At 71.1% G+C, this 230,686-nt stretch carries 144 protein-coding genes and 1 tRNA gene (2 of these 145 running past the window's edge); 95 read left to right on the forward strand and 50 right to left on the reverse strand.

All coding sequences use genetic code 11. The features are described 5' to 3' along the window. On the reverse strand, positions 1-1,173 hold the 5' portion of the coding sequence (locus POL72_RS26120; RefSeq protein ID WP_272098286.1) for a hypothetical protein. 258 nt of this gene lie to the left of the window's left edge; the window shows 1,173 of its 1,431 coding nt (coding positions 1-1,173); the start codon lies at positions 1,171-1,173; the stop codon falls past the left edge of the window. Positions 1,174-1,750: 577 nt separating this feature from the next. Between POL72_RS26120 and POL72_RS26125 the strand changes: the two genes are divergently transcribed. Together POL72_RS26125 and POL72_RS26130 are read left to right on the forward strand one after the other, a co-directional pair. Beyond that, positions 1,751-1,915 carry a hypothetical protein gene (locus POL72_RS26125; RefSeq protein ID WP_272098287.1) on the forward strand — a complete coding sequence of 55 codons (165 nt, stop codon included), beginning with the start codon at positions 1,751-1,753 and terminating at the stop codon, positions 1,913-1,915. A gap of 25 nt (positions 1,916-1,940) precedes the next feature. Continuing rightward, positions 1,941-2,201 carry a hypothetical protein gene (locus POL72_RS26130; protein WP_272098288.1) on the forward strand — a complete coding sequence of 87 codons (261 nt, stop codon included), beginning with the start codon at positions 1,941-1,943 and terminating at the stop codon, positions 2,199-2,201. Between the two features lie 197 nt (positions 2,202-2,398). On the opposite strand, the gene POL72_RS26135 is transcribed toward POL72_RS26130, so the two are convergent. Together POL72_RS26135 and POL72_RS26140 are read right to left on the reverse strand one after the other, a co-directional pair. Then, complete coding sequence (locus POL72_RS26135; RefSeq protein ID WP_272098289.1) at positions 2,399-3,562, reverse strand: hypothetical protein; 1,164 nt, start codon at positions 3,560-3,562, stop codon at positions 2,399-2,401. 294 nt (positions 3,563-3,856) lie between these two features. Beyond that, a complete protein-coding gene (locus POL72_RS26140; RefSeq protein WP_272098290.1) occupies positions 3,857-4,933 on the reverse strand; it encodes an aldo/keto reductase in 1,077 nt (358 codons plus the stop codon). A 179-nt stretch (positions 4,934-5,112) separates the two neighbouring features. Between POL72_RS26140 and POL72_RS26145 the strand changes: the two genes are divergently transcribed. The 5 genes from POL72_RS26145 (at position 5,113) to POL72_RS26165 (ending at position 11,947) form a co-directional block, all read left to right on the forward strand. Next, positions 5,113-5,640: a MerR family transcriptional regulator gene (locus POL72_RS26145; protein WP_272098291.1), complete on the forward strand. Its 528-nt coding sequence runs from the start codon at positions 5,113-5,115 to the stop codon at positions 5,638-5,640. Positions 5,641-5,755: 115 nt separating this feature from the next. Continuing rightward, complete coding sequence (locus tag POL72_RS26150) at positions 5,756-7,465, forward strand: hypothetical protein (protein WP_272098292.1); 1,710 nt, start codon at positions 5,756-5,758, stop codon at positions 7,463-7,465. A 21-nt stretch (positions 7,466-7,486) separates the two neighbouring features. Then, a complete protein-coding gene (locus POL72_RS26155; RefSeq protein WP_272098293.1) occupies positions 7,487-9,529 on the forward strand; it encodes a G8 domain-containing protein in 2,043 nt (680 codons plus the stop codon). Positions 9,530-9,740: 211 nt separating this feature from the next. Next, a complete protein-coding gene (locus POL72_RS26160; RefSeq protein WP_272098294.1) occupies positions 9,741-11,447 on the forward strand; it encodes a DUF2330 domain-containing protein in 1,707 nt (568 codons plus the stop codon). Positions 11,448-11,458: 11 nt separating this feature from the next. Continuing rightward, positions 11,459-11,947: a hypothetical protein gene (locus POL72_RS26165; protein ID WP_272098295.1), complete on the forward strand. Its 489-nt coding sequence runs from the start codon at positions 11,459-11,461 to the stop codon at positions 11,945-11,947. Positions 11,948-11,989: 42 nt separating this feature from the next. Here POL72_RS26165 and POL72_RS26170 read toward each other — a convergent pair whose 3' ends face one another. The 4 genes from POL72_RS26170 to POL72_RS26185 form a co-directional block, all read right to left on the reverse strand. After that, positions 11,990-12,769 carry a hypothetical protein gene (locus POL72_RS26170; RefSeq protein WP_272098296.1) on the reverse strand — a complete coding sequence of 260 codons (780 nt, stop codon included), beginning with the start codon at positions 12,767-12,769 and terminating at the stop codon, positions 11,990-11,992. Between the two features lie 372 nt (positions 12,770-13,141). Continuing rightward, on the reverse strand, positions 13,142-14,683 hold the full coding sequence (locus POL72_RS26175; protein WP_272098297.1) for a spermine/spermidine synthase domain-containing protein: 1,542 nt from the start codon (positions 14,681-14,683) through the stop codon (positions 13,142-13,144). Further along, positions 14,680-15,342 carry a spermidine synthase family protein gene (locus POL72_RS26180; protein ID WP_272098298.1) on the reverse strand — a complete coding sequence of 221 codons (663 nt, stop codon included), beginning with the start codon at positions 15,340-15,342 and terminating at the stop codon, positions 14,680-14,682. The genes POL72_RS26175 and POL72_RS26180 overlap by 4 nt, the downstream gene beginning before the upstream one ends. 20 nt (positions 15,343-15,362) lie before the next feature. Beyond that, positions 15,363-16,382 carry an AraC family transcriptional regulator gene (locus POL72_RS26185; protein WP_272098299.1) on the reverse strand — a complete coding sequence of 340 codons (1,020 nt, stop codon included), beginning with the start codon at positions 16,380-16,382 and terminating at the stop codon, positions 15,363-15,365. A 341-nt stretch (positions 16,383-16,723) separates the two neighbouring features. Here POL72_RS26185 and POL72_RS26190 point away from each other — a divergent pair, with 341 nt between their 5' ends. After that, complete coding sequence (locus tag POL72_RS26190) at positions 16,724-17,260, forward strand: VOC family protein (RefSeq protein ID WP_272098300.1); 537 nt, start codon at positions 16,724-16,726, stop codon at positions 17,258-17,260. A 91-nt stretch (positions 17,261-17,351) separates the two neighbouring features. On the opposite strand, the gene POL72_RS26195 is transcribed toward POL72_RS26190, so the two are convergent. Together POL72_RS26195 and POL72_RS26200 are read right to left on the reverse strand one after the other, a co-directional pair. Continuing rightward, complete coding sequence (locus tag POL72_RS26195; protein ID WP_272098301.1) at positions 17,352-18,533, reverse strand: hypothetical protein; 1,182 nt, start codon at positions 18,531-18,533, stop codon at positions 17,352-17,354. 180 nt (positions 18,534-18,713) lie between these two features. Further along, positions 18,714-19,319: a polysaccharide biosynthesis/export family protein gene (locus POL72_RS26200; RefSeq protein WP_272098302.1), complete on the reverse strand. Its 606-nt coding sequence runs from the start codon at positions 19,317-19,319 to the stop codon at positions 18,714-18,716. 260 nt (positions 19,320-19,579) lie between these two features. Here POL72_RS26200 and POL72_RS26205 point away from each other — a divergent pair, with 260 nt between their 5' ends. From POL72_RS26205 to POL72_RS26220, 4 genes are all read left to right on the forward strand, one after another. Next, positions 19,580-21,079, forward strand: coding sequence for an O-antigen ligase family protein (locus tag POL72_RS26205; RefSeq protein WP_272098303.1), 1,500 nt, complete (start codon positions 19,580-19,582; stop codon positions 21,077-21,079). 97 nt (positions 21,080-21,176) lie between these two features. Then, positions 21,177-21,749: a hypothetical protein gene (locus POL72_RS26210; RefSeq protein ID WP_272098304.1), complete on the forward strand. Its 573-nt coding sequence runs from the start codon at positions 21,177-21,179 to the stop codon at positions 21,747-21,749. 264 nt (positions 21,750-22,013) lie between these two features. After that, entirely contained in the window at positions 22,014-23,147 is a 1,134-nt protein-coding gene (locus POL72_RS26215) for a UTP--glucose-1-phosphate uridylyltransferase (RefSeq protein ID WP_272098305.1), read from the forward strand. A gap of 116 nt (positions 23,148-23,263) precedes the next feature. Further along, the gene (locus POL72_RS26220) at positions 23,264-23,794 is read left to right on the forward strand and encodes a GNAT family N-acetyltransferase (protein WP_272098306.1); all 531 of its coding nucleotides are present in this window, start codon (positions 23,264-23,266) and stop codon (positions 23,792-23,794) included. Positions 23,795-23,812: 18 nt separating this feature from the next. Here POL72_RS26220 and POL72_RS26225 read toward each other — a convergent pair whose 3' ends face one another. Continuing rightward, a complete protein-coding gene (locus tag POL72_RS26225; protein WP_272098307.1) occupies positions 23,813-24,355 on the reverse strand; it encodes a PadR family transcriptional regulator in 543 nt (180 codons plus the stop codon). A gap of 526 nt (positions 24,356-24,881) precedes the next feature. Here POL72_RS26225 and POL72_RS26230 point away from each other — a divergent pair. The 3 genes from POL72_RS26230 (at position 24,882) to POL72_RS26240 (ending at position 29,493) form a co-directional block, all read left to right on the forward strand. Continuing rightward, complete coding sequence (locus POL72_RS26230; RefSeq protein WP_272098308.1) at positions 24,882-25,664, forward strand: class I SAM-dependent methyltransferase; 783 nt, start codon at positions 24,882-24,884, stop codon at positions 25,662-25,664. A gap of 167 nt (positions 25,665-25,831) precedes the next feature. After that, positions 25,832-26,443, forward strand: a complete 612-nt coding sequence (rpsD, locus tag POL72_RS26235; RefSeq protein ID WP_272098309.1) for a 30S ribosomal protein S4 — start codon at positions 25,832-25,834, stop codon at positions 26,441-26,443. A 305-nt stretch (positions 26,444-26,748) separates the two neighbouring features. Continuing rightward, a complete protein-coding gene (locus POL72_RS26240) occupies positions 26,749-29,493 on the forward strand; it encodes an AAA family ATPase (protein ID WP_272098310.1) in 2,745 nt (914 codons plus the stop codon). 132 nt (positions 29,494-29,625) lie between these two features. On the opposite strand, the gene POL72_RS26245 is transcribed toward POL72_RS26240, so the two are convergent. Together POL72_RS26245 and POL72_RS26250 are read right to left on the reverse strand one after the other, a co-directional pair. Then, positions 29,626-30,012 (reverse strand): VOC family protein, encoded by a 387-nt coding sequence (locus POL72_RS26245; protein ID WP_276597216.1) that lies wholly within the window; start codon positions 30,010-30,012, stop codon positions 29,626-29,628. A gap of 152 nt (positions 30,013-30,164) precedes the next feature. Beyond that, entirely contained in the window at positions 30,165-31,550 is a 1,386-nt protein-coding gene (locus POL72_RS26250; RefSeq protein ID WP_272098311.1) for an aldehyde dehydrogenase family protein, read from the reverse strand. Between the two features lie 58 nt (positions 31,551-31,608). Between POL72_RS26250 and POL72_RS26255 the strand changes: the two genes are divergently transcribed. Together POL72_RS26255 and POL72_RS26260 are read left to right on the forward strand one after the other, a co-directional pair. Then, a complete protein-coding gene (locus POL72_RS26255; RefSeq protein ID WP_272098312.1) occupies positions 31,609-32,400 on the forward strand; it encodes a Stp1/IreP family PP2C-type Ser/Thr phosphatase in 792 nt (263 codons plus the stop codon). A gap of 107 nt (positions 32,401-32,507) precedes the next feature. Continuing rightward, complete coding sequence (locus POL72_RS26260) at positions 32,508-32,768, forward strand: hypothetical protein (RefSeq protein WP_272098313.1); 261 nt, start codon at positions 32,508-32,510, stop codon at positions 32,766-32,768. 49 nt (positions 32,769-32,817) lie between these two features. On the opposite strand, the gene POL72_RS26265 is transcribed toward POL72_RS26260, so the two are convergent. Further along, a complete protein-coding gene (locus tag POL72_RS26265; protein ID WP_272098314.1) occupies positions 32,818-33,894 on the reverse strand; it encodes a glycosyltransferase family protein in 1,077 nt (358 codons plus the stop codon). A gap of 114 nt (positions 33,895-34,008) precedes the next feature. On the opposite strand from POL72_RS26265, the gene POL72_RS26270 reads away from it, so the two are divergent. Beyond that, a complete protein-coding gene (locus POL72_RS26270; RefSeq protein ID WP_272098315.1) occupies positions 34,009-35,010 on the forward strand; it encodes a hypothetical protein in 1,002 nt (333 codons plus the stop codon). Between the two features lie 288 nt (positions 35,011-35,298). Here POL72_RS26270 and POL72_RS26275 read toward each other — a convergent pair whose 3' ends face one another. Genes POL72_RS26275 through POL72_RS26285 form a run of 3 tightly spaced genes read right to left on the reverse strand, consistent with a single transcriptional unit; the run spans position 35,299 to position 38,965 of the window. Then, a complete protein-coding gene (locus tag POL72_RS26275) occupies positions 35,299-36,414 on the reverse strand; it encodes an ABC transporter permease (RefSeq protein ID WP_272098316.1) in 1,116 nt (371 codons plus the stop codon). Next, on the reverse strand, positions 36,411-37,943 hold the full coding sequence (locus tag POL72_RS26280; RefSeq protein WP_272098317.1) for a sugar ABC transporter ATP-binding protein: 1,533 nt from the start codon (positions 37,941-37,943) through the stop codon (positions 36,411-36,413). Before POL72_RS26280 ends, POL72_RS26275 begins: the two co-directional genes overlap by 4 nt. Positions 37,944-37,945: 2 nt before the next feature. After that, positions 37,946-38,965 carry a sugar-binding protein gene (locus POL72_RS26285; protein ID WP_272098318.1) on the reverse strand — a complete coding sequence of 340 codons (1,020 nt, stop codon included), beginning with the start codon at positions 38,963-38,965 and terminating at the stop codon, positions 37,946-37,948. 560 nt (positions 38,966-39,525) lie between these two features. Here POL72_RS26285 and POL72_RS26290 point away from each other — a divergent pair. The 4 genes from POL72_RS26290 (at position 39,526) to POL72_RS26305 (ending at position 44,558) form a co-directional block, all read left to right on the forward strand. After that, positions 39,526-40,830 (forward strand): Lcl C-terminal domain-containing protein, encoded by a 1,305-nt coding sequence (locus POL72_RS26290; protein ID WP_272098319.1) that lies wholly within the window; start codon positions 39,526-39,528, stop codon positions 40,828-40,830. Positions 40,831-40,932: 102 nt separating this feature from the next. After that, positions 40,933-42,405, forward strand: a complete 1,473-nt coding sequence (locus tag POL72_RS26295; RefSeq protein ID WP_272098320.1) for a YkgJ family cysteine cluster protein — start codon at positions 40,933-40,935, stop codon at positions 42,403-42,405. A gap of 63 nt (positions 42,406-42,468) precedes the next feature. Next, positions 42,469-43,500 (forward strand): DUF2169 family type VI secretion system accessory protein, encoded by a 1,032-nt coding sequence (locus POL72_RS26300; protein ID WP_272098321.1) that lies wholly within the window; start codon positions 42,469-42,471, stop codon positions 43,498-43,500. After that, positions 43,497-44,558 (forward strand): beta-ketoacyl synthase N-terminal-like domain-containing protein, encoded by a 1,062-nt coding sequence (locus tag POL72_RS26305; RefSeq protein ID WP_272098322.1) that lies wholly within the window; start codon positions 43,497-43,499, stop codon positions 44,556-44,558. Before POL72_RS26300 ends, POL72_RS26305 begins: the two co-directional genes overlap by 4 nt. 527 nt (positions 44,559-45,085) lie before the next feature. Here POL72_RS26305 and POL72_RS26310 read toward each other — a convergent pair. Beyond that, entirely contained in the window at positions 45,086-45,544 is a 459-nt protein-coding gene (locus POL72_RS26310) for a DUF6968 family protein (protein ID WP_272098323.1), read from the reverse strand. A gap of 566 nt (positions 45,545-46,110) precedes the next feature. Here POL72_RS26310 and POL72_RS26315 point away from each other — a divergent pair. The 9 genes from POL72_RS26315 (at position 46,111) to POL72_RS26355 (ending at position 64,269) form a co-directional block, all read left to right on the forward strand. Then, a complete protein-coding gene (locus tag POL72_RS26315; RefSeq protein ID WP_272098324.1) occupies positions 46,111-48,342 on the forward strand; it encodes a hypothetical protein in 2,232 nt (743 codons plus the stop codon). Positions 48,343-48,830: 488 nt separating this feature from the next. Continuing rightward, positions 48,831-50,927 (forward strand): alpha-2-macroglobulin family protein, encoded by a 2,097-nt coding sequence (locus POL72_RS26320; RefSeq protein ID WP_272100009.1) that lies wholly within the window; start codon positions 48,831-48,833, stop codon positions 50,925-50,927. A gap of 245 nt (positions 50,928-51,172) precedes the next feature. Continuing rightward, complete coding sequence (locus POL72_RS26325; RefSeq protein ID WP_272098325.1) at positions 51,173-52,033, forward strand: hypothetical protein; 861 nt, start codon at positions 51,173-51,175, stop codon at positions 52,031-52,033. Between the two features lie 175 nt (positions 52,034-52,208). Continuing rightward, on the forward strand, positions 52,209-54,434 hold the full coding sequence (locus tag POL72_RS26330; protein WP_272098326.1) for a type VI secretion system Vgr family protein: 2,226 nt from the start codon (positions 52,209-52,211) through the stop codon (positions 54,432-54,434). 40 nt (positions 54,435-54,474) lie between these two features. After that, complete coding sequence (locus POL72_RS26335) at positions 54,475-56,748, forward strand: type VI secretion system Vgr family protein (protein ID WP_272098327.1); 2,274 nt, start codon at positions 54,475-54,477, stop codon at positions 56,746-56,748. A gap of 13 nt (positions 56,749-56,761) precedes the next feature. Then, positions 56,762-59,533, forward strand: a complete 2,772-nt coding sequence (locus POL72_RS26340; RefSeq protein ID WP_272098328.1) for a type VI secretion system Vgr family protein — start codon at positions 56,762-56,764, stop codon at positions 59,531-59,533. Beyond that, a complete protein-coding gene (locus POL72_RS26345) occupies positions 59,533-60,105 on the forward strand; it encodes a hypothetical protein (RefSeq protein ID WP_272098329.1) in 573 nt (190 codons plus the stop codon). Before POL72_RS26340 ends, POL72_RS26345 begins: the two co-directional genes overlap by 1 nt. Positions 60,106-60,175: 70 nt before the next feature. Beyond that, the gene (locus POL72_RS26350) at positions 60,176-62,314 is read left to right on the forward strand and encodes a DUF6531 domain-containing protein (RefSeq protein ID WP_272098330.1); all 2,139 of its coding nucleotides are present in this window, start codon (positions 60,176-60,178) and stop codon (positions 62,312-62,314) included. A 38-nt stretch (positions 62,315-62,352) separates the two neighbouring features. After that, on the forward strand, positions 62,353-64,269 hold the full coding sequence (locus tag POL72_RS26355) for an RHS repeat-associated core domain-containing protein (protein ID WP_272098331.1): 1,917 nt from the start codon (positions 62,353-62,355) through the stop codon (positions 64,267-64,269). A gap of 542 nt (positions 64,270-64,811) precedes the next feature. Here POL72_RS26355 and POL72_RS26360 read toward each other — a convergent pair. Further along, positions 64,812-66,026 carry a hypothetical protein gene (locus POL72_RS26360; RefSeq protein WP_272098332.1) on the reverse strand — a complete coding sequence of 405 codons (1,215 nt, stop codon included), beginning with the start codon at positions 66,024-66,026 and terminating at the stop codon, positions 64,812-64,814. A gap of 297 nt (positions 66,027-66,323) precedes the next feature. On the opposite strand from POL72_RS26360, the gene POL72_RS26365 reads away from it, so the two are divergent. Next, positions 66,324-67,238: a hypothetical protein gene (locus POL72_RS26365; RefSeq protein ID WP_272098333.1), complete on the forward strand. Its 915-nt coding sequence runs from the start codon at positions 66,324-66,326 to the stop codon at positions 67,236-67,238. A gap of 47 nt (positions 67,239-67,285) precedes the next feature. Here the strand turns inward: POL72_RS26365 and POL72_RS26370 are convergent, their stop codons facing one another. The 3 genes from POL72_RS26370 to POL72_RS26380 all read right to left on the reverse strand — a co-directional run bounded on the left by POL72_RS26370 (position 67,286) and on the right by POL72_RS26380 (position 71,336). Continuing rightward, a complete protein-coding gene (locus POL72_RS26370; protein ID WP_272098334.1) occupies positions 67,286-69,004 on the reverse strand; it encodes a glycoside hydrolase family 43 protein in 1,719 nt (572 codons plus the stop codon). Positions 69,005-69,268: 264 nt separating this feature from the next. After that, complete coding sequence (locus POL72_RS26375; RefSeq protein WP_272098335.1) at positions 69,269-70,816, reverse strand: hypothetical protein; 1,548 nt, start codon at positions 70,814-70,816, stop codon at positions 69,269-69,271. 67 nt (positions 70,817-70,883) lie between these two features. Beyond that, the gene (locus POL72_RS26380) at positions 70,884-71,336 is read right to left on the reverse strand and encodes a hypothetical protein (RefSeq protein WP_272098336.1); all 453 of its coding nucleotides are present in this window, start codon (positions 71,334-71,336) and stop codon (positions 70,884-70,886) included. A 64-nt stretch (positions 71,337-71,400) separates the two neighbouring features. On the opposite strand from POL72_RS26380, the gene POL72_RS26385 reads away from it, so the two are divergent. Together POL72_RS26385 and POL72_RS26390 are read left to right on the forward strand one after the other, a co-directional pair. Further along, positions 71,401-73,503: a hypothetical protein gene (locus POL72_RS26385; RefSeq protein WP_272098337.1), complete on the forward strand. Its 2,103-nt coding sequence runs from the start codon at positions 71,401-71,403 to the stop codon at positions 73,501-73,503. 71 nt (positions 73,504-73,574) lie between these two features. After that, complete coding sequence (locus tag POL72_RS26390) at positions 73,575-74,663, forward strand: hypothetical protein (protein WP_272098338.1); 1,089 nt, start codon at positions 73,575-73,577, stop codon at positions 74,661-74,663. 30 nt (positions 74,664-74,693) lie between these two features. Here the strand turns inward: POL72_RS26390 and POL72_RS26395 are convergent, their stop codons facing one another. From POL72_RS26395 to POL72_RS26415, 5 genes are all read right to left on the reverse strand, one after another. Beyond that, positions 74,694-75,869, reverse strand: coding sequence for a hypothetical protein (locus POL72_RS26395; RefSeq protein ID WP_272098339.1), 1,176 nt, complete (start codon positions 75,867-75,869; stop codon positions 74,694-74,696). Between the two features lie 120 nt (positions 75,870-75,989). Further along, the gene (locus tag POL72_RS26400; RefSeq protein ID WP_272098340.1) at positions 75,990-76,745 is read right to left on the reverse strand and encodes an OmpH/Skp family outer membrane protein; all 756 of its coding nucleotides are present in this window, start codon (positions 76,743-76,745) and stop codon (positions 75,990-75,992) included. 33 nt (positions 76,746-76,778) lie between these two features. Beyond that, a complete protein-coding gene (locus POL72_RS26405) occupies positions 76,779-80,837 on the reverse strand; it encodes a serine/threonine-protein kinase (RefSeq protein WP_272098341.1) in 4,059 nt (1,352 codons plus the stop codon). Positions 80,838-81,137: 300 nt separating this feature from the next. Then, positions 81,138-82,145, reverse strand: a complete 1,008-nt coding sequence (locus POL72_RS26410; RefSeq protein WP_272098342.1) for a hypothetical protein — start codon at positions 82,143-82,145, stop codon at positions 81,138-81,140. A gap of 409 nt (positions 82,146-82,554) precedes the next feature. Beyond that, positions 82,555-83,892, reverse strand: coding sequence for a PP2C family protein-serine/threonine phosphatase (locus POL72_RS26415; RefSeq protein WP_272098343.1), 1,338 nt, complete (start codon positions 83,890-83,892; stop codon positions 82,555-82,557). Between the two features lie 414 nt (positions 83,893-84,306). Between POL72_RS26415 and POL72_RS26420 the strand changes: the two genes are divergently transcribed. The 3 genes from POL72_RS26420 (at position 84,307) to mutS (ending at position 91,922) form a co-directional block, all read left to right on the forward strand. Then, positions 84,307-86,160, forward strand: coding sequence for a hypothetical protein (locus POL72_RS26420; RefSeq protein WP_272098344.1), 1,854 nt, complete (start codon positions 84,307-84,309; stop codon positions 86,158-86,160). Next, positions 86,157-89,030, forward strand: coding sequence for a hypothetical protein (locus POL72_RS26425; RefSeq protein ID WP_272098345.1), 2,874 nt, complete (start codon positions 86,157-86,159; stop codon positions 89,028-89,030). The genes POL72_RS26420 and POL72_RS26425 overlap by 4 nt, the downstream gene beginning before the upstream one ends. 117 nt (positions 89,031-89,147) lie before the next feature. Beyond that, positions 89,148-91,922: a DNA mismatch repair protein MutS gene (gene mutS, locus POL72_RS26430; RefSeq protein ID WP_272098346.1), complete on the forward strand. Its 2,775-nt coding sequence runs from the start codon at positions 89,148-89,150 to the stop codon at positions 91,920-91,922. A gap of 10 nt (positions 91,923-91,932) precedes the next feature. Here the strand turns inward: mutS and POL72_RS26435 are convergent, their stop codons facing one another. Both POL72_RS26435 and POL72_RS26440 read right to left on the reverse strand, forming a co-directional pair. Then, positions 91,933-93,984, reverse strand: a complete 2,052-nt coding sequence (locus tag POL72_RS26435) for an IgGFc-binding protein (RefSeq protein WP_272098347.1) — start codon at positions 93,982-93,984, stop codon at positions 91,933-91,935. After that, a complete protein-coding gene (locus POL72_RS26440) occupies positions 93,984-96,086 on the reverse strand; it encodes an IPT/TIG domain-containing protein (protein ID WP_272098348.1) in 2,103 nt (700 codons plus the stop codon). The genes POL72_RS26435 and POL72_RS26440 overlap by 1 nt, the downstream gene beginning before the upstream one ends. Before the next feature lie 488 nt (positions 96,087-96,574). On the opposite strand from POL72_RS26440, the gene rpsB reads away from it, so the two are divergent. The 6 genes from rpsB (at position 96,575) to POL72_RS26470 (ending at position 104,709) form a co-directional block, all read left to right on the forward strand. Further along, on the forward strand, positions 96,575-97,462 hold the full coding sequence (rpsB, locus tag POL72_RS26445; RefSeq protein ID WP_308738133.1) for a 30S ribosomal protein S2: 888 nt from the start codon (positions 96,575-96,577) through the stop codon (positions 97,460-97,462). Positions 97,463-97,733: 271 nt separating this feature from the next. Beyond that, positions 97,734-98,684, forward strand: coding sequence for a translation elongation factor Ts (tsf, locus tag POL72_RS26450; protein ID WP_272098349.1), 951 nt, complete (start codon positions 97,734-97,736; stop codon positions 98,682-98,684). 9 nt (positions 98,685-98,693) lie between these two features. Continuing rightward, the gene (locus POL72_RS26455) at positions 98,694-99,638 is read left to right on the forward strand and encodes a polysaccharide deacetylase family protein (RefSeq protein WP_272098350.1); all 945 of its coding nucleotides are present in this window, start codon (positions 98,694-98,696) and stop codon (positions 99,636-99,638) included. Positions 99,639-99,677: 39 nt separating this feature from the next. After that, positions 99,678-101,042: a hypothetical protein gene (locus POL72_RS26460; protein WP_272098351.1), complete on the forward strand. Its 1,365-nt coding sequence runs from the start codon at positions 99,678-99,680 to the stop codon at positions 101,040-101,042. Continuing rightward, a complete protein-coding gene (locus POL72_RS26465) occupies positions 101,039-103,072 on the forward strand; it encodes an amino acid adenylation domain-containing protein (protein WP_272098352.1) in 2,034 nt (677 codons plus the stop codon). The genes POL72_RS26460 and POL72_RS26465 overlap by 4 nt, the downstream gene beginning before the upstream one ends. A 611-nt stretch (positions 103,073-103,683) precedes the next feature. Further along, the gene (locus POL72_RS26470; RefSeq protein ID WP_272098353.1) at positions 103,684-104,709 is read left to right on the forward strand and encodes a hypothetical protein; all 1,026 of its coding nucleotides are present in this window, start codon (positions 103,684-103,686) and stop codon (positions 104,707-104,709) included. A gap of 69 nt (positions 104,710-104,778) precedes the next feature. Here the strand turns inward: POL72_RS26470 and crcB are convergent, their stop codons facing one another. Further along, a complete protein-coding gene (gene crcB, locus POL72_RS26475; protein ID WP_272098354.1) occupies positions 104,779-105,162 on the reverse strand; it encodes a fluoride efflux transporter CrcB in 384 nt (127 codons plus the stop codon). Between the two features lie 89 nt (positions 105,163-105,251). On the opposite strand from crcB, the gene POL72_RS26480 reads away from it, so the two are divergent. Continuing rightward, positions 105,252-106,826: an ATP-binding protein gene (locus POL72_RS26480; protein ID WP_272098355.1), complete on the forward strand. Its 1,575-nt coding sequence runs from the start codon at positions 105,252-105,254 to the stop codon at positions 106,824-106,826. Positions 106,827-107,053: 227 nt separating this feature from the next. On the opposite strand, the gene POL72_RS26485 is transcribed toward POL72_RS26480, so the two are convergent. Beyond that, entirely contained in the window at positions 107,054-107,974 is a 921-nt protein-coding gene (locus tag POL72_RS26485) for an ABC transporter ATP-binding protein (protein ID WP_272098356.1), read from the reverse strand. Positions 107,975-108,085: 111 nt separating this feature from the next. On the opposite strand from POL72_RS26485, the gene POL72_RS26490 reads away from it, so the two are divergent. From POL72_RS26490 to POL72_RS26505, 4 genes are read left to right on the forward strand one after another with little or no spacing between them, the layout of a single operon-like run. After that, positions 108,086-108,373, forward strand: a complete 288-nt coding sequence (locus tag POL72_RS26490) for a hypothetical protein (RefSeq protein ID WP_272098357.1) — start codon at positions 108,086-108,088, stop codon at positions 108,371-108,373. 15 nt (positions 108,374-108,388) lie between these two features. After that, positions 108,389-109,222 carry a CheR family methyltransferase gene (locus tag POL72_RS26495; protein WP_272098358.1) on the forward strand — a complete coding sequence of 278 codons (834 nt, stop codon included), beginning with the start codon at positions 108,389-108,391 and terminating at the stop codon, positions 109,220-109,222. Between the two features lie 19 nt (positions 109,223-109,241). Further along, positions 109,242-112,103 carry a [protein-PII] uridylyltransferase gene (gene glnD, locus POL72_RS26500; RefSeq protein WP_272098359.1) on the forward strand — a complete coding sequence of 954 codons (2,862 nt, stop codon included), beginning with the start codon at positions 109,242-109,244 and terminating at the stop codon, positions 112,101-112,103. Then, positions 112,100-113,176: a tetratricopeptide repeat protein gene (locus POL72_RS26505; protein WP_272098360.1), complete on the forward strand. Its 1,077-nt coding sequence runs from the start codon at positions 112,100-112,102 to the stop codon at positions 113,174-113,176. The genes glnD and POL72_RS26505 overlap by 4 nt, the downstream gene beginning before the upstream one ends. 182 nt (positions 113,177-113,358) lie before the next feature. Here the strand turns inward: POL72_RS26505 and POL72_RS26510 are convergent, their stop codons facing one another. After that, positions 113,359-114,270 (reverse strand): ParB/RepB/Spo0J family partition protein, encoded by a 912-nt coding sequence (locus POL72_RS26510; protein ID WP_272098361.1) that lies wholly within the window; start codon positions 114,268-114,270, stop codon positions 113,359-113,361. Next, a complete protein-coding gene (locus POL72_RS26515; protein WP_272098362.1) occupies positions 114,267-115,202 on the reverse strand; it encodes a ParA family protein in 936 nt (311 codons plus the stop codon). The genes POL72_RS26510 and POL72_RS26515 overlap by 4 nt, the downstream gene beginning before the upstream one ends. Before the next feature lie 696 nt (positions 115,203-115,898). Between POL72_RS26515 and POL72_RS26520 the strand changes: the two genes are divergently transcribed. The 9 genes from POL72_RS26520 (at position 115,899) to POL72_RS26560 (ending at position 127,778) form a co-directional block, all read left to right on the forward strand. Further along, a complete protein-coding gene (locus POL72_RS26520) occupies positions 115,899-116,060 on the forward strand; it encodes a transcriptional regulator (protein ID WP_272098363.1) in 162 nt (53 codons plus the stop codon). 266 nt (positions 116,061-116,326) lie between these two features. Then, positions 116,327-117,595, forward strand: coding sequence for a trigger factor (gene tig, locus POL72_RS26525; protein ID WP_272098364.1), 1,269 nt, complete (start codon positions 116,327-116,329; stop codon positions 117,593-117,595). Between the two features lie 297 nt (positions 117,596-117,892). Further along, on the forward strand, positions 117,893-118,537 hold the full coding sequence (locus tag POL72_RS26530; protein ID WP_012235778.1) for an ATP-dependent Clp protease proteolytic subunit: 645 nt from the start codon (positions 117,893-117,895) through the stop codon (positions 118,535-118,537). A 482-nt stretch (positions 118,538-119,019) separates the two neighbouring features. Continuing rightward, positions 119,020-120,276, forward strand: coding sequence for an ATP-dependent Clp protease ATP-binding subunit ClpX (gene clpX, locus POL72_RS26535; RefSeq protein ID WP_012235779.1), 1,257 nt, complete (start codon positions 119,020-119,022; stop codon positions 120,274-120,276). Between the two features lie 206 nt (positions 120,277-120,482). After that, positions 120,483-122,975 carry an endopeptidase La gene (lon, locus tag POL72_RS26540; protein WP_272098365.1) on the forward strand — a complete coding sequence of 831 codons (2,493 nt, stop codon included), beginning with the start codon at positions 120,483-120,485 and terminating at the stop codon, positions 122,973-122,975. Between the two features lie 63 nt (positions 122,976-123,038). Then, positions 123,039-124,607 (forward strand): bifunctional phosphoribosylaminoimidazolecarboxamide formyltransferase/IMP cyclohydrolase, encoded by a 1,569-nt coding sequence (purH, locus tag POL72_RS26545; RefSeq protein WP_272098366.1) that lies wholly within the window; start codon positions 123,039-123,041, stop codon positions 124,605-124,607. A 191-nt stretch (positions 124,608-124,798) separates the two neighbouring features. After that, positions 124,799-126,244, forward strand: a complete 1,446-nt coding sequence (locus tag POL72_RS26550) for a ParA family protein (protein ID WP_272098367.1) — start codon at positions 124,799-124,801, stop codon at positions 126,242-126,244. 213 nt (positions 126,245-126,457) lie between these two features. Next, complete coding sequence (locus tag POL72_RS26555; RefSeq protein ID WP_272098368.1) at positions 126,458-126,802, forward strand: hypothetical protein; 345 nt, start codon at positions 126,458-126,460, stop codon at positions 126,800-126,802. A gap of 271 nt (positions 126,803-127,073) precedes the next feature. Next, positions 127,074-127,778: a Bax inhibitor-1/YccA family protein gene (locus POL72_RS26560; RefSeq protein ID WP_272098369.1), complete on the forward strand. Its 705-nt coding sequence runs from the start codon at positions 127,074-127,076 to the stop codon at positions 127,776-127,778. 158 nt (positions 127,779-127,936) lie between these two features. Here the strand turns inward: POL72_RS26560 and POL72_RS26565 are convergent, their stop codons facing one another. Further along, positions 127,937-128,443, reverse strand: a complete 507-nt coding sequence (locus POL72_RS26565; RefSeq protein ID WP_272098370.1) for a DUF4112 domain-containing protein — start codon at positions 128,441-128,443, stop codon at positions 127,937-127,939. Positions 128,444-128,629: 186 nt separating this feature from the next. Between POL72_RS26565 and POL72_RS26570 the strand changes: the two genes are divergently transcribed. Continuing rightward, complete coding sequence (locus POL72_RS26570) at positions 128,630-130,213, forward strand: hypothetical protein (protein ID WP_272098371.1); 1,584 nt, start codon at positions 128,630-128,632, stop codon at positions 130,211-130,213. Between the two features lie 105 nt (positions 130,214-130,318). On the opposite strand, the gene POL72_RS26575 is transcribed toward POL72_RS26570, so the two are convergent. From POL72_RS26575 to POL72_RS26590, 4 genes are all read right to left on the reverse strand, one after another. Continuing rightward, complete coding sequence (locus POL72_RS26575; RefSeq protein ID WP_272098372.1) at positions 130,319-132,235, reverse strand: hypothetical protein; 1,917 nt, start codon at positions 132,233-132,235, stop codon at positions 130,319-130,321. A 129-nt stretch (positions 132,236-132,364) separates the two neighbouring features. Then, complete coding sequence (locus POL72_RS26580; RefSeq protein ID WP_272098373.1) at positions 132,365-134,314, reverse strand: molybdopterin-dependent oxidoreductase; 1,950 nt, start codon at positions 134,312-134,314, stop codon at positions 132,365-132,367. Positions 134,315-134,425: 111 nt separating this feature from the next. Further along, positions 134,426-135,367 carry a hypothetical protein gene (locus POL72_RS26585; RefSeq protein ID WP_272098374.1) on the reverse strand — a complete coding sequence of 314 codons (942 nt, stop codon included), beginning with the start codon at positions 135,365-135,367 and terminating at the stop codon, positions 134,426-134,428. 253 nt (positions 135,368-135,620) lie between these two features. Next, the gene (locus tag POL72_RS26590; RefSeq protein ID WP_272098375.1) at positions 135,621-136,673 is read right to left on the reverse strand and encodes an RluA family pseudouridine synthase; all 1,053 of its coding nucleotides are present in this window, start codon (positions 136,671-136,673) and stop codon (positions 135,621-135,623) included. Positions 136,674-137,003: 330 nt separating this feature from the next. On the opposite strand from POL72_RS26590, the gene glgA reads away from it, so the two are divergent. The 6 genes from glgA (at position 137,004) to hflX (ending at position 145,426) form a co-directional block, all read left to right on the forward strand. Then, positions 137,004-138,458, forward strand: coding sequence for a glycogen synthase GlgA (gene glgA / locus POL72_RS26595; RefSeq protein ID WP_272098376.1), 1,455 nt, complete (start codon positions 137,004-137,006; stop codon positions 138,456-138,458). 166 nt (positions 138,459-138,624) lie between these two features. Then, entirely contained in the window at positions 138,625-139,620 is a 996-nt protein-coding gene (locus POL72_RS26600; protein ID WP_272098377.1) for a hypothetical protein, read from the forward strand. Next, positions 139,613-140,074 carry a FixH family protein gene (locus POL72_RS26605; RefSeq protein WP_272098378.1) on the forward strand — a complete coding sequence of 154 codons (462 nt, stop codon included), beginning with the start codon at positions 139,613-139,615 and terminating at the stop codon, positions 140,072-140,074. The genes POL72_RS26600 and POL72_RS26605 overlap by 8 nt, the downstream gene beginning before the upstream one ends. Positions 140,075-140,133: 59 nt before the next feature. Continuing rightward, entirely contained in the window at positions 140,134-141,546 is a 1,413-nt protein-coding gene (locus POL72_RS26610) for a WD40/YVTN/BNR-like repeat-containing protein (RefSeq protein WP_272098379.1), read from the forward strand. Between the two features lie 307 nt (positions 141,547-141,853). Further along, entirely contained in the window at positions 141,854-143,776 is a 1,923-nt protein-coding gene (locus tag POL72_RS26615; protein WP_272098380.1) for a GAF domain-containing protein, read from the forward strand. A gap of 219 nt (positions 143,777-143,995) precedes the next feature. Continuing rightward, positions 143,996-145,426 carry a GTPase HflX gene (hflX, locus tag POL72_RS26620; protein WP_272098381.1) on the forward strand — a complete coding sequence of 477 codons (1,431 nt, stop codon included), beginning with the start codon at positions 143,996-143,998 and terminating at the stop codon, positions 145,424-145,426. A 62-nt stretch (positions 145,427-145,488) separates the two neighbouring features. Here hflX and POL72_RS26625 read toward each other — a convergent pair whose 3' ends face one another. Next, a complete protein-coding gene (locus POL72_RS26625) occupies positions 145,489-145,659 on the reverse strand; it encodes a hypothetical protein (RefSeq protein ID WP_272098382.1) in 171 nt (56 codons plus the stop codon). Positions 145,660-145,741: 82 nt separating this feature from the next. Here POL72_RS26625 and POL72_RS26630 point away from each other — a divergent pair, with 82 nt between their 5' ends. Both POL72_RS26630 and POL72_RS26635 read left to right on the forward strand, forming a co-directional pair. After that, positions 145,742-146,176, forward strand: coding sequence for a DUF309 domain-containing protein (locus POL72_RS26630; RefSeq protein WP_272098383.1), 435 nt, complete (start codon positions 145,742-145,744; stop codon positions 146,174-146,176). Between the two features lie 208 nt (positions 146,177-146,384). After that, on the forward strand, positions 146,385-146,777 hold the full coding sequence (locus POL72_RS26635; protein WP_272098384.1) for a response regulator: 393 nt from the start codon (positions 146,385-146,387) through the stop codon (positions 146,775-146,777). A gap of 206 nt (positions 146,778-146,983) precedes the next feature. Here POL72_RS26635 and POL72_RS26640 read toward each other — a convergent pair whose 3' ends face one another. Beyond that, positions 146,984-147,736 carry a hypothetical protein gene (locus POL72_RS26640; protein ID WP_272098385.1) on the reverse strand — a complete coding sequence of 251 codons (753 nt, stop codon included), beginning with the start codon at positions 147,734-147,736 and terminating at the stop codon, positions 146,984-146,986. A gap of 175 nt (positions 147,737-147,911) precedes the next feature. Here POL72_RS26640 and POL72_RS26645 point away from each other — a divergent pair, with 175 nt between their 5' ends. Both POL72_RS26645 and POL72_RS26650 read left to right on the forward strand, forming a co-directional pair. Then, positions 147,912-148,214 (forward strand): hypothetical protein, encoded by a 303-nt coding sequence (locus tag POL72_RS26645; RefSeq protein ID WP_272098386.1) that lies wholly within the window; start codon positions 147,912-147,914, stop codon positions 148,212-148,214. A 6-nt stretch (positions 148,215-148,220) separates the two neighbouring features. Beyond that, on the forward strand, positions 148,221-148,670 hold the full coding sequence (locus POL72_RS26650) for an acyltransferase (RefSeq protein WP_272098387.1): 450 nt from the start codon (positions 148,221-148,223) through the stop codon (positions 148,668-148,670). 160 nt (positions 148,671-148,830) lie between these two features. On the opposite strand, the gene POL72_RS26655 is transcribed toward POL72_RS26650, so the two are convergent. Beyond that, on the reverse strand, positions 148,831-150,333 hold the full coding sequence (locus POL72_RS26655) for a L,D-transpeptidase (RefSeq protein ID WP_272098388.1): 1,503 nt from the start codon (positions 150,331-150,333) through the stop codon (positions 148,831-148,833). Positions 150,334-150,337: 4 nt separating this feature from the next. Between POL72_RS26655 and POL72_RS26660 the strand changes: the two genes are divergently transcribed. After that, positions 150,338-150,532 (forward strand): hypothetical protein, encoded by a 195-nt coding sequence (locus POL72_RS26660; RefSeq protein WP_272098389.1) that lies wholly within the window; start codon positions 150,338-150,340, stop codon positions 150,530-150,532. 473 nt (positions 150,533-151,005) lie between these two features. Here the strand turns inward: POL72_RS26660 and POL72_RS26665 are convergent, their stop codons facing one another. Continuing rightward, positions 151,006-151,761 (reverse strand): S1 RNA-binding domain-containing protein, encoded by a 756-nt coding sequence (locus tag POL72_RS26665; RefSeq protein WP_272098390.1) that lies wholly within the window; start codon positions 151,759-151,761, stop codon positions 151,006-151,008. Between the two features lie 223 nt (positions 151,762-151,984). On the opposite strand from POL72_RS26665, the gene POL72_RS26670 reads away from it, so the two are divergent. Beyond that, a tRNA-Lys gene (locus POL72_RS26670) sits at positions 151,985-152,060 on the forward strand. Between the two features lie 5 nt (positions 152,061-152,065). On the opposite strand, the gene POL72_RS26675 is transcribed toward POL72_RS26670, so the two are convergent. Continuing rightward, positions 152,066-152,980, reverse strand: a complete 915-nt coding sequence (locus POL72_RS26675; RefSeq protein ID WP_272098391.1) for an AAA family ATPase — start codon at positions 152,978-152,980, stop codon at positions 152,066-152,068. Positions 152,981-153,719: 739 nt separating this feature from the next. Here POL72_RS26675 and POL72_RS26680 point away from each other — a divergent pair. Then, positions 153,720-155,456, forward strand: a complete 1,737-nt coding sequence (locus POL72_RS26680) for a DUF6178 family protein (RefSeq protein WP_272098393.1) — start codon at positions 153,720-153,722, stop codon at positions 155,454-155,456. Positions 155,457-155,564: 108 nt separating this feature from the next. On the opposite strand, the gene POL72_RS26685 is transcribed toward POL72_RS26680, so the two are convergent. Beyond that, positions 155,565-155,750 carry a hypothetical protein gene (locus tag POL72_RS26685; RefSeq protein ID WP_272098395.1) on the reverse strand — a complete coding sequence of 62 codons (186 nt, stop codon included), beginning with the start codon at positions 155,748-155,750 and terminating at the stop codon, positions 155,565-155,567. An 826-nt stretch (positions 155,751-156,576) separates the two neighbouring features. Here POL72_RS26685 and POL72_RS26690 point away from each other — a divergent pair. From POL72_RS26690 to POL72_RS26785, 20 genes are all read left to right on the forward strand, one after another. After that, the gene (locus POL72_RS26690) at positions 156,577-157,812 is read left to right on the forward strand and encodes a hydroxymethylglutaryl-CoA synthase family protein (protein WP_272098397.1); all 1,236 of its coding nucleotides are present in this window, start codon (positions 156,577-156,579) and stop codon (positions 157,810-157,812) included. A 148-nt stretch (positions 157,813-157,960) separates the two neighbouring features. Next, a complete protein-coding gene (locus POL72_RS26695) occupies positions 157,961-160,810 on the forward strand; it encodes an SDR family NAD(P)-dependent oxidoreductase (RefSeq protein WP_373372244.1) in 2,850 nt (949 codons plus the stop codon). A gap of 3 nt (positions 160,811-160,813) precedes the next feature. Next, on the forward strand, positions 160,814-170,674 hold the full coding sequence (locus tag POL72_RS26700) for an SDR family NAD(P)-dependent oxidoreductase (RefSeq protein ID WP_272098400.1): 9,861 nt from the start codon (positions 160,814-160,816) through the stop codon (positions 170,672-170,674). Between the two features lie 25 nt (positions 170,675-170,699). Further along, positions 170,700-177,797, forward strand: a complete 7,098-nt coding sequence (locus POL72_RS26705) for an SDR family NAD(P)-dependent oxidoreductase (RefSeq protein WP_373372245.1) — start codon at positions 170,700-170,702, stop codon at positions 177,795-177,797. 83 nt (positions 177,798-177,880) lie between these two features. Next, entirely contained in the window at positions 177,881-182,476 is a 4,596-nt protein-coding gene (locus tag POL72_RS26710) for a beta-ketoacyl synthase N-terminal-like domain-containing protein (RefSeq protein ID WP_272098402.1), read from the forward strand. Beyond that, positions 182,473-183,564, forward strand: a complete 1,092-nt coding sequence (locus POL72_RS26715) for a thiamine pyrophosphate-dependent enzyme (RefSeq protein ID WP_272098404.1) — start codon at positions 182,473-182,475, stop codon at positions 183,562-183,564. Before POL72_RS26710 ends, POL72_RS26715 begins: the two co-directional genes overlap by 4 nt. A gap of 10 nt (positions 183,565-183,574) precedes the next feature. Beyond that, on the forward strand, positions 183,575-184,552 hold the full coding sequence (locus POL72_RS26720) for an alpha-ketoacid dehydrogenase subunit beta (protein WP_272098406.1): 978 nt from the start codon (positions 183,575-183,577) through the stop codon (positions 184,550-184,552). A 14-nt stretch (positions 184,553-184,566) separates the two neighbouring features. Next, the gene (locus POL72_RS26725) at positions 184,567-186,279 is read left to right on the forward strand and encodes a 2-oxo acid dehydrogenase subunit E2 (protein ID WP_272098407.1); all 1,713 of its coding nucleotides are present in this window, start codon (positions 184,567-184,569) and stop codon (positions 186,277-186,279) included. A 3-nt stretch (positions 186,280-186,282) separates the two neighbouring features. Then, a complete protein-coding gene (locus tag POL72_RS26730) occupies positions 186,283-191,802 on the forward strand; it encodes a type I polyketide synthase (RefSeq protein WP_272098408.1) in 5,520 nt (1,839 codons plus the stop codon). Beyond that, positions 191,799-199,214: a type I polyketide synthase gene (locus tag POL72_RS26735; RefSeq protein ID WP_272098409.1), complete on the forward strand. Its 7,416-nt coding sequence runs from the start codon at positions 191,799-191,801 to the stop codon at positions 199,212-199,214. Before POL72_RS26730 ends, POL72_RS26735 begins: the two co-directional genes overlap by 4 nt. Positions 199,215-199,234: 20 nt before the next feature. Continuing rightward, the gene (locus POL72_RS26740) at positions 199,235-199,981 is read left to right on the forward strand and encodes a polyketide synthase (protein ID WP_272098411.1); all 747 of its coding nucleotides are present in this window, start codon (positions 199,235-199,237) and stop codon (positions 199,979-199,981) included. A 12-nt stretch (positions 199,982-199,993) separates the two neighbouring features. Beyond that, positions 199,994-200,782, forward strand: a complete 789-nt coding sequence (locus POL72_RS26745) for an enoyl-CoA hydratase-related protein (protein WP_272098413.1) — start codon at positions 199,994-199,996, stop codon at positions 200,780-200,782. Positions 200,783-200,807: 25 nt separating this feature from the next. Continuing rightward, positions 200,808-201,647, forward strand: coding sequence for an ACP S-malonyltransferase (gene fabD, locus POL72_RS26750; protein ID WP_272098415.1), 840 nt, complete (start codon positions 200,808-200,810; stop codon positions 201,645-201,647). A 114-nt stretch (positions 201,648-201,761) separates the two neighbouring features. Beyond that, the gene (locus POL72_RS26755) at positions 201,762-202,781 is read left to right on the forward strand and encodes an acyltransferase domain-containing protein (RefSeq protein WP_272098418.1); all 1,020 of its coding nucleotides are present in this window, start codon (positions 201,762-201,764) and stop codon (positions 202,779-202,781) included. Continuing rightward, on the forward strand, positions 202,781-204,130 hold the full coding sequence (locus POL72_RS26760; RefSeq protein ID WP_272098420.1) for a PfaD family polyunsaturated fatty acid/polyketide biosynthesis protein: 1,350 nt from the start codon (positions 202,781-202,783) through the stop codon (positions 204,128-204,130). The genes POL72_RS26755 and POL72_RS26760 overlap by 1 nt, the downstream gene beginning before the upstream one ends. Positions 204,131-204,184: 54 nt before the next feature. Beyond that, on the forward strand, positions 204,185-205,657 hold the full coding sequence (locus POL72_RS26765) for a DHA2 family efflux MFS transporter permease subunit (protein ID WP_272098422.1): 1,473 nt from the start codon (positions 204,185-204,187) through the stop codon (positions 205,655-205,657). 70 nt (positions 205,658-205,727) lie between these two features. Then, positions 205,728-205,973, forward strand: a complete 246-nt coding sequence (locus POL72_RS26770; protein ID WP_272098424.1) for an acyl carrier protein — start codon at positions 205,728-205,730, stop codon at positions 205,971-205,973. Positions 205,974-206,004: 31 nt separating this feature from the next. After that, positions 206,005-207,270: a beta-ketoacyl synthase N-terminal-like domain-containing protein gene (locus POL72_RS26775; protein ID WP_272098425.1), complete on the forward strand. Its 1,266-nt coding sequence runs from the start codon at positions 206,005-206,007 to the stop codon at positions 207,268-207,270. A gap of 182 nt (positions 207,271-207,452) precedes the next feature. Continuing rightward, on the forward strand, positions 207,453-211,415 hold the full coding sequence (locus tag POL72_RS26780) for an RHS repeat-associated core domain-containing protein (RefSeq protein ID WP_272098426.1): 3,963 nt from the start codon (positions 207,453-207,455) through the stop codon (positions 211,413-211,415). A gap of 32 nt (positions 211,416-211,447) precedes the next feature. Next, positions 211,448-214,183, forward strand: a complete 2,736-nt coding sequence (locus POL72_RS26785; RefSeq protein ID WP_272098428.1) for a hypothetical protein — start codon at positions 211,448-211,450, stop codon at positions 214,181-214,183. A gap of 89 nt (positions 214,184-214,272) precedes the next feature. Here the strand turns inward: POL72_RS26785 and POL72_RS26790 are convergent, their stop codons facing one another. The 6 genes from POL72_RS26790 to POL72_RS26815 form a co-directional block, all read right to left on the reverse strand. Continuing rightward, positions 214,273-215,319, reverse strand: coding sequence for a cytochrome-c peroxidase (locus POL72_RS26790; protein WP_272098430.1), 1,047 nt, complete (start codon positions 215,317-215,319; stop codon positions 214,273-214,275). Continuing rightward, on the reverse strand, positions 215,316-216,305 hold the full coding sequence (locus POL72_RS26795; RefSeq protein ID WP_272098432.1) for an MbnP family protein: 990 nt from the start codon (positions 216,303-216,305) through the stop codon (positions 215,316-215,318). Before POL72_RS26795 ends, POL72_RS26790 begins: the two co-directional genes overlap by 4 nt. Before the next feature lie 307 nt (positions 216,306-216,612). After that, the gene (locus POL72_RS26800; protein WP_272098434.1) at positions 216,613-217,086 is read right to left on the reverse strand and encodes a ferritin-like domain-containing protein; all 474 of its coding nucleotides are present in this window, start codon (positions 217,084-217,086) and stop codon (positions 216,613-216,615) included. 12 nt (positions 217,087-217,098) lie between these two features. Next, positions 217,099-217,554 carry a hypothetical protein gene (locus POL72_RS26805; protein ID WP_272098436.1) on the reverse strand — a complete coding sequence of 152 codons (456 nt, stop codon included), beginning with the start codon at positions 217,552-217,554 and terminating at the stop codon, positions 217,099-217,101. Positions 217,555-217,562: 8 nt separating this feature from the next. After that, on the reverse strand, positions 217,563-218,168 hold the full coding sequence (locus POL72_RS26810) for a hypothetical protein (protein ID WP_272098438.1): 606 nt from the start codon (positions 218,166-218,168) through the stop codon (positions 217,563-217,565). Positions 218,169-218,393: 225 nt separating this feature from the next. Further along, the gene (locus POL72_RS26815; protein WP_272098440.1) at positions 218,394-219,128 is read right to left on the reverse strand and encodes a type 1 glutamine amidotransferase domain-containing protein; all 735 of its coding nucleotides are present in this window, start codon (positions 219,126-219,128) and stop codon (positions 218,394-218,396) included. A 326-nt stretch (positions 219,129-219,454) separates the two neighbouring features. On the opposite strand from POL72_RS26815, the gene POL72_RS26820 reads away from it, so the two are divergent. The 3 genes from POL72_RS26820 to POL72_RS26830 all read left to right on the forward strand — a co-directional run bounded on the left by POL72_RS26820 (position 219,455) and on the right by POL72_RS26830 (position 226,929). Further along, positions 219,455-220,906: a hypothetical protein gene (locus POL72_RS26820; RefSeq protein ID WP_272098442.1), complete on the forward strand. Its 1,452-nt coding sequence runs from the start codon at positions 219,455-219,457 to the stop codon at positions 220,904-220,906. A gap of 37 nt (positions 220,907-220,943) precedes the next feature. After that, on the forward strand, positions 220,944-225,587 hold the full coding sequence (locus POL72_RS26825; protein ID WP_272098443.1) for a sigma 54-interacting transcriptional regulator: 4,644 nt from the start codon (positions 220,944-220,946) through the stop codon (positions 225,585-225,587). A 139-nt stretch (positions 225,588-225,726) separates the two neighbouring features. After that, the gene (locus tag POL72_RS26830; protein WP_272098445.1) at positions 225,727-226,929 is read left to right on the forward strand and encodes a hypothetical protein; all 1,203 of its coding nucleotides are present in this window, start codon (positions 225,727-225,729) and stop codon (positions 226,927-226,929) included. A 142-nt stretch (positions 226,930-227,071) separates the two neighbouring features. Here POL72_RS26830 and POL72_RS26835 read toward each other — a convergent pair whose 3' ends face one another. Further along, positions 227,072-228,613, reverse strand: coding sequence for a family 8 glycosyl hydrolase (locus POL72_RS26835; RefSeq protein ID WP_272098447.1), 1,542 nt, complete (start codon positions 228,611-228,613; stop codon positions 227,072-227,074). Between the two features lie 916 nt (positions 228,614-229,529). On the opposite strand from POL72_RS26835, the gene POL72_RS26840 reads away from it, so the two are divergent. Beyond that, positions 229,530-230,686 carry the beginning of a TOMM system kinase/cyclase fusion protein gene (locus POL72_RS26840; protein WP_272098449.1) on the forward strand. The gene runs 2,977 nt beyond the window's last position, so 1,157 of the gene's 4,134 nt are visible here — the first part of the coding sequence; it begins with the start codon at positions 229,530-229,532; its stop codon lies off the right edge, out of view.

Here is a 230,686-nt window from a genome sequence, read left to right on the forward strand (position 1 = left end):
GTCGAGCCAGCCGTTTTCCTCGAGCACCGCGACCCTCGCCCCCGCGATCCGCGCGAGGGCGCGGCGGGCGCGCCAGCGATGGCGGAGCAGCGCCGCGGAGAGCAGTACTCCGCAGGCCGCGACGGCGATCGCGCGCCGGTGGGCGCCGAGCACGTCCGCGACGAGGCGCATGGACGCGGGCATCGGGAAGAACCGCGGCGCCGTGAGGACGACCGGACCTGCTTCGCCGCCGCGATGGGCATCGTAGATCACTCCGTCGAGCACGAGCAGCTCGCCCAGCTGGCGGTCTTTGGCGAACAGAGACGCCTTGCGAACGAGCGGCGACGCCTGGCGGATGATGAAAGAATCGCGGGGATCGATCCAGCCCGGCTGCTGCCGGCACGCCTCGGGGTCGACCATCGCGTACGTGCCGCGCTGAGACAGCCACGTCACGAGCTGAGCGTCGAAAGGCCTCCCGGCCTCCTCCACGTCGATAAAACACCTCTCGGACAGGCTCGGGCACAACCGGCGCACGCCCAGCCGGCCGATGGTCACGTCGTGGATGCGCGTCACGAGGGGCGGTCCGGACGGGTCCGACGGGCCCTCGGCGATCATCGAGGGCTCCCCCACGACGGGCGGGACGACTCCGATGCTCGGAAGGGACGTGATGTGATGCTCCGGATCGGGCTCTCGTATGGCGCGAGCGAGCGATACGGCAATGAGGCCCGTGGCCAGCACGAGGACGGCGACGCTCGCCGCGTGGAGAGCGCGCGGCGGCACGCGAACCATGGTGGTCGTCATGGCAGCGAAGAACACGGCCCCGAGGGCGCCGACGAGGGCGGACAGGAGCCCGAACACGCGCCCGATCATCGGCAACCACTCTCGCCATGCGTACCAGGAAGGGGGGATGTCGGGGCACGTCATCCCATCCCGGGTCATGCGGAAGAAAAGGTACGCGAGCGGAAAAACGAAGAGGGGAAGAGAGACGCGCAGCGCAGGGCTGCGGGCCGCGGCGGCGATGCAGAGGAGCGCGACGACCAAGCACACCTCCATCACGAACCAGGGGACGGCCACTTCCTTGCCCGCGAAGACGGCGAGCACGACGCAGGGGCCAGCCAGGACACCGACGCACGCGGCGTGAATCCTCGGAGGGTCCGAGGAGAAAGAGGGGGGATGATCGCCCGGTGCCAGCATCAACGCTCCTTGAGCTTCACCAAGGCGCCCCGCCCACGGCAGGACCACCTGGGCGCCGAGGAGCGCGCTGCACGCTGCGCGCCTCGGAAAACCGCGCCTCGGCCTGCATGTCCGACGATCCCATGGGGCGCCGATCGCCGTCAAGGAGGCCGCCGGATCGCGACGGAGGGGCGCCGAGCGTTCGAACGCGGGGTTTCAAGGGGAGCACCGGCCGCCGCGGCGGAGCTGGCGATCGAGCCTGAGCGTGCCGCGGCCTCCCGGACCAGAGAGCACCAGGGAAGACATCTGGTGGAGGCTCGCGCCGTCGGCGTGGGGGCTCTGACCTCCACCGCGCCGCGCGGGCGCCCTCCAGCGCCGCGCGGCGGAGCCCGAAAACCCCGAGAAAGAACGTCTTCTCCACGGCTCCTGGGCGCACCGGCGGCGGCCCGAAGCGCCCCGACAACCTGGCCTGCCGGTTGCTCTATCGGGATGCGACGCCGCGAGACAGCGACGAAGGCCTCGCAGGCGACTCGGTATCGCCAGAGGCCGCCGAGACGCGATCTCGTGAGCGTGAACCCCGACCCAAGGATACACCACCATGAAGCTCAAGAACCTGCTCCTCTGCTCGCTCATCTCGTCCTTCTCGCTCGTCGGCTGCGTCGCCGAGCCGCTCGACGGCGACAGCGCCGATGAGGGCGCGAGCGACGCTACCGAGGTCGTGGGGGAGGGCGCCGAGGCGATCATCGGCCCCGGGGGGGGATGACGGCGGCGGCCCGGTCACGAAGACGGTGAACCTCTCGTGCTCGATCACCTTTCCGAGCATCTTCAACCCGAACGCCGCGATCAAGAACACCTCGCTCTTCGCCGTTCCGGACTCGGCGAAGATCACCTTCACGGCCACGCACTACTACGGCGATCCTGGGCCCTACACCCGCTCGGTCACCGGGCCGCTCGCCAAGGGGCAGACCAAGCTCGTCCCGCTCTCGCACCCCGGCGCGCTCGATGCCTACGGCTGCACCGCCAAGGCCACCTGGACCATCCTCGACTGAACCGACCCTGCTGGTTCCTCTTCGGGGTAATTCACAGGGAGCCGGGGAGACGGGGAGTGAAATCCCACCAATCTCCCTGCCTCCCCGACTCCCTGTTTGATTTTTTTCTGCTCAAAATGTCAACAAAATGAGGGGAATTGTCAGGTTCGGAGCGAGGTATGGACGACCGGGCACGGCGCACCGCGCGATGTCGTCTCTCATTCTCCTGCTTCGGTACTGCATGTAATGTTGATCCACCCTCGACGGCCTTCGATCGCGCCGCCAATGAACCGGAGCGGCCATGGGTGATCCGAACGCTCGCAGCTCCACTGCGATACGAGCTCCGGCACCTCGGTCGCGCAGAAGCCGCTCGGGCATCCCGGACAATCGAGCGAATGCCGGCAGCTCTCCAGGTCGGCGCCGGCGAGCTGCACGACCTCGCAGCGGCGCAGCTCCGCGCCGCCGCGCTCGACGAACGTGGGCTGCCCGCCTGGATCGCGCTGGCCTCGCGCGGCATCGCAGCGCTCGAGATCGGCCTGATCGATCATGACGTTGCAAGCGACCACACCTCCGGCGTCCACGGCGAGCGGGTGGGCCTGGCAGATGAAGCCGCAATCGGCCCACCCCGGGTGAAGGAGCATGTCCCACGTGTCCTGATCGTCGCAGCGCGAGGTGATCGGCTCCGCGCGCACGAGCTCGCTCCACGCCTCCAGTCGCGTGCTGCCTCGGTCGACGGTGCGACAGGTCCAATCGGGCGTGGTGAAAGGCCCGACCACCTCCGTGTCCAGGGTCATCGACAGCGCCGTCTGGCTGGGTACCTCGTCGGCGATGAGCCCGGGCCCCTCGTCGTCCCGCGTGCTCGCGACGAGCAGCCTCGCGAGCCTGTCCTGGGGCAGTGACCTGACGAGGGCCACCTCCGCCTCGCCCACGGGTGCGAGCGCGCCCGTGACGAGCTCCAGCGCGCGCCTGGCCGTCCGTAGCGGGCGGTACTCCTCCCCGGGCTCGGCCAGGCGTTGCCCCAGCGCCTCTGTCACGCCTGCCATCACCGCCTCGACCTCCTCCTCGTGCGAGGTCTGCGTGATCCACGCGAGCGCGGGGATTTCCCGCGAGGTGAGGAGCGCTGCAGCGTCGGGCGCGCTCGGCCGCGCGACGACCACCCGGATATCGCCGGGGTGCCACTGGGCCGGATCCGCGCTGCCACATGTTCCCCACCGCGATTCGATCACGGCAAGGAGGCTCGCGCGCATGCTCTGGGCGACGCGCTCGCGGAGCTGCGCGGCTTCGGCCGTGTCAGCGTCATCGACGACCAGGACGATGACCTGCGGGCGCTCCTCAGTGAGCTTTCCGCCCTCGACCAGCTGCGAGGTTGTCCGGGGGAGCACCGCCACGGGATCCGTGCCGCACGCCACGGCGGCGAGCGTCAACCATGGGAGATGGAGAGACCTCAATTGCCACATCACGGGCGGTGCTGGCAACACGCATACCAGTGAGCGTGCTGCTCTCCAGGCCGAGAAGAGCGCTATTCCTGCGGTGTCCGAAGTGGGCTGAGCGCGCTCCATGCCAACACGGCGGCGCGCGGCGCCAACCCAGTTGCTCAGCCCGAGCGAACCGCTCTCTCCCGGAATGGTGACGCCGGATCCGCGACTGACCCGCGGAGCCCTCGGGGATGAGGCCCGCTACTTGTTCGTCTGGTGCTGGCGGGCGCGATCCGCGACCGTTTGCCCGCCGGGGACGCCGCGCACGTCGCGGTTCTGCCACTGCAGCATCCAGCCGGGGTATTCGGGCGGCAGCGCGCTCGCCTCGTCGAGCTGCTTGACATGCTCGGGAGAGAGCGTGACCTCCGCGGCGGCGAGGTTGTCGGCGAGCTGCTCCCGCGTCTTTGCGCCGATGATGACGCTGGTGACGAAGGGGCGAGTCAACTGCCACGCGAGCGCGACGCGCGCGACCGACAGGCCCGTGGCGCCCGCGACCTCGCGCAGCGCGCCGAGCACGCGCGGCAGGCGGGCGCGGTCGACGGGCGGGAAGTCGAAGCTCGTGCGCCGCGCGCCGTCAGGGCCGCCCGGCTTCTCCGGATCGAACTTGCCCGACAGCATGCCGCCCGCGAGCGGGCTCCAGGGGAGGATCGCGATGCCCTCCGACTGCGCCAGGGGCACGATCTCGCGCTCGATGTCGCGCCCCGCGAGCGAGTAGTAGACCTGGGCGCTCTCGAACCGCGCGAGGCCGTTCGCCTGCGCGAAGCCGATCGCCTTCATGGCCAGCCACGCGGGCAGGTTGCTGAAGCCGACGTAACGGGCCTTGCCCGAGCGCACCACGTCGTCGAGGGCGCGCACCGTCTCCTCGATGGGCGTCACGGGATCGACGCCGTGGATCTGGTAGAGGTCGACGTGATCGAGCCCGAGCCTCTGGAGGCTCGCGTCGATGCTCGCGAGGATGTGCGCCCGCGATAGGCCGATCTGGTTCACGCCCGGGCCCACGCGTCCGCGCACCTTGGTGGCCACGACGACCTGCTCGCGCGGGCGTCCCAGCGCCTTGAGCGCCCCGCCGACGAGCCGCTCCGACTCGCCTTCGGCGTAGACGTCCGCCGTGTCGATGAAGTTGACGCCGCTGTCGAGCGACGTGCCCACGACCGCCTCGACCTCGCTGGTGCCGAGCGCGCCGATCACCTGCCAGAAGCCCTTCCCGCCGAACGTCATGGTGCCGAGGCAGAGCTCGGACACGTAGAGGCCTGTCTTCCCAAGGAGCTTGTATCGCATCGTGCCTTCTCCCTTGTGTGTCCCGGAGGGGTAAGTCTTCGAGCGCGCTCGAAGTCAAGGAGCGGACGGCGAAACAAAACGGGGCCGGGTGCGCCCTTGACTTCGAGCGCGCTCGAGCTTTTACCGTGACGGGTGCCGAAACGCCGCCGGCCCTCCCCCGCGCGGCAAGGAGAGGTCCAGTGCAGCCCCGCCGAGCAGCTGATCGCCCTCCGCTCTCCGCCATCGACGTCCGCCCCCCTCCCGCGGAGCGCGCCGAGGCGCCCTCGGGAGCGGCTGACAGGCTGACCATCGCCGAGGTCGCTGCCGCCACGAGCACGAGCACGCACACGCTGCGCTACTACGAGCGGATCGGCCTCATCCAGCCGATCGCGCGGGCGCGCAGCGGCCACCGCCGCTACGGTCCCGACGACGTGCGCTGGGTCGTCTTCCTCCGCCGGCTGCACGAGACGGGCATGCCCATCCAGCGGATGCTCGCCTACGCGACGCTCGCGCGCCGGGGCGACGCGACCATCTCGGAGCGTCGCGCCCTGCTCGAAGCGCACCGCGACGAGGTGGCCAGGAAGCTCGCCGAGCAGCAGGCCCACCTCGCCGGCATCGAGAAGAAGGTGCGAATGTACGAGGAGCTGGAGCGTCAGCTCGCCGAGAAGAGCGGCCGTGACGCGCCCGCGCCCGGCCGTCAGCCGGCGGCCTTCGTGCCGAGCGCCTGATCGCCGATCGTGCCAGTCCTTGTGCGCGCGTGCGATCCCCGGGGAGGGTGTGGGTGTATTGTTCCTCGGCGTTGAGGCTGACCAAACCCTCGACGGCCACTGATATGCTGCGGCCGTGCGACGGCTCGCCCAGCTTGCGCTCGCCGTGGTCTTGACGGGGTGCGCGTCGCATGGAGACGAGGATGCGATCGCGACCGCGACCTCGCTCCCGATCGAGGTCCTCGGCGCGCCGGGTGCCGCCGTCGCGGTCACGATCGACGTCCCCGGCGACGTCGCCTCCGCGCCGGGCGCCGGGCTCGCGCTCACGGTGCACAACGTCGTCGAGGCCGACGCGGCCTACGTGGTGGTGAACGACGCGGCGCCGATCGACCTCGCCGCGCCGGGGCTGCGCAGGCCGTCGGGCGGCCACGCGACCGCCACGCTCCCGCTCCCCGACGGCACGCTGCGCGCGGGCGCCAACCGCGTGGTGTTCCGCTACGACCGCCAGGTCCGCGACGTATCCGGGTTCCGCGTGATCGACGTGGCCGTGGTGGCCGGGGGGCTGCGGGGGACGGCCGACCTCCTCGCCGACGACCCCGCCGCCTGGACCGCGCCGTCGGCCGACGCCGGCGCCATCGAGCGCGGGCGGCGCTTCTTCGCCGAGGAGAGCCGTGACGGCGGGCCTGTGTGCGCGCGCTGCCACGCCGACGATGGCGCCGACCTGGCCTACTTCGCGTTCTCCAACCACAGCGTGATCGCGCGCGCCCAGCACCACCTGTTCACCCCCGCCGAGGCCGCCGACGTGGCGAGCTACGTGCGCTCCCTGGCCGTCCCCCCCGTCGGACGCGTGATCGACGCACCGTTCCAGCCCGGCCCGCAGCACGCGGGCGCGGCCGGCGCCGGGCACCAGGCCGTGCTCGACTCCGACGAGGCGCTCGGCGCCGCGCTGTTCCCCGGCGGCTTCCCCGAGGACCCGGCCTGGGACCTGGCCGCGTCGCTCGACACCTCGGCCATCGCGCTCCCGGTCGAGACGCCGTCGTGGATGCGCTGGCTGCCGCGCAGGATCGACGAGACCTGGTTCACGCGCGACGACGGCCGGCTCGCCGAGGCGCAGGCCGCGCTCGAGCGCGACGGCACGCTCGAGGCGGCGCGCGCCTTCGAGACCGCCGCGGTGCAGATCGGCAAGGAGATCCTCATCACGACGGGCGATCACGCCGGGCGCGTGGAGCTCCTGCGTTACGCCGCGATCAAGCTGTGGGACTGGCAGCGGCGCCACGGCGGCTTCGACGGCGCGGACCGCGGCTTCCCCGACGGCGGGCCCGCCTTCCCCTACGAGGTCGGCTTCGCGTTCTTCGAGGCGGCGTTCGCCGACGCCGTGCCGGACGCGATGGCGCAGACCTTTTCCTGGTGGGTGGCCCAGGCCGCGGTCAACCCCGGCCGGGGCCACACGTCGGGCGATCGACCGCTGAACTGGAAGGACGTCCTCACCGCCGCCGACGGCGCCGGCGCCGGCCCGTGGACGATCATCTACCTCCACCTCGTCGGCAGCCTGGAGGAGTCGCAGGGCGCGCTCGCCGACGACTTCGGCACCGATCGCGGGCCGGTGCGCCTGCTCGCCGTGCCGCTGCGGCGCGTCCCCGGCCCGATCCGCGCCGCGCTGCTGCGCCGCTTCTTCGCGCGCGAGGCAGCGTTCCTGGCCGGCGGCGGGACGCTCACGTCCGATCATCACGTGGTCCTTGGCAACGCCTGGCGGGATGGGTGTGAGGGGCTCGCCCTCGACCAGCGCGCGGAGCTGCGCGCGCTCGCGCCGCCCGAGGTCGCCGCCGACCTGGCGGCGTGTCCCTAGGCGGCGATTGCTGGAGGAACAATGGTTCGAACACGTCTCGCGCTCTCACTCGTGGCCGCCGCCGTACTCGCGGCCTGCGGCAGCTCGGGGAACGGCCTCGACAGCGCCGGCGGCCCCGGCGGTCCGACCGCCGACTGCCCCGACGGCGAGTCCTGCTCCTTCTGCGACGCCACGACCTGGGGCGGCGCGCTCCCCGGCGCGGACACCGACGTGGTGATCCCGTCAGGGAAGGTCGTCGTCGTCGACTGCCCCGCCGAGGCGCACACGGTCCTGGTCGAGGCCGGCGGCACGCTGCACGCGTCGCGCGAGGCGTCGGCCACGCTGACCCTGCACGGCAACCTGGTCGTGGAGGGGACCGTCGATTACGGCACGCCCGACGACCGCGTTCCCGACGGCGTGACCGCCGAGATCGTCTTCACCGGCATGCACGACGAGGACTACGCCGGCACGCCCAGCGCGGTGGAGGGAGGGGACGGCCCGCGGTCGGTCGACACGCCCATCTCCGTCGTCGGCGGCGACGTCGGGGTGTGGGTCATGGGCGCCGGGCGCCTTCTCGCGGCCGGCGCGCCCAAGCGCGCGTGGGGGAAGCTCGTCGAGGGCGCGGGGGACGGCGACGCGGTGTTCACCGTCGACGACGCGTCGGGGTGGAAGGCCGGCGATCGCGTCGTCCTCACCCCGTCGGCCCCGCTCGCCGGCGGCGACGTGGCGGTCGACCAGTTCGATGAGGGGACCATCGCCGCTGTCGACGGCAAGGAGGTGACGCTGGCCAAGGCGCCGGCGTTCACCCACGACGGCTGCGCGGACTGCCTGCGCCGCGCCGAGGCCGCGAACCTGTCGCGCAACGTGGTCATCCGCTCGGCCGACGACACCGCACACGCGCACATCCTGGTCGCCGAGCAGGGGCACGCGCAGCTCGACAGCGTGGAGCTCCGCTGGCTCGGCCCGCTGATCCCGTGCAGCGGCGGCGCCGAGGGGACCGCGCTCCCCGCCCGCCGCGCGCCGCTCTGGTTCCACCAGCAGAAGGACGCCTCGGCGGGCTCGTTCGTGCGTCACGCGGCGATCTGGGGCGGCGAGCTGCACTTCATCATGGTCGAGCAGTCGAACGACATCGAGATCAGCGACGTCGCCGGCTACGACACCCAGGGGGTGGGCTTCGGCCTGTTCTACGACAACGGCGCGTGCGGCACGTTCTGTGACGATCGCGAGAAGGCGCCGGCCGGCGTGCTCCTCGACCACGTGCTGGCCGCGCGCGTCGGCATCCCCGAGCGCGTCGACGGCTGCATCCGCGTGGACCACCGCATGACCGGCATCGCCGTGTCGGGCGGCGAGGGCTCGGGCGCGCGCGACTCGGTCGCCGTCGGCGTGGGCTACGACGGCACAGGCGAGGACGTCTCCGGCTTCGGCTGGCAGGAGGGGGGCTCGGGGCGGCCGGCGGACTTCGTCTTCGACGGCAACGTCGCCCATCACGTCCGCGGGCACGGCGCGATGATCTGGCACAACATCGAGGTCGCGCAGCCGGCGTACCGCGACAACGCGTTCTGGTCGAACGGCCACTACGGCGTCCTCTGGGGTGCCTACGTGAATCCGCTGCTGTTCTCCGACGTCGTGGCGGTGGACAACGGGCTGGCGTCAATCGGCGTCAAGGCCATCCCGCTCGACGACACGGCCCGCTTGCAGGGGGGCACCGTCGACGACATCAAGATCCTGGCTTACGTGTTCATCCAGGAGAAGCCGGCGATCTTCGACCACGTGACGTTCACGGGCGATCGTCCGGTCGCGGTGACGCAGCTCCACGAGGCGTGCGACGGCGGCGACGAGGAGGACCCCGCCGATCCCGACTGCCTGCGCGTGTGGCTGCGCTTCGTCGATCCGGTATTCCCGCCGGGCGTGCTGCCGTTCGATTTCGGGCAGACGTTCAACCGCTACTCGACCTGGGAGGTGCGCGGCTTCTCCAGCCCCGACTTCCCGGACCTGCCGGCCGACTTCGATCTCTACCGCGCCGACAACGAGGTCGAGGGGGGCGCCTACTTCGCGCCGTTCGACGCGTGGCTCGTTCCACGTTGATGCGGCGAGAAGCGCCGACAGCCGCGTGTGGGTCGAGCACCGGATGATGTTTGACCTCTGACCATAGGAGAAGGAGCGCCGCGTCGACGACGGTCGTCCCCCTGGATCGGTCGCTCCCGGCGTCGTACCCAGGAATCGCCTTTGCTTGTGCATGGTACCATGTTTGCCTGGGGGCGTTCGCCCGAGCGGTCGGGTGAGGAGGAGGTAGACCATGCGCAAGCTAGGGGTGGCTATGGGGATGGCGGCGGCGGCGCTGATGACCGCGCCACGACCCGCTGAGGCGTGCGGCGGATTCTTTTGCGGACGACAGCCGGTGGACCAGACCGCGGAGCGGATCTTGTTCGCGACGAATCAGGATGGCTCGGTCACGATGGTGACGCAGATCCAGTATGCGGGCGCGGCGCCGGACTTCGCCTGGGTGGTCCCGCTGGCCGAGGTGCCGGCGGTGGACAGCCTCGCTGTGTTCCCGCAGCTTGCGCTCACCGCCCTTGATACAGCGACAGGTCCGCAGTTCCAGTGGCCCAACGACCCGAACTGCTACCCTGCCTTCCCCGAGGCAACCGCAGGGGGCGGGTCCACTTCAGGCGGCACCGACGACGGCGACGTCGCGGTGCACATCCGGGAAGAGGTCGGGCCGTACGACGTGGCCGTGGTCGAGTCGACCGATCCCACGGCGCTCATCGACTGGCTTCGCGACAACAACTTCCGCGTCAACGACGCGATGGCGCCGTACATCGGCATCTATACGAGCGAGGGGATGAAGTTCCTCGCGCTGCGGCTCAAGCCGGACGCCGAGGTCACCGACATCCAGCCGTTCCGCTTCACGCTTCCGTCGGGGTCGCCGTCGATCCCGATCCGGTTGACGGCGATCGCGGCCGAGCCGGAGATGGGGATCACCGTGATGATCCTCGGCGACCGGCGCTATGGGCCGGCCAACTGGACGGACGTCGAGATCGACGACGACCAGATCGTCTGGAGCGCGAACCAGTGGCCGGTGCAGACGAACTGGACGGCGCTCGTCGCGCGCAGCGTCGATGAGGCCGGCGGTCGCGGCTTCGTCACGGAGATGAGCGGACCGACGATCGGCATCGCCGACCAGGTCCGCAACACGATGAGCTCGGACGAGCAGCAGGTGGCCGCCCGCGACGCGCTGCTGCCGCTCCTGGAGGGCAACACGACCATCACCCGGCTCTATACCCGCCTGTCGCCCGAGGAGATGACCGTCGATCCGATCTTTCGGCGCACCGACGGTCCCGTGGTGTCGAACACCCACCTGCTCCCGCGCTACGTCGATGACCGCGACCTGTGCGTGGGCGCTCCCGGCGCCGAGGCTGCCGGCGCCGCGTCGCCGTGCGACTTCGCGGCGTGCGGCGCAGGCGGCCTGTGCCGCGTCGTCGAGGGCGCAGACGGCGCCCAGCCCGTCGCAGCCTGCGCGTGCGTGCCCGGGACGACCGCGCGCACGACGTTCGATCCGTCGGGCCGGCCGACGGTGACCTGCCAGGACCTCCGCATGTCGTTCCTCAACCCCGGTGACCGGGCGCTACCTGACGCGCCGCCGCTCGCGGATCCTTGTGCGACGTTCGATTGCGGCGCGAACGGCGAGTGCGTGCCCATGAACATGACGCCGACCTGCCGCTGTTCGACCGGCTATGTGGCGGTAGGCGCGATCGCCGCCGACGGCAGCCGCGCGACGACCTGCGTGCTTCCCGACGAGCCCGTCCCGGCGTCCTTCTACGACCGGCGCGTCCCGCAGCTGCCCGATTCGCTGCCGGGTGGTCGACCCGTCGATGTGCCGCCCCCCGCCGTCGTGGCCGCCTCTGGAGGCTGCAACGCCGGCGGTCATGCTGGCAGCGCCGTCGGCCTCAGCGGCGCGCTGCTCGGCCTGCTGGTGGCCGTGCGCCGCCGCCGGCGCTCGTAGGAGTCCGCGCCGTGGCCTGCTCGACCTTCGCCGCCGGCCTCGCCGTGCTCCTCGCGCTCGCTCCTGGCTGCGCCGGCGGGGACGAGCCGCCGGCGCAGGGAGTCGCCGAGCTCGGCACCGGCGAGTGGCAGTTCGAGCCGCTGGCCGACGGCCAGGAAGTCGAGCTCGCCCACGGCGCGCAGGGCGGCTGGCACGTGTGGACCAGCCTTCGTACGCTCGGCGTCGAGCCCGAGGGCGTCCAGCTCGAGGTCACGACGACCGTGATCGACGATCCGTCCTCGGCGACGACCAGCCGGGGGAGGATCGTGCTCACGGAGCTCGAGGACGGCCGGTGCGAGTTCATCGGATGGCCGGCCGTGCTTCGCGAGCCAGCTTGTGCCATCGGTCTACCGCTCCGGATCAGGGGGGTGGTGACCGACGCGCGAGGCGCGGTTGCGACCGCCGAGCGGCTGGTGCGCCCTCGATGGGACAGCGACGAGGCCTGTGCTGGGCGGCCGTAGCACCCGAAATCCACATCGCCAGCCTGGTCCAGCAGATCCATGTCAGAGCGAGTGAACGACCCAGATGGCTGGCTCCTCATAACGCCCGCGCCGACCCTGGACGTACACGGGGGCAAGGCCGCCGGGGATCTCGAACGAGCGCTCGGAAGGCAAGATAGGCCTGCCGAGCCAGACCTCCCAGAAATCGAGCTCCAGGTCGACCACGAGGGCGCAACGAGGAGTCCCGGCGATCCGGCCCCCAACGCGGAGATGCGTTCGGACCCACGGGTCGGTGGGCAAGCCGTCCTCGCGGGCGCGATCGAGGAACTCCTCGATGTCGATGCCTGGGCAGGATGCCTTGGACGGGGGGCGCACCGGGGCGAGCACGCCGGCGAGGCCCGATCGCCTCGCCAGGGCCTTGAAGCCGGCGAGCACGAGCGCGCTCACGCCCTGGCCGCGGAACAGCGGCGACACCGAGGCGGTGAAGGCGCCCAAGTGGGTTGGCGGCTCGCCGTCGCGGACCGCCTTCGCACGGAGGACCTGCCACTTCCAGCCGCTGTCGGGCAGCGCCGCCAGATCGTCGCTCCGCACGGCGATCGGCGCCGCGTTGCCGACCGCGGCCAGGCGCCCCGTCGCTCTCTCGACGAGGCCGAACGTGAACGCGGGGGTTTCCCGGATGATCTCCAGATAGGCGTCCTCGACGTCGTTGGAGTAGATGAACGGCGTCGCGGCCCACGCCTGCGCGACGAGGACATCCATCAGGGCGCCGAGGTCCGCGCGCTCTGCGCGCGTGAACATGTCGAAGCGGTCGCTCACCGCTCCAGGCGGAGCATCGTGGGTCATGCGAAGTCGTTCAGCTCGGCGAACGCCGTAGTCACGTCCAAGGAGGGGCGCAACGCCCACGACGAGCGGAGCAAATCCGCCATGGATTGTCAAGCGAGCGCCATGGTTCCAACGTCAAGCCGCGACGCAGAATCGTTCGTTCGCGCCGACGTGCTCCAACGCGTGATGGTTACCCTCGCCGAGGTATCTTTGACGCGGAGAGCCCGTCTCGAGCGAGTCGCTCGAGGCGAAGCGGCGGAGACCGCTCACGGTGGAGCTCGACGGCTTCAATGTGCAAGCTGCGGTACGGATCGAGGGATGGGCCGATGAGGGGCGGGAGCGGCTCGTGAGGTACTGTGCCCGCCTCGGGGGGTGCGTCCTGCGAAAGTCGGGCTAGGGGTACGTGCCGAACGCCCACCATTCGGTCGCCATGTTGTCGTCGGTGATGATCGGGTCATCCTGCGTCCGCAGCAGGATTGACTCCCGGCCTTCCCAGGTGGGCCCGCCGCGCCAGTCCTGTTCTTTCAGCAGATCGAGCTGCGCGGCGCTGCTGCCGGCGGGCAGCACGGGACGACCGTCGATACGCCACGCGTCGAGCTTCCTCTCGAAGCGCGCGTGGTCGATGGTAATCGGACCGTCGCTCGCGATCAGCATGTTCTGGTAGCGGAGGGCGTTGGGGAATACGGTCGCCCCGGTCTTCTGAGCCGCGGTGGACATGGTGGTGTTGTAGTAGAGCGCGCCGCCCAGCTTCAGGTGCCGGCGGGACAGATCCATCATCTCTCGGGAGAGCAACATCGAGGCATACGAGCGCCAGTACACGATTGTGTTCTCGACGATGACGTCGAAGCGCCGCGAGGTCCGCCCCAGGTAGCGCCGGCCATCATCGATGAGGAGCTCCACCTTCGGGTTGTCCAGCGCGCTCGCGACGACGGGCGCGCGCCGCGCCGCCTCGACGAACCCGGGGTTGATCTCGACCACGGTGAGGCGCTCGACGTCGGGGTCGTTCGCCAGCACCTGAAGCCAGGAGCCGGACCCGAGGCCGATCATGAGGATGTCGCGCGGCTGGGGATGGAACGCGGACACCAGATAGGCCCGCAGCACCCGGTTCTCGTCCTTTTCCGGCAGCGGGCTGACGTTGGTGATGCCCTCGTAAGATCCGCCGCCGTACACCGTGCCCGACCGGGAGACCGTGACGACGCCTTCGCGACGCTCGATGACGTGGGCGAAGCGACCGTGTTCGCGGTGTTCCTCCCCGTAAAGGAGCTTCTCGTAGAGGTCGCCGTAGAGCGTCGGCGCCGACCCCACGAAGGACGCGATGGCGGCGACCAAGATGGCGCCGCTGAACACGCGCGAGCGCGCCGTCGTCGACGCTGAGAGCATGAGCATCGCGCCGATCGCGGCGCCCGCGATCGCGAGGGCCACGTTGAGCTCGCGCAGAGGCAAGACATCCAGCAGCACGAGGCCGGTGACCAGGCTGCCCAGCGTCGAGCCCACGATGTTGCCGACGTAGACGTAGGACAGCCGCGCGCCGGCCAGCTCGTCCGCGCGGATCCCGAAGTGGCACAGGAGCGGGAACCCCGCGCCGAGGCAGGTGCTGGCGAGCGCGAAGACAGGCAGCGTCGAGGCCGGCTCCACACCGCGGCCGACCAGGTGCGCGACGACGGGGGCCACGAGGAAGGCCGCGAGCGCCCCGGCGAAGATCACCCCGCCCACCCGGTAAAGCTGTCCGGAGCGCTCCACCGCCGTGCTCCGGCAGTAGCGACCGGCGAGGAGCGATCCGCCGGCCAGACCGGCGAGGTAGGCCGCGAGCAGAAAGCCGAAGGCGTCCGGAGCGCCTTCGACCGTAAAGCCGTAGATCCGGACCCAGAGGACCTCGTGCGAGAGCGCGAGATAGCCGCCGAGCGTGGCGCCGAGGACGGCAACGAGGAGCCTCATGGCTCGCCGCGACGCCCACGGCGCAGAACCATCACGAGCACACCGAGAAATACGTTGAGCGCCGCGGCAACCTCCGCCGTGGCCCGGAGGCCCAGCCCGCCCAGCAGGTAGCGCGCCGCCAGAATGGCACCGAACGCCGCGCCCAGCGTGTTGGTGAAGTACAGGTTACCTAGCGAGCGACCGACGTTACGCGATCGCGACGCGGCGTGCGCGACCAGGAGGGGGAGTGTGGCTCCCATCAGCATGGCCGGGAGCGCCACGAGCAGGAAGGCCACCCCACCCGTGGCGACATGGCCAATGCCGTGCGTGACCTCTGCAATGAGGGCGAAGAGGCGAAGGCTGAAGGCGCCGTAGAGGCCTATCCCGAGCTCGGAGAGCGCAAACAGCGTCACCGCAGCTTGCGGGTACCGGCGCGAAAGCGCCCCACCCGCGAGGCTCCCGAGGCCGAGACCGAGCATGAACGCGGTGACGACGATCGTGACCGACAGGATGTCGACGCCGTAGATCGCGTAGAGCGCGCGCTGCCAGACGACCTGATACACCAGCGCTGCCGAGCCCGAGAGGAAGAACACCGGGAAGAGCCAGGGCTCCATGGCTTGCGCCTTCAGCTGCTCAGCGGCTGGCGGGGCGAGCTTGGTCGAGAGGGTCTGCGAAGGCATGCTTGCTCTCCCACACGGAGCTAGCGGACGCGGGCGCGCCGGTACTCTCCCGGTGTCGTTCCCGTCCAGCGACGGAAGCTGCGGTAGAAATGGCGCGGCTCGCCATAGCCGAGCAGGAACGCGATCTCCTGGAGCGCGAGGTCAGGCCGGCGAACGAGATCGAGCGCCTTCCCCCGCCGCGCCTCGTCGAGCTGCGCCGTGAACGAGGTGCCGATGTCCTTGAGCGCGCGCTGGAGCGAGCGCGTGCTCATGCCCAGCGAGCGCGCGACCCCCTCCTGGTCCACGTCGCCGCGATCGAGCCGCTCGTCGATGCGGGCGCGCACGCGCGCGTCGAGCGTCGCGGCGCTGGCGGGCGCCGCGCGCGCGGCGAGGAGCTGCTCGGCGTGGCGAACGAGGTAATCGCGGACCGACGGGTCCGCGCCGACCACGGGCGCGTCGAGCACGCGCGCATCGTAGACGAGGCCCGTCGCGCCCGCCTCGAAGCGGGCGGGGGCCCCGATCGCCTCCTCGTAGAGCGACGGCGGGTGCCGGCGAGGATGGCGGAACAGCGCCTCGATCGGCCTCGCCGAGCCGCCGAGGTAGAGCGCGATGAAGCGCGCGAGCGTCGCGACCATCATCTCGATCGGCTCGGCCATGGCGACGACGCGCGGCTCGTGCTCGAGCGCGAGCCGCGCGACCCCGCCGTGCTCCTCGAGGAGGATGCGGAGGTACGGGTCCATCAGCCGGCAGAAGCGGCCATAGACGGCGACGCCCTGCCGCACGGTCTCGCTGTGGCGAAGGACGTGCCCCACGATGCCGACGACCGAAACCGGGATGCAGCGCGCATAAAGCAGCCCGAGAGGCTCGCCGGGGAGGCGCTGGAGAAGGAGCTCCCAGAGCGAGAAGAGCGATGCATACGGCACGAGCTCGTCGGGCGCGGTAAGGATCTCGGGCGCGACGCCGGCCGCCTGAAGGAGATCCTCCTGCGGGACTCCGCACGACGAGGCGAAGGCGATGAGCCCGGCAGGCATGGATGCGAACACGAGATCGCCGTCGGACATGGCCTGCGCCGAGGATAGCGCAGCCGCCCGGGGGCTCAGCGCCGATCCCGCCGAGCCCCCGGGCGGCTGCGGGTCCCCGAGGCACCCGCCGCCTCGCTGTCCAGGGCTGGTCGAGCGTCCGGGGCACGGCGCGCCGGGCCGTCGTCCTGGGCAAAGGACTCCCTGTCGCCGGAATCCTTCATGCTCGATGGGGTGGGGACACCGGGAGACCCGACGTAACCGATCTAACCGAGGTCACCGCCCGCGCCTCGGTTCGCGATCGCTCGACCGATTGCATGGAATCCAGCTTGAACGAGCGCTCCGGCTCGTGGCATCCTTGCCATGCACGCAAAGGGGGGACGATGGCGGTGCATCACATCGCGCTGGCGACCAGCGATCTGGTCGCCACACACCGGTTTTATACCCGGGCCATGGGGTTCCGTCTCGTGAAGGTCATCGCGGTGCCTTACGAGGGCAGCCGCGATGGGGGCTGGGCGAGGCACGCCCTGTATCGGACCAGCGAGCCCGATGGTCCGCTGCTCGCATTCTGGGATGTGCACGAAGAGACGGTGCGGGGGCGCTTCAGGACGGATCTCTCGACAGGGCTCGGGCTGCCGGTGTGGATGAACCACCTGGCTTTCAGCGCCCCGACGGGTGAGCTCTACGGTCGGATGCTCGCGCGATGGCTCTCGCACGGCCTCGAGGTGACCGAGAGAGATCACGAGTTCTGCCGCTCGATCTGCACGATCGATCCCAACGGCATCATGGTCGAGTTCTGCCAGACCCTCCGGGCCTTCTCGGCCGAGGAGGTCGCCGACGCGGAGCGCTCGCTCTTCGATCCCATGCCGCCGCTCGAGCTGCCGCGACCCTCGGTCGTCCACCGGTCGCAGGTGGGGTGATGCGCCTGCGCGCGACCAGGCCGGTGATTGCGCCCCATCGTCACGGCATGTGCGGCGCGTGGGACGGCGAGATCGCGTGCTGCGATGTGGCTCAGGGCGCTGCCGGCGCCCCTTCCCGGCAGGGCGCCACCCGATCTGCGCCGCCGAAGAACTCTCCCGAGAGCAGCGACCACGCCCGCGCGTTCTCCGGCGGGCCGCACTTGAACGGCGCCTTCGAGAGCCGCTTGCCGCGGAGCGCCGCGCGCTGCTCGCGGTAGTAGCGGATCGCCAGCTCGGCGGCGTACTCCACGACGCCGTTTCCTGGCTGGAACGAGTAATACGTGCCGCCCTTCACGATGGTCTCGTTCGGCGAGTACGGCGTGAGGCAGGAGATCCTCGTCCCGCAGCGCGCGACGATGCCGTCGTAGATCGGCGAGAGCGCCGCCTGGGACCACCCGCCGTGCGCGACGTCGTTCAGGTGGAAGAGCTCGTGGAAGAGCGTCTCCCGCACGTCGTCCGCGGAGCGGTGGAGCGAGCCGGAGAGGTTGTATGCGACCGTCCAGCCCGAGGCATAGGCGGAAGGCGTCCGCGCCCGCACGGACCGGAAGTACCGGAGCGCGAGGGCGCGATGTCGGTAGCGCACGGGTGAGCTGGCCGCGCCCGCGAGATCCGCGACGAAGGCGTCGAAGTCGGCGATCGCCGACACCGTCCACTCGAGGTGGCGGCGCTCGGCGCGCACCGGCAGCTCCGGGACGAGGTGGAGCATGCCGCGGTAACCGCCGTCCATCATGTGCTCCCGCTCCAGCCCGGCGACGCTGCCGTTCTGGTCGAAGAGCGCGGTTGCGCTCGCCGAGGCCTGCGGGTCGCCTTGGTAGCGGAGCGCGAGCAGGCAGCGGATGCGCTCGTGCCCGGGGCCGGGCGCGGCCACGGTCCCGGCGTTCCGGTGCCGGCAGGCGTCGATGGCGTCTCGGTGGGCGGCGGCGTCGTCCGGGAACAGGATGGCCTCGGCTTCGTCCGCCGAGATGGCAGGGGCCGGCTCGGTTCGGGCGGGGGAGGGCGCGGCGCCCTGCGCGCCATCGGCCTGCGCTCCCCCCGCGGACGCCGCGCCGGCAGGCTCAGGGCCTCCCGGGCCTGAAGGCGCGCTGGCTGTCGCGAGGACCGGAGAGCTCGGCGGCGCCGCGGCCTTGCCGGCGGCGCCCGGGGGGCCGGGGCTCGCGGGGGCACACGCCGCGACGAGCAGCGGCAACGCGAGGGTCAATACGGCGGCGAGCGGCGGTGTTGCCCCGGGGCGCATCCTGCCAGGATGCCAGAACTTGGTGCGGCGATCATCCAACGATGTCCGTCGGGGCAGGGGAGGACCCCAGCGATGCGCAACGGGTCCTCTGCGACGCGAGCGCTACCCTACCCACGCGCGTGCCGCAGCCGCATGCGGATAAGCCTGCTCCCGGAGCGACGTGGCCCCGATGCGGGCCTTCTACGGCACCACCACGGTATCGTTCGTCTGCAGCGGCAGATCCCCGCGGAGATCGCCTTTCCCGACGACCTCATCGAACACGAACGGAATCCTGCGCTCGCCGATCGCGTCGCGCCGGACGATCACCACCTCGTCGGGGTCGGCGAAGCGCGTGAATCCGCCCGCGAGGGCGAGCGCCTGGAGCACGGTGATCTGCCCCCTCGGCGTGAACTCGCCAGGACGCGACACCTCGCCCATCACGTAGACCCGGTAGCTGTGGAGCTCCGCCACCTCGACGCTGACGACCGGCTTCTCATGATAGAATTTGGCGGCCTGCGTCGCGATGTCCTCGGCGATGCCCATGACGGTGCGCCCCGACGCCAGGACGTCGCCGATGAGCGGGATCGTGATGAACCCGTCGGGTCGCACCGTGACGCGCTGGCTCAGCGCCTCGTTCTTCCAGGCGCGCACCTCCAGCACGTCGCCGGGGCCGACGGCATAGGCGCTCGTCGCGCGGCGCTCCGCATCGAAGTCGACCCGCGGGGCGCGCGCGCCGCAGCCCGGGAGCGCCATGAGGACCGTGAGCGCAGAGCAGAGCAGGGCAATCCGGACACAGCGGGAGCACATGCGGTTTCCAGCCTCCTTGATGCGATGGCGCTCCAGCAAGCGCCGATCCCGCGGCCGCGCTCCACGCCTGCTCCTCGCGCGCGCACTGGCGCTCTTCCCGCGTGCCGCTCGGACCCGCGGTGCTAGATCCGTCGCGCGGAAGGGGGGAATGCGCGCCGCGCCTCATCGCGCCCGCGCAGGGCGCCTCCGCGCGGCCGCCACGACGGCGCGGCGCGGGCCGCCTGTGCGCGGCGCGCGCCACGCGGACGGCGCGCCACACCATGGCAGCGTGGGTCGTGTGCGCGCTGTGCGCGCTCGTCATCATCAAGCCGCAGGAGTTCATCCCCGCGCTCGCGGGGATTCCGCTCGTGCACGCGGCGTTCGGGATCACCCTTCTCTGCGTCGCCCTCGACGTCGTGTGGCGGCGGCTCAAGCCGACGCTCGCGCCTCAGGTCGTCTATGCGCTCGCGTTCCTCGCCTGGGCGGCGCTGACCACCGCGCTGAAGCGCCCGGCCGCGCTCGAGGAGCGCGGCATGCAGCTCGCGACCGTCGCGGGCATCTTCGTCGCCGTCGCCGTCGCCGCGGCCTCGCCGCGAGGGCTGCGCGCGCTCGCGATCACGCTCGTCGGCTGCGCCGTCCTCACGACCGTGGTCGCGATCGTGCAAGCGTTCCAGCCGCACGGCTGCATGATCGCCGCGCCCGATGACTGGGAAGGCAAGGGCGAGCTCGAGCCGGATGGACGCCCCTGCGAGACCAACCTCGACTGCCGCATCGAGGCGCCCGTGCCCGACGGGAACTACCGATGCGAGCGTCCGGGGCCGCTCGGCACGTCGACCATCGACGGCCGCGTCCGCTACCGCGGCTCGCTCGCCGATCCCAACGAGCTCTCGCTGATGGCCGGCATGTCGATCCCGCTTGCGATCGCGCTCGCGGAGCGGCGCGCCCGCCCGCGCCGGCCGCGCAGGCCCGTCCGTGGGGGCCCGCCCCCGTCGGCCGGCGCGCCGCCCTGCGCGCCGCGCCGCGCGCTGACGCTGCCCGTCCTGCTCACGGATCGGCTGATCTCGCGCGTGGCCGCGGCGCTCCGCGCGCTTCCCGTGACGGCGATCATCGCGGCGATCGGCGCGATGGTCGTCCTGTCGCGCTCGCGCTCGGGCGTCATCGTGTACCTGGTGGTCCTCGGCCTCAGCTTCATCCGGCGGAGCGGGACGCTCGGCGTCATCGCCGCCTGCTTCATCGGGCCGCCCATGCTCCTGCTCGGCGGCCGGAGCGGCGATGAGGCGAGCGAGAGCTCGGACGAGCGCGTCGAGCTGCTCCGGGAAGCGTTCGAGCTGATCCGCCGGACCAAGGGGATCGGCGTCGGCGCAGGGCAGTTCGGCGACGAGTCGTCGCTCGGCTTGACCGCCCACAACTCCTATCTCCTCGCCGCGGCCGAGACGGGCCTGCTCGGGATGTGCCTGTTCGCGCTCGTCCTGTACGCGTCGCTCAAGGTACCGCTGTCGATCTGGCTGGGCGACGTCGAGGTCGGCCCCACGGCGAGGCGGTTCGCGCCGGCGATCTTCGTGAGCCTGTGCGGCGCGCTGATCGGGATCTTCTTCCTCTCGTGGGCCTACAAGGACATCCTCTACATGGTGCTCGGCGCCTCCGCCGCGCTCTACGGCGCCGCGCGGGCCGAGGACAGCCGCGTCGTGGTGCGCGTGTCCGGGAGGGAGGTCGCGCTCGTGTGCGGCGGGATGGTCGTGGTGCTCGTGCTGCTCAACGTCCTGCTCCGGTTCCTCGGGTGAGGGCGCGCGCGAGCGCGGGGCGCCCCTGGGCCGTCCGCGGCGCGGCCTCGCAGGTCGTCTGACGGGAGCGCCCTGGAATGGTGGTACGCTGGGCGGGATGTCGGCTTCCATCCGCAAGCCCGTCGACCCCGCCGCGGTGCAGTACGCCGGCAACTGGCGCAAGGACTTCGTGGACAACGTCGTGCGCTATGCGACCCTCGGGATCCGTGAGTACTTCATCTACGACATCCCGCGCGGCCACCTCAAAGGTCACCGGTTGCCGCTCATGGGCGAGCGGCGCTACGAGAGCATCCCCTCGCGCGCCGGGCGGTACCGATCGGAGGTCCTCGATCTGGATCTCGCGGTGGAGGCAGGGCGTCTCCGTTTTTACGCGGATACCGCCGAGCTGGTCACCGCCAGCGAGCTGGTGGGCAAGCTCGAAGGGATGATCGAGGCCGCCGAGGCCCGCATCGAGCAGGAGCAGGCGAGGGCGGAGCAGGAGCAGGCGCGCGCGGAGCAGGCAGTGGGGCGGCTGTCGGCGGCGATCCTGATGCTGCTGGACGTGCGCCGCATCCCGGCGAGCGAGGAGGCGAGGGGCCGGATCCTCGGCGAGACGGACGTGGACGTTTTGGGACGCTGGCTCCAGCGCGCGGCGACCGCGGCGGCGGTGGAGGAGCTGTTCTTGAGTTGACCGGCCGCTGACGGAAGCCGGACCGGCGCTCCGGTCAGCGTGATTTCCTGGAGATGGTCCATTCTCGGAATGGAACTGGCGACCTTCAGGCGAGCGACGCGGCATCAGGGAGCCACGTACGACGCATTCAGCGCCATCCGGATCTCGGGTGTGTGCGCAGGCGCGAGATGCCTCTCCAGCAGGAGGCGCGCCCATTCTGAATGGCGTGACCGGTTGCACGACGCCGTTGCCACGCGCATCGCCTCGTGGTCTTTTGAGGATACCGTGTCTTCCCTCGCCCAGCAGATCGCCGCGCTCCCTGGCCCTCTCCTCGCTCGCCTCCGGGCTCGCGGGTTCGACCCCGATCGCGTCGCCCGGTGGGCCGCGTCCATCGGCAAGGACCGGGACGCCCGCAACCGCCTCCAGGGCACGGTCGAGCCGCCCGTGCCCGGCGATATCGCCGACCTGCCCGCCGAGGGCACGCCCGAGCACGCCCGCTGCCGCGAGGCGGGCCTGGCCGCGCTGCGCCGGGGCGAGGTCGCCCTCTGCGTCCTCGCCGGCGGGATGGCCACCCGGATGGGCGGCGTGGTCAAGGCGCTCGTCGAGGTGCTGCCTGGTCGGACCTTCCTCGATCTGCGCCTCGCCGAGAGCGATCACCTCCGGCGCACGACGGGGGTCCCGGTCCCGCTGTGGCTGATGACCAGCGAGGCGACGAACGGACCGATCCGCGAGGCGCTCGGCGCGCGCCTCGACGAGCCGGGCGATCTCTGCGCCACGTTCGAGCAGCACGTCTCGCTGCGCCTGACCCCGGAAGGCGGGCTGTTCCTGGACGAGGCGGGCGAGCCGAGCGTCTACGCCACCGGCCACGGCGACCTCCCGGACGCCCTCCGCGAGAGCGGCCTCCTCGGCCGTTTCATCGCCCGCGGCGGGAAGATCGTCTGGATCGCCAACCTCGACAACCTCGGCGCGACCGTCGATCCGGTCCTCCTGGGCTGGCACCTCGGCCACGGCGGGCCCCTCTCCGTCGAGGTGGTCGACAAGGGCGGCGACAAGGGCGGCGGGCCGCTGCGGTGGAACGGACGACCGGTGATGGCGGAGGACTTCCGGCTGCCGGTCGATTTCGATCCGAAGGTCGTGCCCGTCTTCAACACCAACACCTTCCTGGCGAGCGCCGAGGCGCTCGACGCCCTCGCGCTGGACTGGATCTACGTGGAGGTCGAGAAGAAGGTGGACGACCGCAAGGCGATCCAGTTCGAGCGCATCCTGAACGAGGTCACCTTCGGCCTGCCGGCCCGGTTCGTTCGCGTGCCGCGCGAGGGCCTCGCGGCGCGGTTCCTCCCCGTCAAGGACGTCGAGGAGCTGGAGCGGCGGCGGCCGGCGATCGAGGCGATCGCCCGCGCGCGCGGCTTCCTCGGCTGAGCCGAGGGGCACAGGCCGCGGCGCGCGGTCGACGACCGAGGGGGCCAGTCATCGTGATAACGACGCGCGCAGCGGAGAAGCGCCCGAGTGCGCGCCGGCGGACGGGAGGATTGGATATGGCAGATGCGCAGACTGTCTCTCTGGACGCGGCGACGCCAGCGGACGCCGTGATCCTGTCCAATCTTCTCGAGCTGTACATCCACGATCTCAGCGATGTGTTCCCCGGTATCGAGCTGGGGCAGGACGGGCGCTTCGGCTATCCCAAGCTCCCTCTCTACTGGTCGGAGCGGGAGCGGCGGTTCGCGTTCCTCATTCGATGCGGCGGGCGCGTCGCCGGGTTCGTCCTGGCGACGCGCGGTTCGCCGGCGGTGGAGGACCCGGACACCCTCGATGTGGCGGAGTTCTTCGTCCTTCGCCGCTATCGCCGCTCCGGCGTGGGCCGCCAGGCGGCGTGCCTCCTGTGGAACGATCTTCCCGGGAAGTGGACCGTGCGCGTCGCCGAGGGGAACCGGGGCGCTCTGGCGTTCTGGCGCGGCGTCGTCGCGGAGTTCACGAGCGGCGCCGTGACGGAGCTCGTGCGTCCCGGCCAGCCGAACGCCTGGCGGGTGTTCTGCTTCGAGAGCGTGCCTGAGCGCGTCGGGCCCTGATTCCACGGGCGGCGCGGATCACGGGCGCCGGCCGGCGCGCCCCTCCGGATCTTCGCCGAGCAGCTCCTCGATCTCGGCCGCCGCCTTGTCGAGCACCTTCACGGTGCGCGCGAGCACGGACGGCGTGATGCGCCCCCGGCGCATCGCGTGGCGCAGCATCTTCATGAGCGAGCCGATGCGCTTCATGACGTCGCCGAAATCCTCGGCGAATCGCTCCCACGAGGTCTCGACGAAGCGCTCGTAGAACTCGTCGACGTACTCGCGGTTCGCCTTGAGGTCCTCGCGGCCCGCGTCGGTGATCTCGTAGATCTTGCGCCCCTCGGCCTCGATGACGCGCGCGTGGCCGAGCTCCTCGAGCATCTGCAGCGTCGGATAGATGACGCCGGGGCTCGGACGGTAGGTGTCGCCGCTGCGCTGCTCGATCGCCTGGATGACCTCGTAGCCATGGCGAGCTCGCTCGGCGAGCACGTCGAGGACGAGGTAGCGCACGCCGCCGCGATCGGCGCGGAGCGGCGGCCCTCCAAACCAGTCGCCCCACCAGCCCGGCGGGCCGCCGCCCATGCCGTGCCGACCCCTCCCGAACGGACCCCCCCTCGGCCCTCGCGGGCCTGCGCAGTGATGGTGTTCGTATCCCCAGAACATAGACAAAATCCCTCTCTGGCTCGGCGGCGGACCGCCACGGCGGCGAGCACTCAGCTGCCGCGCGCTCGTGCGCAGACCACCCCGGCTCCGCGGCCCGGCCGCCATGCGGCTGCCGGGTCGATATTCTAAAAGATATATCTAAAAGATAGCTCTCGACCGATGCCCGTCAAGGGGCGGGGCGGACGACCGCAGGCTCCGCGGCCGGGCAGGGCAGGGCCGCAGGACACAACGATGGGGAGACGCGCCGCGGGCAACCTGGGTGGGGTCGGCGCCGCAGCTCAACCTGGGTGGGGCCGCCGCAGCTCAACCTGGGTGGGGTCGCCGCAGCTCAACCTGGGTGGGGTCGCCGCAGCTCAACCTGGGTGGGGTCGCCAGCTCAACCTGGGTGAGATCGCGGCCGTTCGCTGCTTGACACAGGACGCACGGCCCTGTAACGAAAGTGAAAATGATTTTCAGTATCGACGCTGCCCCTTCGTTTGCTCGACGCGAGCTCGCGGGTGTCGCCGCGTGCGCGTACGCCTCCGACGCGTTTCCCGACCTCGGGCTCCACGACGAGGAAGCGCGCCAGCTCGCCCGCTTGCTCGAGGTCGAGCGCGCTGGCTTCACGGAACAGGAGCTCCGCCCCCTCGCGACCCGCACGCGGCTGGTCGACGACGTCGTGGACGACTTCTTCCGCCGTCACCCGGACGGGTTGGCCATCGGGCTCTTCTCCGGGCCGTGCACCCGATTCTCGCGCGTCGACAACGGGCAGCTCCACTGGATCGACATCGACGTTCCCCGCGTCGTCGCGTGGAAGTCCCGGCGCGCCCCGCGGACGCCGCGGTATGCGCTGGCCACCGCGTCCCCAGGCTGCGATCACTGGATCGATCAGCTCGCCGACGCGCAGGACTGGCCCACGTTGATCCTCGGCCTCGGCCTCTTCTCCCACCTCGGCCCCGAGCGGATCGGCGCCTTCTTGACCCAGGTCTCCCTGCGCCTCGCCAAGGACGTGGAGCTCCTGCTCGACGCGAGCCCGAGCCTCCAGCTCCGTCCCACCGCGGCGAGGGGCGCGCGTCACGTCGAGCTCCACCGAGAGGGAGGGGTCGTCGAGACGTTTCCATGGCTGCGCGTCCTGGGCGACAGCGACTATCCCGCGCCGCTAGGCGCCCGCGTCCGGACCACGAATGGACTCGCGCGCTTCTTCCGTAAAGCGCAGTTCCCGATCCTCCGCCACCTCCGGCGCGTGTGAGCCCTCGATAGCACCCTCGGGTACACCGCCATCACAAGCAACAGCAAGACCCATGCACAAGGACAGAGAAGCTCGATGAACATCCAGGACTACGTTGACGCACCGGCGCCCTGCGGCGCCGCGCTCCACCATCGCGACGCCCGCGCGTCCCTGGGGAGGGCCCGGACATGAGCCGTTACACCGGACCTCGCGTCAAGGTCATGCGCGCGCTCGGGGTCGAGCTCCCCGGGCTGTCGGCCAGGAAGACGGAGCGGAGGCCTTACCCCCCCGGGCAGCACGGACAGGCCCGCAAGAAGCTCAGCGAGTACGCCCTGCGGCTCCGCGAGAAGCAGAAGGTCAGGCTCAACTACGGCCTCACCAACACGCAGCTGAAGACGCTCATGCTCGAGGCGCGCAGGAGCGACCTCGCCGCCGGGACGAAGCTCATCGAGCTGCTCGAGCGGCGGCTCGACAACGTCATCTTCCGCGCGGGCTTCGCGCGCACCATCCCGGCCGCGCGACAGCTGGTGGCGCACGGGCACGTGCTCGTCGACGGAAAGCGCGTCGATATCCCGTCCTACCGCGTCAGCGCCGGAGAGACGGTGAGCGTGAGCGAGAAGCGCCGTGACCACCGGACCGTCGTGGAGGGCCTCGCGAAGACGGACATGGAAGCCCCCACGTGGCTCGCGGTCGACAAGGACGCCCGGCAGGCGCGCGTGGCCGCGCTGCCGGACGAGACGAGCATCCCGTTCCCCATCGCCGTTCAGCTCATCATCGAGTACTACTCGCAGCGGCTGTGACGAGGAGCAGGGCTCGCCACGCTGGCGAGCCGGCCTCCCCCGAAGCGGGGCCGCGGCGACGAGCGCCCGCCTTTCCGGGAGCGTCCACGCAGCGAGCCGCGCTCGCCGGACGCGGAATGTCCATGGCGTTCGTCGGCGTCGGCCCTCTCTCACGCGGTCAGCGCGCGTGGTGGCGCCGAGCGGTGTGCGTCCCGGGGTGACGCGCCCGCGAGCACGCGCCTTGCCGTGCGGGTGCGGAGCGCCCCCGCGCGCGCCCTCCGCGCCGCACGGCGCCGGACGCGCTGCCCACACGGGCGAGGAACACCATGGCCAGCCTGAGCACGGAGAGCACACCCCGGGAGCGCCTGGATCGCGCGATAAGCGTCCTCGGCCGGGTCCGGATGTACTGGCGCGGAGCGGCCGCGATGATGGCCGTCGGACTCGCGATCTCCCTGGCCCTGGCGCTCGCCACGAAGCGGGTGTGGCGGAGCGAGGCCACGATCCTCTACCGCGACACCATCCAGACCGGCCGCGATCCCCAGAGCGGCACCGCGCGCGCGGCGCGCCTCGGGTCGAAGCTGAAGGACGCGCTCACGGCGCGCGGGACGCTCGCCGGCGTCGTCGAGGCGTTCGGGCTCTACCCGGAGAAGTCCGCCCGCTCGATGGTCGAGGCCGTCGAGGAGATGAAGACCCACGTCGGCTTCCGCGCGCAGAGCAGCGATACGTACGTCGTCTCGTTCACCCACGACGATCCGCACGTGGCGCAGCAGGTCGCCGCCCGCCTCACGCAGATCCTGCTCGACGACTACCGCCGCGACAGCCTCGGCACGGCGACGATGACCCGCGACTTCCTGCGGAAGGAGCTCGCCGAGGCCAGCTCCAAGGTCGACGCGGCGAGCCGCGCGCTGGCGACGTTCCTCGCCAGGAATCCGCAGTTCCAGTGGGGGCTCAACGACTCTCCGTACGCGCCGACGCCCCAGCCGCTCGGCTCGCCCGGCGCCCCGGCGACCGCCGCCGCCCGCGCCCTGCCAGCGCAGCCAGCCCGCCCGGCCGATCCGCAGCTCGCGGCGCTCGAGCGCCAGCTCGCCCGCGTCGAGGCGCTGCTCGGGGCCGCGCGGTCGCCAGCGGTGGCGCCAGGGCAGCCGCTGCCCCAGAGCGTCGTCGAGGCGCAGCGGGCCCGCACCGCCGCTGTCGCCGCGGTCGCGTCGGCCGAGGCGGCGCTCGCCGAGAAGCTCACGACCGTGACCCCGATCCACCCGGACGCCGTCGCCGCGAAGCGCCGCGTCGAGGCGGCGAAGAGCCAGCTCGCCGCGGCCGAGAGCGCGCTCGGGCTCGTGCGCGCGGGCGTCACCGAGGCGCCGGCCGGCGAGGAGCGCGCGCTCACGCCGGCGCGGCGCGCGGCGCTCGCGGCGGAGCGGACCGCGCTCCTCCGGCAGATCGCGGGCCTGCGCGTGCGCGCCGCAGGCGGCAGGGCGTCGTCAGGGGGCGAGGCGCCGCGCGCGCCGGCGGAGAGCGCGGCCAGGGGCGAGGCGCCGCGCGCCCCGCCGTGGGCAGCCGACGGAGCCGCCGAGGAGCGCGTGATCGAGCTCGAGACCGAGTGGCACCGCCTCCGCCTCGATCTCGAGCGGGCGCGCGAGTACCTGAAGACCGTTCAGGCCAACGAGCGGGCCGCGGACCTGTCCGCGGACGCCGCCGAGAACAAGAGCGAGACCGAGCTCGACGTCCTCGATCAGGCCTACCTGCCGAGCCGCCCCGACCGTGGGCGAGGCCGCGTCTTCTTCGCGGGCGCCGCTGTGACGTTCTTCTTCGCGCTGGGCGTCGCCGGGGCCCGGGTGCTGCTCAACGACACGCTCTATGACGGCGGCGACATCCACGCGCTCGGCGGCCCGGCCCTGCTGGCCGCGATGCCGGAGCTCCCGGCGCGCCCGCCGCTCCGCGAGCGCACGATCGTGCCGGCGTACTGCGCAGAGCCGCTCGGCGGGCCCGGGTACGGCGCGGAACCGTCCGGCGGGCCCGGGCACGGCGCAGAGCCGCCCGGCGCGGCTGGGCCCGGCGCGGAGCCGCCGGGGGAGGCCAGGCACGGCGCCGAGCCGTCCAGCGCGGCTGGGCCCGGCGCAGAGCCGCTCGGCGGGTATGGGCACGGCGCGGAGCCGCCCGGCGCGCCGGAAGAGGCCGCTCCGGCCGGCGCCGTCCCGGACCCGGAGGACACGCTCCGGGATGGCCTCGATCTCGGCGACTGCGAGGTGGTCGACCGGTCGTCCTGGAGCGCGCCCGAGGCGCCGCTCGCCTGCGTGGGCGTGCGTTCGTTCGCGCGCGTCGGCAGCCCCGCGCTCGACGGGCCCGAGGTGGTGATGATCGGCGCGGACCTCGATCCCGAGGGGCACGGGGTGTTCGAGCTGCTCCGGGGAGCGCCCGCGCCCGCGCTCGCGGCGCTCCGGGTCCTCCGGCACCGGCTCGATCAGCGGCGGGCGGGCGAGCCGCTGGCGGTCGCGGTGGTGAGCCCCGGCCGGGCCGAGGGCAAGACCGCGCTCGCGGTCCGCCTCGCGATGACGCTCGCCGAGGCCGAGCGCGCGCGGGTGCTGCTCGTCGACGGCCACCTGGCGTGCCCCCGCGTCGCCGCGACGCTCGGCCTGCGGCTGCCCGCGCACGCGAGCTTCTCGGAGCAGCTCCGGCGGCGGATGGCGGGCGAGATCCGCCCGCTCGGCGTCATCGCCGTCAGCCAGTCGCTCTCGGTGCTCGCGGAGCCATCGCTCGAGGCGAGCTACCCCGCGGCGCTCCACTCGGTCCACTTCGAGGCCGCGATGCGCACGCTGCGGCGCTATCACGACTACGTCGTCATCGACGGCCCTCCGGTCCTCGGCTCGGGCGACGCCAACGTCATCGAAGACGCCGCTGACGGCATCGTCCTCGTCGCGCGCGCCTCGCTGACCCGGGCGTCGTCGCTGACGAGGGCCGCCGAGCAGCTCGGCGATCGCCGCATCCTCGGGGTGGTCCTCAACGACGTCGCGCCGAGGCCCGTCGTCAGGAAGCGGATCTGCATCGACGGCGAGCCAGCGGAGCAGTCGGCCTGAGGAGAGGCGAGGAGGCGCCGAGAGGGCAGCAGCGAAAGGAGCGCCGGAGGAGCCGCGGCGGTGCGCCGGCGCCCGTATCGAGTTCAATCGATTCTGTGTCGGCCCTTCAACGATCTCGCGGCATCTTCGCGATCAGAACGTGATCTTTATCGCGTCGGCCGACTTGTTCGCCTGGCCGTGGTGGACGACCTCGATGTTGTTGCCATCCGGGTCGAGCACGAACGCCGCGTAGTAGCCAGGATGGTACGGGCGCTTGCCCGGAGCGCCGTTGTCCTTGCCGCCCGCGGCGACCGCGGCGGCGTGGAACCGATCGACCGTCGCGCGGTCGCTCGCCTGGAAGGCTAGGTGCGCTCGGCCCGTGGGCACACCGGCCGCGGACGGCGAGCCCACGCTGGAGATGAAGAGCTCGTCGGCCCAGAAGTAATCGTCGGCCTCGCCTGCGATCGGGATCCCGATCGTCTCAGACGGCCCGATAGAACTTCTTGCTCGCCGCGAGGTCGGCCACGACGAGCTGAACATGATCGATGAGGCGCCCGCGATAAATCTCTCGTATTTCCATCACTCCGGGATACCGCACATCGCCCCCGGCGCAAGCGGACTCATTCGAGCTCATCGGCTCGCGGGCCACGCGCGGCACGGTTGTTTACGCCGCTCGCCGCGCGCCCGGTCCTTCAGCCGATCTTGAAGTTGATCGATTTCGGCCGCGTCAGGTGCAGGAACCCGAGCGTCGAGAGCGTCGCGCCCTTGCCGCTGTTCTTCGCGCCCGTCCACGGGAGCGCCGGATCCAGGGTGTCACACTGGTTCATGTAGACCGTGCCGACGTCGAGCTCGCGCGCGAGCCGCGCGGCGCGCTCGCGGTCGCGCGTCCAGACCGACGCGGTGAGCCCGAGATCGCTGTCGTTCATCAGCGCGAGCGCCTCCTCGTCGGATGAGACCGGCACGATGGGCAGCACCGGCCCGAACGACTCGATGCGCATCACGTCGAGATCGGGCGCCGTGTCCACGAGGAGCGTCGGCTCGAAGAAGCGCCCGCGGCCCTCGACCTGGGTCGCCCGACCGCCGCAGAGCGCCTTCGCCCCCCGGGAGAGCGCCTGCTTCACCTGCGCCTCCAGGAACGCCGGCGCATGGGGCTGCGCCATCGGACCCAGGTTCGTCCGCTCGTCGGTCGGATCGCCGAGGACATAGCGCTTCATCAGCTCCAGCGCGGCCTCCACGAACTTCGGATACAGGTCGCGGTGAACATACGCGCGCTCGACAGCGCAGCAGCTCTGTCCCGCGTTGTAGCAGGCGCCGTCGACGATCCCGTCCACCGCCTTCTCGAGATCCGCGTCGGCCGCGACGTAGGCGCCGTCCTTCCCGCCGAGCTCCAGGCCGGCGTCGACGGCCACCTTCTTCGATGTGGCCGCATAGATCCTGCGTCCGCCTTCGACGGAACCGGTGAAACCGACGAAGTTGACCCGCGGGTCCGATGCGATGCGCTCGGACGTGGGGTGGTCGCAGTGGAAGGCCTGGACGAGGCCGGGCGGCGCGCCGGCCTCCGCGAACGCCGTCGCGAAGTGCTCTCCGCAGAGCGGAGAGCGCGGCGAGTGCTTGAGCAGCACCACATTGCCCGAGAGCACCGCGGGGATGACCACGTTCACGGCGGTGAGGAGCGGATAATTCCAGGCGGGCAGATTGAAGACCACACCGAGCGGAGCGCGCACGATCCGCCGCTCGAGCCCGGGGAGCTCCGGCAGGATCACATCGGCGAGCGCGCCCTCGGCGATCGAGATCATATGCCGGGCTCGCTTGGCCATCCCCGCGACTTCATTGCGGGATTGGCGCAGCGGCTTGCCCGTCATGCGGGTGATGTCGGCGGCGATCGACGGGGCGCTGGCCTCGATGTGCTCGACCGCGCGCTGGCACAGGGCGGCGCGCTCGGCGATGGATGTGTGCGAGAAGCGCCGCGCGGCGGCGGTCGCCGTGTCGAGGAGCCGGTCGACGGCGGCCTCGTCTGCAAGAGGCCGGCGGACGGCTTCCTCGAGGGTATACGGGTTGTCGATCACAAGGTCGGACATGGCGGGGAAGATTAACCCAGTTCCCTGCGGGGCCAAGCGTCGTCTAGACTCGGGGCGAATGCGCGCCACCGCGGCAGGTCTATCCGACGTCGGCAGGGAGCGGGTCCACAACGAGGACCGATACATCCTCCTCCCCGAGTTCAACGTCTACGTCGTCGCGGATGGCATGGGCGGGCACGAGGCCGGCGAGGTCGCGAGCCGGATCGCCGCGAGCGCCATCGCCGGCTACTTCCGCGACGCGAACGGCAAGCGGCGCAAGGCGTCGACCGGCGACAGGCTGCGCGCCGCCGTGACGTACGCGAACGCGCGCATCTACGCGCACGCCGACGACTCGCGGTTCTACCGCGGGATGGGGACCACGGTCGTCGCCGCGGCGTTCTCGCCGCGGGAGCGCAAGTTCTACGTCGCCCACGCCGGCGACAGCCGCTGCTACCTCCTCCGCAACGGCGATATCTCGCAGCTGACCCGCGACCACTCGCTCATCGCGGACGCGCTCCTCGAGCGGCCCGACCTCACGGAGCGCGACCTCGCCTACCTGCCCCGCAACGTGATCACGCGCGCGCTCGGCATCGCCCCCAGCGTCGACATCGACCTGCGCGCGGAGCGCGTCGAGGCCGGCGACGTGTTCCTCCTCTGCTCCGACGGCCTCCACGGGCTCGTGGACGATCGCGAGATCGCGCGCATCGTCGAGGACAACGCCGTGCTCGCCGACGCGTGCGGCAAGCTCATCGACTGTGCCAACGAGAACGGTGGCCGCGACAACATCACTGCCGTGCTCATCCGGATCGAGGAGACGGCATCGGCGTCCTGGAGCCAGCGCCAGGGCGTCAAGAGCCGCAGCGCGCGGTAGCATCCAGAGGCGTGCGGAGGGGGTCGGGAGCGCGCCGCGTCCTCGCGTGAGCGGCGCCGCCGCGCCCCCGCCGCGTGCACGTGGGCTGACGACAAGGGAGGTCATGCATGCGAACCAGGTGGATCGGGATCGGGCTCTTCGTCGGCGCGCTGCTCGCGTGGGGCTGCGGCGGCGAGGCCGCGCTCGGCGAGGCGTGCGAGGAAGAGGGCGCGGACGGCGAGTGTGAGGGCGGGGCGGTCTGCGGCAAGCCCGACGACAGCGCGGCGCTCGAGTGCCTGAAGACGTGCGTCGAGCAGTCGGACTGCCCCGCGGAGCAGGAGTGCAACGGCATCTCCGGCTCGGACCTCAAGGGCTGCAGGCCGAAGTAGGGGAGGGCGCGGTGTCCACGCCGCGAGCGCGGCGCGCCGGCCGCCGCGCTCAGAGCACGCCGGCGTGTGCGCGATCGAGCAGGCCGTCCATCACCTCGAACAGCTGCCGGTTGCCGTCCTGGGAGTAGCCCGCGAGCTTCTCTTCACAGGCCGGGATGGCCTTCACGAAATCCGCGATGACGGCCGGGTCGTCCAGCGAATCGGCGCCGCGGCCGAACCCCTCGCGCTCGAGGTAGCGGGCGTTGAGCACCTGCTCGAACTGGCGGCCGAGGGGGACGGCGAGCATCGGCTTGCGCAGGTAGACCGCCTCCCCCATCAACGTGAACCCGCCGCCGGCGATGACGGCGCGGCACGACGCGAGGTCGTCGATGAAGCCCTCCTCGCTGAAGGGGCGGTAGCGCAGGTTGCCCTCGACCTGCTCTTCCGTGATGTTCCGGCGCATCCCGTAGATGCGGCACTCGAGCCCGGTCTTCGCGAGCGTCGCCGAGAGCGCGTCGTTCCCCTCGGCGGTCTGGTAGACGAGCAGGTGCTCCCCGGGGCGGCGGTTCGCGGCGATGATCTCGGGGCGGAGGATCGGCGGGACCAGCGTCGTCTCCTGCTTGCGGACCGGCGGGCGGAAGAACGTGGCGATGACGTAATGGTTGCAGAACGGCAGCTTGCTCTTCACGAACGCGCGCGTGAGCTGGAAACCCGCCTCGTGGCCGGCGAGGATCTCCGCGTCGTGGGTGCACCGGTTGATGATCTGCATGTTGTCGACCGAGAGGATCGGCAGCCGGTGGAGCTTGGCGTAGAGGTACGTCCACGACTCGAAGTCGCTGACCGTGAGCTCGGGGCGAAAGTCCTTGATGAGCTCGAAGTACGCGGCGATGTTCTTCGGCGTGCCCGTCGCGCCGGAGAGCACGTTGGACCAGAGCGTCTTGCCGCGACGCACCCGGTTCTCCTCGTAGATCATGTGGAGCCCGTGGATGCGGTTCACCCCCGCGAAGCGCTTGGACAGGAAGTCGGTCGCCCTGCCCGACGCCATGATCTCGAGCTCGTGTCCCTGCGCGAGCAGGTGTTCGATCACGACGCGCGAGCGCATGGCGTGCCCCATCCCTTCGCCGACGACGCCATAGAGGATCTTCATGACGCGCGAGTGTAGCGGGGGCTTTGGGGCGTTCGGAAGGAAACGGCGCCGCCGCGGCGCGGGCGGCGCGGACGGCGACCGAGCGCAGGCGGCGCCGCGGCGCGGGCGGCGGGCGTGACGCCCCGCCGCCGGATCTGGAGCGAGCTGCTGCCGCTCGAGGTGGTGCGGGCGCCCGGGACGCTCGCGCTGCTGCGCCGGTATGCGCTGGAGCTGTCGATCGCGGTGCGGCCGGACACCGCGGCGGGGCTGCCGGATCTCGTCGCGGCGTGCGCGGATGCGGGGGTGGCGGTCGCTGTGTGGCCGATGATCGCGGACGAGGACGGGCGCTGGGCGAGCGCCTGCAACGCGGCGGCGTTCGGCGCGTTCGTGGCCCGGCTGATGGACGCGCTCGACGCGCGGCGCCTGGCCGCGGCGGAGATCGTGTTCGACCTGGAGCCGCCGATCGATGCGGTGCGGCGGGCGCTCGCGGGGGGGCGCGGCGCGCTCGATCTGCTCGGCGGTGGGCCGCGGGGAGCGCGGGGGAGCCCGCGGTGGAGCGATGCGCAGCGCGCGTACGCGGAGCTGGCGGGCGCGGTGCACGCGCGCGGGGTGGCGACCTCGGCCGCGATCGTGCCGCTCGTCCTGACCGACGGGCCGGCGCGCGGCTGGGAGCGGCTGCTCGGGACGCCCGTGTCCGCGCCGCCGTGGGGGCGCGTCGGCGCGATGCTGTATACGTCGTTGATCGCGGGGTATTCGCGCGGCGCGCTCGGCCGGGAGGACGCGGTGGCGCTGCTCGCCTGGGGGTGCCGCGCCGCGGCCCGGCGGTTCGGTCCGAGGGCGGGCGCCTCGCTGGGCGCCGTGGGCAAAGGCGCGCTTGGCGACGAGCCGGTCTACAGCTCGGTCGCCGAGCTCCGCGAGGACGTGGCCGTCGCGGAGGCGGCCGGCGTCTCGGATCTCTCGCTGTTCGACCTCGGCGGGGTGCTGGCGCGGCCGCCGGCCGAGGCCTGGCTCGAGGCGTTCGTTGCGCCGCCGGAGGCGCATTCGCCCCGGGAGACGCTGCGGGCGCGCGGCGTGGTCGCGGCCGCAGCGCTCGTGGGTCGGGCGGCGGGCTATGCTCGCCGGCTCACCTCGCCGTGACGGCGATCTCACCCGTGGTGTGACTTGCCCTGGCCGCGGTAGCGCTTCCAGTGATGTCGCTTGTTCTTGTTCTTCGGCCTGCTGTTGTTGGACAGGCCGATAGACGTCTTCTTCGTGTGCACGGACATGGCCCCGTCATGGCGCCGCGACGGGGCGGGCGACAGGGGTCACGAGCTCCGGCGCTGCTCAGGCCGGACCGCCGGGCTGAGGAGGCGATAACCCTCCCTGATGGTCAAGGGCGGGGCGCTTCTGGCGACTTGCCGGTTCGTCCCCCGATCGCCGAAGAGCTCAGACGCTCTCGCGATCGGGCGCTCGCGCGGCGGGCGACTCCGCTGCGCCGACCGCCGCGGCCGCCTGCAGGCTCGGCGCCGCCTCGGCGGCGCCCGCGGAGGCATGCCGGATGCGCCGCTTCGTCTGCACCATGTGCACGATCTGGTCGAGGATCACGGCGACGAGGATCACGGCGCCGATGATGATGAAGGTCCAGTTCGGGTCCAGGCGCCAGATGCGTTGAATGCGGTCAGCGTCCTGGTACGGCAGCTGGAACATATTGATGCCGTTGTCGATGACGCGCATCACCGCGGAGCCGATGATGATGCCGAGCACCGTGCCTTCACCCCCGCGAAGCGAGCAGCCGCCGAGCACGGCCGCGGCGATCGCATACATCTCGTACGCGATGCCGACCTGCTGCGACATCTGCCCGATGTACGAGGCGTAACAGACGCCGGCCACGCCGCCGAGGCCCGCCGAGATCACATAGGTAGACGTCTCCACCCGCCTCACGTTGATGCCGGAGTACTCGGCCGCGTCGCGGTTGCCGCCGATCGCATAAACGTAACGGCCGAACACCGTGAAGTGCAGCGCATAGGTCGCCACGGCGCTCACGGCGAGGAACATCAGGAGCGGGTACGGGACGAGCGCGTCGCTCCCGCTCTTGAGCAGCCCGCCGTTCGCGAGGGCGAGCAGCGGCGAGCCACCGAGGCTCAGGGTGCCCCCCTGGGCGATGGTCTGCGAGACGCCGCGCAAGAACAACATGCCGCCGAGCGTGACGATGAACGGCTGCAGCTTGAGCCGCGTGATCAACAAGCCCTGGCCGAGGCCGATCAGCAGCGCCACGCCGAGCGCCACCGGAATGCCGATCCACAGCGGGTAGCCCAGGCCGCCGATCTGGGTCGACGAGAGCTTGGCGATGAGGACGCCCGTCAGGCCGATCACGGACCCGATCGACAGATCGATGCCGCCGGCGATGATGACGAACCCGATGCCCATCGCGAAGATCCCGAGCATCGAGATCTGCCGCAGGGTGTTGATCGAGTTCGACTGCCCGAGGAAATCCGGGTTCGAGATGTAGAGGCCCAGACACATCACGACGAGCGCGATGGTCATCCCGAGCTCACGCCTCACGACAGAGCCTCCTTTTCCGCGTGGCCCGTCATCAAGGTCGCGATCCGCTCCTGGCTGAGCCGTTCCCGCGGCAGCACGCCCTTGATGCGTCGCTCGTGCATGACGGCGACGCGATCGCTCATTCCGATGATCTCTTCCATGTCCGAGCTGACCATCAAGATCGTGATGCCTTCATCCGCGAGGGCGGCCATGTGGCGGTAGATCTCGGCTTTGGCGCCGACGTCGATGCCCCGCGTCGGCTCGTCCAGGATGAGCACGCGCGGGTTCATGGCCAGCCATTTCCCGAGCACCACCTTCTGCTGGTTTCCGCCGGAGAGGTTCACGACGGGCTGACGAATGCCGGGCGTCTTCGTCCTCAAGCGCTCCACCTCCGATTCGGCGATCCGGCGCTCCGTCTCCCTGTTCAAGAAGCCCCAGCGGCCGTAGCTGCCGATGTTGGGCAGGGAGGTGTTCTCTGCGACGCTGAGCGGCAGCACGAGGCCGTGGCGCTTGCGATCCTCCGGCGCCAGGTAGACGCCGCGGTCGATGGCATCCCTCGGTCTTCGAGGAGCGAACCCCTTGCCTTCGAGCGTCATGCGTCCCCCGAGCGCCTTCGTCACCCCGAAGATCGTCTGCATGAGCTCCGTGCGGCCCGAGCCGACCAGGCCGGCGAAGCCGAGGATCTCCCCGCGTCCGGCCGAAAAAGAGACCTGCGCGGGCGCGCCGGGCACGACGAGCCCTTCGACCACCAGCACGGGCTCGGTCGATCGACGGGGCCGCCTCTCCGGGAAGTAGTGCGCGCTGAGCTCGCGGCCCACCATCATGGCGACGATCCGTTCGCGCGTCGCCTCCGCGCGCGTGAGGTCACCGACGTAGCGGCCGTCGCGCAGGACCGTCACCCGGTCCGCCAGCGTCATGACCTCTTCCATCCGGTGCGAGATGTAGACGATGCCGATGCCGTCCGCCCGGAGCTTGCGGATGATCCCGAAGAGGTGCTCGGACTCACCGCTCGTGAGCGACGAAGTCGGCTCGTCCATGATGAGGATGCGCGCGCTCAGGGCGAGCGCCTTGGCGATCTCGACCATCTGCATCTGGCCGGCGGTCAACGCGGACACCGGGGTCGAGGGCGGGAGCGGCAAGCCCACGCGCAGGAGCAGCTCCCTGGCGCGGGCGTGCATGTCGCCCTTCGGCAGCGGACGGAGGAGCAGCCCTGTCGCGCCGCCTTCGTTGCCGAGGAAGATGTTGGCCGCGATGTCCAGGTTTGGCGCCAGCATCAACTCCTGATGGATGAGCGCGATGCCGAGGCGCTTGGCGGCGCGCACGCTCTCGATGGCGACGCTCCTTCCATCGATGCGGATCTCGCCCTCATCGGGCTGCAGGGCGCCCCCCAGGATCTTCATGAGCGTGCTCTTGCCGGCGCCGTTCTCGCCCATGAGGGCGAGCACCTCGCCCGGCTTCAGCGAGAGAGAGACGCCCTGGAGCGCGATCACGCCGGGAAACCGCTTGGTGATCGCGCGCATCGCGAGCAGATCCGGGGCGGACGCTGTCACGCTCACTTCTTCATTTCAGCGAGCTGCTGTTTGAAGGCCGCCACGTTGGTCTTTTCGATCACGTCGATGCCGGTGTCGATGCTCTTGTTGGCCGGGATCTGCGCCTTCGCCGTGTCGGGCTTGACCGAGAGCTCATGCGCCCACTTGCTCGCCAGGTAACCGAACTGAAACGGCTTCTGGACGACCGTGGCCGAGATCGTGCCGTTCTCGATGGCCGTGAGCGTCTCCTGTTCCTCGTCGAACACCGCTGCGAGGACCTTCCCCTTCTTCCCGAGCGCCTCGATGGCCGCCGCGATGGCGGGGCCGTTGTAGGACCACAGGCCTGCGACGAGCTTCAGGTCCGGGTGCGCGTTGATGATGTCCTCCACGTTGGAGCGCGCCTTCGCGCGGTCGGTGTTGTCCTCCCGCTTGTCGACGATCTCGATGTTCTTGCCGGCGATCGCGTCCTGGATGCCTTGCAGGCGCTGCTTCGCGTTGTCCGCGGAGAGCGTGCCGACGAACACGGCCATCTTACCGCCTTCCGGGAGGAGCTTCACGATATAGGCGCCGAGCGCCTTGCCGGCCTCGTGGTTGTTGGTGCCGATGTAGAGCAGTCGGCTCGACGCCGGGGCGTCCGAGTCGAACGTGATGAGCTTGCTCTTCTCGGCCACCTTGTTGAGCACCGGGACCTGATCGGCCGGCGCGATGGCGCTCACGGCGATGGCGTCGTAGCCCTGACTCGAGAGGTTTTCGAGGATCTGGTTCTGCTCCTCCGTGGTGCCGTTCGACGGCATCTTCACGTCGACCTGAACCTTGCTTTCTTGCTCGTATTTCCGGACGCCCGCCTGAGCGATCTTCCAGAACTCGGACGCGTTGTTGGTGACGAAGGCGAGCTTGACGACCTTCGGCTTCGAGCCGCCGCCCTCGGCTGGCGCGGCGCCCGTCCCCTCGCTCTTCTCGTTGCACCCCGTCATCGCGAGCAGCCCCAACAGGAAGGGCGCTACGACCGCCCAACCCTTGCCCCAGGACTTCGTCTCTTTCACGGCTGGTCTCCTTGCTGATTCACTTCAAGAACGTGTTGACATCACGCGTGGCGTCGCCCTTACCCGGCCGTTGTCCCCGTGATCTGCCGCAAATCTGGCGGCGCGTCTTTCCACAGTGCGCCCCGTTGGCTGGGGTCTACCCTCCGCGTGCCTGGAGGCCGAACCACTCCTTGGTCTTTACCATCGGAGTGGATCTGGAGGACAAAGGATGCCCGCTGGAATGCATTGTGAACGTTCACATTTTCGGTGTCAACTCCGATCGGAGGGCGCTGAGCGCGCGGGACGTCACGGGTTAAGGCTGATCGAAGAATTGTCAGGGCACGGGAACGCGGTCGCCCTGTGCGATCAGGGGCGTTGCGCCTGCCGAAGGCGCGCAGGGTCTGCGACTCAGCACATCGAGCATGGGCTGAGATGACGGCGCCGGGGGATTTCTGTAGATTAGCAGGAAATATGCCTGTCTTCCGGTACGTGCGTTGGCGACCTTTGCGCAGCGTGTGATAGGTTGGTGCGATTCGAACATATTTGTCTTGCGACATTGGCTTGAGCGCGCGGAGGTGCCTGTGAATCGAAGCAAGCGGTGGGTCGTTGACGCGACCTGGGTGATGTCCATCCCCGCGGCGCGTGCCCGGACGGGGGTCGCGCTCGGCGTGGTGCTCGCGGCCGCGGCGTGCGGCGAGGAGGGCGGCGACCGCGGTGCGATCGCGGGGAGCGGCGGGTGGGGGGCGGGCGGCGCGCTCGCGACAGGCGGAGCCTCGGAGACGGGTGCCGGGGTCGGCGGCGCGGAGAGCACCGCGAGCGGCGACGCGCCGGGGGACGGGGGAGCGGAGAGCACCGCGAGCGGCGGCGCGGGGAGCGCCGCGAGCGGGGGCGCGCCGGGGGACGGCGGAGCGGCCGGGGAGGGCGGTGGGCCGGGCAGCGGGGGCGCGGGCGGAGCGAGCGACACCTGCAGCAGGGCCGCTGCCTGCGGGACGCACAAGTGGGCGTGCTGGCCCATGCCCAACCCGGCGGGCAGCGGCCTGCCCAACCCCGCGAGCTACACCGATGTGGGGGGCGGCGTGGTGCGCGACAACGTCACATGCCTCGAATGGCAAGAAGCCCCTCCTTCCGAGGCATACACGTGGGAGCAGGCGATCGGCTATTGCGACGGCCTGACGCTCGGCGGGTTCTCCGACTGGCGCCTTCCCACGCGCATCGAGATGACGTCGATCGTCGACTTCACCCGGAGCCCGGCCATCGACAGGGGCGCTTTCCCGGGGGCGCGCGGGGGCTTCCACAAGACATCGTCCGACTGGATCCTCACCATCCGGCAGGCCGGCGCCGGCGCGGGGCGCGACTATGCCTGGGCCTTCAACCTCAGCGACGGGATCGTCAGCAACGCCTACTCCAAGGCGACAGCGGCGAGCCTGCGCTGCGTGCGAGGCAACGGCGATGGGGAGGCGCCGAGCAGCCCGGCCGTGGCCCCGCCCGACCAGTACACCGTCGTGTCGCCCGGCGAGGTGATGGACAGGTACACGGGCCTCGTCTGGCAACAGGGGTATTCGCCGGCCACGATGGCCTGGGCGGAGGCGGAGGGCTACTGCGCGACGCTCGATCTCAACGGCCACGCGTGGCGCCTGCCCAGCATCCGGGAGCTCGCGACCCTCGTCGACGAGGCGCAGGTGGCGCCGTCGATCAACCGCACGATGTTCCCCGACACGCAATACGGCTCCCGCAGCAACGACTGGTACTGGAGCTCCCACGCGGCCGTGGGGAACGCCGCGGCGGCCTGGGCGCTCAATTTCGACGACGGCTTCACCGGGTTCAACGCGGGAGAGAGCGGCAAGTGGAACTATTTCACGGCCGCGTGGGTGAAGTGCGTGCGCTGAGGGCGCAGGCGCGGCTGGGTCGGTCCGTCCCGGGAGATGGCCGGCGCCGCCGCGCCTCGTTTCGGTGGCGCGCTGCCTCCAGCGTCGGATAGCGTGGCTCGGGTGAGCCCGAGCACACCGCCGGCGCGCCCTCGCCTCGCCGCCCACGTGCTCGCGCGGCGCCACCTGGTCGGCGAGGAGGAGCGCGTCATCCTCCACGATGCCCGCACGGGGCAGCTGCTCCAGCTCGGCCCGCGGGAGTGGGTCCTGCTCTCCGCGGCCGACGGGACGCGCGACGTCGAGGGCATCGTCATCGCGGCGGCCCGCGAGGGCGCGCACGCGCGTGTGCCCGCGGCGCAGGCGTTCTTCGCGGAGCTCCACGCCGCGGGGCTGCTCGGAGCGGACGACGCCGGCGAGGACGCGGCGCGCTCCGGGTCCACGGCGGCCGCGGCCGCCGCGGCGCCCGCGCTCGACCCGGGGGAGCGCGATCCCCGCGAGCGCCGGCTGGAGGTGCTGCCCGACTTCAGCCTGCACTGCGACGGCCGCGGGAGCTGCTGCCGGATCTACGCCTCGATCCTCTTCGATCCCGAGGAGGCGGCGCGGGCGCGGGCATTGCGGCCCGATGTGCTGAGCGGGGGCGCGCGCCACGAGCGGGCCTTCACGCCGGAGCGCGGGACGTGGCCGTGCGCAGCCTCCGTCGTGGCGATGCGGGACGGGCGGTGCGCCTACCTCGAGGGCGAGGGGCGCTGCTCGCTCCACGCGAGGGGCGGGCCCGAGGCCAAGCCGCTCGGGTGCCGCACCTTCCCGACCAGCTTCGTCGACGACGGCGAGTCGGTGCGCGTCTCGGTCGCCGTGGAGTGCGCCTGCGTGCTGGCCAGCGTGGGCCGCCCCGGCGGCGCGCCGCTGCTCGATCCGCGGCTCGTCACGCGGGGGGATCTGGACGAGCGCATCGATGTCGCCCGGCTGCCGGGCCGCGCGCAGGTGGCGCCCGGCGCGACCGCCTCCCGCGCGGAGGTCGTCGCCTGGTCGCGGCGCCTCGCCGCGGCAGCGCCCCCGCCCGACGTCGCCGCGGGCCTCTTCTCGCTCGCCGCCGCGCTCGAGGCCGAGGGCCTCGCCGAGGGGGCGATCGCGCGCTTCGAGCGGCCCGATCCGCTGGATCCGGCGGCGCTCGCGCCCTGGCTCGCCGCGCTCCACGGCCGCGCGGCGCGGCGGGCGCGCGAGGACGCCGCCTGGCGGAGCGAGCGGGACCTCGCGCGGTGGGCCACGCGGTGGATCGCGGACGCGACGCTGGCGCTGGCCGAGCCTGACCTGCTCGGCGCGCTGCTCCTCGCGCCCGTGCCCGCGCGCGTGGGCGACCGCGAGCGCTTCACCCTCCGCGCGGCCTTGCACGGCCACCGCCTGCTCGGCGCGCTGCCGCTCTCGCTCGCGCTCCGCGATCGCGCCGTGCGGCTCGTCGTGGCCCGGGCGCTGCCGGCGGTCGTCGACGGGGAGGGCGCGGACGACCCGGCCTGCGCCGAGCCGATCGCGCTCGTGGAGGCGACGCTGCGAGGCCACGGCCTCGACGCGTACGCCGCCGAGGCGGCCACGGCCGGGTGATCGCGTGCGCCTCCTCGAACTCGGAGAGACATCGGCTCCGATCCTGTCGATAATGCGCCCGCGATGAGCCAGCCCCCGCTCGACAACAAGACGGACTTCGCCGCGCACCCACAGCTGCTCGTCGATCGGGACGGCGAGCAGCTGGTCACGATCGTCAAGGCGAGCTTCGAGCTCCAGGGCGACGGCAGCCTCGAGCTCGCGCCCCCCGAGCGCACGCGCGGGGTCCGCCTCGCCGACCTGCCCTGGGAGGAGAAGAAGCCCGAGAGCGTCGCGTACCCCGCCGACGTCTGCCTGTTCAAGCCGGCGACCGACGTGATCTTCGTGGCCACGGCGTACGCGCCGAACGGCAAGGCGGTGCCGTCCTTCGACGTGCGCGTCGAGGTGGGCCCGCTCAAGAAATCGCTCGTCGTGTTCGGCAAGCGGCTCTGGGTGGACAAGGGCGCCGCCCTCACCGCGCCTTCGCCCATCGAGCAGATCGACATGCGCTACGACCACGCCTGGGGCGGGCGGGACGACGACGATCCCGCGGCGCCGCTCGAGGAGCCGCGCAACCCGATCGGCACGGGCGTCACGCGCGCGCCGGCCTCGCTCACCCACCAGCCGGCGCCGGCCATCGAGGATCCCTCGTACCCGATCCGGACCGCGAAGACCGGGCCGCCGCCCGCCGGGATCGGGGTCGTCGGCCGGCACTGGGAGCCGCGCCGCGCGTACGCCGGGACGTACGACGCCGCGTGGCGGGAGAACCGCGCGCCGCTCCTGCCCGAGGACTTCGACCACCGCTTCAACCTCTGCGCCTCGCCGGGCCTCATCGCGGATCCGCCGCTCGCGGGCGGCGAGCCGGTGCGGGCGCTCAACCTCACGCCCGAGGGGGCGCTCAGCTTCGAGCTCCCGAAGGTGCAGATCGAGATCGAGTTCCACGTGAAGGACCGCGCGCCGGTCGCCTTCGCGCCCCACCTCGACACAGTGCTCGTCGACCTCTACGCCACCGGCCCGCAGAAGCCGGTGGCCGTCGAGATGGTCTGGCGCGCGCACGTCAAGGCGCCCCGGCGGATGAAGGACGCGCGCGTGATCGTGCGCGAGCGGGGGCGAGCGTGAGGCCCCTCGCCGCCATGGTGGCCGCGGGCGCGGTCACGCCCGTCGGGCTGCGCTCGATCGACACCGCGTTCTCGCACCGCGCCGCGGCCGCGGCGATGCGCGAGTCGCCGCTCGTGGACGCGCAGGGCGAGCCCGTCACGATGTGCTTCCTGCCCACGCTCGATCCGCGGGTCACGGGCGCGGCGCGCGCCGTCCTGCTCGCGGAGCGCGCGCTCGGCGAGGCGCTCGAGAAGCTCGGCCCCGCGGCGCGGGGGCTGCGCATGCAGATGGGCCTGTGCCTCGACGAGCACCTCGGGCAGCGGCCGCCGGGCGGCGAGGCCCCGGCGCAGCGGGTCGCCGCCGAGCTCGTCGCGCGGGCGCAAGCGTACGGGTGCGCGCCGGAGATCGCGGTGAAGGTCTCGACGCGAGGGCCCGCCGCGCCGGGGTACTTGCTGCCCGAGCTGTGCGACGCGCTCGCGCGAGGCGCGATCGACGCGGCGCTGCTCGGTGGTGTGCATACAGACTACGACCCAGCGCGCATCGCCGCGCTCGACGCCGCGGGCCGGCTCTTCCGGCCGGAGAACCTGGACGCCCTCGTCCCCGGCGAGTGCGCAGCCTTCGTGGTCCTCATGCGCCCCGACGTCGCGCGGCGCGCGCTCCTCCGTGAGCTGGGGCAGATCGTGGGCGTCTCCACCGCCCACGAGCGGGCCCGCCCGGACAACGACGAGTCCGCGTTCCAGGCCACGGGCCTCACCGCCGCGCTCCGCGCTGCGCTGGCGCCGCTGGCCGAGCGCGGGTTGCGGGCCGGCTGGATGCTCACCGATATCACCTTCGAGACCTTCCGCCATTTCGAGCTCCAGGCCGCGTCGGTGCGCACGCAGCAGCTCTTCTGCGATCCGCAGCAGCTGGAGTGCCCTGCCCAGCGGATCGGCGCGCTCGGCGCCGCGGCGATGCCGCTGCACCTCGCGATCGCGTCGGAGGCGTTCGCGCGGGGCTTCGCGCCGCACCCGTGCGCCGTCTCCCTCGCCGGGAGCGACGGCGGGGAGCGCGCGGCGATGGTGGTCGTGGCGCCGGGGTGACGGCGCGAGAGGGCGAACCAGGGCCAGGTGCAGCCGCCGAACGGGACGACCGCCGAACTGGCTCCCGCGGAACATGCGTGCTTCGGCCGAAGGTGGGGGCTTTGGAACGGCCAAGCGCGCCACGGACGCCAAGAAAACCATAAAAATTGGCATCTTACTGCGGCTTGGCGGATTCATCATTCCGGGAGGGCCGGGGAATTCCCTCTCCACCTGTCGACGGCTTCCCCGGAGAGATGAAATTCAGCCCGGAGGATGTCGACAGGTGGTGTCCGGGATAGGGCCTCTCCCCGATGACCCGACGTGGAACGAGATCGCCAGCTTTGCCACGGACGGGCGCTTTCGTTAAGGCCCTTGGTCTACCACTGGAGAGATTGCCCGCTCGGCCTCAGTGGGGATGCTGGGACAGCCGATGTCCTGGTCATCGTGCGCGATTACAGCCTATTTAACGGGCCTTTCGCGCGGTCGGTTCGCGAGCGCCAACGGACGGCGTGAGCCCGTTGTAGGGGCGCCGGGTGCGCGCATGGCGCTCATTCGCGTCGTGCGCGCGCTCGCTTCACCTGCTCGCGGACCTTCGGATGCTGCTGGCTGACCTCCACGATGACGCGGCCAACGACCTCGACCGCGAGGTCGAAAGCCCGCTCCGCCAGGCGCTGGAACCAGAGCCCGAACGGCGAGTCGATAGGCCGGTACAGCCCCAGGTCACCGGGCTCCCCGCCGGCGGCCCAGGTGATGGGCAGCCCGGACGCCTCCAACGTCTGCCTGGCGAAGCCCTGCGCGAGTTGGAGGGCTTGCAGGGCGTCGACGCCCTCCTGCCACTTGAACACCTCAGCACCGAGCCCGGAGATGAGCACCGGGCAGCACCAGTCGCCGTCCTGCGCACCGGGCGCAATCGGCTTGCCGATGACGAGTACGATCTGCCGGTCAGGCTGGCCATCCACTCCGTAGCGACGGACGGCGATGGGCTCACCGATGCGCTTCTTGGGCATAGGGTTAGGTTAGTCCGGAAACGATGTGACCAGGCAGTAGACCTCCCATCTGGCCGGTGACCCGCTGTTCGCCACTTCCCAGCAAGTTCCCAGCAAGCCCTCCTTCTCACCGGATCCAGTTTCCACTGCGATCGGCAGAATGCCTCCTTTGCCCGCTGACTCGCGTGGGTCAGCAGCAGGCAGATCCCCCTGGCATCAGCCCGCAGTTCTCCCGTCGCAGCCACGAACGCAGCGGTGTCCGGGTCCGCCTCTTCGACCGCCTTCTCCTCGGTCGTGCTCACAACACAGCCCGCGAACATGACGACAACGGCGACCCCGATGAGCTTCGCGCCACGCATAGAGTCCCCCTGCTCGACCGCCCGCTACACGTAGAGCCCAGGGCGCTCAGCGGTAGCCGCAGGTCACGCGGGGGCGCGGTGTGCCGACGTGGGCGGAATCATCCATCGAAGTACGCGATCCGCGTCACACCGCACGGCGCGCCGGCCCGATCGCGTGCGGCGCCGGCCACTCCGCGCGGCGCAGTGCAGCGCAGGAACCTGCTCCCCTCTGCCGTGTCGAAAGGCACCATGCCCAGGCCTTCCCTTCCGCTCGCCGGCCTCTTCCTCGTCGCCGTCCTCGGCGCCGCCGCGACCTCCGACGCGGCCACGGACGGCCGCGACGCGGTTGCCCGCGGCCTCGACCTCTTCGTTCACGCGCCCGACCGCGGGGCGCCCGGCGCCACCCTGCCGGTGCAGGTCCTCGCGCTCGGCTTCCCCACCGCGGTCACGCTCCGGCCGCTCGAGGCGGTCACCGTGGAGGCGACCTGGGATCCCGAGCACCTCGGCAAGGTCAGCGCCGTCCCGCCGCCCGTGCGGGTCACCACCGACGCGAAGGGGCGCGCTCACCTCGACGTCCCGATCCCCGAGGGGCCCGAGCGCGAGCTCCGGCTGCTGCTCGGCGTGCGCGCCGGCGACCGGCAGCGGACCCGGACGCTCACCGTGCAGCGACTGGCGCCGCTCCAGGTCGACCTGCACGTTCCTGACACGCGCGTGGTGCCGGGCAGCGCGATGTCGGCGTGGATCACCGTGCAGAGCCAGGCCTCGGGGCAGCCGGCCCCGCGGGTCCCCGTGGAGGTCAGCCTGCTCGAGGGCGGCGTCGCGCGGCACACGGCCGTGGTCACGACCGACGCGGCCGGCGTTGCGATGACACGCGTGCCCGTCCCGTGGATCGACGAGCCCGGCTGGCGCTGGATCCTCCGCGCCCGCGCGCGGGGCGCGGCGGGGGCCTCGTCGAACGCCGCGGAGATCTCCCTCTCGCCGCGCGAAGAGACGCCCGGCGCCCCGCAGATGCTGGCCGAGTGGTCCGAGCAGGATCTGCGCGCCGGCGATCGCGCAAGCTACGTGATCCGGATCCGCGATGGCGCCGGCCAGCCCGTGGCCGGGCTGCCGGTGCGGATCTGGACCGGGCCGAAGGGCACGAGCCCGCCCGAGGACAGCGCCGCGTGGGAGAAGCTCACGACGCCCGCGCGCACCGACGCGGCCGGCGAGGTCCGCGGCGCGGCCACGGCGCCCACCACCGTGGTGCAGGGCGCAGGGACCACGCTGCGCGTCGTCGCGCGCGCGACGTTCGAGGGGCACGAGCTCGAGCGCGAGGCCACCGTCTCCGTGGAGAGCCCCACCTCGGAGGCGACGCTGCTCCCGGAGGCGGGCGCGATCGTTCCGGGCGTCGCTCAGCGCATGCTCCTGCGCGTCCGCGATGCGCGGCGGAAGCCGGTGCAGGGCACCTTCACCGTCGAGGGCGACGGGCTCCAGGCCGCCGTGACCACCGACGCGTACGGCGAGGCCGAGGTGACCTGGGAGGCGCCCGTCGAGCTCGGGGCCTTCCGCAACGTCGGGCCGTGCGCCGGCGGCGTCGCGGCGGCGGTGCGCGTGCGGCCAGCTGGCGAGCTCCCGGCGCTCGCGTCGCGGCGCGAGCCGTTCGCGCTGTGCGTCTCCGTCGATCGCGACGCCTCGGCGCTGCTCCGGCCCGAGCGGCTCCTCGCCCGCGCCGGCGACGCGCTCCCGCTCCGCGTGATCGACGCCAGCGGCGCGGACGCCCGCGCCGACCGGCGGCCGGCGGGTGGCAGGGCAGGGGACGGCGGCAGGGCAGCGGACGGCGCCGGCTGGAGCGTGATCGTCCAGGCGGACAACGCGGCCCGCGCGGCGAGCGCCTGGATCGCCGGAGGCCCGGAGGGCGGCGCGCTCGGCCTGCCCGAGGGCGCGGCCGGCGTCTGGACGCTCAGCGCCGCCGCTCCTCGGCCGGGCGCCGCCGCGCGGCAGGCGGGCGGCGCGGTGCTCGTCACGCCGCGCGTCCTCCCTCGGCTCGAGGCCCGCATGACCGGCGGCCGCGCGGCCCCGCGCGCGGCGCCGTCGACGTGGACCTCGCGCTCACCGACGGGGGCAGCCGCGGCCTGCCCGGGACCGTCGCGGCCGTCGTCGTGGATCTGCACGGTGGGGGCAGCGTCGGCGGCCTCGCGGCGCTCGACACGCGCGCGCGGCTCTGCCAGGGCATGGTCGAGCCCGAGCGCTGCGGCGCTTTCCTGGAGGGCGATCCCGCGCTCGATCCGCTCCGGCGCGCGGAGCTCGGCGCGCGGGCGCGCGAGGCGATCGCACCGGCGAACGATCCGGCCGGCTCCGCGCGGGCGGCGCTCGACGAGGCGTTCGGCCAGGTCCTTCGCTCGCTCGAGGGGGCGGTCTTCGAAGCCACCAGCGACCCGGAGCGGCTGCGCGACGTGCGCCGCCGCGGGCCGGGCGGCGCCTATGCATGGAACCCCGAGCTGATGACCCTGGTCACGGCCGCCATGGATGCGCCCCCCGAGACGCCCGGCGGCGAGCCGCTCTCGCTCGCGGACCTCCTGGCGGTGGACCCGCAGGTCACGTTCGATCACGTCGCTCGCCGCGTCACCCGCCTCAAGCTCTTCCGCATCCTCGCGGCGGCGCGCGCGTTCCGGCGCGAGCGGCTGCTCGACCCGGACGAGCCGGCGCTCCGCGATCCGAACGCGCTGCTCCGCCGCCTGGTGCGCGACGCGCAGCTCGAGGAGTCGCTCCTGCTCGATCCCTGGGGCGGCACGATCCAGTTCACCCCGACGACGGCGCCGCCCGCGCCGTTCCTCACGGTGCGGCGCGGCTTCGCCCTGCAGGCGCCCGGGCCCGACGGCCGGATCGGCACGGGCGACGACGTGCGCGATCCGTTCGAGCGCGTGCTGCGCTCGGGCACGCCGTACGCCAGGGCGGTCGGCGAGGATCGCCTCGTCGACGCGAAGTTCGACATGGAGGTCGGCGACGCCACGGTGTCGGCGTGGGAGAGCCTCCTGGAGGAGCTCACGGGCACGTCGCTGGGCGAGGGGCTCGGCCTGAGCGGCATCGGCACCGGCGGCGGGGGTACGGGCTCCGGCGTCGGGTTCGGTTCAGGCCACGGCCGGCTGGGCGGCGCCCACCGCACGTCGAGCGGCGCGCCGCGGGGCGTGTTCTTCTGGTCGCCGCCCCAGCGCACCGACAAGGATGGCCGGCTGCGGATGCGCGTCCCGCTCGGCGACGTCGAGACGACCTTCCGGCTCGTCTTCGTGGGCGTGCCGGACGGCGCTACGCCGGCCACGGCCACGCTCGACGTGCCCACGGCGCAGCCGCTCTCGGCGCGCGTGGAGGCGGGTGCCGCGTGGGTCGAGGGCGACGAGGTCGACGTGGAGATCTCGGTCCGGAACCGCTCGCCGAAGCCGCTCCGCGCGAGCATCGAGCTCACGGCGCGCGGCGTGGCCGCGCTCGCGGACCCACGCCGCCGGGCGGTGGCGGTCGATGTGCCCGCGGGGGGCGCGGCCCCGGTGCGCGCGCGGGTCCGGGCGCTGCGCGCCGGGCGGGCGGAGCTCGCGGTCGCCCTGAAGGCGCAGGGGACCCCGGGCGACACGCTCGTGCACGCGTGGGAGGTGCGCCCCGCGGGCGAGCCCACCGATCTGAACATCGCCCAGGTCGTCGAGGGCGGCGCCAGGGCCACGCTGAGCGTCGCGGCGGACGCGCAGCGCTACCAGCCCACCGGCCGCCCGCGGCTCGTCGTCGAGCGCGGCCTCGCGGGCGCGCTCACCGCGGCGCTCGAGGCGATGGATCCCGACCGGCTCTCGTCTGCCGGGGCGATGGTGGACGCGGTGGAGGTCGCGGCGCTCGTGCGCCGCTGGGCCGCGGCGCGCGGGGGTGAGGGCGCGCCGATCGCCGCGCGCGCGGAGGACATCGGCCGCCGCGCCGTGGGCCGGCTGCTCGCGTACAAGGAGAGCAAGAAGGATCGCGGCTTCTGGCCTCCGGCGCTCCGGGCGCGCACCTTCGCGCCCGCGTCCGCGGCGGAGGAGCTGCCGAAGATCGACGCGCGCTGCCCGCCAGAGCCGCTGCACCCCGCGGCAGCGCTCGACGCGCTCGAGGTCGAGCCCTCGCCGGCGGGGGGCGCGGTGAACGCGTGCTGGGACGCGCTCGTCACGAGGACGCTGGACGACGTGATTCAGAGCGGCGATCGCGTGGCGCTCGCCCGGGTCCTGCTCGCGCTCGCGGAGCGGCCGCACCGGGCAGCGCTGGCCGCGAACGTGGCGGACCGGCTGCGCGCCTGGGTGGCGCTGCTCCCGACCGGCGGCATCACCTTGCCGCCGGGTCAGGCCGAGGATCGGAGCGCGCGCGCGGTGGTCTACGCGGCGCTCCTCCGCGCTGCCGGGCTCGGCCGGAGCGCGGCGCCGCCCGCGAAGCTCCTCGGCTGGGTGGGCGTGCAGCGCGACGTGCGCGGCGGCTACGGCGCGCCGGCCAGCACGCGCGCGGTGGTGCGCGCGCTCCTGGCCCACGGGGGCGAGGGCCGCGGGGTGGCGCGCGTCACGGTGACGTCGGGCGGCGCGCGCCGTGACGTGGAGGTCGGGCCGTCGGGGCGGCTCGTGGTGCCGCTCGACGCGGGCGCGACGGAGGTGACGGTCGAGGCAGCGGGGCCCGCGGTCGTTGCGCGCCTGGAGCGCCCGGCTCTTCGGCGCTGGAGCCGGCCGCCGGCCGCCGCGGCGAGCCCCGTACAGGTGGAGATCTCCTGGCCGAAGCGCCCGCGGGCGGGAACGACGGGCAAGCTCGGGATCTCGCTGCGCCACACGCTGGGCCGCCCGGTCGAGATCGACGTGCGCATCCCGCTTCCGCCAGGGGTGTCGCTGGCCGAGCCGCTCGGGGGCGTGCGGCAGGTGAACGGCGTCCTCGCGCTGCGGGCTTCTGTCGAGGCGAGTCGGCTCGCGACGCTCGTGGAGATGCCGGTGCGCTTCGCCCTCGCCGGGAAGGTGACGGCGCCCGAGGCGCAGGCCCGGGTGGCGCAGGAGGAGCTGCCGCGCGCGGTGGTCCCGGCGCGGCCGATCATCATCGAGTGATCGGCGCTCCTGGATACCGGTTCACTCTCCGCCCGCGCCGGCGCAGGAGCACACGGCTGAAGTCGTGTTCGATGCCCGGCCACAGGGGTTCATATAGACGCATCGATCGAGGGCACGGCTTCGGCGCGCCCGCAGGCTGTGGAGTGTAGGCGGCCCCTTCGATGCATGACCGGTTGTTGATAGTAGCGTCGCTTTTCCAGTGAGACGGCGCCATTGAAGGCGAAGCGTTCGACGAAGAGAGCACCTTGATACAAACTCGGATCGCCGCGCGCGCGGCCCCCTTCCGTGCCACGATCCCGGCCGTGCGCCGGCAATGTACGCTCTTGCAGCTGCTCCTCCTCGCCGCCTGCGGAGGAGCCCAGCTGCCCTCGCCCGCCGCCGTCGCGGGCACCGCCGAGGCACCGCCCCCGAGGTGCGTGCTGCCGGGCGCGCCGACGGTGGTGCATCGCGAGGGCAACGCGGTGTTGCAGGTATGGGAGGTGCCGGCCGCGCCGGTGCTGTTCGAGGAGGTGCTGCCGAGCGCGCCCGGGTACCTGGCGTATCGTGAGGCGATCGCGGCGGCCGGCGGTGACCTCGAGCGTCCGGTCGCCGATCCACTCCAGCCGCGCGACGACGCCGAGCGCGAGCTATGGCGCCGCGAGGACGAGAACGCCGCGCTGATGTACGGCGACGCAGGTCGCGTCCGGCCTATCCGCTGCCTCGAGGCAGCCCTGTTCGCGGCCCAGGACGCGCGCTATTCGGAGCTCACTCAGCCCACCGAGTTCATTGCGTCGATCCTGCGCCGCGAGGTCGGCGGCCGGCCCCAGCTCAAGATTTACCTCGGTGCGAGCGACTCGATGTTTCCGCCCAAGGCGTTCTATGGCTTCGACGAGGTCCGCCGCGACGTGGCCGCCGGCTGGGAGTATTGGGTCGTCCTCCACAACCACACCGTGCGTACTCTCAACGGCAAGCCCGCCCTCGGCGTGCCCGCGCCGAGCACCAGCGACGTGCCGCTCTTCCGCGGGCTCGTCAAGGAGTCGGGGCTGCGCGCGGTGTGGGTCACGAACGGCTTCTACACCGGCGAGGCCACGGCCGAAGATCTCGCCCGCTACCGCACCCGCGATTGACGGTCAGCGCATAGCTTGCGCAAGCGTGAAGGTCGCTTCGGAAGGAGCGGCCCGTGCGCGCGCCGCCCCGAGGTCCGCACGATCCGGCCCCCACGCCGCCCCCACCGCGTCGGCCCCGCGTCGGGTTCCGGCGCCGGGGCTTGGCGCCGTCCGCCGATCGCCTACCATGCCCCCAATGGCCGCTACCTTCGCCACCTTCTCCCTGGAGGGCGACAAGCTCCCCGCGGACGTCGCCGTGACCCGCTTCGAGGCCGTCGAGGCGATCTCCACCCCCTACACGGTCGAGGTGCGCTTCGCGACGCTGGACGCCTCGTTCCGGGTCGAGGACTGCCTGCGCAGCCGCCTCTGCCTGCGCGTCGTCGACACGTCGGGCCAGGAGCGCCTGTACGACGGCATCGTCGACCGCGCCGGCTTCGCGCACATCGCGGGCGAGAGCCGCCAGTTCGACGTCCGCCTGCGGCCCGCGCTGGCCGCGCTCGCGCACCGCGAGGGGTGCCGCATCTTCCAGGAGAAGACCATCGTCCAGGTCGCGCAGTCGGTCTTCGAGGACGCCGGCTTCGGCGACAAGGTCGAGTGGCGGATCGCGAAGGAGTACGAGCCGCGCGAGTTCATCGTCCAGTACCGCGAGTCGCACCTCAACTTCGTCTCGCGGCTCCTCGAGGACAACGGCCTCTTCTACTACTTCCGGCACGAGGCCGCCGGGCACACGATGATCATCACCGACGACCCCGCCGCCTTCGAGGTGGAGGAGGGGCTGCCGGTGAGCTTCCGCATGGCGCAGGGCGGCCTGCCCGGGAGCCTGCCGCTCTCGAAGTTCACGAGGACGCGCGCGCTGCGCACGAGCCTCGTCCACCTCCGGGACCACGATTTCGAGAAGCCCGACGTGAAGCCGGAGTCCGCGCTGCCCCGCAAGGAGGCCATCGCGCTGCCCTACTTCGAGTACCCCGCCGGCTTCACGAAGGGGAGCGTGGGGGCCCGCCGCGCCGAGGCCCGCGTGCGCGAGCTCTCCGCCGACGCCGACGTGTGCGAGGGCGAGAGCCGCGCGGCCGGGCTCAAGGTGGGCGAGCCGTTCGCCGTCGAGGGCGCCGCGGAGCCGTGCCTGAACGGCGAGTTCGTGGTCACCCACCTCGTCTCGCGCGGCAACCAGACGCTCACCGGCGGCGCGACGAACTACGACGTCGAGAACCACTTCCGCGGCGTCCCCAAGGGCGCGCCCTTCGCGGCCGAGCGCCGCGCGCGGCGGCCGCGCATCCGCGGCATCCAGACGGCGGTCGTCACCGGGTCGAGCACCCAGGAGCAGGCGATCCACGTCGACAAGTACGGCCGCATCAAGGTCCGCTTCTTCTGGGACCGGCAGGGCCAGCAGGACCACACCTCGAGCTGCTGGCTGCGCGTCTCGCAGATCGCGATGGGCGGCTCGATGATCCTCCCCCGCGTCGGCTGGGAGGTCTCGGTCGCGTTCCTCGACGGCGACCCGGACCGGCCGCTCGTGCTCGGGCGCACGTACAACGCGGAGAAGACGCCGCCCGACGCGCTCCCCGCCGCCAAGGCGTCCGGCACGCTGAAGAGCATGTCGTCGCCCGGCGCGGGCGGCCACAACCAGATCGGCATGTCCGACACCGCGGGGAGCCAGGGGTTCGGCATGCACGCCCAGAAGGACCTCAACGTCACCATCAAGAACGACAAGGTCGAGGAGGTGACGGTCAACGAGGAGCAGCACATCAGCGTGAACGGCTCCCGCTCGGTCAAGGTCGACGACTCGACCTCCATCGCTGGCAATCAATCGCTCGACGTCGGCGCGGTGCTCTCGCACAAGATCACCGGCAACCAGAGCATCTCGATCGGCGGCAACGACACGACCAACGCGATCAGCAACCACGTCGAGAAGGTCACCGGCAACCGCTCCTACACGGTGAGCGGGAACCAGATCACGATCTCGAACGGCGTCAGGCACTCCATCACCGGGGACATGAGCCGCAAGGTCGGCGCGCTGCAGCTCTCCGGCAGCCTCGGCTCGATCAACGACAACGTCCTCGGCGGGATGACGGAGACGGTGGGCGCCGTGAAGGCGCAGATCATCAACGGCAGCCACGGCGAGCAGATCACGGCCAACAAGGACCAGACCTCGCTGGCGGCGGAGCTCCACCTCACGAAGGGCTCGCTCTCCCACGTGGCGCTCGGCGTCACCAACATGGTCGGCGGCCTCCATTACCAGAAGCTGGACGGTGATCTCGTGGTGCAGGCGCCGCTCATCACCCTCCTCGGCGCCGTCGGCGTCTTCAAGGGCGGCGGCAGCGAGCTCAAGCTCGGCGGCGGACCCGTCGTGATCAAGGGGTCGAAGATCGCGGTCAAGGGCGCGCTGGTGGTCAAGATGGGCGCGTCGATGAAGCTCGGATCGTGAGGGCCCATGGGCGCCAGTGACGTGAAGAGAGAGGTGAAGAGTGGCTGATCATCATGTCCTCGCGATCCCCTCCCTCAGCGTGGAGGGCAAGATCTACCGGGTGCTGCGCTTCGAGCTCACGGAGCAGCTCTCGGAGCTCACCCGCCTCGAGTGCGAGCTGCTCGACGACGAGGCGGCGCTGCCGAGGCCGAAGGAGGTCCTCGGCAAGCGCGCGGTGTTCACGCTGTCGCGCAGCGACGACACGCAGACGCGCTCTTTCGCCGGGACGATCGTCCTCGCCGAGCTCGTGCCCGATCCCGACGACGTGCCCACGCTGCGGATCGAGGTCGCGCCGGCGCTCTGGAACCTCGGGCAGCGCTCCGACTGCCGGATCTTCCAGGACAAGAGCGCGGTCGACATCGTGAAGGAGGTCCTCGAGGGCGCGGGCGTGCCCGCGAGCCAGCAGGACTGGCGCGTGACCGAGCCCCACCCGACGCGGGTCTACACGGTCCAGTACCGGGAGCGGGACCTCGATTTCGTGCACCGCCTCCTCGCCGAGGAGGGGATCTACTTCGCGATCCACATGAGGGATGAAGAGGACGTCATCGTCTTCGGCGACTCGCCGACCGGCCTCGAGGACATCGAGGGCGCGACGTCGCTGCCGTTCTTCCAGGACTTCGGCGCCGAGGGCTTCGCGGATCGCGTCGTCCGCCTCTCGCGGGAGGTCTCCGTGCGGAGCGACAAGGTGTTCGTCCGCGACTACGACCCGGAGAAGCCCTCGACGAAGCCGGAGGCGTCGGCCGAGGGGAGCGATCCCGGGGAGCACGTGCTCGAGATCTACGAGCACCCGGCGCGCACCGCCGATGCGGGCGTGGCGGAGCGGCTCGCCAAGGTGCTGCTCGACTCGGTGCAGGCGGAGCGCGACGTCGTGCGCGGCGAGAGCGGCTCGCTCGCGCTGCTCCCGGGCCGGCGCTTCTCGGTCGACGGCCACCCGTACGACCCGCTCAACCAGGAGTACCTCGTGATCCGCGCGCGCATCGCCGGCAGCCGGCCGCGGAACTTCGAGCTCTCCGGCCGCGCGGGCGCGGAGGACGGCGCGCGCGACCTCCAGTCGATCTGCGAGTTCTGGGGCGTGCCGACCGGGACCACGCGCTACCGGCCCCCGCGGCGCGCCCGCGAGCAGGTGATCCCGGGCGCGCAGACCGCGATGACCACCGGGCCCTCGGGGCAGGAGATCCACACCGACGCGGGCGGGCACGTGAAGGTCGCCTTCCACTGGGATCGCTCCGGAAAGAAGGACGACACATCGAGCCGCTGGATCCGCACGAGCCAGGTGCCGACGGGCGGATCCATGCTGCTGCCGCGCGTCGGGTGGGAGGTCACCGTGCGCCATGTCGAGGGCGACGCGGACCGGCCGTTCGTGATGGGCCGCATGTACAACGCGCTCACGCCGCCGCCCTACGCGCTCCCGAAGGAGGCAGGGAAGAGCTCCCTCCAGACCGTGACGACGCCGGGCGGGGGCAGCACCAACGAGCTCCGGATGTCGGACGCGAAGGGCGGCGAGGAGATGTTCATCAACGCCTCGAAGGACATGTCCACCGAGGTGAAGAACAACGCGACCGAGTCGATCGGCAACAACCACAAGAAGAAGATCGGCGCCGACCAGACGACGAACGTGACGAACAGCATGACGACCAGCGTCGGGTCGAACCAGACGCTCTCGGTCTCCGGCAACCAGTCGATGAAGATCGAGACCTTCCACGTGGACGACATGGGCGGCGATCACTCGCTCTCGATCGGCGGGAACCGCGACATGAAGATCGGCGGGGATCACAAGCGCGACGTCACCGGCAACAGCTCGCTCACGGTGTCCGGCAACCAGATCGATCTCGTGGTCGGCTCGGTCACGGATCAGACCCTGGCCGGCTTCAACCACGAGGTCGGCGCGGCGCTCGTCGAGCTCGCGCTGGGGCACCGCTCCGTGACGGTCCAGGGCGACCGGAGCGAGACGGCCACCGGCGCGAAGGTGATCGCGGTCAAGTCGGGCCGCGGCGTCCAGGTCGGCGGATCGATGAACGTGAAGGTCGGCGGCGCGATCGTCAACGTGGCGAACGGGAACCGCGTGGAGAGCTCGCTCGGCACGTACACCGAGCTCGCGGGGGGCGCGCAGCTCGTCAAGGCGAACAACGCCGTCTTCGAGGCGACCGGCGCGCTCACGCTGGTCATGGGCGCGTCGATCCTCTCGCTGACGCCCGCGAGCGTCGCGATCATCGGCGTGTCCGCGAAGCTCGACGGCGACGTCTCCGACACCGCCGCGCTGGTGCTCGACAACTGAGGAGGAGGGGAACGTGGCACGCGAGACGATTGCGCACTTCACGATCGACGAGGTCCCCGCGGCGCGGGTGCTCCGCTTCGAGGCGATCCACGAGGCCGGCAGGCCGCTCGTCCTCGACGTCGAGGTGTACCTCCACTCGTACCAGGAGCTCGATGCGATGATCGGCAAGCCCGCGGCGCTCTCCTTCGGCGCGCCCGGGGAGGCGCCGCGCGTCATCGCGGGCACGGTGGAGGCCGCGACGTCGATCGGCTCCACAGAGCTCGGCATCGAGGGGCTGCTGGGCGTCCGCTACGCCGTCCGCGTCGTCTCCTCGCTCGCGCTCCTCGCGCGCAGCGTCGACTCGCGGATCTTCCAGGACATGAGCGCCAAGGAGATCGTGGCGAAGGTCCTCGAGGATCACGGGATCACCCGCGTCGCGTGGCGGCTGAGCGGCGACTGTCCGAAGCGCGAGTACTGCGTGCAGTACCAGGAGAGCGCGCTCGCGTTCATCTCGCGGCTCATGGAGCACGAGGGCGTCTACAGCTTCGTCGAGGTGGACGCCGACGGCGAGCTCCTCGTCTTCGACGACGACAGCACCGTCGCCGGGCCGATCGCGGGCGACCCCGCGCTGCCGTTCCGCCGGCGCACCGGGCTCAGCGCGGCCGACGAGCGCGACGCCATCTACTCGATCCGCGAGCTCGAGCGTGTGCGCTCTGGCAAGTTCGTCCTCCGCGATTTCGACTTCAAGCGGCCGAAGCTCGACCTCACGGCGACCGCGGCTTCGGGCGAGAACGACGCGCTGGAGCGCTACGACTACCCGGGCGGCTACTTCGAGCCGAGCGAGGGGCAGCGCCTCGCGCAGATCCGGCTGGAGGAGGAGCAGGTCGAGCGGCACACCATCGAGATCGACACCGTGTGCTCGCGCCTCGCGGTCGGCCAGAAGCTCACGATCACGGACGCCGGCGAGCTCGACGGCGAGTACTTCCTCTTCGCGGTGAAGCACACCTACATCCACGAGGAGGGCGACGCGCACGGCGGCGAGCGCGCGACGCCGCGCTCCAGGGCGCGGGCGCGCCTCGTGCCGGCCTCCGTGAAGTACAGGCCGCGGCGCATCACGCCGATCCCGCTCATCGAGGGGCCGCAGACCGCGACGGTTGTGGCGCCCGCAGGCTCGCAGACCGAGGCGATCCACACCGACGAGTTCGGCCGCTGCAAGGTGAAATTCCACTGGGATCGCAGCGACGTGATCGACGACAAGGCCTCGTGCTGGATGCGGGTCGCGCAGCTCCAGACCTCCGGCTCGATGATGCTCCCGCGCATCGGCTGGGAGGTGATCGTCGAGTTCCTCGAGGGCAACCCCGATCGGCCGATCGTGACAGGGCGCCTCTACAACGGCGTCTATATGCCGCCGTACGCGCTGCCGGAGGGCAAGACCCGCACGGCGATCCAGACGTCGAGCACGCCGGGCGGCGGCGGAGCCAACGAGATCCGCTTCGAGGACAAGGCGGGCTCCGAGGAGATCATGGTGCACGCCCAGCGCGACATGAAGACGGTCGCGGCGAACAACGCGAAGAGGAACATCGGCAACAACGAGACGTCGGTCGTCGGGAACAACGCGTCGCTCGAGGTCGGCGGCAACCAGACGACGAAGATCACGAAGGGCTCGCAGAACACGGTGGGCGCGAACCAGACGATCAGCGTCGGAGGCAACCGCAACGTCGAGGTGAACGCGGTGTCGGCGCTTACGGCGAAGGGCAACGCGACGACCACGGTGGGCGGGAACCAGTTCGAGATGGACGGCAACCCTCTCGAGGCGATGCTCGCGCTCGCGGCGCAGGCGGCGGTGCAGTTCGCGAGCGTGATGGCCAACAACGCGATCGCGGCGGTCCAGGGGCAGGTCGACGGCGCCATCAACCAGGTGATGGCGCCGATCAACGGCCTGACCCAGAAGGCGGCGGGGGTCGCGGGCGCGATGCAGGCCGTCGCCGGCGGGGACATGAGCCGCATGCCCGGGATGATCGCGGGCGCGTCGGGCATCCCCGGCGCGAGCCAGCTCGCGGCTTCGATGGGCGGGGGCGGCGGCGGGGGCGGGGGCGGCGCCGCCGGCGGCGCGCCGGGCGCCGCGGCGCCCAACATGCTCGCCTCGATCGCGTCGAACGTGGCGCAGAGCAGCCTCGCCGGGAAGGTCTTCGTGAAGCCGGAGGCGCTCGCCTCGGCCCTCGGCATGGACGGGGGCGGCGGCGGCGGCGGGTCGACGGCCAACGTGGGCGGGCCGGACGGCGCCGTCGATGGCGTCGACGCGACCGACCGCGAGAAGGGGCCCGGGCACACGACCGCCAAGGTCACGGGCACCCACAAGGAGGACGTGGGCTCGATGAAGGTCCTGGGCGCGATCCAGGACATCGACAACAACGTGACGGGCAAGAAGACGATCGACGTCGGCGCCGCGACCGTGCAGGTGGCGTTCGGCAGCTACGCCGAGAGCGTCACGGGCTCGAAGAGCGAGAAGGCGACGGGCCTGGTCGTCCTCAGCAACGGCGGCGAGAGCGAGACGGTCACCGGCTCGCGCACCGCGATGGTGGGCGGCGCGGTCGTCGACAAGCTCAAGGGGTCACACGTGGTGCAGGCCGTCGGGCCCGCGACGTTCATCGGGGCCTTCCACAAGGTGGAGGCGAAGGGCGCCATCGTCTTCAAGTGCGGCGCCAGCGAGGTGGTGATCGACGGCGCCGGCGTCACCATCACGTCCCCGCTCGTGACCATCCTCGCGCCGAAGATCCAGCTGCCGAAGAAGGTCTCGGAGGTCTGATGGCGACTCGGTTCGACGGTGGATCGCGGGCGGCTTCTGCGTCGCTCTCGCTGGAGGAGCCGGACGCCGGGGCCACGCCGGAGGAGGCGTCCGAGTCGCCGCGCGTGACCCTGGACGACGTGCTCGCCGAGCCGGCCGCGGCGCCGCTCCCCGCGCGGACGGCGCAGCCGCTCGGCGCCGCCATGCGGACAGCGCGCGTCGCCTCGATCGCGGGGCGGAAGGCGTCGATCCACGTCCGTGGCGCGGAGGGGCCCGTCGACGCCCAGATCGCGCCCGACGTCGATCCCGAGGTGATCGCCGACGCCCGCGCCCGCGGCGACGCCGTGCTCGTCGAGCTCTGCGAGGGCGAGCCCCCGCTGATCGTCGCGGCCCTGACGACGCAGCGGCCGCATACGCTCCACCTCAAGGCGACAACCGTCGCCATCGAGGCGGAGCAGGAGCTGCTGCTCCGCTCCGGCCGAGGCGCGGTCCGCATTCGACAGGACGGCGACATCGAGGTCGTGGGCAGCCGCATCAGCGCCGCGTCGCGGGGGCTGTTCCGGATCGTCGGGAGGCTCTTGCGGCTGAATTGACGGCACGCGCGGCGCGTCCGCTGGAAGGCTCGGCTGTCATAGCTTTCACTCAGGGAGCGTTGAAACAGCGATGCGAACGGCACCTGTCCCCAACATCCCGGCCATCCCGGGGATGAACCCCGGAGTCTTCGTTCTCGGCGGCGGCGGTGACGGCGGCGGGGCCGGCGGCCGCGGAGGCGGCGCGGGCAAGGACAAGCAAGGCGCGAACGGCAAGAACGGGGGCGACGACGCGTCGGGGGGCGGCAGGGGCGCCTGCGGCTCCGGCCAGAACGGCGGGGCGTGCCCCAACCATCATGGCAAGAAGGGGAGCGGCAAAGGCTCCAAGGGAGACCCTGTCGACATCGTGACAGGGCGTGTCTTCACGGTCCCCGTCACCGACGTGCACTTGCCGGGCCCGCTGCCGCTGACGCTGACCCGCAGCTACACGAGCGCCGCGCGCGACCGCGACGTCGGGCTCGGGCGCGGCTGGCACCACTCGTACGCGTGGGAGGTGGAGGTGCACCGCGGCCGGACGAGGCTCTGGACCGGGAACGGCATGTACGTCGACTTCACGCCCATGCGCGTCGGCGAGTCGGCGGTGGGCCCTTCCGGGTGGCTGCTCGTCCGCGGCAAGACGGGCTTCGTGCTCGATCGGGGCGACGGCCGGTGGCTCGTCTTCGAGCACGCCTGGCAAGACCGGTTCCTCCTGTCGGCGGAGACCGACTCTCACGACAACCGGATCTCGTTCTTCTACAAGGAAGGTGTCCTGGCGCAGATCGTCGACTCGGTCGGTCGCAGGGTCGAGGTCCGCTCCACGAGGGAAGGGCGCATCGCCTCGTTCGAGGTGAAGAACGCGGCGCACCGGGGCCAGCTCGTCCCGTTCGCGAGGTATCGCTACGACGACGCGGGGGACCTGGTGCTCGCCGAGGACGCGATGGGCGCGGCGACCCGGTACACGTACACGGATCATCTCCTGACGTGCCAGGAGCACCCGACGGGCCTTTGCTTCTACTTCGTCTATGACGGGGAAGGGCGGTGCGTCGAGACCTGGGGCGCGTACCCGGGGCGCGAGGACGAGAGCCTCGCCGCCGACGTCCCGGCGGTGCTCGCCGACGGGATCACGGCCGCCAAGGGCATCTTTCACACGAAGCTCGAGTACGGGCCTCACAACTATGTGGAGGCGGCCGACTCGATCTCGGTCGAGCGCTTCTTCGGAAACGACTTCGGGAGCGTCGACAAGGCGGTCACGGCCGCCGGCGTCTTCTGCCGCACGTACGACGCGTGGGGAAACCTGCTGTCGTTCACCGACGCGACGGGGGCGACGACCCGCTGGGAGCGGGACGCCCGCGGGCGGGAGCTCCGGATCACCGATGCTCTCGGCCGGGTGACCACGTTCGAGCGGGACGCCGACGGGCACATCCGGAGGGCTGTCGATCCTGCCGGGGGCGTCATCGAGACCGGGCGCCTCACGGGCGGGCTCGTGTGGCGCGACGCCATCGGCGCCACCTTCGAGGTGCACTTCGATCGCCGCGGGCTCACCACGCGGACCGTCGCGCCGAACGGCGGGCAGACGCTGTACAGGTACGACGATCACGGAAACCTCATCGAGCGGACCGATCCCACGGGCGCGGTGACGCAGTACACGTACGACTACTGGGGCCGGCGCCAGAGCATGCTCGACGCGTCGGGGGCGATGGTCACGTACGCCCACGACGACGCCGGCCGCCTCCGATCGGAGCGAACGCCGGACGGCGGCGTGACGCGCTACGAGTACGACGCGTCCGGAAACTGCACGTCGATCTGGCACCCGAACGGCCACACCACCACGCACCGCCATGCGGGGTACAACCGCATCGTCGAGACGCGAGAGCCCGACGGGCGGATCAGCAAATATCGATACAACCGCGAGGGGCGCCTCGTCGAGGTGCACAACAGCCACGGAGAGGTGCACCGCATCCGCCTGAACGCCGCCAGGCTCGTCTCGGAGGAGGTCACCTTCGACGGCCGCACCCTTCGTTATCGTTACGACGCCATGGGGCGTGTGGTGCAGTTCGAGAACGGCCTCGGCGAGAAGACCGGGTATGTGTACGATCTCGTCGGTCGCGTCGTGGAGCACCAGTACCCCGACGGCGGCGTCGAGACGTTCGAGTACGACGAGCTGGATTACATCATCGCCGCACACGGCCCCTCGGCGACATCTTCTTCGAGCGCAATCTCCTGGGCTAGGTGACGTGCGAGCGGCAGGTGAGCGGCGGCGAGACGTTCTCGGTGGAGACGAAACATGACTTGATGGGCAATGTCATCGAGCGAAAGACCTCCCGCGGACACCACCAGACCTGGGTGCGCGACGTCGCTGGCCGCGCGCTGCGGGTGACGCTCGACGGCAACGAGCAGCTCGGCGTCGTCCGCGACGCGCTCGGGCGAGAGACCGCTCGCTATTTGCCCGGCGGCGGGCGTGTTCCGCGCGGGCAGGTGCTGGCGCGCACCGACGTCCACGGGCAGGGCGAGCACTTCCGGTACGACGCGGAGGGCAACGTGCGAGAGCTCGGCCCCGGCGCGCCGGAGCGCGAGTACGGGCGTGGCAACGTGCTGCTCCGGCGCGGCCCCGTGTCCTATGTGTGGGACGGCGACGGGAGGCTGATCAAGCGCCGCGTGGTCATGCCGAGCGGTCAGGAAGCCACGACGAGCTACGAGTGGAACGGCGCGGGTCTCCTGAGCGCGGTGGTGCGCCCCGACGGCGTCCGGATCGAGCATGTCTACGATCCCTTTGCCCGACGCCTCGAGAAGCGCGTGGTCAGGCGAGACGAAGGCGGGCGGATGGATACGCTGTCCACGACGCGCTTCGTCTGGGATGGGGACACGCTCGTTCATGAGATCAAGCGCGAGTGGGGCCCGGAGGGCGATCGGGTCACCCAGGAGAGAACGTACTGCACCGACGAGGAGACGTCGGCGCCGTGGGCGCAGAAGGACGCCAGGAGCGGCGAAGGCGACGCCGTGTCGACCGAGTGGTACTATTACCTGAACGACCCTGTCGGCAGACCAGAACGCCTGCTCGACGCCGCCGGGAATGTCGCCTGCGAGCTCGACCGCACGGTGTGGGGCGCCGCGCGCCCGCGGGAAGGCGCGCGCACGGAGACGCCGCTGCGGTTCCTCGGGCAGTACTACGACGACGAGACGGGGCTCGCGTACAACCGCTATCGCTACTACGACCCCGCGGTAGGACGGTACATCAGCGTCGACCCGGTCGGGCTGCTCGGCGGGCAGAACGGGTTCTCCTATGCGGGGAATCGGCCCACGAAGATGGTGGACCCGACGGGGTTGATGTTCTCGACCACCACGGGACGGCAGGACGCGAACGGCAATCCGCGGCCTGACATCCAGGGGAAGAGCTCGACCGTCCAGAGCGACGACGACCTCGACCCGGCGCTGAAGGACGCGGTATCGAACGCCCGCGAGAAATTCAGGGACCCTGACAAGCCGGAAAGCGATCCTCGAAACCTGGACGCCGGCGGCAAGGTCAAGCCGAACCCGTCCAGCAAGGCGGTCAGGTGCGCCGAGATCGACGGGTTGAACCAGCAGGCAAAGGACATCCGGCAGCGCCTTGGCAAAGATGCGAACGGCAGGGATTGCGAGAAGTGGGCGAAGATGTCCGAGGCCGAGCGAAATGCCCGGATCCGGAACGAGCTGCGTGAGGAATACCGCCGCGGCGCGAAGATTGAGGCACATTCGAACAAACAGAAACCCAAGGCATCGTCGGAGAAGCCTTGCCCGTTCTGCGCGCAGGTCTTCCGTGAGCTGGGCATCCACCCGGAGAATATCAATGCTGACCCGAATAAGGATGTGTCCGACGAGGCCAAGAAGAGAGCTGGGCTCACTGCGGATGATGCCAAGGGCGGTGTCATATACAATGGGAAAACGTGGGATCACAAGAAAGATGGCGTCTACGAGCCGGACAGGAACGATCCGGGGAAGAACGTGGCGCGGGAGAATCCATCCGCGACCAATGTCGTCCCCAAGCTGAACCCGGACGGCTCGCAGCAGAAGAACTCGCGCGATCCGAACGCATTCCTGGACGAGCACGGCAATTACAGGCGACCGGACAAGCCGCCGCCGCCGCCGGATCCGAAGTTCGCACCGCCTGAGGACGTCAGCACCGATCCGACCCGAAACCGGAAGAAAAAATGACAGGCATCGGCGAAGAGGCTGCGTTTTCAGGTTTGCTCACCGGGCTAGAGCGCGCGCCGGACGCGGTCTGGCACGTCACGCGGGCCCTTCTCGCCTCTCCGGCGGTCGCGGCCTGGCTCCACGGCGAGCCGCGTCCTCACGCCTCGCCCGAACAGGGCCCGTGGTCAGCGCTGGAAGAGCTCTGGGTGAGCTCCCGCCCAGGCGAGCGGGCCTTGCTCAGGGCTTCTGCGTGCTCAGGCACGAGCGCTCTGCTCGGCGCGTTCTGTCTTCATCTCACGCGGAGAGGGCTGGCCCGCGTGGCGTTCATCCCGATCTCGGTCCACAGCGGCATGGCGGATCCCTCGATATGGGTCGCCGCGCTGCATGCGCGGCTCCGAGCATTGACCTCCAGAAAGGCATCCGAGCGCGCGCTCACTCCTCGCGTGGCAGATGACATCCGACCGATCCTCGACGGTGACGAGAACCCCGAGGTGCCGCTGCTGATCGTCCTCGACGGTGCCCACGAGAACGACGACCCGGCGGTATGGTCGCGCATCGGATGGTCAGCCGGGCTGCCCGGGAACGTCCGCGTGTGGGTGTCTGCGGACAACGACCCCGGTGTCACGGCCGCCCGATGGGGTGAGGCCCTTCATTGGTTGAACGATTGGTCTGATGTCGTCCTGGAGATGCCGTCGGAGCGCTCCGTCGCGGCGTTGCCCGGTGACGTCGACGCGGATACCGTGTGCGTCTTGAGCGCTGCCAGCGGGCCGATAGCGGAGGCAGAGCTGGTCCAGATCGTGGGCGGCGATCAGGCCGAGACCCGAGTGTCTGCCACGTTGCGGAAGCTCGAGCCATGGCTCTGTCACACAACCCATGGCGCCGCGTTCCTGCATCGACGTCTCGGGAAAGATCTCGCTCTGCGCTTGAGCCATCTGGGCGATGCCCGTGGTCAGGCGCTCTTGACCGCACATGTCCGGGCGACTCTCGATAGCTACTCCGAAGGGAGCATCGCCCCTGTCGCTCGATCGGAATACGTCATTCGATACGGGGCGATGCACTTCCTGCGACACGATGCCACGGCGGAAGAGCTCGATCGCGTGATCGCCGAGCCGATGCGCGCCGCCTGGGAACCCCTGGATGGCGGTGCGTTCGGCTTTCGTGCGCTCGTCGTCGCCGCGTGGCGGCGAAGCCACGCAGCGTTCGGCGAAGCGACGTCGGAAGCCTCGCGCGGCCGTTGCATGGTGCAGGCGCTGCGGTTGCGAACTATCTTCGAGCAGCTCATCACTTCGTTCGTGCACGCTCTCCCGGACGTGGTTGGCGGTGCCATCCACGAGGGGATCTTTCGACCGGGCGCAGGCATCGAACTCGCCAGGCCGCTGAGCGAGAAAGACAGGCTGCGGCTGTGGAGGGCGGTCCGGCCCGCCGTGTCCGAGGCGGATGTGGTATGGCCAACACCATTTCTGCACGAAGCAGAACGCGCCGTCGCAGGGATCGAGGCCGCCGGCGCGACCGAGACCCCCTCGGCATACGCGCGAGACCGCAGAGGCTTCGTATTGCGCGAGTTGAAATGGCGTCGTGTCGTGAAAGCGCTCGTGATCGGCGCGCTCCGGCGTATCGCCGAGCGGTTGCGCTTCCCCGCGCGGGAGGAGGTTCTGCTGCTGGCGGCCAGGCGCCTCGCCGGGATCCATCCAGAGCGCCGTGCGTTCTGGGCTGCCCTGCTGGCGCCGCTCTACCCCGAGGAGCGCCGCGCTGAGCGACTCGAAGACGTGGACGCGCAAATCTCCGTCTTACCGGAGCTCGGAGATCGCCTTGAAGTGTTGACGGAGCGGCTCCTGGGGACCTCGGCGGGAGCGAGCGCGATCGTTCAACGAGCCATGGGATGGCTGCTGTCCTCCGAACGGTTTCCGCTCACGGCGCAGCGCTTTCTCTTTCATATTCCCGAGAGTGAATGGAACCGATGTGTTCCCGACGAGGCCCGAGCGCTCGTCCGTCGCTGGCAAGGCGAATCGCGAGGATCCGCGGATTCGCTCGGGCCGCTCCGCTGCGGGCAGCTGCCTCCGTGGCTCGCGGCCGAGGTGCAGGATGCTCCCCTCGCGGAGGTGAAAGAGCGGACGGACGTCTCCGACCGCAACTACGTCGCCTCCGAGCTCGTCTCCTTCGTCACGGCGGACGTCCGCGCGGAGCTGGCACGCATGTTCTTCTCGGAGCCGCCAGAGGCCTTTCGCGGCGAGGGCCGCGCCATCGAGAACTGGGCGGAATCGGCGACGCTGGAGGAGCTCCGTTACATTCACCAGAAGGTGTTGCCGTGCATGGGCTCTCAGATTGACGACGCGCTCGCGGCGCTCTCTCTCCGTGCAGTGGAGCTCGGCGACAGAGACCTTGCGACCAGCTTTTGTGCCGCGATGGAACGGGACGACGACCGGCATCAGGCCGAGCTGGAGATCGCGCTCGCTCTGGGCTCGTTTTCCGACGTGGAGCGCCTCGTGCGTCCGGACCTGGAGGACGAGGAAGCGTCTGGAATGCTCGAGATGGTAGGGAAGGCGCTGAAGAGCGAGGAGCACGCGGCTCGCTTCGCGGAGCTCGTGCGCGGCGCTGCTCGAGCATCGAACAGGCTGTCTGCGTGGGCGACCGTGTTCCCGTCGCTCTCCCCGGAAGCGAGGGAGAGCTTGTCCGCCGTCGTCGCCGACACGGTGAAAGAGGCGCTCCGCGAGCCCCCCGAGGAGTCCGACGGCTCGCTCTGCCGCATGTTCCCGTGGATGTCAGAAGAGAGCCTGTGCGACGTATGGCGAGAGCGCGCCTCACCCGACGCGTGGCGCCCCACGATCGCCGAGATCACGCCTCTCTTCACGTACGATCGACGTTATGACAACGGCTCGTGCCTGGACACGCTCCTCCTGCGTCTGGGAGGTGAAGCCGCCCTCGTGGCCTGGGCCAGGACGCTCGCCGAGGTCGACGACTGGTTCTCGGAGATCGGGCCCGGGTCGGAGTGATCGCGCGGGCCCGCGGCGATGTGGCCATCGCCGCCTGGGTTACCGATTCAGCTCGTCACTCCCGGACGACGCCCCCTCCGGCCGCGCTGCCGGAGCCCCAGGGACGCCGCGAGCAGCGCCGTCAGCGCGAGGGCACCCCCGGACGGCGCGCGGCTCGCCGAGCGGCAGCTACAACCAGCCGGCTCGCCCGACTCCTCGCCGGAGGTGCCCCCCGACGACGCCTGGGCGGCTGACGTTGAGCTGGGGGACCCTCCACCCGTGGCCGTGCCCGTCGAGGGCGCTCCTCCGGAGCCGGAGCCGGAGCCGGCGCCACCGCCGCTGCTGGCGCTGACGCTGCTGACGCTGCCGTCGCCGCCGCCGCTCGTGCTTCCCCCCGTGCCACCCCCGCCGGCGCCCTCGCCCCCGACGGGCGAGAACTGCCAGAAGTTCATGTTGAAGAGGTTCGACCCGCCGCCGGTGAAGACGAGATAGAGATCGTGCACGCCTGCGGCGCCGTCGACCGCACACGACACGTCGCTCCACTTCTGCCAGCCCCCCGTCGCCCCGACCGCGCAGGTGCCCACGAGCTTGCCGTCGCGCGCATCCAGGCGGAGCTCGATGCTGCCCCCCTCCGCGCCGCTCGCGACGCGCGCGCGGAAGCTCTCCGCCCCTTCGCCGAAGTCGACCCCGCGGAGGCGCACCCAGTCTCCGTTGTTGATGAGCGAGAGGTCCATCCCGCCCTCCTCGCAGCGCTCGGTCTCGATACCGCTCTGCGCGTTGAAGGTCTCGGCCTCGACGCGCGCGTAGGGGTCGAGGTTCGCGAGCTGCTTGAGCCCGTCCGTCGTGTAGGTCACCGGCACGATCGAGCCGTCTTCCTTGTAGGTGAACGACTCGATCCCGAGGTTCCGGCGATAGCCCGGGGGCTCGCCGGCGTCGTTGGCGACGGAGCGATTGTGGTAGGCGTGGTACCAGGAGCCGCCGAACTCGAAGATTGCCGCGTGGTTGTTGTTGTTGTTGTTCTTCGGCGGCTGGGGCCCCACCGTGCCGCGGTGGGTGAAGCCGGAGGTGGGGCTCGAGCTCGTGAGGTAGTCGATCCGCATGCCGTTCGCAGGGTTCGTCGAGTACGACAGATAGTAAACGCCGTTCCGCTTGTGCATCCACGAGGCCTCGAAGAAGTACGGGACCGTGATCGTGGAGGCCGAGCCCGAGACGCTCACCATGTCGTTGTTCAGCTTGATGACGCGCGCGTTCTGCTCGCCGTTGCCGCCGAAGTAGAGGTACGCCTGGCCGTCGTCATCGATGAAGACCCCCGGATCGAAGAGCCAGATGTTCTGGCCCGAGGCGCCGGGGGTGCTCGAGGTGATCAGGGCGCTGCCCTTCGCGTCTCTGAACGGTCCGGTCGGGCTGTCGCTCTTGGCGACGCCGATACCTGATCCGTTGTTGGCGAAGTACATGTAGATGTTGCCGTTGCGCTCCACGAGCGAGGGGGCCCACGTGTTGGCCGCCCAGGAGGCGTCGCGGGGCACGCGGATCACTTCCCCGTGGTCGGTCCAGTTCTTCAGGTCGCTGCTCGAGATGGCCACGAACGAGGCCATCTTGTAGCCGTCGTCCGAGCCGTCCTGTTTGACGTTGTCGTCGTCGTTCGAGGCGTAGAGGTAGACCCGCCCGTCGTGCACCAGCGAGGCCGGATCGGCGAGGTAGCGGTGCGAGGCGATGGGGTAATCGGCCAGCGCGGAGGGGCTCGCGACGAGCCCGACCGAGGTGAGCGCGAACCCGCAACAAGCCATTCTCGCCAATGTACGTGAGCGACGCATGTTCACCTTACCTGTTGGTCCAGAGCCCTTGATCACGGCCGCTCGGGCGGCGCTTCGCCCCCGAACTGGTACAGGCGAGGTCCCGAGCGCAGGCTTCCAGGGCGAAGCGAAAGGATATCCCTGGGGGCAAAATGTGAACGTTCACATGGCCGATGTCAATCAAAATCCGGCGCGCGGTGAGCCTCGGCACCTCTCGACGCCGGCGCTGAGCGGCGCCCGACTCGAGCGCGGGTGTCCTCAGCTCGTCGCGCTCTGGTCGATGAGCGCCTGCCACTGCGCCTTGAGCGCCGGATCGGCCTCGAGGCGCTCATGCCAGATCCTGTGCAGCGCGACCCAGCTCTGCGGGGTCAACCCATAGTGGCTCTGGATCTGCGGGATGTGATTCGGATGGTCGCGCAGGTCGGCGCACAGGCGCGCGTACCGCGCGAGGGAGATGCGCGCCACGCGGCGCATCGTCTCGTCGTCCTCCATGCCGGCGTGCGCTTGTGCGGTGGGCTCCGCGGGCGTGGGGCTCGCGGACGGCTCGGCGGCGCTTGGCTGAAGGAAGGGCAGGGCCCAGCTCCCCGTCGGGATCTGGGGCGGTTGCGGAGCGATATCCCCCCTGGCGGGCCGCGATGGCGCGGGGGATTGGCCCGGACGAGCGAACGGCAGGGCGTTGTCGGCGGCCGGCGAGGGGGTCGGTCGCGAGAACGGCAGGGGATTGGCGGCCGGCGGCGGGGAGGCCGGGCGAGAGAAGGGCAGGGGATTGGCGGCCGGCGGCGAGGAGGCCGGGCGCGAGAAGGGCAAGGCGTTGTCGGCCGGAGGCACAGGGGCCGTTTGCGAGAAGGGCAGGGGATTGGCGGCGGGCGGCGAGGAGGCCGGGCGCGAGAAGGGCAAGGCGTTGTCGGCCGGAGGCACAGGGGCCTGTCGCGAGAAGGGCAAGGCGTTGTCAGCTGCAGGCACAGGGGCCGGTCGCGAGAAGGGCAGAGCGGCATCGAGCGGAGGCAACGGGGCCGTGCCTGAAAAGGGCAAGGCTCTGTCGGCCCCCAGCGCGCCGACCGTGCCGATGGCCGTCCTCTCCATCTCCGGGCTCTCTGCCGGTGATGCAGTCGTGCCCTCGACCGCGGGCGCGCTCGACACGTCTTGACGGAACGGCAGCGCATCCCGGCCCGGGAGAGGCGTCGTGCCGAGGAGCGTCATGCGGGCTCGCGGCGCCGTCGATGGCCGCTCCAGCCTTGGCATGGGCAGCGGCGACGGCACCGCCGGCAGCAGCGACGGCGAAGGCATGACCGGCGGCAACGGCGAAGGCACGGCCGGCGGCAACGGCGAAGGCATTGCCGGCGGCAACGGGGAAGGCTGCACGACCGCGGGCAGCGGCGCGGCGGCATTCAGCCTGGCCCAGGGAGATCGCGCAGCCCCCTCGTCGCTCACGCCCGCGGCGGGCGGCGGCGTCGCCCCATCCAGAGGCGCCCCCTGCAGCGGGGCGATGCGCGCAGCAGGGGCCACCGGCATCGGCCCTTCCAGCTTCCTGGGCGCGCCACGCGCCTTCTCCTCGGCGCGGCGCTTCTGCGCGGCGACGAGCTCCAGGTACCGGCGGCTCGATCGCAGCTGCCCGCGCGCGGCCTGCGCGGCGAGCCTGGACATCCACCGCTCCCGCGCCGCCTCCCACGCGGCGGCCGAGAGCCCCGCTTCGGCGAGCACCTCGTCGCGCGGCAGGCCCGCCTCGAGGGCCCCGGCCACGGCGGCGAGCTCCTCGAGCCGGATCGATCGGACCTCCTCGTCGCGCTCCACCATGTCCACGAACATACCCCCTCATCACCGCCGGCCGGCGCGCCGCGGCGGCCCGGCCGACGTCGCCTCGCGGCCGTCCCGGTTACCTCATCGCCCGCTGAAACCGCGCCAAGAGCGCGTCGTCCTCGAGCATCGCCGCTGTCCATCGCTGCTGCGCGCTCAGGTAATCCTCGAGCGTCAGATCCAGGCGGCTCAGCACCGTCGCCATGTCGGTGCCGCGCTTCATCGCGCGAGCCGCTTCGAGGAAACGCTCGAACGACAGATCGCCCTTCGATCGGGCGCGCTGGACCCTGGCGAACGTCTCGGCGAAAGCGACGACGAGCGGCGGCACGCCCGCCTCCTCGCCGTCGTCGTCGTCCGCCTCGGAGAGCCGCGCCTGCCAGGCGTCGTCCAGTGCCTCCCAGCCGGCCTCGTCGAGCCCGTGCGCCGCGAGGAGCGCCGCGCGGTCGGCGCTCGGGTCCGCGAGCCGGGCGGCCAGCGTCGCGTACGCCTCGACGTCGTCGACGCCCTGCGCGCTCTGCGGAGGTTCCTTCATCGTCCGGCCAGGCTACCTCAGCGCGCGTCTTGGGGCCTCCTTCGCGCAGGTGTATTCATGGCGCGTGTCCTTCTCATACCTGCCCTTCGTCGCGCCCGGCGGTCAGGAGGGGCAGCCCTCCGCGCCCGCCGGCACGGACGTGCTCGCCCACGACAAGCTCGAGAACGCGCACGCCGCGCTCCGCTGCGCGGCGCTGTCGCTCGAGCACGACGTCGAACCCGTGACCGACCTGACCGGGCCCGCGCGCGCCCTGGAGCGTGCCCTCGGCGCGATCTACGACGCCTTCGACGGCCGCGCCGAACCCCTCGGCGCCGTGCGTGCCGCCCTGGCGGAGACCGACGACATCGCCGCGCAGATCGGGCAGGCGATCGGGCTCGATGCCGGCTTCGCCGCGGTGGACGAGCTGCTCCGGAGCGCGCGCGGCTGGCTCGAGCAAGCGGCGGCGCGGCTCGCCCTCGTGCCGCCGGCGCCGCCGCTCGACCTGCCGCCGATCCTGGCGAGCCGCGACCGGCCGCGGTTGCACGCGGTCCAGCGGGCGTCGCTCGCGCCGCTCATCAAGGTCCCGGAGCCGCCCCCGGCCGAGCTCGTCGCGAAGCCGCCGCCGCCGATCCCGCCGCCGCGCACGTTCGAGGAGCTCAAGGCCGCCGTCGAGGCGCTGAAGCAGCAGGCGCCCGCGCCCGGCGCGCTGCCCGCGGCGGCGGAGGCGCGGCCGCCCGCGGCGGGCCCGGAGGAGAGAGCTCCGCGCCCCGCGCCGCCGGGCTTCGCGCCGGAGATCGGCGACGCGATCAACGATCTCGCCTTCCTCCGCGCCCGCGCCCGCGAGTGCTTCGAGGAGGTCGCGATGGTCGGCATGCAGCGGGCGCCGCTGCTCGGCGACCCCTTCCGCGGGGCGCTGGTCCTCGAGCGGCGCATGCTCGCGGCCATCGACGTGATCGCGGCGATCGGGGCGCCGGCGCTCGAGCACGTGCCGCGGCTCGTGGCCGACGCGCCCGTGAAGGACGCGAGCGTCGCGTTCGCGAGCGCGATGGTGCTCGGCTGCTTCGCCGGCCGCGACGCGCTCGCCGCGGCCGAGCTCGCGCTGCTCCGGAGCGGCAAGGACAGGGCGTTCATCGACGCGCTGGGCGCTGCCTTGAAGCTCGTCCCGCACGAGCTCCTGCCGCTCGCGCTCCGCAGCCTGCTCCGCGAGCCCGAGCCGCTGGTCCGCGCGATGGCGATCGACGTCCTGGCCTACCGCGGCTTCGCGACAGAGGACGAGCTCGTCGCGGCGGCGTCGGACGACGCGGCCCCCGTGGCGGCGTGCGCGCTCCACCACCTCGGCTGCACGCCGGGCGCCCGCTTGCCCGAGCTGATCCAGCGGGCCCTCGCGGCGCCGGACCCGGCGCTCCGCGAGGCCGCCTGGACGGCCATGGCGCTCTCGGATCACCCGCACGCCCCGCTCGCGCTGCGCGGGGCGCTGGACGAGGCCGACGGCGCGGACGCCGCGGCGCTCCTGCTCGCGCTCGCGGGCGACGAGGCCGACGCGCGGCTCCTCGCCTCGCGCGCCGCCGAGGCGCCGCGCCGCGGGCTGATCTTCGCGGTGGGCTGGGCCGGCGCGGCCGCCGCGGTGCCGCTGCTCATCGACCTGCTCGAGCGCGACGTCGACGGGGACGTGAAGCTCGCCGCGGCCTACGCGCTGGAGCGGATCACCGGCGCGGGGATGTGGGACGAGGTCGCGGTGGCGGACGAGGAGATCTTCGTCGCCGATCCGCCCGAGCCCGACGTGGGCGAGCCTCGCGAGCTCAAGCTCGCGCAGCTGGTCAGCGATCCCAACGACCTGCCCGAGGCGCCGGCGCCGGAGATGGAGGAGCAGCCCACGGTGGACGCCGCGCGCTGGCGGGCCTTCTGGCGCGAGCGCTGCCAGGGCTGGGACATGAGCGCGCGCTACCGCCGCGGGCGCCCCTACACACCCGACGTCGTGCTCGACGAGCTGGACACGGGGCGGGTCACCCCGGGCGAGCGCCGGCTGCTCCAGCGCGAGCTGATCATCCGCACCGGGCACCTCGTGCGCTTCGATCCGCACGACTTCGTGGTGGCGCAGGAGGAGGCGATCCAGGCCTGGCGGCCGATCGCGGCGCGCGCTTCCGGCGCCCCGGGCCGCTGGACGCGGCCCCGCCGGCGCGTAGGGTAAACGGCGCGTCGGCGCGCGGACGCACGCGAGCCGAGCGCGAAGAGGGGCGCGGTGCCCGCCAGGGGGGATGCATGGAGCGACGCGGACTTCGGAGGAGCAGCTGGCGGCTGGTCATCTCGGCCTCGGCGCTCGGCGCCGCGCTGAGCGCGGCGTCCCCGGCGAGGGCCCAGTCCAAGGAGGAGCTCGCGGAAGCACGGGCGCTCTTCCAGGAGGGGGTCGCGCTCAGCGCGGCGAACCACTGCGCCGCGGCGCTCGTGAAGTTCCAGGCGGTGGCGGGCGTGCGGCGGACGCCGCAGGTGCTGTTCAACATCGCGGAGTGCGAGGCGCGGCTCGGCAAGCTCGTCTCGGCGCTCGGCAACTACCGCATCGCCGCGGCCGCGGCCGACGGGGACCCCCGGGCGAACGACGTGAGCGCGAACGTCGGCGCGCGGATCGAGGACCTCGAGGCGCGCATCCCGAGGCTCGCGATCCACCGGGGCGCGGGGGCGCTCACCGCCACGATCCTGCTCGACGGCGCCGCGCTCGGCGCCTCGGAGATGAGCGCCGACATCCCGGTCGATCCAGGGCCCCACGTCATCTCGGCCCGGGTCGGCGATCGCGAGGCGGCGCGGGAGACCGTCACGCTCGAGGAGCGGGACGCGAAGACCGTGGAGATCGCGATCGCCGATCCGCCGGCGGCGCTGCCGCCCGCGAGCGCGTCACCGGGAGGCGCGCCCGCGGAGGTGCCGCCGAGGGCCACGCTGGAGGGCCTGCCGGCGACGCGTCCGTCGAAGGCGCCGGGGCTCGCGGTGCTCGGCGCCGGGATCGCGAGCGGCGCCGTGGGTGGGGTCTTCCTCGGCCTGCGCGCAGGCACGCTGAGCGATCTCGACGCGCTGTGCGGCGGCGACAGGAGCTGCCCTCCTTCCGCCAGGCCCGTCGCCGATCGAGGCCGGCTCTACACGGGCGTCGCCGAGGCGGCGATCGGGCTCGGTGTCGTCGGCGTCGCCGCGGGGATCACCCTGCTCGTGATGAGCGGCAGCGCGGCCGCGCCGGACGCGAGCGCCCGCGCAGCCGCCGCTGCGGCCGGGCGGCGCGCCCGCGCGGGCGTCCGCCGCGCGGAGGTCCTGCCGCAGGCGCCTGGCGCCGACCTCGCGGGGCTCAGCGTCGCCGGCAGCTTCTGAGGCCGGGCGCCCTCCGGGCCAGCGGGCGTGTCAGGTGCGGCAGCAGAACGTCCGTGGGCTCGCGCCGCGGGCCTGTCCGCGGGGCGTGCCGCCGCTCGGCAGGCACGCCCCGCCGGTGGGCGCGCCGACCGACGTCACCTTGCGGCCCACGACGGAGGGGTCATCCTCGAGATCCTTGCAGCTGCCCGCAGGCAGCTCCGTCACCCGCATCGAGCAGGTGTGCAGCTGCGCGTCGGAGTAGAGGGCGACGGTCGTCGGGCACGTCCCGCCCGATGGCGCGCCGCACGCGCAGTCGTCGTCGCAGCCGCGGCTGTCCTCGACGTCGGTGTAGAAGACATGCCGCTCCGTGTAGGGGCCCGGCGGGCAGACGGCGTCGCCGTCCCTGGCGATGCAGAGGCCGCCCTCGAACGGCGCGGCTGGCTTCGGCGCGCAGGCCTGGCCGAGGTTGCAGCCCCGTCCGAGCGGCTCGGCCGCGGCGCACGCGCGGCCGAGGCGAGTCCACCTGGGGTCCGGCCTCTGCACCTGCACGGCGCTCGGCGCGCACGCGCCGCCGGAGGCCGCGAGCGGGCTCACGCTGACCGAGACGGCGCACGGCGCGCCGGTGGTCGCCGAGCACTCCGTGTTGCTGCTCGGCCCGCAGGTCAGCCTGTCGCTGAAGACTCCATCGGGGCCTCTGCACACCTGGGCTTCCCAGCCGGGCGTCTCGAGCGGGAAGAGGCAGTGCGGCTCCGATCCGCAAGGCGCGTCCGCGACGGTGATCGTGATCCCGTCCACCGGATCGCAGCCTTGCCCCTCCGCGGGACCGCACGAGCACGCGCAGCTCGCCGGCGGCGCGGACAGGCCGCGGTTTCCGACGAACGGCGGCCCCGCGGCGAACTCGGGTGGGCAGCCCGGATCCATCGCGGGCTCGCCGTCGAACAGCGCGAAGTAGCCGCTCCAGCCCTCCGGCACGGCCGCCGTGCACACGAAGCCGCCGCACGCGGGATCGGCGCAGTCGATCCGGCCGTCGCCGTCGTCGTCGGCGCCGTTCGCGCAGTCCTCTGCCCCGTCCCCGCTGGAGCTGCGGCTGGCGCTCCCGGAAGGCTCGGGCTCATCGAAGGTGTACTCGGGGTACAGACAGGCGGCGGGAGCGGCCAGGGCGCCTGCGGCGCCGAGCCCGATGCAGGCCGTGAGGCGCGCTCCCCGGCCGACGAGAAAAGAGCCCACCGAACCACCTCCGTGACAGGTGGCCGCGCAGCGCCCGTTCGCGCTCGTGCCCCTGCCCAGAGGATATCGCGCCGCGCGGCGTGAGCCACGAGCGCCGCTCGAGCGACGTTCGCTGCGCGGCTACTTCTTGGCGGGCGCGGCCGGCTTCGCCGGGGCGGCGGGCGGCGCGCCCTTGGCCGGCGGCGCGCCCTTGGCCGGCGGCGCGCCCTTGGCCGGCGGCGCTTCGCCGGCCTGGCCGCTGTTGTACAGCTGGATCGCGCGATCGGTGAGCTCGAGATCGGCGCGGTAGTAGGGCACGGCCGACTTGTCGAGGATGAGGTCGTAGCCCTCCTGCGCCGCGAGGCGCCGGAGGAGGCCGAGCACCTTCTGCAGCATCGGCGTCGTGAGCTCGCTCTCCTTGCGCTGCATCTCGCGCTGGGCGTCGAGCGTCGTCGCCTGGAACTCGGCGGCCTGGCGCTGCCACGTCTCGAACCTGCGCTGGAGGACGTCCTTCGGCGTCTTGCCCGCCTGGGCCTCCTTGTCGAGCTTGTCCCGCTCGTCGTCGAGCGCGCGGCGCTTCGTGTCGAGCTCCACCTGGCGGCTGTCGAACAGCTTCTTGAGCGTCGCCTGGACGCGGAGCCCTTCCTCGGTCTCCAGCATGGCGCGGCGCACGTCGACGACGGCGATCTTCGACTGCGCGGACGCGGGCGTGGGCGACAGCAGCGCCGCGCTGCCGAGCGCCGCGGCCGCGAGCAGCGGCAGGACGCGCGCCGTGAGCCGTCGGCCCGAGGTCGGGCGGGCTGCCAGCGGAGCACCCTGGGTCGCGCCGGCCGGACGCGCAGGGGTGGAGAACGTGGAACAGCGCGCGACGAGCCGCTCAGGAGCGTTGTTTCGCATCGCGGATGGCCTTAGCTACCCGGCCACCCAACGTCAAGAACGTGGCGCGCCCTTCTCGTGCGCTGCCGCCGCCGCGCCCTCGGCGTGCGCGTCCTTGCTCTGCGCAGGGCTCGCGCTCCGGTGCGCTGCCGGGTCGTTGCTCGGCGCCTCGGCGCGCTCCTTCCGCCCCGAGGCGCCGGCGGTCTTCGTGACCTTGCTCCGCGACGGCGCCCCGGCGGCCCGCTGGGCGGACGCGTCCGCCGCGTGCGGCGGCCGCTGCGTCGAGGGCAGCGACCGGCCGAGGCGCTCTTGGGCGAGGGCGATCAGCCGCCCGACGTCGTCGTTCCCTCGAAGGAACGCGTCGCGCTGGCGGGGATCCCGCAGGGCCTCGACGCGCGCGGCCAGGGCGGAGAACGCGGCGTCGAGCGCGGCGTTCGCCTCCCGCTCCTCCCCGATCGCGAGGAGGGCCTCCACGAGCGTGACGCGGATCGCGTCGCTCCACTCCTCGATGGGCCCCCCCGCGAGGTGGCGCGATGCCTCGCGCGCCGCGTCGACCGCGGCCCTGAGCTCGCGGCGCGCCAGCTGGACGCGGGCCATCGCGAAGCTCGCCATCGCCTGCAGCGCGGCCGCGCGGTGCGCCGCCTCCTCGCAGAGCCAGCGCGCGACGGCGTGGGCGGTCGCGTGGTCGCCGGGGGCGCCGCGCCAGACGAGGAAGAGCGCCTCGTACAGACGACCGGCGAACCTGAGGCGGGAGATCTGGCACGCGTCGGCGATCTCGCTCGCCTGGCGCTCGAGCGCGACGCCCTCCTCGATGCTGCCGAGACGCGCGTGCGACATGCCGAGGTTGTGCAGCGCGAACCCCTCGATCGCCCGGAGCTTCCGGCTCCGCGCGTCGAGCAGCGCGCGCTCGAGCAGCGCCTGTGCCTCCTCGAACAGGCCGAGCTGGTTCAGCGCCGAGCCGGCGCTCAGGCGGGCCTTTGCCGCGATGACGGCGTCGCCGGCCACGTCGGCGTCCGCGACGAGCGACGCGCCCAGGGAGGCCGCGGCGGCCAGGTCGCCGGCGTGCATCAGCGCCGCCAGGTGGGCCTCCCGGGCGTGGAGGAGCGCGTCGGTCGAGCCGCTCCCGCGCGCGGCCTCCATGGCCGCCTGCGCGGCGCGGAGCGCCTCGGCGGGCCGGCCCAGCGCCGCGAGGGCGCGGACGCGCGACGCGAGGAGCTTCGCGCGGATCGCGGGTGAGAGCGCCGCCGCGAACTGCGGAGAGAGCGCGGACGCGGCGCGCGCGTCGCCCTCGGCGCTCCGGCCTGTCTCGATCATGCAGGTCGCCGCGACGACCTGCGCCTCGCCCCACAGATCCGAGCCGGGCAGCGCGAGGCGCGACGCCTGCTCCGCGGCGTCGAGCGCCTCGTCGAGGCGGCCGAGGAGCTCGAGGATCTCCCCGCGGCGGACCAGGAGCGCGGCGCGCGTGGTCCCCTCGGCCCCGCAGGCGAGCCCGCGCGTCGCGAGATCGAGCGCCTCGTCGAGCTCCGCGCCGCTCGCCGCCGTGTCCCGCGTCGCGCGCGCGTACAGCAGCGCGGCCCGCGCCTTGTCGCCGCCCGCCTCCGCGTGGCGCGCGATGAGCCCCGGATCGACGCCCGCGGACTCGAGCCAGGCGGCGGCGGCGATGTGGAGCGCGGCCCGGTCTTCCTCGAGGATCGACGCGTACGCCGCGTCGCGCACGACCGCCTGCCGGAACGTCCACTGCACCTGCCCCGGGACCCGCGGCTCCAGCTGGCGCGCGATCATCTCGCCCGCCTCCAGCTCGGCGAGCTCCGCGCCCACGGCGCGCTCGAGCAGCGCAGCGACGCCCGCCGTCCAGAAGACCTGGCCGAAGACGGAAGCGGCGCGCAGCGCCCCGCGCACCCCGCTCGACATGCGGTCGACGCGGACCTGCACCAGGGCCTGCACGCTGAGCGGCACGGCGTCCCGCCCCTCCGCCGCGGACCGGATGAGCTCCTCCAGGAAGAGCCCGTAGCCGCCGGCGCGCTGCACGATGGCCCCGCGCGTGGCCGGGTCGGCCTGCGGGAGGGCGTCCGCCACGAGCCGATCCGCGGCCTGCGGGGACAGCGGGGGGAGCGTCACACGGGTCACGTCGCGGTGCTCCCACAGCGACGGGAACCGGGCGGAGAGCTCGGGCCGCGCGAAGCCGAACACCCCGAAGCGGAGATCGGCGCAGCCGAGCAGCCAGTCGACGAGCTGGACGGTGGTGCTGTCGGCCCAGTGCATGTCCTCGATGACCAGGATCTGCGGCGTGGCCTCGGACTTCGAGCGGAAGAACGCCTCCACCGCCATCCGCGTGCGCGACTCCATGAGCTGCGGGCTCTCGCGGGCAGCGCGCAGCGGCTCGTTGTCCTCGTCCGGAAAGGGCACGCCGGCGAGCTCCCCGATGAAGCCGGCGAGGAAGCGGAGCGGGCGGGCCAGGCGCATCGCCACGTGGGCGCTCACCTTCTGCACCTGGTCCTCGAGGCGCTCGCAGTCGCGGACGCCCATGAGCGAGCGCAGGGCGCGGCCCAGCCCCGTGATGCCCGCGCCCTGGCTCATCGCGTCGCCGCGGCAGAGGAGGATGATCGGCGCGTGCGGCGCCGTCTCGAGGTGCTGGATCAGCTCGGCGCGTACGCCGCTCTTGCCGATGCCGGCGGGGCCTGTCACGAGCGCCGCGCGCGGCGCGCCGTCCTCGGCGAGCTGTTGGAAGATGCCCTGGAGCCTCGCGAGCTCGTGCTCGCGCCCGAGGGTCGCCGTGGAGAGCCCGGCGAGCTTGCGCGCGTCGAAGCCGGCGGCGTCCTCGTGGACGAGCACGCCGCCGCGCGCGTCCTCCTGGACCACGAACCGCCCCTCCAGCGCCGCGGTCGCGCGCGCGTCGATCCGGACCGCGCCGGGCGTCGCGTACTCCAGCTGCTGGGCAGCGCGCTCGAGCGCCTCGCCGGCGAGGCTCGCCCGGCCGCGGACGGCGTGCCCGATCGCGACCGAGGCCCGCGCGCCAGGCGTCGACCGGGCGACGGTCAGCGCCGCCCGCGCGGCGCGGGCCACCTCGTCGCCCCGCGAGCGCTCCACCCCGAGCGCCGCGACGAGCCTCCCGTCGGGGAGCGGCTCGAACCGCGGATCGTCGCCGAGGGCCTCGCGGAGCGCGGCGTCCACCTCGGGGCGGAGCGGCCCGGCGCCCAGCTCGAAGAGCGCGCAGGCGATCACGCGCCGCTCGCCGTTGGCGAGCCGCACCTGCGGCCGCTCGTCGCCCGGCCCGGCGGGCCCCGGCATGAGCTCCTGCGCGGCCGCGCGCCGGACGATCGAGGCGGACCTGTCGGTCGCGGGAGGATCGTTGTTCAGCTCCCCGACCCGCGCGAGCGCCCGCGCCAGCTCGCCGCCGTTCTCGTACCGCTGCTCGCGATCGCGGGCGATGGCGCGCGCGAGCACCTCGTCGAGGGCCTCGGGCACGTCGAAGCGGATCTGCTGCGCGCGCGGGGGATCCTCGATCGCGAGGCGGCTGAGCAGGGCGATCGCGTTCTCGGTCTCGAACACGTTCCTGCCCGTGACGAGGCGGAACAGGACGGCGCCCAGCGAGTACACGTCGGCCCGCGCGTCGACCGCCTCGCCGCGCGCCTGCTCGGGCGCCATGAAGTGCGGGGTGCCGATGATCGTGCCGCGCTCGGTGGGGCAGTCGTCCGGGACCGCGAGCTTCACGACGCCGAAGTCGATCAGCTTGATCGCGGTGCCCTTGCCGCGGACGAGGAAGATGTTGGAGAGCTTGAGGTCGCGGTGGACGACGCCGCGGGCGTGGATGGCGGCCATCGCGGCGGCGCTGCGCCGGACGACCTCCACCGAGTCGCGCATGCCGAGCGGCGCGCGCCGCTGGCGCTGCCCGAGATCCTCGCCGTCCAGCCACTCCATCGCGAAGAAGAGGCGCCCGTCGAGGCAGGTGCCGTGAGCGATGTACTGGACGATGTTGGGGTGCCGCAGATCGGCGAGGATCGCGATCTCGCGCGCGAAGCGGGCGCGCTCCTGGGGCGACGCGGCGGCGCGCAGGACCTTGAGCGCGACCGGGGCGCCGGTGGTCTGATCCGTGCCCTTGAAAATATCACCCATGCCGCCGCTTCGGCTGCGGGCTTCGATCATGAAGCGGTCGGTCGGGTCGGTGGACTCCGGGAGCACCGTCCGGATAGGCTACGCGAATCTCGCGTCTTCATGCCAGCGAGAAGGCGTTCTGCGCGGCGCGGAGCGCCGGCGGGCGACCTGGGCCGAAGCCCGAATCGCGCGCCATCGTCGTGCTGCTCCGCAGCGTGGCGCCTCCATGGGCGGCGCGAGCAAGCCACGGCGCTCGAAAATTCCAGCCAGCATCCGCGCCGTCCGCACCATCCTCCTGCCCGCGCGCGCCCCTCCGTGCGCTCAGAACCCCGCGAGGAGCCCGGCGCCGATGGAGGCGCTCGGACGCGGAGGTCTCAGCGCGCCGGCGATCGGGTGGTCGAGGAGCCCGAAGGAGACGAGGACCTCGGCGTGCGAATAGAACGAGAGCGCGTCGTTGAGCGCGAGCTCGATCCCGCCGCGGAGCCCGAGCCCCATGAACAGCAGAGACACGTCGGTGGCGGGGGCGGACCGATCGCCGACGTGCGCCACGCCCATCTCGACGAGAGCGCATGTGACGAGCAGGTCGGCCGTGTGAAGGCACGGAGCGAACGCCCCGCTCGCGTGCGTGCGCAGGTACGGCGATCTCACGCTCGTGCTCCCGCCGGGGCTCGGGGTGTACGGACTCGACACCTCGCCGTTTCCGCGCGCGCTTGGCTTCGAGACGGCGAACGTGCCCCGGCTCTCCAGCGAGAAGGACAGGCTCTGTGACCAGCGAACCCTGAAGAGCAAGGAGGCGCCGCCGAACAGCCCCTCGGGCACCCCGAGCCCCGCTATCGCGCCCGTGCCGACCCGCGCCGAACTCCATGGCTCGCCGGGCCCGCCCGCAGGCTCCGGGCGCGCCGGCGCGCTCTCTGGGCGAGGCGGCGCGGCGGGCGCTCGTTCGTCGCTCGCGAACGGCGTCAGCGCGAAGGAGATCGCGAGCGCGACGGTGTTGGTGAGCTGCTCGCAGGCGCCGTCTCCGTGCGAGAGGTCGAAGCCCCGGCCGGAGACCCGCCCGTCGGCGTTCCGGTAGGTGGTCGTCGCGACGACGTGGGCGCCGTGAGGCCTGATCGCGACGTCGACCTCCTCGGTCGCGTCCTCGCGGAAAGGATCGTACCCGACGCGCAGCCGGATCCGCTCGCGCAGCGCGCGCTCTCCAGGGCACGAGGCCGCTTGCGCACCCTCGCTGTAGCGCAGCCGCAGCGCGCGGCGCGCCGGCTCTGCCGCGAGCGAGGGCGCGCTGAGCAGCAGAGAGGCGAAGGCGATCATGCAGAGAAACGAGCGTGCCATATCCCCGATCAGCGGCTCCGATAGACGAGCCATTCGTGGCCGCCATGAAGCCCTCTCGAGCCAAAGCACGTCAAGAGCTCACGTCGCTTCTCTTTGCGAGCCCGGCAAGCATCAATCGAAGTGATAATCGAAGCCCGTGAATTGTAATGGCCGCGAAATCGCGATGATGCGCGAGCGGGATCCGAATCCGTGACGAGAGTGATCACTCGCCCGTATACACGTGGGCAGCCGACCCGCGCGGAGCATGAGGAGCCGTCGGGACTGGTGGCAATGCAGACACGCTGTCTGCAGTGGCCTGCGCGCGGCGGGCGTGCTCCGCCCGCCGCGCGGACCTCTCGGTCAGCGCCGCGCGCGGTCGAGCTCGTTGGAGGGGGAGGGAGGGGACGAGGGGGAAGCGGCCGGCGAGCGGTCAGCCTGCGCTGGCGCCGGCGCTGGCGCCGGCGCGCGAGGCGAGCCGCGCGAGGTCCTTGGGGTCGCTGACGCGGACGAGGATGACGGTGATGTTGTCCCGCCCGCCGCCCGCGTTCGCCTTCTCGATGAGCGCCTGCGACGCCTTCTCGGGATCGGGCTCGGCGAGCAGGATGTCGCGGATCGCCTCGTGGCTCGTCATCTTCGAGAGGCCGTCGGAGCAGAGGAGGTAGACGTCGCCGGGGTGGGGCCGGGCGATGATCAGATCGACCTTGACTGCGGGGGAGATTCCGATCGCCCGGCTCAGGTGGTTCGCCATCGGCCCGGTGATCCCCGCGGCGCCCATCGTGTGATCGGTGGTGAGCTGCGTCAGCTCGTTGTCGCGCAGGCGATAACAGCGGCTGTCGCCCACGTGGCCGATGTAGAGGCGCTGCTTGTTGGGCGAGAACCGCGCGCTGACGAGGGTCGTGCCCATGCCCGTGAGGCTCCGCTCGGCGTGGGCCCGCTCGTAGATCGCCTGGTTCGCTTGCTGGATCGCGACCGCGAGCTCGCTGCCGCGACGCGGGACGTCGGGGTAGGGGCTCTCCTCGTCGCTCTCCACGAACGACTGATCTTTGAACGCGCGCGCGATCGTGTCGACCGCGAGGCGGCTGGCGACGTCGCCGCCCGCGTGGCCACCCATGCCGTCCGCCACGGCGAACAGGTAGTGCTCGTCCAGGCAGAGGTAGCAGTCCTCGTTCTTCTTGCGCTTCTGGCCTGGATCCGTCTGTCCGACGGCGCTGATGAGCAGCAGCGGCGACGAGCTGGTCGGCTCGTCGACGGCCGCCTCGTCGTCGTAGATGATGGGGACGGCGGACGGCTCCTCGCGCTCGTGCCCGTCGTCATCATCGTCGTCGTCGTCATCGTCGCCGCCGTAGGACGGGATGCTCGCGCGCTTGATCGTGCTCTGCAGCACCTCCGGCGGCGCCAGCGTGATCAGCGTGAGGTCATCGTCATCGTCGTCGAACGCGTCATCGTCGTCGTCGCGGCGCGATGAGCCGTTCGATCGCTTCCAGTCGGCGCTCGAGATCCGCTCGGCGCGGCCGTGACTTCCGGTGGTCTTCGCGTGGGCGCTCTCGCTCGCGGGCGTGCCGCCCCGCAACCCTGCTGCGCCTGTCCTCGTCGTTGAATCTTCGAGTTCTCCCTCCCCCTCGTCGAGGGCTTGAGCTCCTGGGCCCCCCTGCGTCAGCGTCGTCGCCGCGCGAGGCCGGGCCCGGTCGCCGTTGTTCGAGCGAAAATACCAATAGATCAGCCCAAGAAGGGCGATTCCCATGACAAGGGCGGCTGCGAGATCGGCCATGTCCCGGCGACCAACGTAGCAAAGGCGCGCCGCGTCTCCGAGATCAACGTGCAGGGGGACGGACGACGGCGATCGATCCCGGTCGGCCTTGACCTGCGGAGCCCGCGCCGCAGGGGCGCACCTTGGGCACCACCCGGCGCAGGGGAGCGCCATCTCACCCCGCCGCAGGGCTCGCCACCCCGTGACGGGCGGCCGCTGCAGAGCGCCTCGCCAGGAGGAGGCCGCGCCTGGCGGGTTGCGCGCGCTCACCCCCGGGCAGGCCGTGCGGCCGTGCTGCGCTGCGGCAGGTGCAGGCGAGAAACGAGGGCCGTCGCAGCGGCGTATGCCGCTCGTTCGCCAGGAGGACCGCTGCGAGCGCCGCGCGCTCGGCGCGCGTCCGCCGCAAACGAACCCGCGGAGAGGAGCGGGTTGCCAGTGCTCCAGGTGCTGACTAGTCTCCGCGCCCGCATGAAGCTCGCCCGCACACTTCTCCAGACACCTCGCATCGTTGGCGTGGGCCTCGCGGCCTCGATCGTGGGCGGGCTCGGGGGCGCGGGCTGCTTCGTCGAGGGCGAGGGGCTGCCGCCGCCGGTCGAGGGGCTCTACTACCCGACGGGCCTGGCGGTGTCTCCCGGCGGACGGGTCCTCTACGTCGCGAACTCGGACTTCGATCTCCAGTTCAACGGCGGCACGGTCCAGGCGCTGGATCTCCAGCGGCTGCGCAAGCGGGCGCTCACGCTCCAGTCGGGGCTCGCTCCCGGCGGGCAGGACGCCAGCGGCGGCGTGCGCGGTGCGTGCGATGCGGTGGGGCTGAAGACAAACGCCGCGTCGTCGCTCTACCCGGGGCCGTGCGGGCCGCTCAACCTCTCCGCCCTCGATGGCGACGAGGAGGTCGTCCGGAGCTCGGCCGTGATCGGCGCGTTCGCGTCCAACCTCCTCCTCGTGCACAGGCCGCCCAGCGGCGAGGCCGCCGACCCCGGCGCGGAGCCGCAGGCGCGCCTGTTCGTGCCCGTGCGCGGCGACCCCTCGGTGACCTTCTTCGACGTCGCCGACGATCGGTTCGACGACGCCGGCGCGCAGCGTTGCCAGGGCGAGGCCTGCTTTCGGCTGGACTGCGGCGCGAGCGCGGCGGGCGGGCGCTGCGGCAGAGATCACCGCATCGGGGAAGACCCCGGCCAGGAGCTCATCCGGCGCAAGCTGCCGCTGGAGCCGTTCGGGATCGCCGCCGGCTCGGACGGGACGAGCATCGTCGTCTCGCACCAGACGGAGAACGCCGTGAGCGTCATCGTGAACCGCTGGGAAGCGAGCGAGAGGCCGCAGCTGGCGTACGTCCTCACCGACCTCGGCCTCGGACCGACGGAGCTCGCGGCCGTGCCGCGCCCGAGCGTGCTCGGCGAGCTGGAGAAGAAAGGGTGGGGGATCGACTACCAGCCCGCGTTCGCGGTCACGTACATCGCGTCGTCGCAGCTCGGCCTGCTCCGCTATCAGGACGGCGCTTCAGGCGCGGCGCCGCGCCTGAACGAGTCGACCCCGACGCCGATCACCGCGCTCGCGCGGGGGACCGACTCCCGCGGGGTCGCGTTCGACGCGAGCGAGCGGCAGGCGTGCGAGGCGGCGTGCGGGGCGGCGAGCGCGGCGTGCGAGGCGGGCTGCGCGCCGGCCTGCGAGGCGGATGGCGCCCCGGAGGCGTGCGAGGCGATGTGCAAGGCGGACTGCACGGGCACTGCCGTCGAGTGCCTCGAGCGGTGCGTGGAGATCCCGATCCCTGTGTACGTGGCGCATCGCGGCCCGAACTCGCTGCTCATCGGCGAGCTGACGACGACGCTGGTCAAGAAGGGCTCGGTCGTCGACGCGGAGGGGCAGGCCTCGGCGTACGACACGATCGCGTTCCACGACGCCGCCCCGCTCGGGGCCTACCCGTCCCGGATCGAGATCGGCGAGGTGATCGACCTGGAAGGCGTGCCTCGCCGCAGGGTCTTCGCGCTCGCGTTCGACGCGGGGCTCGCGTTCTCCTACGACCCGGCAGCGCGCCGCGTCGACGCCGTCATCAAGACCGGGCGCGGGCCGCAGGCGCTCGCGTTCGACACGGGTTCCGCGTGCGGCGACGAGAAGGAGCGCTGCGACCGCGAGCAGGGCAGCGCCGGCCGCGACACCTATTCCCTCATGTACATCGCGCATTTCACCGACTCGTACCTCGGCGTTGTCGACCTCGACATGCGCAAGGCGAGCACGTTCGGAACGATGATCCTCACGGTGGGCACGCCCGTCCCGCCCCGGGAGTCCCAATGAAGCCGCGCCTCGCGCTCCTCGCCTCCACCTCCGCCCTGGCGCTCGCCGGGTGCGCCGGGGAGGCCACGCCGGTCACCGTCGAGGCCCTGGCGCAGTCCGGCCGCAGCGCGTTCGTCTGCCTCGCCGTCGACCGGCCGGATCCGGACAAGCCGGGCGTGATGCGCTCGCTGCCGATCACGGACTGCTCGTACCGCACCGTCGAGTCGTCCACCGACTACGTGGTCGACGCCGAGGACGGGGGCAGGGCCACGCTCCCGCATCTCTACGGCCTCGTCACGCAGACCGCGCGCGGCGAGGTCGCGATCGTCGACATGACGACCGAGTCGGCGCTGACCGTCGATCGGGACCCGGGCACGCCCGCCCCGAGCTTCCTCCCTGTCGGCGCGCAGCCTGTCGACATCGTCGCGACGCCGGGCGGGACCGCGTCGTTCGTCGCCGTCGCGGAGCCGGGGCGCGCGGGGATCTACGCGCTCCCGTCGGCGAAGGTGCTGCCGCGCGAAGGCTGCCCGGTCCCGTCGCTCAGCTCCTGGCCGGCCTGCTCGCTCCCCTCGGCGCCTGGCGAGATGCTGCTCGTCGCCGACCCGCCGGACCCGGAGGGCAGCGGCAAGCTGCGGAGCTCGTGCGAAGGCAGGTACGACGTCGAGCCGACCCAGCCTGGCGACCCCGGTGCGTTCGTGGACGACGTCTGCTCCACGTCGAACGGGAGCTTGGACATGGAGGGCGGCGGCCGCCAGAAGCTCCTCGTGACCTTGCCCGATCTCGGCGGCATCGCCGTGATCGACGCGCAGAAGCTCCTCGAGGGCGAGGACGGCGGCTTCGAGGCGTGCGAGGTGGAGCGGTGGGTCCCTCTCGGGGTCTCGCTCCCGCCGGCCGCGACGCCCGACGAAGCGCCGCACGGTCCCGAGTGCGCCCAGCCGGCGGCCGCGACCAGCCCGGAGCAGGCCTCCGAGAAGCCCCGGCCCGCTGGGCTCGCGCTCTCCGACAAGCGCCTGTTCATCGCGGATCTCGACGCGCCGGTGATCCACGTCGTCGACCTCCCGACGCCCTGCGAGCCGCGCGAGTCACCCCCGCTGCTGCCCGCGTCGACGCTCGAGCCAGGGCGCGTCGTCACGACGACGCGCCTCGCGGTGAGCCTGGCGTCGCCCCCCGACTTCAGCCGCTACCTCTACGCGGTCGACGCCGGCGACGGCAGCGTGATGGTCTTCGACGTCAGCGACGGCGCGCCCAGCCGGTCGCCGCTCGCTCGCGAGAATCCGGACTGGAACCCGTTCCAGCCGCCCGACCGCGTCCGCCTGCCGGCGCCTGTCCGCGATCTCGCGATCGTGCAGCGCGACGTCCCGAAGAGCCTCCCGGCGACGGGCGTGGTGCCGAGGGGGATCCGGTGCAGCCCCGATCCGAAGCTCACGCCGTGCGACAGCAGCGTCACGTCGTGCGACATCGAGACGCTGTACCGCACGTCGGCCGATCGCGACTCCGGCGCCAGCCCGCTGAAGCTCCGGGGCACGTTCGCGTACATGGCGCTCACGAACGGCCAGGTCGCGATCGTCGACATCGACGACCTCGACGCGGCCTGCCGCGGACCGGAGCGCCCGAGCGTCCGCGCGGGCTGCGATGCGGACGCTCCGCCGAGCAGCCCGCTGCTCGAGACGAGCGGCGAGGCGTCCTGCAACGTCGTCCTCCCGCACGCCGTCCGCTCCGAGACCTACGTCGTGGCGAGCGACGGATCCGGCCAGATCGAGCCCGGCGTGCAGGGCCTGCCGATCCTCTACGATCGCAGCGGCGCGGTCGTGCCGCTCTCCGCGGAGAGCCCGAAGATGCGCGCCACGTTCCCGTCCGAGGGGGCCGCGCCTGACCTCGCGCTCGCGGTGGGGGTGCAGCGCGAGGCGATCGCGTCGAGCGACAGCGCTGAGAGCGAGCTCGACGAGCAGGGGCTCGTGCTGAGGTCCGGCGGGCCGCAGCACGCGCTGACGATGAACCTCGAGGACCCGCGGGTGCACATCGCCAACGAGACGTGGACCGCGACCTACGAGGGGCTGCTCACGTCGATCACCCGGGCCGCCGTGGCCTTCGACGAGAACCTCTACCTGAAGGGCGCGGACGCCCGCTTCTGCCGCCGCGGCGTCCAGAGCCTGACCAGCGTGAAGGCGCAGCTGGAGGCCGCGGGCGTCCCGGAGGCCGAGACCCGCGCCGAGCAGCTCGCCGACTTCGCGCAGATCACGTCCGAGCTCCCGGACGAGGACGCCACCTACTGGAACAACGTCGACTCGTCCGTGTGCTCGTTCGACACCTGCAACGCGAAGTACGGCAGCGTCATCACGTCGCGCCCGGCGCTCCGCATCGAGGAGGCCTACGACGACCACCTCGAGTTCGCTCCGGCCGCCGAGGCCGAGGCCAAGTTCGCGGCGTGCTGCTTCGCCGGCTCGGTGCAGCTCGGCATCCGCGCAGGGGGCCAGTGGGTCGTCCGGAGCAACGGCGCCGGCTTCCTGCACCACGTGATCGCCGATCCCGCGACGGGCACCTGCCGGAATTCGTGCGACCCGCGCCTCTCGCGGCTCAACGGGCGCGTCGTCCACACACCGCGCGACGGGCGCGTCACCGACGGCGAGCCGGGTGCGTTCATCAACCCGATGTTCCGGTTCGCGGTCACGGGCGGCGTGCCCGAGCAGGACATGCAGTTCCGCTTCACCACCCAGGGGGCGTTCTCGCCGCTCGCCCTGGACCTCGCGGACATCAGCGACACAGTGGAGCTCCAGCCGCAGGCCATCCAGCTCGTTCCGGCCACGGGCGAGCTCGCCGTCACCGACGGCTCGGTCCAGGGCCTGTTCCTGCTGAGCTCACGCGACGTCGCCGTGGCGCGCCGGTTCCGCTGAGCCGCCTGCCGGCACCGCGGCATTGCGGTTCCGGCGCCGAGATTTCCACAAAAACAGCGGAATAAACGCGCGAATCACGCGTAGACCTCACCGGCGGTCGAGACTAAGACGCCGGCGATGCAGCCGTCCGAGCAGCCTGCGGCCAGGAAGAAGCTGACCCCGGTGATGCGCCAGTACGAGGATGCGAAGGCGCTCCACCCCGACGCCATCCTCTTCTTCCGGATGGGCGACTTCTACGAGATGTTCAACGACGACGCGGTCCTCGTGTCGCGCGCGCTGAACCTGACGCTCACGAGCCGCAACAAGGGCGAGCCCGACGAATCCCCGATGGCCGGCGTCCCGCACCACGCGGCGCACGGGTACATCGCGCGGCTGCTCGCGCTCGGCCACAAGGTGGCGATCTGCGAGCAGTGCGGCGATCCGTCGAAGATCAAGGGGCTCGTGCCGCGGCAGGTCGTGCGCGTCGTCACGCCGGGGCTCGTCACCGAGACCGAGCAGCTCGACGCGCGCGCCAACCACTACCTGGCGGCGGTCGACGGCGGCGGCGCGCCCCGCGGCGACGCCCTCGGAGCCGGGGGCCCGTACGGCCTCTCGCTGCTGGATCTCTCCACCGGCGAGCTCTCGGCCACCTCGGTCCCGGACGCCGCGACGCTGCTCGCGGAGCTCGCCCGGGCGGATCCGCGCGAGGCGCTGATCGCCCGGGACCTCCCGGACGTCCGCGCGGCCGCGGCCTCGCTCGCCTGCCGCGCGGCGCTGCGCGACGACGAGGAGCTCGACAGCGCGCAGGTCGCGGCGATCCTCGACGACGCCGCGATCGAGCCGATCTCGGCGGCGGCGCTGGCCGAGCACCCGCTCCCGGCGGTGCGCGCCGCCGCGCGGGCGCTGCGCTTCGCGCGCCGCTGCAGCCCCGGCGCGCGCATCCCGGTGCGCCGCATCGCCCCGCACGACACCTCGGGCACGCTGCGCATCGACGAGACGGCCCAGGCGCACCTGGAGCTCGTGCGCGCCGCGGACGGCGGCCGCCGAGGCACCCTGCTCGACGTCATCGACTGCACGGTCACCCCGGGCGGCGCCCGGCTCCTGCGCCGCCGCCTGCTCTCGCCGCTCGCGGATCTGGCCGGCATCCGCAGGCGCCTCGACGAGGTGGAGCTCTTCGTCTCGCACCCGCGCGCCCGCGGCGAGCTGCGGCAAGCGCTCGGCGGCGTCGGCGACCTCGAGCGCCTCAGCGTCCGCGCGCTCCTCGGCGAGGCCACGCCGCGCGACCTCGGCCTCCTGCGCGACGGCCTCACGGCGTCCCCGGCGGCGATCGCCGCGGTCCGTTCGATCCCCGACCTCGGCAAGGCAGCGTCGCGGGGCGACGACGGCGCCGCCGCGCGGGGCAAGGAAGGCGCCGCTGCGCGAAGCAAGGACGGCGCCGCGGCCGCGTCGGGCTCCGAGCCGCTCCTCGCCGAGGCGGCGTCGCTGGACGTCGTCGCCGACGTGTGCGCCGAGCTCACGGCCGCGCTGATCGAGCGGCCGCCCCCGAACACGCGCGAGGGCGGCATCTTCCGCGAGGGGTACGACAAGGAGCTCGACGACGCGCGCGGCGTGGAGAAGAACGCGACGGAGCTCATCCTCGCGCTCGAGGCGAAGCTGCGCACGCAGACGGGCGCGCCCTCGCTCCGGGTCAAGTACACGCGCGTCTTCGGCTGGTACATCGAGGTGACGCGCGCGCACATCGCCAAGGTCCCGGAGACCTTCCGCCGCAAGCAGACCGTCGCGACAGGCGAGCGCTACACGAGCGACGAGCTCGACGAGCTCGCCGACAAGATCGAGCACGCCGGGGCGCGCGCGCTGGAGCGGGAGACGGCGCTCTTCGACCGGCTGCGGGCCCTCGTCGCGAAGAGCGAGGGCCGCCTCCGCGCGCTCGCGCGCAAGCTCGCGGCGTGGGACGTCGCCGCCGCCCTCGCCGACGTCGCCCACCGCAACGACTACGTGCGGCCGCACGTCACGGCGGGCGAGGCGCTCGCGATCCGCGACGGCCGCCACCCGGTGGTCGAGCGCTACGCGGCCGCGGGGCACTTCGTGCCGAACGACACCCGCCTCGATCTCTCGGGCGAGCGCCTCTGGCTGATCACAGGCCCCAACATGGCGGGCAAGTCGACGCTCATGCGCCAGGTGGCGCTGATCGTGGTCCTCGCGCAGATGGGCAGCTACGTCCCCGCGCGCGAGGCGGAGATCGGCCTCGTCGACCGGATCCTCTCGCGCGTGGGCGCGAGCGACAACGTCGCGCGCGGCGAGAGCACGTTCATGGTCGAGATGCGGGAGACCGCCGAGATCCTCCGCGACGCGACGCGGAGATCGCTCGTGATCCTCGACGAGATCGGCCGCGGCACGAGCACGTACGACGGCCTCGCGATCGCGTGGGCCGTGGCGGAGCACCTGTTCGACGCGATCGGCTGCCGCGCCCTGTTCGCGACGCACTACCACGAGCTGACGGAGCTCTCGGCGCGCGCGCCGGGGATCGCGAACCACTCGGTCGCCGCGCGCGAGCACGGCGACGACGTCATCTTCCTCCACAAGCTCGAGGCGGGCCCCGCGAGCCGCAGCTACGGCGTGGCGGTCGCGCGGCTCGCGGGCGTCCCCGAGAGCGTGCTCGCGCGCGCCCGCGCGATCCTCGCGACGCTGGAGTCGGGCGCCGCGCTGCCGGGCGGCAAGCACGCCTCCCTCCGCGGCCGCACGCGCGGCGGCGCCGCGCAGCTCGACCTGTTCGCCCCGGCGCAGGCCGCGGTGCCGCCGGAGCAGTCGGCCGTCATCGAGACCTTGCGCGCTGTGGACGTCGATCGGCTCGCGCCGCTCGACGCGCTGCGGCTCGTGGCCAAGCTGAAGGGGCTGCTCGGCGGCGGCGGCTGACCGCGGCGACTCAGTCCGGCGGCGCGATCTCGCGGAGCTCGGTGCCGCCCGCGTACCCGTAGCTCACGAACGAGTCGAACCCCGTCACGAGCAGCCCCACGGGCGCGGAGGCCGTGAGCCAGTGCACGCCGTCGCGCTGCATCCCGGGCAGCACGTTGTCCGGCGCCTGCCGCGCCGGATCGATCGCCGCGAAGCTCAGCTGGCAGCGGTAGACGACGAACGACGGCGCGCCGCCCCCGCGCTGCTCCTCCGTGAGCCCGTCCGCGGGCGCGATCTCGCACTCGTCCGGCCCGAGCGTCACGTCGTCGAGCCGCACGACGGCCGACCGCGGCGCGACCACCGAGATGAAGTCGAACGCGTACTTGTCCGGCGTGAGGAACACGTAGTCGGGCCGGAACTGCTCGATGGGCGGCAGGATGATGAGGCTCGGGTCTCCGCCTGGCAGCCCCTGCTTGACCCCCGTCGCGTTCTGGCTGGCCATGATCTGCGACACGATGACCGGCTCGGAGCTCTCGATCATGAAGTCGTCCCACGCCGTCACCTCGCGGAACTCGCCCAGCGACGACAGCGTGATCCGATCGTCCGGCGGCGGCAGGGTCGTCTCGATCACGGCGCCCTTGCTGCTCGCCGCCACGATCCTGACGTACTCCGGCTCGGGCACGGCCTCGATCCGCGCGCCGGCCTCCTTCACGGTCTGCGACCGGCTCGGCGTGTGCGGCACCGCGAACCGCTTGCCGGCGGTCCGGGTCGGATCGAGCTGATCCTCCAGGTGGTCGGCGCAGCAGCGGCGATCCGCGAGCTCGTCGAAGTGGGGCGCGTCCGAGGCCTCGTTTCCGGTGAAGACCGCGATCGGCTGATCGGCCTTCACGATCGATCCGGTGAAGTCCGCGTTGAACCCGCCGCTCTCCAGGTTGAGCACGTCGAACGCGCCGAGCTTGACCTCGATCGACCCGCCCGCCGGCGTCTCCGGGACGGGCCCGCCCCCGACGACCCTCGCCGTCGTCGTCACCTGCACGGTCGTGCCCTCGCGCGTCCCGACGATGGCCAGGAACGCCCGAAGATCGATCGGGTTCTGCGGATCGAAGTTCGTGTCCGGATCGTCCGTGACCGCGATGGTCTGCGGCCACCCGGTGACGACGTACGCCGTCGCCATCGCGCCCGGGCTGTAGGTCAGCGCCTCGCGCGGCTTCAGCAGCGAGGCGTCGTTGGAGAACACGTTGGCGTTCTCCAGCGGGTTGAACTGGTAGGCGACGATGGGGAACTTCGACGTGATCTTGTACGCGTGCCGCGTGAGCGCCGTGTGCGTGCCCGTGTTGTACTCGCCCTCCGGGCTGCCATCGACCTCGCGCGGCCCGAGCTTGAACACCTGGAGATAGAGCGGCGCGATGAGCGCGCTCGCGATCTCCACCGGGGCGGGCGCGTCGCCCGGCGCGCCGTCGTCCTGGAAGATGTGGATCTCGTTCGGCACGTCCGGCTGCGGGTTCGAGACCACCACCGCGAACTGCTGCGCCGCCGCGTTTCCGGTCGCGTCGATCCGCGCGTTGTCCAGATCGACCGCCCAGTACTCGCACCCCACGTTGCTCCGCTCGAGCTCCGCGACGGCGCAGAGCTGCTGGCAGCTCCCGCTCCGGCACGCCTCGCCGGCCTCCGTGTCGCACGTGTCGAGCACGCGGCCGAAGCTGCCGTCCGCGTCGCAGACCACCACGTCCTGATCGCGGCACGAGTGCGCGGCGGGCACGCATGGCCGGCAGCCGAGCTCGAGCGACGCGCACACGAGCCCTCGAGCGGCGCAGTCGTCGAGCGTGACCCAGGCCAGCCCTGCGCCGGTCTCCTCGCAGCGCGTGAGCTCCGCGCCGCAGCGTACCTCGCCGGCCGTGCAGGGCGGCGGCTCCTCCGGCCGATCGCCCCACCGCGTGCCGCTGTCGAAGCAGCTCGGCGCGAGCCCGAGCCCCGCGGCGACGGCGATGAGAGCGGCGGCGGCGTACCGCGATCGGGCGCGGCTTCCTGGCTTCCGTGCGCGCGTCGGCCTGCGCGCTCGCGTCGGGTGGGGCGGGGCGCTCATCACAGGTGCGCGCTGAAGCTGTCGAGGGAGTAGGCCGACATCCCTGCCGGCTTGAGCTGCCGGTAGACGAGCTTGCCGTAATCGAAGCCGTCGATCTTCGCCCCGTACACCCCGATCGTGAGCGGCCCCGGCGGCAGCGCGCCGTTCTCGATCTCGAGCTGCCGGAGGTCCGGCACCTCGACGGCGTGCGACCCCGCCGGCACGGCCACGGTCCACCGGATGAGGCCGTTTCCGCTCGCGATGTCGTAGACGCTGAGGTCGACGGGCGCGCCCGCGCCGAACGAGGTCGCGAGGTGGGACCCATCCCAGGCGCTGTTCTGCGCGGGCGCCTCGAGCGTCGGCACCCCCACGAAGTCGCCGATGCGCACGGGCTCGCTCGTGCTGGTCGAGAGGACCCGCCCGACGACGGACAGCGGCGCGAGCCCGGCCTTGCCGGTCACAGCGCGCGCGGACGAGTGGTAGCTCGCGCCGAGCAGATCGCGGGCGAGCGGCGGCACGCCCACGAACGTCAGCCCCCCGTTGAACGGGATCAGCGGGCTCTGCGCGCCGATCGGGAGCGTCGCGAACCCGTCGTTGCCGATCATCAGCGACACGTTCGCCTGGATCCGGTCCGGCCCCTTCGGCCCCTTCGCCGGCGCCCTGACGTCCATCGAGAGGGCGTGGTCGAGCGGCTGATTGATCCGCAGGAACACCTCCCTCGTCCACTCGTTCGGGAGCACCGGGATCCCGCGGACCACGCCCATCGCGTACGCGGTGAACCGCGGCGGGGTCGTCGAGCGATCCTCGAGGCCCGCCAGCGCGTAGAGCGTGCGGTTGCCGGGCGCGACGTACATCGTGAACCCGTGCCCGAGCTCGCCCGACGTCTCCGGCGTGATGGCCTGGAACTCGGACGGCAGCCTGAAGGTCGCGAGCGGATCGACGCCCGTCGTGAACACGTAGGCCGCCTTTCGCTCGGTCTCGCGGCGCGGGCTCGGGATGTTGCCCCACGCGACGCTCCCGGGGTCCAGCGACGTGTCCCAGACGAGCTCGCCCTCGATCGCCCCGGCGCTGCCGACCTTGCCGCCGACAGGCGGCGGCGGATCACCGGACGCGCCGCACGCGGGCGTGAGCACCGGATCCAGGTAGACGGTCACCGTGTCGACAGGCACGTCGACGAACGAGATCGGGCTATGGCACGTCGCGGCCACGGTGACGGTGCGCGGCGAATCGAGCGACGCGTCCTCGATCACCGCGACGCCGGACGCGTCGACCTCGATCCGAGAGGTCGTGTCGGCGCCGAGGACGACGCGCGCTCCGGGGATCGGGTCACCCGTGAAGTTGTCATAGACGAGCACCTTGAGCCGTCCGGCGAGCGGCGCGCCGCTGAGCCCGCCCTTGTAGCCGTTCACGCTGTCCTCGTAGGTGTAGCCGTCCAGCACGAGGATCGTCTCGCCGCCGGTCGTCACCGAGATCGTCTTCGCGCCCGGCGTGCCCTGGGGCACCGTGCAGACGAGCCGCGTCGGCTCCGGGACGGCGAGCGACGAGCACGGCTTCTGATCGATCTTCGCGACCGTCGTCTCGTCCCAGCGCGTGCCTTGCCCGATGAGCTCGACGGTCGTCCCGCCGGAGATCGGCCCGCTCGACGGGGACGCATAGAGCGCGTCGTACACGTAGCCGCCCGGCAGCGCTCGCCGGGTCGACGTGTCGTCGCCGTTCTGTACGGCGAGCTCCACCGGGCCCGCCGCGCCCGGCGGCGCCGCCACCTGGACCCGGCTGGGATCGATGGGCACGATCGCGGACGGATCGACCTCGACGTCCCCGAACCAGACGCGGACCTGGGAGCTGAAGCCGTTGCCGTGGAGCAGGACGCGCTGGCCCCCGTTGAACGGCCCGTGCGTCGGGTCTGCGCCGAGCAGCGCGTGCGGATCGCCGCCGGGCAGCCCTGCGCCGGTGGACGATGACGTCGACGTGGTCTGCGGGTCCACGCCGAAATCGCCGCCGTCGCCGTCGGTCTGCCGGCGGATGCCCTCGGGCGCCGACGCGATGCAGGCGGAGACGATCGCGAGCCCTGCGCAGACCGAAGCGAAGCGTGCGGTAAGAAAGCCTCGTGATGCGGTTCGCACGAGGCGAGTGTACGCCATCGCGGATGCCGGGCCACGGCGCGCCGAGGGGCGTGGCCCGGCGTTCCCGTGCTCCGCGCCGCGTGGTCCCGTCCGCGCAACCGACGCGACTGACGTAATCGAGGCAACTGACGTAACCGACGCGACGCGACGCAACCGACGTGACCGACGCAACCGACGCGACCGCGCGGAGGGGACCACGCGGAGACACACGCAAACACACGGAAATACTGCAGGGTGATGCGGTGGTTTCGTCGCTTGACAAGCGATGGGCCTCGGGGTAGCAAACCGCCCCCTTCTTGCGGTCTCGCGACGAGGGGGACAGCGGAGGCTGAATCCTCTCACCTTCGCTGCCGCTGAACCGAATCCACACGCTCTCCTGGCACCCACGGCATTCCGCGGCCCGGTGCCCCAGCAGCACGGACGCTCCTGTCCGCGCCTGGGGTTGGTCGCGGGAGGGGGAGCGGCGGACCAACCGAAAGGACACTGCCGTGACCGATACCAGCTTCTCCGCATCCGTCCCCGCGGTCGACACCATGCAGGCCGCCGCCCCCCAGCCGGGGGATTTCCCGCTCCCGCTCCGCTCGCTGCTCGACGCGGGCGTGCACTTCGGCCACCAGACGAAGCGCTGGAACCCGAAGATGCGGCCGTTCATCTACGGCGCGCGCAACGGCATCCACATCATCGATCTCGATCAGACGACGCGGCTCTTCAAGCGCGCGTACGACTTCCTGACCGACGCGGTCGGCCGCGGCGGCCACGTGCTGTTCGTCGGCACGAAGCGCCAGGCGCAGGACATCGTGCAGGAGGAGGCCCGCCGGGCGGGCATGTACTTCGTCACGAACCGCTGGCTCGGCGGCACCCTGACGAACTTCCGGACGATCAAGCAGGGCCTCGATCGCCTGCGCACCCTCGAGCGCATGAAGGAGGACGGCACCTACGAGCAGCTGCTCAAGAAGGAGGTCGTCCGCCTCGAGAAGGAGCGCGAGCGGCTCGAGAAGTACCTCGGCGGCCTCAAGGGGATGGGCGGCCTCCCGGCGGCGATCTTCGTGATCGATCCGCACCAGGAGTCGATCGCGATCAGCGAGGCGCGCAAGCTGAACGTCCCGGTCGTGGCCATCACGGACACGAACTGCGACCCGGATCTCGTCGACTTCGTGATCCCTGGCAACGACGACGCCATTCGCTCGATCCGGCTGATCACGGCCCGCGTCGCGGACGCGTGCGTCGAGGGCGCGCAGCGCCGCAAGGATCACGGCGAGGGCGCGCAGCAGGGGGCGGGCGGCGGTCGCGGCCAGCGCGACGAGATCAACGTCTACCAGGGCGGCCGCGGCGGCGGTCGCGGCGGCGGCGGCCCGCGCCAGCAGCAGGCGTCGTAGCGCGGCGCGAGCCGCGACGGAGCGGCCCAGCGCCCGGGCGGTGGGGTGACGACGACGTCACCGGTCGCCTGGGCGGTGTGGCAGCCGCGAGAGAGCAGAGAGGGCGCAGGGACAGAAATGAAAATTTCACGCCTCTGCGCCTTCTGTGCCTCTGCGGTTCGACCCGCCCTCGCTCGGGCCGTTCGTGCAACAGCAGTCGGACGTGTGGTGAACGGGGGCCGCTCGGCGCGGCCTCTTCCTATCTAGGTTCCAGGTTGAAGGAGAAAGAGCCATGGCCGGCATCAATGCGCAGGCGATCAAGGAGCTTCGTGAGCGTACCCAGGCGGGGATGAGCGACTGCAAGAGCGCCCTCACGGAGGCCGAGGGCGACATGGAGAAGGCGGTCGAGATCATCCTGAAGAAGGGTCTCGCGAAGAGCGCCAAGCGGGCCGGCGCGTCCGCCACCGAGGGCGAGGTCCGCGCGGTGGTCGCGGCCGACCGGCGGAGCGCGACGATGGTCGAGGTCAACATCCAGACCGACTTCGCCGCCCGCAACGACGCGTTCCGGCAGTTCGTCGGCGACGTGCTCTCGGCGGTCGAGAAGGCCCCCGACGGCGCGGACGCGGCTCAGCTCTCGATCGGCGGCAAGTCGATCGCCGACACGGCCACCGAGCTGACCGCGCGCATCGGCGAGAAGGTCGCGGTGCGCCGGTGGGATCGCGTGTCGATCCCGGCGGGCAAGCACGGCGTCACGCACGCGTACGTGCACCTCGGCGGCAAGATCGGCGTGCTCGTCGCGGTCGAGGCGTCGAGCCAGGCGGTGGCGGAGCACCCTGCGGTGCAGAAGTTCATCGACGAGACGGCGATGCAGGCCGCCGCGATGAGCCCGCTCGTCCTCCGCCGCGAGGAGGTCACGGAGGAGCTGAAGGCCAAGCAGAAGGAGATCTTCGAGGGGCAGCTGCGCGAGGATCCGAAGCCGAAGCCGGAGGCGGCGTGGCCCAAGATCATCGAGGGCAAGTTCAACAAGTGGTACTCGGAGGTCGCGCTGCTCGAGCAGGAGTCGGTGGAGGCCGCGTCGCGCGGCGAGGCCGGCCAGACGATCGAGAAGCTCCTCCAGGCGGCGTCGAAGGCCGCCGGCGGCGAGCTCAAGCTCACGCGCTTCGTGCGGTACGAGCGCGGCGAGGGCATCGCCAAGAAAGAGGACGACTTCGCCGCCGAGGTGGCGAAGATGGCCGCGAGCTGACGCGGTCCGATGCGGGGGCGCCTCGCCGCCGTCTCGATCGACCTCGACGAGGTCCCGAACTACCTCGCCATCCACGGGCTCGCCGTCCCGGATCGCTCCGGGGCGGCGGTCGCGCTGAGCGCCGTCTACGACACGGCGCTCCCCCGCATCGCTGATTTCGCAGCTTCCCACGGCATCCCCGTCACGCTGTTCGCGATAGGTCGCGACCTCGCGCGCCCCGAGAGCGCCGCGGCCTTGCGCGCGCTGAGCGACGCTGGCCACGCGGTCGAGAACCACTCGTACGGGCACCGCTACGACCTCTCGCGGCTCCCGCGCGCCGCGATCGCGCGGGAGGTGTTGCTGGGCGCCGAGGCCATCGCGGAGGCGGTCGGCCGGCGTCCGACGGGCTTCCGCGCGCCGGGGTACACGGTGAGCGACGCGCTGTTCGACGCGCTCGACGCCGTCGGTGTCGCGTTCGACTCCTCGGTGTTCCCGTGCCCGCCGTACTACGCCGCGAAGGCGCTCACGATGGGCGTGCAGCGCGTGAAGGGGAGGGGATCCGCTGCGATCCTGGACACCCCGCGCGTGCTCGCGGCGCCGCGCCGGCCGTACCGGCCGGGGCGGCCGTGGTACCGGCGCGGCGGCCGGCGCTTCATCGAGCTGCCGATCCAGGTGACGCCCGGGCTGCGCCTGCCGGTCATCGGGACGAGCGTGGCGCTCGCGGGCGCGCCGGGTGCGCGGCTCCTGGCGCGCGCGTGCGCCGAGGAGGCGCTCGTGAACCTGGAGCTGCACGGCATGGACTTCCTCGACCGGAGCGACGGCCTCGAGGCGCTCGCGCCGCACCAGCCGGAGCTCCGGGTGCCGCTGGGCAGGCGGCTCGAGGCGCTGGGGGCGTTCGTGGAGGAGCTTGCGCGGAGGGGAGCGAGCTTCGTGCGGCTGGACGAGGCGAGCCGGGAGCGCGGGCTCGTGGAGTGACCGGCGGTGCCGGCGGGCGGCGCGAATTCCCTGACGAGCATGGTGCCGTCGGGTACCTTCCCGGCGATGGAGTTCGAGCGCCTCCAGGAGCTCTACAACCGCTGCAACCCCGACGAGCCGCTGTCGCCGGGCGATGAGCGCAACGTGGACATCGACGTCCGCGGCGTCCGCGGGGCTCACTGGACGAACAAGCTCGCGCGTCAGATCGAGCTCTCCAGAACGCCTGTCTGCCAGCTCTTCACCGGCCTCCGCGGCACGGGGAAGAGCACCGAGATCCAGCGCCTCGCCGCCAGGCTCTCTGATCCGAAGCGGCGCAACCTGCTCACGGTCCTGATCGACGCGGACGATGTCCTCGACCTGACCGTGGAGATCGACATCTCGGACGTGCTCGCGCTCGTGCTGCTCCACACCGAGCGTACCGTCCTGGCCGCGGAGGGCGAGGACGCGGCCGGTGCGTTGACGGACGGGCCTCACCGGCGGCTCTGGGCGTGGCTCTCGCGGACCGACGTGGAGATCGGAAAGCTCACCGCGGGCGTGGAGGCGGGGGCGAAGACCGGGGTCGAGCTCAACCTCAAGACCAACCCCACCGTACGCCACCGGGTCCGCGAGATCGTGGCCCGGCACCTCTCCACGTTCGTCCGCTTCGTGCACGACGAGCTCCGGGAGCTCGACTGGCGCGCGCGCAAGCTCGGGCGCTCCGGCGTCGTGATCCTCTTCGACTCGCTGGAGAAGCTCCGGGGCACGAGCCTCACGTGGAAGCCGGTGCTCGAGAGCGCCGAGCGCATCTTCTCGACCGGCGCGCCCTACCTCCAGCTCCCGGTGCACGTGCTCTACACGATCCCGCCGGCGCTCGCGCGCCGCATGGTCGAGCCGCCGGTGTCGTTCCTGCCGATGATCAAGGTCCGGGACGCCGAGGGCAGGCTCCACCCCGAGGGCGTCGAGGTCATCGCGGAGCTCGTGAAGAGGCGCATCGACGAGGACGCGCTCCGCGAGATCTTCGGCGAATCCGCGCTCCGGGACCGGCTCCGCGCCATCGCGCTGTGGTCGGGCGGCTACCCGCGCGAGATCGTGCGGCTGCTCCAGACGCTGCTCGAGCTCGAGACGTTCCCCGTGGACGCGAAGACGCTCGAGCGGGAGCTCCACCGCGCGGGGAACGCCTACCGGAGCATCGTCTACGACAGCGGCGCGATCCCGTGGCTCGCCACGGTGAACCGCACGAAGCGGCTCATCACGAACAACGAGCAGGAGCGCGAGGCCGCCGACCACCTGCTTCAGAACAACGTCATCCTGCGTTACCTCAACGACGACGAGTGGGTCGACGTCCACCCATCGGTGGCGGGGATGCAGGAGCTCGCCGGTCCCTTCCCCGACGTGAAGGACGCCGCGCCGGAGCAGGGCGCATGACCGGCGCCGCGGGCGGGGAGCGCTCGCGGCTCATCCGGGCGCTCGCGCTCTCGCGGCGGTTCCACCTGTACCTTGCGCGGTGCGCGAGCCCTCGCGCGGCGGATCAGCTGGTCGCCGAGATCGCCGCGGAGCTCCCGCGGCTCGGGCGCGCCGACGTCCGCCTCGTGCGGCTGGAGCCGTACAGCGGCCGGCCTTCGGACGCGCCGCTCGCCGACGGCGAGCTGGCGGATCGCGTCCTGGTCCCGCTCCTCGACGCGCCCGAGGAGCTCCGCAGCGCGATCCACCTCGTCGACGCGTCGCGCGCGGCGTACGCGGACACGGAGGCGTGGGCGCGGTTCCTCTCGCTCTGGAACGAGAAGCGCAACGTCCTCGGCCCGTCTCACGGCGAGGTCGTGGTGATGCTGCCAGCCGCGCTCGCGCCGGTGTTTGCGGCAGTGGCGCCGGATGTCTGGTCGATCCGGAGCGGGGAGTACGTCATCGACGAGGACGCGAGCGAGCGCGAGGCCGGTCTCGATGTCCGCGAGTCGGGGCCGATGCCCATGGCGGCGAAGAGGAGGAGCGACGATGGGCTCTTCGTGCTGCCCGAGCGCCTCTTGGAGGCCCACGTGGCGGCGCCGACGGCGCTGGCGAGCGCGAGCGGGCGCACCGACGATGCGCTGTTGCTCGTGCGCGCCGTCTCGCCGCTTGCGCTCTTCGGCGGCGATCTCGTGGTCGGGCCGTGGGTCGGTGATTTCCTCTTCCAGAGCGGGGCCGGCGCTCTGTTGAGCGAGCTGCATGCGCTGGAGCAGCGCGGCCTCGCCGAGGTCGCGCCGCCCCTCCGGGCGCGGCGGATGCTGCGCGTCGCCAATGCGCTGCTCGCTGAGCGGCGCTTCGGCGAGGCCGAGGCGCTCTACTCCGACCTCCTGGCCCTCATCGAGGCCGACGATGCGGAGCTGACCGCCGTCGCGCTCTCGCACCTCGCCATCGCGGTGGCCGCGCAGGATCGCGCCGATGCCGCCGCTGTCCATGCCAACCGGGCGTACTGGCTCGTCGGGGCCGAGTCCGGCCGACGGGGCGTCGGCGCGCTCAAGTTACCGGACGTGCGGCAGGCGAGCGCGCTCGTGCAGTGGTGCCTCGGTCACCTCGAGCACGCGGACCTGCTCGACCAGATGCTCGTGATCGCGCCGAAGGGAGGGATCTATCGATGGCGCCCTTACGTGCCATTCGGCAACGTTCTGTCGCGCGTTCTCCGGCTGGTTGAGCGCGGCCGCGTCGCCAGAGCGCTGGCGCAGAGCCGCGCGCTGGCCTCTCTCGATCTGCACGAGGAGCAAATCGAGGGAGTGCATGAGGTCTGGCGCATCGCCCGTGCGGACATCGAGTTCCTCTCCGGCAACATCGATTCGTCGCTCCGGGAGCTCGAGCAAGCCGCTGTCGAGGACGCTGCCTGGCCGGCGGAGCACGCGAGCCTCGCTGGCCGCCGCGAGATCGCCGTGGCGCTCATCGAGATCGTTCGGGGAAACGAGGATCGGGCCTCGAAGATCCTCAGGCGAGCGAGGCATGCAGCGGTTCAATCGCGCTCGGAGCTCGATCTAGAAGGCGGTTGCCGGGCAGCGGCCTTTCATGCGGTGACGTCCGGGCTCCTCGCGATGGTCACGGGGGATCCTGGAGGCGCCGCCACGTGGTTTGACAACGCGCGTGCTCGGATCGCCGACTGGGGGCGATTGGGCCTGGACCGGCGATCACGCCTTCGCGCGCAGCTCTTCGTCGAGCTGCTTCGAGCCGCGCTCCAGCCGGAGGATGACGGCGCTGTCGCGGCCGCGCGCGACCTCACCCGCCAGGCCGAGGCGCTCCTCGGCGACACCGCGGAGGATCACATGAGCCGCGCGCTCGCGGTCGCGGCGCACCGGGAGCTCGCGCGGCGCCTCGCGGGGGCAGGGGGCGGGGACGCTCGCGCCGCCGCGCAGCGGGCCGCGGCGCTCGCCCAACCCCTCGGCAACCTCGGTGTGCCCGCGTGGGACGAGCTGCTTCGCGCTGCAGAGCGCGCGCGCTGAGCTTCGCCCGCAGGCGACCTCCATGAGGAAGCGCAGCCGGCTGAGTAGGGAGGGGGAGTGGAACAGACGCGATGCGTCATGCGCGTGCTCCTCGTGCGTCATGTTCGCGTTCCTGGCGTGTGGTGCGCGCGCTCCCGGCGCGTCGTGCGCTGGGTCCTGCCGTGTCTGGCGGGTGGCGTGCAATGGCCCCCGCGTGTTGTTTGCGCGGTGTGCGCGCGCTCGCCCCGCCTGCGCGCGACGTTGTTCCGCGTGGTGCGCGCGTCCCGGTGCGTGGTGCGCGCGTTCCGGCGCGTGGTGCGCGCGTCCCGGTGCGTGGTGCGCGCGTTCCGGCGCGTGGTGCGCGCGTCCCGGCGCGTGGTGCGCTGGTGCGACCGCCGTCCCGCGCTTTCGCCCGCCGGCCTCGCGCGCGATCCCCGGCCGTCGTGGCGCTGCTCATCCTGCGCTTCGCGCGCGCCGCATCCTGCCATGCGCGTCCCCGCCGGCGGCTGTGTGCCGTGTCCCGGGCGTGGTGCGCCCCTGCGCCTCATCGGATCGGGCTGTCGCGACGTGATCCTGCCCAGCAGAGGCGCCCGCTTTCCTTTCGTTGGCGCCCTCCCGTAGCCTCTCTTCTCATGGCCACTTCCAAGACCAAGAAGCCCGCGCCGGCGGCATCGCCGGCCGAGGTACCGATCGTCTCATCGACCACCATCACCCTCGACGCGCTCGCGAGGGAGCTCGGCCCCGCGGATGGCGCGTTCGCCGCGCGCACCTACGCGGGCATCCCCGAGGAGGACCTCGTCACCGAGGGGACGCGCATCGACTCGCAGAGCCTCATCGATGACGTCCCGCACTTCGTCGCCTCGGCGCGGCGGATCCTGGGCTCGCTGTCCGAGGCGCAGCGCGCCAAGGTGCGCATGCCCGCGGCGCTCTTGCCGCTGCTCGTCGCTGAGGCGGGCCGGCTCCAGGCGATGAAGCGGTCGCACGACGCCGCGGCGACCGAGGCCGCAGGCGCGAGGGCCGCGCTGGAGGTGCAGGGGCGGAGCGCGATGCGCGACGGCATCGGCGAGCGCGATCTCTGCTACGACGGCCTGCGCAACGCGCTCGGCGCTCGCCGCATGGCGCGGGTCGACGCCGTCGTGGGGCGCGCAGACTCCCCCGAGAGCCTCGCCAAGGGCCTCGAGGCGCTCGCGAGCTTCATCGACGAGACCCGACGGGCCGATCCCGCGCAGGACGCGAAGCTCCTCGAGGACTACGGCGTCGGCGCCGAGTGCGCGGCCGCGCTCCGGGCCACGGCGCAGCGGGTGCGCGGCGTCGCCAGCGTCCAGATCGCCGCGGGGCGGCGGGTGACGCAGCGCGCGCTCGACCTGCAGGACGGGCGGGTCGCGGTCGTGATCGAGAAGATCCTCCGCGCCTTCCGCGCGGCGCGCCGGGTCGATGGAACGATCCTGGTCCCCGAGCTGAACAAGGCCGCATGGATGTTCGAGGCCCGCTCCGGCAGCTCCGCCAAGAAGCCCCCGCCCGCCGGAGAGAAGCCCTCGTCCGGCGGAGAGAAACCCTCGTCCGCCGGAGAGACTCTCCCGCCGGCCGCCGGCGGCGCCCCGGGCGCCGTACCGTCGGCGCAGGGAGAGACGACGCCGATCCTCGGCGCCGACGGCTGAGCCTCGTCCCCCTGGACCACGGGCGGCGCCGCGTGCCGCCCGCGCCCTCCACGGCCCGTCTCGACGCCTTCAGCCCGCGATGAGCCGCCTCGCGACGACCATCCCGAGGACGCCGGCGAGCAAGCAAGCGACCAGCGTGATCGCGATGTTGGCGAGCCCCGCCGCCCACGACTTGTACTCGATGAGCCGGATCGTCTCGTTGTTGAAGCTCGAGTACGTGGTGAAGCCGCCCATGACGCCGGTGCTCAGGCTGAGGCGGAGCGTCGGCGACAGGAGCTCCGTCGTCGCGGCGACCTCTCCGATGGCGCCGAGCAAGAACGATCCGATCACGTTGACCGCGAGCGTCCCATACGGAAACTCGGCGCCGAAGCGCTGCTGGCACCACGTCGACAGCCCGTACCGGGCGAGCGTTCCCGCTGCGCCACCGAGACCGATCCAGAACCACCGCTCCATTCGTTTCACCTTCTCGCTCGAGTCGCGAAGATCGTGAACGGCGGCCGCGCACTTGCGTCCTATCCGCTGCTGGCCCAACGCTGGCGCGAGTGAAGCGCCGCTTCAACACGACCGGGCCGTGCCGCCCCGATCTGCACTACATGATCCCGGCCGAGAGCCGCCTGCCCGAGGCCCCGGGGCTCGTGGAGCAGATGGGGTACTTCGTCGTCCACGCCCCCCGGCAGACGGGCAAGACCACCGCCCTGCGCGTCGTCGCCGAGCGGCTCACGGCCTCGGGTCGCCACGCCGCGGTCCTCTTCTCCTGCGAGGAGGGCAGCGCCGCGGGCGACGACTACGGCTCTGCCCAGCGCGCCGTCCTGCGCGAGCTCACGCGTGCGGCCCAGATCGCGCTGCCGCCGGAGCTCCAGCCGCCGCCGTTCTCCCTCGAGGGCGACGAGGGCCTCCTCTCCGCGGCCCTCACCTCCTGGGCGCGCGTCTGCCCGCGCCCGCTCGCCCTCATCTTCGACGAGATCGACTCGCTGCGCGGCCAGGGCCTTCTCAGCATCCTGCGCCAGCTCCGCGCTGGCTTCCCCAGCCGTCCCGACCACTTCCCCGCTTCGGTGATCCTCTGCGGGCTGCGCGATGTACGCGACTACAAGGCCGCGAGCGGCGGCGATCCCGGACGCCTCGGCACCGCGAGCCCGTTCAACATCAAGCTCGAGTCCCTGCGGCTCGGAGACTTCTCGGAGGAAGAGCTCCGCGCGCTCTATGCCCAGCACACGGAGGACACCGGCCAGGTCTTCGTCGATGCGGCGCTCTCCCGGGCCTTCGAGCTCACCGCCGGCCAGCCATGGCTCGTCAACGCCCTCGGCCGCGAGATCGTCGAAAAGATAGCCGTCCCACACGGCGAGCCCATCACGCGGGCGCACGTCGAGCAGGCCAAGGAGCGCCTCATCCTGGCCCGTGCGACCCACCTCGACTCGCTCGTCAGCAAGCTCGCCGAGCCCCGCGTCCGGCGCGTGCTCGAGCCCTTGCTCGCCGGGACGTACGAGGGCGGCGGTGACACGTACGACGACGACGCCTCCTACGTCCGCGATCTCGGCCTCGTGGCCCAGGGCAAGCCGCTGCGCGTCGCGAACCCCATGTACCGCGAGGTGATCGCCCGTGTCCTGTCCTCTTCGGCCGAGGAGCGGATCGACGCCCCGCCCGAGCGCTTCCGCCTGCCCGACGGCCGCCTCGCGTTCCGGCGCCTTCTCCGCGCGTTCGCCGCTTTCTGGCACGAGCACGGCGAGGTGCTCGCCTCCGGGATGCCGTACCCAGAGGTCGCTCCGCAGCTCGTCCTGATGGCCTTCCTCCAGCGCGCGGTCAACGGCGGCGGCTTCATCGATCGCGAGTACGGCGTCGGCCGCGGGCGCATCGATCTGCTCGTCCGCTTCCCCTACCAGAAGCCCGACGGTTCCCGGGGCGTCCAGCGGCGTGCCGTCGAGCTCAAGGTGTGGCGCAAGGGTCAGAAGGATCCGCTCCGCGAAGGCCTCGCGCAGCTCGACGACTACCTCGCGCGCCTGCGCCAGAAGCGCGGGACGCTCGTGATCTTCGACGCCCGCGGGCGCCTCGCTCGAACGGCACCCCTGTTCTCCGAGGCGACGACGCCCCGCGGCCGCCGCGCCGCGCTGCTCCGCTTGTAGAGCGCCGCTCGAGCTCCGGTTCCAGGAACGAAGAGCGTAGGCCCGAGCCGAGGGTGTTCGTCGCGCGGCGCGGGGAGGGCCGATGTTTGAGCCTGGGACAGAGCTCTTCCGGCGTAGCCGGAGGAGCTCTGTCCCAGGCGAGTCCGGCGGGGTCCCCGCGCCGCGCGACGAACACCCTCGGCTCGGGCCGGGCAGCCCGGCAGGACCTCTCGTCCCGCGCTCCCCGGCTACTCCGCCGCCTTCCTGAACTCGATCACCCGCCCGCTCGTGCCGTCCGCCAGCGCAGGCCGGTTCACCCGCGACACCTCGTCCGTCGCGACCCCCGACGCCGCGATGAACTGGCGCGCCTGCTCGTTGTCGCCGTGCGCCAGCTCGTCCGGCGTCCCCGACGCGACGACGCGCCCCTGGATCACGAGGAACGCCTGGTGCGCGATGCGGAACGTGCTCGCCATGTCGTGCGAGATCACCACGCTCGTCACCTTGAAGCGCGCCCGCGTCTCCTCGATCAGGTCGTCGACCAGCCGGCTCGTCAGCGGATCGAGCCCGCTGGTCGGCTCGTCGTAGATGAGGATCTCGGGCTCCAGCATCAGCGCGCGCGCCAGGCCCACCCGCTTGCGCTGCCCGCCGGACAGCTCCGACGGCATCCGGTCCTCCTTGTTCTCGAGGCCGAGCGAGTTCAGCATGCCCACGACCTTGTCGCGGATGTCCCGCTTCGACATGTGCTTCCGGTGCTCGCGCAGCGGGAACGCCACGTTGTCGAAGATCGTGAGCGAGTCGAGCAGCGCCGCGTACTGGAACACCATGCCGAACCGCTGGCGCATCCGGTTCATCTCGAAATCGCCGAGCGCGCCCATGTCCACGCCGTCGACCCAGATGTGGCCGGTGGTCGGCCGCTCCAGCCCGATGAGCAGCCGGAGCAGCGTCGTCTTGCCAGCGCCCGACCCGCCGATGATCACCGCCGTCTCGGTCCGCCGGAGGTGCATGGTGATGCCGTGCAGCACCTTCGTCGCCCCGAACGATTTCTTGATGTCGTCGACGAAGAGGTGATCCCCCGGCTGCCACCCCGGCGGCATGTTGCCCACCTGCTGCGCCTCCGGGGGGCCCGCGTGCGGGGAGGGGGAGACCTGGCTGGGCGGCCTTCTCGACATCCGCGCCGTACGGTACCACGGAGGAGGCCCCGCAGGACGCCGATCGCCTTGCATCACGGTAAGGGCGAGCACGTGCTTGACGCGGCAGGGCGCGGGACGGAAACGTTGCTCATGACCGACGACCTACTCAAGGCAGCCCTCGAGACAGCAGAGGCGAAGACCGACAAGGATGGCTGGGCCGAGCTCCCCGAAGGGCGCATGCTCACGCTCTACGCCGCGCACGACGGCGTGTCGCTCCCGGTGACCAAGATCGAGGCCGTGTCGAGCGCGGGCGGGCTCCTCAAGGCGCGCAGCACCAAGGGCGAGACGTTCGTGCTCGCGCTGAAGGACGTGTTCGCCATCGCCCTCGACGGCGGCGGCAAGGGAGCCCAGGCCAGGAAAGCCGGCTTCCTCGGCTGATCGCGACGACCTTCCATGGCCCGATCGTCGAGAGCGGGAGGAGGTCCTGCGGCGCGGTCCGCTCAGCGGGCCGTCGACCTCGCGCTCGCCGAGCTGCAGCGCCGGTTCGGCCTGGGCCGCAGCCTCGCCGCCCCAGGCTGGGTGCGCGAGCGGGTCCTCGCCGTGCTCAGCGCCGTGGCCGCGCGCCACGGCGTCTCGCCGCTCGCGGCCGCCGAGCGGCTGCGGGACGACAGGGAGGCCATCGAGGAGATCGTCAGCGCGCTGCGCGTCGGCGAGACGCGCTTCTACCGCGACCCCATCATCTGGGAGGCCATCGCGACCTCGGTGCTGCCCAGGCTCCCGCCCGACCTGCCGATCGCCGGCCTCTCCGCCGGGTGCAGCACCGGCGAGGAGGCCTATACCCTGGCGATGGTGCTCGCGAGCGCGGGCCGCCGCTTCAGCGTGCTCGGGGTCGACCGCGCCGCTCCGGCGATCGAGGCGGCGCGCGATGCCGTCTACTCCGCCGAGGCCGTCGACCAGCTCCCCCCGTCCTTCGTTCAGCGCTACTGTGAAGAGAAGGGCGGAGCGCTGCACGTCGGCCAGCAGCTGCGCGACGTCGTTTCCTTCGAGGTCTGCGATCTGGTGCACGCCGTGCCGAGCGGCGGGTTCCAGATCATCTTCTTCAAGAACGTGCTCCTGTACCTCGCAGAGCCCGCCGGCGACGCGGTGGCGCGCCGCCTCGCGGCCGAGCTCGGCCCAGGCGGGCTCCTGTTCTCTGCCGCGAGCGAGGCGCCGCGCCTCTGCGGCGCCGGCCTCACGCCGATCAAGGTGAACGCGCACGTCACCGCCTTCCGCGCCCCGGGCGCCTGAGAAAGCAGAACGACACCGCATGAGCGTCGACCTCTCCCCCACGTCCAGGCCCAGCGGGCTCGCCGAGCTCCGCGCCGCCTACGCGCGCGAGCGCGCCGAGCTCGATCGCACGGCGCCGAGCGGCTCCACGCCGGCCGCGGATCCGGCCGCCGTCGGGGTCGCCCTGGGGCGGCGCCACGCGCGCCTGCTCGACGATCTCCTGGCGCGCCTCTTCCACCTGCTGCGCGAGTCCGGCGGGCCCGGCCGCAAGGAGTGGGACTCGGTCGCGATCGCCGGGGTCGGAGGCTACGGCCGCGGCGCGGCCGCGCTGCGGAGCGATCTCGACCTGCGCATCCTCGCCCGCGACGCCCAGCGCGCCAGCGCCATCGCGGACGCGCTGCTCTACCCGCTCTGGGACATGGGGGTCGCCGTGGGGCACCAGGTCGTCACCATCGACGACCTCATCGACGGCGCGCGCGAGGACCTGCCCACCGCGACGAGCCTGCTCGACTGGCGGCACGTCGTCGGCGACGCGTCGCTGTCGGAGTCGCTCTGGCAGCGCGCCTCGTCGGGCATCTTCGCGCACTCGGAGCTGCCCCGCTTCATCGAGCGGCTCGGGAAGGAGATCGCGCAGCGGCACGAGCGCTTCGGCGGCTCGGTCTACCTCCTGGAGCCGGACGTGAAGAACGGCGCGGGCGGGCTGCGCGATCTCGACGTCGCCCGCTGGGCCGCGAAGGCGCGCTACGGCGTCGGCGAGTTCGACGCGCTCGTCCGCTTCGGCGCGCTCGTCGCGCGCGAGGCGGAGGAGATCCGGAGCGCCTCGGAGATGCTCTGGCGCATCCGCAACCTGCTCCACGCCCACTCCGGGCGGAGGACCGACCGGCTGACGTTCGACGAGCAGGAGCTGTGCGCCGGCGCGCTCGGCTACAGCAAGGGCGCCGGTCCGGCCGACGCCGGCCGGAAGGGCGCGCCGCCCCCTGACGAGGCCGCCGTATCGCCCGAGGCGATCGAGCGGATGATGAGCGACTACTACCGGAGCGCCCGGACCATCTCGCGCTCCCTCGACATGATCGTCTCGCGCGCCACGCCGACGCTGACGCGGCGCCGCCGCCGCGACGAGGACCTCGGCGCCGGGGTCCGCCTCTTCGACGGCTGCATCACGATGAGCGATCCGGATCTGCTGAGGACCGATCCGGCGATCGCGCTGCGCCTCGTCTCCGAGGCCGTCGAGCGCGGCGTGCCGCTCTTGCCCTACGCGCGCGGCGCGATCGTCCGCGCGGCCGGCGATCCGGCGTTCTGCGCGGCGCTCCGCGAGAGCCCCGAGGCCGCCGAGCGGTTCAGGACCCTCGTCGCCACGTGCAAGGAGACGGAGCTGCAGAGCGGGTCGGTCGTCCGCGAGCTGCACGACCTCGGCCTCCTGCTCGCGATGATCCCGGAGTTCTTGCCGGTCGTCGGGCGCGTCCACCACGACGTCTACCACGTGTACACGGTCGACGTTCACTCGGTCGCCGCGGTCGACCGGCTGGCGTCGCTCGTGCGGGGCGAGCTCGCGGGCGAGTTCGGGCTCGCGTGCCGGCTCGCCGCCGAGGCGACGCGGCCGACGATGCTGTTCTTCGCCACGCTCCTGCACGACGTGGGCAAGGCGATCGGGGGCACCGATCACAGCGGGCGCGGCGCCGAGATGGCCCGGAAGATCCTGGCGCGGCTCGGCTTCCCTCAGGAGGACATCGACGAGGCGTGCCACCTCGTGCTGAAGCACCTCGTGATGTACCTCATCGCGACCCGGCGCGATCTCGACGACCCCGCGACGATCTCCGAGTTCTGCCAGGAGGTCCACGGCCGCGAGGGGCTGCGCGATCTCTACCTGCTCACGGTCGCCGACCTCTCGACCACGAGCCCCACGTCGATGACGTCGTGGAAGGCGCGCATGCTCGACGAGCTGTACCTCTCCGCGGACAGGGCCCTGCGCGGCGCGCGCGAGGACGCGGGGCCGTTCGGCATCGATGACCAGCGGATGGCCCGCGCGATCAGCGGTACGGTGGGCGCCCTCGAGGACCTCCCGGCCGCGAGCGAGGCCGAGCGGCGCGCGCAGCGGGACTTCCTGGCCCGCTATCTGGCGTCGATGCCCGAGCGCTACCTGCTCGCGAACAGCCCGGCCGCGATCGCCGCGCACTCGGAGCTCGCCCGGCAGCAGCAGTCGAACGGCAACAGCGTCTCGGTCGCGCTCGTCCCGTCGCGCCACCCGGAGGCCGCGGAGGTCTGCGTGGTGGCGCCGGATCGCCCCGGCTTGCTCGCGGCGATCACGGCCGCGCTCGCGGCCTCGCGCCTCGAGGTCCACGCGGCGCAGATCCACTCGCGCGCGTGCGACGACGAGGGGATGGACGACGGCGGCGTGATCCGCGCGAGGGCAGGCTCGTCCCCGCCGGCGGGCGTGCGCCTGCAGGCCGTCGACCTGTTCTGGGTGCGCGACCGCGGCGAAGGGGTAGGGGGGGTGGCCCGCGCCATCCCGAAGCTCGTGACCGACATCCAGGGGGTGCTCTCGGGGCAGCTCTCCGGCGCCGAGCTCGCCAAGAAGCGCCGGGGCGGCGCGCTGCGCGAGCGGCCGACGCCGAAGGTCCGGACGCAGATATCCATCGACGATCGCGCCTCGCACCACACGGTGATCGAGGTCCTCACGCGCGACCGCCCCGGCCTCCTGTTCGCGATCTCGGACGCGCTCTACCGGCTCGGCCTCTCGATCTCGGTCGCCAAGATCAACACGGAGGGCACGCGCGTGGCCGACGTGTTCTACGTGAGCGACGCGGACGGGACGAAGATCGCGAACGGCAAGCGGACGCAAGAGGTCGAGGAGCGGCTGCACGCCGTCCTCCAGGGTCTGGACGGCGAAGGGAGTGTCGGATGAACGAGAGGTGGTTTACGCGCGCGGTGTGGACGGCGGCGGCGACGGCGATGACGACGACGGCGAGGCCCGCCGCGCAGCGGGTCCTGGCGGCGGCGGCGCTCGCCGCGTGCGTCGCGGCGTGCGGGGGGGCGCAGGAGCCGCAGCGCGACCCGCTCCTGGCCGATCCGCCCGAAGGCAGCGACGCGGCGGCCTCGAAGGGCGCCTCGTCGACGGCGCTGGATCGGGGCATCGCGTACATCAAGAACGAGAAGTACGAGGAGGCGAAGCAGCACCTCCTCCAGGCGATCGAGCACGAGCCGGGCAGCGCCGAGGCGCATTACTACCTCGGCCTCGCGAACGAGAAGACGAACGATCGCGCCGGCGCCGAGGCGTCGTACAAGAAGGCGCTCGCGAGCGATCCAAAGCTCGAGGCCGCCGCGCTGAACTTGGCCGCGCTCTACCTGGACGAGCCGCCTCGGCCGGACGACGCGATCGCGGTCCTCTCGAAGGCGATCGAGCAGGCGCCGGACCGGGCCGCGCTCCACCAGAACCTGGCCTACGCGTACGGGCTGAAGGGCGACGTGGCGAACGCGAGCAAGCACTACGAGGCGGCGCTCAAGGCCGAGGACACGGCCGCCACGCGCTTCGCCTACGGCGCGATGCTGTTCGAGGCGAAGGTGCTCGACCGGGCCGCGGCCGAGCTCAAGAAGGCGCTCGCGGCGACCGGCGACGACGTGGCGACGATCGCGACGATCGGGCGGATGCTTGGGCCGGCGAAGGCCTACGCCGACTGCGTGGCGGCGTTCGACCGCGCCATCAAGCTGAAGCCGGAGGCCGAGTTCCACGTGCGCCGCGGCACGTGCCGCCACGAGCTCGGCGACGAGCCGGGGGCGCGCGCCGACTACCAGGCGGCGATCAAGGTGGACCCGCGGTTCGCGGCCGCGCACTACTACCTCGGCCTGTCGTTCCTGGCCGAACGCAAGCCGCAGAGCGCGATCGCCGCGCTCACGGAGGCCGGGAAGCACGGGGGTGACACCGAGATCGGCAAGCGCGCCCGCGCCAAGGTGAAGGAGCTCAGCGCCAGGCTGAAGTAGCGCCCGGCCGCGCGCCTGGACGGTGGCGGAGCTCCGTCACCCGGCGGAAGGGTCGAACCGCCAAGGCGCCATAAGACGCCAAGATTTTTATGTTTTCTTGGCGTCCTTGGCGCCCTTGGCGGTTCAAAAGATCCCGCCTTCAGCCGCAGCACCCCACCGCCCGCGGTCCCGACCGAGCAGGCTCACGCGCCGAGCAGCGCGATGATCCTGTCGAGCTCGTCGAGCGAGCCATAGGTGATGCCGAGCTCGCCGTGGCCGCCCTGGTCGCGCACCTCGACGCGGGTCCCGAGCCGCCGCGCGAGCCGCGCCTCCAGGTCCTTGATCGCAGGCGACTTCCCCCCGCGCTTCTTCTCGCCCGCCTCCTCGCCCTCGCCCTCGGCGGCCCGGATCTCCCTCTCCTTCGCCGCCTTGATCAGCGCCTCGACCTTGCGGACGGGGAGCTTGCCGTGGACGGTCCGCTCCGCGACGTCGGCCATCACCTTGTCGCTGGGCGCGCCGAGCAGCGCGCGCGCGTGGCCCTCGCTGAGCTCGCGCGAGATGACCATGGTGCGGATCCGCGGCGGCAGCCGGAGCAGCCGGAGCGAGTTGACGATCGTCGTGCGGTCCTTGCCGACGCGCTCGGCGAGGGTCTGGTGCGTGTAGCTGTGCTCGCGCAGCAGCCGGTCGAACGCCTCGGCGATCTCGATCGGGTTGAGGTCGGCCCGCTGCACGTTCTCGACGAGCGCGAGCTCGAACGCCTCCTTGGGGGAGACGTCCTTGACGACGACGAGCACCTCCCTGAGCCCCGCGCGCTGCGCGGCGCGCCACCGCCGCTCGCCCGCGATGAGCTCGAAGGCGTCGTTCCCCGCCTGCGTCCGGCGCACGATGAGCGGCTCGATGAGCCCGTGCTCGCGGATGCTGCCGGTGAGCTCCTCCAGCTCCGTCTCGTCGAAGTGCTGCCGCGGCTGCCCCTTCTGCGGGACGATCTTCTCGATCGCGCACACGAACACGCTGCGCCCTTCGGCCGCCGTCGCTGTCGCCGGCGGCGCCGCCGGGAGCAGGGCGTCGAGCCCCCGTCCGAGCGCGCGCCGCGCCCCTTTCTGATCGGCATTCATGATCTGGGTCGTGCGTCCCTCGCGCGCTCTCCGGGGTTCTGCGGGGGCGAAGGCTCGGCCGGCGGCTCCGCCTCGACGGCGTCCCCGCGCGGCTTCTTCTTCGTGTCTGCCGCGGCGGCGGGCGGGCCGTCCAGGATCTCGCGCGCGAGGCTCAGGTAGCCCTGCGCCCCCTTCGACTGCGCGTCGTAGAGCAGCGCCGGCTTGCCGTGCGACGGCGCCTCGCTGAGCTTCACGTTGCGCGGGATGATCGCGTCGAAGACGCGGAAGTGCGCCTTCACCTCGTCGGCCACCTGGTGGGTGAGCGAGTTGCGCCCGTCGTACATCGTGAGGACGACGCCCTCGACCGTGAGCTCCGCGTTGAAGACGCTCCGCACCCGGTCGATGGTCGCCATCAGGTGCGTCAGCCCCTCGAGCGCGTAGTACTCGCACTGGAGCGGCACCAGCACCCGGTGCGCCGCGGTGAGCGCGTTCAGCGTCAGGAGCCCGAGCGACGGCGGGCAATCGAGCACGACGTAGTCGTAGCCCGCGAGCTGCGGGCGCAGCGCGTTGCGAAGCCGCACAGCGCGATCGTCCGCGTCGACCAGCTCGAGCTCCGCCGCGACGAGGTCCTGGGTCGCGGGCACCACGCCGAGGAGCGGCACCTCGGTCGGCACGATCGCGTCCGTCAGCGCCGCTCGCCCGATCAGGACGTCGTAGAGGGACAGCTCGAAGCTCCCGCGCCGCACGCCGACGCCGCTCGACGCGTTCCCCTGCGGATCGCAGTCGACGAGCAGCGTGCGGTACTCTGCCGCGGCGAAGCTCGCGGCCAGGTTGACCGAGGTCGTGGTCTTGCCGACGCCCCCCTTCTGGTTGGCGACGGCGAAGATGACAGGCGAAGGCTTGGGGGCGGCGCCGGGCTTGCCGGGCGCGCCCCCCTCGTTGGGCGATGGCATCGTGCTGTGTCGCGTCCGACCAGGCTGCTTACACGACCCCCATCGGCACGTCGAGAGAAGCGGGCGCCTCGACACAAACGTTCGACCGAGCGTGCGGGTCGGTCCAGCGCGGTCGGTCCGGCGCGCGGGCCCAGCGCGCTGCCGCCGCGGGCGTCCTGAGACGCCCTGGACGCTGGGCTGCGGCACCCAGGACGCGCCCTGGACGCTGTGTTGGGGCCCCCCGGGAGGGCGCGGACCCGCGCGGGGCGTCGTCCTCCGCTCGCCGTCATCCCCACCCTTCGCGTGCCGGATTGTTGGCCTGAACGGCAGGCGTATCTACAGTGCCCACATGTCGCTTGATGTAGGCAAAGGTGGCCGAACGGCGAAGGCATGGGCGCGCGGGCGAGCCTCGAGGCGAGGCCGCTGCTTCGGCCTCGGCGGGGCGCTGCTGGCCTGCTGCGACCCGGGGCCCGTCGATCGGGTCCTCGCGCGCGCCTTCTGGTGCGACGGGCGCGGCGCTGCGCCGCTCGCGCCTGCGCAGGTCCTTGTGCTTTCGCCTTCGCTTCAACGCAGGTCGGCGCTCGGTTCGCGCCGTCGTCCGCCTTCGACCTCGAGTCGCGGGCCGACGCCGACCGCCCCTTGATCACGGACGTGGTGCCCAGCTTCGCCGAGCAGACCGACGCACCGACGTCGCCTCGGCACATGTGAGGAGGACAGATGCCGCTTCCCAGGTCGTATCAGAACTTTGCAGAGTTCGAGCGGGAGATTCTCCGCCCGAACCGCGTGGGCTTCTCGCTCGAGGACATCGTCGAGGAGGAGGGGTCCTTCGACGCCGAGCTCGACTTCGAAAAGGACCCGTTCGACGCCTCGGACGACTGAGCGCGGCGGCGCGGCGCGCGGGAGGTCTTTTCAACGTCCTCGCACGTGCTCGCACGTCCTCGCGGTTGCGCTCGGCGCTGCTGCCCCGTGACGTCGCGTCGCCAGCGCCAGCGCTGCACATCAGCTTGCACGATCCCTCCCGGGATCCGAGCCCCGGCGGCCGCCTCTCCGCCGGGGCTCCTTTTTTTTTTAAAGCAGCGTCCTGTCGCTCGTCTTGACCCCCCCAGCGACGCGTGGCACGAGTGCCGCCCTTCGAAAAAACCGCCATGCAAGTCAACGTCGAAAAGCTTTCTCCCGTGCTGATGGAGTTTCAGGTGGAGGTCCCCGCGGACCGGGTCCGGAGCGAGGTCGACAAGGCCTATACGGCGCTCCAGCGGACGGCCCGGGTCCGGGGCTACCGGCCTGGCAAGGCGCCGCGCCAGGTGCTCGCGCACCTCTACGGCGGCCGCATCCATGCCGATGTCGCCCAGCGGCTCGTCGACGCCACGCTGAACCAGGCGCTCGCCGACAAGCAGGTGCAGCCCCTGTCCCAGCCGGCGATCGCGCCCACCGAGCTCCGCCCTGACGACACGTTCTCGTACAAGGCCCGCTTCGAGGTCCGCCCCGACATCGCCGAGGTGAAGTGGGAGGGCTTCGAGGTGAAGCGCCCCTCGACCACGCCGACGGACGAGATGATCGACGCCGAGATCACCGCCCTCCGGCGCGAGCACTCGACGCTGCAGGCGCCCGATCCGGAGCGCCCCGCGGCCAAGGGGGATGTCGCGACGATCGCGTTCACCCTCGAGGTCGGCGGCGCGCTGCGCGACACGAAGGAGCAGGAGATCGAGACCGAGCTCGGCAGCGGCCAGGTCTTCAAGGAGATCGAGGACGCCCTCGCCGGGATGACGCCCGGCCAGTCGAAGGACGTCCAGGTCACGTTCTCCGAGCAGCACTCCAACGCGGATCTGCGGGGCAAGCAGGCGACCTTCCACATCACGCTGAAGGATCTGCGGGAGCGCATCTTCCCGGAGGTGGACGACGAGTTCGCGAAGGACTGCGGCGACGAGAGCCTGTCCGCGCTCCGCGAGTCGCTCCGCAAGAAGATCGAGAAGGAGCTGACGCAGCGGGCGAGCGACGCCGTCGCCGAGCAGCTCGTCGTGGAGCTCTGCAAGGCGAACCCGATCCCGGTCCCGCCGTCGCTCGTCGACCAGCAGGCGCAGCTCGCCGAGCGCGAGCTGCTCGCGACGGCGCGGAGGCAGGGGCAGCGCGTCGATCCGACGCCTGAGTTCCGCGCCCGCGTGCGGCTCGACGCCGAGATGAAGGTGCGCGCGGGCCTGGTCATGGCCGAGATCGCGAAGGCGAAGGCGGTCAAGATCACCGAGGCCGATCTCGAGAAGGGCTACGAAGAGCTCGCCGAGCAGACCGGCAAGAACGTGGCGAAGATCAAGGCGGAGTACCGCGAGCCCCAGAAGCGCGAGCTCTTCGCCGGGATGATCCTCGAGGACAAGATCCTCGACATCATCGAGGCTGCGGCGAAGGTCGCGGACGCGAGCTAGCCCCGCCCAGCAAAAGTCCGGCGCGGAATGGCCGGACCTCTGCTCCGCACGCCGGCGCCTCAGCTCTGCTGCGCCGGCGTGCGCCGTTTGTCCAGGTCGCGCCTCTCGCGCTCTCGATCGACATCGGGTGCGCGCGCCTGGATCGAGCGAGCCGCAGCGCGCCGCGTGTTCCGTGCGCCGCGCGGCGAGCGGCCGATATTTCCGGTAACCTTGGGCGCGTTCGGTCTTGCGATCGGACGCAGTCTGGCCCAGGAGTAGAGCCCCTGCCGCGCGGCAGCGAACCCCCCGGAGCACCGGATGACCCGACGAGTCGAAACCCGCACCCAAGCCATCGAGTTTCTCGAACGCGAGAAGGCCTACATCCTCCCGACGGTCACCGAGGTGACCCACCGCGGCGAGCGGGAGTGGAACATCTTCAGCCGTCTCCTCAAGGATCGCATCGTCTTCATCGGCACGGAAATCGACGACTTCGTCGCGAACGCCGTGATCGCGCAGTTCCTCTTCCTGGAGAGCGAGGATCCCGAGAAGGAGATCCAGGTCTACATCAACAGCCCGGGCGGCGTCGTGACGTCGGGGCTCGCCATGTACGACACGATGCAGTACGTGCGTTGCCCGGTGTCGACGATGTGCATCGGCCAGGCCGCGTCGATGGGCGCCGTGCTGCTCGGCGCCGGCCGCAAGGGTCGGCGCTTCGCGCTGCCGCACGCGCGGATGATGATCCACCAGCCGCTCGGCGGCGCGCGCGGTCAGGCGACGGACATCGAGATCCAGGCGCGCGAGATCAAGAAGATCAAGGAGACGCTGATCGACATCCTCGTCGACGCGACCGGCAAGAACCGGGACGAGCTGGCGAAGGACATCGAGCGCGACTTCTACCTGAGCGCGACGCAGGCCAAGGAGTATGGCCTGATCGACGAGGTCTTCCCGAAGCGGAACAAGTAGGTGGCCGCGCCGCCGCGTCCGGCGGGCGTGCTGGGGCCGAAGCTCGGCGCGGCGTCGCACCGGGCCGCGGCGCGCCGTCGCGCGGCGTCACGATGCCACGCCCCGCCGCTGTGGCGGGCGGGGCATTGCGCGCGGGCGCGCGGGAGCGGAGCACGCGGGAGCGGCTCCTTGCGCGCCGCGCTGTGCTCGCTCGATCCGCTGTTTTTCGCGCTTTTCGTGCGACGTGCGGCCTCGTCGGCGGCCGACAGCGGGGCGCCATCGGGTGATTCCCTGACTTCGGCCACAGGCTGGAGACCACCCCCGTTAGCTTGCGACGGTACGGGCACCGCACTAGAATCCGAGCGCGGCGTTTGGCTGCGCATCGCTGAAAATCCAGGGAACGGTGGAAGCCGTTCCCGGCGCAAGTTGGAGGGGCCGCCGCCGCGGCGGGACCCCACCTCTCATTGAAGCGGTAGCGTCGGCAGACCGCACTGAGGGTCGAAGTGGAGCGAAGGCGGGACGATCACTCGAATGGCAATCTAAGCTGCTCTTTCTGCGGCAAGTCGCAGAAAGAGGTGAAGAAGCTCATCGCGGGCCCCACGGTCTACATCTGCGATGAGTGCATCGGGCTGTGCAATGACATCATCGCGGAGGAGGTCGAGAAGGACGAGCCGTACGCGGGGTCGACCCCGGTGCCCAAGCCCGCCGACATCAAAGCGACCTTGGACGAGTACGTCGTCGGCCAGAACCGCGCCAAGAAGATCCTCGCTGTGGCGGTGCACAACCACTACAAGCGCATCGACAGCCGGGTCTCCTCGGACGACGTAGAGCTGTCCAAGTCGAACATCCTCCTGCTGGGGCCGACGGGCTCCGGCAAGACCCTCCTCGCGCAGACGCTCGCCAAGATCATCAACGTCCCCTTCGCCATCGCGGACGCGACGACGCTGACCGAGGCCGGGTACGTCGGCGAGGACGTCGAGAACATCATCGTCCAGCTCCTCCAGAACGCGGATCACGACGTCGAGCGCGCGCAGCGCGGCATCGTCTACATCGACGAGATCGACAAGATCAGCCGGAAGAGCGACAACCCGAGCATCACCCGCGACGTCTCCGGCGAGGGCGTGCAGCAGGCGCTGCTCAAGATCATCGAGGGGACGATCGCCAACGTGCCCCCGAAGGGCGGGCGCAAGCACCCGCAGCAGGATTTCCTGCAGGTCGACACGACGAACATCCTGTTCATCTGCGGCGGCGCGTTCGTCGGGCTCGATCAGATCATCCAGCGGCGCATCGGCCAGAACACCCTCGGCTTCGGCGCCGACATCAAGGCGAAGAAGGACTTCAAGCTGGGCGATCTGCTCAGCGTCGTCCAGCCGGAGGACCTCCTCAAGTTCGGGCTCATCCCGGAGTTCATCGGGCGCTTGCCGGTCGTGGCGACGCTCCACGAGCTGAATGAGGAGGCGCTCATCGACATCCTCACGAAGCCGAAGAACAGCCTGGTCAAGCAGTACCAGAAGCTCTTCGAGATGGACGGGGTGAAGGTCAAGTTCACCCGGGGCGCGCTCGTGGCGGTGGCCCGCCAGGCCCTCGAGAGGAACAGCGGCGCCCGCGGCCTCCGCGCGATCCTCGAGTCGGCGATGCTCGACATCATGTACGACGTCCCGTCCCGCACGGGGATCAAGGAGGTCGTCGTCAGCGAGGACGTGATCGTGAAGCACGAGCCTCCGCTCATCGTGTACACGAAGGAGGCGGAGCTCGCGTAGCGCTCGCCCCCGGGGGGCCGCGGGCCGGGGCGCAAGGCTCGGCCCGAGCCGAGCCCTCGCCCCCCGGAGGCTCCTTTGAGCGTGCCGGCGCCGCGTGTCCCTGGAGGGCAGCGGGACGAGCCGGCGGAAGTTCAGCATCAAACCAAGGCATTTGACAACCGAGGCGGGGGTGCCCCGACCTCCCGACACTCCCGGAAAGACGGCGGATGTTCTTCAAGAACGACAGTGATCGCGGCAAGAACGCACCCGAGCGCGGGATCGTCCCGTTGCTCCCGCTTCGCGACATCATCGTCTTTCCACACATGGTCTCGCAGCTGTTCGTCGGGCGCGAGCGCAGCATCGCCGCGCTCGACGAGGCGATGAACCGCGGCAAGGAGATCTTCCTCGCCGCGCAGCGCAACGCGAAGACGAACGATCCGACGCCGGACGACATCTTCGGCGTCGGCTCGGTCGGCGCCATCATGCAGCTGCTCCGCCTCCCGGACGGCACCGTCAAGGTGCTCATCGAGGGCAAGCGCCGGGCGCGCATCCGCCGCTACGTCCAGAGCGATGCGTACTTCCTGATCGAGTACGACGAGATCGTCGAGAGCTCGGTCGCGAGCGTCGAGGTCGAGGCGCTGATGCGCTCGGTCCAGTCGACGTTCGAGATGTACGTCAAGCTCAACAAGAAGATCCAGCCCGAGGTCCTGATGGCGGTGCAGGCCATCGACGAGGCCTCGCGGCTGGCCGACACCATCATCGCCAACCTGCCGACCATCAAACTGACCGACCGGCAGGCGCTGCTCGAAATGGAGGAGCCGCAGAAGCGGCTCGAGCGTCTCATCGAGTTGATGCAGGCCGAGATCGAGATTCTCCAAGTGGAGAAGAAGATCCGGAGTCGCGTCAAGAAGCAGATGGAGAAGACGCAGAAGGAGTACTACCTCAACGAGCAGATGCAGGCCATCCAGAAGGAGCTGGGCGGCGGCGAGCGCGACGAGTTCAAGAACGAGATCCAGGAGATCGAAGAGGCCCTCAAGACCAAGCGGATGAGCAAGGAGGCCGCCGCGAAGGTCAAGAAGGAGCTCAAGAAGCTGAAGATGATGCACCCCACGAGCGCCGAGGCGACCGTGGTGCGCAACTACATCGATTGGATCCTGGAGCTCCCCTGGTACGACAAGAGCGAGGAGCGTTATGACCTCGTCGAGGCCGAGCGGATCCTCGATGAGGATCACTACGGCCTCAAGAAGATCAAGGAGCGGATCCTCGAGTACCTGGCGGTCCAGGCGCTCACGAAGAAGCTCAAGGGCCCGGTGCTCTGCTTCGTCGGGCCGCCCGGCGTCGGCAAGACGAGCCTGGCGAAGTCGATCGCGCGGGCGACGGGGCGCAAGTTCGTGAGGCTGTCGCTCGGCGGCGTGCGCGACGAGGCGGAGATCCGCGGCCACCGGCGGACGTACATCGGCGCGCTGCCCGGCAAGCTGATCCAGTCGCTCAAGAAGGTCGGGACGAACAACCCCGTGTTCCTGCTCGACGAGGTCGACAAGATGTCGACCGACTTCCGCGGGGATCCGGCGGCTGCGCTGCTCGAGGTGCTCGATCCGGAGCAGAACCACACGTTCAACGACCATTACCTGGATCTCGATTACGATCTCTCCGACGTGATGTTCATCACAACGGCGAACACGCTCTCTGGCATCCCGGTGCCGCTCCAGGACCGCATGGAGGTCATTCAGCTCTCGGGCTACACGGAGTTCGAGAAGCTGAACATCGCGGTGAAGTACCTCGTGCCCCGGCAGCGGAAGGAGTGCGGCCTCGAGGACGTGTCGCTCGACTTCACGGAGGGCGCGCTCCGGACGATCATCCACCACTACACGAAGGAGAGCGGCGTGCGCTCGCTGGAGCGCGAGATCGCGAGCGTCTGCCGCAAGGTGGCCAGGCGGGTGGTGTCCGACGGCAAGGAGAAGCCGATCGAGGTCGTCGCGAAGAGCATCCCGAAGTACCTCGGCGTCCCCAAGTACCGGCTCGGCCGGCGCGAGGAGCGCGACGAGGTGGGCCTCGTGAACGGCCTCGCCGTGACCAACGTCGGGGGCGATCTGCTCCCGGCCGAGGCGACGGTGGTGCCGGGCAAGGGCAAGCTCGTGATCACCGGGCTGCTGGAGAAGGGGATGGAGGAGAGCGGGCACGCGGCGATGAGCTATGTCCGCTCGCGCCTCGATCGCCTCGGGCTTGACGCGGATGTCTATCAGAAGGTCGACGTCCACATTCACTTCCCCGATTTCGTCCGCAAGGACGGGCCCAGCGCCGGCGTCACGATGGTGACCGCGCTCGTGAGCGCGCTGATGAAGGTGCCTGTCCGGAGGGATCTCGCGATGACGGGCGAGATCACCCTGCGCGGCCGCGTGATGCCGATCGGCGGGCTCAAGGAGAAGCTGCTGGCGGCCCATCGCGGCGGCATCGCGACCGTCATCCTGCCGAAGGAGAACCGGAAGGATCTCCGGGACGTGCCGCGGCGGGTGCTGAAGGCGCTGCGGCTCGTGCTCGTCGAGCACGTCGACGACGTGCTCCGTGAGGCGCTGATCCTGCCCGACTCCTATGCGGTCTTCGGGCCGCCCAAGGGCGTCCTGGAGTACCGGGACGGCGAGCTCGTCACCGAGGCGGCGTCGGTCAAGGCGCCGCCGGCCGCGGCGGGCGAGCCGACGCCGGCCGCGCCGCCCGGCGCGTGAGCGCGGCGGCGCCCGTCGGATAGGCTGGCGGTCGCCGCAGAGACGCACTAGCTGTGCGTCGCAATGATTCGACGCGCACTGATTTCGGTATCCGACAAGACGGGACTGCTCCCGCTGGCCAGGCGGCTCGCGGAGAAGGGCGTGGAGATCCTCTCGACCGGGGGGACGCAGCGGGCGCTCGCGGACGCCGGCGTGCCGGTCATCGGGGTGGAGGCCTATACCGGCTCTCCCGAGGTGATGGATGGCCGGGTGAAGACGCTCCATCCTCGCGTGCACGGCGGCATCCTGATGCGCGGCGCAATCGACGACGAGGACCTCGCGCGGCTCGGCGGGGCGCCGATCGATCTCGTGGTGTGCAATCTCTATCCCTTCGAGGCGACCGTCCGGAAGCCAGGGGTCACGCACCCCGAGATCATCGAGAACATCGATATCGGCGGGCCGTCGATGGTGCGGAGCGCGGCCAAGAACCACGCGCGCGTCGCGGTGGTGGTCGATCCGGCCGACTACGATGCTGTGCTCGCCGAGATCGACAGGCAAGGTGAGGTGTCGAGCGCCACCCGCCGCCGGCTCGCCACCAAGGCGTTTGCGCACACGGCGGCCTACGACGGGATGGTGTCCGGTTACCTGTCCTCGCTGCCCGAGGACGGTGAGCCGAACGCCGCGCAGCGCGAGGCCTATCCGCGCTTCCTCACGCTCGCTCTCGAGCGGGCCTATCCGCTCCGGTACGGCGAGAACCCGCACCAGTCCGGCGCCTTCTATCGTGAGCGGGGCGCGGCCGCGGGGTCGCTGGCGCTGGCGGAGTCGCTGGGCGCGGGCGGCAAGGAGCTCTCGTTCAACAACCTCGTCGACGTGGACGCCGCGTTCGAGGCGGTGCGCGAGTTCACGCAGCCTGCCGCGGTCGTCGTGAAGCACACGAACCCGTGCGGCGTCGCGACAGGCGACAGCCTCGCGGCCGCCTACAGGACGGCGCGCGAGGCGGACGCCGTCAGCGCCTTCGGCGGGATCGTCGCCCTGAACCGCGAGGTCGACCGCGCGGCCGCCGAGGTGCTCGTCGAGACGTTCCTGGAGTGCGTGGTGGCGCCCGCCTATGCGCCCGAGGCGCTGGAGGTGCTCCGGACCAAGAAGAACCTCCGGCTGCTGGCGACCGGCGCGCTCCTGCCCGCGGATCACCGGGAGCTGACGTTCAAGCGTGTCGGCGGGGGCCTGGTGGTCCAGGAGCGGGACGCCTCGGCGGCCGGCGAGGTGCGCGGCGGCCGGGTCGTGACGAAGCGCGCGCCCACGGAGGAGGAGATCGAGGCGCTCGATCTCGGCTGGCGCGTCTGCAAGCACGTGAAATCCAACGCGATCGTGCTCGCGATTCCCGGGAGGACGGTCGGTATCGGCGCCGGACAGATGTCGCGGGTCGAGAGCGTGCGCATCGCCTGCAGCAAGGCGGGCGAGCGGGCTCGCGGGAGCGTCCTCGCGTCGGACGCGTTCTTCCCGTTTCCGGACAACGTGGTGCTCGCCGCGGAGCACGGGATCACGGCGGTCGCGCAGCCTGGAGGCAGCGTCAAGGACGCGGAGGTCATCGCCGCGGCCGACGCGGCGGGGATCGCGATGGTGTTCACAGGGGCCCGGCACTTCCGTCACTGAGCTGGCCAGGCGCCGCGGTCCCGCCACGGACCGGCCTGGCGCCTCCCCATCCCGGGGCGCGCGCGCTCCCTCTCCCTTGCGCCGGAGGGGTGGGTCACGCTCGCAGAAAAGTTGACCTTTGCGCCTTGACTGTGATGATGGTCAACGCTGCGCCTGGGCAAAGCGCTGTGCGCGGCGCGAAGGAGCGAGCTGTGGGCGGAATCAGCGAGACGTGCAGCGTGTGCGGGACCGGATTCGAGGTCCAGTTCCGGTACCAGATGGAGGAGAAGGACGGCGGCTTCTCCTTCTTCTGCTCGCAGAAATGCCTGGAAAAGAGCCATCTCGGCGGGCAGGACGGCGCCGCGCTCGCCACGTGCGACGCGTGCGCGAAGCGGTTTCCGCCGGATCTCGTGTCCCAGGTGCTCTACGTCGCCGGGCGCCGGCACTACGCGTGCTCGCTGGGGTGCCGGACGCAGCTGGTCCGTGAGGCGAAGGGGGCAAGGCTCGGCGACATCGCGGCGGCGGCCGCGGCGCCGGCCGAGGGGGCAACGCCGACCGGCGGCGAGGCGCCGCTGGCAGGAGGCGCCTCGCGCGCCGCCACGGAGGCAGCTGAGCCGGCGCCGCCGGCGGCTCGCGCGAGCGCACACGGCGAGGCGACGGGGCCGGCCGCGCCGGCCGTTGCGCAGGTCGCGTCTGCTGCTCGGCCGGCGGAGCTCAAGGGGCAGGGCGCGGTCGCGGTGCCCCTGTCGCCGGCGGGGGGCGCGAAGCGGCCCGCGCAGCCGCCGCAGCGGCCCGCCGGGGTGCCCCGCTGCCTGGCCGTGTTCAACCACAAGGGCGGTACGGGCAAGACGACGACGGCCGTGAGCGTGGCGGCCGGGCTCGCGGCGCGCGACAAGCGGGTGCTCCTCGTCGACACCGACGCGCAGGGGAACGTCTCTGTCTCGCTCGGCGCGGGCGCGGAGCGGTCGCTCTATCACGTGCTCGTGATGGGGCTCCGGGTCGCGGACGCGACCAAGACGGTGCGCCCGAACCTGGATCTGCTGCCGTCCAACGAGACGCTCGCCGCGGCAGAGCTCTACCTGGCAGGGCGCCAGAACCGCGACCGCGTGCTCTCGGATCGCCTCTCCGCCGCGGCGGCCGAGTACGATTACGTGGTGCTCGACTGCTCGCCGAGCCTGTCGTTGATGAACCAGAACGCGCTGGTGTTCGCCGACAGCGTGCTCGTCCCGGTCGCGTGCGACTACCTGTCGCTCGTCGGCGTCCGGCAGGTGATCAAGACGGTGAAGAACGTGAACGCGCTGCTGCATCACCCGGTGCAGATCTGGGGCGTGCTGCCGACCTTCTACGACGGCCGCGCGAAGATCGCGCGCGAGGCGGTGAGCACGATGAAGCAGCACTTCGGAGAGCGCTGCCTCGCGCCGATCCGGCAGGCGATCAAGGTCAAGGAGGCGCCCGCGCAAGGGCAGACGATCTTCGAGTATGCGTCGGGAACCCCCGCCGCGGACGACTACCTCGCGGTGGTCGATCGCATCATCGAGAGCCGCGAGCGCGGCACGGCGGGCTCCGAGGCAGGGGCGGCGCGCGACGGGACGGCGTGGAGCGTCGACCGGGTGGACGCGGGTACGGAGCGGCCGGGTGCTGCGGCGGCGGGTGCGTGAAGGACCCGCGGACGCGGGGTTTCGCTGAATGAAGGGACCCGCGGACGCGGAGTCCCGCTGAATGAAGGGCCCGCACTCGCGGAGTCCCGCTGAATGAAGGGACCCGCGGACGCGGGGTCCCGCTGAATGAAGGGACCCGCGGACGCGGGGTCCCGCTGAATGAAGGGCCCGCACTCGCGGAGCCTCGACCGGGCAGGGGAGCTGGAGGAAGCAATGAAAAGCGAAGGCGATCTCGGGGGCGCCGCGCGGGCGCTGCTCGATCGCGACGAAGTGGAAGGTGTTTTGTCCGGGGCGTTCTATACGTCCACGGAAGTGCCTCGCGTGCGCGCAAAGGCCCGGACGACCGGCGCCGCATCCGAGCCGGGTGCTGCGCCGGCTCCCGAGAGACCGCAGCACTACAAGGTCATCTGTATCTCGATGTACACCGAGGATCTCGAGCGGCTGGACGAGATGGTCAGCTCGCTCAAGGCGCGCGGGATGACCAAGGCCAACAGGAGCGCGCTGATCCGGCATGCGCTCTCCCAGGTCGATCTCGACAAGATCCCGAAGGGGATTTAATCCCTTCTTTCAGGGAGACCTCGACAGGACGCAGGGCGCGACGTCCCCATTTCCATCATCGTGCGGCGGGCGCCGCGGGCTCCCAGGGGCCCCCGCGTCGCCGGTGGGGGCTGGCAGCCCGGCTTTCCCGGGAGCCGGCGAGCGGCGGAGGGCCCGTGCACAGGCGCCGGCGCTCACGACGTCGTGGCGCTGCGCCTCGTCCCCTGGCCGCCGCGCCGCGGGCATGCGGCGTGCTTCACGTGCTAGAGTCGAGGCCTACCAGAGAGGGAACATGGACCACAACTACGTAGGATACGGGACCCGCTCGTCGGTGCACCGTGCCGGTGCCGAGTCGCGCGAGCGCTTCCTCGTGCGAACGTACAACCACCTGTTCGGTGCGATCGTGCTCTTCGCTGCGATCGAGGTCGCGCTGTTCAAGACCGGCGTCGCCTCGGTCATCGCCAGGGCGATGATGGGCAGGAGCTGGCTGCTGGTTCTCGGGGCGTTCATGCTCGTGAGCTGGCTGGCCAGCCGCGCGGCGCACACGTCGGTGTCGAAGCCGGCGCAGTACGCCGCGCTCGGCGGCTACGTGCTCGCCCAGGCGATCGTCTTCGTGCCGCTCCTCTACATCGCGGACATGGTCGCTCCCGGCGCGATCCAGAGCGCTGGGCTCGCCACGATGGCCGGCTTCGCAGGGCTCACCGCGATCGCGTTCGTGACCCGCAAGGATTTCTCGTTCCTCGGGGCTCTCCTGCGCTGGGGCGGCATCTGCGCGCTCGTCCTCATCGCGGCCGGGGCGCTGTTCGGCTTCCAGCTCGGCACCTTCTTCAGCGTCGCCATGGTCGCGTTCGCCGGGGCCGCCATCCTGTACGACACGTCGAACGTCCTGCACCACTTCCCCGAGGACCGGTACGTCGGCGCCGCGCTCCAGCTCTTCGCGTCGGTCGCCCTGCTGTTCTGGTACGTACTCCGCCTCTTCACCACCTCCCGCAACTGAGCGGGGGGCACCCGCGGCGGATACGGGCCCATCTCGACGTTTTCGGTGCTCAGCGCACTGGAGTGCGCTTCCGCGCCGAAAACGCCGATCTGGGCCCGTCTCCTGTGCGGGTGCCCCCCGCTCGGGCGGCGTCCGTTGTCGAGAAGACTCGGGGGGCGTCACGGAGAGAAGAGGGACTGTAGCGCTCTTGTGAGTGAGAAGAGCATGAGGGCCGTCAGGGCGAGGATGCCTGCCAGCGCTAGGGATAGGCCGGCGTAGAAACGAAGATTGGAGGGGGGCGCGCTGCCTTGCGTGCGCGCGGCGAGGTGCGCGCGCAGCAGGTCGAGGTTGCGCGCGTTCGCCTTGTAGGTCGCGTCGAAGAGATCGCCTACGAGAGGAACCGTGCCGAGCAGCGTCTCTAGGCCGACGTTGAGCACCATGCGCAGCACCGCCGAGGCGGGGAGACGGTAACGCGTCGCCGCGAGCACGATGTAGATCGAGAGCGCGAAACCGATGAGATCGCCGATGCCAGGGATCAACCCGATCACGGCGTCATAGCCGACCCGATAGTCGAGTCCAGGGATACGGATGGAGTTGTCCAGAAAGTGCCCGAGTGCGTTCAAGCGCCTGAGCCGCTCGTCCTCGAGATCAATGGGCTTCAGCGGGGCGAGGGGCGGCACGGGCATGGCGGACCCATCTCGGCGAAGCGGGTGAGACATCCCTCGTAGTCTACTTCTCGCCCCCTTCGACGGCGACTCAAGAGAGACCGCAGGGCGGCGGGCGAGGGGCGGGCAGGAGCACGCGCCTCCGGAGGGCGGGCGGGCGCTGCCGCCGTTGCGGCGGCGGCGCTGCGATCCATGCTGGCGCTTACCATGCCGAGCCCGCGCGCCCTGGTTCGCCGCTACGGAGCGCGGAGAGCGCTGCTCGGCCTCGCCAGCGCGCTGCTCGGGACGCTCGACGGGGCCGCGGCGCTCGCGCAGGGACGGTACGAATCCGCGCTCCTGGGCGGGCGATCGGCGCTCCTGGGGGGGACGGGGGTCGTGCTGGGCGTCGACGGGGCCGCGCCCTTCCTGAACCCGGCCACGATCATCCGCATCGAGGACCGGAACATCGCGTTCTCGTCGGCGTTCTTCCGCTATGCGCACCGCACACTGCAACGGTGGCACCAGCCAGGTCCGGTCGACCCCGCCCTGTACGGCGATCTCCGGCTCGATCGCACGACGGTGAGCGATCAAGGGCTCGACAGCCTCCCTGACGCGACTTGCTATTTCTTCAACTGGAAGAGCGGCGTACGAGGCGCGGATTCGGCGCGGGTTCCGGTCGGCCGCCAGGTCGTCGCCGCCTGCCTCGGCAAGACGGAGGAGAACGAGTTCGGGTTCGACGCGCTCCGATTCTCGGGGGAGTCCGCCTCCCGGCGCGTGAGCCAGGCGCAGACGCTCCGCTACGCATGGGGTCGCTTCAGCGCCGGTCCATCGTGGAGCTACAGCGCCACCCCGCGCCTCGCCCTGGGCGCCTCGCTCTCGCTCGTGCGCACGCGCTACACGAGCTCGCTCGGCGTCGCCAGCCTCGTGGAGGACACCGGCGCGGGCTCGGCGAGCAGCGCGACCTACCAGGCCGCGCTCTCGGGCGATTCATGGGACCTGCTCGCGCACCTCGGCGTGACGTACCGGCTGAACCGGGTGTTCTCGGCCGGGATCAGCCTGCGGACGCCCAGCGTTCACGCCGTCGACTCCCTGGATGTGAGCTACGTGGACACGCGCGGCGACGGGACGGCGGCGGCGCGCTACTGGGCCGGTGAGGGGGAGTTCGTGGCCCCCTCTCCGGCCCGCGTCGCGATCGGCGCGAGCGCGGAGTGGAGCAGGCTGCGGCTGGAGCTCGACGGCTTCTTCTACATGGGCCAGCCAGAGTTCGCGCGGATCGCCGCCGATCGTGAGGAGATCGCGATCGCGGGGGGCGCGGTGACGAGCCGGACGCGGGGCCGCCTCGACATCGTCGAGGCGGCGGCGCCCATCGTCAACGTCGGGCTCGGCGCCGAGGTGTTCCTCACGCGCGACCTCAGCCTCGTGGGCGGAGTCGCCTCCGATTTCAACGCGCTGTCCAGCCTGCGAGGCCCCATGTCCGCCGAGTCGAAGCTCTTCTTCGAGCGGTTGAGCGGCGCCCACGCGTCGCTCGGGTTGGTCTCCTATACCCGCTACGGCGATCTCGTGTTCGGCGCGCGCCTCGATTACGCCGCGGGGCAGATGGCGGCCGTCAACGCGTTCGCGTCGCCGGTGCGGCTCGACCCCATCGACTGCCGCGAGATCGGCGCGACCCTGGTGCTCGCCGGGAGGATCAGCCTGCGCACCGTGGAGGACGTGGCGCGCGAGATCGGCGACGCCGTGGAAGGCTCGGCCGCCGCGCCGCCCGAGCGGACCAGGCCGAGGGAGCCGATGCGGGCGCCTGCTCGAGAAGACTGAGCGGCGACGCGCGCCGTCGATCGAGCGGGCGCCGCGCGCGTCCGGCGCGAGGCTCGACGCCCGTCGACGCGCCGGAGGCCGCTCCCACGCCGCGGCGCCGCACGCTCACGCCACGTCGGCGTTCCGCGGACGCACCCCAGCGCGCTCCGCGAGCGCCTCGGCCTCCGCGAGCGCCTCCGTCTCCGCCAGGGCCTCGGCCTCGGCGTCGCCTTGCTCCCTCAGGCGCTCGAACGCCGCGAGCGCCGCCGGCGCGATCGCCGAGAGCCAGCGCCGGCTCGCGGCGTCGAGCCGGAGCTCCTCGCGGAGCCGCTCCACCTCGCCAGCGCCCGCGGCGCCCGGGTTCGCCGCCGCGCGGCACACGTCGGCGAGCAGCTCGTCGCGCGCGTTCAGCGGCAGATCCGCGTCCCGCTCGGTGAGGCGCGCCGCCCCGGCGATGTCGCCCTCTCGCGCCCGCAGCGCCAGCGCCACCCGCAGCCTGGCCCTCTCCAGGAACGGGTACGACGCATACCGCTCGGCGAGCAGCGCCATCTCGGCGCGCGCGTCGGCGCTCCGGCCCATCGCCGCAAACACGAACGCGCGCTCGGCCAGGAGCGCAGGCAGCAGGATGTCCGCCGCCATCGCGCGCGCCGCCTCGGTGTTCAGCCGCGCGAGCCCCGCCTCGCACGCCGCGAGCGCCGCGAGCAGCTCCCCTTGCCGGTCCGACAGCTCGGCGAGCGCGAGGTACGCCTGCGCCGCGGCCGCGGGCGCCTTGGTCCGCGTGAGGGCCTCGAGCTCAGCCTTCCCGCGCTGCGGCTCGCCCTTCGCGATCGCGACCCTGGCGGCCACGAAGCGCTGCGAGAGCTTGCGCGTGCGCACCGCGTTCACCAGCACCCCACCGACGAGCATCACGATGAAGAAGATCGGAAACGCCAGGACGATCGCGAGCGGTCCGAAGATCGGCTCCGCTGGCAGACGCTCGACCGTGGGCGCCACCGGCGGCGCCTGATTGGAGTTCAAGAGCTGCCACACCCCCAGGAACACCATCACCAGGACCACCCACAGGAGCAGCATGCGGCGTGCCGCCTTCGCCACCGGCTGGCGGTTGCTCCCGGCGCGCCCCTCCGCAGCGGCGCGGGCGGAGGCGTCGGCGCGGTCCACCTCCGCGCGCGACAGCTCCTCCACCCCGCCCGCCGCCAGCGCGGGGGCGCGCATGAACGGCGCCGCGTCGGGCGAGATGCGCGCCGCCCAGTCCGCCGCCGAGAGCTCGCCTCCAGCCTCAGGCTCCCGCTTCGCGCCGGTGCGGTAGACCGAGCTCGCCTTCGCCTTCAGCATGCGCTGGTACGCGCGGACGAGGGCGCGCTCGCGCGGGCGCGTGTGCTCGACGAGGAGGCTGCGCTCGCGGAGCAGGTGCGCCCGCAGCGCCTCCCTGTCGCCCGAGCGCTCCAGGAGCACCGCGGCCGCGAGCTCCGCGCGGGCGAGCACCTCGGGCGACGCGAGGGCGCTCGCGCGCACGATCTCGATGTCCGCCGCGGCGCCGTCGCGATCGCTCGTCGACGCGCGGAGCAGGGCCCTCAGCGAGCGCGCCGCGGCGATCGTCACGTGATCCAGGTGAAAGGAGAGCGGGTCGGTGCGGCGGGTCACCGCGGCGTCGGCGCGGACGAGCGCGCCCGCGAGATCGCCGCGCTGCATGGCGGCGAGCGCGCGCTGGACGTCGACGACGCGCAGGACGTAGCGCGAGCGGCACGTCTCTTCCGCGTAGTCGAGCAGCTCGGCGGCGTCCTCGCGCTGGCCGGAAGCCGCGAGGTTGTACGCCTTGTTGACGACCTGCACGGCGACGCCCATCGAGCGGGTGCGGAGCCCGATCGCGATCATGAGCGCGCCGGCCATCCCGAACGGCAGCCCGCCCGCGACGCTGCCGAACCCCGCCACGCTCACCCCCGCGCCGATCAGCGCCATCGCCCCGCCGATCGCGATCTGCCGGTTCGCCATGCGGCGCGCCGCGTGCGGTTTGATCCCGAACCTTGCAGGCAGCTCTCTCGCCATCCCGCGAGCGTAAGAGACCGCCGGCCGCGCGGGCCAGGGGATCTCGCGGGTACGGCGTGGCCCGACCGGAGCCCACGCCCCGTCGCGCCGTGAGCCCCGTCCACCGCGCGGCCGGCGGCGCGCCGCGGGCTAGGGCAGGGGATCCGGCTGCCCGATCGGCTCGACGCGCACCCGCTCCTCGTAGAGCGCGCCGCCCTCGCCGATGTCCGTGATGCGCGCGGTGATCAGCGCGTTGGCGCAGCGGCCGTCCCGGAGGTGGCCTCCCTTCGGGATGAGCGCGACGTCGCGGCGCTGGGCAGGATCGTGGCGGATCACCGCCGTCATGGCGCCGACGCGCGACGTGATCCGGCAGGCGCCGCCGTCGGGCACGCCGCCGGCCGCGTCCGGGTGGACCGTGACGACGGCCGGACCGCGCTGGGGGCGCGCCCACTGCGACGACTGGGACTTCTCGGTGGAGAGCGCCATGAGCAGCAGCGGGAACTCGCTCGCATCGGGATCCACGCGCTCCTCCGGCGCCTCGGTGATGAGGTTGACCCGGCCGCTCGGGGTCGGGAACTTGCGGTCCTCGAACAGCACCTTCGGCGCCAGCGGGTTGCGCACCGGCCCGCGCTCCAGCGTCTCGAGGGTGACGCCGAGAGGCGCGAGCTTCGGCTCCGTGACCCGCCGCTTCCAGTCGCGCGCGCTGCCGTCGAGCGCGTCGCCGAGGCCCACGCGCCGCGCGAGCGCCTGCATGATCTCGAGATCGCTCTTCACCCCGGGCGGGGGCGGGACCACGGGCGTGGAGACGCCGAGGTAATGGTGGCCGTAGGCGCCGACCACGTCGTCCGCCTCGAGGAGCGTCGTCGTGGGCAGCACGAGGTGGGCGACCCGCGCCGTGTCCGTGAGGAAGGAGTCGACAACGACGACGAACTCGCGCGTCCGGAGCGCCTCCGCGACCGTGTCCGACTCGGGCAGCATCGCGACCGGGTTGCCGGCGGTCACCCAGACGGCGCGGATCGGCGGGTCGCTCATCTCGAGCACCTCGCGTCCGAGCAGGGGCTCGCAGACGGTGCGCGGCGCAGGGCGCTCGCCCTGGAACGGCGAGAGGTCGAACGCGCCGCGCCGCTTGAAATAGAACGAGACGCCGCCGCCGGGGATGCCGAGGTTCCCGCTCACGGCCCCGAGCGCGTCGAGGGCGCGCACGATCGCCCCGCCCGAGGTGCGCCGGCCCATGCCCCAGCCCACGAGGATCGCCGTGGGCCTCTCGGCGAGGCGGCGCGCGAGGTCCAGGGCCGCGCGCTCGGGCACGTCGGCCTCGCGGCACCACGCGGCGACCGAGCTCCGCCGGGCGAGCGCGCGGAAGGCGTCGAGGTGATCGCAGTAGTCCGCGGCGCGCGGGTCGGCCCACCCCTCGTCGAAGAGCACGCGGGCGACGGCCATCGCGAGCGCGAAGTCGCCACCGGGGCGCGGCTGGTAGAACGCCCCGCAGAGCGACGCCGTCCTGTGGTGCACCGGATCGATGAGCACGAGCTCCGCGCCGCGCGCCTTCGCCTCGCGCAGCACCGGGAGCGTGTGAGGGCTCGAGGTGAAGACGTTCTTGCCCCAGAGGAGGATGTGCCGAGCGCTCCGCAGATCGGCGAGGTCATGGCTTTCCTCCTCCCCGAAATCGGTGAGCTGCGCGGCGTCGCCCGCGCCGGAGCAGATGTCGCCGCGCTTGACCGTGACCGGCCCGAACCGCGCGAAGAACGCGTCGGCGATCCCCGTGAGGATCCCGAGCGAGCCGCCGCTCCGGTAATGGAAGATCGCGGCCGGGCCCGACTCGCGCCGGATCGCGAGGAGCCGCTCGGCCGCGGTGTCGAGCGCCTCCTCCCAGGAGACGGGCGTCAGCTCGCCGCCCTTGCGGAGCAGCGGCGTCGTCAGCCGCTCGGGCGAGTACTGGGTCTCCAGGAAGCGCGATGTGCGGTAGCAGAGGAAGCCCCGCGTGATCGGGTGGTCCGGGTCGCCGCCGAGGCGCACGACGCGGCCGTCCTCCACGGTGGCCACGATGCCGCAGGCGTCGGGGCAGTCGCGGTTACAGAGGGTCTTGCGGAGCTCCTGCATGGCAGCAGCGTAGATCGGGCGTGCAGGGCGGTACACCCGCTCTGCCCCCAGGAAATCCGTCCGGACCTGGCCGGCCTTCCACGCCGCTCCGCGGCGGCCCCGCGCGCCGGATCAGTCGGCCGCGAGCCGCTCGGGCGCGTAGTCGCGCGAGTCGTCGCCCGAGACCTCTTGGGCGATGGCCCGCAGCTGCTCGTAGCGCTCGCGCAGGAGCGACCACAGCCGATCGCGGATGTCCCTCGAGTCGAGCCGCTCCGGCGGGCGGGTGTTGCTGAGCAGCCACTTCGCGGTGCCGTTCAGCTGGGCCAGCTCCTCCCTGGTGATCGGGATCCGGCTCTGCACATGGCTCCACCGGTCCAGGATGAGGTTCGTGATGGTGGCCGTCGCGCTCGCGGGATCGCCGGCGACGAGCGCGCGCCGGACGATGCCGAAGGTCTCGGGCACGATGCTGCGCGGGAAGTACACCTCGGCCGTGGCGAGCGTCGGGCGCAGCGCCCCGTAGAGCAGATCGAGCTTCTCCACGACCTCGGGCGGCGGCGCGCTCTCGGGCTGCATGCGCGTCACCGCGTAGTCGAGCGCCATCGCGAGCTCCGGCAAGCTGCGGATCGCGTCGAAGCGGGACTTCGGCAGCCGGCGCCGGTGGCGCGCCGGATCGCGCGTGACGGACTGCACGGCGCGCCGGACGATCGCGAGCACCCCGCTCGCGTCGCCGCGAAAGGCCTGCACGTTGGCCGCGGGCAGATCGCTCGCCGGCATCGCGTACCGCTCGTAGCGCTCCCGATCCAGGCTCTCGTCGCCCCGGGACCGCGGGTCGACCTGCAGCGGCGCGGCGCCGGCCGATGAGGCCGGTGCGGATCGCTCCGGGCCCGCCTGCCGCGGTTCTCGGGCGCCGGCAGGCTCTCCTGGAGAGGGCGCCGCCGCCGCGTCCTGCCTCGTCTCTCCCGGATCAGGCACCGGCCCGGATGTCGTGCTCTGGGCGGTGCTCTCGGCCTCGAGCGGTGTGGACCGGAGCGCTGGATCCCGCAGCGCCTCGAGGTCGTCTCGCGCACGCGTCATCTCGGCCATCGTACGTAAGTCGGTACTTCGGCACAAGATCCGCCGCCGCTCGATCTCGCCGTCGTTCTCTTCCTTCTCTGCCTTCTCTGCCTTCTCTGCCTTCCGCCTCGCGGGGGACCTCGGCTTCCAGCGTCCATTGCGCGCCCGTGGGCGCCGCCTCGTCCGCAGGTGTCATCGCTGCGCAAGCGTCACCCCGCACACACACACGAGCGGAGGGGTGGCCCGCGATGGGGGCGTCCACCTCCTGCGTGGATCACGCGTCGAGCGCGTCCCAGAAGGTGCGCAGATCGTCCGAGAGCGGCGCCTCGATGCGCACGCGTTCGCCTGTCATCGGGTGCGTGAGCTCCAAGAGCGCGGCGTGGAGGGCGTGGCGGTCGAGCTCGAGCGCGCGGCGGTCGTCGTCGGTGAGCACGCCGTCGGCGCCGCGCGCGAACATGCCCTCGTCCGGGCCGTAGAGCTTGTCGCCGACGAGCGGGAGGCCGCTCGTCGCGAGGTGGACCCGGATCTGGTGCTGCCGGCCGGTCTCGAGCGTGCAGCGGACGAGCGCGTAGCGCCGGCCGGTGAGCGGATCGGCGCGGCGGCCCAGCACCTCGCACGCGGTGGCCGACGCGAGGCCGCGGCCCGGCGGCGCGACCCGCATCTTGACCTTGTAGCGGCTCGCGCCGTCGAGCTCGAGCGGCAGCTCGACCCGGAACGTATCGTGCTCGGGCCAGCCCCAGGCGATCGCCGCGTAGCGCTTGACGACGCCGGTGCGCTCCTCGAACTGCGCCTTCACGGTCCGATCGGCGTCGGGCGTGCGGCAGAGCAGCAGCACGCCGCTCGTCTCCCGATCGAGCCGGTGGGCCAGGAACAGCCGCTCGCCGGGGCGCGCGGCCTCCATCATCTTGATCACGGTGCTCTTGTGGTACCGCGCCGTGGGGTGCACCGGCAGGCCCGCCGGCTTGTCGATGGCGAGCAGCGCGTCGTCCTCGTGGAGGACCGGGATCGGGGTGTCGGGCGCCTGCTCGTCCCACGGCTCGCGCCAGAGGAGGATGCACTGCTCCGGCCGGACGCGATCGCTGCCGCGCAGGCGCCGCGCCTCGGGCGAGTAGGCGCCGCGCGCGACGATCTCGGCGGCGCGCGTGCGGCTCGTCCGCTTGAGCTGGGTCTGTACGAACCGGTCGAGCCGCATCCCGGCCGACTCCGGCGGCACGCGCAGCACGGTGACGACCGACCCCTCCGGCACCTCGGCGGGGCGCACCACCGGCGTGCCGCGGCCGAAGGGGCCGCTCGTGCCGGCGAGCTCTCGCGCGCTGATCCTGGTCATGAGTGGAGCCTTGGCCTTTAGCAAAAGCGCTGGCCCTGTGGGACCGCGCAAAAGGTAAGTAATATTACAAAATCGCGTGTGAGACGACCGCGTGGGTAAGGGCGAGCCACCAGAGCTGCCCGCGGCGGCAGTGCGCGGTGCGCCGCGGGCATGGCGCTGGGGCTCGCAGCGGTCTTTCATCGCGCGTCCCGTGGACAGGGAGGTCGTGCACGGCGGCGAGGGGACCTCGGAGGGGATCGCGAGGACGCCTCGCCGGCCGTGCGAGCGCGCGCCTGTGGGTTCGGAAGCCGCGCTGTACGCGCCCCGGTTCGTGCTACACACGGCGCCCGCATGGACATCCTCTTCGCTGCGTCCGAGATCGCGCCCATCGTCAAGGTCGGCGGCCTGGCCGACGTCGTGTCGTCGCTCTCGAAGGCGCTCCGGCTGCTCGGGCACAAGGTGACGATCGCGCTGCCGCGCTACCAGGCGCTCGACTCGAGCGGGCTGATGATGGCGCGCCGCCTCACCCCGATGCCGCTCGAGGTCGATGCGAAGGTGTCGCCGGGCGGGCCGATCCAGGTGACGCTCTTCGACGGGCGGCTCAGCACGGGCGTGGAGCTCGTCGTCCTCGATGTGCCAGGCTTCCACGATCGTCCGGGCATCTACGGCGAGGAAGGGCGCGATTACGAGGACAACGCGCGCCGGTTCTCGCTGTTCTCCCGCGCCGTCGTGGAGCTCGTCCGCCAGCGCGCCCGGTCAGGCTCGCCGTTCGATATCGTCCACGCCCACGACTGGCCCACCGCCATCGTGCCGTACCTGCTCCGCCACCAGCAGGCCGTGCCCGGCCGGACCGTGCTGACGCTCCACAACGCCGCGCACCAGGGCCTCTTCCCGAAGGACGCGCTCGCGTACCTCGGCCTCGACGACGACCACTTCCGACCCGAGCGGCTCGAGTTCTACGGCCAGCTCAATTTCCTCAAGGGCGGCATCCTGGCGGCGGACGCGCTGACCACCGTCTCGACCACCTACGCGAACGAGATCCTCACGCCGAAGCAAGGCGAGCGCCTCGACGGCGTGCTCCGCACCCGGGCGAACCAGCTGTCCGGCATCGTCAACGGCATCGACTACGCCGTCTGGAACCCGATGACCGATCCGGCCATCATCGCCCGCTACGACGCGGAGGACGTGGGCAACAAGGGCCGCTGCAAGAGCGCGCTCCTCCAGGAGCTCGGGCTCGAGATCCGGCCGGATCGCCCGCTCCTCGTGTCCATCGGCAGGGTGGTCGCCCAGAAGGGCAGCGACCTGCTCGCGAACGCGATGCCGAAGATCCTGAAGGGCGACGTCAGCGTCGTCGTGGCCGGCGAGGGCGACCCCGAGCTCATGGAGAAGCTCGCCGCCGCCGCGGCCAAGGCGCCCGAGCGGGCGAAGTTCCTCGGCGGAGTGAGCGAGGCCGTCGTGCACCGGCTCATGGCGGCGGCCGACCTCGTCGTCGTGCCGTCGCGCTTCGAGCCGTGCGGCCTCGTGCAGCTCTACGCGCAGCGCTACGGCGCCGCCCCGGTGGCGTGCAGGACCGGAGGCCTCGTCGACACGATCGTCGACGTCGACGCCGCCCTGGAGACCGGCACGGGGTTCCTGTTCGACAAGCCGACGGCCACCTCGCTGCTCGGCGGCGTGCAGCGCGCCCTCGCGGCCCTCACGTCGCCCCGCTGGCCCGCGGTCCAGCGCCGCATCATGCGCCTCGACCTCGGCTGGGACCGCCCCGCGCGCCGCTACGTCCAGGTCTACCGCCAGGCCCTCGCCAGCTGAGCACCGCGCCGTCGCCGAGCCCCGCGCGCGGTCGCCTGGCTCTGCGCGCGGAACGGAAGCGGCTCGGGACACCGCGTGAAGGTGCGGCCCGACCGAGGTCAGGGGCCCTCCGCGCGACAACGTGTCGCATTGGCGCGGGGCAGGAGCCTCGCCTATAGCAGCGGCCGTGCTGGCCAGAGCCGTTGCCGGTGTGGTGCTCCTGCTGTCGCTCGCGGTGCACCCGAGGGAGGCGCGGGCGTCGGCCTGCTGCGGCGCGGGCCACGGCATGGCCCAGTGGCTCGCTCCCTCGGAGCGCGCCGCGGCGAGCTTCTCCGTCCGGCTCACGGAGCAGCTCGGGGCGTGGGCGGTGGACGGAGGCTTCGATACGTCCGATGAGGGCGTCTACCACCGCGAGCTGAGGGCCGAGGCCGGGTGGCTGGTGCGGGCCGGAGAGCGCCTCCAGCTCGGCATCTCCGTCCCGATGATGGTCACCTGGAGCGGGGTGGGGCTCGGCGATGCGTCGTCCGGCGGCGGGCCGGGCGACCTCGGCGCGGCAGCCAGGATCGCGCTCATCGAGGGCGCGGCGTCGCCGTGGATCCCGTCCGCCGCGTTCACGCTCGGCGTGACGCTCCCGACCGGGCGCGGCCCGAGCACCGGGACGGCGCCGTTCGACGCGGGCGTGGGCGGCGTGACCGGCGCCCGCGCGATGGGCGTCGACATGACGGGCGCCGACACGACCGGCCTCGGGGTGGCCGAGATCCGGCCGGGGATGGTCCTCGAGAAGTCGTGGGGCTCGTTCCACGCGCTGCTCTCCGCCTCGACCAGCTTCCGCACCAGCCACCGTCTCCCCGACGGCGACGCGGTGCGGTCCGCGCCCCGCGTGCAGCTCCTCGCCGCGGCGGGGCCCGCGTGGCCCTCCGGCGCGTCGCTCACCGTGGGCGTGCTCCACGAGCGCGAGGGCGCGCCGCGCGAGGTCGAGCCGGGCCCGGGCCCCCGCATGCCCATGGGAGAGGAGCGCGTGCGGACGGCGCTGCTCGCCGTGCTGGCCCACGACATCGGCGCGCGCTGGACCGCCGTCGGCAACCTCCAGGTGGACGTGCCGATCTCCGGGATCGGCCGCAACGAGGGCGCGTTCGCCGCCCTGTCCGCAGGCCTTCGCTACGTGTGGGGAAGACGTGATTGAACCTCGTGAACAGCCTTCGCTGAAGTCACCCGCCAGGCGCCGCGCGGCGAGCGCCTGCGCCGCGCTGATCGCGGCGCTCGCCGTCCTCTCGCCGGTTGGCTGCGGCTCCCGGGACGTGGAGCCGGATGCCGGCAACCGGCTCGACGTCGGCGTGAACGGGCGCATCGAGTTCGCGGTGGAGTCGATCGAGCCGATCAAGCGAGGCTTCAACACCTTCCACGTGCGGCTCACGTGGACCGACTCGGGGAACCCGGTGCAGCGGATCAAGCTCCGCGTCTACGCGAGCATGACGAGCATGGGGCACGGGTCCGTGCACGAGGGCAAGGAGATCGAGCCCGGCCTGTACGAGGTCGCCGACGTGCCCTTCGGGATGGGGGGCCTCTGGGACGTGCAATACAGGGCCCTGGCCTCGTCCCTCATCGACGAGGCGGCATTCGAGTTCGACGTCCACTAGGCTGACGCCTCGTGCGAGCCCCTACAGAACGCTCCGAGCGAGCCCGTACCGAACGCTCCGTGCGAGCCCTCCCAGCGCCGACGCATCACCCGCGCAGCGGGCCGGGCGCGCGGCGGCGCGGCCCCCTCTCGTCCTGCGCGGCGGCGCTGCTCTCGGTCGCGACGCTGCTCTCGGTCGCCGCGTTCCCGGCGCCGGCCTCGGCCAACGGCCGCTTCCCGGCCGCAGGCCTGATCGCGTCTCACCCGAGCGATCCGTCGCGCCTCATGGTCCGCGCGACCTACGGCCTGCTCGCCTCGCACGACGGCGGCGAGCGCTGGCGCTGGATCTGCGAGCCGGTCGTCGGCTTCGACGGGAACGAGGATCCGATGATCTCCTTCCTCGCCGACGGGACGATCATCGCCGGGGTCTTCGACGGCCTCAGCGCGTCGAAGAACGGCGGCTGCGACTGGTCGTTCGCCCAGGGCGATCTGATGAACCGCTACGTCATCGATCTTTCGGCCGATCGTGAGGACCCCTCCCGCGCCGTGCTCGTCGTCAGCATGGGGCTCGGGGCGGGTCAGTTCCTGACCCAGCTCTGGGAGACGAGCGACAACGCGGACAGCTGGACGAAGGCCGCCGTCGATCTGCCCGACGATTTCCTCGCCCACACGGTCGACGCAGCCCCCTCGGACCGCGCTCGCGTCTACGTGAGCGGCCGCTACGGCGCGCCCGACTACGCCGGGGCCCTCCAGCGCACCGACGATCGCGGCGCGACCTGGGAGCGGCTCGACATCCCGGGGAGCGACGACATGCGCCTGCCGTTCCTGGGCGCGATCGATCCCGTCGACCCCGACATCGTCTACGTGCGGCTCGACGGCGATCCGACCGATGCGCTGCTCGTCTCGAAGGACGGAGGGCGCAGCTTCACCACCGCCTTCGAGAGCGCCGGCGACCTCCTCGGGTTCGCGCTCTCGCCGGACGGCGCGACCGTGATCGTGGGCGGGCCGCAGGACGGGATCTGGCGCGCGCCGGCCGCGTCGCTCGAGTTCGAGAAGATCTCGGACGTCGGCGCGCGGTGCTTGACCTGGACCGCCGAGGCGCTCTTCGCGTGCGGCGACGAGTTCGCCGACGGCTTCACGGTGGGCCGATCGATCGACGACGGCGAGAGCTTCTCGGCGCTGCTGCACCTCGACGGGCTCTGCGGGCCGATCGAGTGCGCGCCGGAGAGCGGCGCGACCTCGACCTGCGCTCCGCTGTGGGGTGCGACGGAGCTGACCATCGGCTCCCAGCAGTGCGACGGCGCCGCAGCGACCGGCAGTAGCGGCGGGGGATCCGAGCCGCCGCCAGCGGAGGCGTCGGACGGGTGCGGGTGCAAGATCGGCGCGGCAGGCGCGACGAGGGGCGAGGGCGCCGCGCCGTTCGCCAGCAGCGCGATCGGGTTCGCGCTCGCGGCGGGCGTCGCGAGCGCGCGGCGGCGCAGGCGCGCTCGCTAGCGCGGCGACACGAGCGAGCGAGCGCGCCGGCGGCCGGGAGCGCGAGCGCGACGGCACACGAGCGAGCGCGACGGCGCAGGCGCGCTGGCGAGCGAGACGGCGCTCGTGTGCAGGCGAGCGCCACATAACCGCTTATGGAAGCGCGCTCGCATGGCCCAGGAAGAAGGGTACGGACGGAGAGGCCGGACCGACTCGGCGCCGTCCGCGGGAGAGCCGGACGGGCAAGCCGTCGCCTGGTTCGTTTCTGGATCTACGTCCTCGTGGGCTGGCGTAGACTGAGGGTGCCTCGGCTCCGGCCAGCGCGTGAATGGCCCCTAGAGACCCTCCCAGATCGCCGCTCGCCGTCTTCCTGCGCGCTCACAGCGCGGAGATCCTGGAGGCATGGGAGCGCGCCGAGCGTCGCCGCGCGCCGGGCGAGCAGTCCCCCGGCTACATCGCGCTGCGCGCCGAGCTCCCCTCCATCTTCGCGCGCCTCGCCGAGCGCCTCGAGGCGGCCGTGGCCGCCGCGGCGGCGCCGCCGGGCGGCGACGAGCCGGACGCGTGGGGCGGCGTCGAGTCCGTGTCGGTCGAGTTCCCCGAGCCGCTGCTCGGCTTCCGCGTGCTCGACAAGCTCCGCGACGGGTTCGAGCTGGAAGACGTCGCCGCTCACTACTCGGTGCTGCGCCGCTGCGTGCTCCGGATGCTCGAGCGGACGGGCACGCAGCCGTCGTGGGTCGAGATGACGATCCTGCACGAGGTGCTCGATCAGGTGATCATCGATCCGGCGACGCGGAGCGCCGCGCTCCGCGAGCGCGCGCTCGGCGCGCTCGATCGCGTCTCGGCCGAGGGTATGGGCAACGTGCACATCGATCGGCTGCTGCGGCGGCTGGTCGAGGTGCTCGTCGAATCGGCGCGGTCGGTCGACTGGGCGGTGATGCTGCTGCTCGAGGGTGAGGTGCTGCGGATCCGCGCCGGCATCGGCGTCGACGAGGCGCTGTGGGGCCTGCGCGCGTACAGGCTGGCGGAGGGCTTCGTCGGGCGCGTGGTCCGCGAGCGGCGCCCGGTGGCGCTGCGCTCGGCGGCGCCGGATCCGCTGGCCACCGACGCCGGGGGCGGCGCGGCGGGGCCCGAGTCGGGGGCGCAGAGCGAGCGCCCGAGCGACGCGCTCCACGCGCTCTACGGCGTGCCGATGCTCTCGGAGGGCCGCCTCGTCGGCGTCACGGTCGTGAGCTCCCGCCGCGTGGCGGAGTTCTCCGAGGGAGACCGGCTGCTCTTCAAGAAGGCGGCCGAGCGCGCGGCCGCGCTCGCGACCCAGGCCCAGCTGCGCGAGCAGCTCGCCGCGGAGCGCGGCCGGTTCGAGGCGGCGATCCAGAGGCTCCCGGTCGGCGTGGTCGTCGCGGAGGGAGCGTCGGGCGCCATCGCGCTCAACAACCGCAGGTTCGCGGAGATCGTCCGCGGCCCCGAGGAGACCCCGAGCCACGCGCCGCTGCGGACGCTGCTGAGCGAGACCGACGACGACCAGCGCGCGCGCTGGCTGCTCCACCGGGCGCTGCACGGCGGCGAGACGGTCTCCCGCGACGAGATGGAGTTCATCCGCGCGGACGGAGAGCGCCGCCTCGGGAGCTTCAGCGTGGCCCCCGTGCGCGACGCCGACGGGCGCATCACCGCGGCGGTGATGACGCTCGAGGACGTGACCGAGCTCAGGAAGGCAGAGCGCGCGCGGCAGCTCCTGCTCGAGGCGAGCGCGCTGATGGCGGAGCCGCTCGACCACGACGGGACGATCGAGCAGGTGGTGCGCCTCGGGGGCGAGCGCTTCGCTGACCTCTGCGCGCTCGATCTCGACGACGGCGGCGGCGCCCCGCGGCTCGTCGCGTCCGCGCGCCTGCCCGAGGCGCGGGCGCTCCTGCCGAGGCTGCTCAAGCACCCGCCGCTGCTGCTCGGCGACGCCGCCTCGCTGGCCGAGGCGACGGCGCGCAGGGAGGCGACGCTGATCCCGCTGGTCACCGATCCGTGGCTGCAGCGGATCGCCCGCGGGCCGGAGCACCTCTCGGCGCTGCGAGAGCTCGGCGCCCGCTCGGCGATCCTCGTCCCGCTCGTGGCGCGCGGCCGCAGGCTCGGCCTGCTGAGCCTCTGGACCGTGGATCGCGAGCTCCGGCAAGACGATACGGGCGTGGCCGCGGAGCTCGGGCGCTTCGCGTCGCTGGCCATCGAGAGCGCGCGGCTGCACGGCGAGGCGGCGCGATCGAGGTGACGCCGCTCGTGCCTCGGGCGTGATCGGACGGCAACGCCCGCTGGCGGCGTCGGGCTATCCCTGCCCGCCCTCGTGGTCCGCGTCGGGGTGAGCTCGGCGGTTCGCCGGAGCGACCCCGGCGGGTTCGTCCGAGGCGACGCCGGGCGGCGCGGGCGAGCGCGCCGCGGCTTGCGTCGCGGGGATAGATGAGGCGAAGCTCCCGCCCTCGCACACGACCGTATGACAAACACCAACCAAGAACGTCCCCTCGCTGTGCTCGTCGGGGTGCAGCTCCCCGGCGTCGACGATGTCGAGCACGCCGCCGATCTGGCCGAGCTCGGCCGCCTCGTGCACACGCTCGGCTTCGATGTGATCGCGACCGTGTCGCAGCGGCGCGGCGCGCTCGCGGCGGCCGCGGTGCTCGGGGAGGGCAAGCTCAGGGAGCTCGCGGAGCTCACGGGCGGCAGCGGCGTCGTGCCCTCGGGCGCGCCGGAGCGAAAGAACAAGGCGCGCGCGCGCCGAGCCGCGGAGAGCGGCGACGGCGACGAGGACGACGTCGAGCTCGGCGGAGACGACGGCGACGACGCGGGCGACGACGGCGGCGCGGAGCCGCGCGCGGGCGGCGCCGGGCAGGCGGCGCGCCTGGCGACGGTCGTGGCGGTCGATCACGACATCTCGCCGAGCCAGGCGCGCAACCTGGAGCGGGCGACGGGCGCGCAGGTGCTCGACCGGGCGGGCGTGATCATCGAGATCTTCCACCGCCACGCGCGGAGCCGGGAGGCGAAGCTCGAGGTCGAGATCGCGCGGCTCAACTACGTCGCGCCGCGGCTCCGGGAGACGGGCGGCGGCGGGGACCGGCAGCGCGGCGGGATCGGCGGCAAGGGCGCCGGCGAGAGCGCGCTCGAGCTCGATCGGCGCAAGATCCGCGACCGCATCGCGGAGCTGAAGGAGGAGCTCACGGCGGTCCAGCGCGAGCAGTCGACGCGCCGCGCGCTCCGGCAAGGGCAGCGCCGCGTCGCGCTGGTCGGCTACACGAACGCGGGGAAGTCGTCGCTGATGCGGGCGCTGACGGGCAGCGAGGTGCTCGTCGCCGACAAGCTCTTCGCGACGCTCGACACGACGGTGCGCGCGCTCCACCCGGAGGTGCGACCGCGGATCCTCGTCTCGGATACGGTCGGCTTCATCAAGAAGCTGCCGCACGATCTCGTGGCGAGCTTCCGCTCGACGCTGGACGAGGCGCTCGAGGCGTCGCTCCTGCTCTACGTGGCCGACGCGTCGGACCCGACCTTCCGCGATCAGCTCGCGGTGACGCGCGGCGTGCTCTCCGAGATCGGCGCGAGCGAGGTGCCGAGCCGGCTCCTGCTGAACAAGGTGGACCGGCTCTCCGAGGAGGAGCGGGACGCGCTGCGCCTCGAGTTCCCCGAGGCGACGCTGCTTTCGGCGAAGACCTCGGCCGACGTGGCGGCGCTGCGGGAGGCGATCATCGCGTTCTTCGAGCAGTCGATGGTGGAGGCCGAGCTGCTCTTGCCGTACGCGAAGCAGGGGCTCATCGGGGAGATCTACGAGAACGCGCGCGTGCTCTCGGAGGAGTACGACGACGCCGGCGGCCGGCTCTCGGTGCGGGCGCACGCGGCGGCGCTCGATCGGCTGCGCAGCCTGCTCGCGCGCTGAGGGCGCGGCGGGCGGCGCTGGCGCGAGCGGCGTCGGCGCGCGCAGCGCTGGCGCGCACGGCGTCAGCGCGGGCGGGCGGCGCGGGCGCGCACGGCGTCGGCGTGGGCGGCGATGGCGCGCGCCTCGTCAGCCTGCAGGCGTCGCCGCCGGCGGCGGCGGCGCAGGACGATGCCGATCGCGAACGCCAGGAGGTGGAGCCCAGCAATCACCGCGACGAGGAGCCACCGCTGCACGCGCGGAGCGTAGCACCGGAGCGCCGGAGCGCGGGCGTCCGGGGCGCGTGGTACGCTCCGCTGTCCACCGTCGCTCCGCGCCATGAGCTCCTCCACCGACGCAGCGCTCGAAGCGATCGTCCAACGCGGGCTGGAAGCTTACCGCGCGGGGCGGTTCTTCGAGGCCCACGAGCTGTGGGAGTCCGGATGGCGCGACGAGCCGGACCCCGTGAGGAAGACGTTTCTCCAGGGGCTCATCCTCGTCGCCGCGGCCCTGCACAAGCTCACGAGGATGCAGAGCCCACCGGGGGCGTTGCGCCTGCTCGACAAGGCGCGCGCTCGGCTCGCGGGAACGCCTGACGGCATGGGCGGGCTGGCGATCCGGCTGCTCGTCGACGACATCACCCGCGCAGCGGTCGCGATCGAGCAGCTCGTGAGCGGAGAGAGAACCGAGATCGACGCCTCGCTTCTGCCCAGGATGGAGATCGCGGACGACGTCGCGCCGCCATCGCCGTCCGGGGCGCGTCCGCGGCCGTGAGCTTCTGACCCGAACGGGCTCCGCAGTCGATTCTGCGCTCGTCGCGTGCGACATGGGACGCTGGCGTGACATCGTTTGCCTGAGTGGTGTTCGCGCATGGGAAGCGCCCGTGTGGGGGGATATCGTGGCAGACGGGTACTGTGGAACCGGAGTGGAGGGGACGGCGAGCGCCGAGCCTCGAGCCAAGCTGCAAACCGAAAGGAGCCGCGTGACACGGCGCAAGCAGATCCTGATCGTCGACGACGACCAGGAGATCCGGGAAATGCTCGAGATCACGCTGGAGGAGGAGGGCTATGACGTCCTCTCGGCGAGCGATGGCGAGGCCGCGCTCGCGCTGCTGGAGCGCAACCGGCCGAATCTCATCCTGCTCGACATGCGCATGCCGGTGATGGACGGTTGGGGGTTCGCCCGCGCGTACGCGTCGTGTCCTGGTCCGCGCGCGCCCATCCTCGTGATGACGGCCGCGGTGGACGCCGGCACCTGGGCCCGCGAGGTGGGCGCGTGCGCGTCGGTCGCAAAGCCGTTCGATCTGAACCGCCTGCTCGATTCGATCGCGGCGCACGCGGGGTGCCCGCCCGGCCCGAGCCCGGCCTCCGCCTGAGCAGGCCCGGGCCGGGCGCGGGCCCGGCGCGCTGCCTGAGCGAGGGGCCATGCCAGGCGCGAGCCGGGCGCTGAGCGACTTATCTGAGCGGGGTCATGCCGGGCGCGAGCCCGGCGCGCTGCGTGAGGGGGTTATCCGAGCGGGGTCATCCGTGGCATGAGCCCGGCCGAGGCCGCGGCGGATCCGCCGCGGCGCCAGGCGGTGGATCAGCCGCCCGTGGCGCGGCGCATCGCGCAGAGGAGGTCGCCGCGGCACGGGTCGGTGGGAGCGCGGCGGTCGGTCGTGTCTGGCGCCGCTGGGCCAGGCTTGGCGCGCGTCGCCGCGGCTGCGCCCGTGGCCCGCGCGCGGTTCTCGGGCGCGCGCCGCGAGGCGACTGCGTCGTCGGGCGCGTCGCCGGCGCTGTTGCGCTCGACAGGAGGCGCGGCCAGCGCGCGCTCGGCGGGCGCCTCGATGCGCGGGAGCCGCGCCTCGACCGCGCGCGCGGCGGCGGCGAGGCCGGCCGTCGCGCGAGGGCCGGTGGCGGCGGCATCCGGGGCAGAGATGCCCGCCGTGAGGGCCGCGATCGCGCCGGCGCCTGCGAGCAGGATGGCGATCGAGCGGGCGCGCCATGCGCGCGCCGGCGCGTCGAGCGCCGGCGCCTCAGGCACGGGTGCGGACGCGGGCGGCTCGCCGAACGGGAAGATCGGCAAGAGGTCGAGGACCTGGGGGCGGGCGCCCTCCTCGCCGGCCTTCAGCGCGGTCAGGTCGATCTGTCCCGAGGACGCGTCGCGCTCCTCGCTCGCGGCGCGCGCCGCGGGCGGGGCCGTGACGGCGGCATCCTCCGTGGTCGCCGGCGTATCCAGCGAGGGCATGTCCAGCGAGGGCGCGTCCACCGAGAACGAGACGGATGTGTCCTCTCCGGGGCTGGTGACGGCGGCTCGCGGTTCGTTCCACCACTCCTCGTGCTGCGTGTACTTCATGGTTGCTCCCGCTTCAGCCGTATCGGTCGAGCGCTGGAGTCGCGCGCCTGCGCCGGCCGGTCGGCATGTCCTTTCGAGATTTGGACATGCACACGCGCGCGCGCTTGGGCCCGTCGCGCGCCCAGGCCCACGCTCATCGACCGCGATCGCGGGGCGTTGCGATCGATTCCGCCCCGTGCGCGCGCCGGTGTTCGCCGCGTTCGCCGCGTTCGCCGCGTGCCTCGCGTTCGCCGAGCTCGCCGCGTTCGCCGTGACGCACGCGCCTGCTACCGAGGTCGGGGAGCACCTGAAGCGGGCCCGTCGGCGGCGTTCGCGATCTTGCGAGCGGGCTCGTGACGCCCATACTTCGACCGCTCGGATCGCCGAGGGCGTGCAGCCGGCGGGGCCTCATGACCGCGTGCGCTCGGGGAAGTTGGTTGCGATCGGGGCGTTCCTCGTCGAACAGAAGTTCCCACGCAAACGCGAATCGGATACTTGAGGTGAGATGAAATCTACACGGCTCTTCACGGTTCTGGGGGCGCTGATGTTCCCCCTTGCAGTGGCTCTGGTCACCAGCGGGTGCCCCAAGAAGGAAGAGGACGACGTTCCGCCGGTGCCCTCGGCTCCGCCCGTCGTCCCGACGCCGGCCCCGACGCCGACCCCCACGACGCAGATCGTGCCCGAAGAGGACGCCGGGGCGGACGCGGCAGACGCCGACACGGCGGACGCGGACGCTGGAAAGAAGGTGGTCGGCACGGGCGATCCCAGCGGGATCCGCAAGTGCTGCGCGGCGCTGCGCCAGAACGCGAAGTCGGCTCCGCCCGAGCAGCAGGGCGGCTACCTCGCGGCCGCCTCGGCGTGTGACGGCCTGGCGAACTCGCCGCAGGGACGGCAAGCGCTCTCGACCTTGCGCGGCCTCCTGGTCGGCGCGCAGATGCCGGCGTCCTGCCAGTAAAGGGACGGACGGGAGGGCCAGCAGCGGTCGGGGGAGCGGCTCCCCGCCCAGCTTGCCGGACGCATCTGGCGAGCTGGGCCGGTCGTCCGGCTGTCCTGAGGGCGTCGGGGCAGCCGGAGCCATCAGCCGTGCACGGAGCCATCAGCCGTGCACGGAGCCATCAGCCGTGCACGTAAACGAGCGTGCCGCCGCCCTCGAGGTTCAGCGCTCCATGCCACTCGGGCGGGACGGCGGGCTCGGTCCACTCGAAGAGCCAGGCCGCGTCGGCAGGGGCCAGGTTGATGCAGCCGTGGCTGCGCGCCTTGCCGAACTCGTCGTGCCAGTACGCGCCGTGGAGCGCGTAACCCCCGTGGAAGTACTGGGTGTAGGGCACGTCACGCAGGTCGAACGCCGCCTCGGACGCCTCATTGTCGCCGTCCATCGTGGTCGAGACGTGCTTCGCGTGGATGTAGAACGAGCCGCGGACGGTGGCGTCGGTCTCCTCGGGATCGGCCATGCCGCTGCGACCGCTGGAGATGAGCGCCGCGAACACGGGGCGCGTGCCCTCGTACGCGACGAGCATCTGGCGGCGGATCGAGATGTCGATCCACTTCTTGCCGTCGCGCGCGAACCCCTGAGGGTCCTTGCGCAGCTCGGCGATGACGAGGTGGTCGGCGGCGAGCCATGAGCCTTCGGTGGTCTCGAGCAGCCCCTTGGCGCCGCCACGCGTGCGGCCGGTGAGCACCCAGCCCGAGCGGTGCGGCGCGAGGCCCGCGTCGACGAGCGCGCGGCCCGACGCGGAGGGGCGCTGCCGGGTCGCGCCATGGACGCGGACGAAGGCAGGGGCGCCCTTCAAGGCGGGATCGGGGCGGGGATCGGTGCCGGGCGGCGCGGGAGGGAGCTCGTCGGCAGGCAGCTCGGCGACGGAGAAGCTCGCGGTGTCGGCCGGCGGAGCGGCGGCGGGCGTCGGAGCGGCCGACGACGTGGGGGATGCCGACGACGTCGCGGCGGCCGGGGATGCCGTGTCGGAGGGGCCCGCGGGGGCCTCGGCGCCGTCGGCGTCGAGATCCTTGATGATCACGCCGCGCATCGCGCTGAGGCGCGCGGGGCGGGTGCGATCGAGCGGGATGAGGTCGAGCTCGGTCGTGAGGCCGAAGCGGCGATTGGTCCACTCGAAGGTCGTGATCAGGCCGAACGCAGAGCTCTCCTTGGTGCGGCCCGTATGCACGGAGTAGTGGAGCTTCTCCTCGGCGCCGTACGGCTTGGGGAGATCCCGGCCGGCGAGGAGGAATTCCGGCACGGGATCGAGCGGCAACGACGAGGGCGCGACAGCCGCGCGGGCGAGGTGGGCGCTGAGCGTGGACCCCTCGACGCGGCGCTGATCCTCGACTGTCGGGAGCCGGAAGTAGAGGTGCGGCGGGGGCGAGCCCGACATGACGTAGTAGTAAGGCATGGGCGCACCACGGCGCGGACCGCGCACGGCCGCGGCGACCACCTGGTGCTCGAGCGCGAGCGAGGCGCCCTTGCCCACGCAGACGTAGCCGCGCGGCGCGATCCGGTACCAGCCGCCAGCACATCCGTCGGTGCCCGCAGGGAGCTCGGCCCGATCGACGACCGCGCCGGCGCGCAGGTAGCCGAGCTTCGTCGAGCGCTCGTCGGGAGCGACGTAGATCCAGGTGCGCATCGCGATGCTGGCGATCTTCGCGCCCCGGCCCGGCAGCGTGGTCTCTTTCGAGGAGGGCGATGCGGCGGCCGACGACGCGAGCGACGCAGGCGACACGGCGTCCGGCGCGGCGGACCCAGGAGAGGGGGCCAGCGGCTCGGCCGAGGGGAGACCCGGGGCCGCGGGGGCGGCACCGGTGGCGAGCGGGGCGGTCGCGTGAGCGGCGCCGGAGCGGTGATCGTCGGTGGCCCTGCCGGGCGGATCCTGGGACGGAGAGCAGGCCGCGGTCGAGAGGACGAGCGGGGATGCGCCGGCGAAGGCGACGGCGAGAGCGCCAGCGCGGACCAGGGCGCCGGAGAGCGAGCGGGAAGGCGCCGTGGCGCGAGGGCCGACGCGGGGGCGAGCGCGAGTGCGCGGGGAGCGCTGCGGTGCGGGCAGCGACGCGGGGGCGGGGTCTCGAGCGAGGGAAGGCATCGACGCGAAGGCGGAGGCAGGGAGACCCAGGCCCGAGGTGCGAAGGCGCGCGGGGCCAGCGAGCCAGCGGGAGACGAGGAGCCGAAGCTGGAGCCGCGAGGGGCTGAGCGGGCGAGGTGTATGCTGAACCGAGGGGGAGATGCAATCTCCTGCCGGCGGCGTCAGGACGGGGAAGGAGAGGAGGGAGAGGGAGACGGGAGGGGGAGACAGGACGAGGCGCTAGCGCTTGACCTTCTTCGCGAGCAGGTCACCCAGCGTGCCGAAGTTGCGAGGCGCGGGCTTGGCGCCCTTGTCGTTGCCGCCGCCGGAGCGCTCGGCCTTGGCGTACGACTCGAACTGGCCGCGCTCCTCGTCGACGCGGAGCGCGGAGATCGACAGGCGGATCTTGCCGGACTCGTCCACGTTGAGGATCTTCGCCTCGACGTCCTGCCCCACCGTGAAGTGCTTCTTCAGATCGGCGGAGCGAGGCGTCGCCGTCTCGGCCGTCGGGACGAGCCCGCGGCCCGAGCGGCCGGACGTGCCCGCGATCTGGACGAAGACGCCGTAACGCTCGATGCCCGTCACCTTGCCCTTGACCCGCGCTCCCTCGACGAGCAGCGGCGCGCCGCCCGCCGCAGGCGCGGAGACCGCGAGCGACGTCGCGCCGTCGCCGCCGTCGCTCGCGCGCACGACGACCGGCGTGAGGCGCACCTGGCCGGTGCCAGAGTCGACGCCGGCGACCACGGCCGAGACGCGCGAGCCGACCTCGACGCGGAGCTTGCCGTCGCCGTCGGCGAGCGCGACGCGCTCGAACATGCCCTCCTGCTTGCCGCCAAGATCCGCGAAGACCGCCTCGCGAGCGATCGCGACCACGGTCACCTCGACGGTCTCACCCGTGTGGTACTGGCGGCGGCGCTGCTTGCCAGCTCCTTCGGACTGCTCGAAGAGCGAAGCGAACGATTCCTTGGAGGCGGCGGAAGGGCGTGACGACGACATGGCGCGACCTCATAGCGCGAGGCGAGGGCGCGAGGAAGGCGGCGGTGAGCGGGAAGCGAGGGGGAGGCGGGAGGACGGGGAGGGAGAAGGGGGGCGGAAGCGGAAGGAGGGGGAGACGGGGAGGGGCTGCGGAGAGGACGGGAGGGCGGAGAGCAGGGAGGCGGCGGGAACGGAAAGGTGGAACCTGGCGGGGGCTTCTGCTAGCTTCGCCGGCCGCTGAATCGGGTCGATAGCTCAGTCGGTAGAGCTGCGGACTTTTAATCCGTAGGTCCAGGGTTCGAGTCCCTGTCGACCCACCAAATAACTACGCGGAACTGCTGACCTTTCCGACCAGCACCCCCGCCTGTTCCAGGTTTTCTCCACGGACCGCCCCGGCAGGCGACCCGTCGAGCAACGCGATCGTGCTCGGCGACGGGTGCATGTGGCCCATGGTCTCGTCGAGACGTCGCGGTGCCCGGCGAGCTCCTTGAGCGGCATCACACGCGCCCCCCCGCATCGCGAGGTGCGAGCAGACCGTGTGGCGGAGGGGGTGCGGGCCCTCGAGCACGGCGAGCCCGGCGCGGCGCGTCGCCTGCCGCATCCAGCGCGCGACCGTCCACCCCGTGATGGGCGAGCCGGCATCCTGCTCGGCCAGTAGCAGACCGGACATGTGGTTGGCCCTGCTCGGCCGAATAGACCTCCGCCGGTGCACGGCGAGGTGATCGAGCTCGACCTCGGCGCAGTCGTCCAGCCACGTGGCGGCGCGGAGCACGCGGGTGACCGCGATCCGGCGCCGGTCGGAGACGACGATCCCGTTGGCCTTGAGCTCGTTCCGGATCCGGAGGAGCTCCTGCACGATGCGCTCGGGCAGCGTCACCCGGTCGACGTCCGCCCGCGCCGCGTCCCACTCAGCGAGCTTGATCTGGGCCGAGGCCGAGCCGGACCCCTTGAACACCTCATCGAGGAAGGCGCACTCGACCCCGGTGAGCCGGCCGTCGAGGTTGCGCTCGCAGGGATCGTTCTTCAGGGAGCTGAGCTCCACCGGCCCGAAATACTCGTCTTCGGATCCGAACTTGCTCACCAGCGTCTGGAACTTCCGCGCCTCTGGGAAGCGCGACAGGAACCCGAAGAACAAGGCGCTCTTCGTCGTACCGGGAGGGCCCACCAGCAGCGCGTGATCGCCAGACAGGACAGCGAGCAGGATGCACTGGACGGCTCTCGCGCTCCCGGAAAGCGGCAAGCTGACTGTCGCGCACGGTCCCGAACCTGCGCCGCACAGACGTCATATCAACCGCGTTACTGGTCGTGGACTTCATCATCACCTCATGTGTCTGCGCAGCGGGCATGCTGCGCCGGTGCCTCGCCGCGGTGTCACCCACGGTGAGGCGTCTATGAGGGCAACCCCGACCTCCTCAGTCGTTGACCACGGGGATCGTGAACGACACGCCATCACCGCGGTCGAGCTGGAGCTGGAAGCTGTGCCGGAGCTCATTGACGCGCTCCGCGATCCGGTCAGCGGAGGTGGTTTCCGTGTGCGGCCATGGCCTCGGCGTGCGCGAGTTGCAAGCGCAATGCCGGTGTCACCAACATGGGGGCTCTCCACTGCTGCACCTCGCTGGGGCGACCTTTCCGCCGGTGCCGCCCCGCCCCCGACACCACGACGGGAGGGGCTGAAATGTGCGGATCGTGTCGGTCTTCAACACCGGGCGGAAGGCGGACGCAGCGGCGCGCGCGGGCTGCCCCGGCTGGTGAGCGTGACGGGCGCCAGGCCAAGTGCGTCGCCGCGTGCGCGCCCACGAGCGTCGCCTCCCACGGCCTTCATGAACAGGGCACGGCGAAAACGTACAGTTAACCTGGAAACCGCTCAAATTAGATTTCATTTGAAGCGTCGGGCGGGCGCCGAGCGGCGACACCTGCTCATCATCCCTCGCGACGATCGCGCTTTACAGGCGCGTCCAGAGCGCTAAAGAAGGCAAATCATGAAAACACCGCTCACCACATCGACCCGTCCTCGCCACCTCGTGACGCGACTCCTTGAACAGCCGGATCTCGTCCACCTCGTGCAGGGCCTACCGGCCCCGGTGCTCACCAAGCTTATTCATCACATCGGCCTGGAAGACGCGGGCGAGATCGTCGCGCTCGCGACGACCGCGCAGCTCGAGGGAATCTTCGACGAGGATTTGTGGCGCAGCGAGCGCCCCGGCAAGGACGAGACGTTCGACGCAGATCGATTCGCCCTCTGGATCGAGGTCATGCTCGAGGCCGGTGAGGCGTTCGCGGCGCAGAAGATCGCCGAGCTCGACGAAGACTTCGTCACGCTGGCCCTGTGCAAGCACGTCCTGGTGATCGACATCGACGGGCTCTGCGTGCAGATGTCGAGCTCGGCGCATTCGGACGATGACGATCTCGTGGAGAAGGCGCTCGAGGGCTGTCTGTACCAAGAGTTCGAGGAGTTCCGGGTCATCGCCAAGAACCACCGGAGCTGGGAGCCCATTCTCTCGGTTCTGGTCGAGCTGGACAAGGAGCATCACACCCTCCTACGAACGCTGCTCGATAGGTGCTGCGCCATCTCCTCCGAGTACATTGAAGAATCCGGCGGTCTGTACGACGTCCTCACCTCCGAGGAAATGCTGGAGTCCGACGTGGCCGGTGAGCGGGAAGATCGGCGCGAGCAAGAGGGATTCGTCGCCCCTTCGGCGGCGGCGAGCTTCCTCAATCTGTCGAGGGTCACACCCCTGGAAGAGACACTGCAGTCCCGAACGTACGACGCCGTCACGCGCGCCCATTTCCGAGCGGCGGCGGTGAAGGATCGACCCACCGCAGCGGCGGCTCGGCGGTCGGACGCGCTCGAGGCGAAGAATGCGGCGAATCAGCAGAACCTCAAGGGCTTCCTCGAGGTTTTGCGCGAAGCGGACGTCCTGCCGCCTGCGACCGAGCCGGGGCTCCTCACGGCCGGCACGAAGCACGGGGAAGACCTCCCGTTCACGTCGGCAATCCGCGAGGTGAAGACGCGCGACGCGGAGATCTATGGGAAGCGCCTGATGGAGCTGAGCTACCTCGTGAACGTCCTCATCTCCGGATGCAGCTACAACGGCGGTGCGTTCCGGCCGTTCGAGGCAGTCGAAGCCGCCATCTGCACGTGCAACCTCGGACTCGAACAACTCCTCGGAGAGCGATCGACGCGCAAGAAGCCGAGCCCGGACGAGCTCGTGTCGGTGATCATCGAGCACGACGCGGTAAAGATTTTCATGGCCGGGTGGAACATCCTGCATCACCGGGTGTCGCTCTTCGCCGCCGACGCGATACGGAAAACGCTGACAAAGCTGGCCGCCGACCAGTCCGACGCGCAGACGGCCCGGGAGATCGAGCGCGTGGCCCTCGGGCTCGGGGCGGATGCCGACGCGGGCAAGCCGTGGCGCTCGCGCGGCAAGCTCGACCGGCTCGAGGGCGTGCTCGGGGCCGAGACGACATCGACATTTCGGGCGCTTCTGGACGAGTACCCGACGCTGCCTCACGGCGTGGGCGAAGGATCGCGGACCACTGCGGGCCGGCCTTTGCGCTTCATCTCCACGGCCGCGCAGGTTCTGGCCATACAGACGTTGCTGAAACGGCCGGAGGTGATCGGTGCAAAGGGCCCAGAGCGCGCAGCGCGCACCGACGCCCCCGCCAAGCCTCGACTCAAGCGCACTCGACCTGGACCGGGCCGCCAGAAGTAGAATTTGAATTTCATCACTCCCGAAGCGGGTTTGCGGGGACAACGGAAGCGGTACCGCCTGTGGCGGTGCCGCTTCTCGCCCTTGGCGAGCCGCGAGCGACGGGGAGTGTCAAGAGTGTTGGCTGTTGAGTCTGCGGGCTTCTTGGGGCGGAGACGGCCGATCGCTCACCCGGCGCAGAGGATCGGGACCGCCCGGATGGCCGCGCTCCTTGAGCATGCCGAGGAGGCGACTCGAGCGCAGCGAGGGATACTTGCCGAGCTGCTCGACGATGAAGGGCACGAACGGGTCGACCATCGACGGGCGCGGCGCGACGACCTTCTGCGGTGACGCGGCCTCGGGATCGGGTTCGGCACAACACTTTCGGCGCAGTGTAAAGCATGGTTCGCTCGTGCTCGCTTCGCGCGGCTCATGAGCCGGTAAAGCGGTAAAGCGGCCGGGTCTTGCCCTGGCGCCAAGCATGCGCCTGCCTGGCCTGCGGGTGAAGTACCGATGCTCGGCCCCATACGCGTTTCATTGTCGACGCAAATTTCCGTCATGCGCGGAAGTAATGCGGCTTGCAGATACCTATTGCTCAATCTGTCGGCAGTGTTATATGTGGCCTGGCGGACAGAACCATACCGCGCCAGCCAAAGAGACGCGAGCACTCCAAGGCACGACGACGAAATCGTGCTCTTGCATGCTGAAACGCGAGCAACTCAGGCGCACGATGCGTCTTTGTTGGCCGGCGACGGGAGGTTTTGAGGGGTACTTGCCGCTGCGACTGCTCTTGGCGACACGTGTGTCGCACAGGCTTGCAGGTGTGCCAGCCATTGAACGATTTCAATGGTTTCAATGAGATTGCGAAGCGGCGACGCCAGAGCGTCGAACAGGTTAATTTTGTAAGAAGTTAGGGACCTTCGATGCAATGTTCGAAGGTCCGGCCGGACCGCGATCTCATCCGCGTCCGGAGGTGCATGGCTGGAACGATGGTCGCCGCCGGTGGGGATGTCGCGGCAGGAGCAGGCGCTCATGAGGGGGCTGACAGGCGTGAGAGCGCTGTTCGGCTCTCTCGGGCTGCGCCATTGTGTTTGCCGTTCTAGGTCGTAAAAAATCGTGACGGGTCGATTGCGGGAGAGGGTCGATGGACGTCGGAATCGAGCGCATTAACGCTTATCTCGGGCAGGCATGTATCGACGTGCGGATGATATTCGAGCACCGAGGCCTCGAATTGAAACGTTTCGGAAACCTGTTGATGGACAAGAAGTCCGTATGTCTGCCGTGCGAGGATTCGGTAACGAATGGTGTGAACGCGGCAAAGCCGCTCATTGATTCGCTCGATCGGTCTTCTGTTGAGAAGATCGAGCTATTGATCACATCCACCGAATCCGGGCTCGATTTCGGCAAATCGCTCAGCAACTACCTCCACGACTACTTGGGGCTCAGCCGCCGCTGCCGAATGTTCGAAGTGAAGCAGGCCTGCTACGGCGGTACGGCGGCCCTACAGATGGCTGCCAATTTTGTGAGGTCCAACGCGGCGCCAGGCGCGAAGGCGCTCGTCGTGGCGACGGACATCACGAGCGCGACAGCGAAGCACACATACGCGGAGCCGTCCCAGGGGACGGGCGCCGTGGCCATGATCGTCGGCGACGAGCCGCACGTCCTGGAGCTGGATTTCGGCGCGAACGGCTATCACGGTTACGAGGTCATGGACACCTGCCGGCCGGACGTGCACGTCGAGGCCGGCGATCCGGATCTGTCTCTTCTCTCCTATCTCGACTGTCTGGAACAGAGCTTTCGAAGCTACGTGGAGCGGGTCGAAGGTGCGGATTTTCAGTCTGCATTTGACTACCTCGTGTTCCACACGCCGTTCGGTGGAATGGTGAAGGGTGCTCACCGCAACATGCTTCGCAACATGAAGGTCCCGCCGGAGAGCATCGAGCGTGACTTCAAACAGCGCGTGACGCCGTCGCTCAAGTATTGCGCGGAGGTCGGTAACATCTACTCCGCATCCATCTTCCTCGCCCTGATCGGGCTGATCGATTCCGTGCCGCTCGATTCCGCCAAGCGCGTCGGGCTCTTTTCGTACGGTTCGGGCTGCTCTTCGGAGTTCTATAGCGGAATCATCTCTCGACGCGGACAGGAGCTGGTGCGGGCCCTCGGCCCGGCAGAGGCCCTTCGAAAGCGCTATCGGCTCAACATGGCCGAGTATGAGAACCTGCTGACGCTGAACTCGGAGTGGACGTTCGGCGTGCGCGATCGGCGGGTCGACGTCTCCGGATACCGAGACATCTACGACCGACAGTTCACGAACAGCGGCTTGCTCGTGCTGGAGAGCGTCGGGTCGAACTATCATCGAAAATACAACTGGGCTCACTAGCTGGCCCGTTTGGTGGACTCGCGCGTTCCAGGGCGGAATAGACGCGTTCGCGTTCGGTGAGCGGGTAAAGAACCATGACTGATGGTCGTCGGGTCATTTCGAGAATGGACGTCGCCGCTTCGGCCTGTCCCGGTGACTGGTACGTGCCATGAACGTTGACCTCCTCGGGCAAGCCGACTCGGCCGATGGCGATCGCGGCCGTGTCGCCGTCGGACAGAGCTGGATCGTCGCGCTCTCGGCTCGAAATGAGCAAGAGCTTCGGCGCCTCGCCGGATCGATGCGCGAGTGGCTGTCGCGTGGGCGCAACGGGATCTCAATGGGAGATTTGAGTCGAGCGTTGAACGTGGGACGCACCCATTTCGGCGTGCGATTCTGCGGGCTCTTCGACTCGCTCGACGACCTCTCGGCCGCGCTCGAGCGGCGGGCGGCCGGGGAGGCGCCGCGACGTGCCGATGTCGAGGGTCCGCGGCTGTCGCTCGAGACCGCGACGAGCGCTTTGGAAGAGAGCGGCACGGGGCCGGAGGCGCGCAGGGCGGCGCTGGAAGCCGTCTGCGACTGGTACCGGCAGGGAGCCGATATTGATTGGCGACGTGTGTGCGGCGACCCGTCGGAGGGGGCCCCATTCGACCTGCCGGCCTACCCATTCACGGATGTCGACTTCTGGTTTCAGGCCGAAAGGCCCCATTCGGCCCTATCGGGCGCGCGGCCCTGGACGCTGGATTCATTCTGGGATGCGGACCTATCCAGGTTGGGTCGTCAAGGCTTCGCGAAGCTCTTGGGTGACGATGATGCGAGCGTCCTTCAGCATCGCGTCGAGGGGGCGCCCCTGGTCCATGCTGCGTTCTATTTCGAGCTCGCTTTTGCCGGCCTGAAGGCGTTGCGATGCCGGTTTGACGGCTTGCGATGGCGTTCTTGCGTTTGGGCGAACCACCTCGTGCTCGGCCGGCGCGTGCCCGTGTGCCTATGGCTGCGGGACGACGGCGACACGGCCTCGTTCGAGATAGGGCTCGGGAGCGAGACGACGGAAGAGATCGTCATGCAGGGGCAATGGGAAACAGATAGCCGCGGCCCGGTTCCACCGTTTCCGGACACGTTCCCCTCCGGAGCGGCGCGCGAGCGCGCCACGGCGGCGGCGGTCTACGACACGCTGGCGGATCGGGGGGTGGAGTATGCGCTGAACGCGCGGCTCATCGAATCGATCAACCTGTGGGCGGCGGACGAGGCGTGGGTCGAGCTCTCGTCCCTGGCACCCGAGAGCGACCGGCAAGAGCCGGTGAGGCGAGCGTTCTTCGCGGCGCTCCAGGCGGCGGAGTTCTTGATCGCCCGATCCTCGGAGGCTCCGGCCGTGGTGGAGAGAATCGAATCTATCGCCATCGCGGACGCCACGCGCGAGCCGCGGTTCGCGCGTGTCCGATCGACGGCGAGCGAGCATGGGGCGCCGACCTACGATATTGTCGTTTTCGACGTGAATCGCGAAGTCGTTGTCGTCATCGAGCAGGTGCTCTTTCAGCTGGTGGGCGGGGCGCGCGGCGCCGGGGGCCGACTCGATCAGGTCACGCGCGGTCCGATGCTGGCGCGCCCGCGCCTCGTGGCGTGCCCTCCCGACGTGAGAGCCCCTTCGACCATCGGCGAGAGCGTGTTGATCTTCGACACCGACGATCGCCTCGCTCGACGAGTTCGGGAGAGCGAGCGCGACGCGGGCGTCGCCCTCGTCTTACCCGGAGCGGAGTTCCGCCGGTGTGACGCGCTGACGTACACGATCGACGTCACCCGAGGCGAGCACTACACCGCGCTGCTCGAAGCGCTGCGCGGCGAGAGCTTCGTACCTGGACACATCGTCCATCGTTGGGCCAAAGGTGACTTCGGCTACCGGCCCAATCAGATCGACTCGCAGCTCGACCACGGCGTGCGCTCGCTCTACTGGATGGCCCGTGCTCTCGTCGCCGCGCGGTGGGATCGCCCGTTGCAATTCCTGGTTTGGTACGGCGGGCGTCCGGAGCTCGTGCAGCCCCTCGGCGCGTCGGCGACCGGCTTGCTGCGAGCGTTCGCCTTGGAGCAAGCACGCACCACCGTGCGCGCGGTGGAAGACGCCTGGTCGGAAGACGATCCGGTCAAAGCCGAGGTCATGCTCCGAGCGGAGCTCGCCGTCTGGTCGGGCGACATCGAGGTTCGCTACGATAGCGGCGGACGTTGGGCGAAGACGTGGGAGCTCGTGTCGCCCTTGCCGGCGCCGGCCCCGCATCCGGTGCGCGCGCACGGTACGTACGTGCTCACGGGCGGCCTCGGTGGCCTCGGGCTGTTGTTCGCGGAGCGCTTCGCGCGGCTCGCGCCGGTGAACCTCGTGCTCGCTGGACGATCGGCGCCCACGCCGCGGCAGGAAGACGTCATGGCGCGCTGCCGCGCCTTGGGGAGCCGAGTCACGTTCGTGCGATGCGACGTCACCCGTCAGGATGAGGCGGACGAGCTCGTGGCGCGGGTGCGCGCGGAGTACGGGCCGATCCACGGCGTTGTTCATGCGGCAGGCGTGCTGCGTGATGGTCTCGTGGCGACCAAAGGGCTCGATGCCCTGAACGAGGTCATCGCTCCGAAGATCGCGGGGACCGTTCACCTCGACATTGCCACGCGTCGCGAGCCGCTCGACTTCTTCGTGATGTTCTCGTCGCTCGTCGGCGCCGTGGGCAACGTGGGTCAAGCGGACTTCGCGGCGGCCAACGCGTTCCAGCTGGCGTTCGCCGAGTTGCGAGAGGCGCAGCGGGTGACCTCCGAGCGTGCGGGGGTGACTCGCGCGATCGCTTGGGGCCATTGGCACGAAGGCGGTATGCGAGTGACCGATGACGTGGACTCGGCGCTCGCTGCGCGCGGGATGGTTTCACTGTCGAACGAGGTGGGCTTCGCGCTGTTCGACGAGGCGCTCCGCGCGGAGGCTCCGGCCCTGATCGCCGCGCAGGGTGACTCGTCGAAGCTGCTGTCGCTGCTCACGAAAGCTGGCCGAGGCTGACCCATGCAGGAGACGCGAGATCAAACGTTCGTGCGCGTTCAGGCGGTGCTCTGTCGGATCGCCGATGCGCTCCTCAAGCGGGGGCAGGGCGCCGCTGATCCAGAGCGCACGTTGCCCGAGCACGGCTTCGACTCGATCATGCTCAAGGCCTACGCGCGCGCGATCAGCGACGAGCTGCAAATCGATCTTGCTCCGAGCACGTTCTTCACGCACGACAGCATCGCGCGCTTGACCGCGCATATCCTCTCGGAGCACCAGGTCGTGGCGGACGCGCCGGATCGAGCTTCCGGCAAGACGCGCCGATTCGAAGGATTTCGAGGGCGAAGGCTCGAGCCGCTCGATCTCGTCCGGCAAAGCGCCCCCGACGCGAGCCGCCCGGCTGACGTCGCCGTCGTCGGGATGAGCGGGATGTTTCCCGACGCGCCGGACCTCCAGGCCTTCTGGCGGAACCTCGTCGAGGCGAGAGATTCCGTGACCGAAGCGCCGACCGACCGCTTGGACTTCTCCACCTTCGACGCGCAGGACGGAGACCTGGCGAAGGCCGTGCCACATTGGGGGGCTTTCGTTCGCGACGTCGATCGCTTCGACGCTGCCTTTTTCGGGATCTCGCGGCGGGAAGCCGAGGTCATGGACCCGCAACATCGCCTGTTCCTCGAGAACGCTTGGCACGCCATCGAGGACGGGGGCTATTCGCCGCGCGCGTTCGCGGGGCGCCGGGTCGGCGTCTTCGCCGGCGCGCAATTCCACGGCTATGAGGATCTCGTCTTCGGTGCGCGGATCTACGACGGGTACACTGGAACGGGTAATTCCCAGTCGATTCTGACGAACCGCGTCTCGTATCTCCTCGATCTGCGCGGCCCAAGCGAGACCGTCGACACGGCCTGCTCGAGCTCGCTCGTGGCGATCCATCGGGCCGTGCAGGCGATTCAGAACGGCGAGTGCGAAGCCGCGCTGGCAGGCGGCGTCAGCCTCAACCTCAGCCCCAAGGCGCAGGTCGTGACGGCGCAGCTCGGGGTCCTTTCTACGACGGGGCGCTGCCGGACATTCGACGCGCGCGCAGACGGTTACGTGAAGGGCGAGGGCGTCGCGGTGTTGCTCCTCAAGCCGCTCGACCGAGCGCTGGCCGACGGAGATCACGTGTACGGCGTCATCAAGGGGAGCGCCGTCAATCACGGCGGCAAGGTGAGCTCGCTCACCGCCCCGGAAGCGGGGGCGCAGAGCCGGGTCATCATCGACGCGCTCGAGCGCGCGCGTATCCGGCCGGAGACGCTGGGCTACATCGAGGCGCACGGTACCGGCACCGAGCTCGGCGACCCCATCGAAATCGACGGCATCAAGGGTGTGTTCCGGCACTTCGGGGTCCCCTGGGAGTGCGCGTCGGAGGGCGAGCGCTGCCGCATCGGATCGCTGAAGACGAACATCGGGCACCTGGAAGCGGCGGCCGGCGTCGCAGGCGTCGTCAAGGTCCTGCTAGCTCTCTGGCGTCGGGAGCTGCCGCCGTTGCTGCATCTCGAGACCGTCAATCCGTATCTGAAGCTCAACGGGACTCGGCTCTCGATCGTCACCCGACTCACGCCGTGGGAGCGCAGGGCGAGGGAGAACCGACATCCCATACCTCGGCGCGCCGGGGTCAGCTCATTCGGGTTCGGCGGGACCAACGCGCACATTGTGCTCGAGGAGGCGCCGGAGCGATCGCCTCGAAAGGTGGAATCCTCTACCGCCGAGGTCATCGCGCTCTCCGCGAAGACCGAGCGGGCGCTGTTGGCACGGATACGTGCGCTGCGATCGTGGCTCGACGACGTGGGTGACACCTACGCGCTTGCCGACGTCGCCTTCACGATCAACATGAGCGGGAGTAATTTCTCCAAGCGCTGCGCGTTTGTCGTCGGGTCGCTCGCGGAGCTGAAGGCGGCGTTGACCGCGGTCGATCGCGGCGAACGACCCCAGGGATTTCTCGACGCGGAGCGCGCCGCGGACGCCGTTCACGACGCGGCGGTCGAAGCGGCGGCAAGCCCGACGTCGGATTCGAGCCGGCTCGGTCGCGCGCTCGAGGGGATCGCGGCGGCGTTCGTCCGTGGCCGCGTAATCGACTGGGCCAGGCTCTTCTTGGGCCAGGAACGCCGCCGGATACCGATGCCGGGCTACCCCTTCGAGGGAGAGCGGTTCTGGATTCCGAAACCCGAGCAGGACATCAGCCTGGGGTTCTTCGGCCCGGCCTTTGTGCACTCCGAGCTGTCCGTCGATAGCATCCAACCAGCCGGCGCCCTTCTCGTCGTCGGCGGGCAGGAATACGCGCGAGAGCTTCGCGCCCGATGGCCGGGGCTCGACGTTGCCGTTCTCGCCGGCGATGAGAGCAATTACGCGACCGCGATAGATAGGTTGCGCACGGAGAATCGATTTCCGCAGCGGGTGATCTGGTGTGCCCCGGACGTCGACCAGGAATCGGCTGACTGCGCTCGCCACTACCGGATGGCGCTCGGCTCGTTATGGAGGCTCTCGCAGGCCTTGATTCGAGCGGCGCCGCACCGGACGATCGATGTGCTCGCCGTTCACGTGGGGCCGTCGTCAGCCCCGCTGGCCGCGGCGGCTGCCGCGTGGGCGAAATCGGCGCTCGCGGAGCATGCCTCGTTCTATTGCCGCGTCCTAGAGCTTTCTCCTGATCTGGACGCGTCCGCCCGCGCGTCGCTCTTGGCTCGCGAGGTCCTCTCCGGCGACACTGCGTTCGAGGTTCGCTATGATGCGATGCGGAGGCGCTCGGTCAAGAGCTACATTCCGCTCGAGGCCGCGCCGTCGCCCGTTCCCTTGCGGCGGGGCGGCGTCTACATCGTCTCCGGCGCCTTCGGCGCGCTCGGCCGCCGATTCGCCGAATGGTTGGCGACCGAGTGGCAAGCGAAGCTCGTGCTTCTCGGTCGTCGGCTGCCGACGAAAGCGCCGCCGTCGGGCTCGCGAGAAGGCGACGTTCTGGCGCTCGAATGCGACGTGACGCGCCTCGACCAGGTCGAGGCCGCCGTGCGGCGCGGGGTCGCCGCGTTCGGGACAGTGCACGGGGTGTTGCACGTCGCCGGCGTGGGCGGCTCGAAGCCGGTGCTCGATCTCGACGCCATCGAGCTCGAGCGATTGCTGGCCGTCAAGGCGGAGGGAGTCATCCACCTCGATCGCGCGACGAGACATCTTCCGCTCGACCTCTTCGTCGGGTTCTCGTCGTTGGCGGCCGCTGCCGGGACGGCCGGTTATTCGGCGTACGCGGCGGCGAACGGCTTCCTCGATGGCTTCATGCGGGCGCGCGCATTGGCGCGACGGCCCGGGCTCAGCCTCTCGATCGCCTGGCCGTTCTGGGCGGACGGAGCGATGGGGCCCGCGGAGGAAGCCAAGAAGGCGTGGATCGCGTGGATGCGAAAGACGCAAGGTTTGGTGCCGCTGTCGGCCGCGTCCGGCCTGCGCGCCTTCGAGCTCTCCCTGGGGTTGGGCGAGGCTCACATCGTCGTGACGGAAGGGGAGTTGAGCAAGGTAAGGCCCATGTTGGCGGCGGCGGCGCGGGCCGAGCGACAGGGTGAGCCGGACGAGCCGGCAGCGTCGTTGTCTGTGGACACGCCGGTGCCGTCGGGGCCGACGCAATCGAGGCCGTCAGCGCAGGGATCCGCATCGATCGAGCGCGCGCTCGTGGAGCTCGCGGCGCGCATTCTCAAGGAACCCGAATCGTCCATCGACCCGCGCGCGCCGCTCACCGAGTTCGGATTCGACTCGTTGTCGCTCAAGGAGCTCGCGTCGCGCCTCTCGCGAGCCTATTCGCTGCCGATCACGCCCAATCTCTTCTTCCAATATGGAACGTTGCACGCCCTCGCCGACTACCTGATCACGAAGTGGCCCAATCTTCTGAAACCCGCCGGTGAGCCAGAGAGTTCTCCCGTGGAGAAACTCACGACGGCGACGGAACCGGCGATGCAGGGCGCCCGCTCGGGACGAGAAGAAGTGAAACGAACAGAGCCGGGACGAAGCGATCTGGGACGAGAAGAGGGGTGGCAAGAAGGCTCGCTGCGAGGGGGTGATCCGCCGCTCGGCACCGCGCCGGCGGGCTCGGAGCCGATCGCCGTGATCGGGATGGCCGGCGTATTTCCCCAGTCGAAGGACGTCGACGAGCTGTGGGCGCACCTCGCGGCGGGGGACGACCTCGTGACGGAGGTGCCGCGGGAGCGCTGGGACTCCCGCGCCTTCTTCGGCGACTCCACGCGCGACCCACAGAAGACGAACTCGAAATGGGGAGGGTTCGTCGCGGACGTCGACTGCTTCGATGCGGCGTTCTTCCGCATATCGCCGCGCGAGGCGGAGCTCATGGATCCGCAGCACCGGCTCTTCCTGCAAGTCGTGTGGAGCGCGATCGAGAACGCCTGCCACGATCCGCTGGCGCTCGCGGGCCGGAGCGTCGGCGTATTCGGTGGAACGCAAGTCAGCGAGTACCAGGAGGTGCTGGAGGCGCACCGCGAGCGCGACGCGTTCCGCGTAACGGGGAACATTGACGCGCTCCTGGTGAACCGGATCTCGTACTTGCTCGATCTCAGGGGCCCCAGTGAGGTCGTGAGCACGGCCTGCTCGAGCGCGCTCGTCGCCGTGCATCGCGCCCTGTGCGCGCTGCGCCGGAACGAATGCGAGATGGCGATCGTCGGCGCCGTGAGCCTGATGCTCTCGCCGCTCGGGTTCGTCTACCCCAGTCAGATGCGCATTCTGTCTCCGGACGGGCGCTGCAAGACCTTCGACGCGCGAGCCAACGGCTACGTCAAGGGCGAAGGGGCCGGCGCCCTCGTCCTCAAGCCGCTCTCGAAGGCGCTTCGCGACGGCGATCCGATCCACGCCGTCCTACGTGGCAGCGCGGTCAACCACGGCGGCAGAGCCACGTCCCTGACCGCGCCGAACTCGGCGTCGCAGCGCGACGTGATCCTCCGCGCGCTCGCCGACGCAGGGCTCGGCGCCGGAAGCGTAAGCTACGTCGAGACCCACGGTACGGGGACGGAGCTGGGCGATCCGGTCGAGATCGACGGCTTGAAGCAAGCGTTCGCTGAAGGCGGCGCCACCGCGTCGGCGTCGTGCGGGCTCGGGTCCGTGAAGAGCAACATCGGTCATCTCGAGCCCGCAGCCGGCATCGCCGGGCTCGTAAAGGTCATCTTGGCGCTGCGGCACCAGATGATCCCTCGGACCCTGCACGTCGAGACCGTCAATCCGTACATCAACCTTGAGGGCTCTCCTTTTTTCATCGCCGATCGCCCGCGGCCGTGGACGAGTGGACTCGACGCTTCAGGCCGACGGGTTCCGCGCTGCGCGGGAGTGAGCTCGTTCGGATTCGGCGGGGCCAACGCGCACGTCATCGTGGAGGAGGCCCCTCCGCCGGCGCCTTCGGGCCCGCCTCCTGAGAGGCCGTATTCGATGCTCGTGCTCTCCGCGAAGAGCGAATGGTCGCTCAAAGAGCGGCTGCGCGACCTCCGGCGATGGATCGGACAGCACCGCTCGGAGGTGACGCTTGGAGAGCTGAGCTTCAACCTCGCCATGACGCGCAGCCACTTCACGCACACCTGCGCGCTGGTCGTGAAATCTTACGATGAGCTCGACGAGGCGCTCGCGCACCGGCTGGAGGGGCGCCCGTGCGCCGCTGTCGTGAGCGGGACCGCCGCGAGCGGCAGAGACGGCTCGGAGCCGTTGCTGGACGAGCTCTCGGAGTATCTCGCGACGACGGTGGCGCGCGGCGATCTGACGCCCGAGCGATATCGCAGCCTGTTGCTCGCCCTCAGCGAGCTCTATTGCCGGGGCAAGCGGGTGGACTTCGGCGCGATCTTCGGGACCGCGCGAATTCGACATGTGCCGTTGCCTTCCTATCCGTTCGAGAAGCGGCGACACTGGCTCGAGGCGAGCGGCGCGCGGGGCGCGGCGATCGCGTGCGGGACCGACCTCGGCTACTACGAGCCGAGGTTCGTGGACGCTCCTTTGCCCGCGGCCGGCGCGCACGCGCTGCCGCCCGGCGCCGTTCTTCTCTTCGATGTCGATGATGCGCTCGCCCCCCGCGTGAGCCGCCACCTCGGCGGTCGCCCCGTCGTTCTCGTCGAGCAGGGGCGGGAATACCGCCGCGTCGATGCGCTGCGGTACGAGCTTGATCCGGGTGATCCCGAAGGCTACGAGCGGCTTTTGTCGTCGATCGAGGGAGACCACGGAGGCTGCGCGGCCGTGGCGCACCTGTGGGCGCAACACCGATTCTCGCCGGAAGAGCGAGCAGTCGATGCGCAGCTCGACGAGAGCTTCTATTCAGTGCTCTTCCTCGCTCGCGGCCTCGTAGCGCGAAGGCGTCAGGTCCGCTTTCTGTTCGGCTATCGGGAGGCCGAGGGACCGCAGCCTGTGTACGCGGCGATGGTCGGGTTCGTCAAGTCGGTCGCGCTCGAGCATCCCGCGCTCGACATGTGGGTCGTTGCCTTTGGCGGCGCGGCGGCGCCTCCGAACGCGGTGGCCGCAACGTTGGTAAGAGAGCTGGAGAACGGCTCGACCCGCGGCGTGCGCGTGCGGTACTCGAGTGAGCGCCGCGCGATCGAGCGGTTCGAGCGGGTGAGCGCCGAGCGCACCTCGGCTGGCGTTCGAGAGGGCGGCGTCTATGTGATCACGGGCGGCTGCGGAGGGCTTGGGCTCATCGTTGCCGAGCACCTCGCGCGGGCGTACCGCGCCAAGCTGGTGCTCGTCGGACGTGCACCGCTGGACGGAGGCAAGGAGCGCCACATCGAGCGGCTCGCCGCGCTCGGGGCGGAAGTCGTCTACGTCCCCGCGGACGTCACGATCGCAGAACAGGCGCTCGGCGTCGTGGAGCTCGCCGAGCGGCGGTTCGGCGCCCTTCACGGCATCGTCCACGCCGCGGGCGTGGGCGCGGCCGCGCCGATCAAACGGAAGGCCGTCGAGGAGGCGCGCATGGTGCTCGCGCCGAAGGTGCAGGGGACGCTGAACCTGCTGCACGCAGTCGGCTCGCGCCGGATCGATTTTATCGCGCTGTTCTCGTCGATCTCCTCTGTCATCGGAAATCCGGAGAACGTGGACTACGCATTTGCAAACGCGTTCCTCGACGCATTTGCCGCTGCCCGCGCTGGCGCTCCGGGGCCGCGTATCGCCGCGATCAGCTGGCCGCTTTGGGAGGATGGGGGCATGAAGCCGGGCCCGGCGCAGATGGCGGCGCTCGCGCGCTGGATGCGCGAGGCGCAGGGGCTCGTCCCCCTCCCAAGCGCGCGCGGCATCGAGGCGTTCGAGCGCTGCCTTGGTCTCGGCCGGCCCCACCTGATGGTGATCGACGGCGACGGAGCGCTGTTCGAACAGACGCTGTCACGCGCGTGCGAACGCGAGCTCGACGCGGGCGCGGCGGCGGACACGACCGTGAAGCAGTCCGCGGTGTCCACCGTCGAGGCCGCGGATGCGGAGAGTGCCGGGCGCACCCCTGGTCCGTCGGCCGTCGCGATCGAGGAGGAGCTCCGCGCGCTCGTGGGCGCTCAACTGAAGCTCCCGGAGGCGGACATCGACTCCGCCGAGACGTTCTCGAATCTGGGGCTTGATTCAATCTCGCTCAAGACGTTCGTCGAGAAGGCGAATTCGCGGCTCGGAGTAAAGCTGATGCCCAGCGTCGTCTTCTCGTACGAGACGCTCCGGGCGCTGGCGCACCACGTGGAGGCCGCACATTCCCCGACGATCCATTCCTCGTCGGGCGCCCCTCCGACCACCCCGGTGCAGGGGACCAACGGCCGCGTCGCCGCCGCCGCGCCCCCGGCTGCAGTCGATCCCGGTCCGCCCTCGGCCACCGGCGCCGCGGGCGCCGGTACAGGAGCCATGCCCGCCTCGGCCGCCGCTGCGCCGCCGCCGCGTGGCTCGTTCCGCGGCGCGCCCGCGGCTCAACCCGAAGGAATTGCCATTATCGGAATGAGCGGCGCGATGCCGCAGTCACGCGATCTCGATGCGTTCTGGCAACACCTCGTGGCGCGGCGCGATCTCGTAACCGAGGTCCCTGCCGCGCGCTGGGACTGGCGGCAGTACTTCGGCGAGGGCGTCGCGCAGTCGGTCTCGAAATGGGGGGCGTTCCACGGAGATGTCGATAAATTCGACGCGGATTTCTTCGGGATCAACCGGCGTGAAGCGGCGTTGATGGATCCGCAGCAACGCGTCTTCCTCGAGGTCGCGTATCACGCGTTCGAAGACGCCGGATACTCGACCAGCTCGCTTGCCGGGCGATCGGTCGGCGTCTTCGGGGGGATGAACTTCGGCGAGTATCAGAGCCTCCTCGCCGCGCATGGCGAGTCGCACGCGTATATGGCGACCGGCAATTACAGCAGCATGCTCGCCAATCGCATCTCATTCCTGCTCGACCTGGTCGGGCCGAGCGAGACGATTGATACGGCGTGTTCATCTGGGCTCGTAGCCTTGCATCGAGCCGTGCAGGCGCTCGAGACCGGCGAGTGCGAGATCGCGCTCGCCGGCGCGGCGAGCGTCATCGTCAGTCCGCGGTCGTACGTCGTGTCCAGCCGGTTGGGGATCCTGTCGCCCACTGGACGTTGCCGGACGTTTGATGCCGCCGCCGACGGTTACGTGAAGGGGGAAGGGTCCGGCGCGGTCGTGCTCAAGCCGCTCGCTCGAGCGCTGGCCGACGGCGATTCTATCTACGGCGTCATCAAGGGGATCGCCACCAATCACGGCGGTCGCGCCAACTCGATGACCGCGCCCCGCGCCCCGGCCCAGGCGGCGGTCATCCGGCGCGCGCTCGAAAAGGCGAAGGTTGATCCGCGGACGATCACGTACCTCGAAACGCACGGCACGGGGACGAGCCTCGGAGATCCGGTCGAGATCGACGCGCTCAAGCTGGTATTCCCGCCGGAGGGCGCGCTCTCCACGAGAGGTTACTGCGCGCTCGGAGCCGTGAAGACGAACGTCGGGCACCTCGAAGCCGCCGCTGGAATGGCCGGGCTCCTCAAGGCCCTCTTGGCTTTCCGCCATCACAAGCTCCCCGGGAACGTGCACTTCAAGACCCTGAACCCGTATATCCAGCTCGACGACAGCGCCTTCTTCGTGCACGCGGACACCATCGAGTGGACGCGGATAAACGACGACATCCCGCGGCGCGCTGGCGTGAGCTCGTTCGGCTTCGGAGGCGTGAACGCGCATGTTGTCCTGGAGGAGTCACCCGACGTACCGCGCCGGACGGCCGGCCGACCGGCCTATGTTTTCTGTGTATCGGCCAGGAAGCCCTCGCAGCTCTCACGCCGCATCACCGATCTGCTCGAGTGGCTCGGCTCCCAGGCGGACGTCGATCTCGGGGCGCTGAGCTTTACGCTGAACGCCGGGCGGGCTCACCACGCGCATCGTTGTGCGATCGTCGCGTCGACGCGCCACGAGCTCGAGGAGCGCCTGATCGCGGAGCGCGACCGGGTTCGGAGCGCTCCCGACTTGCCCGCGCCCGCTCGCGGGAAGGCGGACGCCGCGGCGCTGAACGCCCGAGATGGATCGCGCGACCCGAGAACGGCGCTCGCGTCGGCGAGCCGGGGCGACCGGCCTGCGCTCGCGTCGATCGCCGATGCCTACGTGGCCGGCGCGGAGCTCGACTGGCAGCTCCTGTACGAGGGCGAGGCTGTGCGCCGCATCTCGATTCCCGGTTACCCCTTCGAGCGGATTCGTTATTGGTTCGACGAGCTGTCTGCGTCGCCGCCGGCGGTGTTGCCGGCCGTGCCTGCGCAGCAATCCAGACGCCCGCTCAAAGCGCTCACGGTCCCCCGCGGAGCGCCGTCTGACAAAGCGCCAGCGTCCGCGCTCAATGGTGATTCTCACCACAAGATTCGTTTGAAGACCATTCGGAGTGAAACTCCGTGACCTACATCGATTGGAGCGCGCGAAAGTGAGCACGAGCAGCCGCCTGAAGCAGATTGTGGCCGACGAACTGCTGCTGAGCCACGAGCAGTTGGACGCCGATGCATCGTTCTCCGAGCTCGGGATCGACTCGATCCTCGCGGTCGAAGTCGTGAAGAAGGTCAACCGCGCATTCGGCGTGGAGCTGAAGAGCACGGCTCTTTACGACCTGCCCTCGATCCGCGCGCTGGCGGAGCACATCGACGGCCCTGGAGTCGAAGCGCCTCGGGGGTCGCGCATTTCCCTGAAGCCAGTGGGCATCGTCGGCCCTGCGCCGTCGTCCATCGTGGACGCGCCCCCGGCGGAGGTGGACACGCCCCCGGCGGAGAGCGCGGCCCCCCGGACCGCGCCGCCTCCGACGCGCGCGCAGGCCGAAATCCGTAGAGAGCTTCGTGAGGTCGTGGCGGCAGGGCTGCTCGTCTCGCCGAACGACTTGAAGGACGCGGCGGCCTTCGCAGAGATAGGGGTCGACTCGATCCTGGGCGTCGAGATCGTCAAGCGCTGCAATCAGGCGTGGGGAACCGAGCTGCCGGCGAGTATTCTTTACAGCTATCCCAGCATCGCCGAGCTCGCCGAGCACGTCGCGGAGATCCTCGCAGAGGCGTCCCACGCGGGCGGCCGCTCACCAGAGGAAAGCAACGGGTCCAGGAGTCGTCCGATCGTGCATCGCGCGGTGTCGGAGGTGCGGCGTGAAGCGCCGCCGAGCGCGGCTCCGGAGGTGCGGCGTGAAGCGCCGCCGAGCGCGGTGTCGGAAGTGCGGCGGGAAGCGCCGCCGAGCGCGGCTCCGGAGGTGCGGCGTGAAGCGCCGCCGAGCGCGGCTCCGGAGGTGCGGCGTGAAGCGCCGCCGAGCGCGGCTTCCGAGGTGCGGCGTGAAGCGCCGGCCCAAGCACCGGCGGCCCGCGCCGCGGATCCGGACGAACCGATCGCAGTCGTCGGGCTCTCTTGCCGTGTACCCGGCGCGCGCGATGCGCGCGAGTTCTGGGTCAATCTCTACCAAGGTCGCGACTCGGTGCGAGAGGTGCCCCACGAGCGTTGGGATCCGCAGCTCTGGTTCGATCCGGATCGCCACGCGCCGGGCAAAACATACAGCAAGTGGGGGGGATTTCTCGACGACGTCGACAAGTTCGACCCGCTCTTCTTCAATATCTCGCCTGCCGAGGCGAGCTGGATCGATCCCCAGCACCGCCTCTTTCTCGAGGAGTGCTGGTCGGCGCTCGAGGACGCTGGCTACACGCCGGACGACGTGCGCGGCAGGCGTGTGGGCGTCTACGCCGGAATCATGAACAATGATTACCAAGAGGTGATCATCCGGTCGGGCTCCAGCCCCAGCGAGCACGGCACGACGGGCATCGCCGAGTCGATGCTCGCCTCACGTCCGTCGTACTTCCTGAACCTCAAGGGCCCGGCGCTCACCATCAACACGGCATGCTCGTCGTCTCTCGTGGCCATTCATCTGGCGTGTGAGTCGCTCAAGAACCGGCACACCGATATGATGATCGCCGGCGGCGTGACCTGCTATCTGACCGAGTCGTCGTACATCGGAATGAGCAAGCTCGGGATGCTCTCGCCCCGGGGGGTGTGCTCGCCGTTCGACGACGGAGCCGACGGTATCGCTCCCAGCGAGGGGGTCGGCGTCGTCGTCCTGAAACGTTTGAGCGACGCGATCGCTGACGGAGACAGGATCTGGGGGATCGTTCGGGGGTCTCTGACGAATCAAGACGGCAGGACCAACGGGATCACGGCGCCGAGCTCGATCTCGCAGAAGGCGCTGTTCGTCGAGCTGTATGAGAGGACGGGGATTCACCCGGAGAGCATCCAGTACGTCGAGGCTCACGGCACGGGGACCAAGCTCGGCGATCCGATCGAGGTAGAGGCGCTCAGCGGGGCGTTTCGCACGTTCACGCAGAAGTCGCGCTTCTGCGCGCTCGGCTCGGTGAAAGGCAACATCGGCCACACGTCGGGCGCCGCCGGCGTCGTGAGCCTGATCAAGGTGCTGCTGTGCATGAAGCACCGCACCCTCGTGCCATCGCTCCATTACGAGCGTTCGAATCGGCACATCGCCTTCGAGGAGACGCCGTTCACGGTTCAGACCGAGGTAGCCGCATGGGAGGCGCCGCAGGGCGCGCCGCGGCGCTCCGCGATCAGCTCGTTCGGGTTCAGCGGCACCAATGCCCACTTGATCGTGGACGAGCCGCCTGCATTGCCGATCGCCCCGAGCACGCCCAAACCGGCTTACCTGTTTGCGGTCTCGGCGCGGACGCCCGACGCCCTCCGGCAGAGGTTGGCGGCTCTCTCCGAGGCCTTGACCGAGGCTGATGGCCGTATCGACCTTCAAGCTCTGAGCTACACGCTGAACCGCCGCCGCGCGCATTTTGCACATCGCGTCGCGCTGATTGCCTCGTCGGTGAGCGAGCTCCAACAATTGCTGGAGGCCGCTCGCCGCGGCGAGGCGGGGCCGCGCGTCGTCCTTGGGCCCGCTTCAGCCAAGGAGACGAGCGCCTCCGACGCGCTCCTTTTCACGGAGGTGCTCACCATCGTGATCGAGCAGGTCCGGCGGCGAGACGGCCTAGACGATGCGAGCTACGCGCGCAAGCTGACGGTCCTCGGGGCGCTCTACGCGAGAGGGCTGGACGTCGATTGGGCGATTCTGCACGAGGGAGAACGCTCCCGCCCTTTAAGCTTGCCCGGTTATCCGTTCCAGAGGCGTCGGTGCTGGATCGAGGTGTCGTCCAATGACTCGGCGAGCAAGGCGTCTCCGGCTCTGGCTCCGTCGCATCGAGTGAGCCCCCGGGTCCAGGAGAACGGTGCTCATCACAATGGTGCGCGCGAGAACGGCGCGTATGAGAACGGCGCTGGCCTCTCCCGCGGTTCGTTCGCGACGCCGGTTTTGGAACCGAGCCATGGGGTCGAGACGTTCGAGCTCTCCGAGGAGCAGCCGACGTTGGCCGATCATCGAATCGCCGGGCAGTCGATCGTTCCAGCGGTGCAGTATCTGGAGCTGATCCGCGCCGCGCTCGAACGCGGCGGCAAGCGGGCCGTCCGGCTCTTCGGGTGCGTCTGGCTCGACGCCTGCCGGGTCCGCGGCTCGGCGCCGCGACTTCGTTTGTCGCTTGAAGAGGCCGGACGGTTCGTCTTTAGCTCGACCGACGAAGCGGGGCGAACCGTCGTTCATTGCCGCGGCTCCTGGGAGGAGAGGGACCTCGCCCGGATCCCGCCCCCGGTGGCCCTCGCGCCCCTCCTCGAGCAGGCGGTCACGGTCTTGAAGGGCGCGGAGATCTACGCGAAGTTCGCGCGGCTCGGGATCGACTACGGCCCGAGCTTCCGAACGCTGCAATGGGTTCAGCGCGCGGGTACCAAGCTCGTGGCGAAGATCGAGGCGCGTCCTTCGCGAGGCGGAGAGCTCGTTGTGGCCGGTCTCCTCGACGGTGCGCTTCAAAGTCTCATCGGGTTCGCGCAGGACGAGGGCGAAGGTTCGTCGGTTCCGTTCAGCATGGATGCCGTGGAGGTGTACGGGCCCGTCGACTCCGAACTGTACGTCGTCGTGGATGTCAAACCATCCAAAGGCCCCGGTCCCAGCCTGTCGCGTCAGGTCGATCTCAAGCTGATCGCGCTCGATGGGCAGGTGCGGGTCAGCATCGAGAATCTCACCGTTCGGAAGTATGCGAACAAGACGCAATCCATCCAGGCGCCGACGAGCCCGCGCGTCGTGTTGTGTGAGGTCGACTGGCGCGACCGCCCCGCCGGGGAGGTGCCGATCGACCTGGCCGCTGCGCGTGGCGTGCTGGTGCTCGAGGGGCGAGCTGGTCTCTCGAGTGCACTCCAATCCTGGTGTTCCGAGAGGCAGCATCGGATGCCGATCATCTCGGTGACCCCCGACGGGCCGTTCGCGCAGCTCGGTCCGGCCGAATACTGCGTCGACCCAAGTCGCCCGGAGGACTTTGCTCGGCTGTGGAGCGCTCTTGCGGCCGGTGGCATCGCGGTGAGTCACGTGCTCAACCTTTGGTCCATCCACGGCGCGCAACGCGGCGGGGCCGGGGAATCGCTGGAGGACAGAATAGCGACGGGCCCGCTCGCGACGTTCGATCTCGTCGCCGCCTCGGCTCGGGCAGGGACGAGGAAGCTTCGCCTCCTGCATGCGTACCTTACGGATGACCCGCTGGCCGGCGCCGACGCGATGATGGCTGGTTTTGCGGAGAGCGTCGTCCGGGAAAAGCCGGACTACGACCTCCGGGTTGTTGGGCTTGGAGACGCGTGCCGTGCGCCGTCGGTGCTGGTCGACGTGCTCGCACGAGATCTGTTCAGCAAGGGCGCGCCGCGCCACGTGCGGTGGGTCGATCCCCGGCAATCGCGCTTCATGGGTGTGCGACGCCTGGAGGCCGACGCTGCCGGCACGTCGGCGGTCGCGGCGGCGCCGGTCGCCGGTGGTGTCTACCTCGTCACGGGCGGCATGGGCGGCGTGGGTCGTCACGTCGCGCATTGGCTCGCGTCGGAGTTCGGCGCCCGCCTCGCGCTCGTCGGGCGGCACGCCCGCGATCCGATGATCGAAGCCAAGCTCGAGCCGCTGCGCCGCGCGGGCGCGGCGGCCGTCGAGTACTTCTCCTGCGACGTTGCATGCGCGGACGAGGTCGACGCGTTGATCCCGGCGATCCAAAACAAGCTCGGCGCGCTGCGCGGAATCATCCACGCGGCCGGCGTGCTCAACGATTCGCTTCTCGTCAACAAGACACGCGCAGACTTCGAACGCGTCGTGTCGCCGAAGGTGTTCGGCGCGGTTCACCTCCATCGAGCCACCGCGCGCCATCATCTCGATTTCTTCGCCGCGTTCTCGTCGCTGGCGGCGCTGAAGGGGAACGTGGGCCAGGTGGACTACGCGACCGCCAACGCCTTTCTCGGCCACTTTGCGGCGTGGCGCGAAGGGCAGCGCGAGAGAGGTGAATGCTCGGGGATCACCGTAGCCATCGACTGGCCGCTCTGGCGGGACGGCGGAATGCAGGTCACCGCCGAGATCGAGCAGCGGCTGCGAGACGCGTTCGGTCTTGAGCCGCTCGAGACGGGGGAGGGGATGGACGCGTTCCGGACGATCCTCGCGCGGGGCGTTCCGCGTGTCGCCGTGGCACGCGGGCGCGTCTCCGCCGTCTCTCGTTACCTCGGCCTGGAAGGCGACGACGTCAAGGTATCAACGGTCACTGCGGGCGCGATCGAGCGCGGGCCTGTCGCGGCGATGCACGAGCCCCCGCCGCAGCGGACGGGCGGCGATCCCGGTCAACGAGAGCAGGCCGCTGTCGCCATGTTGACTCAGATCTGCGTGGCGACCCTCGGGCTCGACGCTGCCGACGTCGACCCCGACGCGCCGTTCGACACGCTGGGAGTCGATTCGATCCTCATGATGAAGATCCTGTCGGCGATCGAGCAGCACGTCCACTTGCCAGTGCCGCCCAGCATGATCCTCGAGAATCCGACCGTCCATCAGCTCGCGAAGGCGCTGGTCGCCGAGGGTTTCGTCCGGGAGCCGAGCGCCAAGGCGAACGGCGTGCGGACGGAAGCTCCGGCCCCGTCCATGGAGCCGATCGCGCCTTCGCGGTCGCCTGCCGCCGCGCCGGTGCCCGCTGAGCGGGCGCCCGATCGCCGGATCGCCGTGATCGGGATGGCTTGCCGCTTCCCGGGTTCTCCGAGCCCGGAGTCGTTCTGGGAGAATTTGCGGGGCGAAAAGTGCCTGGTCACCGAGGTGCCGCCCGATCGCTGGGACGTCGGTCGATCGTTTAGCCCCGATAAGAGCGCCGGCAGATCCTACTCGAAGTGGGGCGGCTTCATCGAAGGCGTGGATCTCTTCGACAACGAGTTCTTCGGCGTCGCCGACGAGGACGCGGTGGTGATGGATCCCCAGCAGCGCATCGTCCTCGAGCTGACCCAGGAGTTGTTTGACCGGGCGGGGTATGCACGCCGCGAGATCGAGGGGCGAAACATCGCCGTGCTCCTCGGCGCGTCGCAGAGCAGCTACATCAACCTGGTCGAGGGCAACCTGAGCGACAAGCAGCTCGCCAAGGCCGTCGTGAGCACCATTTCGAACATGGTCGCGGCCCGGGTCGCCGACTTCTACAACCTCAAAGGCGCGGCCCAGACCATCGACGCCGCCTGCGCCTCGGCGCTGATCGCGGTGCACGACGCCTGCAAGGCGCTGGTCGACGGGTCCGTGGACATGGCTGTTGCGGGTGGCATCGGGCTCCTCCTGGACGACCGCCAGTTCGTATCGTTCAGCCGCGCCAGCGTCCTGTCGGATACCGGCGTTTGCCGCGTCTTCGACGAGAAGGCGAACGGCTTCGTCCTCGGCGAGGGCGCGGGGCTCGTTCTGCTCAAACGATACGACCAGGCCGTGAAGGACGGTGACCGGATCCTCGGCGTCATCCTGGGATCGGCGGTCAATAACGACGGCCGCACGATGGGCTTGACCGTGCCGAATCAGGCGGCGCAGGAGGCGGTGATCGAGCTGGCGCTCGCCAACGCCTCGGTGTCGGCTGACACCATTTCGTACCTCGAGGCGCACGGCACGGGGACGCTGCTCGGCGATCCCATCGAGGTCAAGGCCGCTTCCAAGGCGTACTCCAAGCAGACCGAGGCGAAGCGGTACTGCGGCATCGGTTCGGTGAAATCCAGCGTGGGGCACCTGATGCGGGCCGCCGGGATCGCGAGCTTGATCAAGGTGATCTTGTCGCTCCAGCACGGGACAATCCCCGCGACGCTCCACTGCGACGAGCCCCACGCGCGATTCCAGTTCGAGCAATCGCCGTTCTACCCGGTCCGGGGCACGCAGGAGTGGCGCCCGCTCAAGGGAGTGCGCCGGGCGGGGATCTCGTCGTTCGGTTTCGGCGGCACCAACTGCCACATGATCGTGGAGGAAGCGCCTCGATCGGTGCCGGCGCAACGGCAAGAGCGCCCCCCTCAACCGTTTCGGCGTCGGCGCTTCTGGGCGGACGGGAAAACCCCGGCGCCGAGGCACGACGAACGCCATCTGTGGGACATCCTCAGCCGCCTCGAGCGGGGCGAGCTGAGCTCGGAACAAGCGACGCGAATGACCGCGCAGGCACTTTGACGCGAGGGAGCGGGCAAATGGACACGGCTTTACGGAAAATCTTCGAGAGTGTCGAGCGAGGCGAGCTGTCGCGCGACGATGCGATGCGACGAATCGTCACGCTGCGCGGCGAGCAGCGCCCCTCGGCGACGGACGCCGCGTTCTCGCGCCAGTTCTCGCTCGGGGACGCGTACGTCCGCGATCACCTCGTGCAGAGCGAGCCCGTCCTGCTCGGTGTCACGTACGTGAGCCTGGCGCTCGACGCGTGGAGGCGGACCGGGCGCACCGGCGGTGCGTGCGCGCTCCAACGCGTCACCTTCGTCGAACCCATGAAGGTGCGCGCCGGCGTCCCATGTCACGTCTCGGTGGAGATCGAGGAGCACGCGGGCGAAACAAAGTTCCGCGCGCTCTTCACACACGCGGACGGGGCAGGCGGCTCGCGCATCCCGGCTCACGGTGAGTACGTGCCTGCCCCGGGCGGGCGGCCTCCGGCGATCGAGCTCGAGGCGGAGCTGCGCGCGGCGTCGGCGGTTGTTCCGGGGCACGATCTCTACGGGCGGCGCGACGGCATCGAGCACGGCCCTTCGCTCCACACGGTCCGCAAGGTCCACGTGAGGGGTGATCGAGCGATCGGCGAGCTCGCGCTCTCGGACGTGCTCGCCTTCGAGACGACCTACGAGAGCGTCCATCCCGCGCTGCTGGATGGGGCGATTCTCTCCGCGGCGGTCCTCCTGCCGGAGGGCGCGCGCTCCAAGCCCTTCATTCCAATTTTTATCGGCTCGCTCACGCAGTATGCCGCGGTCCCCGCCCGCTGCTTCAGCGTCTCCCGGCTGGTCAAGGCCAACGACGAGGTCACGATCATCGACATCGTGCTCGTGGACGCGAGCGGCAGCGTGCTCGTCGACGTCCGAGGCTTCACCTGCAAACGCATTCGAGCGACGAACAGCTCGGCGACCGCGGAGCAGGCGAGGCGCGACGTCACGCCGGCGCCTCTGGTCGCCCACGGCGTCGAGGCTCGCACTTCGGACTCGACCGATCTCGTCGAGAGCTACGTCGTTCGCAAATTGGAAGCGTTGGTCGGCTCGTCAAGGCCCCTCGATCCTAAGACCAACTTCATGGATCTCGGGATCGATTCGAATCAGCTCGTCGGTCTCGCAGCCAGCATCGAGAAGGAGGTCGGTGTTCAGCTCTATCCGACGGTGTTCTTCGAATATCCGAACTTGCGCGACCTCACCGCCTTTTTCGCCCAGGAATACGGCGAGAAATTTCGCGCGTTCTGCGGCGTGACCGTTGAGTCCCCTCCGCGGCCGACGCCGGCCGCGAAGCCGGTCCAGAGCAGCGCGCCCCGGCAAGCCGACGAGCGCATCGCCATCATCGGGATGGCGGGGCGCTGGGCGGAGGCGCCGGATCTCGAGGCGTTCTGGCGGAACACCGCGCTCGATCGGGATGTGGTGCGGGAGGTGCCGCTCGACCATTGGGACTACCGGCCCTGGTTCGAGGCGGGCACGCGACAGGCCGACAAGACCTACGCGAAGTGGGGCTCGTTCGTGAGCGACGTCGCCGAGTTCGACGCGGAATTTTTCGGCATATCGCGACGAGAGGCGGAGCTCATGGACCCGCAGCAGCGCCTGCTGTTGCAAACGCTCTATCACGCCGCCGAGAACGCCGGTTACGGCGTCAAGATACGCGGCTCTCGAGCGGGTGTGTTCGTCGGCTGCTGCTTCTACGACTACGCGCAGGAGATGGGCCGGGTCGGCAAGGTCGTTGATCCTCACGACGGGACCGGCAACGCCGCGACCATGCTCGCGAACCGACCTTCATTTTTCCTCGATCTGCGCGGGCCGAGCCTCACCATTGATACCGCGTGCTCGTCGTCGCTCGTCGCCCTCGACATGGCCAGCGACGCGCTGCGCCGGGGCAAATGTGATCTCGCATTTGTGGCGGGCGTCAACCTGCTGCTCAGCTCCTGGCACTATCGCTATTTCTGCAGCATCGGCGCGTTGTCTCCGACGGGGCGTTGCCACACGTTCGACGAGCGCGCGGACGGCTACGTCCCCGGGGAAGCGGTCGGCGTTTGTTTGCTCAAGCCGCTCTCCGCCGCGATCGCGGACGGTGATCGGATCCACGCCGTCATCACCGGCTCCGCGGTGAACCACGGAGGCTACACGCCGTCGCCGACCGCGCCCAACACCAAGATGGAGACCGAAGTCATGCGCGAGGCGTGGCAGAACGCGGGGGTCGACCCCACGCGCATCGGCTACATCGAGGCGCACGGCACGGGTACTCCGCTCGGGGATCCCATCGAGATCAACGCGATCAAGGCCGCGTTTGCTGCGCACACGGCCGAACCGGGCTTCTGCGCGGTCGGGTCGGCCAAGGCGCAGGTGGGTCACACCGAAGGGGCGGCCGGCATCACCGGCGTCATCCGGACCGTGCTGGCCATGCAGAACGAGACAATTCCCGCGTTGCACGGTTTTCGGAAGCTCAATCCGTACATCAGCCTCGAGGGGAGCGCGATCTACATCCCCGCCGAGAAACGGCACTGGCCCGCGCGGGCGGGTGAGCCGCGCAGAGCCGGGGTCAGCTCTTTTGGGTTCGGAGGGACGTACGCCCACGTGGTGCTCGAAGAGGCGCCGCCTCGGTACGTCCCGGCGGAGGGCAGTCCGCGGTCCCACGTGTTGATCGGCATTTCGGCCCGGAACGAGCGTGCGCGGAGCACGCGCGTGACCGAGCTCCGCGATTGGTTGGCGGTGGTCGGCGACGTCTCGCTGGCCGACTTGGCGTTCACGTTGAACAGGACTCGCGCCCATTGGGCGTCGCGGCACGCGTTTGTCGTGCAGAGCGTCGACGAGCTCCGCGCGGCGCTCGACGCCGTGCTACGGGGGGAAGCGCCCCCGTCGGTCCTGTCGTCGAACGCCCGCGTCAAGCCGGAGCGGCACGCGGCGGCCGCCTTCGAGACCGCCTACCGCCGGCTCGCAGAGTGCGGCGACGGCGAAGAGCTTCGAGCGGTCTTGCGCTCGATCGGGGCGCTTTACATCGAAGGTGCTGAGGTCGACTGGGCGCGCGTTACGCCTGGTGCCCGCTTGCTTGACGCGCCGCTCTACCCCTTCGCCACCGAGCATTGCTGGTTCGACCATCGCACCGCGCCGCCCACCGAGCACACGACGGCGCCTCACGTGATGTCGGCGCCGCCGGTGTCAGCGCCGCCGGTGTCGGCGCCGCCGGTGTCAGCGCCGCCGGCGTCGGCGCTGCGCTCGGTCGATCGAGTCGAGGACGCTGGGCGTTCGGAGCAACCCGCGGCGTCGCACGTTTACGCCAAGAGCGTGCGCATTTTGAGTGACATCTTGCTACTGCCCGAGTCGAAGATCGATCGAGACGCCGAGCTCACCAGCCTAGGCGTCGACTCGGTCATGACGATGCAGTTCGTGATGCGAGTCAACGAGGTCTTTGGGCTTCGCCTGACGGCCGCGGCGCTCTACGACGTCACGCGCGTGGGCGACGTGCTCGACCGCCTCACCTCGATCATCGAGGGCGCGGCTGCGTCGACCGCTGACTCGACGGTCTCGAGGGGGTCGGAGTCGGTCGCGAGCCCCGCGCCGGCAGCGGCGGCGGAGCCACCAGCGGCGGCGGAGCCGCCCGTCCGGACCGCGGATCCGGCGAGCCACGCTCCCGAGTCTCCTTCCGCCCCCGAGCGGAAGCGGCTCGTTCTCAAGCGAACCGGGGTGGTGCAGCCCTCGAGTGTACCCGCTGGGGCGCGCTACGTGCCGTTCTTGAGCTTCAACACGGCGGGGCACAAGGTGCCCCTCTTTCTCGTCCACCCCGGCGGGGCGGGGGCCGAGGCGTACATCAAGCTCTCCACCTACCTCGACAAGAGCCAGCCGCTCTACGCCATCGAGTCGTACAACCTGTACAGCGGCGAGCCGCTGATCCGCACCGTCACCGAGCTCGCGGCAGTGTACCTCCGCCATCTGCGAGAGGTCCAACCGCGCGGCCCCTACTATCTCGGCGGGTGGTCGCGCGGCGGGATGATCGCCTTCGAGATGGCGCAGCAGCTCCGGGCGAGCGGCGAGCAGGTAGGCACGCTCTACCTGTTGGACACCTATGTGATGAACGAGCGCGAGAAGCTGGTGGCGCTCGACAACGTCATCAAGCACTCGCTGCCCAACTCAGAAGACGGCTCGTTCCGGAGCCTGCTCCGGAAGAACCTCGCCACCGAGCGAATCGCGAACATCGTGTACGACCCGCGCGAGTTTCCGGGGCGGACCATCCTGTACAAGGCCAATCAACCGCTCGAGGCCTCGGTCGCCAGGGACACGATGCGGCAGGTCCACGTAACGATGCACGAGGGCATTCCGCGGGCGGCCAGCGACGGGGTCGACGATGTGATCGACAACCTGAACGCGTTCATCAACGAAGACACGATCGCCGATTTCAACGCGCTGGGCGCCAAGCCCGACAACGGCTGGTCTCGTTACATTCCGAACCTGCTCGTCCGGGTCATCGAGGGCAACCACTTCAGCATCATGGGGGAGCGGACGCTGCGCCCGATGGTTGAGCACATTCAGGCGGACCTGCTGGCGACGTCGGCTTCCGGCCGGAGCGGCGCGGCGCGAGAGCGCGACGGGATGGGCGCCCATGTCAAGAGTCGGGCCAACGGAGACCTCGTTTTTGCGACCTCGGACATGGGGGATGAGAGATGAAATGTGAATGGGCGCTCCGCCGCGGTGACTCCCCGGAGCTGTTTCGCGTCCTTGGCACTCCCGACGCGTCGAATGTCCCGCACGCGGACGTGGCGGACGACTCGCACGCGCTGATGATGTATCGGCAGATGGTCGCGCTCCGCGTGCTCGACGAGCGGGCGCTCGTGTACCACCGGCACGGTCGCATCGGCACCTGGGCGATCTCGTGGGGCCATGAGGCGATCCACGTGGGCGTCATGGCGGCCCTGCGCGACACCGACTGGGCTTTCCCGTCGTACCGCGAGAACAAGCTGTGCCTGCTCCGGGGCATGTCGCCCGAGGCGATCCTGGCGGGGTGCCGCGGTCAGCCCGAGGGGTTCTGGAATCCCCACGAGTGGCGAGTTGGCTCGATTTGCATTCCGGTGGCCTCTCACGTCCCCCACGCGGCGGGGTTCGCTTGGGGCGAGAAGCTGCAAGGGCGCGACACGGTCGCGGCGGTCTTCTTCGGCGACGGCGCCACGTCGGAGGGCGAGTTCCACGAAGGAGCCAATTTCGCCGCGGTGACGCGGGCCCCTGTCTTGCTCGTGTGCACGAACAATCAATGGGCGATCAGCACCCCCGTATCGCGCCAGACTCGGGCGATGTACCTGGCGGACAAGGCGGTGGGTTACGGCATTCCAAGCGTGCGCGTCGACGGAAACGACGTGCTCGCGGTCTACGAAGCCACCCGGCAGGGGGCCGAGCGGGCTCGCGACGGGGGGGGGCCCGTCTTCATCGAATGTGTGATCTATCGGGCGCAAGCCCACGCGTTTCCGGACGATCCAAGCGCGTACCGCGACGATGTGGAGGCTGAAAAGGCGCGGCGCGAGGAGTGCCTCGGGCAAATGGAGGCATACCTTCGGGCGCGCGGGCTGCTCAGCGACGAGCAGGCGGCCCAGTACCGATCGGAAGCGCTGGCCTCGGTGGCCGCGGGCATCGTCAAGGCGGAGGCGCTCCCGACCGCCGACCCAGAGCTGATCTTTCAGCACGTCCTCGAAGAGCAAACTCCAGCCATGCGGAGCGACATGGAGCGACTCCGCGCCGTGCGCACCCGCTACGGATCACCGTGAGGATCGGTAGATGACCCTACTCGCATTCGCTGACGCGATTAACCTTGCTCTTCGAGAAGAGCTACACAGAAATCCGCGCGCGATGCTGCTCGGCCAGGACATCGGGCGCAGCGGCGGTGTGTTCCGCGTGACCGCCGATCTGCAGCAGACCTTCGGCGCCGATCGCGTCGTGGACGCGCCCATCTCCGAAGCGGGGATCGTGGGGATGGCCGTTGGATTGTGTCTCTCGGGCTGGCGGCCGGTCTGCGAGCTCCAGTTCGACGCTTTCAGCTATCCGGCGCTGAACCAGATCTTCACCCACGTGAGCAGGTACCGGTGGCGGACGCGGGGCGCCGCAGCGATGCCGATGGTGATCCGCATGCCGTGCGGCGGCGGCGTGAAGGCCCCCGAGCTGCACTCCGACTCGCCGGAGGCGTATTATTGCCACACACCCGGCCTTGTCGTTGTCATGCCCTCGACGCCCGCGGACGCGAAAGGGCTCCTGACCGCAGCGCTCCGCGCGCAGGACCCAGTGGTGTTTCTCGAGCCGAAGAAGCTCTATCGCCACGCGCGGGGCGAGGTGCCGGAGACGGAGCACATCGTCCCGCTCGGGTCGGTGCGCACGGTGCGTGAGGGGAGCGACGTCACGCTGATCGCGTGGGGGGCGATGATCGACGTCGCCGTGCAGGCGGCGGATGTCGTCCGCGAGGAGGGAGTCTCGGCGCACATTTGCGATGTGCGTACGCTCTCGCCGCTCGACAGAGCGGGCATCCTGGACGCGGTGAGGGCCAGCGGCCGCGTGGTGATCGTGCAGGAGTCGCCGAGGTCATGCAGCCTGGCCAGCGAGATCGCGGCGCTCGCGGCGGAAGAAGCCCTGTATGACCTGCGCGCGCCAGTGGTGCGCGTGAGCGGGTACGACGCTCCGTACCCTTATTACAGCGTCGAACACTATCACCGCCCTGACTGGGCGCGGGTCGTTGACGCCATCAAGCAAGTGCTCGCGGCGTAGGACAGGTATCTGATATGGGTTTCGTTTACGTATTGCCGGATCTCGGGGAAGGAATCGCCGAAGCAGAGGTCGTGCGCTGGCACGTCGCCGAAGGCGACGACGTGAAGGAGGACGATCCCCTCGTCGAGGTGCTCACCGCCAAGGCGACGGTCGACGCGCCCTCACCGAGGACGGGCAAGGTGCTCAAGGTGGTCGCCCTGACAGGAGAAACCATCCAGGTGGGCGAGCCGCTGGCCGTCATCGGTGAGGCCGGCGAGGACGTCGAGGCCATCCTCCAGGCGAACGCCAAGGCGAGCTCGCGGCGGCCCGCGGGCGCGGCAATCCAGGTCCTGCCCAGCGTCCGCAAGTTGGCCGCGGAGCTCGGCGTCTCGCTCGAGGCCCTACAGCACTCCGGCCCGATCACCGCGGATGTGGTGCGGGCCGCCGCGCGGGGAAATCTCGGCGCCTCTGTGCAGGGAAACCTCGGCGTCGGCGTCCGTGCGCGGCGGCGGCTCCAGGGCGTCGGCCGGGCGGCTGCGCAGAACCTGTCGCGCGCGCAGCTCGTCCCGACGGTGATGGTCGTCGAGGAGGCCCAGCTGGATGCGCTGTTCCGCCTCCAGCAGCTCCTTGATATCGGCTACGTGCCGTTCCTCGTGCAGGCGGCGATCGCGGCGTTCCGCGAGGTGCCCGAGGCGAACGCTCGATTCGACGAAGCCAAACAGGAGCTCGTGATCTACGACCAGGTCGACATGGCTGTCGCCGTGCACCTGGACGAGGGGCTGGCGGTCCCCGTCATGAGCGACTGCGCGGGGCTCTCGCTCCGTGAGCTGGCGGAGAAGATCCGCGACCTCGGAGAGAGGGCGCACGCCAACGCGCTTTCGCCGAGCGAGAGCATGGGAGGCACATTCACCGTCTCATGCCCGGGGGACGCGGGGGTGCTCCTCGCGGCGCCGCTGCTCAACGTGCCGCAGGTCGGGCTCCTGGCGCTGCACCGGCTGTCGCGGAGGCCGATCGTCGTCGATGGCCGATTGGCCGTGGGGTGGGCGGCGCACGTCACGTTCACGCACGATCACCGCGCGATCAACGGCATGACTGCCTGCCACTTCCTTCGGCGCGTGGTCGAGCTCTTGTCGAAGCCGCTCCAGGCGCTCGAGGCCGGGATCTTCCGGCCCGGCGATCTCCAATCTCAAGCGAGCCGAGCGCCGCGTCCGGGCGCGTCGGAGCCTTCTGGGGCGCTGGCCGCCGAGCTGGGCGGGCTGCCCGAGCCGCGCCGGCGCGACCACCTCGTCGCGGCGATCGAGGCGCGCCTCCGCAAGCAGCTCAATACCAACTGGACGTTTGATCGCTCCCGGACATGGTCGGATCTCGGCTTGAACTCGTACGGCGCGGTGTCCTTGCGCAGTTCGCTGAGCGACGCGTTGGGGTGCGAGCTGCCGCCGACGCTCTTGTACAGACACGCGACGCCCGTCGCTCTCGCCGAGCACCTCCTCGGATTGCTGCGCCGGCCGGCGGCTCCGGCGACGCTCACGCCGGTGCAGCTCCTCCAGCGGCTCCAGGGGATGCAGGAGCAGCAGGCTCACGCGCTCCTCGTGGAGCTGACCGAGGGGCGAGCTGCGCGGGACGCACAGCCGCGGCAGACGAAGGGCGAGGACCTGATCGGCGAGGCGGGGGGCGCGGCGGCGTCGGACGTGGAAATCGACGCGCAGCTCGATGACATCTTGGGCGCCGATTCTTCGGCGGGGGCATAGGTCGTGAGCGACGAGCAGACAATCCGGCTGCGCCGCGCGATGGCGGCCGTCACGAAGCTCCAGGCGCGAATAGCGCAGCTGGAGGCAGGGGCGCACGGCGCCATCGCGATCGTCTCCATGGCCTGCCGGTTTCCCGGCGGCGTCGACAGTCCGGAGGGGTTCTGGCAGCTCCTGGATGACGGACGGGACGCCATCACCGAGATCCCGCGTTACCGGTGGGACGTCGACGCGGTCTATGACCCGAATCCGGCGACGGTCGGCACCACGTACTGCCGCGTGGGCGGCTTCGTCGGCGAAGTGGACCGGTTCGATCCTGGTTTCTTCGGGATCAGCCCGCGCGAGGCGCTGACGATCGATCCGCGCGAGAGGTTGCTCCTCGAGACAGCGTGGGAAGCGCTCGAGCGGGGAGGGATGACCGCCAAGCGGGTCGCCGGCTCCTCGACAGGCGTCTACGTCGGCATTTTGACCCTGCCGGAGTACCAAATTGACGCTCTCCGTGACAGGGACCGGATTGACCCGTACACGCTCCTCGGCACCACCCACAGCGCGATGGCGGGCCGACTCTCGTATTGGCTCGGCCTGCACGGCCCCAACATGCCAGTCGACACGGCATGCTCGTCCTCCCTCGTGGCCGTGCACCTGGCCGTGCAGGCGCTCCGGGCGGGGGAGTGCGATATGGCGCTGGCCGGAGGGGTGAGTCTCCTGCTCGCCCCGGAGGGCTACGTCTATTTCTCTCGCCTGACAGCCCTCTCCAAGACGGGGCGGTGCCATGCGTTCTCCGCCGACGCCGACGGCTACGTGCGGGGCGAAGGCTGCGGGATGGTGGTGCTGAAGCGCCTGGAGGACGCGCAGCGGGACGGTGATCCGATCCTCGCCGTGATCCGGAGCAGCGTCGTCAATCAAGACGGGACGTCAAACGGTTTCACCGCTCCCAGCGGCGTCGCTCAGGAGCAGATGCTGCGCCGGGCGCTGAAGCAGGCGCAGATCGAGCCGGCCACGATCGACGTCGTGGAGTGCCACGGGACGGGGACGATCCTGGGCGATCCGATCGAGGTCGACGCGCTGGCGAGCGTCTATGGAGAGGGGCGCTCGCCGGACCGCCCCCTGCTGCTCACGTCGGTGAAAACGAACATCGGACACACCGAAGGGGCCGCGGGCATCGCGGGGATGATCAAAGCGGTGCTCGCGCTGCAGCATCGCCGCGTGCCGCCGTCGTTGCACTTCAACGACCGTCCGAACCCGAACATCGCTTGGGATCGCTCTCCGGTGAAGGTGGCGACCACCGCGATACCGTGGGAACAGAGGGAGCACCCGCGGCGCATCGGTGTGTCCTCGTTCGGGTTCTCGGGGACGAACGCGCACATCATTCTGGAAGGGGCGCCTGAGGTCACGCCGAGCGCGGCGCCGCCGAAGCTGAGATTGCCACGGGTCCCGCTGGTGTTGTCGGGTCACACGGAGGAGGCGCTGCGGGGCAACGCGGAGCGCCTGGCGGCGTGGCTGGACGACCACGACAGCTCGCTCCTGGATATCGCGTATAGCCTCGCGGCGACGCGAACCGCCTTCCGGGAGCGCGTCGCGGTCTCGGTGGCGGACGCACCGTCGGCCAAGGAGGCGCTCCGCGCCTTGGCGCGAGGGGATCTGCCGTCCGACGCGATCCGCGCGACGGCGCGCCGAGACCGGGCCGTCTTCATCTTCCCCGGCCAAGGGAGCCAGTACCCGGGCATGTGCCGGACGTTGCTGGACGAGCCGGTGTTTCGTGAGGCGCTGGCCGCGTGCGACGCCGCGATACGTCGGCACGCAGGCTTCTCGGTGCTGGAGCTGCTGGAGCAAGACGACGATGCGCAGCGGAGCGCGCTGGAGAAGGTGGCCATCGTCCAACCGGTCTTGTTTGCCGTCGCCGTCGCGCTCGCGCGGTTGTGGCAGTCCTGCGGCGTAGAGCCGGCCGCCGTCGTCGGGCACAGCCAGGGAGAGGTCGCCGCGGCCGTCGTGGCCGGCGCGCTGTCGCTGGAGGAGGGCGCGCGCGTCGTCAGCGTTCGGAGCCGCCTCTTGAGCCGGCTGGACGGCAGCGGGGCGATGGTCAGCGTTGGCCTCCCGATGAAGGAGGTGGAAGCCCTCCTGGCCACACACGAAGGGCTGTCGGTGGCCGTCGTGAATACGAGCGAGTCGACCGTCGTCGCGGGCGATCGTTCCCGGTTGGAGGCGCTGCTGGTCGAGCTGGAGCGTCGAAGCGTCTTCTGCCGCCGCATCGCGGTGGACTATGCGTCGCACTCGCCGCAGATGGACCCGATCCTGGGAGCTATCCGCGAGGGGCTCGCCGATCTCGCGCCCCGCGAGGCGAGCACGCCGTTCTACTCGACGGTGCTCGGCAAGCAGGCGATCGGCACCGAGCTGGGTGGCGGATACTGGGCGGACAACCTGCGTATGCCCGTGCGGATGGACCTGGCGCTCGAAGCGCTCGGGCAGCGCGACGCCGCCGTGCTCCTGGAGGTGAGCGCTCATCCTCTCCTCGCCGCCCCGCTCGGGCTTGCGGGGCACGAGGCCGTTGTCGGTTCGCTCCACCGCGACGCGGACGCCGCCTCGCGCTTTCGAACGGCCGCCGCACAGCTCCATGTGCACGGCGTCGAGGTCGATTGGGAGAAGGTCTACGCGGCTGCGGGCGCGAGGCGGACGGCCGTGCCGACCTATGCGTTCCAGCGCGACCGCTACTGGTTGGAGAAGCCGAAGGAGCGACGGCCGCAGCGCGGAGGGCACCCGCTGCTCGGGGAGCGCATCGAGCTCTCGACGCCGAAGAAGATCGCGGTATGGGAGAGCGCCATCGGTCTCGAGGCGTTGCCGTACCTCAAGGATCATCGGGTCGAAGACGCGATCATCTTCCCAGGCGCGGGCTTTGTGGAGATGGCCCTCGCGGCGGCGAAAGAGCTCTTCGGTGGAAGAGCTCACGTGGTGGAGGATCTCTCGCTCGACGTCGCGCTCGTTCTCCTGGAGGAGGCGAAGGTCGTTCAGCTCGCCTGCGTGGAAGACGAACCGGGGTCGATGGGCTTTCAGATCTCGAGCTGGGAGGACGCGAGCTCGTCGTGGGTGCGGCACGCGCGGGGGAAACTGCGGCTCGGCGAGCCGGAGAAGGTCGCACCGGAGCCGCCTCGCGAGGTGCGCGCGCGCTGCCGCACGGCCGTGAGCGGCGGCGAGTACTACGGCGCGCTCTCGGAGCGAGGCCTCGTTTACGGGCCGTCGTTTCAACGGATCGCACGCCTCTGGGTCGGAGAGAAGGAGGCGCTCGGCGAGATGCAGCTCGCGGGCGACGGGACCTCGGGGGCGAGGCGCTACATCGTCCCTCCCGACTTCCTCGACGGCTGCTTTCAGGTGTTGATGGCCGCGTCGGGGTCGTCGACGGCGGGGCCGATGGTCCCGGTAGGCGTGAAGTCCGTGCGGGTTCGGGGGCCGCTCGAGGGCAACGTATGGAGCCACGTTTGGCTCCGAGAGATCGACGAGGCGAAGGGCAGCTTCACGGGCGACGTGTCTCTGCTGGACGAGTCCGGAGGCGTGCTGGTCGACGTGCAGGGGCTGCGCGTCCAGCGGCTCGAGCGCGGCGCGGTCGCGGGTGAGGAGATCCGCCGCCTTGAGCACCGCTTTCATCCGGCGCCGTTGCCGGAGCGCGAGCGCACGGCCTCGGGCAGGTCGGGCCGGGTCGTGATCCTCGCGGACGAGGGCGGCGTCGGGGATGCTCTCGCGAACGCGCTGCGGGCGGAGGGGGTATCGGCCACGTCCGTACGCGCTTCGGAGATCCCCCTGGAGGGCTCACGGGTCTTCGAGGATCTGTTCGGCTCCTCGCCGTGTCGAGACATCGTGCACCTCTGGAGCCTCGACGGCCCGCCGCCCGATGAGATCACCGTCGCCTCGCTGGCGCGCGTCGGGCAGCGCGACTGCGGAGCCCTGCTCCACGCCGTACAGGCGCTCTCGCGCCTCTCCTTGCGAGACGCGCCGCGGCTCTGGATCGTCACGCGCGGCGTGCACCAGGTTGGGGCGCCATCGACCCCGAGCTCGCCCGGCCCCGCGCTGCTGTGGGGGCTCGGTCGAACGATCGCGGCCGAGCACCCGGAGCTCTCCTGCACGCGGCTCGATCTGGCGCCGCGACCGCTCCCGGACGAGGTGAACGAGCTCGCGAGACATCTGCTCGCCGACGATCGCGAGGACGAGATCGCGCTTCGTCAAGAGGGCCGCTTCGTCGCGCGCGTGGGGCCCGCGGCGAAGCTTCGGTCCGCGGGGACGTCGTTTGGCCCGACGAGAATCGCCCAGGGCGCGACGTACCTCGTCGTCGGTGGGCTCGGCGGCCTCGGATTGTCGCTGGCCGCGTGGTTGGTGTCCGAGGGGGCGCGCAACCTGGTGCTGACGAGTCGGCGCGGAGCGCACACCACGGAGCAGATCGAGGCTGTCGCGCGAATGACGGCCTCCGGGGCCCAGGTGGTCGTCGAGGCGGCGGACGTCTCGGTGCGCTCCGACGTCGAGCGCGTGCTGGAGCGAATCGCGAAGGAGCTGCCGCCGCTGCGCGGCGTCGTGCACGCGGCCGGCGTGCTCGACGACTCCCTCCTGGAGCGGCAGACGGCCGAGCGACTGGCGAAGGTGACCGCGCCCAAGGTGGCTGGCGCGTGGCACCTGCACGAGCTCACGCGCGATCAACCGCTCGATTTCTTCGTCCTCTACGCCTCGGCGTCGGGGCTCCTCGGCGCCGCGGGACAGGCCAATTACGCCGCGGCCAACGCATTCCTCGACGCGTTGGCTCATCATCGGCGCGCCCTCGGCCTCCCCGCGTTGAGCCTCGACTGGGGAGCGTTCTCCGAGGTCGGTTTGGCGGCGGCGCAGGACAACCGAGGCGCGCGGCTGGCGACCATGGGAATGCGAAGTATGACGCCCGAGGAGGGCATCGCCGTCCTCGCCGAGGAGCTGGGCGGCGACCGCGTGCAGCTCGGCGTCATACCGCTCGACTTGCGGCAGTGGGTCGAGTGCCATCCGCACGTCGCCGCCTCGTCCCTGTTCTCCGAGCTGGTCCAAGCGGCCGGCCAGCTCCGGGGATTGAGCAAGACGGCCAAGTCGATGCAGCAGGCGCTGAGCAAGGCGTCCGCTTCGGAGCGCCGCGCGCTGGTCGAGCGCTTCCTTCGAGAACAGGTGGGGACTGTCCTCCGGATGGATGCGTCCAGGGTCGACCCGACGGCGCCTTTCCGGGGCATGGGGCTCGATTCCCTCATGGGATTGGAGCTGCGCAATCGGCTCGAGACCGGTCTCGGTCTGAAGCTCGCGGCCACGTTGATCTGGACATACTCCAACGTGACCGCTCTGGCGGAGCACCTCTCTGGTCGGCTCGCGGCGGAGACGAGCGGGGACCCACGCGTCGAGACGAACGTTCCGGTCGACGTGCTCGTACACCCGGCGGCTCCGATGAGCGTCGCGCCCATCTTGAGCCTCTCGCACGAGGAGAAGAACGCCCTCCTCGAAAAAACGCTGTCGGCGATCGAGGAATATCTCAAATGACCCAGGGCACAGGGACTGGACTCTCGCAGCTCGATCGAGCGCAGATCGCGCTCATGAAGGCGCAGCATGGGCTGGAGATGCTCGACCGGATCCGGTCGGAGCCGATCGCCATCGTGGGCATGGCCTGCCGGTATCCAGGAGGGGTCAACACGCTCTCTTCATACTGGGATCTCCTGAGCCGGCGCGTCGACGCGATCAGCGAGACGCGCGCGCGCTGGCCCGACGCGGCGGCGGGCGCGGCGCCGGAGGTCCGCTGGGCGGGACTCCTCGATTCGGTCGACGCCTTCGACGCGGAGCTCTTCCACATCGCGCCGCGCGAGGCCGTGAAGCTCGACCCGCAGCAGCGCCTGCTCCTCGAGCTGACCTGGGAAGCGCTCGAGGATGCGGGCTACGCCCCGGACGGGCTCGTCGGTGCGCCCGCGGGAGTCTTCGTCGGCATTTCGAGCGCCGACTACGCCCAGCTCCTCACCGCCGCGCCGCCGGCCGACGTGGACGCTTACAACGGGACGGGCAACTCCAGCAGCTTCGCAGCCGGGCGCGTGTCGTATGTCTTCGGCTTCCAAGGACCGTCGGTGGCGATCGACACCGTCTGCTCGTCGTCGCTCGTCGCCACGCACCTGGCCTGTCAGAGCTTGCGAACGCAAGAGTGCGATCTGGCGCTGGCGGCCGGCGTGAACCTCATTCTCTCGCCGCGTTCGATGGACATTCTGGTGCCGCTGAAGGCGCTCTCTCCCGACGGGCGCTGCAAGACCTTCGACGCGCGCGCGAATGGCTTCGTCCGCGGTGAGGGGTGCGGCGTGCTCGTGCTCAAGCGCCTATCGGACGCGCTGCGGGATGGAGATTGCATCTGGGGTTTGATTCGAGGGTCGGCCGTCAACCAAGACGGCAGCTCGACCGCGCTCACTGCGCCGAACATGCTCGCGCAGCAGCAGCTGCTCAGGCGTGCGCTCGCCCAGGCGAAGCTGTCTCCGTCCGACATCGGCTACATCGAGGCACATGGCACCGGCACGTCGCTCGGCGACCCCATCGAGGTCGAGGCCCTCAGCAGCGTGTTCGGCGCCGCCCGCGCGGATGGCTCGAGCTGCGCGCTCGGCTCGGTGAAGACGAACATCGGACACCTCGAGGCGGCCGCCGGAGTCGCCGGGTTGATGAAGAGCGTCCTCGCGCTTCATCACGAGTGTATCCCCGCCCATTTGCACCTGCGCGCGCTCAATCCGCGGATGTCGCTCGAGGGGACCCCCTTCGTGATTCCGACGAGCGAGCTCGCCTGGCCGCGCGGCGCGAAGCCGCGTCGGGCGGGCGTGAGCTCGTTCGGCATGAGCGGGACCAACGCTCACGTCGTGCTTGAGGAGGCACCTTCGCGGCCGGCGTCGGCGAAGCCGGAGGTCGAGCGGCCGGTCCACGTGATCCCGGTGAGCGCGAACACCGCCGAGGCGCTCCGCGCGCTGGCCGGAAAGTACGCGCAAAAGCTGGCCGAGACCGAGGACCGGCTGGAAGACATCGCGCACACCGCCGGCGCTGGGCGGAGCCGTCTCCCGGAGCGACTGGCGGTGGTCGCCCGGACGAAGCAGCAAGCCCAGGAGAGGCTCGAGGCGTTCGCGCGAGGAGAGACGGCGGCCGAGTGCGCGCGCGGTCGGGCCGACCGGTCCAAGCCGGCCAAGATCGGTTTTTTCTTCGCCGATGGCGGTGCGCATTACGCGGGAATGGGCCGTTCGCTCTACGAAACAGAGCCCGTGTTCCGGCAGGCGCTCGATCGCTGCGACGCGGAGATGAAGCGGATCGCGGGCCGGAGCCTGCTCGGGGTGATGCTCGGCGGAGGCGCGAGCGGCGGCGCGCTCGACGGAGCCGAGGATACGCTGCCGGCGCTCTTCGCGCTTCAGTTCGCGCTCTGCGAGCTGTGGCGGTCGTGGGGCGCCATGCCTGACGCGGTCATGGGCCACGGCGCTGGCGAGTACGCGGCGGCGTGCGCGGCGGACGTGCTCACGATGGAAGAGGGATTGCAGCTCATCATCGAGCGGAGCCGGTCGTCGCAGGCGGAGCCGACCTCGGGGCCTTCCGACAAGGCGGCGCAGGCGACGTTCAAGGCGCCGTCGATCCTCTTCATACCTCACGAGGCCGGGCTCATGGCGAGGCTGGAGCCGGCGCGGGCAGAGTCCTGGCGCCGCGCCGTGGGAGAGGCCATCGCCGCCGAGCGAGGCGTGGAGGTGCTGCGCGCCAAGGGGATCGACGTGTTTCTGGAGGTCGGGCCGCATCCAGCGCGGTTCGGCGAGTCGGCGGCGCGGGTCGAGGACGCAGCGGAGTGCGCGTGGCTGCCGTCGCTGTGCCAGGGGCGAGGCGAGTGGGAGACGATGCTGAGCAGCCTGGGCGAGCTGTTTGTGCGTGGCGCGGGCGTCGATTGGAAACGATTCGACGCGCCGTATGCCCGCCGGCGCGTGCGGTTGCCGACCTATACATTTCAGAGGACGCGCTACTGGTTCGAAAGCAAGTCGAGGCCGCAAAACCGCCGCGGCCAGGAAACGGGGCACGAGCTGCTCGGCGAGCAGGTGGCTCTGGGCGGAGAAGGCGCGTTGTTCGAAAACCGGCTCAGCCCGCGTGACGATCACTACCTCGCCGACCATCGCGTGCTCGGCAAGGTGGTGGTCCCCGCGGCTGGTCTCCTGGAGATGATGTCGGCCGCCGGGGCGAAGGTCACGGGAGCCAAGGTGCGGGTCGATGACCTGCTCGTCCTTGCGCCGCTTGTGCTGGATGATCAGGCGGGGCGAGACGCGCAGGTGGTCGTCGCGGAGCCGGTCGAGGGCCGGCGAAGCGTGAAGATCTACAGCAGGAAGGCGAGCGGCGACGGCGCGTGGACGCTGCACGTCTCGGGCGTGCTCTCGGAGCTCGGCGGCGCAGGCGCCGCGCCGGTGGACCTCGCCGGGTTGCGGGCGCGGTGCGCCGAACCGCAGGACGTGGACGCGGCGTACGCGGCGTTCGAGCGGCAGGGGCTGGGGCTCGGCGAGTCGTTTCGTGGGATGGAAGCGCTGTGGGCCGCGCCCGGCGAGATGCTCGCGCGCGTGCGGCTACCGACGCGGTGCGCGAAGCAGGCGCCGGAGTACGGAATCCATCCGGTTCTCCTCGACACCGCGCTGCAGGTGCTGGCGTCGATCGTGATGCGGGGAGCCGCCGAGGATCGGCTGTATCTGCCGTTCGGGGCGGCGGGGTACGCGCAGCGGACCGACGCGGCGGAGCGCGGCTGGGTGCACGCGCGCTTGACGAGCGACCCGCGCCGCGAGGTCGTGACGGGAGATGTGCAGATCCTCGACGACGAGGGGAGAGTGGTGGCCGAGGTCGCCGGGCTCCAGTGCAAGGAAGCGCCGTCACACGCCCTGCAACGGGCGTCCGGGAGCATAACGGAGCAGGCGATTTACAGGCTTGAATGGGTGGAGTCTGCGCCGCAGGTGGAGGTCCCGCCGGTGCGGGGCCGGTGGTTGATCCTGGCGGATCACGAAGAGCCCGCGGAGCCGCTCGTGCGTGAGCTGTGCGCGAGGGGAGGGGAGGGTCGATTCGCGACCTGGCCGGAGGCGAAGCGCGAGCTCGAGGCGGGAGGCGCGTTCGAAGGGGTCGTACGGATTTGGGAGCGCGCGAACGGGGAAGGCTCTCCGGCGGATCGCGCCGAGAGCCGCGCCGTGGGCGCTTTGGAGCTGACGCAAGCGCTGGTGCGAAGCGGGCGCGTGAAGCGGCTCCTGTGCGTCACGCAGGGCGCGCAACCGGTGGCGCCGGGGGACGCCGTGGACATGGCGTCGTCGGCGCTGTGGGGATTGGGGCGCGCGGTCTTTCAGGAGCATCCAGAGCTGTCGTGCCGCCTGATCGATGTGGACGAGCTCGCCGGAGGGCTGTGGCGCGAGGTCGTGAGCGGCGACGCGGAGAACCAGGTGGCGCTGCGCAGCGGCAAGCGCTGGGTCGCTCGGCTGGTGAAGGCGCCGCGCGAGCCCGACACATTTTCGCCGGAGACGCCCAATTGCCGGCTGGAGAGCTCGAAGCGAGGTTTGCTCGAGAGTCTGCGATGGGCACCGACCTCGAGGCGAGCGCCGGGCCCGGGTGAAGTGGAGATCGAAGTCCGAGCCGCCGGGCTCAACTTCCGCGACGTGCTCAATGCGCTTGGAATGTACCCGGGCGACGCGGGCCTCCTGGGCGGCGACTGCGCGGGCGTGGTGGCGGCTGTGGGCGAGGGCGTGCAGCACGTCGCCGTGGGGGACGCGGTGATGGGCTTGGTCCCGGGTTCTTTCGGCCGCTACGTCACGGTGGACGCGCGCCAGGTGATCCGGCGCCCGCCCGAGTGGACGTGGGAGCAGGCGGCGTCGATACCCACCGTGTTCTTGACCGCGTGGTACGCGCTCCGCGAGCTCGCGGACCTGAGAGCGGGCGAGCGTATCCTCGTGCACGCGGCTGCGGGAGGGGTGGGGATGGCGGCCATGCAGCTCGCGCGGTGGATGGGAGCGGAGGTCCTGGCGACCGCGAGCGCGTCGAAGCACGAGGTGCTGCGGGCGATGGGCGTCGAGACGATCGCGGACTCCCGGTCGCTGGATTACGCCGAAGCGTGGAGCCGGACGAAGCGGCCCGGCGGCGTCGACGTGGTGCTGAACGCGCTCGCCGGTGATCATGTGGACAAAAGCCTCTCGTTGCTCTCACCGGGCGGGCGTTTCCTGGAAATGGGCAAGACCGACGTGCGGAGCGTGTCGGACGTTGCGTCGAAGCATCCGGGTGTGCTGTACCGCGCGTTCGATCTGCTCGAGGCCGGGCCGGCGCGGATCCAGGAGATGTTGACCCAGATCCTGGCCGGGTTCGCCGGCGGTCGGCTGCGTCCGCTCCCCGTGACGAGCTTCGAAATGAGGCAGGCGCAGGCGGCCTTTCGCTTCATGGCGCAGGCCCGCCACGTGGGAAAGATCGTGCTTCGGGCGCCCGGCCTGGAGACAAAGCGGCCCGACGCGACGGCGCTGATCACCGGCGGACTGGGCGGGCTCGGGCTGCTCGTGGCGCGCTGGTTGATTGAGAAACAGGGGATCGCGCATCTCGTCTTGGTGGGGCGCAAGGCTCCCTCACCCGCGCAGCTCGCCAAGGTCGAAGAGCTGCGTGCGCTGGGCGCGCGCGTGACGGTGGCGCAGGCGGACGTCGCGGACCGCGCGCAGGTCGAAACGCTGATGTCGTCGCTCGGACGGGAGTCGCTGCGGGGCGTAATCCACGCAGCGGGTGTCCTTGAAGACGGGATCTTGATGCAGCAAAACAGACGACGCTTCGCGCAGGTCTTCACGCCGAAGGCGCAGGGCGCGTGGAATCTGCATGAAGCGACGCGGGGCCTCCCGCTCGATTTCTTCGTGCTGTTCTCGTCCGCGGCGGCGATGCTCGGCTCCGCCGGGCAGAGCAATTACGCCGCGGCCAACAGCTTTCTGGACGGCCTCGCACACCACCGCCGAACCCAAGGACTGTGCGGTCTCAGCTTGAACTGGGGGGCCTGGCTCGGGGCGGGGATGGCGGCGTCGCTCGGCCAGCCGGATCGCGTGCGTTTGGCGCGTCTCGGCGTCGGGTCACATACCCCGGCGGAGGGCCTCGCCTTGCTGGAGGACGCATGGCTTCGAAGCGACCCCCAGCTCGGCCTCTTCAAGCTGGATCTGCCCGTGTCGGCGCAAGCCGCCGCGGCCGACGAGGTGCCGCCGTTGTGGCGCTCGCTGATCGTCCAGACCGGGGCGCCGCCGCGCCGCGCGGCACCTTCCTCTTCGGCATCGTCGCCGATCGCGCGATTGGCTTCGCTCTCACCCGCCGAGCAAAGGTCGGAGATCGAGTCCACGCTGCGCCAGGAGGTGGCCAAGGTTCTGTCGTTGCCCACGTCGAGCGCGGTGCCGCTCGCGACCCCGCTGAAAGAGCTCGGTCTGGATTCGCTCATGGCGGTCGAGCTGCGCAACATGCTCACGGCTCACATCGGCCAGACCTTGCCGGTGACCCTCGCGTTCGACTTTCCGACGGTCAAGCAGATGACTGACTACCTGCTGACAGAGCACCTCGCGAAGCCGAGCGAGCACCCGGCGCCCGTCGACGCGCCGGCTGCCCTCGCCAAGATCCCCGCGCGCCGCGGCATCCCGGTGGGATCGGACGAGCCCATCGCCATCGTCGGCATGGCGTGCCGGTTCCCCGGCAGCGACAATCCGCGAGCGTTCTGGGAAGCGCTGATCGCCGGCCGCGACTGCACGTCGGAGATCCCGAGCTCGCGTTGGGATGTTGCCCGTTACTACGACGCTCGACCGGGGACGCCCGGAAAGATGATTTCCCGGCGCGGCGGTTTTCTTTCCAAGGTCACCGGGTTCGACGCGGACTTCTTCGGGATCGCGGGGATCGAAGCCGAGGCGATGGACCCTCAGCAACGCTTTCTCTTGACCGTCGCATGGGAGGCCATGGAGTCCGCGCGCCTGTCGCCGCGGCGCCTGGCCGGCAGCAAAACGGGCGTCTTCGCCGGCCTCTGCAATTTCGATTACGCGCGCCTCCTGTTCACGCACGCGCTCTCCGTCAGCCCGTACGCGGGAACCGGTGGATCTCTCGCCATTGCCGCCAACCGACTCTCGTACTTCTTCGATCTGCGCGGCCCGAGCCTGACGGTCGATACGGCGTGCTCCTCGTCGCTCGTGGCGGCCCACCTCGCGTGTCAAAGCTTGCGCACGGGGGAGTCGGATCTCGCGCTCGTGGGGGGCGCCAACCTCATCCTCGCGCCGGAGGTCAGCATCGCCCTCTCGCAGGCCGGAATGCTGGCGCCGGACGGGCGCTGCAAGGCCTTTGATGCTGCGGCGGACGGGTTCGCGCGTGGCGAGGGCTGCGCGGTGGTGGTGCTCAAACGTCTGTCGGACGCGCTCCGCGACCATGACCGCATCGTCGCCACGTTGGTCGGCTCGGCCGTAAACCAGGACGGGCGCAGCAACGGTTTGACCGCGCCGAACGGCCCGGCGCAGCAGGCGGTGGTCGAGCAGGCGCTCGAGGACGCCGGCGTGACACCTTCGGACGTCGGATTCGTGGAGGCGCACGGCAGCGGCACGCCGCTCGGAGATCCCATCGAGTTCAACGCGCTGCGGAAGGTCCTCGACCGACGTCGAACCCCGGATTCCCGGTGCTGGATCGGATCGGTGAAGACGAACATCGGGCACCTCGAGGGCGCGGCCGGGATCGCGGGGTTGATGAAGGCGGCGCTGGCGGTCCACCACGGCACGATCCCGCCGCATCTCCACGTGCGGACGCTCAACCCGCACCTCGATTCGGCCGACGGGCGGTTCGCTGTTCCCACGGCGTGTGAGCCGTGGCCGGCGTCAGGGGCGCGGCGGATCGCGGGCGTCAGCTCGTTCGGATTCGGCGGCACCAACGCGCACGTCCTCGTCGCCCAGCACGGTAACCCCTAGGGACGCGGAGGGAGAAGCAGGTGGAGCCCATCGTTTTGCTCGAATTTCGCTCCGATCACATCGCGCATTTGATGCTGTGCGATCGTGCAAGCAAGAACATGTTCTCGCGCGCCCTCATCGAAGAGTTGACGAATAAGCTGGCCGAGGTCGCCCGGCATCCGGAGGTGCGCTGCGTCGTCGTGTCGGGACTGGAACGGCATTTCTGCTGCGGCGGCAGCCGGAGCGAGCTGCTCGAGCTCATCGAGGGCAACTACACCTTCGCCGTCGGTCATTTCTATCGGGCGCTGCTCGATTGCCCGATCCCGACGATCGCCGCGATGGCGGGCCATGCCCTCGGTGGCGGGTTGGTCTTCGGCTTGTACGCGGACATCGTGATCTTGGCCGAGGAGTCGATCTACAGCGCCAACTTCATGCGCTACGGCTTCACGCCCGGCGTCGGAGCGACGTGCCTTCTTCCGCACCGGCTCGGGCCCGCGCTCGCGCACGAGATGCTCCTGACGGCCAACGGCTTCCACGGGGAGGAGCTGCGACGCCGCGGTGTGCCCTTCCAGGTCGTCAAGCGCGACCGCGTGCTGCAGCAGGCCCTGACCATCGCCGCGGATCTCGCTTCAAAGCCCGTCACGTCGCTCAAGCTTCTGAAGGCGACGATGACGCAAGCGCTTCGCGACGAGCTCCCTCGCGCCGTGAGCCGCGAGCTCGAGATGCATGAGATCACGTTCAAATTGCCCGAGGTCCGCGCTCGGGTAGAGCTCGAATTCGGATACTGAGGAGTGAATGCCGTGACGTTCGAGACCCTGCACTATGAAAACAGCGGCGGCGCCGCGCGGATCACGCTGCATCGCCCGGAGCACAGGAACGCCATCAACCGTGCTCTGCTCCGGGAGTTGAACGCGGCGCTCGACCTGGCCGAGGCCGCTCCTGACTGCCGCATGGTGGTGCTCCAGGCCGACGGGGAGATCTTCTGCTCTGGTATGGACTTCGACGAGATGGCCAAGCTCGCCGATCAGGTAGACCTTCGGACGATGCACGAGAGGACCGAAGAGTACATGCTCACGCTCAAGCGGCTGGCGACCTCCCGTCGCGTCGTCGTCTCGCGCGTCGGGGGCGCGGTCACGGCGGGCGGCGTCGGCTTTGTCGCCGCGAGCGATCTCGTGCTCGCGACTCCCAAGGTCACCTTCACGTTGACCGAGGCCCTCTGGGGGCTGCTTCCGTCCAACGTCGTCCCGTACCTGGTTCGCCGCGTCGGGTTTCAGGCCGCGTTTCGCATGACGCTCACCGCCGCGTCCATCTCTGCTGAGGAGGCTCACCGGCTGCAGCTCGTCGATTACCTCGGCCCTGATCTGGACGAGCTCGAGAGGGTCATTCGCATACGGCTGAACCGAATCACTCCCGACACGGTGAGCGAGCTCAAGGGGTTTTTTCGGAAGATGTGGATCATCGACACGGCGATGGAGCAGGCCGCTGTTGAAGAGACGGCGCGGCTCGGTGCTTCGGCGACCGTGAAGGAGAACATCCGCAATTTCGTCGAGGCTCGCACGTTTCCATGGGAACGCCGCTCCGGCCGATGAACCGCCCCGAACCGAGGTACCCCTGATGAAGGCCTATATTTTTGCGGGTCAAGGATCGCAGTCGCGTGGGATGGGCCGCGAGCTCTTCGCGGAGTTCCCGGAGTACGTCGCCCGCGCCAACGACATCCTTGGCTACTCGATCGAAGAGCTCTGCCTGAGCGACGGGGACGGCAGGCTTGACAACACCGAGTACACGCAGCCCGCGATCTATGTCGTGAACGCCCTCTCCTACATGAAGAAGGTTCGCGACGGATCGGGTCCCGCTGATTATTGCGCGGGGCACTCGCTGGGCGAATACAACGCGCTCCTCGCGGCTGGCGCATTCAGCTTCGAGGACGGGCTGCGCCTGGTCAAGAAGCGCGGCGCGCTCATGGGCGCGTCAAAAGGCGGTGGAATGGCCGCGGTGGTCGGGTTCGGAGAGAATGACATCCGCGAGCTGTTCATCAAGAACGACATTGTGAACATCGATGTGGCCAACTTCAATTCGCCCTCGCAGTTCGCGATCGCCGGGCCGAAGACGGAGATCGAGGCGGCGAAGAAGGTGTTCGAGGAGGCCGGGGCCGTGTACCACATCCTGCGGGTCGGGGGCGCATTCCACTCCCGTTACATGCAGGAGGCGAAGACGGAGTTCGGGAGGCTCGTCGAGACGTTTCAGTTCGCGAGGCTGAAGATCCCCGTGGTGTCGAACCTTCGCGCTCTCCCGTACGCGAACGGCCGAATCGCCGCGGGGCTGACGCAGCAGATCACGGGGGTCGTTCGGTGGAGCGAGAGCGTCCGGTACATGGCGTTGCGCGGCGTGACGGAGTGGGTCGAAGTGGCTGCTCGGCCGGTGTTGACGCCGCTCTTGAAGCGAATCTTGAAGTGAACGATCGCGCCTTGCTCACGTCGCGAGGGCTCCTGGCCCGTCTCTGCCGCCGTCGGTCGGATCGAGATCCGTTGTCGGTGAGCTTTGCAAAGAATCACACGGAGAGATGATCCCATGGACGCCCGAGGCAGACCCGTCGTCTTCATGTTCGGCGGACAAGGCTCGCAGCACTATCACATGGGGCGCGAGCTCTTCGACGCGGACTCGACGTTTCGGACGTGGCTCCTCCGCGGCGATGAGCTGTTCCGGCGCGTGAAGGGCCGTTCGCTCATCGAGGTCATGTTCGATCGGTCGAGGAGCAGGGCCGACCCGTTCGACCGTATTTCGGAGACGCACCCGGCCATCGTCCTCGTGGAGTTCGCGCTCGCCCAGGCGCTCCTCGTGCGGGGTGTCGAGCCCGACGTGCTCATCGGTTACAGCCTGGGCGAGTTCGCGGCGGCCGCGGTCTCGGGCGTGGCGCCGTTCGAGGACGTGTTCATGGCGGTTCTCCGGCAAGCCGAGCTCGTGGTCGAGTGCTGCTCGGAAGCCGGAATGACGGCCGTCATCGGCGACGTGCGCCTGTTTCGAGACGAGCCCCGGCTCTTCGCCGGATGCGAGCTCGTTTCGGTGAATTTCGAGCGACACTTCGTCGTCGCGGGGTCGCTCGCCGCCCTTGCTCAGGTCGAGGCAGAGCTGCGGGGGCGGAACGTCCTCCAGGTCCGCTTGCCGGTGCGGTACGGGTTTCACTCGCGGTGGCTCGATCCGCTGGCGCGTGTCAGCCCAGCGCTGCAGCTCTCGTCCCCGCCAGCGCCGCCCCGGGTCGCCTTGATATCCTGCGCCACCACCGGCCCGGTGTCGCACTTCGATCACCGGCATATCTGGCAGGTGATTCGGACGCCGGTGCGCTTCGCCGATACGATAGAGAAGCTCGAGCACCCGGAACGTTACGTGTACGTCGATCTGAGCCCGTCTGGGACCTTGGCCACCTTCGTCAAGAACATCCTGCCGGGCCACGCGGAGGCGACTGTGGTGCCGATCATGACGCCGTTCGGCGGCGCTCGGGAGATGCTCAGCGAAGCGATCGCGCGTATCGACGCGGCGGTGCACGGCGGGACGTCGCGCGCGCGGCCGGACGGGATTGGAGCCCGCGCCTGATGCTTGGGAGCGCTGAATTTCGTAAGGATTACGGGGTCGACCTCGCCTATGTGGCAGGGGCGATGTACAAGGGCATCGCTTCCAGTGATCTCGTCATTCGCATGGGGCGGGCGAGCCTCTTGAGCTTCCTCGGGACGGGGGGAATGCCGCTCGCGCAGATTGAGCGGGAGCTCGACAGGATCCAGGGAGAGCTCGGTCCGACGCGGGCGTTCGGCGCAAATCTCCTCGCGAACCTGGATGACCCCAGGCTGGAAATGGCCACCGTAGAGCTGCTCTTGAAGGCCAACGTGGTCAACGTCGAGGCGGCCGCGTTCACGCAGATCAGCGATGGTGTGGTGTGGTATCGATTCAAAGGGGCACACTGGGGGGCTGACGGCGAGCCGGCTGTGCGCCGCCGTCTGATCGCGAAGGTCTCGCGCGCGGAGATCGCCGAGTCGTTCCTACGCCCCGCTCCCCCGGCGGTCGTCGAGCGGCTGCGCGCCGCGGGGCGGCTCAGCGCAGAAGAGGCAGAGGTCGCGCTGCGCGCGCCCGTCGCGAGCGACATTTGCGTGGAGGCCGACTCCGGCGGGCACACCGATCGAGGTGTCCTGATCGTGCTCCTGCCATGCATTCTTCGACTGCGCGATCGCGTGTGCAGGGCGCAAGGCTACGCGAAGAGCGTACGCGTCGGGGCGGCGGGGGGAATCGGGGCACCGGAGTCCGCCGCGGCCGCCTTCCTGATGGGCGCAGACTTCGTGCTCACCGGCTCGATCAATCAGTGCACGGTCGAGGCGGGGACAAGCGACGCGGTCAAAGATCTGCTCCAGCGGGTAGCCCTCGGCGACACCGCCTACGCGCCCGCCGGCGATATGTTCGAGCTGGGAGCTCGCGTGCAGGTGGTCGGTCGAGGCCTTCTCTTCGCACCTCGGGCCAATGAGCTCTACGAGCTGTATCGCCGCCACTCGTCTTTGGACGAGATCGACCCGCAGGTCCGCCGGCGGATTGAGGAGCGTTATCTATGCCGGAGCTTCGCGGAGGTGTGGGACGAAACGCGGAGCTATTTCGAAAGGTCGAACCCGGCGCGTCTTCGGGAGATGGAGCGAAGCCCGAAGGCAAAAATGGCGGCCATCTTCCGCTGGTATTTCGTGCACTCGACACGCCTGGCGCTGCGGGGCAGCGCGGAGCAAAAGACGGATTATCAGGTGCAGTGCGGACCGGCGATGGCCGCCTTCAATGAATGGGTCAGGGGCACCCCTTACGAGAGCTGGCGATCGCGACACGTCGATTCCATCGCTGTGCTGTTGATGCGCGGCGCAGAAGACCATATGCGGCGCGCGCAGCGCGATGAGCGGGAGGAGGCGCGGCTCTGAAACCGGTATTTCTTGACTCGGTCGCGGACGCCGCTTATCTGGCTGGGTGAGATCATGGAAAACGCAAAAAACGATCAAGTTGTCAAGGGCGGACTGAGCCGGGCAATGGTGGTGGTGCTGGTATGCATCTTCATGTCGATGCTCGACAGCAGCATCGTCAACGTTGCGCTCCCCTCGATCGGCGAAGCCTTGCACGGCTCGTTTGTGGTCCTGCAGTGGATCGTACTCTCGTACCTGGTCGTCACGAGCGGGCTCGTGCTCGCGATGGGCCGTCTCGGCGACATCTTCGGCAAGAAGCGGTTGTACATCGCTGGTATCGTTATCTTCACCGCGGGCTCCGCGGTCTGCGCGGTCCCCTGGAACGCCGGGTGGCTGCTCCTGGGACGCGCGGTCCAGGGCGTCGGAAGCGCCATCCTGCTGGCGCTCGGGCCCGCCTTGGTGACCGAGCTCGTCGCGCCGGCCGAGCGCGGGAAGGCGTTCGGCATGATGGGCGCGACCGTCTCCCTGGGGCTCATTCTGGGGCCGGGGCTCGGTGGAGTTCTGGTCTCCTCGCTGGGCTGGAATTGGATCTTCCTGATCAACGTCCCCATCGGCCTGTTCGCGGCGGTGCGCGCTCTGCGCGATATTCCGTCGACGCGTCCGGCCGCGCACGAGTCGTTCGATCTTCTGGGCGCCACCGCGCTCTTTCTCGGGATCTCAAGCCTGGTGATCGCGATCACCGGGGGCGAGCGTTCGGGGATGGGTCCCGAGGGCGCGGCGGCGCTCTGGGCGGTCAGCGTGGGCTCGTTCATCGCTTTTGTCGTCGTCGAGCTCAAGGTCAAGACGCCCCTCCTCGATCTGCGGATTTTCAGGAACGCGCTTTTCAGCACGAACCTGGCGGGGGCGGTGCTGAATTCGATCGCTCTCGGCGGGACCCTGGTTTTGATGCCCTTCTATCTGCAGAACGTGCTCGCCCTCAGCGTTCGAACCACGGGGCTGCTCCTCGCCGTGACCCCGATCGCGCTCACCGTGGTTGCCCCGCTCGCGGGAGGTCTGAGCGATCGCTTCGGCGCGCGCCGCCTCATCCTCGGCGGACTGCTGATCACGGCGGTGGGCTTCTACGCGATCAGCACGCTCTCCCAAGAGACAGGCAAGGTCGAGTATGCGCTGAAGTTCCTTGTCCTGGCGGTCGGCGTGGGGCTCTTTCAAACACCGAACAGCGCGACCATCATGTCGTCGATCCAGACGGCGCGCACGGGCATCGGGGCGGGGCTCTTGTCGGTGGCGCGGCTCTTGGGCCAGACCGTGGGCGTCGCGACGGTCACCGGGCTCTGGTCGTGGCGTGTCATGTCGCACGTCGACATGGCCTCGGGCGAGGGCCCGCTGCGAGCGCCGCTGCAGGCGCAGGTCGACGGGTTTCGCGACGTGTTCCTGATTTTGCTGGTGACCACGGTGCTCACCGGCCTCATCGTGGCTCAAGGCTTTCGTTCCGGCACGAGCCCGGTCGGTCCGCTCGCCGCAGGGGGGGGCCGACCGGCAGCCGGCTGAACTCTCATCGGTTGGAAATGAAGCTCATGCAGCGACGCTGCATGAGGGGCGCCCAGGAGGAGGTTGAGTCATGACGCGTGATGAAGTGTTGTCGATCGTGCGTGAAAACATCGTGATGGTCCTTCCGGAGGTGGATGCGGCCTTGCTGCGCCCGGAGAGGAGTCTCTCGGAGCTCGGGGCCAACTCCGTCGATCGCGCGGAGATCGTCGTGGGGGCCATGGCGGCGCTGCGGATCAAGGTGCCGGGCAGCGAGCTCGCCGAGGCGAAGAACATCGGCGGGCTCGTCGACGTCCTGTATCGCAAGCTCAGCGCTTGACGGCGACGCCCCGAGGAGAAGCGGAGCTCGCATGAAAGGCGTGCTTGTCACGGGTATGGGCATCGTGGGCCCCTTTGGGTCGGGGGTCGCGTCGTTCGAGCGCGCGCTCCGCGAGGGGGCACGGCCGTTCACGGTCACGTCGCCCGCGATCTCGACGCGCGCGGGCTACATCGAGGCTCCGGTGCCGGAGGCCGTTCTTCAGGTCGCGTTCGGCGGTCAAGGCCGGACCGGCGAACTTCACCCGCGCCTCCGCAAGCTGGGCGCTCGAGCTCCTCTTGCCGTACAAGCCGCGCTCCTCGCGGCGTCGGAGGCGTTGTGGCCGGCCGGCGCGGCGCTCTCCGGCGAACGGATCGACATCGTCGTCGGAGGGCAGAACCTCACGCACGCATTCGAGCAGGAGGCGCTGCCGGCCTTCCGACAAGAACCCGCCTACGTGAGCCCGAGCGCGGCGCTCCGCATTCTTGACACCGACGTCCTTGGGTGCGTCAGCGAGGCGTTCGACATCCGCGGCGAGGGGATGTGCGTGGCCGGGGCGTCGGCGTCCGGAAACGTCGCGATCATTCACGGCGCGCGCCTCGTCTGCGGCGGCCAGGCCGATGCGTGCCTCGTCGTCGGCGCGCTCGCCGAGCTGTCGCTCTTTCAAATGCAGACGCTCGTCAGCATCGGCGCGCTCGGCGGCGAGTTCTTCCTCGACGCCCCGCACCGAGCTTGCAGGCCGTTCGATCGCCGCCACGGGGGGTTCATCCCTGGCCAGGCGAGCGCCGCGCTGTTGCTGGAGAGCGCTGCGTCCGCTCGTGCCAGGGGGGCGGAGCCGCTCGGATGCGTGCTCGGGGGCGGCATCGTCCTCGACGCGAAGAGCGGCTCGAGCCCGTCCGTTGACGGCGAAGTCGGCGCCATGCGCCGCGCGCTCGCCGACGCAGGTGCGAGCGCGAGCCACGTGAGCTACGTGAACGCGCACGGCACCGGAACGCCGCTGGGCGACGAGGTCGAGCTTCGGGCGATCGCGGAGGTGCTCGGCGAGCGGTGCGCGGAGGTCCCGGTGAACTCGACGAAGGTCGTGACGGGTCACTGCCTCTGGGCCGCGGGGGTCGTTGAAGCCGTGGCCACGCTCGTGCAGATGCGAGCTGGTTTCGTGCACGGCAACTTCAACCTGGACGACCCCCTCGAGACTCCTTGCAGGCTGGTCGGTCGGGCCAGCGAGGCGGCGGACATCGGCGTCGCCCTGAGCAATTCGTTCGGCTTTGGCGGCATCAATACGAGCGTCGTGCTCGGACGAGCATCGGATTCGCGCGCATGATCGCGAGCCTCGGCTCGAGCGCCGCCGGCGCCTGACCTCGGTGTGCACGATCGAGCGGCGCTCCAAGCCCGGGTGAGCTGGCCACCCCGCCCGCGGCTCACGTGGGTGCATCCGGGGGCCAGGCGGTGTACGCTCGTCTGGATCACACGGCGGCAAGACCGCACGAGACCCGGGAGACGACCATGGCCCGCACTGCGCCTGTACCGAACATCCCCGCCATCCCTGGAATGAACCCGGGCGTCTTCATCATGGGAGGGGGCGGGGCCGGTGGCGGGGGCGGTGGCGCTGGAGGAAACGGCTCTGGCGGTAAACAGGGCGGCAATGGATCCAACGGTGGCAAGGACGCCAGCGGCGGCGGGAAGTCCGCGTGTGGCAGTGCAGGCGGCGACGGCGCCGGCTGCCCGAACCACCATGGCGGCAAGAAATCGGGAATGGCTGCGAAGGGCGACCCGGTCGACGTGGTGACGGGCCGGGTGTTCACGATTCCCGCCGTCGACGTCGAGCTTCCGGGACCGCTGCCGCTGTCGATCGTGCGGTCGTACACCACCGCGGCGTTCGAGCGCGACGTCGGGCTGGGGTTCGGGTGGAGCCACTCGCTGGCGTGGGAGATCGAGGAGCGGCAGCGCATCATCCGCGTCTGGACCGACGATGGGCCGGTCGATGTCGAGGCGATGCCCGTGGGCGCCGGCGCGCCGGGCCCCCACGGCTGGGTCCTCGCGCGGGAGGAGCGCGGCTTCGTCCTCGATACCGGCGACGACCGCTGGCACGTGTTCGCCGAAGCGACGGGGAAGCGATACCGGCTGACCGCGATCAAGGACCGATACAACAACGAGATCAGGCTCTCCTACCGGGACGGCGTGCTCGCCGAGATCACCGACAGCGTCGGACGGATCGTCCGGGTCCGGCGGACGCCCGACGGGCGCATCGGCGCCTTCGAGATCAAGAACGCGCGGGAGCGCGGTGTCTGGGTGCCTCTCGCGCAGTACAGCTACGACGCGGCCGGCGATCTCTCGTCCGCGACCGACGCCGACGGATACACGACGCGCTACACGTACCAGGAACACCTCCTCACCTCCCATACGAGCCCCACCGGGCTCACGTTCTCATTCCGCTACGACGATCGGCGCCGCTGCGTCGAGACGTGGGGCGCTTACGACGATGGGCCCGACCGCAGCCTGGCGGAGGACGTCCCGACGCACCTGGCCGACGGGAAGACGGTCGCCAGAGGCATCTACCACTGCAAGCTGGAGTTCGGAGAGGACGGATATGTCGAAGTCGCGGACTCCATCGCGGTTCATCGCTACTTCGGGAACCGCTTCGGCAAGCTCGACAAGGCCGTGAGCGCCGGGGCCGTGTTCAGCCGGACGTACGACGAGCACGGGCACCTCCGGACGTTCATCGATCCGGTCGGCGCCATGACCGTCTGGCAGCGGGATCGCCTCGGCCGCGAGCTCTCCATCACCGATCCGCTCGGTCGAATGACGAAGATCGAGCGCGATCCGGACGGGCATGTCCGCCGAGCGATCGATCCGGCGGGCGGCGTCACCGAGATCGGGCGGACGCCCGACGGGCTCATCTGGACCGACCCCCTCGGCGCGGTGTTCCAGGTGCGCCAGGACGGGCGCGGGCGGCTCATCGAGACGGTGGCGCCGAACGGCGGCCGCACGACGTACCTCTATGATGATCTCGGGAACATGGTCGAGAAGACCGACGCGCTCGGGGGCAAGACGCAGCTGGCCTATGATTACTGGGGTCGGTGCCGCTCGATCCGGGATACGAGCGGCGCGGTGCTGTCGTACACCTATGACAACCGCGGCAACCTCACCGGCGTCTACCGGCCCGACGGCGGGACGACCCGCTACGAATACGACGGTATGGGGGACTGCACCGCGGTCCTCCAGCCGAACCAGCAGGTGACCCGGTTCGTGCGAGGGGGCTTCCACAAGCTCTGCGAGGTGCACAAGCCGAACGGAGAGAGCACGCGGTTCCGGTACAACCGTGAGGGGCGCCTTGTCGAGATCCAGAACGCGCTCGGGGAGCGCCACAGGATCGAGCTCAATACGGCGGGGATGGTGACCAGCGAGCGTGGGTTCGACGGGCGCGTGTCTCGAACCAAGTACGATTACAATGGCCGGATCATCTCCTTCCAGAACGCCGCGGGCGAGAGGACGGAGTACACGTACGACCTCGCCGGGCAGCTCATCGCGCGCACCTTCGACGACGGCAGCGTCGAGAGGTTCACCTACGACGCCCGCGGCGACCTGATCGCCGCTGACAGCCCCGCTGGCTCGTTCACCTATGAGCGCAACGCCGTCGGCTGGGTCGTGTCGGAGACCCAGATCGTGGGCGGCGAGGCCGCGACCATCCGGCGCACCTTCGATCTGATGGGTGACGTCGTCGAACGCACCACGTCGCTCGGTCACTCCGCCAGGTGGATTCGCAACGTCGGCGGGCTCGCCGAGAGGGTGATCCTCGACGGAAGAGACGAGATCCGGATCGCGTACGACGCCGCGGGGCGTGAGGTTTGCCGCGCCCTGCCGCGAGGCGGCCGGATCGAGAGCGTGTGGGACGTGATGGATCGCCTCGTCGAGCGGCGCGTCTGCTCGCCGTCGAGCCGCGTCCACGTCGGGCCGAACGAACCAGAATGGGTGGGCCCGGCCCCGGCGTCGGTGACGGTGCACCACGCGTACCGATACTCGCCTGCGTCGGAGCTCGTCGAGGCGTGGGACCAGGCGTACGGCACGCGCCGCTTCGAGTACGACCCTGCGAGCCAGATCCTGGCGAACGTCCCGGAGCACGAGCGCGCCGAGCTCTTTCGCTACGACGCCTGCGGGAACGTGTTCGACGTCGCCGCCGGCAAGCAGGATCGCTCGTACGGTCCTGGAAATCGCTTGCTCAGGAAGGGAGACACAGAGCTCCTCTGGGACGACGACGCGCGCCTCAAGGAGACGCGGGCCAGGACCTCCGCCGGAGCGCTCGATGTCACCCGATATGCCTGGGACGCGCGTGGGCTCTTGCAGTCGGTCGAGCGCGCCGACGGCACCGTCGTCGAGTTCTCGTACGATCCGGACGCCCGGCGCGTCGCCAAGCGGGTCTCCCGGCGGCTCTCGACCGGGGAGCTGCGGCCGGAGAGCGCGACGAGGTTCGTCTGGGATGGAGCCGAGCTCGTGCACGAGATCCGGCAGGTCACGGGCGACGCGGCTGCCCCCGCCGTGCCGACCGTGGATGCGCGCACGTACGTCTTCGAGGCCGGCGCGCCGTGGGCGCAGCGCGCGGGGGACGGCGAGTGGTATCACTATCTGAACGACGAGATCGGCACCCCGGAGCGGCTCGTCGGCCCCGACGGCGCCGTCGCGTGCGAGCTGCGGCGGAGCGCCTGGGGAAAGGTCGAGCCCGCGCGCAGCGCGTTGGCGCCGGTGTCGACGCCGATCCGCTTTCGTGGGCAGTACTGGGACGATGAGATCGGCCTCTGCTACAACCGCAACCGCTATTACGATCCCGAGGCGGGTCGCTATATCAGCGCGGATCCGATCGGGATCTTCGGCGGTCTCAATGGATTCGCCTACGCGGAGAACCAGCCGACGCGGCTCATCGATCCGGACGGGCTCATGGCCAAGGCCTCGAGCGAGATCGAGACCGCCGGCGGCAAGAGGCACCGCGGATCGAGCGCGTTCGGGGGGCCGCTCGACCCCGCGCTCCAGACCGCGGTCGACAACGCCCACAAGAAGTTCGACGACGGCCAGGTGGCGGGGCCGAAGCCATCGAGCGCCGGACAGTGTGCCGAGATCGAGGCGCTGAACAACCTGGCGAAAGACATCCGGCAGGACCGCCAGAAGAACGGCAAGACATTGAAAGACCCCGCGGCCGAAGACACCGAGATCAGGAAGGAGATGCAGAAACAGGTGAAGGAGGGCAAGATGACGACCAAGACGGACAAGGACGGTCTGCTCATGGATCCGTGCAAGTTCTGCGCGCAGGTCATGCGTGAGCTCGGCCTTCACCCGGCGAACAACGGGGGCACGGGCAAGAAGAACGGTGTCATCGGCTCGGACGGCAAGGCGTGGAACGGCAATGTCTGGCACAAGGGACGCTCCATGCCGTTCAGGACCGCTCCCTCGAGCACGCCGCCCTTCGCAGGCACATGATCTCTCCTTCGCGAGCACCGGATGCGCCGGCCATGGGTCCAGCGGCGGCCGAGCGTGGCGTCCTCGCCTTCTGGCACGAGGTCGAGCGCTGTCGCAGCGCCCCCCTCGGCGGTAAGGCGCGCGCTGGCGCTGTGGCGGCCCTAGAAGGGTGGCTGGAGCATGGCGGTGCGCGCGCGGTGCTGCTTGGGCCGAGCGGGCGCGGCAGATCGATGCTGCTGGGCGCGTGGGCGCTGGAGCTGGCCCGCGCGGGCCGGCACGAGATCGCGTTCGTCCCCGTGAGCCGCCGGTTCGGTACGGCGCTGGAGCATACGGCGCTGAACCTCCTTTATGCGCGCGTGGCACCGTTCCTCAGGTCGCCGCGGCGCACCGGCGAACGGCCGCACGGGGTCGAGGCGACGCGGCGTGATCTTGTGAGCATGCTCGAGGAGGGCCGCCAGCCTGAAGAGAGGCCGCTCATCGTGATCCTCGATGGGATCGACGAGGCCGTCGCGTGGAGCGCCGATGCCGCGCAGCGCTTCCTGCGAGATCTCGGCCCCGGCGTGCGCGCCGTGCTGTCGGCGCGCTCGATCGAGGTGCTCGGAGGGCTCCGGGAAGGGACGGAGTTGGTCGCGCTGCCGCCGATCGCAGTCGACGAGGTCGCGGAGGCTATCGGGCGGAGGCTCGGCGAGCTGCCGGCCAGCGTGAAGGACGACGTCGCCCGGGTGAGCGGCGGGGAGCCGCTTCTCGTGGAGGCGCTCCTCGAGGCCCTCTCGCAGAATTCCGCGGCTGTGGCGCCGCGGCTCGCGAGCGCTCCCGCAGGGGCTCCGGGGGTCCTCGATCTCTGCGCCGGCGGCGCGATCCGCCCTGTTTTGCCTTGGCTTGCAGGCGCGCTCGCGCCGATCGAGGAGGAGGAGCTCTTCGCGATCTCGACGGTGAGCGACGGAGTCTGGAACGAGCTGAGCGGACCGATCGTCGCCGCGAGAGAGTCGGGCCTCGCGCTCCGTCACCCGGCCTGGGCGGAGGCTGTTGAAGAGCGGCTTGCGCCGCAGCAGCGCGCGGCGGTCGATCGCCGGTTCGCCGACCACGGGAAGCGCGCGTTCGCCTCGGGCACGGTCTCTGACTACGTATGCCGGAACTGGCGCGCTCACCTGGAGCGGGTCGGTGCGAGCCTCGCAGAGCGGATCGAGCTGGTCTCGCGCGCGTGGCTCGACGTGTGGAGGACGCGCCCGGATGGCTCGTCCGGGTTCATCGCCGACGTGGACGCGACGGCGGCGTGCGCGGCGAGCCTCCTGGTCGATTCCGCGGCCGGAGGCGATGTCCTGGCGGCGCTGGCCGCGCGGGTCCGCTGCCTGCTCGTGACGAGCTCGGTGCGGACGATCCTTGGCTTCGAGGAGACGCGGCGTGTGCTGGCTGCGCAGGCCGTGCAGGAGGACGAGGAGGAAGAGGAAGGGGCCGAGGGAGGCGAGGGCTCCGCCGGAGCACACATCGAGATGCCGCGCGTGGGCGAGGACATCCTCGATGCTGGACGGCCGATCGCCGACGCCGCGGAGCGCGCCGGTGCCCTGATCCGGCTGGCGCACGAGCTGCCCGACGCCGAGCGCGCCGTCGTGCTCCGCTGGGCGCTCGAGGCCGCCAGCGAGGAGCACGCCGACGGGGGCGCGCTCGCCGCCGTGGCGCGCGCGCTCGACGGGCAGGCGCGCGTGACGGCCGCGCGCGAGGCGGCGGCGCGGCTCGCTCGCGAGCGGACCAAGGAGAGCCGGAGCGCGCGCGTGTCCCTGGCGGCGCTGCTGCCCGAGGCCGAGGCGCTCGACCTCGGTCGCGAGGCGTTCGCCGAGGTCCCGGCCGACGCGAGGAGCGACGAGCTGCCGCGGCTCTCGGAGGCCGCCGCGCGATGGTCTCCCGCGGCGGTGCGCGGGCTCTGGGCATGGTCCCAGGCGCTGCCCCCCTCGGACCGGCACCTGGTCCTCGCTCGCCTCGCTTCGGGGTTGCCCGCGGAGGAGCGGGAAGCGGGCGCGTCGGAGGCGCTGGGGCTCGCGCTGTCGCTGCTCGCGGGCGACGCGCTTCCGCCGGACGCGTGCTGGAGCATCTGCGCGCTCGCGCCGCACGCACCTGCCGGCGCCGCGTCCGCGCTGGTCCGGGCGTGCGCGGCTGCGGCCGGCCTCCACCTCCCGGTGGTGAAGGCCGTCGCCGCGCGCCTCTGCGATCTGGGGCGCGTGGAGGATGCGCTCGCGCTGGTGGACACGCTGCCCCAGCCGTCGGACCGGATCGAGGCGCGAGCCGCCCTGCTCGCGCACCTGCCCGCCGCGGTCCGCGAGGCCGCCTGGGCCCAGCTGTCGGGCGATCTGCAGGCGAGCGACGGCGCGCGCCTGCTCTTCGAGCGGAACGCCGCTGCGTGGACCCGGGCTCTCGGGGCCGATGCGGTCCTCGACCTGTCACGCGAGATCGGCGCCCCGTGGTCAGCCCTGGTCGCGATCGCCGTGGCCTCGCCGGACGACGCGCCGGCGATTGCGCGCGATCTGGTCGAGCGCGCTCTGGAGCAGCCGAGCGACGAGGACGAGGCGCTCTTCGCGCTGATCCCGCTGGCCGCCTCGATGACCGAGCCGCACGCGCGCCGCCTCTGCCAGAGACTCCTGAACGAGCTCGGCTGGAAGCCGCGGCCCGATCTCCTCGACGACTGGACGAAGGACGACCTCGGGCACCTGGCGCCGTTGTTCGCCCGCGTCGCTGGATCTCAGGGCGTCGCCGCGGTGGCCCGGGAGATCGTCGACGTCGCACGGTGGCTGCCCTGAGCGTCCGCGGAGAGACGGGCGGCGCGACGCTTGGAGCTCTTCCGGAGCTGCGTGATCATGGCGGTCCACGCAGATCCTGGGCTTGCCGCTCAGGGGCGGTACCGCGGATCGTCGAGGAAGGCAGTATCGGTCAGCGACCGCAGGAACGCCACCAGATCGGCCTTCTCGTCCGGAGAGAGCCGCAGCTCGTCGATCTGCGGATCCGTCGAGAAATGGCCCAGCCCGCCGCGATCGTAATGGTCGACCACCTCCTCCAGCGTCGCCAGCGATCCGTCGTGCATATAGGGGGCGCTCGCCGCGATGTTCCGCAGACCGGGCACCTTGAATTTGCCAAGGTCTCCCGTGCGTCCGGTGATCCTCTGCCGCCCGACGTCGCCGCCCTCGAGGTAAGTGCCGTTGTTGAAGAAGCCTTCGTTGGTGAGCATTCCGGACGGGTGGCAATGGAAGCAGCCAGCCCGCTCGGTCAGGAACAGCGCCTCGCCGCGGCGCTCGGCGTCTCCGAAGCTCGTGTCGTCCCCGCGCCGGTGGCGGTCGTAAGCGCTGTCGGCGCTGACGATCGAACGGACGAAGCTGGCGAGGGCCTTGCGCAAGGACTCCTCGCCGGGAGGCACGCCATAGGCATCCATGAACGCCTTCACATAGACGTCATCGCCGGCGACACGAGCGACGGCCTCGGCGAGCGGTAGATCCATCTCGTCGGGGTTCTCGATGGGCTTCCCGGTCTGCTCTTCCAGGGTGGCCGCGCGGCCATCCCAGAAGAAGCTCTCGCCCCAGGCGAGGTTCACCAGCGCGGGCGCGTTCCGCTGTCCCAGGCGGCCGTCGACCCCCTGGGAGACGGGGACCGGATCGGCGAAGGCGTACTCCTGTCGGTGGCAGCTCGCGCACGCGATCTCGCCGGTGCGAGAGAGGCGCTTGTCGAAGAAGAGCCTCTTGCCGAGCTGGGCCCTCGCCTCGGTGAGCGCGTTTTCGGCCGGCGCTCTGGCCGCCGCGGTGCGCGCGGGAAAGCCGGCGGGGATGGCGTCCGTGACGAGCGGCGGCAAAGGTCCAGGGGCCGCCGGCCCGTCGTCGCCGCATCCGCCCGCGAGGAGCAGCGCCGCCAGGCCGATGGCCCCGCCAAAGTTGGAGCTCGGCGTCACGGACCGAAGGTGAACACCGTCCGATCGGGGAGGCCGCGCCGCAGGCGCTCACCCGCGAGGAGCTCGTCTCCCACGGGCCCGGGCGGCGGGACGAACCCGGTCATGTCGACGTCCGCCGTGGCGCCCGCGAAGACCTCGTCCATGACGATCCGGACGACCTTGCCCGTCGAGCCGCTCGCGGGCACGGACAGCGCGCCTCGTACCTCGACCCTGGGCGCGAGATCCTCGACCAGGTTGCCTCCCATGTGGACCGCCGGCGGAACCGTGGCCGTCTCTCCCTCGGGATCGACGGGATCCCCCTCGTCCGGCGGAGCCACGTTGCCCTCGTAGCGCAGGAAGAGGTGGCCGGTGTGCGGCCACGTCATCTGGGAGGCTTCCGCCAGAGGCGCGACGCTCGTTTCGGGCCGGGAGCTGTTGCAGGCCTGGTGCAAGCCCCAGATGAAGCTGACGCCTTCGTAGCTGCCAGCCGGAGCGCGCAGCCGGAGCGCGGCCGAGCCCGGGTCCTCGGCGTTGTAGAAGTGGACCCCGTAAGGGGTGGGGGCGCCGTCCGGGCCGACGATATCGACGGGCACGAGGTCGCCGTCCGCCCCGATCAGCGCCGCGTGCGAGACGTAGAAGCGAACGTTGAGCGGCGTGACCGTGCTGCCGTCCGGCGCGACGTTCGGCTCGCCGAACAGGAACGGCTCACCGCCGAGGACGAGCTCGAACGCGAGCTCGACGAGTGTGCCCTCGGTCCGGATGGACGCCGGCTGCTCTGCGCAACCGGTCGGCCAGGTGGCCTCGGCCTGGCCGCCCGCGCCACCGGCGCCGCCGGCGCCCGGTTGGGCGTCCGCGCCACCCGCGCTGCTCGCTCCACCGGACCCATCGGGCTCGCTGCCGCCCGCACCGCCGGTCCCGGACTCGATTGGCTGATTCGAGCCCCCGCCGCAAGCGGCTGCGGCGCCCAATAGCAATCCGAACAACCGGAACAAGCCAGGAGATTTCATCGTGGGATCGATTGTACGCGATGACGCACCACACGGGAACAGATGACGCATCGCCGGGATCTTGCTGGGCGAGACGCGGATGGGTGGTGCGAGCGGCTATACGCCGCCGGGCCGGCCAGCACCATTGTGCCAGGGCGGTGCGCGGGCGAAGAAGGGCGCTCTGCCGCATGACGGCGGGCGGTGACACGCAGGGCAATGGGCAGCCACGCGGCGTCCCCATCACCGCGCTGGCGCCCTCCGGCGCTCCGACAGAGGCGTTCGTTCTCGAGCGGGCCGCCGGCAAAGTGCGACCGTGATCCGGCGCGGCTCAAGCCGCCTTGGACACCTCGCGCAGCTCGGCCGGCTCCTGGTCCCATCCCCGAGAGCTGATCACCTCGCGGATCCACGCGATGTGGCGCCGCTCGTCCTCGAACCCGCGCTCCAGAATGGGCTTCAGATCGTCGGGCGCTTCGCCGCGGAGCGCGGAGGCGTACGTGCCGTTGGTCAGCTCCTCGTTCCCGCGCATCGCCAGCACGGCGGTGCGGTCCTCCTGGCTCGACAGCTTCGTGTAGCCCACGATGATCTTCCCGACGTCGCCGAGCTCCGTGGCGGGCTCGCCGCCCTGCGCGCGCACCCAGTCGGAGAGCTCCGCGACGTGGCGCTCGTGATCGGCCCCGAAGGCAACGAGCTGCTTCTTGAGATCGCCGCCGACGCAGGCGTCGGCCGATATCCGGTACCCCTCAGCCGCGGCGAGGTCGAGCTCGATCACATTGAGGATCATCGTCATCGTGTCCTGGTTCATCTCCGCCTCCGTTCATGAGATCTGGTGTCCGGCATTGCTCCCGCAACCCTGTGGCGGGGCCGGCGCTCCGTCGCTCTGCCGCTCGGCGCGGACGGCACGGCTCCGGAGCCCGATCCAGGCCGTCGCGAGGCCGAGCTCGATAGCCGCATCCACGAGGTAGATCTTGGAGATGCGGCCGCGAAGCGCGTACACGAGAGCGCTCGTCCCGAGCCCCGCCGCGGCCCCTCCGCCGAGCAGGGCGACCTCGGGCGGGATGCGGCCTCTCCGCGCGGAGATCACGAGCGTCGTGCCGATGACCGCGATCAACAGACCTGTCGTCTTCACCAGCCAACGGTCGCTCTTCGGGCCAGTGACCGCCTCGAACGTACGTAGGTTGACGAGCGGCCAGATCCCGGCGAGCGCGTAGAAGAGACCCTGCGCTCCGGCGAGGAAGATCGCCTGTTCCCGATCACGTTTCGTGTTCACCATCGCCGCTGTCAGCGATCGCCGCCGGGCGTGCCGGAGCCGCCATGCGTGCCGGAGCCGCTGCCACCGCCGGGCGTGCCGGAGCCGCCGGGCGAGCCAGAGCCGCTGCCACCACCGGGCGCGCCGGAGCTGCTGCCGCCGCCAGGCGTGCCGGAGCGGCTTCCACCGCCCGGGCTACCGCTGCCCGAACCGGACGAGCCGCGGGGCTTCGCGCCCGGCGTGCTGCACGCGCACTCGCACATGTTCTGGCCTTGCGACGCCCCCGACCTGGCGCCCTGGCCGCCGGAGCTGCCCGTCCCGCCGGCGGGACCCTGGCTCGGACCGGCGCCGCCCTGCCTCGTACCGGAGGAAGAGCCCTGGCCGCCGGAGCTGCCCGCCCCGCCGGCGGGACTCTGGCTCGGACCGGCGCCGCCCTGCCTCATTCCGGACGTCCCGCCGGCGGGACTCTGGCTCGGACCGGCGCCGCCCTGCCTCGTGCCGGAGCCGGAGGAAGAGCCCTGTCCCCGGCCCGAGCCGGTCCCTCCCGGCTGGCCGCTGTCCTGCGCGAACGCGACGCCCGACCCGAGGGCCGCGAGCGCGACGCCGGCCATCAATCCGAAGACCTTCTTTTGCACCATGATGTCCTCCATCCTCCGTTCGCGAAGCCACCGCCCATGCCGCCGGGGCCCGCTCGGCATCGAGGCGCGTGGGCTCGACGCTCCACATCCGCGCCGAACGTTTGGGTCGAACCCGCGTCGAGGGAGGCTCACGCCGTCCTGATTCAACGTCGGAAAATGCCCCACGTACCGCGGATGGCAGCGGGCGCCCGGAAGCAGGCGCCGAGGTGCCATGGCGCGGGGTCGTCACGCCTGCCTGGCGAGCCGCCGGAGCGCGAGGATCCCGGCGCCGAGCACCGCCGCCGCCCCGAGGAGCCGGCGCGCTGTGTAGGCCCTCGACAGGGCCACCATCCCGGCCACGGCCCACGGGGGAGGCGCGCTTTGCTGCGGGGCCGAGATCGCGTGTGACGCCGCTCCCTTCGGCGCTGCCGAATCGCGCTCCGCGAAGAGCTCGATCATCGCGCGCGTGAAGGCGGCCAGATCGTGCGGACCGCGGCTCGAAACCCAGTTCCCGTCGCGCACGACGGCCTCGTCGCGCCAGACGGCGCCGGCATGCACGAGATCGTCCCGAATGCCAGGCCATGACGTGAGCTGCCGGCCGTTCAGGCGCCCCGCCGACGCGAGCATCCACGGGCCGTGGCAGAGCGTGGCGATCGGCTTCCCCGCCTCGTCGATGGCCCTGACGAACTCCCGCGCCGCTCGGCTCTGCCGGAGGAGGTCGGGGTTGATGAAGCCGCCCGGCAAGAGCAGGGCGTCGTAGTCGGCCGGAGCCGCTTGCTCCACCGTCCGATCGACGCGCACCGTACGGCCGGGCCAGTACAGGTTCAGGCCGCGGATGTTCCCGCGTCGGAGCGAGAGCACCTCGACGTGGGCCCCCTCGGCGCGGAGCGCCTTCGTCGGGATCGTCAGCTCGACCTGCTCGAATCCATCGGTCGCGAGCACCGCGACGTGCAACCCCTTCAACCTTTTCCGAAACAGCATCTTCGACCTCGTGACGCGCGAGCGCGCATCTCGGGCTCATTGCAAGGTCTATGCTCTCGATGGCGTGCCGGCGACCAAGTCCAGGAGCATCCGAGAGAACGGCTCAGGGTCGGCCGACGTCGTTCATGTGCCGGTCGACGCCCACGGCCTTCGAACGGAGGAGCTGGAGGCGCACGCCGAGCGGTTACCAGCTCCTGGTCACCCCGCCGTTCCGGTTACCACGTCCTCTGGTAACCGCCCCGTTGCAATGCGATAAATCCGTTGAAATTCAATGGTTTGGGCTTGTGGCCCGAGAGCTGCTTCAGGGGTTGGCAGGAGACCTTACCATGGTAACCGAACCGACATCCCACCGCCTCACGCTTCCCATTCTCCTCGCCACCCTGCTCGCCGCGTGCGCCGGAACGTCCGACGGCGGCAGCTCGACCGGCGACGCGCCGGCCGATCCTGCCGGTCCAGCGCCTCACGAGGGCGCCTCTCCCGGCCAGCAGGCCGCGCCCGCCGTGCCTCCGGCGCCGGATCTCGCGTACCCCGGCAAGGGCTTCATCGTCCACGAATGGGGCACCGACACCGTGGTCGTCGGCTCCGACGGCTCGCTTCAACCGGGGCTGCATCACGAAGAGGAGGACCTCCCCGCCTTCGTCTATGACCGGCTCGAAGCCGGCACGCTCGAAGGCTCGATGTCGACGAGCGTCAACGTGAAGATGGAGACGCCGGTCACTTACTTCTACTCCGAGGAGCCGCTCGACGCGCATGTCGAGATAGGGTTCCCCAAAGGGATCTTCACGCAGTGGTACCCCGCCGTCCGCGAGTTCTACCCGCCCATCATCGCGCCCGGCAGCGTTGCTGGCGTGACGACGTACGCGGACCCGGCGTTCGACCCCGACTTCCCCTTTGGCTCGCCGATGTGCTCAGAGATGTACGGCCCGAACGCGCGCGGGTTCCTCCAGTGGAGCAACATCGAGGTCCTCGGGCGCGACAGCGATATCCCCCTGCCCGAGGCGCCGCTCGATCGGTTCACGTGGGCGCACGCGCGCCAGGTCGGCGCCAACCCGCTCCGCATCGCAGGCGTGCCCGGCGCGATGGAGGCGCCCCAGCACGAGCGCTTCCTGTTCTATCGAGGGCTCGGCAACTTCGACCTGCCCGTCCGCGTGACGGCCGGCACCGGCGGGGCGATCTCCGCCGAGAATACCCTCGACGAGGCGATCGGCGCCGTCTTCGTCCTCAACGTCGGCGCCTCGACGGGGGCGTTCGTCGCGCACCCCCAGGGTATCGCCACGGGCGGCACGCTCGTCGAGCGCGCCCCCTCGCTCGACGGAGCGCCGCCGCTCGACGAGTTCGTCGAGTCGCTCGGCGCGAGCATGATCGACACCCTCGACGCGACCGGCCTGTACCACGACGAGGCCGTCGCCATGGTGAACACCTGGAAGCGCCAGTGGTTCCGGACGCCCGGCGTCCGTGTGCTCTACCTCGCTCCGGAGGCGTGGACCGACGCCTCGATCCCGATCGCCATCATTCCCACGCCTGCCGATGTCGTGCGCGTCATGATGCTCCGCGTCGAGGTGCTCTCGCCCGAGCTCGAGGCAGCGGACGTCGGCGCGGCGCGGCGGCTCGCAGATCCGTCCCTCGCCGGCGACGCCGAGCGCCACTTCGACGATCTCGGGCGCTTCGCCGAGCCGCGTCTCCGCCGCGCGCTCACGATCCTCGGCGAGCCCGCGTACGGCCAGCCCTTGCTCGCCCGCATCGCGGCGGGAGCGACGGCGAGCGCCGCGCGCGAGTAACCTCTCGGCCATGCACGCCCCGCGGCGCGAGCCCTTCATGGCCCATCCTCGGTACGAGCCGGGCGAGATCCTCGGGCAGGGGGCGCAGGGCGTCGTGGGGCGCGTGATCGACCGCGAGGCGCGGGGGCGCGAGCTCGTCGCGAAGGTGTTCCGTCAGGGCGCCTTCCGCGAGGACACCCTGCTCGGCGAGTTCGCGCTGCTCGCGCGCCTGCGCATCTCCGGCGTGGTGCGGGCGCACGATCTCGGGCGGGACGAGCGGACGGGAGCGCCCTTCCTCGTCGAGGAGTACGTCGCCGGCGACGACGCCGCGGCGTGGGTGCAGGAGGGCCCGGCCGCCGAACGCCCGGCGCGGCTCGCGGGCGTGCTCGCCGGCGTCGCGAGGACGCTCGCCGCCCTGCACGACGCGGGGTTCGTGCACAGCGATCTCAAGCCGGCGCACGTCCGGATGCGGCCCCTCGGCGGGGGCGGCGCCGAGGCCGTGCTCCTCGACCTCGGGGCGGCGGTCTCGAGGGCGCGCGCGCCGGGCGGCGCCGTCGCGTTCACCTCGGCGTTCGCCGCGCCCGAGCTGCTCGCCGGGGGCGCGCCCTCGCCCGCGTCCGACCTCTACAGCCTGGGGGCGCTCGCGTGGTGCTCGGCCGCGGGCCGCCCGCCCGGGCCCTTTCGCGCGCGGCGCCCGCTGCGCGACGCCGCACCGTGGGTCCAGCCGAGCGTGGCCGAGGTGATCGAGGCGCTGCTCGCGCTGCACCCGCGAGACCGCCCCCCCGAGGCCCGCGAGGTGCTCCGGCAGCTCGGCGTCGCGGCCGCGGAGGCGGGCATCGCCGTCGGGGCGCCGCCCGCGCCCATCGGGCGGGAGCGCGAGCTCGAGGCGCTGCAGCAGGCGCCGTCACCGTCGGGGCACGTGCGTTATGTCACGGGGCCGAGCGGCGCCGGCAAGAGCCACCTCGGCCGCGAACTCGTGACGCGGGCGCTGCTCGCCGGGCGGAGCGCCCGCTACGTGGCGTTCCCGCGCGAGGCCGACCCGCTCCTGCTGCGGCTCATCGCGTTCTTCCGGGGCGCCGAGCAGGCGCCGCCGTTCGTGACGCCGCCCCGCGACGGGCCTCCGCTCCTGCTCTTGCTGGACGACCTGGATCAGGCCCCGGCCGAGCTCCGCGCCGCGCTCGACGCGTACCGGTGCCGGCCGGCGGCGCCCGGCGGCGCGGCGATCGAGGTGATCGCGACGGCCCGGAGCGCGCCCGAGGGCGCGGCTTGCGTGGCGCTCGGGCCGCTCAGCGACGCGAGCTTCGGCGCGCTGTGCCGCGCGCTCGGCGTGGACGACGAGGCGAGCGTGCGAGAGGCCGCCGTGGCGTCGGGGAAGAACCCGGGGTGGCTCTTCGCGTCGCTCGGCCGCGTGCCGCTCACGAAGGACACGGCGCTCGAGCGGGTGCGCGGGCTGTCGGCCGATGCCTGCGCGACGCTCGCCGCGATCGCGATCGCGGGCGGCGCGCTGCCCGAGGCGCGCTGCTCTCTCGGGTTCGGGCCCGGCGGGCGGGCGGACGCGCGGGGCGGCGGGCAGCAGCGCGCCTCCGGCGAGCGAGCCCTCGGCGAGCTGCTGGCGGGCGCGCTCATCGCGAGGCGGGAGGCGGCGGCCGGCGCGCTCACCACGCTGTCGGCTCCCGCCCTGGCGAGGGACCTAGCGGCGGCGCTCGCCACGCCGGAGATCGCCGAGGAGGTCGCCGCGGCGCTGCTCGCGGACCCCGGCGCGGCTGCGTCGGCGCTCCTCTCGGCGGCGGCGGCGCCGTGCACGAGCGCCCGCCGCGCGCAGCTCCACGAGCGGGCCGCGGCGCGAGCGCGCGAGGCCGGGCTGCGGTCGGAGGAGATCGACGCGCTGCTCGCGCTCGGCGAGGACGCGGACCGGAGGACCCCGGCGCTCCTGTGCAGGCTCGAGCGGCTGACGCGCGACGCGGGCGTGGGCGCGGCGCACCCGCAGGTCGTCGCGTGGCTCGACGAGGCGGCGCAGGGGGACGAGCGGGTGCTCGTGCTCGCGCTGCGGCGGCGCGCGGAGAGGCGCGCGCGTGATGGAGACGCGACGGCGGCGAAGGAGCAGGCGCTCGCGGCGCTCGCGGCGGCGCGGAGGCTCGGCGGCGGGGCGGCCGAGGCGTTCGCGCTGTCGACGCTGGGGCTCGTGGCGCTGATGCGCGCCGACTGGGGCGAGGCGGAGGCGTGGCTCGCGGGGGCGCAGGCGAAGCTGCCCTCGGCGGGCGAGCGCGTGGACGACGTCGAAGGCGAGCGCGTGGACGACGTGGAAGAGGTGGCGCGGCTCCACCACAACGCGGGCATCGTGGCGCTCTACCGCGGCCAGGTGGACGACGCGGTGCGGACGTTCGAGGCGTCGCTCGCGGTGAAGCGGAGCCTCGGGGATCGAGCCGGCATGCGCTCGTGCCTGATGAACCTGGGGATCGCCCTCGGGAAGGCGTCGCGCTACGAGGACGCCTTCCGCGCGCTCGACGAGGCGATGCGGCTCGCGCGGTCGCTGGGTCAGGTGGCGGGGCGCGGCTGGTGCCTGTCGGCGCGCGCGGACATCGAGGTGCGCCGCGGCGACGCGCGCGCGGCGGAGCGCTGCATCGAGGAGGCGTGGGCGCTCGCGGCGTCGCTCCCTGCGGCGATCCAGGCCGATCTGGTGATCGCGCGGGCGAACGTGGCGTTGCTCGACGGCGACGGCCCGAGGGCGCTCGCGGCGCTCGCGGCGCTGGATCCGGGCGTGCGAGCGAACGATCCGCTCGTGGACGCGCGGGCCCAGGTGGCGGAGGCGCAGGTGTACCTCACGAAGCTGCCAGCGGAGCCACGGCGGGCGGCGCGGGGGGCGATCCGGGCCGCGCGGCGGGCGCGCGCGGCGATGCTCGCGGAGGTGGAGGCGCAGGCGCTCGACGTGCTCCGCTCGGCGCGGCCGGGCGCACCGGCGGCGGGCAGCGCGTATGCTGGCCGAGGCATGACAGCGGCGGCGAGCGGGGAGGATGAAGCGCTCTGGGCGTGGCTCGCATCGGTGGCGGCCGCGGGCGACGGCGCGAGGGGGACGGCGGACGGCGCCGCGGAGGCAGCGATCGGGCTCGCCCGCGCCCTCGTGCAGCAGTCGGGGGCCGAGCGCGCGCTGCTCGCCGTGGTCGACGAGCAGGGGCGGGTGGTCGCGGCCTGGGGCGCCGATCTCGACGGGCTGGAGATCGCCGAGGCGGCGCGGCGCATCGCGCCCGACCTGGCCCGGCTCGCGCTGAGCCAGGCCGCGCCCGTCCACTACCAGCGCGACGTGGAGACGCCGGGCGGCCGCGGCTCGCGGCTCGTGGTGCGCGGCGGCGCAGACCACGCCTCGATGGGCGCGCGCGCCCTGGCGGCGAGCGCGGTCTCGCCGGGTCCGGCGCTCCCCGGGCCTCTGCGCGCGCTCCTCGTGGTCGAGCACCGGTTCCGCCCGGCGTGCTTCGATGCCGTCACGGAGGCGCAGGCCGCTCGCTGGGCGTCGCTCGCGGGGCTCTTCCTGCGGCTCTTCGCCCGCCCCGGAGCGCCGGAGGAGCCGCGCCGCGAAGGCCCGGCGCCTGCCTGCCTCGCCTCGCTCGCGGAGCCCGCGCCCGATCTCCGGCACGCCGACACCACGGTCGTGCCCGCGGCCCCGCTGCGGAGGAGCTTCCCCGGCATCCTGGGCCAGAGCCCCGCGCTGCGCCGGGCGCTCGCGCGCCTCGACGCGGCGATCGACAGCGATCTGCCCGTGCTCCTGATAGGCGAGACCGGCACGGGTAAGGAGCTCTTCGCCCGCGCGCTCCACGATCTCGGCCCGCGCCGTTCGCGCGAGCGCGTCGCCGTCAACTGCGGCGCGGTGCCCGACACGCTCTTCGAGGCGGAGCTCTTCGGCCACGCGCGGGCCTCGTTCACGGGGGCCGAGCGCGCGCGCCCCGGCCTGCTCGCCCGGGCCGAGGGCGGCACGCTCTTCCTCGACGAGCTGGGGGAGCTGCCGCTCCCGCGCCAGGCGGTGCTGCTGCGGGCGCTGGAGTCACGGCGCTATCGCCCGGTGGGCAGCGACGACGAGCGGCCGTTCGACGCGCGGATCGTCGCGGCCACGAACCGGGATCTCGCGCAGGCGGTCGCCGAGCGGGCGTTCCGGCAGGACCTGCTCTTCCGGGTGAACGCGATCGAGATCCACGTGCCGCCGCTCCGCGATCGGGAGGGCGACGTGCCGCTGCTGCTCGCCGGGTACCTGGATCGGATGGGCGCCCCCATCGAGATCGCGCCGCGAGCGCTCGCGGCGCTCGACGCCTACGCGTGGCCCGGCAACGTGCGGGAGCTCGCGCACCTGGTCCAGCGCCTGGCCGCGCTGGGCGTGCGCCGCGTCGACCTCGAGCACCTCCCGCGGGGGGTGCGGGCGAGCGCGCTGCGAGCGAGCGCGCGCCGGACGCCCGCCGCCGCGGAGCGCCCCGCGGGCGAGGCGCGACCGCCGGCCAGTCCCGCTCCGCCGCCGGCCGCGGAGCGCCCCGCGGGCGAGGCGCGCCACGCGCTGGCCGAGGACGACGAGCGCGAGCCGATCCGCCGCGCGCTCGCGGAGACCGGCGGGAACATCAGCCGCGCGGCCGAGCGCCTCGGCATCACGCGCCACGGTCTGAAGAAGCGCATGGCGCGCCTCGGCATGCGCGCCCCCTCCGGATCGCAGGGGAAGGCGGGGTGAACCCCCTCGTGAAGGCGCTGCTGACGAAGAGGCAGGCAAACGCAGTATCGGAGGACTCTTTATGAAGGGCAGCGGTTCCGGAGCACTGAACACATCGAGGCTCGAGGAAGAGCACCAGCGAGGCCGCGCGGCAGGACAAATGGTCTTTCCGATCCTCCCGCGCCCCTGCCACCCTCGAGGACCGAGCCCTCGCCGTGGGTGGAGCGGGCGGTTCGCCCTCGCGTTGCTCGTCGCGGGCTGCTCGCCTGCGGCCGTCGACGGATCGCCGGCGCACCCGCCGGACGGCGGAGGTGGCGCCCCCACCGAGCCGCCCCCGCCCGCTGCATGCGATGCCTCCGCGGCCGACGGCGTCGCCGTCTTCGCCTCGGACGTCGACACAGGCGCCCCGCAGGCGCCCGGAGCTCCCCCCTACGCGATCGACGGCTGCTGGCTGGCCTACGTCGCGCCGCGCGAGGCCGGCGACGCGAGCGGCGCTCTGAGGCTGCGTGATCTCGGTACGGGCGAAGAGCTCCTCCTCGCGCCGGCCGCCGAGACGCCCCGCCGGCCTGCGCTCGCCGGCGACGTCGTGGTCTGGGAGGCGACGGACAGCGGAACACGCGTGGTGCGCGTGCGCCGGGGTGGCCAGACGCAGACGATCCGCGGCCCGTTCGATCACGCGGGCGAGCCGCGCGTGGAGGGAGACGCCGTGGTGCTGACAGGCTGGCTGACCGCGGACGAGAGCGGCGACACGGACGTCTTCCTGTACGAGATCGGCGAGGAGGAGGCGGTCCAGATCGCGTCCGGCCCGGGCCAGCAGCGCTTCCCGGACATCTCGGCGACGCACGTCGCCTTCGCTGATTTCTCCGAGGATCCCGACGGCCGCTTCGACGAGGACGCGCGCGATCTCGCGGACATCGTGGTCTATGACCGGCGCACGAGGCGCGCCACCCGGCGCTCCCGGGAAGGCAAACAGTCCTTCCCGATGCTCGGCGCTGGAGAGAGGGGGGTGGCTTATCTCGAATGGGCGCCGTTTCATCCGGAGCCCAAGTTCGAGCAGTTCGATCTGCGGATCGGGGACATCACCGCTCCTGCGGACGGCGACGCCTTGGCCGCGAGCATCGAGCAGTCGGGCCGGCCGTACGTGCTCCCCGAGGTCCGCGGCGAGCTCATCGAGTGGGTGGAGCGGCCTGCGGACGGCAATGCGTCCTTGCGGCGGAGGCCGGCCGATCTCTCGGCGCCCGCGGTCGAGGTCCCCGGGCTCTCGGCGTTCGAGCTGTTCGGGCCGTCGGCCTCTGCGACGATCACGGTGCTCGCGGCGCGCTCGCCGGGAGGCGAGCTGGAGCTCCGCGGCGTCGCTCGGTGATCCAGGGGGGCGCAGGACAGCCTCGCGGCGACGCGGTGTAGGTCCGGGAACGCTACCTCCCGGCGGGACAGGCCTCGCGAGGGGAGTCGGCGTGGGGCGCCCGCGATCACCGGAGTGATCCGAGCGCCCCACGCCCGCCGAGCTACTTCTTCGCAGCAGCGGCAGCCGGCGCCGCGGCCGGCGCCTTCGCAGGCGCAGCCGGCGCCGCGGCCGGCGCCTTCCCGGCAGCCGGCGCCTTCCCGGCAGCCGGCGCCGCGGCATGCTCCTGCGGCGTGATGATGCGGAATTTGCCGCTCAGGTGCAGCAGCGACATCGTGTACAGCATGCCGTCGTAGTACCGCCACTTGCCGGTGGGCGCCTCGCGCTGATACAGCTCTTCGACGAAGCGCCAGGCCCGCGGATGGGTAGCCGCCAGCGCCGCGACGGCGTTCGCCGACACGAGCCCGAGCGAGTCGTAGTCGACGGTGGGCTTGCCCTCGAGGGTGAAGTTGCCCTTGTACTTGGGGCCCTGCGCCTCGAAGAACGCGAGGAGGCGATCGCTCAGCTCGGTCTGCCGTGGATCCTTCGCCCACCACGCCGCGTCCACCGACCAGTTGATCGCGGTGCGGAACGCGTCCTGACGGAAGTTGGCGGTCCCCGCGTCCCACGAGGCGCCCTTGGGGGTGCCGTCGAAGTTGGCATAATCGGGAGCGAGCCCGGTCTTCGGGTGGGTCGTCTTGACGAAGTAATCGCGGCTCGCCTTGGCCGCCTCGGCCCAGAACGCGCGATCCGCCTCGGGGCCCCAGGCCGCCCAGAGATCGTAGAACGCCGGCAGGTGATACGACGGGTCGGTGTGATCGCCGTTCTTCGCGAAGTTGTCCGCGTCGGGCGTGAACCGCACCATCTTGTGCTCTGTGTTGAAGAGCGAGTGCAGCGTCGTCTTGCGCTTGTCCTTGTTGACCGGCCCGGTGATCGGCTTCCGGTTCTTCATCGCGTCGAGGATGGCGAAGGCTTCCTTCTTGTAGTCGTAGATCCCCTTGCCGTTCCCCCAGCGGTTCGACGCGAACAGCAGCGCGGTGGCGAAATACTCCTCCGCGTCCGGCGCGGGATTCTCATCCATGGCCGTGCCGTCCGGGTGCATCTGCCACGAGAAGTAACCGAAGCCGGGGTGCTTCGGATCCGCATGGTACATGTGGGACTTGGCCCAGTTCCACAGGGCGTCGAAGTCGTCTTTGCGATCGACCTGCACGGCGATCATCATGCCGTACGACATCCCCTCGGAGCGAACATCGTTGTTGCCGATGTCCATGATGTACGCCTTGGGGCCGTTCGCGTTCTTCCCGGCCGGGAACAGGACGGCCTGCTCCTTGGGGTCGCCGTGGAACAGCTGCTCGTAGGCCTTCGCGATCTTGGCGTCGATCTCGGCGGGCTTGTGTCCGAGCTCGGCGAACAGGTTGCGATACTCACCCGTCGCGAACGCTCCCTTGGCAGCGGGCTTGAGCGGCGGACCGAGGGGCGCAGGCTCCGCCGGGGCGGGCGCCTGGGCCGTGCCGTTCGGGCTCGCGGTGGTGGCCGGAGCGGCGCTGTCGGCCGGAGTCGCGGAGCTCGCCGGACCGGGCGAGCCGACCTGGGTGCCCTGGTTGCTGGGCGCGCAGGCGATCACCGTGACCGCAAACCATACCGATGCGACGGGAGACGTTAGCATTCGCAAGTTCATCGCTGTCCTCGTGTTCGAGCTCGCATCCTGTGAGAACGCGCTCGGCGTGGACATCGCTGGCGATGCCCACGTGGTTCATGCTCGCAAGCAGGGGTGATGCGCCGAGGCGCCCACCTCGATCAACTTCGGAGAGATCGGATACGCCGGCCGGGTGCTGCGGATCGTGAGGGGGACCTGAACCGTGGTGTTCTTGATTCGTGCAAGACTGACGTGCTCGTGGGTCGATCAGCCATCTTGTCCGGGCTGACGACCCGACCTTGAACGACGCGGAACGCCGCGATCCAGATGATGCTGCTCGGGGAGAAGGAAATCCAACCGCCCGGAGGCGTCAAGCCCCAACTGCCGGGCCTGCCCGAGGGTGAGAAGACACCGTTACGACGGCGATCCGGTCCTCTTGGAAAAGTTGCGTGATCCCAGCGCCTTGTTCGTGCAGCGAAGGGGCCGCCTTCGGCGACGTCGAGCGCGCTGCGTTCGCGGAGGACCGCGCTGGCCGAGGCGACCACCGCGCGCACGCGCGGGCGCGCAGCAGCGCTGTCGCCGTCGACCTGCCCGGAGGAGACACGCCATCATGAGCACCGCGCTCGATTCGCCGCGCGCTCAAAGGATCCTCGACCCCCTCTTCCAGGATGCCGACGGCGGCTATCCGCACATCATCGCCCGCGTCCGCGGCGACTGGCCGCGTCGCGGCCGACCGGAAATGCGAGCTCCCGCGCTCGCCGCCGACGACGGCGTCGCGGATGCGCCGCGGACCGAGGGCCGCCGCCGCGCACCCTCCTCCGCGCCGAGGCCCTCGCGTCCAGGAAAGTTGCCCCGCTCACCGCGGAAAAGGTGTAGAGGTGTAAGCTGTACCAGGTCGGAAACCGGGGTGAGGGGCGACATGGTGGACGTCGATTCAACGGTGGCCATGAGCGCGGTCTTCGGGGAGCGGTACCAGCTCGTCTCCGCGCTGGGCGAGGGCGGTTTCGGCACCGTCTTCAAGGCGCGGCAGCTCGCCACGGGGCAGCACGTGGCGATCAAGGTGCTGCGGCTCCCGAAGGAGAGCACGGCGCAGGCGCAGGAGAAGCGCATCGCCCGCTTCCACCGCGAGATGCAGCTCTGCGCGCAGCTGCACCACCCCAACATCGTCCGGCTCATGGACTCGGGGCACGCGGAGGGCTCCGTTGTCTTCTCGGTCTTCGAGTTCGTCCCCGGGAACAACCTCGCCGAGGTGCTCGAGAGGGAGGGCCAGCTCGATCCCGTCGAGACCCGGCACCTCATGATGCAGATCCTCGATGCGCTCGCGTGCGCGCACGCGCAGGGGGTGGTCCACCGCGATCTCAAGCCGGCGAACATCATGATCGTGCCCACCGGAGCCCGGAGGAACGCGCTCGTGCTCGACTTCGGCATCGGGGGGTTCACCCACGAGGCCCGCCACGAGAACGAGGCCCGGATCACCCTGACCGACGAGTCCGTGGGCACGCCCTCGTACGCCGCGCCGGAGCAGCTCCGCAACCAGCCCACAACGCCGCGCTCCGACTTCTACGCCTGGGGCCTCCTCTTCCTCGAGTGCCTCGCAGGCAAGCGCGTGATCGAGGGGGCGACGGTGGCCGAGGTCGTCTTCAAGCAGCTCTCCGCCGACCCGATCCCCATCCCGCCGGAGATCGCCGACCACCCCCTGGGCGACATCCTCCGCCGCGTGACCGCCAAGGATCCCGCGGCGCGCGACGTCACGGCGGCGTCGCTCCTCCGCGAGCTCGAGGCCTGCGACGTGTCCGGGCTTCGCCCGGACGCGCGCGACCGCCGCCTGGGCCGGGCGGCCCAGGACGCGGAGACGCCTGTGAGCCCGAGCGAGCCGGGGAGCGACGGGCGCCACCAGCGGCTCGTCCAGGGCGAGCGTCGGCAGATCACCGCGGTGTGCTGCATCCTCAGCGCCGTGGGCGTTGGGTCACGGGCCGCCGACCTGGAGGAGCTCGATCATGTCCTCGGCCTCCAGCAGGAGGCGTGCGCCGAGCTCGCACGCCGCTTCGGCGGCCATGTCGCCGGCGGGCTCGGCGACGCCGTGCTCTTCTATTTCGGCTACCC

Source organism: Sorangium aterium, assembly GCF_028368935.1.
GTDB lineage: Bacteria > Myxococcota_A > Polyangia > Polyangiales > Polyangiaceae > Sorangium > Sorangium atrum.

Coding starts and splice junctions, on each gene's coding strand:
- POL72_RS26125 (WP_272098287.1), top strand. CDS start 1,751: ATGAAGCTCAAGAACCTGCTCCTCTGCTCGCTCATCTCGTCCTTCTCG.
- POL72_RS26140 (WP_272098290.1), bottom strand. CDS start 4,933: ATGCGATACAAGCTCCTTGGGAAGACAGGCCTCTACGTGTCCGAGCTC.
- POL72_RS26155 (WP_272098293.1), top strand. CDS start 7,487: ATGGTTCGAACACGTCTCGCGCTCTCACTCGTGGCCGCCGCCGTACTC.
- POL72_RS26160 (WP_272098294.1), top strand. CDS start 9,741: ATGCGCAAGCTAGGGGTGGCTATGGGGATGGCGGCGGCGGCGCTGATG.
- POL72_RS26170 (WP_272098296.1), bottom strand. CDS start 12,769: ATGACCCACGATGCTCCGCCTGGAGCGGTGAGCGACCGCTTCGACATG.
- POL72_RS26175 (WP_272098297.1), bottom strand. CDS start 14,683: ATGAGGCTCCTCGTTGCCGTCCTCGGCGCCACGCTCGGCGGCTATCTC.
- POL72_RS26180 (WP_272098298.1), bottom strand. CDS start 15,342: ATGCCTTCGCAGACCCTCTCGACCAAGCTCGCCCCGCCAGCCGCTGAG.
- POL72_RS26185 (WP_272098299.1), bottom strand. CDS start 16,382: ATGTCCGACGGCGATCTCGTGTTCGCATCCATGCCTGCCGGGCTCATC.
- POL72_RS26190 (WP_272098300.1), top strand. CDS start 16,724: ATGGCGGTGCATCACATCGCGCTGGCGACCAGCGATCTGGTCGCCACA.
- POL72_RS26195 (WP_272098301.1), bottom strand. CDS start 18,533: ATGCGCCCCGGGGCAACACCGCCGCTCGCCGCCGTATTGACCCTCGCG.
- POL72_RS26200 (WP_272098302.1), bottom strand. CDS start 19,319: ATGTGCTCCCGCTGTGTCCGGATTGCCCTGCTCTGCTCTGCGCTCACG.
- POL72_RS26205 (WP_272098303.1), top strand. CDS start 19,580: ATGGCAGCGTGGGTCGTGTGCGCGCTGTGCGCGCTCGTCATCATCAAG.
- POL72_RS26210 (WP_272098304.1), top strand. CDS start 21,177: ATGTCGGCTTCCATCCGCAAGCCCGTCGACCCCGCCGCGGTGCAGTAC.
- POL72_RS26220 (WP_272098306.1), top strand. CDS start 23,264: ATGGCAGATGCGCAGACTGTCTCTCTGGACGCGGCGACGCCAGCGGAC.
- POL72_RS26225 (WP_272098307.1), bottom strand. CDS start 24,355: ATGGGCGGCGGCCCGCCGGGCTGGTGGGGCGACTGGTTTGGAGGGCCG.
- POL72_RS26230 (WP_272098308.1), top strand. CDS start 24,882: ATGATTTTCAGTATCGACGCTGCCCCTTCGTTTGCTCGACGCGAGCTC.
- rpsD (WP_272098309.1), top strand. CDS start 25,832: ATGAGCCGTTACACCGGACCTCGCGTCAAGGTCATGCGCGCGCTCGGG.
- POL72_RS26240 (WP_272098310.1), top strand. CDS start 26,749: ATGGCCAGCCTGAGCACGGAGAGCACACCCCGGGAGCGCCTGGATCGC.
- POL72_RS26245 (WP_276597216.1), bottom strand. CDS start 30,012: ATGTTCAGCTCGTCGTGGCCGACCTCGCGGCGAGCAAGAAGTTCTATC.
- POL72_RS26250 (WP_272098311.1), bottom strand. CDS start 31,550: ATGTCCGACCTTGTGATCGACAACCCGTATACCCTCGAGGAAGCCGTC.
- POL72_RS26255 (WP_272098312.1), top strand. CDS start 31,609: ATGCGCGCCACCGCGGCAGGTCTATCCGACGTCGGCAGGGAGCGGGTC.
- POL72_RS26260 (WP_272098313.1), top strand. CDS start 32,508: ATGCGAACCAGGTGGATCGGGATCGGGCTCTTCGTCGGCGCGCTGCTC.
- POL72_RS26265 (WP_272098314.1), bottom strand. CDS start 33,894: ATGAAGATCCTCTATGGCGTCGTCGGCGAAGGGATGGGGCACGCCATG.
- POL72_RS26300 (WP_272098321.1), top strand. CDS start 42,469: ATGAGCCAGCCCCCGCTCGACAACAAGACGGACTTCGCCGCGCACCCA.
- POL72_RS26310 (WP_272098323.1), bottom strand. CDS start 45,544: ATGCCCAAGAAGCGCATCGGTGAGCCCATCGCCGTCCGTCGCTACGGA.
- POL72_RS26315 (WP_272098324.1), top strand. CDS start 46,111: ATGCCCAGGCCTTCCCTTCCGCTCGCCGGCCTCTTCCTCGTCGCCGTC.
- POL72_RS26320 (WP_272100009.1), top strand. CDS start 48,831: ATGGAGGTCGGCGACGCCACGGTGTCGGCGTGGGAGAGCCTCCTGGAG.
- POL72_RS26330 (WP_272098326.1), top strand. CDS start 52,209: ATGGCCGCTACCTTCGCCACCTTCTCCCTGGAGGGCGACAAGCTCCCC.
- POL72_RS26345 (WP_272098329.1), top strand. CDS start 59,533: ATGGCGACTCGGTTCGACGGTGGATCGCGGGCGGCTTCTGCGTCGCTC.
- POL72_RS26350 (WP_272098330.1), top strand. CDS start 60,176: ATGCGAACGGCACCTGTCCCCAACATCCCGGCCATCCCGGGGATGAAC.
- POL72_RS26370 (WP_272098334.1), bottom strand. CDS start 69,004: ATGGCTTGTTGCGGGTTCGCGCTCACCTCGGTCGGGCTCGTCGCGAGC.
- POL72_RS26375 (WP_272098335.1), bottom strand. CDS start 70,816: ATGTTCGTGGACATGGTGGAGCGCGACGAGGAGGTCCGATCGATCCGG.
- POL72_RS26380 (WP_272098336.1), bottom strand. CDS start 71,336: ATGAAGGAACCTCCGCAGAGCGCGCAGGGCGTCGACGACGTCGAGGCG.
- POL72_RS26390 (WP_272098338.1), top strand. CDS start 73,575: ATGGAGCGACGCGGACTTCGGAGGAGCAGCTGGCGGCTGGTCATCTCG.
- POL72_RS26400 (WP_272098340.1), bottom strand. CDS start 76,745: ATGCGAAACAACGCTCCTGAGCGGCTCGTCGCGCGCTGTTCCACGTTC.
- POL72_RS26405 (WP_272098341.1), bottom strand. CDS start 80,837: ATGGGTGATATTTTCAAGGGCACGGATCAGACCACCGGCGCCCCGGTC.
- POL72_RS26410 (WP_272098342.1), bottom strand. CDS start 82,145: ATGGCACGCTCGTTTCTCTGCATGATCGCCTTCGCCTCTCTGCTGCTC.
- POL72_RS26415 (WP_272098343.1), bottom strand. CDS start 83,892: ATGGCCGATCTCGCAGCCGCCCTTGTCATGGGAATCGCCCTTCTTGGG.
- POL72_RS26425 (WP_272098345.1), top strand. CDS start 86,157: ATGAAGCCGCGCCTCGCGCTCCTCGCCTCCACCTCCGCCCTGGCGCTC.
- mutS (WP_272098346.1), top strand. CDS start 89,148: ATGCAGCCGTCCGAGCAGCCTGCGGCCAGGAAGAAGCTGACCCCGGTG.
- POL72_RS26435 (WP_272098347.1), bottom strand. CDS start 93,984: ATGAGCGCCCCGCCCCACCCGACGCGAGCGCGCAGGCCGACGCGCGCA.
- tsf (WP_272098349.1), top strand. CDS start 97,734: ATGGCCGGCATCAATGCGCAGGCGATCAAGGAGCTTCGTGAGCGTACC.
- POL72_RS26455 (WP_272098350.1), top strand. CDS start 98,694: ATGCGGGGGCGCCTCGCCGCCGTCTCGATCGACCTCGACGAGGTCCCG.
- POL72_RS26460 (WP_272098351.1), top strand. CDS start 99,678: ATGGTGCCGTCGGGTACCTTCCCGGCGATGGAGTTCGAGCGCCTCCAG.
- POL72_RS26465 (WP_272098352.1), top strand. CDS start 101,039: ATGACCGGCGCCGCGGGCGGGGAGCGCTCGCGGCTCATCCGGGCGCTC.
- POL72_RS26470 (WP_272098353.1), top strand. CDS start 103,684: ATGGCCACTTCCAAGACCAAGAAGCCCGCGCCGGCGGCATCGCCGGCC.
- crcB (WP_272098354.1), bottom strand. CDS start 105,162: ATGGAGCGGTGGTTCTGGATCGGTCTCGGTGGCGCAGCGGGAACGCTC.
- POL72_RS26485 (WP_272098356.1), bottom strand. CDS start 107,974: ATGTCGAGAAGGCCGCCCAGCCAGGTCTCCCCCTCCCCGCACGCGGGC.
- POL72_RS26490 (WP_272098357.1), top strand. CDS start 108,086: ATGACCGACGACCTACTCAAGGCAGCCCTCGAGACAGCAGAGGCGAAG.
- POL72_RS26495 (WP_272098358.1), top strand. CDS start 108,389: ATGGCCCGATCGTCGAGAGCGGGAGGAGGTCCTGCGGCGCGGTCCGCT.
- glnD (WP_272098359.1), top strand. CDS start 109,242: ATGAGCGTCGACCTCTCCCCCACGTCCAGGCCCAGCGGGCTCGCCGAG.
- POL72_RS26505 (WP_272098360.1), top strand. CDS start 112,100: ATGAACGAGAGGTGGTTTACGCGCGCGGTGTGGACGGCGGCGGCGACG.
- POL72_RS26510 (WP_272098361.1), bottom strand. CDS start 114,270: ATGAATGCCGATCAGAAAGGGGCGCGGCGCGCGCTCGGACGGGGGCTC.
- POL72_RS26515 (WP_272098362.1), bottom strand. CDS start 115,202: ATGCCATCGCCCAACGAGGGGGGCGCGCCCGGCAAGCCCGGCGCCGCC.
- POL72_RS26520 (WP_272098363.1), top strand. CDS start 115,899: ATGCCGCTTCCCAGGTCGTATCAGAACTTTGCAGAGTTCGAGCGGGAG.
- tig (WP_272098364.1), top strand. CDS start 116,327: ATGCAAGTCAACGTCGAAAAGCTTTCTCCCGTGCTGATGGAGTTTCAG.
- POL72_RS26530 (WP_012235778.1), top strand. CDS start 117,893: ATGACCCGACGAGTCGAAACCCGCACCCAAGCCATCGAGTTTCTCGAA.
- lon (WP_272098365.1), top strand. CDS start 120,483: ATGTTCTTCAAGAACGACAGTGATCGCGGCAAGAACGCACCCGAGCGC.
- purH (WP_272098366.1), top strand. CDS start 123,039: ATGATTCGACGCGCACTGATTTCGGTATCCGACAAGACGGGACTGCTC.
- POL72_RS26555 (WP_272098368.1), top strand. CDS start 126,458: ATGAAAAGCGAAGGCGATCTCGGGGGCGCCGCGCGGGCGCTGCTCGAT.
- POL72_RS26560 (WP_272098369.1), top strand. CDS start 127,074: ATGGACCACAACTACGTAGGATACGGGACCCGCTCGTCGGTGCACCGT.
- POL72_RS26565 (WP_272098370.1), bottom strand. CDS start 128,443: ATGCCCGTGCCGCCCCTCGCCCCGCTGAAGCCCATTGATCTCGAGGAC.
- POL72_RS26570 (WP_272098371.1), top strand. CDS start 128,630: ATGCCGAGCCCGCGCGCCCTGGTTCGCCGCTACGGAGCGCGGAGAGCG.
- POL72_RS26575 (WP_272098372.1), bottom strand. CDS start 132,235: ATGGCGAGAGAGCTGCCTGCAAGGTTCGGGATCAAACCGCACGCGGCG.
- POL72_RS26580 (WP_272098373.1), bottom strand. CDS start 134,314: ATGCAGGAGCTCCGCAAGACCCTCTGTAACCGCGACTGCCCCGACGCC.
- POL72_RS26585 (WP_272098374.1), bottom strand. CDS start 135,367: ATGACGCGTGCGCGAGACGACCTCGAGGCGCTGCGGGATCCAGCGCTC.
- POL72_RS26590 (WP_272098375.1), bottom strand. CDS start 136,673: ATGACCAGGATCAGCGCGCGAGAGCTCGCCGGCACGAGCGGCCCCTTC.
- glgA (WP_272098376.1), top strand. CDS start 137,004: ATGGACATCCTCTTCGCTGCGTCCGAGATCGCGCCCATCGTCAAGGTC.
- POL72_RS26615 (WP_272098380.1), top strand. CDS start 141,854: ATGGCCCCTAGAGACCCTCCCAGATCGCCGCTCGCCGTCTTCCTGCGC.
- hflX (WP_272098381.1), top strand. CDS start 143,996: ATGACAAACACCAACCAAGAACGTCCCCTCGCTGTGCTCGTCGGGGTG.
- POL72_RS26630 (WP_272098383.1), top strand. CDS start 145,742: ATGAGCTCCTCCACCGACGCAGCGCTCGAAGCGATCGTCCAACGCGGG.
- POL72_RS26640 (WP_272098385.1), bottom strand. CDS start 147,736: ATGAAGTACACGCAGCACGAGGAGTGGTGGAACGAACCGCGAGCCGCC.
- POL72_RS26650 (WP_272098387.1), top strand. CDS start 148,221: ATGAAATCTACACGGCTCTTCACGGTTCTGGGGGCGCTGATGTTCCCC.
- POL72_RS26655 (WP_272098388.1), bottom strand. CDS start 150,333: ATGCGCACCTGGATCTACGTCGCTCCCGACGAGCGCTCGACGAAGCTC.
- POL72_RS26660 (WP_272098389.1), top strand. CDS start 150,338: ATGCTGGCGATCTTCGCGCCCCGGCCCGGCAGCGTGGTCTCTTTCGAG.
- POL72_RS26665 (WP_272098390.1), bottom strand. CDS start 151,761: ATGTCGTCGTCACGCCCTTCCGCCGCCTCCAAGGAATCGTTCGCTTCG.
- POL72_RS26680 (WP_272098393.1), top strand. CDS start 153,720: ATGAAAACACCGCTCACCACATCGACCCGTCCTCGCCACCTCGTGACG.
- POL72_RS26685 (WP_272098395.1), bottom strand. CDS start 155,750: ATGGTCGACCCGTTCGTGCCCTTCATCGTCGAGCAGCTCGGCAAGTAT.
- POL72_RS26690 (WP_272098397.1), top strand. CDS start 156,577: ATGGACGTCGGAATCGAGCGCATTAACGCTTATCTCGGGCAGGCATGT.
- POL72_RS26695 (WP_373372244.1), top strand. CDS start 157,961: ATGAACGTTGACCTCCTCGGGCAAGCCGACTCGGCCGATGGCGATCGC.
- POL72_RS26700 (WP_272098400.1), top strand. CDS start 160,814: ATGCAGGAGACGCGAGATCAAACGTTCGTGCGCGTTCAGGCGGTGCTC.
- POL72_RS26710 (WP_272098402.1), top strand. CDS start 177,881: ATGCGACGAATCGTCACGCTGCGCGGCGAGCAGCGCCCCTCGGCGACG.
- POL72_RS26715 (WP_272098404.1), top strand. CDS start 182,473: ATGAAATGTGAATGGGCGCTCCGCCGCGGTGACTCCCCGGAGCTGTTT.
- POL72_RS26720 (WP_272098406.1), top strand. CDS start 183,575: ATGACCCTACTCGCATTCGCTGACGCGATTAACCTTGCTCTTCGAGAA.
- POL72_RS26725 (WP_272098407.1), top strand. CDS start 184,567: ATGGGTTTCGTTTACGTATTGCCGGATCTCGGGGAAGGAATCGCCGAA.
- POL72_RS26735 (WP_272098409.1), top strand. CDS start 191,799: ATGACCCAGGGCACAGGGACTGGACTCTCGCAGCTCGATCGAGCGCAG.
- fabD (WP_272098415.1), top strand. CDS start 200,808: ATGAAGGCCTATATTTTTGCGGGTCAAGGATCGCAGTCGCGTGGGATG.
- POL72_RS26755 (WP_272098418.1), top strand. CDS start 201,762: ATGGACGCCCGAGGCAGACCCGTCGTCTTCATGTTCGGCGGACAAGGC.
- POL72_RS26760 (WP_272098420.1), top strand. CDS start 202,781: ATGCTTGGGAGCGCTGAATTTCGTAAGGATTACGGGGTCGACCTCGCC.
- POL72_RS26765 (WP_272098422.1), top strand. CDS start 204,185: ATGGAAAACGCAAAAAACGATCAAGTTGTCAAGGGCGGACTGAGCCGG.
- POL72_RS26770 (WP_272098424.1), top strand. CDS start 205,728: ATGACGCGTGATGAAGTGTTGTCGATCGTGCGTGAAAACATCGTGATG.
- POL72_RS26775 (WP_272098425.1), top strand. CDS start 206,005: ATGAAAGGCGTGCTTGTCACGGGTATGGGCATCGTGGGCCCCTTTGGG.
- POL72_RS26780 (WP_272098426.1), top strand. CDS start 207,453: ATGGCCCGCACTGCGCCTGTACCGAACATCCCCGCCATCCCTGGAATG.
- POL72_RS26785 (WP_272098428.1), top strand. CDS start 211,448: ATGGGTCCAGCGGCGGCCGAGCGTGGCGTCCTCGCCTTCTGGCACGAG.
- POL72_RS26795 (WP_272098432.1), bottom strand. CDS start 216,305: ATGAAATCTCCTGGCTTGTTCCGGTTGTTCGGATTGCTATTGGGCGCC.
- POL72_RS26800 (WP_272098434.1), bottom strand. CDS start 217,086: ATGAACCAGGACACGATGACGATGATCCTCAATGTGATCGAGCTCGAC.
- POL72_RS26805 (WP_272098436.1), bottom strand. CDS start 217,554: ATGGTGAACACGAAACGTGATCGGGAACAGGCGATCTTCCTCGCCGGA.
- POL72_RS26810 (WP_272098438.1), bottom strand. CDS start 218,168: ATGGTGCAAAAGAAGGTCTTCGGATTGATGGCCGGCGTCGCGCTCGCG.
- POL72_RS26815 (WP_272098440.1), bottom strand. CDS start 219,128: ATGCTGTTTCGGAAAAGGTTGAAGGGGTTGCACGTCGCGGTGCTCGCG.
- POL72_RS26820 (WP_272098442.1), top strand. CDS start 219,455: ATGGTAACCGAACCGACATCCCACCGCCTCACGCTTCCCATTCTCCTC.
- POL72_RS26825 (WP_272098443.1), top strand. CDS start 220,944: ATGGCCCATCCTCGGTACGAGCCGGGCGAGATCCTCGGGCAGGGGGCG.
- POL72_RS26830 (WP_272098445.1), top strand. CDS start 225,727: ATGGTCTTTCCGATCCTCCCGCGCCCCTGCCACCCTCGAGGACCGAGC.
- POL72_RS26835 (WP_272098447.1), bottom strand. CDS start 228,613: ATGCTAACGTCTCCCGTCGCATCGGTATGGTTTGCGGTCACGGTGATC.